Origin of the sequence: Cognaticolwellia beringensis (assembly GCF_002076895.1) — a bacterium.
GTDB lineage: Bacteria > Pseudomonadota > Gammaproteobacteria > Enterobacterales > Alteromonadaceae > Cognaticolwellia > Cognaticolwellia beringensis.
Window position 1 is genome coordinate 1,960,831 of sequence record NZ_CP020465.1, and the last position, 230,686, is coordinate 2,191,516.

The window sequence follows — 230,686 nt, forward strand, 5'->3', positions numbered from 1 at the left end:
TATCGATTTAGGCGTGCGAGACCAAAACCTTACATTGGATGCAGGTGTTTATTTACCGGCTAGTTTGGGCGACCAAGTATGGCTTGATAGCGATAGCAATGGCGTGCTAAACAACGAAAATGGTTTAGATGGCGTAATGGTTGAGTTATTCGACTGTAGCAACAACTCTGTTTTTGATATCTTTGGTAATGAAGTAACGTCTGTGTTTACCAATTCAACAGGTATGTACAATTTCACTGATTTAGTGCCTGGTAATTATAGAGTTAAATTTACGGCTCCATCAGGTTTAAGTTTTACTAATGCTAATGTTGGTATTGATGAAACTATAGATAGTGATGCAGAGAACTTTGACGGCGATATGGGTACAACAACTTGTATCACGCTAGGTTCTGGTGAGCAAAATATAGATGTGGATGCAGGTTTTGTTGCTCCTCTTGCTCAATGTGCTTTAGATATTAATGCTACTTGTGCAATTATTCCTTCACTTCAACCGGTTGACTTTGTATGTAGTGACGCGAAAGACCTAGACACCTTATCAATGATTTGGGATGGTCAAGATAATGTCAACATTGTTGCTTATTACGGTAAAACTGATGATACAGAGTTAACGACTCGCAGTAATGTTAACAATGGCGATGTGGTTACTATCAGTGGCTTTGCTGGTGCAGGTAATGACATTGATTGGGAAGTATTCAATGCTAACGGTGATAGCCTAGGTACTTCACGTTTCCATATGTCATGTTCTGATTCTGGTATGAATGGCCCTGAAGATTGTGGTGCTCCGCAAGGTAATAGTAAAAACAATGAAGCAGGGCTTTTAAATAGCTGGTTACTAGACGGTTTAGCGGGTGAAAATGGTGTTGCGTTAGTATGTAACTCACCTACAGATCCTATCGCGACTGCAGAAACTTGTGCTTACGAAATGCCTACTAATGCTTCGTGTGATAGCAAGCCTGTTAATGTGAGTTTACGTTATCTTGGTGGCGATTGTGTTATTAGCAACACTCAAGGTGGTAAAGCAGAATGTATCGTTGGTGGTACAGCTGGTGACAATGTTCGTATCAAAGTTAGCAATGGTAAGACAGGCGGCAAGGCTAAAGTATTCCTTGATACCGTTCAAGCCAATGTAACTATTGGTGATGTTGTTACTGCTACTTCTGCAGCAGCAAATGAAAATGATTTTGATGCAAATACTATAATTGAAATCTTTAGCGCTACAGGTAACTTGGTACAAAAAGTAGCTATGCATACTTCATGTTCATTACCGTTAAGCTTGGGTGACCAATATGGTGCAGTTGATTTAGTTGCTATGGATACCAAAAGTGGTCAATCAATCTCTGCGGGTGTTGAAATGCTGTATAACTACACCATTGTCAACAACAGTACTGAACGTTTTGTTGATGATGCATCAGATAGCTTTGGACCTTTAGGAAAGCTTGATCTAGCAGCTCAAGGTGGCAGTGCTGAATTGACTCGTACTCAGTTTGTTTTACCTGGTGTTGATAATGTCTTTAACAACACGCTTACAGTCACTGGTAACCTTAGGCCTTCTGGTATAGCGTGTAGTGCTCAAGATACTGTTCCTTTAACGGTTGTAGTACCTGAAAAACCATCAACACCAGAGCAAGTCCTTACTTGTAGTGACATAAAACCATTAACTGAATTATCAATGGTTTGGAATGGCGCAAATGGTACAACAGTTACAACAGCTGCAGGCCAAGTGTTTGAAAATCTACAGAAGGGTAATTTGATTAACTTCATTGTTGACAGAGATACTTATGGTAATGATTTTGCTGTTACGCTAAGTGGTGCTGTTAGTGGTTCTTCGGCATTCCATTTGTCATGTTCTGATGACTTTATGGATGGTTCGGATGACTGTGGCTCTGCACAAGGTAACAATAAAAACGATGACAATAACCTAGTGAACAGCTTTGCATTAAATGGTATGACAGGTGAAACTGGCTCATTTAGCTGTGACTTAACCAATACAGGTGTTGTTGAAGCTGTTTTAGGTGCGCCAAGCAGCGGTTCAGTTGGTGCAGTTAGAGCAGAGTTTAAGGACTTAAAAAAGAAAGAATATAAGTTCTATATTCATAACGACAGTAATGAAGATGTGTTTATTGAACGTATTTCTGTTGATTGGCCTACTTCTGTAAACGGTGATTTAGTCGAAATCAAGAACGGTGGAGATAAAATCTACGATACTGAAACACAGGCTTCACCGGTCAGAGTGAGTAGCTGGGAAAAGTCACAAGATAAAAGAAAAATTAAGGCCGATGATAAAAATGAGATCAAGATCAAGTTTGACGATAAGGTAGATAAAAACTTGAATAAGTACTCAGTAGAAATTGAGCTGAGCACTGGTGAAGTTATCACCCTTAAGTAGCTAAGTGGATAATTAAAAGTATTTAGTATTTTTAAATTGATAAAAGCACGCTATATAATAGCGTGCTTTTTTTTTGCAAAAAATTCAAGTCATCAGCTGTGCGAAGCTAGACAGGTATACATTCCTATTTTTCTATAAATAAGTAATCCCCATCGTTGATTCCATTTATGTTAAGCATTTCTGAATGAAGTGAAATAATTATCTGTAGCTTTATAAAGGCAGGTCTGCACTGTTTGAACTGTCTGAGCTTGGCAAGCCTCTCATTAAATTCGAGGTTTATAATACCAAGTTAATTAGCAGCACATTTTTAATGATTAAAATTAACAATGACGGCGTTATAAAATTTATAAGTAGAATAGCTACTGACTACATTTTATGCATTGTCATTATCCATTTTCCCTCATGAAAAAGTAGAACACTGAATTAAACAAATTAGTATAAACAAAACTTTGTCTTATTTCGGCTTTTATAAGCTAGGAAGTGCATCGTAACTGAGTCAATATATTCGGTTATGACTTTTTTACGATGAAAGTTATACAGGCTTAGTCTGTAAATATTTCATTTGATGCTATATAAATGTTCTATACTTAATAATGAAGATATAAATTAATCTATAATTATCAATGCATTATGGATTTTGTGTGTGTTGGCATGAATAACGCATTAAGTGAAGGGTAGTTTGAAGCTAATTAAATAAAGGGGAATGCTATGTTGAGCTGGGCACTTACATTTTTAGTTATTGCGATTGTAGCTGCAATATTCGGTTTTAGTGGTATCGCAGGGGCAGCAGCAGGTATTGCTAAAATTATATTTTTCATATTCGTTGTGTTGTTGGTTATCTCATTAATCGCCAATGCTATTCGTGGTAAATCACCAAGACTTTAGGGAAAAAAATTATGACTATTATTAAAAAATTATCAATGACACTGATTACACTTGTTACCGTATTGGGCTTAGCTGCCTGTAGTGACGATAAAGCTGAAACAGCAGGTGAAAAAGTAGATGAAATGGTACAAGATACCGGCAATGCCATTGAAGATGCAGGCGATAAAGCAGGTGACATGGCTACTGACGCTGGTAATGCCATTGAAGATGCTTGTGAAAAAGTTAAAGAAGGCGTAAAAGCTAAAGACACTGATTGTTAAATAACAGTGGATAAATTTTTAAAAAAGGCCTGAATAGGCCTTTTTTATTGTTTATTTTTTAGGAATAAAGCCACATGTTTAAGATTACGACTTAATACTATTTTAGTGAGTGTAAACCAAAGGTATTACCTTCAGTATCAATGCCTAATGTTATAAAACCATATTTGCCAATTGACATTTTTGGCCGCTGAACAACACCGCCAGAGCTTAAAATTTTAGATTGCTCTAATGCGCAATCATCACAGGAAAAATAAATAAGTGTACTATTGCCACCAGCTTTAAATCCTGGCATTTTTACTAGTGCACCAGCAGCGCCATAAACGTCGTAATTTGCAGGAAAAGCTAACATCTCAACCTGCTCATTACTGGGATCTCCTATAGATTCAAAACTGGTATTGAATACAGACTCATAAAAATTTCTCGCACGTTTTAAGTCGTCAACGTAAATTTCAAACCAGCCTACCGGATTTTTAGTCATGTTATTCATTCCTCGAATTAAAATATTTAGCTCCACTAATCATTAAAGCTAGCAGAAATTATGAAGCTGTACGTGTTTTTATCAACTAAGACTAAATAATGCGTAATATTTCAGAATTGCTTTTGATGACTATTACGAGAAAATAATCTGTTAACCGTACTTGAATTATCTCAACAGCTAAGTAATAAGCTTAGATAAAAATTGATTATTTGACATAATTTTATATAGTTTATGGTAAGGCCATCTAATTATTTTATTAATAGTAATTAATTATCAATGTTTTATGAAAAAAGATGTGCGGCATGAAATGTGATTATATATCAGTGGAGGCTTGTAATTTGATAGATAGAGGAACATATTATGTAAGCTGAACGCTTACATTTTAAAGTAGAGTTATTATCGTAACAGCCTTTGATTTTATTGGTATCGCTGATGCAGCGGCCGCTATTTCAAAGATTATATTTTTCATTTTCGTTGTATTGTAGATGATTTGATTAATCGGCAATGCAATTCGTGGTAAACACTAAAAATTTAGGGAAAAACACATGACTTTTAATAAAAAACTATCGACCTCACTTGTTTTATTTATAGCAATGTTTGGGTTAACAGCTTGTAGTGAAAAAGAAGCAGAAGAAGCCGGCGACAAAGTTGAGAAGGTCGTTAAAGGTGCTGGCGATAAAGTAAGTGAAATGAAAACAGATGCAGGAAATGCACTGCAAGCTGCGGGCGAAAAAGTATCATCCATGAAAGAAGGTGCTGGTGAAGCTATTGAAGGCGCGGGCGAAAAAGTCAGCGAAATGAAAGACGATGCAGGTGAAGCTATTGAAGGTGCGAGTGAAAAAGTCAGCGAAATGGCTAGCGATGCGGGTGATAAAATAGGTGAAATGAAAACAAGTATTAGCGACAAATTCGGTTCAATGAAAAAAGATGCGGGTAACGCCATTGAAGATGCTTGTGAAGAGGCAAAGGAAGGGGTGGATGCTAACGATGATGATTGTTAATTTAACATCATAAAAGCAATAACTTCAGTTTAGTTATTGGCAAAATAAAATTAAAAAGCCCTTGTTATTCAAGGGCTTTTTATTTGATATAAAATATCCGCATAATTAACTTAAATTTTAATGGTAATCGTTTGTTATTAAAAAAGGGCCTGTAATCGAGCGAAAAGTCCAGCGAAGATAAACTTCATTTGTATTACTTATCATCGACGTTGCTGACAGTAATTATGTAGCCGTCTTCAACATACTGAAATGTCTAAAACATTATTGCCATCCTATTCTGTAAAAATAAGTGTTTTAACAAATTTATTATGCTACTTTTAGCGTATTAACTTTTTGATAAACATTAAAAATTGAAGTTTTTTCAAGAAATGTCATATCGTTGAATAGGACTAAATTGTTAGCCTTATTTGATGCAAAAAGTACCAAGTAATTCAATATTATTGAGGTTACATACTTAGCTCATACATTTAAGCCAGTGGTTGAAAAAAAACCATCAATGCTTTCAAATGTAGAACATTGGAGATGTTTAGTAATGCCAAGTAATTCGAAAATTAAAATATTAGTGAGTGATGACGATCTCACTGCTCGAATTATAATGCAAGAAACACTCGCCAGCGACGATATAGAAGTGCTGGAAGCTGAAAATGGCAAGCGCGCTGTAGAGCAATTTGAAAAGCATCAACCGGCGTTAATCCTACTCGATGTATCCATGCCGCTAATGAATGGCTTTGAGGTGTGTGAGCACATTAGAGCGTTAGAAAGTGGCAAGCATGTGCCAATTATTATGGTGACCGGATCTGATGATTTGGAGTCAATTCATAAGTCGTATTCAGTAGGCGCTACTGACTTTATTGCTAAGCCTATTAAATGGGAAATATTAGCGCAGAGAGTAAAATATATTCTCCGTGCTAGCCAAGCTTTTGCCGACCAAATGTCACAACAGAAAGAGCTTCATAAACTGGCTTTTTATGATGCCTTAACCGGTCTGCCAAATCGGTTGTTATTACTAAAAGATTTACAAAGCTTTTTAGCGATGGCTCGTCGGAACGACTATCAAGCGGCTATGTTGTATATCGATCTCGATAGATTTAAACGAATTAACGATACTATGGGCCATAGTATCGGAGATAAATTACTGAGAAAAGTTGCCCATCGTTTACAAGAAAATATGCGAGACAGTGATGTGTTTTCTCGGGTTGGCGATGAAGAATTAATGAGTAACGGACAGTTATCAAGTTTTGGCGGTGACGAATTTACTATTTTCTTGAGTCAGTTACGCAATTCAAGTGAGGCTATGTTGGTCGCTGAACGCGTAATTCAAAGCTTCATCAAACCATTTAAACTAGAACAGTTTGAAGTTGTGATCACTCCAAGTATCGGCATTTCTATTTTTCCAGACGATGGTGAAAATGCGGAGTCTTTACTGAAAAATGCAGACACGGCAATGTATTCGGCTAAAGAGGCTGGACGCAGCTGTTTCAAGTTTTATCGCGACTCAATGAATGCAACAGCGGCAATACGCTTACAACTCGAACAAGACTTACGTACAGCATTAAAATCAGGTGAAATTGTCCCTTTCTATCAACCGCAAATTTGTGCTGAAACAGGTAACATTGTTAGCGTGGAAGCACTAGTCAGATGGTTACCTGCACAAGGCGGTATTATTCCACCTGATGAATTTATTCCGATTGCTGAAGAAACAGGTTTAATTAACGATTTAGGGCTTTTAGTTTTACAGCATAGTTGCAAGCAGGCTAAACAATGGTTAGATCAAGGTCATAGGATACGGGTTGCGGTAAACGTATCTGCGCATCAGTTTAGGCAGCTTGATTTTACTCAAGTGGTTGAAAAAACACTTAAGGAATGCAACCTACCGCCGTCGTTACTCGAGTTAGAATTAACCGAATCAGTTATTATGAGTGATGCGGAAGAAAATATTAAGCGATTAATCGAGTTGAAAAATTTAGGTGTTACCTTGGCGGTTGACGACTTCGGAACCGGTTATTCTTCATTAAGTTATCTAAAAAAATTCCCCATTGATATTCTTAAAATAGATCGTGCTTTTATGTGCGATGTTAACTCAGCACCTGACGATATTGCTATTGTAGAAGCTATTTTAGCCTTAGCGAAAAGTTTAAAACTTGGCGTTATTGCCGAAGGCATAGAAGAAGCTGAACAAATAGACATACTAAAGAGCAGTAAGAACTTATTGTTACAAGGTTACTTATTTTCACGCCCATTGGCTGCCGAAAAAATCACTCCATTGTTAAATCAGAATTTTACTCACTTTATGCAAAATTAATCATGAATAAATTGCAAGCCATTGGCACTTTAGCTCAGAAGAAAAATAGTATTACGCTTTTTATCGATAGTGAAATTAACGCCACTGCTGATTTCACCAACATGCTAAAGACTATTCAGGCGCAAACTTCTGCTATGGGTATACAACTGCAAACATTAGCATTGTCAGGTGATTATGGCGACCAATCAGCAATGTTTGTTGCATGTCAAAATGCAGCGCACGCAGAGCGACTAATAAATCGCTGTAATCTAAAATCTCAACAAGTTTTTTGGTTGCAAGAACAGCCTCAGCAGAAAATTCAGGAAAAACTACCAAATAATCATTGGTTTATTGACTGGCCTAATGAGCAAGCTTTGTTGCCTATTTTATCTTTGTTAGCTCGTTATAACGACATATATAGTGCTAAACAGCATACTGAGCAGAAGTTTAGCTTACTGACTGAGTGTTTAGGCGAATGGGTAGTGACGCTAAGTAATGAAGGAAAAATAGTCGAGCTTAATGCTGAGCTGTCGACAGTACTGGGTGATTCAAGTGCATCAGCAATAGGTAAAGATTTATTGTCTTGTATTAAAATTCCTTCTGATACTGCCAAAATTCGAATGGAAAACATTTTATCTGATCTTGAACGAACAGGAGCAATGACAAGGTTACCGCCTTTTCCTATTCAATTAGAGAATACCGTCATCATTGTCGATGGTTTTGTCGGTTCATTACGCAACCAAGATAATTTACTTATTATGCGCCAAGTCGCGACGTGGCAAAGTCAGAAATGGCAAGAGCAACTTTCAGAGCAAAATGATCCTGTAACGTTATTGCTGATAAATCCTGATGATTTCGCTAAATTTAATCAACAACATGGTCGTGAATTAGGTGATCAAGTGTTGGATGAAATTATGCTCGGTTTGACTGATTTACTGCGCACGGCTGATTTTGTCAGCCGATATAGCGGTGTGGTATTTGCGGCACATTTACCTGAAACTAATGAACAACAAGGTCAAGCACTGGCCGCTCGAGTACGACAAATGTTAGTGAATACGTCGTTTACTGAGAAAAAATTAAAGTTAGATTTTAGCTTTGGTTTAGCATCACTCGATACTGAACAGCAGTTAGGAGAACAATCACCTTTAGAGTTGTTTAGACGAGCGAATACCGCTTTACAAGCTGCTCGCAGCATAGGTGGCGGTAAATTAGTCGGCTGGGAACCGCAGTTTGACGCTAACATTACGGCTAATTTAGATCGCATGAGTGGTAAGTTCTCAGAAGCACCGGAAGACGATTTTAGATTGCTTGCACTGCAATGGGACTTAATTCGCTTAATTGGCAACACACATTCATTACAAATATTTTCAAAACAAATTTGTCAAACGCTGACCGCAGGAATGCAATGTGAATATGCCGGGTTATATTTAGTTAAAAACCATGAATTAACGATTTCATCTTGTAGCACAGCTAAGCAAAATATCGATGTTGATATTATACATAGCTGGGTTAACGCAAACATTCGTCTTGATAGCTTAGCGAATTTAATAGATAAACCAATGCAACCTTCCAACTCATTTTGCCAAGCTATAGTGCCATTGTTCACTCGTAGTCAGTGTTTAGGGCTAATTTTATTACGTTGGCCGCTTGGTGAGCAAAATAACGCTGAAAAATATAGTGGGCAATTAAAGCAAGTCACACCCAATTTGGCGGCTGCGATTGATCGTATTTTACTACTCGAAAATGACCAGCGTAGAGTGCTTATAGCCAATAGCACTATGGGTGACCAGCACGAATTACTGTTTGAATCTCCAGCCATGCGTGCCGTTATGCAACAGGTACAGTTAGTCGCACCCACCGATGCCTCGGTACTTATTATTGGTGAGTCTGGTACTGGTAAAGAGATCATAGCAAGACAAATACATAACCAAAGTGCTCTACTAGAAAAGCCTTTCATTACCGTCGACTGCAGTACTATAGTGGAACATTTAATAGAAAGTGAGTTGTTTGGTCATAGAAAAGGTGCTTTTACCGGTGCAACAAGTGATCAGCCCGGCATGATTGCCCAAGCTGACGGTGGTACCTTGTTTTTAGATGAAGTAGGAGAACTGCCGCTAGATATTCAATCCAAACTTTTGAGATTTGTGCAAGAAAAAACCTATGTAGCGGTGGGTGACCAACGAGTACGTAAAGTCGATGTTAGATTAGTATTAGCCACAAACCGAAACTTATTAGATGAAGTTGCTATGGGCCGCTTCCGCTCTGATCTTTATTATCGGATTAATGTTTTTACCGTCAACTTGCCTCCTTTGCATAAACGTGGCAATGATGCCTTATTACTGTGTCGTCATTTCTTAGCTAAATTTAGCCAACAATACAAAAAAGACATTATTGATTTTACACCCGCAGCGATAAACCTTTTGCAGGCTTATTTATGGCCAGGCAACATCAGAGAGCTACGAAACGCGATTATGCGGGCCGTTATACTGTGCGAAAGTAAATTAGTCGACAGTCAACATTTGGAGCTTCAAGAGCAAGGTGATATTAAGGCATCAGCAGAGCATAAGCTGTCGTCTAATCATGAGGCTATTACAGATGAAACTAATGCCAATATAGGGCAATATGAAGATATATCGGTATTACTGAGTAAATTAGTCGGTATAGCTTTACAGCAAACACGTTTATTTCCGATAAGCGCTTGGTTAGAACTACAGTGGTTAAAAGTATGTTTAGCTAAATGGGGCAGTATGTATCAAGTTGCTTTGCAATTAGACCAGTCTGAATCTACATTGCGACGTCGCTTTACTAAGCTTAATGGATTAGACCTTAACCTTCCTCAATTGGTTGATTCAGCTGGTGAATGCGATAAGATATTAGGGCATTTACTAACAGGAGACTCCAACAACTTGTTGTGGTCTAAAATTGAGACGACATTACATGAAATTGTAATGAAAAAAGAAATCAGCCAACAGCAAAAGGCACAATTACTCAATGTAACTCAACCGACATTGCGTAAAATTTTACAACAGGTACTCGCTTAATAAAACCTTATGCTTATTTGATGTTTTGTGTTCAATAGAGCACAGAACTCGCTTCTACACTTCAAGTAATTTAATCGTTATAAATTTATAACGATTTAGTCTCTGTGCTTTAGTGCCCTGGTCATGCTTGGTATAAATAATTGCCGAGTGAGATTAACTTTAGAACATGTTTAATCTGTTTAATCCCACTCTGCATATTTATTTATTGACTAAATTAAGCTTGTCTAAATGATTCTAGTTTTTCACAGCTAATAATATACGTTGTCTGTATTTTCTGCGCTATCGAATGAATACCTTCGTCCTGATTCTGCTTTATATTAGCTTCTAAGTCTTTGCATAATTCATACAGGGCTTTTGCACCTGAATTACCCGACATAGATTTAAGGGCATGGGCAATTTCTGCAACCTCATTTAAATCTACTGCTTCACTTTTTAGCTGTTCTAATAACTGTTGAATCAACTTGTCAGCTTCTTGCGTAAATCCATCTAATACTCGGTTATAGACCTTGCTACCGGTCTCGTTGCCAATTTTTAACAGCGTATTGACACTTGCCATGTCAATTAATTCAGGCGCTAAATCAGTATCAGTTTCAATGTCTTCACTAGTTAACACAATATTGTTATCTGAGCTTTCATCTGGGCTATCATCTGAGTTGTTAACTGGCGGCGATGATTGTGCTAACTGCAATTCGTCTTCTGTACCCTCTTGTTCACTTAGCGATGGATTAGCAGGCACTTCTAAATAGTGTAAAAGTGTCTGTTCAAGTTCTCGCAATGAAAATGGCTTGGTCATAACACCATTCATACCTGAATCTAAACATTGTTGGCGGAGGTCATCACCCATACCGGCCGTGAGAGCTACAATAGGAATATTTGGCCAGTTCTTTCTGATCGCAGCCGTGGCTTGATATCCGTCCATAATGGGCATTTGGCAATCCATTAAGACTAAATCCGGCTGTTTTAAGTTCACTTGTTCTACGGCTTCCGCACCGTTGTCTGCCAACCAAGCTTCACAACCTAGCATTCCCAACATGCTTTTTGCTACTTCTTGATTAGTTAAACTATCTTCTGCGACCAGAATGTTAGCATCAAATTTCTGATGGTTACGATGGTCGTTATTGCCTATTTGTTGATCTTGGGTTTCTCTTCCTAAAGCTCGATATAAGCTTTTTCTCAGGCCACTAAAATGCAGAGGTAAAGGTAAAATATTGCGGTCGTCATGCTCTTGCCATTGCGAAGAAGGCAACAAACATATCCAGTTAGTCAGTGGAATATCCGCGTCGACAATTGCAGTTTCATGCTCTGAAAGACTAATCCACAGACCATTTTTAGCCGAAGGCAACTGAGTATTAACCCGTTGTACGTGCACTGAACTAATGCCTAATTTGAACAACATATTGGCTACGGCAGTGCCTAAACCGCCATTAAGGTTAAGCAAATGAACCGTTGGACAATCAGTTATTTCCTCATATTCGATGACCGGATCACCCATTATTGGCAAGTCGACCTCGAGGCTAAAACGGCTACCCTCTCCTAAATTAGATTGTACGCCAATGTTACCATCCATTAAGGTGGTTAGTTGTCGACAGATGGCTAAACCGAGTCCTGTGCCGCCATATTTTCTCGTGGTTGACGCATCGGCTTGGGTAAACATTTCAAATACTTTTTGTTGGCGATCTGGCGCCATACCAATACCAGTATCTTTGATGCTAATTTCAAAACCACTGAACTGTGCATTACTGTCTTGTTCGCTAGTGTGCGATTTGTAGCAAGGTACACGCTTAACACTGACATTTACCTCACCCCGCTCAGTAAACTTAATGGCATTACTGGTTAAGTTTGCAATGATTTGGCGTAATCTCGCCGGATCTGCATATACTTGGGGTAAAGGCTCTGCCGATAGAATAGCATTAACATGCACACCTTTGTTGTATGCAGATTCACTAAATAAATCACACACTTCCTCTACTAGCGCTTCAAGATCGACAGGTACAGACTCTAAGGTTGCTTTGCCTGCTTCTAATTTAGAGAAATCTAAAATGTTATTCAGCAAATCAAGTAGCAAGCGACCTGACCGATAAACCAATTGTGCAAAGTGTTGTTGTTTGGGTCTTAGGTCTGAACTTAACAATACTTCAGTCATGCCCAGCACGCCATTCATCGGTGTGCGAATTTCATGGCTCATAATGGCTAAGAAATCACTTTTCTCTTTACTGGCTTGCTCGGCAATTTTTCTGGCTTTGTCGGTTTCTTCCATGCTGGTTTCAAGCTGTGCATTGGCATGGCGTAGCTCTTTAGTACGTTCTTCGACTTTTTCTTCTAGCTTGATTAGCTGCTGTATTTCACGCAGCCGCTTTTGTCGATATCGCCAGATGAAATAAAGTAAAATCAAAATAGCGGTTAGTGTATATAAAGCGTACGCCCAAACGGTTTTCCATGGTGGTGGTAATACGGTGATCGGTAAAGACACGCCAACCGTATTCCATAAACCTTGGTTGTTACTGGCCTGTGCTCGTAAGGTATAATCACCCGCAGGAAGGTTAGTAAAAGTGGCTAAACGGCGGTTTTTTAACTCGATCCAATTTGAATCAAGCCCATCTAATTTGTATCTATATTGATTTAAGCCGGGTGCGTTATAGTCAAGGGCAGCAAACTCAAAAGAGATAAAATAGTCTTTGTAATCTAATTGTAAGTGCTTTAGATCTTGGTAAGGAACATCGAACCATACCTGTTCATTGAGTTTTTTAACTCTAACCAGAACGACAGGTGGGGCAATATTATTGTCTTTAATATCATTAGGATGAAAACGCACGACTCCGGCGTTACCACCAAAGTATAAAACACCATTACTGTCTTTGAAGCCTGCGCCATGGTTGAATTCACTCTCTTTTAAGCCTTGGTAGCTATCAAAATGCCGCAATGCACCTGTTTGCTTATTCAGTCGCGTTAACCCTGCAGTACTACTGAGCCAAAGGTTACCATCGTCATCGTCTAAAATAGCATATATATGGCTGCTAGGAAGGCCACTTAAACTGTCATAATGGTCGAAACTATTATTGAGTGTATTAAAATCTTTTGGCAGCCATTTATTGAGTCCGCCGCCTTGGGTGCCTACCCATAATTGTGCTTTGTTGTCTTGATAAAAAGCCCAAGCCATAGGTGCTGACAAACTGTCTATGTTATCCGGTTCATGAGCTATGCGATCAAAATCTAGACTGACAGGATCAAGTAAATTAATCCCTGCAGTGGTACCGACGACTATTTTCCCATTGAGTAACTGATAAACCGCTAAAACATAATCACTATTAATACTTCTATCGTTATTTTCATTATGGCGAAAATGAACAAACTGGTCACTTCCTACCGGGAGATAATTTAATCCACCGCCAAAAGTACCAACCCAAATATTGCCAGCTTTATCTTGGAATATACTAATTACACCGTTAAAACTTAAACTTTGTGGATCATTAGGGTCATTTACATAGTATTTAATTTGTTCAGTATCTACATCAAGCTTACCTAAGCCACCACCGCGGGTACCAAACCATAATGTATTATTGTCACCTCGCACAGTCGTGACTCTGTCATCACTTAATGCAGGCACACTGTCTTTATTAATGATTTTTTCTGCTTCACCTTTGCTATTTAGGCGAGTTAAACCACCATAAGTCGCAACCCAGATAGCCGATTTTCCGCTTGAGGATGTGGTTTCAGCAAAACCTAAGATAGTGTTGCTGGCAAGTCCTGTATCAATATGCTCAAAAGGCACTTCAATACTTTTGCTAAGGCCATTAAATGTCCCGAACCACATTAACCCTGTTGGGTCTTGTAAAATGGACAGGATCAGGTTGTTACTAAGTCCGTTATCGGTATTAAAGGTATCGAATGCGTCCCTTTCATTCCAAACAGCAGCTCCTTGTTCGGTACCAATCCAAATACGTTGCTGTCTATCTTGATACACGCTGTATGTTCTATTTGCCGGTAAACTTTGAAATTGATCTTCTTGATGTTGCCATGAGGTAAATTTTAATCGCTGTGGATCAGCAACAGCCACACCAGCGTCAGCACTAGCGACCCATAATCGTTGCTGTACATCAATAAATAGATGATTTAAATGGTCACTAAAAAATGGTGTATCTGAGCCGCTATAGAAGCGTTTTACTTGTTTATTAATTTTATTTAGCCGCAACAGTCCATTTCCGTCAGTGGCTAGCCAGATGAAATTTGTTTCTTCGGCAAAAGATGAAATAAAGGCAACTTTATCAATATCGGGAAACAAATCTTGGGAATTAAAGTGTTCAAAAATCATTTTATCAGGTTGAAAACGACTAAAGTCACCATTGTTATAACCGAGCCAAATATCGCCATTTTCAGCCAACATCATACTCATTATACGGTTAGATAAAGGTGAGTTATTAGTAAGAGTATCACTCTTCAAGGTTATAAAAGTTTGCTTAGATGCATCAAATAAGCTTAAACCGCCACCGTCGGTAGCCACCCATAATCTATTACTGTTATCTTCTAATACGGCACGAACATTGTCTGAGCTGAGTGAGTCTGGGTCACGAGGGTCATGGGCAAACTTTACCAGTTCATAGCCGTCGTAGCGTGCTATTCCTTCTTGAGTGACAATCCATAAATATCCTGAACTGTCTTGAAATACTTGCCTAATGCTTTTTTGGGAAAGTTGTTGATTAAGTGCTGCGGGAGTAAAAATAAAATTAGCTTTGTTTTCAGCAGAAAGCTTAAAACTAAAAACAAACAATACGAGTAGTAGACAATAAATAGTGTTTTTTAACATATTTTTACTAAATCTATTTTAATTTAGAAATAGACTAACCCAAAGCGTGTAAAACGCCAAGCTTTAGACTTACTTACAACTTTTTATCACATTTATTAGAGCGGTAATTTTACTGGAAAAGTCTATTTTAATAGGAGTTATTATTTAGCTACTAGATTCAATTGAGTCATAGTTTATGAGGAAGCTGCCGTTACGAAGGTTGTGAAATAAAAAACCCGTTATAACCTATGGTGATACCAAGGCTATAACGGGTTTATATTATTGCTTACGGTTTATTCTTGAATCGCAAAGCTTTCTTGATGTATTTGAGCTTCTCGCCAAATAAATCCTTCCTCAGCAACAGCGTTTTCGCGCCAGATAAAACCTTCACGCCAGATAAAACCTTCTGTATTTAATGCTTCACGCCAGATAAAACCTTCGCGCCAGATAAAGCCTTCACGCCAGATAAAACCTTCACGCCAGATGAAGCCTTCTTCCCACACTTCAAAGTCATAACCTTCAATGTAATATTTGCCGTTTTCATCTTGACGTGCCGCACCCATATAATGTTGTTCGCCACTCAAATCAGCCGCTATATCCATGCCATTGTTTGCACAACCCATTGCTGTTGACTCTACTGCTTTAATCGCATTAACACTGCCGGCACCTTGTTGAAAAGGGCTATAGGCAAGTTTGTCGTCAGGCAATTGCGCCATAGTTGTGCTACTTATAAGTCGACATTTTACATCGTTAGCACTTAGGTTAGGGTTGTTTTGTAACATGAGTGCCACTATGCCGGTTACCACACCTGAAGATTGTGAAGTACCTGACATCATGTAGCGATCTTTAGCCATTAAATACTGAGGAAATTTAGATGCCGTATGCATTTCTGAATTACCTAGACTGAACATATGGCCACCAGGAGCAACTAAATCAGGCTTGATAAAAGCGTCATGGGTTGGGCCTTGTGAAGAAAATGACAACATTTCATCATCACTGGTATCAAGGGTATTATTATCGCTAATGCCACCAACACTGATAACATAAGGTACGTTCGCAGGAACGCCAACGGTCATGGCCCTAGGGCCAGTATTACCAACAGATGTTACGACAACAATGTCTTTTTCCCACAATGCCATAACCGCTTGGTTAAGTGGATCTTCCCAATAGCTTGTACGAGGTTGTGCACCAAATGATAAGTTAACAACACGAATATTTAACGCTTCATGATTATCAGCGATATATTGTAAGCCACGAATAGCGTCTGCATATGTGCTGTGACCGTCTTCATATATTGCTTTTACAACCACTAAGTTAGCGTCAGGTGCTACACCTTGATAATGACTACTTGTTTGACCATGCTCAACCGCACGTTTGCTGTTAGCAATAATACCGGTTACGTGAGTACCATGTATATTTTCATCGGTCATTTTATTTGGTGAAACTTCAGTGTCGTTTATAGCGTCGTATGCTGCTTTGATTCGAGATTTATTAGAAGTATTGCGACTTAATGCACTGTTTGCAGCCCATAAGCCACTGTCGATTACTGCTACCGTTACATTTTTACCCGTTATACCCATCTTGTGTAATGAATCAGCACCTATGGTATTCACGTAATAAGTATTACTGTCACCTTCAATACTTTGAGTTTCGTAACCCTTAGCAAGTTTACGTTCACAATTTTCGGCGAAGCCTATACCCATGGAAAATTCATTTTGCTGGTAACTTTCAGTACCATTATTTGTGAAAGCTAATTCAACCGTTGCATCTTCATAGCCTTCTAAAAATGCTGTAGCCGGAATATCTGCGGCACTAAGTACTAATTCGCCATTTTGTTCTGCTGTTATGTTAGCAAATACAGCAGCACCATTAATTTTAACGCTACGAATATTGCCCAATGCTAAAGGCCAGTTAAAGGTCATTTTGTTGAAATTAACTGTTTCGTCTTTAGCGTTATAAATATTCCAACGAATTTTGTTGGCTGACATTTCGACAACATGACTGCCGTATACTTTACAGTTATCAAGTGCACCAGCAGTAAAAACCGCTTCATTTTTTGTTATAGTAATAACGCCTTCAAGTAATTTTAAAGCCGCTAACTCAACATCGCTTACGTTAACCGCAATGCCGTTTATTAATGAAAATTCATGGGTGATAAGTCCACCGACACTACCAATAATTTTTTTAACAGCTAAAACGTCATTGCCTTGAATGATCACTTCATTATTGCGTTCAATTACTGGGGCAAGCACTTCAACTACTTCAACCACAGGATCTAAAATGCTACCAAATAAACCGCCAGCACTTTGTGCGGAAAAAGGTAAAGCTGAAATGCTTAACATCCCAGTTAATAATATGGCACTTTTTTGATTAAATTTTAACTTCATATTTTATTTTCCTTAATATCTATATTTTCAAGGTTTTGCACAATCACGTATGGTCAATGTAATAGCAAAGCACGTGCCAATGTTTAGTTTGTTGTTTTTAATGGTTTTTATTTTAAGGTGAAATAAGTGATAGGTTATAAATGAAGTTAATGAATGTAACTATTGAATGGTTACAGTGATAATTTGCATTCATTTTTTTCAATGATAAGTGCGGCTTGTTACTTTAGTGTTTCTTGTTGGGTAATTAATGTGGTTAGTCAATTTAGCTTGATATCACATTTAGCTAAAATATCTGAAGCAAACTTAATTATATGTTTAGACTCTATTCATCATTAATATAAGGATGATTTTAAATTGATGAAATAATTACTATATTTAAACTTTTTATAGAAAATTTAAATTATATGGAATAAATATACTTCGTCATCCGTTATCTCAGTGTCATTAACATAAACAGACATTAGAGGAAGCAAACATGACTAAATTAAATAAAATTGCACAAGTATTGGTATTAAGTGGCGTAAGTTGTTGGGTAAGTATCGCGCAAGCTAGTGATATTCAAATTAGCCAAAACACCAGTGTTAATCAGCAGGTTAAAGTGTCGCAGCAAACATCATCGGCTGATAGTTCTGCACAAATGTCAGCACAATCTGATGCTTCTGTTGAAAACGATAGCTTGGCTAGTAGTCAAGAAGATAATAGCGAAGAAGGCAATAACGTTGATTCAGCGCCAAGCGAAACCGAAGGCGTACCTTCGAGTGATCTAATTAACACCGATACTTCTGGCATGTTGAAAAACAATAGTGAAATTATCGCTAGTCTAGCAAGCAATACTGGTGAGAGTGTCAATGCTACTTCAGAAGTTGCAGTTACGTTAGCCCAGTCACTCAATCAAGTAACAAGCATAGGGTCGGGATTGTTAACGTTACCCGAAAGTGAGACAGCAGAAGCGTCTGATGGGGTCACTCAAAATGAAGATATGGCTGCTGAAAATATCGCATTGAATCAAAATGCAGAAAGTGCCACTTCTTTTGTTAATACTTCAGCAGTATCTAATGAAGTTTCGGGGAATTTCCAAAAAATTACCGCAGTAGATACCACATCAAATTTGAGTCAGTCACTGAACCAAGCAACAAGTGCAGATTTTTTAGCATTGCCTAAAAGCAATGCAGGAGAAAAGTCGGAAGAAATAGCCTCTAGCGAAGATATGGCAATACCTGAAAACGTTACTCTAAATCCTACTACGGATAATGTAGCTTCATTTGCTAATACGTCACAAATATCTCAGCAAATATCGACTAATGTGCAAAATATCACCGCATTAGATGCTGCAGCACAAACGTCTCAAGCCCTTGAGCAAACAGTGAGTGCTAGTGTTACCGATGCCATAACTTCAAATGCACAAATGGCAATTACTGAGAACGTTAATGGTCAAGTCGATAGTGTAGTAACTGAGCAAATTAATGCTGAATTAGCGGCAGCAACGACTGCTGAAGTCGCTAATAACCTAGCAAGTGACTTAGATTTAGGATTGTAATTTTTTAAACAATAAAAGCGCCAGTAGTTCTGGCGCTTTTTTATTGGAGGTGAGTAACATGAAATATTTTATTGGTAGTTTAGGGTGTGTTTTAAGTCTACATTTAATGGCGACGACATCTGAGCCTGTTACCCTTAGCGGTGAAGTTTCTTTAGGTCTAATAAATAACTCGGCACTCAGTGTTGATGAACTGGACGAAGTATCCGGGAAGGGAGATAGCGGTTTGCAAAAAACTGCAGCGGTTACTGGCTTGTGGAAAATAAATGATAAAGCAAAAGTAGCATCTTCATATCGCTATAATGAGCAAGATTATCATCAGTTTGATGCTTTTGACTTAGCCTTACATCAAGTGAGTGTTGATGCTAGTTATCAATGGAATAAAAAAGATCTCGGTTTTCGTTACGATGGTGCTATGGCAAACTTAGCGGGCGATAAATTTTTAACTTTTCAACAAGCCAGTGTTTACTTAGGGACTTTTCTTCAACCACAAACATTTTTGCGTACTAGCGCAAAAATGAAACGTAAGACTTTTGCTGTTATAACTGATCGTAATGCCGATGCTATTGGCGCCAGTGCGGACTTATTTCACTTTGTTAACGATGGTAGCACTATGTTCATGCTTGGATTAAGCCTGGATAAGGAAACCGCTAAAGATGACCAGTTTAATTATAGCGGTTATGGGGTCAATACTAAGCTTTCACAAAAATTTGAATTATTCGGTTTAGCACAAAAAGCCGCGATAAGTTGGCGTTTTCAATCGAAAGACTTTAAATCATATAACAATGAGAATGTGTCGAATCAAACTACAGCAAAGGCAGATGAACATAGAAATGTATTCCAAGCGCAATGGCAGCTAGCGTTTAACCAACATCTAGCGCTAATTAGTGATATTGAATATGGTGATTACCGTTCGCAACTTGATAGCCAAACCTACAGACAAACGGTGTCTTCATTGTCGATTAAAGCACAATTTTAGTGACGTAATATCGCGCCTATACCGTAAATAGGGTCCTGACCTTCAGGACCCAAGTCTACAGCTAATTTATTTAGCTTATCTAATAAACCTTTCCTATCTTTACCATAAGTTGGCGTTAAACACGCTATCGCGGCAGTAACATGCGGAGCGGCAATTGATGTACCTGATTCACGGCCCATACGTTGACTGCTTTGTGCTGTTAACACATTAACTCCTAAGGCTGAGTAATCAACATAATTACCTCTATTAGACCAACGATAAGGTTGTTGATTTTTGTCTATCGCACTCACCGCGATAATATCTGGATAAGCAGCAGGATACATAGGTAAAGCTGCGGGACCTTCATTGCCAGCCGCGGCAACGACAATTGCGCCTTGTGCGATAGCGGCGGTCAGTACTTGATGTAAAATTTGATTGTCGGGCCCAGCTAAACTCATATTGATGACTTGCACGTTTTGCTCTATCAACCAATTAACACCTTCAATAATGGCGGTTAACGTTGCGCCCTGTGCGTAATCCGATTGTTGATAAAATACTTGTGCTGAATATATTTCCCCTGCTGGCAAAAGTGGTGTTAATTGCTTGTTTTTACCCACTAATAAGCTGGCGATGACCGTGCCGTGCTGTACCGATGCCTTTAGGTTTTCAGGTAAAAAAGATTTTGCCGTAATATCGGCGAGGTTGAAGGCATTATGTTTGATGTCAATGGCGCTATCCACTATGCCAACTTTTACCTGAAGATCGCAAGCAGGGGAATTACCGGCTAGCTTTTGCGTGTTTTCATTAGCTAAATCTTTAGTGACTGGTGGACTTGTTTGACTTTGTGCTTGATAAATATGGTTTCTTGCTAAACTTAGCGCTGCTTCAGCTGAAAGTATTTTAACTAACGCTTTTTTGGAGTCTAAATCATTGGGTACGCTAAAGTGTAGCATTGCTATACCTAAGGCTGCATAGCGTGATTCGGTAATAATTTTTGCACCATGTTGGATTAAGCTTTTTTTATTTTTATCATCGGCTAGAAGTAGCCATTGCCCTTGAACGGCCCGCCAACCATTTTCTACTTCAACATCTAACCAAAGGTTTTTTCCTGCACTTGTTGTTATCGCGAGTGTGGCTGGCAAAGTGTTAAGCGGCTCAGTGATCACTGTTTCAAAGTCTGGTAACGTACTGAGCGCGAAGGGGGCTAATACAGGTGGCTTATCTAATGGTCGAGTAATATCTATTGTCTTATGTTCTAAGACATTAATTTGCCCAAGCACATTACCGGTAGATAATTTTTGTGCAGGGGTTAATGTACTAAATGCAGTAAGTATGATGGCGGCAATAGCTAAGGTTTTCATGTTAATCTTGAACCTCTAAAATAAGCGTGTAGTTAATAAAACGTTTCAAGTTAAAATAAATTTCCTTTTATGGAATAAAAACTTTTTATACACGTCTTCTTAGTAGAGAGGAGTAAAAACATGCATAAAACCATTGAAAATATACTACCAATGCTAAGACGCTTTGCCTACTCATTAACGGGTAATGCCGCTGATGCTGACGATTTAGTGCAAACTACGTTAGAAAAAATACTGACGAAGGGTGTGCCAGCTGAAGTTGATGTTACCAAATGGGCATTCAAAGTTTGTCGTAATGTTTGGATTGACGAGTTTCGTGCTCGCAAAGTCAGGCAAAATGCAGTGCTAAAACCTGAGTTGCAGGAGTCACAAAGCATTGATGAACAGCAAGTTTTCGACAGTAAAGAAATGCTAGCGCACGTTAATAATGCGATGAATACCTTACCCGATGAACAACGTGCTATTTTGTCTTTAGTGGCAGTACAAGGAATGTCATATAAAGAAGTGGCATCCTCAATGGAGATCCCCGTTGGGACTGTCATGAGCCGGTTGTCGAGAGCAAGAACCGCGTTATTAGATATGATGAAACCCTATAGAATAGGAGCAGGCGCATGAAAATCAGCGATGAACAACTAAGCGGGTTTCTGGATGCTGAGCTTAGCGAAGTGGCTATGGAAGAAGTTCGATGTGCCCTAGAAAGTGATGATGATTTAGTGATGCGTTTAGCCGATTTAGCGCAAGCGGATCAATGGGTGGCAGAAAATTCAGCCATTATTGATGCCACACCTTTAGCTGATAATTTGTTGCACTTGGCTCAAACAGTAGATGAGAAAATAGCACAAGATAGCGGTGTGAAAACACAGGGCAATGTTGTTAGCTTATCTCGCTGGAAAAATGTTAAACAAAGTATACAAAAGCATTATGCCTTAGCGGCTGGCGTTGCCATGTTATTTGGTGTTGGCACTGTTACTATGATGCAATCTCAGCAACAATCGTCCGTCATTACCGCAGGAATAGCGCAAGCATTAGATCAAATGCCAAGTGGCGAAATATCATTAATGACACAAGGTGATGAAATAACAGCTAATTTAAGCTTTATTAATCAAGCTGGCGATTACTGTCGTCAGTTTCAACACATAGGCGAGCAAAGTGCTAGCGTTAATATAGCTTGTAAAGAAAACATGCAATGGCAGCTTAAAATTACACAGCAAATACCTGTGCTAGAAAATCTGCAAGAATATCGTGCGGCATCTAACAAGGCACAACTTGATAGTGTTATAGACGATATGATCAAAGGGCAAGCTATGGGCACCATGCAAGAACAACAAGCTATTAGCAAAAATTGGCAAACAACGAAAAATAACCGAGGTGAAAAATGAAAACACTTATAACAATTATATTAATGACTTTACTCGTGGCAGGTTGTGCTTCTAAACCTGACTATCGCCCATCTAACAAAGGCTCAGTAGGCTATAGCGAGCAAAAAATTACCAACGATAGGTTTCGGGTGCAGTTTAAAAGTGTTTCCAACAGCGTTGCAGATGCCGCTGATTATGCCTTACTTAGATCAGCTGAGCTTACTCAAGAGCAAGGCTTTGATTGGTTTGTTATCACCAGTAAGGAAACTTTTGTTGAGTCTGAAAAAGTAGAGCCTGCTTCAGCAATAGGCTTGTCTCATCAGCAACGGATTGAGCGCCGTTGTGGTTTAATAACCTGTGAAACTTATCGTCGACCAATGAGCGAAGTAGGTGTGTCTTTTAATAGTGCCAATAGCCGCAAAGAAGTACACAGTATTTTAGAAATTCGCATGGGGAAAGGCGTTATGTCAAATGAGTCGAGTTATAGTGCTGTAGATGTGATTGAAAACTTATCTAAAAAGCTAGTAACTAACACGAATTAAGTCACCTAGTTTAATTGGTTGAAGCTAAAATAAAAAAAGGCCTAAATAGGCCTTTTTTGTGTTTGGCAAACAGTAAAGTTTAGCTACTTTTGTTCATGTTGAAGCTTACATGCGTAAAAGCGGATAAGTTCTTTTGTAAAATGAGCTTTCATTATCAAATATTTATCAGTCGAGCTACACTTGATAAAGGCAACTATCCAGCAAATAAAAAGTTATCATCGAACCATTCGAAAAAATAGTTTAGCTCAATAAGCCTTAACTATTTATCATGGGAGCAATAATTAAATATGAACAGTAAATTGGCACCACTCATTGAAAAAATTCAATCTAGCTTTTGGTTCGTACCAAGTTTAATGATGGTTTGTTCACTGATATTAGCTGCTGGCACCATTTATTTAGATACTACTCACCTGCAGGATAAGAACAGTGTCGTGTCGTTTTTATACGCGACTGACGTAAACGCCGTACGCTCTTTATTAGGCACGATAGCAGGCGCTATGATCACGGTTACGAGTATTGCATTCTCAATCACCATAGTTTCATTGACGCTAGCCTCTTCACAATTTGGCCCACGTTTAATGCGCAATTTTATGATGGATAAAGGCACACAGTTTGTTTTGGGGAGCTTTATAGCGACATTTTTATTTTGTATTACGGTATTTTGCGCCATAAGCTTTAAAGAGCCTTATGCATTTCAACCGGGTATAACACTCGCCGTTGCTATAACAATGACCTGTTTTAGCGTTTGGATTCTGATTTATTTTATTCATCATGTTGCACAATCAATTCAAGCCGACGTTGTTATTGATGGCGTATATTGTGAATTAGAGCAAACAATAGCTAAGCTATTTCCAAAAATATCGAAAGAAGATCTTACTCGTGAAGATGCCTTGTCAGCTCAAGAAAATATAGGCGCTTGCCAGCTTGAAGTTTCATCACCCTTTAGTGCATATCTGCAACTTATCGATAAAGAGAGTTTACTTAATTTAGCCGATAAATCGCAATGTACCATTCAATTGCACTATTCTGCGGGTGATTTTATTGTTGAAAACGCAACCATTGCTACCGTATTCGCGAAAGGTGATGTTGAACCAAATATCAGCAAAGATATTATCGAGCATACTGTTCATGGTGCCTACAGAACGCCTGTTCAGGATCCTGAATTTGCAGTACATCAATTAGTTGAAATTGCTTTAAGAGCACTGTCACCCGGTATTAATGACCCATATACGGCGATAACTTGCATCGATAAACTTAGTTCAGTGCTGTGCAGCTTAGCCGACAAAACATTTCCACAGACTAATATTTTTGTTAATGGTGTACCGCGACTCGTGTGTAAAGCGTTAACTTTTACCGATATCGCGACAGCGGCTTTTGACCAAATTAGGCAGGAGAGTGAAACAAACCTTGCGGTCACGATAAAGATGCTAGATTCCTTACATGTTCTGGCGACTCAAGCTAAAACCGCAGAGCATAAGCACTTTGTATTAACGCAGGCAGCAATGATTGAGCAACAACAAGCTAAACAATCATTAAGTGATAGTGACAGAGTGGTGCTTTTAAGCAGGATAGAAAAAATTACCCGACATACTAAAATCATCTGATTTTAAGTTTAGGTTGAAACATATTTTGCAGATTTGTTGGGCAATATTAGAAAGAAAATACCCCTGCGCCAATATATCAATCGATGCAAGGGTATTATTCTAAGTTACTAGTAAAACTTAAGCTAAATCGAAACGATCAGCGTTCATCACTTTACTCCATGCAGAGATAAAATCGTGGACAAACTTTTCCTTGTTATCATCTTGTGCATAAACTTCACTATAAGCACGAAGAATTGAGTTTGAACCAAAAATTAAATCAACACGTGTTGCTGTCCATTTAACTTTATCTGATTTACGATCGCGAATTTCATATAAGTTGTCGCCCACAGGCTGCCACTTATAGCTCATATCCGTTAAGTTCACGAAATAATCGTTTGATAATACACCTTCATTTTCTGTGAATACACCATGTTTAGTGCCACTGTGGTTAGTCCCTAACATACGCATGCCACCAATTAATACGGTCATTTCATGTGCGGTTAGTCCCATCAGTTGTGTACGATCTAGCATTAACTCTTCCGCGCTAACTTTGTAATCACCTTTAAGCCAGTTGCGATAAGCGTCATGCAATGGTTCTAATACTTCGAATGAGTCGACATCAGTTAATTCATCTGTTGCATCACCACGACCAGGGGCAAAAGGTACAGTAACTTCTACACCAGCAGCTTTAGCTGCCTTTTCAATACCCACATTACCTGCTAACACGATGACGTCAGCAATACTGACACCGCTGCTGGCGGCAATGCCTTCAAGCGTTGTTAATACTTTGTTTAGGCGAGCAGGTTCGTTACCTTGCCAATCTTTTTGTGGCGCAAGGCGAATACGTGCACCGTTAGCACCACCACGTTTATCAGAGTCACGATAAGTTCGTGCGCTATCCCAAGCGGTGGCAACCATATCACTTACGCTTAAGCCGCTGGCTGCTATTTTTTCTTTCACTGATTCAACGTCATAATCAGTCATACCTGCAGGTACAGGGTCTTGCCAAATGAGATCTTCTTGCGGTACTTCTGACCCTAAATAACGTACTTTTGGACCCATATCGCGATGGGTTAATTTGAACCATGCACGCGCGAAAACATCAGAAAAATATTCTGCATCATTAGCAAATCGCTCAGTTATCTCACGATAAGCGGGATCCATTTTCATGGCCATATCAGCGTCTGTCATGATTGGCATAGTGCGAACTGTTGGGTCTTCAACATCAACAGGTTTATCTTCTTCTTTAATGTCGACAGGCTGCCATTGCCAAGCACCAGCAGGGCTTTTTTGAAGTTCCCATTCGTGTTTAAGTAACATTGAGAAGTAACCGTTATCCCATTGGGTAGGGTTTGTTGTCCATGCACCTTCAATACCACTTGTTACCGTATCGCGGCCAATACCGCGCTTAGTTTTATTGTTCCAGCCCGTACCTTGTTCAGAAATGTCGGCGGCCTCTGGTTCCCTGCCAAGTATTGATGCATCGCCATTACCGTGACATTTACCTACCGTATGACCACCGGCAGTTAACGCAACAGTTTCTTCATCGTTCATTGCCATACGCTCAAAAGTAACGCGTATATCATGGGCTGTTTTTAAAGGATCTGGCTTGCCATCTACACCTTCAGGGTTAACGTAGATCAATCCCATCATTACTGAGGCTAGTGGGTTTTCTAAATCACGTTCGCCTGAATAACGGCTATTCTCACTGCCACTTGGCGCAAGCCATTCTTTTTCAGCACCCCAGTAAGTATCTTTTTCTGGATGCCAAATATCTTCACGACCAAATGCGAAACCAAAGGTTTTTAAACCCATCGAGGCATAAGCTATGGTACCGGCATAAGCAATTAAATCTGCCCAGCTAAGCTGATTGCCGTATTTCTTTTTAATCGGCCAAAGTAAGCGGCGTGCTTTATCTAAATTGGCATTGTCAGGCCAAGAGTTTATCGGTGTAAAACGTTGATTTCCGGTCGCTGCACCACCACGGCCATCTGCAATACGATAAGTACCTGCGGCATGCCAAGTCATGCGGATCATTAAGCCCCCATAGTGTCCCCAATCGGCAGGCCACCAGTCTTGGCTGTCGGTCATTAGTGCATGTAAATCTTTATTGAGCGCTGCTATGTCGAGATTTTTAACCGCTTCACGATAATTAAAATTAGCGGTCATCGGGTTAGTTTTACTGTCATGTTGATGAAGAATGTCGAGGTTTAATGCCTTTGGCCACCACTCCATATTAGTCATCGAGCTTTCTGTGGCACCACCATGCATAACAGGGCATTTTCCACTAGCATTTTTCTTATCATTCATAGTTAATTTCCTTTGGTAAATTGCTACGGATATCTGAGATCTTTGAGCAGTACGATATAAAAGCTCTACCCGATCAGGTTATTATTAAACAACGGTTCAAAAGACCTAATATCACAGGGTTGTATTTCACAATTAGACTGATATTAACGCAAAAAGTGCCTGATCAATCGGACATTAGTAAACTTAACTAATGCCTGTATTTGTTATACCAAGCTTTAATATCAGATAAATAGTATTTTCATTGTAGATCAACCATCTGCAGCATCTTGTACGGCTTCACCCGCGCTTTCTATATCCTTACCTGCGCCTTCAATAGTGGCGCAAGCACCTAAGGCAATACTGAGTAACAATACCGTTATTATTGATTTGATGTTTGCATAGTATGTTTTGGCTTTCATTTTATGTTCCTTTCGGTTATTACCATGTTGAGATAGATAACATCTTGCTGAGCGCTGTTTTATCTTCATTAGAGTATGGCGCAATTAAACACTTTTGCTTTTTCTATCTTAATTATTTGAAGTGTTGCCTAAGGGCACATAATTATTGAATGTCATCATCGTCTGAATCAATTGGAAGAGTGACAGTATTCATTGTTTACCTCCTTTTAAGTGATGTAATGGTTAAACTATATAAAATAGTAATCAAGAGTTGTGCCATTAATTAAATACATAATAAACAATTGTTTATATTTTCATTCGGCAAATTATTGGATCGTTATATGTAAATATTACAGACCCATATGTCAGGTCTGCAATATGGGTAGTTTGTGGTTAGTTACAAATAATATTTAATGACTCCGGCATAATTTCAATATGTAAACTACTTGCTGAGAAGACTTCACCATCGATAACATATTCAAGTTTTTGTTTAGCATTTACGACGACTTTCTTAGCGCTCATATGTTCGCTTTGCATGAGGCTAGTTTGTTCAGAAAGCCCAGAAAATGCTAACTCCGCTAAGCTAAGCACACTATCGGTTATGTCTTGTTGAGGCGGTATCCAAGTTACATCGAGTAAACCATCTTTAATATCGGGCTCACCTCCACCTTGCGCTAATATGGTGGTAAATGGTGCAGCATTAGCAACCACTAGGCTGGTTGTTTTAATAGTTTGAATAGGAAAATCATCAGCTTGTATCTCTAACGTTAATGTTTCATTTTTATTAATCGCTTGCCACAATGCTTGTACGTAAGCGAACTGACCACCGATATCCTTCTTGGCTCTGTCTGAATTAGTGATCATTTTATTTTCAAATCCTAACCCTGCTAGCAGTAACATTAGATTTTCATTGCACTTCGCGCTATCAATTTTTGTAACTTTACCGGCAATAATTGCATCGCAAGCTATGCTAAGAGGAATTAACTTGCTGCCAAAGCCAAAAAGTACATGTGCTAGCGCATTGGCTGTGCCCATAGGTAAAATACCCATGATGATGTCAGATTTCACTAACTCGCCAGCCACTTCGGTCAATGTGCCGTCACCACCACAGGCAATAATAGTCTTTGCACCATTTTGTAAGGCTTGCTGAGTTAAATGCGCGGCGCTAATTTGTTTGCTAGTTTCTAAAATATGGAGAACGAAATAGGGTGACAAACGCTCAATAACTTCTGCTTTACTGTTAGTCCATTTACCCCCGCCAGACACAGGATTAGCGATTATCCATATCGGTTGTTGTTGGTTGAATAGCTCGTCTTTTTTAAATTGAATTAACGCTCTTAACTGAGCTTTATTTAATCCTGCGGTAGCACGTACTCCTTGTATTTTTTCTAATGCTTGGGCAACGCTGAGTGATTTGTTTTTACTTAACAAGTAAGCTGCCATAACCAAAACAGATCTGCCACGACCCAAAGCACAATGTATAACCACTGCTTTAGATTTTGAAATATGATTTTCTATCCAATGAATGGCTTTAAGTAATTCTTGCGATTTTGGGCTTGAATGATCTAAAACAGGTAAATTGAAGTAATCTAACTCTTCACTTTCCGCGGTCCAATCAAGGCCATCAAACTCAGCGGTTACGTCTAATATCGCAGATACACCGATTTTTCTTAAGTAACTGATGTCTGATGGGAAAAGTCGGCAGGCCAAAAACAAGTTTTGCTCAATTTTTTGAATGGCAGGAACCTTGTCATGCTTGCGAGCCCAAGCGTTATAAAGTTGAACACCCAATAAAAATGGGATAAAAAGCCAGCGGATGTAAAAAGGAATACTGCCATTACTTTTTTTTCTGAACACCCAAGGTGAATCGAAAATATAAGCTAAGCTCACTATCGATAATGACAAACCAAGCCAAGCAAAAATTGCTTTAGAATATATATCGTTGCTGAATAATAGTATTGTAAATGCCAAAATGGCACCACTCAGATAATACTTAACGATAAACATGGAATGACTCCTATTTTCGATCACTTGTTTAGTTGAGCTATATAATTAAAGTTATGGGTAATAAAATCTTCAGTTTTAGAATCGAGTTGATGACGGTTATAATTCACTTTAGACTTACCGACCCTTTTATATCGGCAAGACCTACTGTATTTAATCTATAGTTAATGAGCCATTTCTGCTCGGTATTGCGTGGCAAGATCTACTTTTTGCTTAGCACTCAAATTTTTCCCCGCTTGCTGAAAAAATTCTCTTTCTTCTTCAGTTATGTGGTGGAGTACTTTATTTTGTAAGGCTTTCATAGTTTTCAGCCAAACAGGCGAGTCCATGTCGGTTGTTTCTAACTGGGCAATAATTTTGTCTATATCGTGATGTTCTGCAATCGCATGCCGAGCAAGTTCGATAGTTGCATCAAGTTTCATCAATGGCATGTAAAAGTAACGTTCTTCAGCAATCGAATGCTGCTTAAGTTGGAATTTTAAGTCGATAAAGAAGTCTCGACGACTTGCTGAATCGCCAGTAGTTTCAACTAAAACTTTCATCAGTAATCGCTGTTTTTCATGATCACTGCGTAACGCGGAAAAAATGTCCATGGTAGTACCTCTTTTTACTGATCGTTAATTATTAATACTAATAAAGCTAAGGTATGGATCACTCAGCGCAAATTAGATAGAGAACATTAATATTTATAGGCTAAGCATCAATGGTATAAAGTGGTAACTATAGGCCGATAATATATTTTACAATCAGTTTGTAATTAGTCAGGCTTATACATAAGCCAAAAGTGTACCAAGAACAAAAGTTGTTGTAATTTATTGTTTTTATAGGTTTTAATTGTAATGCTGACAGCGAGTGTTAATTGAGGCTTTTCGTTTACAGAAAAAATTACACGTTGTTGGGTAATTTTTTTATAGTTTGAAAGTTAAAGTGGCAAGCTATATAAGATTTTTTAGTATCTCAAGGTTAATCGGTTTTAATATTGCTTTATCAATTCCTGCCTTTGTTAAGGTCTTTTCATTTACTGATTCGCCACTGACCAAGATCAAGGTTATATCAGGATGTAGCTGTTTAATCGACTCGGCTAAATCTAAGCCATTGGCATCTGGTAAGTGTAAATCAAGTAATATTGTTGTCCAGTTACTTTCTTTGTTTAACAAGTCTTGGCAAGCTTTTGCTGTTTGGACTTTTAGTGCTTCAATACCTAACGATCCCAGCAGTAAAACGGTAACATCAGCAGCATCTTCATCGTCTTCAACTACTAAAACTCTTTGTGTATTCGGCGGGTTTTCAACTTTGAGATAGTTTTTTAGACTGCGGTGAAGTTCAGCTTTATTTATTGGTTTGGCAACTATCTGATTAAAACCAAGTGCCAATAATTCTTGTTTCACACCTTTCATGGTCGCAGCAGTTACCGCGATAATTGGTTTACTATAACCTAACTCCCTCAATTGCTTTATTGTGCGTTTTCCATCCAATTTGGGCATGTGAATATCCATCAGCGCGATATCGAAACACCTATCTTCAGCTGTGGCTAATTTAAATTGTTCAAGTGCTTCTAGCCCATTAGATGCATAAGTAACTTTTAGGCCAAATGATAGGCAAATTTGGCCTATTAATAGCCGTATATCTTCCATATCATCAACCACTAATACCTGTCCCTGCAATTGAGGAAATGACAAAGAATAGCTTGGTAAGTGTTTTTGTTCAAAGGCTAAAATAGCCCTTTCTTGCGTGATAATATCACCGGGATCAATGGTGAAGGTAAACTCGCTGCCCTGGTTCAATAATGATTGAACGTGGATACTCCCACCCATGTGTTTAATCAATTCAGAACAAATTGATAAACCTAAGCCTGCACCCTGTTCTTTTCTTGAGATAAAATCTTCAACTTGTTCAAAAGGCTTAAAGATGGTTTCTAACATAGCCTCAGGAATACCTTGGCCGGTATCCGATACTTTAAAAGCTAATACCTCTTTGTTATCAACAAATTCAGTCCAAATACTTAATTCTATTTGGCCTTGATCAGTAAACTTTATACCGTTATGTAGTAAATTAATTAAAACTTGGCGCAGTCTTATAGGATCAGAGAAAATTTCGAGTGGTAACGGACTGTCTTCTCGAATGACTAATTTAAGGGTTTTATCTGCAGCATGGACTTGCATCAAGCTAAAAATATCAGCAATAAAACTATCTAAATTAATTTTAGAAAAGTTATATTCGAGCTTACCAACCGCAATTTTTGATAAGTCGAGTACATTGTTCAGTAAGCCAAGCAAATGTTGGCCATTATTTAAAATAATATTGAGTTCAGATTTTGCATCTGGGGCTTTATTACCGTTAAGTAATATTTCGGTATAGCCGAGTATTGATGTTAATGGTGTGCGCAGTTCATGACTAAGGTGAGCTAGAAATCGATCTTTGGATTGATTTTGTGTTTCGGCATTGATGCGCTCAACCCGTTCATTTTCAATCTCTTGTCTTGCCAGCGCATATCGTATTGCGCGGGCAAATCGTGAGGTAGTAATTTCACCTTTAACTAGGTAATCAACGGCGCCTGCGGCAAGCGCAGACTGATCGAGAGTTTCGTCAGATTGCCCTGTTAGCATTATAATGGGAATTGAACAGCCATTTTTTGAGGCTGTTTCTAACACCGTTAAGCCGTTGTATGCCCCAAGCTGATAATCGAGTAGACAAATATCATGTTCACCAAGGCTGAGTTGCTCGAGTGCTTCAGTTGGGTTGGTGACCCAGTCAATTTCAAAGAGGTGCGAGTCTAACTGGCTGAGATGGTCGCTGGTCAGAATGTAATCATCCTCGTCATCTTCAACCAGTAATACTCGAGCGACTTTTTTAACTACATTATCCATATTTATTAGTGCCGTATTGCATTATTCATTAGGTAATTCAACAAACTCTATCCAATATTTCCCCAATGCTTTCATCAGTTCAACTAACCCTTCAAAATCTACGGGCTTAGTAATATATGATGCGGCACCTAAATTATAACCTTTGATTTTGTCTTCTTCTTGTCCTGAAGTGGTGAGGATGACCACAGGAATATTTTTTAACTCCTCATCGGCTTTAATTTCTTTTAGCGCTTCCCGGCCATCCTTTCTGGGCATATTTAAATCAAGTAAGATTAAGCTGGGTCTTGGAGATTTCTCTGGATCTGAAAATTTACCTTCTCGTCTGAGATACTCAAGTAATTCAACGCCGTCTTCTACGCAATATAATGTGTTACGAACTCTACTTTCGTGCAGGGCATCTTGAGTTAGCATACGATCATCTTCATCGTCATCAGCCATCAAAATAGTGATAGGTTTGCCCTTATTGCTGTGCATGAGTATTCTCTCCGATTAAGTTAATTAAAGCATTTTCAACAGGAATTTCAATCCTGAATTGTGTTCCTTCACCTAATATACTTGTTGCGGAAATTTTACCACCATGCCGCTCAACGATACGTCTGCAAATAGCCAAGCCAATACCCGTACCTTTATATTCTGTTCTGGCATGGAGTCGTTGAAATGGCACAAATATTTTGTCAGCAAACTCCTGTTCAAAACCAATGCCATTGTCTGCTACGGTGATAATATGCCACTGTTCTAAGGCTGCTTGTTCTTGGTAATAGTTTATTTTAATTATTGGTTTTATGTCGACTTGTCGAAACTTGATCGCGTTTGATATTAAGTTAATGAATAGGTGATGCATTTGACTCGGATCCGCATTAATTGTCGGTAAGTCACTTAATAAAATTTTTGCATCGCTTTCTTCTATACTGATCTCAAGATCATCAAGAGTACTTTCAATTAATGGCTGTAACTGTACGTTTGTAAAAGGCTTTCCACGAGTTGAAATGCGAGAAAACTCGAGCAAGTCGTTAATTAGATTAGACATCCGTTCTGCTGCGTTTTTCATTCTATTAATGTAGTCAGCACCTTTTTCATCTAATAACTGGGCATATTGTGATTGTAACCGGTCACCAAAAGCACGAATTTTTCGTAGCGGTTCTTGTAAATCGTGTGAAGCAACAAAAGCAAAATCTTCTAATTCACGATTACTGCGCGATAATTCATCAGAGTAAAGCGTGAGCTCTTTTGTACGCATAGCGACTTTTTCCGCTAATACATCGTTTTGCTGCTCAAGTTGTTGGCGATATCTCACTTCGTTTTTTGCATTTAATCGAGCAAAAAATGCCAAGCCTAATAGCAATAAAGCACTGGTAATACCGGAGATAGCGAAAGTAACTTTTGCCTCGCGCTCTACTGTTGATAGGATGGCAAATAAAGTATTTCTGTGGTTGATTTCTAGTATTTTTATATGTTCGAGTTCTGCTCTTAATTCTTTATATAAATCACGTCCGGTGCCAGTCATAACAAGTTTTAATGCGCTTTTTTCTTCGTTGGCCAGAGCAAGTTCAATGGTTATTTTTAATTCATGTACCTTTTGTTCTACCAGTCTAATCAAAGAAGCTATGCGTTTTGCTTGCTCGGGTACTTCAGAATGTAATTTTTTCGTGTCAATAAGTTGCTCACTTAAACGACTTATTGCATCTTCGTAAGGAGTTAAATATTCAGGTATTTCGGTAAGTAAATATCCTCGCTGACCGGTTTCTGCCATTAACACTAAATTATGTAAATCGTCTAATTCAATAATAACGTCGCCGGTATTATATAAACTGCTTTGCGTAGTTGATAAGTCTTCAATTGTTTTCATGGCAAGAACGCCGTTGATTATTATCATGACAATAATAATGGTTGTGATCACAACCCAACTGAATACAGAGTTTTCAAAAAGTCTTTTAATAGGCATAGCGAATCACTTTTTGCTTAGAAAAGTTCACCAGAAGTACTTTAGTCAAGGCATGTGTAGTTATACTTTTCATCGTTGTTGAGCAAATTCGGTAACATCTTGTAGGCGCGTACTACAATCTTGGCAAGCATCAATAATTTTATTAACAGCTGCGAGTGCTTTTTCCTTCGGCATATCGTTTTCTAAGACCATTTTGATCAACTCTGCTTGCATAGATATTCTATTTAGAGGTGCTCGAGTATCATGTATTAATTGATTAATATCGCTTTTTCTCTGATTCACTTTCATTTCCTCATTTTAATTTTGTCGATAAAAGTTAATGTATTAGAGCTAGCCTAAACCGTAAAGTCACCATAAGCATGTAACCTGTTGTACAGTGTTTTAGTACTAATGCCCAACATTTCAGCCGCTTGTGTTTTGTTACCATCGACTTTATCGAGTGTGACCCGAATAAGCTCTTTTTCAAGATCTTCAATAGTTTGCCCGGCAGAGACCGCTGCTGATTTATTACCTGCTGATGCAAATGGAGAGATAAAAGTCTTAGGTAATTGAATGTGTTCGCTTGTCGGATCACTCATGATAAATGCCCTATGTATGGCATGCCTCAACTCTCTAATATTACCTGGCCAGCTATTGTTTTTCAAAATATCCAACTGCTCTTCTTGCCACTTAAATGAGGCATTATTTTCTTGATTAAGTTGTTGTAAAAACACTTCAGCTAGCAGTGGAATATCTTCTTTTCTTTCGCTTAGCGGCGGAATATTGATTGGAAAAACCGCTAAGCGGTAATAAACATCTTCTCGAATCACCTTACCTTCAGCTAGTTCTGACATGGTTCGGTTAGTGGCAGATACTACTCGACAATTAACTTCAATTTCTTGTGTGCCGCCAACCGGTATGACACGTTTATTTTCTAACACACGTAACAAATTCGGCTGCATGTCGATCGGCATTTCGGTTATTTCATCAAGAAAAAGCGTTCCGTTACCGGCTCGAACAAATACCCCTTCTTTGCGAGCTACAGCACCGGTAAACGCACCTTTTTCGTGACCAAACAGCTCACTACTTATTAACTCTTTTGATAACGCACCACAGTTAGTGGCGACAATAGGATCAGTTGTGCCAGTACATGCGTGGATCGCATTAGCTACGACTTCTTTACCGACACCACTTTCACCCATTAACATAACGTTGGCAGACGTTTTAGCGACACGTTCTATCATAGTGTATAGCTCTAACATGGGTTTTGACTCACCCACCAGACAACCAAAATGCAGTGTTGGCATATTGCTATTTTGAATTTTTGGTTTTTTACTTTTTCTATTCAGTGTTGCTTCTATATCTTCGCGCTGCAGCGGCTTAACAATATAGCTAACTTTAGGCCCACATAAGCCAGCAAGCATGCCTTTAACAGAAGGGTGACCCGTTATTAAGGTAATATAGGGAGTTAGGTGGTTTTGTTGTAAAAAATCGATCAGGTGTAAACCGCTGCCGTCGGGTAACATAAAATCAAGTAAAACATGGTCGAACTTTTGCTGATTAAGCCATTCTTTAGCTTCTTTTAAGTTCGATGCTACGCAGACATCATGCCCAATAAATTCTATTATTTGGCACGCGACCTCTGTAAATTCAGAATCGTCATCAACCAAAAGCACTTGTAGCATTTTTTCATCCTATGAAATTTTAATAATTTACGAATTTTATAATAACAAATAACACGAAATATCATAAAGTTAATTTAAATTATTATCGGGAAAATTTTTTAAATTTTATAAATAAGCAGTCCCTAATATGCTTGATAAGCTTTGTATTTAGGGTGAATTTCTAGATAGTCACACCAAGTACTAAAATTTTGATAATTGAAGCGCTTGTCTGTCGTGGTGATCCAACGTGATGTTGACTTTACATTGAGCTGAAACTTTACCTTATAGCCATCAATCGCGACATAACAAGCTAAGGGCTCAAAGGTTTCGTTTTTAATTTTTACGCGTGTATAGCCAGCCGATGATTCACCAAAGGTGACGGTTGTTTTTGGTGAAGCCCAAATAACTGGGCTAATAAGTATTATTGCTACGCATAAATATTTTGTAATTTTCATATCTTAACTTTTTGTTTTAAAGTGTTTTTCAGCCATTATTTATGTTTTAAAGCTTGAGAATAATTAAAACTTTCTAAAGATAATTTTAATTATACCATTGAAAGCTTCAATCCGCGTCTCCATTACTATTATCACAACAAAACATGTGTCGAAAACGACAACGATTAAAGACGCAGTAAAAAGAGACCTTATTCATGGCTAACATTACCCCGATTAAAAAAGAAACTCATCAGAACATCAAAATCGCTACTAAGCGTGATTTATCTAACGTATCTAATCAACATATTGCACCAATTACCGCGCCTGAGTATTCTCAAGCGGCAACAAGTTATCCTATTGTACTTGTTAAAGATCAAGGCACAGAGCGTTACCGTAGTGTTGTAATGCTAGGTTTAGAAGCCGGTGAAAATTTATATTATAAAGAAGATTCTTGGAGTGCTGTTTATGTACCACAAAGTATTTCAATGTCTCCTTTTTCTTTAGGCTTAGACCCTGAAAAAGAAAAAACATTAACAGCTTGTGTTGATCTAGACAGCAAATTTGTTGGCGAAGATAAAGACCATGAATTATTTGACGCTGAAGGTAATGACACAGAATTCTTTAAAGGTGTGCAAGATTCATTAGGTCGTTTATACGACAATGAAGTAATGAACGAAAAATTCATTAAAGAATTACTTGATAACGATTTATTGCTAGAACTTGAACTTAATGTCAATTTCGCTGCGGGTGAAACGAAAAAACTTGTTGGCTTGTACAGCGTTGACGAGAAAAAACTTCAAGCATTAAGTGATGAGCAAGTACTTGATTTCCATAAGCGTGGTTTATTTATTCCAATTCACGCAATGCTTGGCTCTGTAGGCCAAGTCAATCGCTTAGCGCAATTACGTAATCAAAGTGAGTCACCTGCTAAAATTAACGCTATTCGCTTTACCCCTGTAACGGCTGAAGCTGAAAAAAAATAGCTTAGTAACTTATATTTGAAAAAAGGACCTTTAGGTCCTTTTTTTTGCTTTTAATTTAGTATTTTATAACTTTTTGTATAATACCAAGTTGATTAATTAACTGCGCATTTTTAATGGTTAAAATTAATAATGACGGCGTTATAAAATTTATAAGTAGAATAACTACTGACTAAATTTTATGCCTTGTCATTATCCATTTTCCCTCATGAAAAAGTAGATCACTTAATTAATCAAATTGGTATAATATTTGATTCGATTGGTATTAATTGATGAATATAAATTAAACGTCTGCTAGGATGATTTTGGCTGGCGTTGTTTAATTGATGTAGGGTTAGGGATATATACCGTATGACTGTTCAGAAAAAATTACCAAGTGATATTGAAGAAAACATCCAAAATTTAGCGGGTGATATTTATTTACAAATTGAAGATAAAATCACAGCACTTTTGAGCAGTTACAGCGATAATATTGAAATTACCCCTGAAATTATTACCACACATCCACTTTTTACTGCACTCAAAGAACAACATGAATCTCAACAGTCGCAAGCGAATAAAAGTCTCGACGATAATAATGCTGAGCTAGCCGCGCTAAAAGCAGAGCAAGTAACTCAGCAAAGCCAATTAGCAAAACTGCAAGAAGATCTCTCCAACGCAGAAAAACTTAATAGTGCAAAATTAACCGACTCAGAACAAATTCTCAAAGATAAGCTTGCTGAAAATTCGCAGCTATCGAAACAAGTAGCGACGCTTAATCAAGAAAGCAGCCAACAACAACAATTATTAAAAGCAGTGGGTTTTGAAGCAGAAAATGCGACTAAACAACTCAAAGATTTAGCAACTGAAAAAGATGCTTTAGCCAAGAACGACAAGGCAAAAGCGGCAACTTTAGCGGTTCAAAATCAACAATATTCAGATTTACAGCTTAAATTTGAGCAAGTGTCGAGCGAACTTGAGTATTTAAAAGCTGAGCAAGAGCATAAATTATTATCAAGTAATGAGCAGTTGACGCATGAGCAGCAGCAGGCGGGACTATTGAATGCAAAAGTTTCGGCTTTACAAGCAGACATTGAAGCCAAGCAAACATTATTAGATCAGCAGCAAGAAAACATAACCCACAAAGAACACGAAAATACTGACCTAACAGCAAAAAATAAGCAATTAGAACAAACTATTGCACAAATAGAGCAAAGTGGCATTGTTGCTCAACAACAGTATGAAACGCAAAAACAGAAAATGAATGATAAGTGGCTTAATGAACAAGAAAAAAATACGCAAATTTTAAAACAATCTTCTGATGATAATGAGCAAATAATTAAACAAATGCACGATGCTGAACGTGAAAAACAGAGCCTTGAAAATGAGCTTAGCGATGTTAAAGGCGAGCTCAAAGCAGTTAACAAGCAGCAACTACAAGTGCTTGATACGGTTAAGGCATTAGAGATACAAGTAGAAAAAGAACAAGCAGTAACATCTAAGCTTAGTGAAGAAAAAACCTTGCTAGAAGAAGCGCTTGTGCAAGCTGAACATGAGTATAATAATAACTACGAGCAGCAAAAACAGAAAATTGCAGAGCTAACAAACGAGTTGGCAACCATTGTCATTGAGCATAAAAGTGCTCAACAAAGCATAGCAAATCTAGAGCAGACAACCCAAGCGCAAGTTGAACAAATTACTAGGCTTGAACAACAGGTTGAAAATGAACAGCTTAAATTTAAGCAAGCTATTGAAAAAAATGATGAAAATCATAAGCAAGTAGTGGCCGGGCATCAGAAGACTTTAGCCGATAACAATGCTGCGCTGTTTGAATTACAGCGACAAGCGGATAAAACTGCGACAGAGTTAACTCATCAACTTGAAAGCAAAATTGCGTTATTAGAGAGTGAATCTACTAAACTTTCTGAATTACAGCTTGCACATGCAACAGTGACAGACAATTTAGCTAAAATTGAGCATGGCTTAAATGAAAAGCAGCAGTTACTAACAGCTGTGGAAGCCGAATTAGCAGCTGACAGAGCAAGAACTGCGAAAAATAGGCTTTTGCATCAAGAAAGTAAAGGAAAACAAGAAGTAGAATATAACAAAGCACGCGAAACAATTAAGTATCTTCGTGATGAAAATACTGAGCTAAATCGTAAGCTTGTACAACAAGTTAATGAGCTAGAAGATAAATTAACTGAGTACCGTTTGCGCTTTGAATATGCACAGAAGCAGTTGGCTAAAATAAGCAAGTAAACGGCTAGCTTTGTCGGATAGTTTTATAAGCTAGTAATGAAAACCTATGGGGAAAATATGCCCATTGATGTCTCTGTTTGTTAGATAGCACCCTCAATTACAATATACCCAGAGCATAACGCGTTAAGACTATGAAACTCGCATCTTTAAGTCACTTGGGTATATAATGCCTCTCTATTTTTTATCATTGATAATGAGACTATACGTGGCGATTCACCTACCTTTAAATAAATTAAGTCAATGGCAACAGGTGGCATTTTGTGCGGCGTTACTTGAGCGCATGTTACCTAATTATCAAATGTTCGCTGAGCATGTCGAGTTTGGTGATTATAAGGTATTGAGAAATCAACTAGACCTTATTTGGCAATGGCTCGATAAAGCGAATCGTTGCAAAATTAATTACGATGCACAAATAGCTAAACTTGAAGAGCAAGTACCTGATCCAGATGCTTTTGACTTTTTAGGCGTATTTCCTGCGCTTGATAGTGCTATGGCATTGATGTCATTGTTTCAAGCGATGCAAGACCCCGAAAGTGATGGCTTTGTTAACGTCAGTAAATTGTCAGAAAACAGCGTTAGCTATTATGTTGAGCTGAGCTTAGCCCAGCAAATTGACGAAATAACGCCTGAAGAAGATGAAATAGTGATTGAGCCACAACAAATTGCTGAACACCCTTTAATGCAATGGGAAATTGCCACGCAAAATGAGCTATTTGACTTTTTATCCACGGCAAGTGAAAACAAAGCGAGTTGTGTAAAGGCAAAAGCTATGGTGCTAGAAGAAGGCTTATCAAATTTAGGTATTGAAATTAACGCTTAATGCCATAAACATATTACTCCAGTGTTATTGTAATTTTTGCGGTCTGGCGTTAAGTAGTGGATATATTTACTCGTCATAAGTTGTATTTTAACAAGGATATATTCATTGTTTTTTGAAGGTTCAGAAAAAAAAGCTGAAATTATCATCGATGCAAAGCAGGTTTCACTAATAGATGACCTTGCTGACAGCTTTTGGCAAGCACTTGTACAATGTTGTAATGCAAAGATATTATCGAAGATTGAAAATGATGGCTGTAAAGCATTTCTGCTGTCAGAATCAAGTTTATTTGTTTGGCATGATCGCTTATTAATCCTCACCTGTGGCAATACCCGCTTAGTACACTCGGTTGAATATTTTATTCAGCAACTTGGTATGAATAAAATTCAGCAGATAACTTATCAAAGAAAAAATGAATATTTTGCTCATGCCCAGTTAAGTAGTTTTGGCGATGATATTACTTTGTTGGGGAAATATGTTGCAGGTAAAGCGTTTCGATTTGGTGAATTAGACGGTCATCATAATTATATTTTTCATCAAGATAATAACTTTCAGGTGAGCAAAGAAGATAAAACATACGAGCTAATTGCTTACCAAATTTGCCAAAAGGCCTCTGAAAAACTCACTACGGTCGGTTTAAATCCTCATGAAATTAGGGCATTTTTACAATTAGATCGGCTTTTAGCCGGGTTTATATTGGATGATTTTGTTTTTGAACCCTTTGGTTATTCCATTAATGCGATTAAAGGCCTGCAATATTTAACTATTCATATTACTCCGCAAGCGAACAGCAGTTATGTCAGTATCCAAGCCAATATTAACTTAATTACGCTGGCGCCAGAATTTTTGCGTATTTTAGCGCCTAAGTCGATTGATTTATTGAGCTTTAATGAGCTTGAATTTAGTGAGTTAGCACAGCAGTACATTCCTAAAGCGTACATTAGTAAGTCACTTTTCCAACAACATTTAAGCAATAATAGCTTAGTGAGTTTTGCGAACTATATTCTGCCACAAACCTCTTTTAGCTCTGCTGAGTTGCTCGATATTAAAGGACAGCGACACGCGCTTTAGGTTATTCAGTATTTATAAAAATAAGATGCTTCAACCATAATAAAAACAAAAAACAAAAAACAAAAAAGAATAGAGGAAATGAAATGAAGTTTGGATATATCAAACTCAAGGTTGCTTTAATCGCCTTTTCAATGCTGAATTACGTAAGCGCACAAGAAATAAATGTAAGTCATAAAATTGAACGCATTGAAATTTCTGTCAATAAAGCCATGGCGGCTTTTAAAGTACCTGGCATAGCCGTCGCAATTATTAAAGATAACGAAGTGTTATTAAGCAAAGGCTTTGGTGTGCTTAAGCATGGCAGTAAAGAAAAAGTCAATGCAGACACTTTGTTTGGTATAGCGTCAAATACTAAAGCCATGACCTCTGCACTACTTGCCGGCTTAGTGGATGAGGGCAAGCTGACCTGGCAAACCAAAGTTATTGATATTATTCCAGAGTTTCAACTCCCTGATGCTTATGTAACACGAGAATTTACTATAATCGATTTACTGTCGCATAACAGTGGTTTAGGTTTAGGTGCCGGCGATTTAATGATTTGGCCTGAAACCACACTCACCAATAAAGATGTGATTAAAGGCTTGAAGCACTTACCTCAAGTGTCGAGTTTTCGGAGTGAGTTTGCATACGATAATCTCATGTATGTTATTGCCGGTGAGATTATTGCAAGGCTAACTGGCCAACCTTGGCAAGCGGTGATTCAAGCTCGAATTTTTGATCCATTAGGTATGAACAACACTTATGCAAAATTTTCTTTAATACCTCAAAACAATAAAAACGTGGCACGTGCCCATGTGCCATTAGAGGGGGAGTTACACGTTGTTGGTGGGAACTTTTTAGAGAGGTTTTCCTCTGCGGGTTCGGTTGCATCAAGCGTTAATGATATGACGCTATGGCTTAAAGCGCAGCTAAATCGCGGACAGTATGGCGTTGATGGTGATGAGGCATTAAGGCTTTTTAGCGAACAACAAAGTCGTGAAATGTGGCAAGCACGTACGTTGATACCGGTTTCACAACAAGTATCTGAGCAAGATAAAACACACTTTAATGCCTACGCTTTAGGTTGGTTCGTTAAAGACTATCACGGCGTAAAAGTGGTACGACATACCGGCGGCATATTAGGCATGGTGTCAAAAGTAGTGATGGTGCCAGAAGAAAACTTAGCCATGGTGATTTTAACTAATCAACAATCAGGTTTTGCTTTTAATGCGTTATCTCAACAAATTTTGACCGAATATCTTGAGCTACCAGAAAAAGATTGGATTGAGCATTATGCGCTATTGCAAGAAGAAAAAATCGCCAATAAAAAGCTACATTTGGCTAAAGTGGCGGCCAAAGTTGATAAAAATTCAACACCTTCTTTGCCGTTAGCAAGTTATGCGCAAAATTATGTTGATCATTGGTATGGTGAAGTCGCCATTAGCTTAGTAAATGAAGACTTAGTGATGCAGTTTTCTAACACCCCTGCGCTGCATGGCGTATTAGAACATTATCAACACAATACTTTTATCGTCCGCTGGCATGATCGAACTTTAGAAGCCGATGCTTATGTGAACTTTAATTTAAATCCTGATGGTAGTATCAATTTTGCCACCATGAAGGCCGTGTCATGGGCGACAGATTTTAGTTTTGATTTTCATGATTTAACATTACGGCCGACGTCTGCATCCCAATAGCAGGATTAGCTCCTAAACGAGGCTATTTTGATAGAGTCGATAGACAACCTGTCCAGCAATTTTTTCTTTTAGTAGCTGCCAATGGCTTGGCATGATTTGTTGGTTGTGGTCAGTTTCCATTTCTACATAGATCAAAGCATCGTCAGTTAAGCCTTTGTCGCTTAGCAATTGCGCGGCTTGTTGAGCTAAACCTTTCCTAAAAGGCGGATCAATAAAAACTAACGAGTAATTTTGTTGATTACTTTGCAAAAAATCTAAGGCATTTTTCTGAACTACTTGAATACTTTCTGCTTTGAGGAGCGCCTTATTGTCTTTTAGCTGCTGTGCTGCAGATTTATTCAACTCTACTAAGGTAACAGAACTGGCACCGCGCGACATCGCTTCAAAACCTAGTCCACCAGAGCCGGCAAAGCAATCTAAGCAAATAGTGTCTTGAATATAGGGCATCAGCCAATTGAAGACGGTTTCTTTTACGCGATCTGTTGTTGGGCGTAAACCATCGGCCATTAATACCGGTAATTTTCGACCGCGATATTGACCTGCGATGATGCGAATTTGCCCTTTTGGCGCGTTTTTATCAGATTGTTTTTTGACTTTGCTCATAACTTAAACAGCTTTTGTTTTTTGTCGGCAGGTTAGGTGATACTATATCGACAATTTTATCCTTGTTTACTCGTGAATACCAATTTGATCTAATGAATTGTTCAACTTAGAGCGAATCCTAGTCAGATGATTTTAGTAGTAAACGTATTCATCCCATTAAGATTGTAAATACATTTATGTCAAAGAAAAAAGGTATGTTTTCCTGGTTAGGTCTGGGTAAAAAGCAACAAGAAGACGCGGCCTCAGCTGTTGAGGATGTTGTTGATAATGCAATTGAAGAAGTTGAGCAAGCTGCTGATCCTGAAACGGAATTAACAGCAGACGCAACTCATCAAGAAGAAGACATCGCGGAAAATAAATCACCACCGTTAGCAGAAGTGGTTGCACTTGATGGTGCTGTTATTGAAGAATTACCTGCAGAGCCAGAGCCAGAGCCAGAGCCAGAGCCAGAGCCAGAGCCAGAGCCAGAGCCAGAGCCAGAGCCAGAGCCAGAGCCCAAAGTCGGTTTTTTTGCGCGCTTAAAGCAGGGTCTATCAAAAACCCGCCAAAATTTAGGTGGTGGTCTTTTCAGTTTATTTAGCGGTAAAAAAATTGATGAAGAATTATTTGAAGAACTCGAAACACATTTATTACTCGCTGATGTGGGCGTAGAAACTACCACGAAAATTATTGATTCTTTAACCGAATCTGCGTCGCGTCGAGACTTAAAAGATGCGGAGGCTTTATATGAATTGTTGAAAGCCGAGCTGAAAAAAATTATAGAACCCGTTAGTCAACCACTGGTGATTAAATCCGATAACGGCCCTTTTGTTATTTTGATGGTTGGTGTTAATGGTGTGGGTAAAACAACGACCATAGGTAAATTAGCTAAGCAATTTCAAGCCGAAGGTAAATCGGTTATGTTGGCGGCGGGTGATACCTTCCGTGCAGCGGCCGTTGAACAATTGCAAGTTTGGGGTGAACGCAATGATATTCCTGTTGTTGCCCAACATACCGGTGCTGATAGTGCTTCGGTAATATTTGATGCTATCAGTGCTGCAAAAGCTCGTGGTGTAGACGTATTAATTGCTGATACTGCTGGACGATTACAAAATAAAAGTCACTTGATGGAAGAGCTTAAAAAAGTGGTTCGAGTGATGAAAAAGCTCGATGTTAATGCTCCTCATGAAGTTATGTTAACGCTTGATGCTGGCACAGGGCAAAATGCTTTAAGCCAAACAAAGCTTTTTAACGAGGCCGTTGGTTTGACAGGTTTAACCCTGACCAAGCTTGATGGTACTGCAAAAGGTGGTGTTGTTTTTGCTGTCGCAGATAAGCATGCTATTCCGATTCGCTATTTAGGGGTTGGTGAAGGCATTGATGATTTAAGACCATTTAATGGCAATGACTTTATTGACGCATTGTTCACTCACGAAGCAAAAGAAAAATAAGATTTGTTATGATCCGATTTAATAACGTTAGTAAAACATACCCAGGAGGCTTTCTAGCACTGAAAAAAGTGAGTTTTACTATTGCCCCTGGCGAAATGACGTTTTTAACAGGTCACTCTGGTGCGGGTAAGAGTACTTTGCTTAAGCTCATGAGTATGATGGAAAAGCCCAGTACGGGTAGTATTGAAATTAATGGCACTGAATTATCTACCATTAAGTACGCACAAATACCTTATGTTCGTCGTGGTATTGGTATGATTTTCCAAAATCATAATTTATTAGCGGACAGAACCGTATTTGAAAATGTGGCACTTCCGCTGATTATTGAAGGCTATAGTCATAAAGAAACCCGCAAACGCGTTGAAGCAGCGCTTGATAAAGTGCATTTAACCAGTAAATTAAAGTGTTTTCCGAATATGCTTTCAGGTGGAGAACAGCAACGTGTTGGTATTGCTCGGGCAATTGTTAATAAACCGCCGATATTATTAGCTGATGAACCCACCGGTAATTTAGATCCTAAGTTATCATTGGATATCATTCGTTTATTTGAAGAGTTTAATGAAATGGGGGTCAGTGTCTTGATTGCTACCCACGATTTAGGGCTTATAGCCCGCATGAAGTATCGAACATTGACTTTAAAACAAGGTCATATGATCACCGATGGTATTGTTGATGGCTTACAATCAATGGGTGAACGTAATGGCAGCTAATGATACACGCAACAATAGACAACAGTTAAATTGGACTGGGCGTTTTACGGCTAGAGTACTTCGACACCTGCAACAAGCGATAGGTAGTTTAGGTGATTTATGGCGCACGCCATTTACGTCGGTGATGACCGTTCTTGTTTTAGGTATTAGCTTAACCTTGCCGGCCACTTTACATTTGTTTGTAAAAAATACTCAAACGGTTACCGAACAGTGGGACTCTGCCTCAGAAATCACCTTGTTTTTACAACTATCAACGCCTGACAAAGCGGCACAAAACCTCGTACAACGTATTCAGCTTTACCCTGAAGTGGCTAATGTGGTTTATATTTCTGCGGAACAAGCGTTAACCGAATTTAAAGTTAACTCTGGCTTTGGTCAGGCATTAGAATATTTAGATGAAAACCCGTTACCGGCAACCTTATTGGTAACGCCTACCCAGCGCTTTAGTCAAGCTCAGGCCGCACGTGAATTATTGCTTAAGTTAGAGCAGGAACGTGGCGTTGACCAAGGAAAGCTTGATTTGGAATGGTTAACGCGATTACAAGCAATGGCGGCGTTAATTGAAGACGTAGTTATCGGTATAGCGATATTATTGTGTTTATCTGTAGTATTAATCATTGGTAATACCATTCGGCTGGCAATACTTAATCAAAAAGATGCGATTGCAGTGATGAAGTTAGTAGGTGCGACAGACAGCTTTATTCAACGACCATTTTTATATGCTGGTGTTTGGTACGGGGTGCTCGGTGGTTTTGTAGCGAGTATTTGTGTCGCAATTTTAGCCAGCTACCTTTCTGGCGCATTGCGCCAGTTAACGGATCTTTATCAAAGCCAATTCGTTTTAGCGGGTTTATCATTTAATGAATTATTAATACTACAGTCGACAGCCGTTGGTTTAGGGCTATTAGGTAGCTTTATTTCTGTAAGGCAACATATTCGTGCTATTGAGCCAACAGCCGATTAGTTCTTAGCGTTTATGTAAGTGATGGCTATACTTTATCACCTTGTAATCAATACTAATTTCACTGTCGGTGACAAAGTTTAACAATTTATTGACAGAAAAATTGAAAGAGAGTGTTGTTTACCTCTGTCTTCTAAGCTAATGTTGTTTTATTAAAGTCGTGATGATCGGTTATTACATCCCCCCATTCTGCATTATTTTTATTTTTCGCTTAAATGTGTATCTTGAGGTGGTTTGGGTAAATATGCTATTATCACGAGCTAGATTAGATAGAGGAGTTATTAAATGAGTGAATCAATGCAATCAATGGCGTTAACTGTTCCTAAAAGTGGCAGCATTGAAGCATACGTGCAGTCAGCGTATAGCATTCCAATGCTAACAGCTGAAAAAGAGCAAGAGCTAGCGACTCGTTTATATTCTGAAAATGATTTAAAAGCGGCACAAGAATTAATTATGTCGCATCTTCGTTTTGTTATCCATGTAGCTAAAGGTTATGCGGGCTACGGTTTACCACAAGCTGATTTAATTCAGGAAGGTAATATCGGTTTAATGAAAGCGGTTAAGCGCTTCAACCCAGAAGTCGGCGTTCGCTTAGTGTCTTTTGCAGTACACTGGATTAAAGCGGAAATTCATGAATTTGTGCTTAAAAATTGGCGAATCGTTAAAGTTGCGACGACTAAAGCACAACGAAAATTATTTTTTAACCTACGTAAAAATAAAAAGCGTTTAGGTTGGTTTAGTCATGAAGAAGTGAGTAATGTTGCTGAAACACTAGGTGTTACTACTAAAGATGTCCTGGAAATGGAGTCTCGTATGAGTAACCAAGACCAAGCATTCGAATTATCAACTGATGATGACGACAATGCGAGTGCCAGTGCATATTCTCCAGCGCAATATTTAGAAGATAAACAATCCGATCTTGCTACTGAAGTAGAAGATTCGAATTGGGAGCAACACGCTAATAAAAGGTTAAGTAATGCTTTGGTAAGTCTAGATGACCGTAGCCAAGATATTATTCGTACTCGTTGGTTACATGACGACAAAACAACTTTACAAGAGTTGGCAAATAAGTATGAAATATCAGCAGAGCGTGTGCGTCAGCTAGAGAAAAATGCACTTGCCAAGTTAAAAGGCGCAATGGCTACATAGCTTTCGTAACAACTTATTTAAAACCGGCTTCTGCCGGTTTTTTTATGGCAAAAATTCAAGATTTTGGTTTATATCAATTTGATTAATTACCTGATAATTTAAACTGCTAAGAACAACCAACTACGGCGTTATTTAATTATTATCGCTGCATGAGACCGCTAATTAGACAATGCAGGAGCTTATTGTCATGGCCATAGTTATTTGAAAAACACCTTATATTTGACTGTTTTGTGTTGGTATAAAATAGACCCGCTCATTAATGAAATTGGAATCACATCAAATAGAGTGAAATTAAAAAAGTGATTATAAAACAGCCTATTAAATGTAAATTAAGTGTAACGATTTTACCTAGATTAACACTATTAGAGTAAAGGTAACAACTCTCCAACATTAAATAACAAACCTGACTGAACTTTTGTCGCAAGATGGATTAAGGCGATATAAAGCCAGCTTATAAAAAGTTAATAATTGATGTTCGGAGAATTAAATGTATTCAGAAAATTTTTTAAGTAATGCCATTCGCGTTGCTTTATTCGTAGGCACAGCTAGCACTTTAGCTGTTGCTGGTCAGGTTAGTGCTGCTGAAGACAAAGAAGTCAGCGTTGAACGCATAGAAGTTACGGGTTCACGCATCAATCGTACTGATGTTGAAACAGCAAGCCCAGTAACCGTAATCTCATCAGAGTTTATTGCACAAAGTGGTTACAGTTCAGTAGAAGAAATTTTATCAGCACAGCCTACTGCAGCAGGTATGAATTTAGGCGCTACCAGTAATAACGGTTCAGGCGGCACAGCTACAGTTAACCTTCGTGGTATGGGCGTGCAACGCACGTTGGTCTTATTAAACGGTCGCCGTATGGTGTCATCAGGAACAGGTGCTGATTCAGCAGTAGACCTAAATACAATTCCTGTGGCTATGATCAAAAATATTGAAATTCTTAAAGACGGTGCATCTGCAGTTTATGGCTCTGATGCTATTGCGGGTGTCGTCAACATTATTACTAAAAAAGATTTTGTTGGTACAGAAGTAACCGTTGATGGTAGCCAAACCGATAAGGGCGACGGTACCAGTAAAGGTATCAGTATTTTACATGGTGTAGAGCTTACCAACGGTAATTTAGTTTTAGGCCTACAGTATTCAGATCGTGGTGAGATTATTCAGTCAGACCGTGATTTTGTTGAACCAGGTGCATCTTCATTTATTCCAACAGGTTCTATCGGTGGTTTAGTCGTAGATAAATCAGACGCATCAGGTAGTTTGATGGCTAGAAATACATCATACGATTACACTGTTGATAGCTACGCGCAAACGCCAAATGAATTACTAAGCCTTTTTAGTGCTTATAATACTGAAATAGATTCAGATACTGAACTTAGCGTAGATCTTATGTATACGCGCCGAGAGTCTAACCAGCAATTAGCACCACAGCCGGCGAATTTAGATTTAGTTACCAATAAGTTGAACACTATTCATCTTGACAACATTCAAGCTGCGTATGATGAAATCAACTCAAAGATAGTTGACCCAGATGACCATCTTGTCATTGGTGACAAGGTAAATTACCGTCGTCGTATGAATGATGCAGGCCCACGTATCTATTCACAAGAAACTGATACTTATCGCGCATCGATTGGCCTAAAAGGTTATTTAGAAAATGACGCTATGTGGGATATTTCTGCAACATACGGTCGAAATGACTCGAAAGATAGTGTTCAGAACTCAATTCATGCGGGTAATATGGAAGCCAGTATCTACCAAGACCAAAGCGCTTGGTTCAGTGGTGAAGGTTTTGATAAAAGCGCATTAGCGTCTGAAGGTATTATATACAATGAAGAGAATGAAGGCGGCAACGAGCAATTCACTTTAGCCGCTGGCTATAGTGGCGTAACCGAAGGTGATATTGGCTATGCCGTTGGTTTCGAAACTCGTCATGAAAGTGGTTATTATACCCCTGATGAAGTAACTCAAAAAGGTGAGAGTACCGCAGCTCAACAATTTGCAACTGACGGAGATTATTCTGTTCAGTCAGTTTATGGTGAAGTATCAGTACCGGTAACTGAAGCGTTAACATTTGAAGCTGCTTCACGGTACGACCAATACTCAACCTTTGGTGGTGAAATAACGTGGAAGCTTGGTGCTACTTACCGTGTAAATGACTCATTTATGGTTCGTTCAGTGGCTGCTACAGGTTTTAGAGCGCCAAGTGTAAGTGAGCTATACGGTGGTGACAGCGGTTCTTACGACTATTTAAGTGATCCGTGGGGTAATGAGCTAGATGCGCAAATTAAAGTTAATTACACCAGTGACGAAGACTTACAGCCTGAAGAAAGTGAATCATTTACTTTTGGTGTAGTGTGGGAGTTAGCTGATAATCTTTCTACGACAGTAGATTACTGGGCATTTGATATTACCAATGCGATTAGTCGTGTAGATGTTCAACAAGAATTAGATGCATGTTTTAGCGGTATTCAAGCGTCATGTACAGCGGTCAACATTACTTCTGGTGGTGATTTATCTAATCTAAGCGCGCAATTAACCAATATTGGTTCGCAAAAAACTTCAGGTGTTGATTGGAACGTTAGTTATAGCCATGACCTGTTCAAAGTTGTTTTCGATACCACATTCTTGATCGAGTTTGAGCAAGACGACACGGATTATACCGGCACGATTGATGGTAATATTGGTGGCTATTCAGACATTAAGTCTAATTTATCGGTTTACGGTTACGTAACAGAAGACTTAACCGTGCTTTATAGTGCTCAATTTATTCGTGGCATGGACGGTGAATATTACGGAGAGCAATTCTCTACTGACAATGTTATTTATCATAACGTTTCAGCCTCATACCATGTTAACGACCAATGGGTAGTTAATGGCGGTGTGAAAAACGTTTTTGATACTGAGCCTGAAGAAGTTTTAGGTGGTAATGACATGGGAACAGTACCAAGTATTTATGATGTGATAGGACGTAACTTGTTCATTAGTGCTTCATATAACTTTTAAATAACGTACAACTCGAGTTAATTGCTTGAGGTATCTACAAAAAGCGATGGCAATGTCATCGCTTTTTTGTTTTTATTTTCAGCAAAATAGAGGTTTTTTACCTAATTAGACTGAATAAGTTCGGCTAAGACCTAGCTTATCAAATTTATTTTGTTAGACTAGTCGTATAAAAATAATACTAATAATAAAAACGGAATTCCAAAATGGGATCGAGGGCGACGGAAACTAGTCAAGCGATACGCCAACTTCCTAAGTTAAAATCGTTACTTAAAAAGTACCGACAACTTAAAAACATGCAATCGGGTTTATTGCAACTGTCAGAGTTAGCCAGTTCAGTTACCGATATGGATGCGTTTTATCATGCCCTCAAACCATTAATTAAGACATTATTTGTCACTGATAGCTTTCATATCGCCCTGTTAAATTCATCTGACGAATTACAATTAACCTATTGTCAAAACCTTGGTGAAATCGCGAGTCATCAGTCTGTTGATATATCAAACTGGCGCAAAAGTTTAACCGGTTTAGTCTTACTCAACCAAAAAATGGCACATTATTCAGCCAATAAAATAATGCAGCTTGCTGAAGCTGATGAGATATCTTTATCTGACTCAGCATGTATAGATTGGTTGGGAGTACCGTTAAAGCGAGGCGAACAAGTTGTTGGTGTTATTGCCTTACAAAGTTACGATGCGAAACTGAATTTTTCTAAAAGTGACAGTGAAATTTTAACCATAATCGCTGAGCAACTTGTCAAGGCAATCGATCGTGTTCGTAGTAGAGAGTTATTAGAATCTAGTATTAGTCAGCGTACAGTTACATTAACCGAAGCCAACCAACAATTGCAGCGTGAAATTGTTGAAAGGCAGCTAGCGGTTAAGGCCCATCAAGTATTACTTAATATTTCTGAGTTAACAGCAAAGTCCCACACAATAGATAAGTTTTATCAAGCGCTGCACCACGAAGTAAATAAATTACTGCCCGCCAAAAACTTTTATATTGCATTATTATCTGATGATAAAAGCGAATTAGAGTTTCCATATTATTGTGATGAAAAACTATCACAACCAGAAACACGTGCGCTGAGCGACGGGTTATCGGAAATGACCATAAAAGCCGGTAAACCAATACTGTTAAGCGACCGAGTTCTTTATACGTTAGCGGCACAAGGTAACGTTACACAATGTGCGTTTACTAAACATTACCCTGAGCATGAAATGCCACGATCTTGGCTAGCAGCACCGTTGACAGATCACGGTGAAATTTTTGGTGTTATTGCTATTCAGCATTATCAAGATGAAAATGCTTATCAAAGCAAAGATCTCGAGCTTATGCGCTTTGTTAGTCATCATATCGCGATTGAGATTTTACGACAAAAAGTGCAACATCAAGCATTACAAAGCCATGAGGCACTTGAACAAATTATAAATAAACGCACTCAAGAGCTGCAAGCGACTAACCTTAATTTACGTATGCAAATTGAAGAACGTCGAAAAGCAGAAGCGCGCTTATATCATGAAGCTCATCATGATGCTTTAACCCAACTACCCAACAGAGCAATGTTTTCAGACCGCTTAACCTATGCTATGCGTCACTTGAAGCGCCATCCAAACCATAGATTCGCGGTGTTGTTTATTGATTTAGACCGCTTTAAAATGATTAATGACACATTAGGGCATCATGCTGGCGATCAATTTTTAATCGAAATTTCGCACCGATTGCGTGATTGCGTGCGTGATAATGATATTTTAGCGCGATTAGGTGGCGATGAGTTTGTCGTGTTACTAGACTCACTGCAGTCACTTGACGATATTGAAGAAATAGCGTCTCGTATCATTACATCTATTGCACAACCCTTTGATCTTGACGGTCATACCTTGTATTCAAATGCCAGTATTGGAATTGCCCAGAGCCGTATTACTTATAAAGATGCTAATGAAATACTGCGCGATGCTGATGCGGCCATGTATCAAGCAAAAAGTTTAGGACGCGGGCGATATGTTTTCTTTGATGATAGTATGCGGGAAAAAATTATTGCTAGCATGACGCTTGAGCAAGAATTAAGACAAGCCATTAAAAGCAAGCAGTTTGAATTACACTATCAAAAAATTTCAGATTTAACCTCAACTAAAACCCTAGGTTTTGAAGTGCTTTTGCGTTGGCAACATCCAACTAAGGGCCTGTTAACACCGAGCGAGTTTCTTTTTATGGCAGAAGAAACTGGCATGATTTTGGATATAGAAACTTGGGTGATTGAAGAAGTTTGTTTGCAATTAAAACTATGGAAAAAATCCAAAGAATATGAGCACGCCTATATCGGTGTCAACCTATCTGGACGCCATTTAATTCAGGCTAATCAATTAACTAAATTGATGGGGTTGATCAGTATTAATACAGTCGAGCCTGAGCGACTTATTCTGGAGTTTAATGAATCAGCATTTGCTCGCCATACCGAATTAGCGCTAAAAGGCTTACGTAAATTGAAAGAATTTGGCGTTAAGCTCGCTTTAGATGATTATGGTGCTGGCTTATCGTCGTTTAATTTCTTACATAACTACCCGTTTGAGTTTATTAAACTCGATCGCAGTTTTATTCGTAGTTTAAATAACAATGATAAAAATTTATCTTTAGTTAAAGCCCTGCATGAGTTGGGGACAAAATTTGGCTATAGATTAGTAGCCGAAGGTATTGAGTCTGAAGCCATGCTGCAGAAACTTCAAACTGTAGGTTGTGAATTTGGTCAGGGTTATCATATTAGCCGGCCCGCAAAAATAGTCCAAGCTAAGAGCGCAAGTAATGTTGTAGCAATGCATCGGGCTCAGCAGAGTCTTTGAAACTGTTAACGCTAACCTTTGTGAAAGAAACCTTCAATACGTAAGGCAATGCCAGGAGTTGTGCTGTAATTCTCCTCTTCTGGAAACTCTACAAATGGCTCTATTTCAAAAAACAACCAATCCCGCAAGGCATTAAAGCGATATCGATAGCCTAAGGTATATTTATCAATAACAAAGCCTCGATCGCCGTTACGCTCCCCTTCAACTTGTAAGCTAAGGACAGATGCGGTGGTTTCATTGATTTGATGTAACTTATAAAAGCCATGCTTCCAACGAATACCACTAAACTCTGCGGAACCCCGAATGCTATAATTAATGCGAAATTGCGACTTTTTGCTTAATTGGTAATCGTATTCTAGTAATAATTTAGCGCCAAGGCCTTCATCTAGATAGTAATATAATGAAGGCTCAAATAAGAAACCTTGCTTTGTACTGATATTGAAACGGCGTTTATGTTTTGCCCGAACAAATATATCACCGCCTGAAATACCCAAGCGATAATTCATCAAACGGTCATCTCTTTTATCTTGAGTATAGTTTAGCGCTAAAGAAAATTTCTCTTCTTCAATCCGTGACTTTGTATTTACAGATTCTAAAGGTAGATTATTGAGTTCGTCATCTGCTTCGTCAGATAAAACCACACTGACTCTATCTTGAAAATGAGGTAATTTAACTCGCACACGGAAACGCGGTTTGACTTCACTCCAGTCACGACTTTTTGGCAACCAAGCAAAACTAATTTTTGCAGTTGTTTTTGGACTTTGTTGTTCACTCTCATTTGCGATAAAAAAACTATCAAACCATTGCGCAGATTGATAAACGGAGTCGGAAACCGTTTCATGCAATCCTTGCATCCAGTGATCATCTTTTTGCTCAACAGGCTCTTTTACTTCTTGCGAAGTATACGCTTGTGCTGAATTTGCAAATGCAAAGTAAAATAACACTAGGCAAAAATGCCAATAACACAGATTTTTACAATACATATTGATCAAATTTTGTTTTACCTCATCATTTAGCATATCAGTTGGTGATTTTTTTTCTATAAACTTTATAATGAAATCAATTAAATTATAGGGGTTTTTTATGGGCGGTATAAGTATTTGGCAATTATTAATTATTGCAGTGATTGTTGTGTTGTTATTTGGTACTAAGAAATTACGTAATTTAGGTACTGATCTGGGCTCGGCAATCAAAGGTTTTAAAGGCGCAGTCTCCGATGAACCGGCAAAAAAAGATGAAGCTACAGAAGAAAATTCAGCCAATAGTGATAGTTTAGGTGATAAAACAGCAGAAAAAAGCAATGTGGCTGAAAAAGAGAAAGATAAAGTCTAATGTTTGATATAGGCTTTTGGGAACTATTATTGATCGCTATTATTGGCTTAGTAGTATTAGGGCCCGAGCGATTGCCCGTTGCAATTCGTACTGTGCGCGGCTGGATAACTAGCATTCGCAGCTTTAGTGAGGGCGTTAAAAACGAGCTTACTGAAGAGCTACGCATTCAAGAGTTGCACGCTAATTTAAAAAAAGCTGAACAATCAGGCATGAAAGATCTGTCACCAGAAATTGAAGCTTCTGTAAAGTCGCTTAAAGAAGCAGCCGAAATGGTAAATAACCCTTATCAAACAGCCGAGCAATCAATCAGTTCTTCTGAAAAAATTGAGCAGCCAATTGATAATAAAGATGAAAAGCAAATTAAATGAGTTCAGCCGTTAAGCAAAACTACACATTATTTGATCATTTATTAGAGCTAAGAACACGGTTATTACATGCAGTGTTAGGTGTGTTAGTTGTTTTTTGTTCGTTGATTTACTTTGCACAAGATATTTACCAATATGTTGCGCAACCACTTTTGGCCGTTATGCCTGAAGGGACTCAAATGATCGCTACCGATGTAGCGTCTCCCTTTTTTACGCCTTTTAAGCTCACCATAGTTTTGTCTATATTTATTGCTATGCCCTATATTTTGTATCAATTGTGGTCGTTTATTGCACCTGGTTTATATAAAAATGAAAAACGTTTAATTGCACCGTTAATGTTTGGTAGTACGTTATTGTTTTATGGTGGAATTGCTTTCGCTTACTATGTAGTCTTTCCGGTAGCTTTTGCATTCTTTTCATCTGTAGCGCCAGAAGGGGTTACTATTGCAACTGACATTAGTAGTTATCTTGATTTCGTATTAAAGTTATTTTTTGCCTTCGGTGCAGCGTTTGAAATACCCATTGCGATTATATTGCTGTGCTGGACCGGTGTGACAAGCCCTGATAGTTTGCGTGCTAAACGACCTTATATAGTTGTTGGTGCATTTGTTGTTGGTATGATGTTAACACCACCCGATATTATTTCTCAAACCATGCTAGCTGTGCCTATGCTGTTATTATTTGAGCTAGGTATTATTATCGCTTCATTTTATTATAAAGAAGACGATGGCGAAGAAACTGCACCAAAGGAAGAACAATAATGAATAATAATTTTCTTATAACGCTAGCCATTTTGACTTTGTTATCATTTACTACACACGGAGAAACGTTAAGTACCAGTTTAGCAACATGCACAAAAATTCAAGAAAATTCGGCGCGCTTAATTTGCTTTGACAACTTAGCAGAACAAGCTGTAATCCCGAAAAAAGTAGCTGTTAAGCCTAGTAAGAGTGCAGCAACGGCCAAAGTTGAAGCCCTTATGGCTCCTGCAGCGGTAAAAGCTGCAGATTTTGGTGCTGAGCACTTAAAAAAACCTCCCGTTGCTGAAGAAGATCTTCAGGTTGTTTTTATGATTGCGCAATTAAGTAAAGATCATTATGGTAAATGGAATTTCACGTTTAAAAATGGTCAACAATGGAAACAAACAGATAGTGCATTTCTCAAACTTACGGTGGGAGATAATGTCTTACTTAAAAAAGGTTTTATGAATGCGGTATATTTGAAGAAAAACTTACCCGATTCAAATAAAAAAATTCGCGTTAAACGCCTGAAATAAAGAGCTTATAATTCCTTGATTGATATAGGTGTTAACTTAACCAATGCGCGCTTTGAAAAAGACCGTTCAGAGGTTTTAGCTCGAGCTAAACAAACTAATATTAGCGCAATGTTAGTTACCGGTACTAATGTTGAAGAAAGTAAGCAAGCGATCGCACTTTGCCAGCACTACCCAAATTATTTATACAGTACCGTGGGTATTCATCCGCATGACGCCGATAATGCACCAACAAATTTTCAAGCACAATTAGCTGACTTGGCAAAAAATAGCTGCGTTAAAGCTATTGGTGAATGTGGGTTAGACTTTAATCGAAATTTCTCCAGTGAAGCAAACCAGAAAGATGTTTTTACACAGCAAGTGTTGTTGGCAGAGCAACTTCAATTACCGTTGTTTTTACATCAGCGAGATGCATTTGAACCCTGGTTTGAAATTTTAAAACCTCATTTAGCAACGATACCCGCTATGGTTTCACATTGTTTTACCGGTAACCGGAAAGAATTAGAACAATGTTTAGCCGCTGATATGTATATAGGTATTACAGGTTGGCTTTGTGACGAGCGTCGTGGTCAACTGTTACGCGATATTGTATCGCTAATTCCACTAGAGCGGCTGATGATCGAGACAGACGCACCTTATTTAACACCTAGAAATATTCGTCCAAGACCTAAAAGTAGCCGTAATGAACCGAGCTATTTACCTTATATTGTCACTGTTTTAGCCGAATTAATGGGGTACAGCGAGCGGGACATTATCAAACAAACTAGCCTCAATAGTGTAAAAGTTTTTAATTTAAGTGTTAGTAATGCGTAACTTATTTAGAGCCAGTATTTGGCTTTTTATACCCTTGTTGATGTCTACAATGGCTAGTGCCCAAGGTGTACCTGTCTTCGCAAAACCAAGTTTGTTATTACAATTACATATTCAACATATATTTATTGGTAGTAGCCTGATCCTATCATTAATGTGCTTTGCCTGGGCTAGGGCCTTGCGCAGCTACAGTATGGCAATTTTAGCGTTATTCTTTGCAATAAAGTCGTTAGGTATTTTGGTTGCTGGCGGGTTTTCATTTTTTGCATTATTTACTAGCAATATTCACCTGCTCAATACTGAAGGCGTGCTACTGAGCAACTTGTCTAACATTCTATTTTTTATTTTTACGGTTAAATTATTCACCTTAAAAAAGCATGATAAAAATAGTTATCAATTACTACTGCGCTTAGCGATTATTATGACGCTTACGGTGCCCTTAAGCTTTGTATTTAGCCACAGCTATACTTGGCTATTAACGCAAATACCCATAAGTATGAGCTTGCTTGCGTTACTGTATGTCAACCGAACTATTAAAGTAGGCGACGAAGCGTTATCTAAAATGTTCTCGTGGATCCTTGTTGTGCAACTAAGCTTCAATACTATTGCTTATTTACTCTATTACCTTAGCTTTTCTACCCAAGCCATTAATTGCCTAGATATGTTAAGTTTTTGGGTTATGGCTATTATGATGACTTATTTGATCGGACATACATATTATTGCCATTTACGTGATGAAAAGCTTGCCCAACAACAGGCGACAGCGAGTGCTCTAGCTTCTAGTGTCGCACAGCAAGAGCTGTTAGCCTTGCAGGATGAAAGCCAAGAGCAACTTGAAAGTAGAGTGCAAGAAAGAACTTTAGAATTGAATATTGCCTTACAAGAATTAGAGGCAGTCAATCAAGAGCTTAAAGAAAAGAATACGCTTGATGAATTATCGGGACTGTATAATCGTCGCTACTACGATCAAAAAATACTGGCAGAGTTTAGACGTAGTCGTCGTAACTTAACACCATTAAGCCTTATTTTAATTGATATTGACCATTTCAAAAAAGTTAACGACAGTTTTGGTCATTTAGTCGGTGATAAATGCATTGTTGAAGTCGCTAGTATGATTAAGTCCCTATTGCGCCGAAGTTCTGATGTTAGCTGTCGATATGGTGGTGAGGAGTTTTGCTTAATTTTACCGGAAACAGATGAAAAAGGGGCTTTGGCTTTAGCCGAAGAAATTTGTCAAAGTGTGCGACAGCAAGTTATCCCTAATAACGAAAAAGCTATTAAATTAACTGTAAGTTGTGGTGTTACAACATATCTACAAGAGAAAGATGTGACACCTGAAATTATTTTTGAATGTGTCGATAAAGCACTTTATAAAGCGAAGCAAGCTGGTCGAGACCAAGTACAAGTAATGCCAATTAAAATAGTGAACTCGTAACTTAACGCTTTTGTAGAAAGCAGACATAATGCAAGGTGTGCTCAGCATAGTTAACTATGCTTGATAAAATCTGCAGCAAGCACTAAATCAATTGGTGTGATTTAAATTAAATTATTATAGGAAATGAGTATGAATAACGTCTTTGGACAATACCCAGCACGCCGCATGCGTCGTATGCGTTCTGATGACTTTTCACGACGTTTAATGTCAGAACATCAACTGACGGTTAATGACCTAATTTATCCGGTTTTTGTTTTAGAGGGTGAAAACCAGTGCGAAGCTATTGAGTCTATGCCCGGAGTAGAGCGCAAAAGTATCGATTTGTTATTAGAAGAATGTCAGGAGTTGGTTGAATTAGGCGTACCTGCAATTGCCATTTTTCCTGTTACACCAACGGATAAAAAATCACTGCTGGCTGAAGAAGCTTATAACATTGACGGTTTAGCTCAGCGTGCAGTTCGTGCCGTAAAGGCAAAATTCCCAAGTTTAGGTGTGATCACCGACGTTGCCTTGGATCCATTCACTACCCATGGGCAAGATGGTATTATCGATGACACCGGTTATGTTCTAAATGATGTGACTAAGGATATTTTGGTTAAACAAGCTTTATCACATGCACAAGCCGGTGCTGACATCGTTGCCCCTTCGGATATGATGGATGGGCGTATAGGCGCAATACGTAAAGAACTGGAACATCATCATTTTGTTAATACGAAAATACTGGCTTATTCTGCCAAGTATGCTTCGAGCTACTATGGCCCGTTTCGTGATGCTGTCGGTTCAGCAGGCAATATAAAAGGCGGCAATAAATTCTCTTATCAAATGGACCCCGCCAACAGTAATGAAGCATTACATGAAGTCGCACAAGATATTCAGGAAGGCGCGGACATGGTAATGATCAAGCCGGGAATGCCATATTTAGATGTTGTTCGCCGGGTAAAAGATACCTTTCAAGTACCGACTTATGCTTACCAAGTCAGTGGTGAATATGCCATGCATATGGCGGCAATTCAGAATGGCTGGTTAGCCGAAAAACCTTGCGTAATGGAAGGTTTATTAGCGTTTAAACGAGCAGGTGCTGATGGCATTCTCACCTATTTTGCTAAGCAGGTAGCCCGTTGGTTAAAAGAAGAGCAAAACGCTTAAATACCACTAGACGTACTTAAAGTTTAATAAATTACTTCATTATCATAGCCGCGCTATATATCGCGGCTTTTTCATATTCAGCGTTTTAAAAATTAGTAGAAATTAATTTACTTGGTATTAAGTGCGTTAGCATGCTTAACCGAAGGTGGTGTAAGTCTGATGATTTTTTAAGCGGGTGTAATTAAGTCGAGCTATTATTATCCACATCAATATGTAAGCTATAACCTAGTCGAGAAATATGGTCATTTTCTTGCTTTAATTCATCATGAATAAGGGTGTGTTGCATTAGCCATACTTCAGGTAAAGATAGGTTTAAAACTTTTTTATTTAACCATAGACGATAGTTGGGTAATTCATCGTCTTTACGGCGACGGCACAACTTTATTGCTAAGCGTAGAATAATTAAGAGTCGCTTAGCCGTTTCATCGTCTAAAGCTGATTGTTGTTCAATGTGTGCTAGGTTGATGTCACCCTTATAAAGTAAGACTAAACTGACCAGAAATTTCCTATCTGATTGATTAAACCCTGCTAAATCTGCATGCTTAAGAATATAGGCACTGTGTTGTTGATGATATTTGTATTCGAGTAACAAGCCTATTTCATGCAAATCTCCGCTAGCCAATAATAGTGCTAATGCATTACCGTCTGGTAAATTCCAAGTTGATTTGAGCTGGCTATATATAATATTAATTTGGCGTTTAACACTAACAGCATGTTGTTGATCAATATGAAAGCGTTGGCTTAAAGCGCTGATAGTACGTTGGCGTATGTTAGTTGTGCGATTACCAGGTAACATTTCATATAACAACCCTTCACGTAACGCACCACTAGAAAGAGTTAATTCTTTAATAGAAAATTGCTGAAATAAGGCAATTAAAATGGCTAACCCACTGGCAATAACTGGACTTCTTTCTGTGGATAAACCAGGTAAATCAATACTGTTAATATGATCAAAATTTTGCAGCTGCATTTGCACTTGATAAAGAAAGTCTAACGTAAGCACACTGGGTTTATGCTGGTAAATTAACATTTCCGCTAATGCTTGCATGGTACCTGAACCACCAAGAACGCATTGCCAACCAATATCACAAAAATCTGCTTTGATCGGTGCAATAGCATGCTCAGCCGCAGATATTGCTCGGGAAAAATTTGCTGAGGAAAGTGTGCCGTCGGAAAAGTATTTTTGATTATAGCTGACACAGCCTAGGTTAAGACTATGGGCTTTTTTAACCGTAAAGCCGCGGCCAACGATAAGCTCTGTGCTGGCACCACCAATATCTAAAACTAAGCGTTTATTAGCACTAACACTGGTATGGGCTACGCCAAGATATATATGCTCCGCTTCGGCAATACCGCTTAATAAGGTAACTTTGTGGCCTAATGCTGCCTCCGCTTTTGCGATGAATTCAGCACGATTTTTAGCGAGCCTTAAAGTTGCAGTGGCGACAATTCGAATATTTTTTTCAGGGATATCCTGCAGGCGCTCGGCAAAAAAGCTTAAACATTCTAAGCCTTTTGCCATGGCTTGCTCAGACAATATGTTATCTTCACTCAAGCCAGCAGCAAGGCGTACTTTACGCTTTACTTTGTCAACAACTTGCACGCTATCGGCAAGTTGTCGAGTGAGCAACATATGGAAACTATTAGAGCCTAAATCGACCACGGCATACAGAGGTGATAAAGTCTCCATTGAAGTGATCGTCATGAACTAACTGTTCCTTTGAGGCCTATTGCTGGTATTACGGCTACGATTTTGGCCACCATTATGAGGCTTATGACGACGTGGACGTGGCTTCGGCTTAGGCAAGTCGGTCAAGAGTGCTTCATGGTCATATTTACTCACGGGCAAATCATGTTCGATGTAGCTTTCAATTGCGGGTAAGTTAAAAACATATTGCTCACACGCTAGGCTAATAGCATGGCCAGTAGCACCAGCTCGGCCTGTACGACCAATACGATGAACATAATCTTCACAGTCATCAGGTAAGTCATAGTTAAAAACATGAGTTACTGCTGGAATATGTAAACCACGAGCTGCAACATCAGTAGCCACTAGAACATCTAATTGGCCATCGGTAAATTGCTCTAAAATTTTCAAACGTTTCTTTTGAATAACATCGCCAGTAAGCATGCCAACGCGAATATTATCAGCTTCAAGGTGAGCATGTATTTTTTCACAAACATGTTTAGTATTGGCAAAAATAATGGCTTTATCTGGCCAGTCTTCTTCAATTAGCGTTTGTAATAAAGACATTTTATCTTCGTTAGAAGGATAAAATAATTCTTCAGATATACGAATGTTAGTTTTCTGGTCAGGTTCTACTTCAACACTGTCAGGGTCGTTCATGTGTTCAAAAGCTAATTCTTTAACACGAAATGATAACGTGGCAGAAAATAGCATGCTTAAACGTTCAGTTGCTGCGGGCATTTTGCCAAACATATAACGAATGTCTTTTATAAAGCCTAAATCGAACATACGGTCAGCTTCATCAAGTACCACAACTTCAATATTACTGAGGTTATAAATACCTTGTTTTAAGTAATCGAGTAAGCGACCACAAGTGCCGATTAAAATATCTACACCTTGTTCAAGTTCTAAACGTTGGCTTTCGTAACCTTCACCACCATAAACACATCCAAGACGTAAGCCGGTACTTTTTGCCATTTCAATGGCATCGCGATGAATTTGGATAGCAAGCTCACGCGTTGGTGCCATAATTAAGGCACGCGGTTGGTTGTGGCTAACATCTTTTTTCTGTAATAAATGATGAAAGGTTGCGGCTAAAAAGGCAATGGTTTTACCTTCACCGGTTTGTGCTTGACCGGCAATATCTTTGCCTGTCATGAGTATAGGAAGAGACTTTGCTTGAATTTCAGTACAATATTCAAAGCCCATAGTTTCGAGGCCGCTAACTACGGTAGGCTCGAGTTTAAGTTCAGAGAACTTTATTTCTGTTAAGTGTGTTTTTTTCATACCGATAGCTTAACAGGTTACGCTATCAATAAAAATTAGATTCACGTAAAAGCGACAATAAAATGATGGCTTTAGTTGAATTTTAAATTAAATGCCCATAACTGTTATATATGAATTAAATTAAATACCCATAACTGTTATATATGAATGTTGGTAATTAATTGTGATGAAGGTATAATCTTAACTAATTGGCGATAGGCCACCTTTAATGGAGATATAAATGAGCGATAAAATTGTTCAGTTAACTGATGATAGTTTTGACACTGATGTAATCAATGCATCGGGTCTAGTCCTTGTTGATTTTTGGGCTGAATGGTGTGGACCATGTAAAATGATCGCGCCGTTGTTAAACGACGTGGCTGAAGAATATGCTGGTAAATTAACTATCGGTAAATTAAACATTGATCAAAATTCTAACACCCCACCTAAATATGGTATCCGTGGTATTCCTACACTGTTACTATTTAAAGACGGTGTTGTCGCTGATACGAAAGTTGGCGCACTATCAAAAACTCAATTGAAAGAGTTTATTGATAACAATTTATAAAAAAAGGTCCGATTTATCGGGCCTTTTTGTTATTTAGCTTAAGATCAATTAAGTGATCCTTTACTGGTTTACTTTTTAATGCTAAATTTAACGCTCAAAGAAAAAACATTTCAAAAAAACCATACTCAAACATCCTAAATAGCCAAGCGGCACAGCATAACAACCTAAATAGTCTAAGAAACCCCCACTATGAATCTTAACGAACTTAAAGAAAAGTCGATCAGCGAACTAGTTCAGCTCGCAGAAACAATGAAATTGGAGCATTTAGCTCGTAACCGCAAACAAGATATTATTTTTGCCATTTTAAAAGCCCACGCTAAAAGTGGAGAAGATATTTTTGGCAGCGGTGTTTTAGAAATTCTACAAGACGGCTTTGGATTTTTACGCTCTGCGGATTCATCTTATTTAGCCGGACCTGATGATATTTATGTATCTCCAAGTCAGATACGCCGATTTAGTATGCGTACCGGTGATACCATTGCGGGTAAAATTCGTCCACCTAAAGACGGTGAACGTTACTTTGCACTATTGAAAGTTAATGAAGTAAACTTTGACCGTCCTGAAAATTCTCGTAATAAAATTCTTTTTGAAAACCTAACACCTATTCATCCAACCGATCGTATGACGATGGAACGTGGTAATGGTTCGACTGAAGATATTACTGCTCGTGTTTTAGATTTAGCTTCACCGATTGGTAAAGGTCAACGTGGTTTGATCGTGGCTCCGCCAAAAGCGGGTAAAACCTTATTACTACAAAATATTGCCCAAAGTATTGCCCATAATCATCCTGACGCTGAGTTGATGGTATTACTTATTGACGAGCGCCCAGAAGAAGTAACAGAAATGCAACGCTTGGTTAAAGGTGAAGTTATTGCTTCAACTTTTGATGAACCGGCGAATCGTCATGTACAAGTAGCCGAAATGGTGATTGAAAAAGCAAAACGCTTAGTTGAGCATAAAAAAGACGTAGTCATTTTACTTGATTCAATTACTCGACTTGCACGTGCTTACAACACGGTTATTCCATCATCAGGTAAAATATTAACCGGTGGTGTTGATGCTAATGCTTTGCATCGTCCAAAACGCTTTTTCGGCGCAGCACGTAATATTGAAGAAGGTGGTAGTTTAACCATTATAGCGACAGCTCTTGTTGATACTGGCTCTAAAATGGATGAAGTTATCTACGAAGAGTTTAAAGGTACAGGTAATATGGAATTACATCTTTCTCGTAAAATTGCAGAAAAACGTGTTTTCCCTGCTATTCATTTCAACCGCAGTGGTACGCGTCGCGAAGAGCTTTTAACTAAGCCTGACGAATTACAAAAAATGTGGATATTGCGTAAAATCGTCCATGAAATGGGGGAAATCGACGCGATGGAGTTCATGATCGATAAATTGGCCATGACCAAAACTAATGATGAATTTTTTGATTCAATGAAACGTCAGTAATACATATTTAAATATTGTCTAAAAATGCCAGCAATTGCTGGCATTTTTTATATTGGCTACAAAGTTCTTTTCTAGTCGTTACTATCGAATGGTGCTTGAAAGCATATAAAGCATAATAATTTAGATGATATTGCTATCAATTAGGGACTTTAGGCTTTCTACCGTTATAATGTACGACAAATTTTTCATCAAATTCTAATATGAAATATAGTGATTTAAGAGATTTCATCTCTCAATTAGAGAAACTAGGCCAACTTAAGCGCATTAGTCAGCCAATTTCTACTGATTTAACCATGACAGAAATCAGCGATCGCACCTTACGCCAAGGCGGTCCGGCATTATTATTTGAAAATCCAACCGACGAAAATGGTACACCACACGGTATGCCGGTATTGACCAACTTGTTTGGTACGCCTGAACGTGTCGCTTTGGCAATGGGGCAAGATAATGTCAAAGCCTTACGCGATGTTGGTACACTGTTGGCAGCCCTAAAAGAACCTGAGCCTCCGAAAGGCTTTCGCGATGCCATGAGTAAAATACCCTTGTATAAGCAAGTGCTTAACATGCCAGTTAAGGTGATTAAAAAACCATTATGTCAGCAAGTTGTACTTGAAGGTGATGCGGTTGACCTAACTCAATTTCCAATCCAAAAATGTTGGCCAGGTGATGTTGCCCCTTTGATTACTTGGGGATTAACCGTGACTAAAGGCCCACATAAAGAACGCCAAAATCTTGGTATTTATCGTAATCAATTATTAGGTCGCAATAAAGTGATCATGCGTTGGTTATCTCATCGCGGAGGCGCGCTAGACTTTCAAGAGTTTAAAAAAGCCTTTCCAGGTGAAAAATATCCCGTTGCTGTTGCCTTAGGTGCCGATCCTGCCACCATTTTAGGTGCAGTTACGCCCGTGCCAGATACCTTGTCAGAATATGCTTTCGCTGGCTTATTACGTGGTAGCAAAACCGAAGTGGCTAAGTGTATTAGTCATGATTTAGAAGTACCTGCGAGCGCCGAAATTGTACTCGAAGGTTACATTGATCCTGATGAAGTAGCACCAGAAGGACCTTATGGCGATCATACCGGTTATTACAATGAAGTTGATGACTTCCCGGTAATGACGGTAACGCATATTACCCATAGAAAAGACCCAATCTATCACAGCACTTATACCGGACGTCCGCCAGATGAACCAGCAATATTGGGTGTAGCACTCAACGAAGTGTTTGTGCCTATTTTGCAAAAGCAGTTTCCCGAAATTCAAGATTTTTACTTACCACCAGAAGGCTGTTCTTATCGTTTAGCGGTAGTGACGATTAAAAAGCAATATGCGGGTCATGCTAAACGCGTCATGATGGGGGTTTGGTCATTCTTACGCCAATTTATGTATACCAAATTTGTTATTGTTTGTGACGATGATGTTAATGCTCGGGATTGGAAAGACGTTATTTGGGCAATGACCACACGTATGGATCCGAGTCGCGATACGGTATTAATTGAAAACACACCGATAGACTATTTAGATTTTGCGTCACCTGTGTCAGGCTTAGGTTCAAAAATGGGGATGGACGCCACCAATAAATGGCCAGGTGAAACTAATCGAGAATGGGGAGAGCCAATTGAAATGACCCAAGCGATTAAAGACCATGTAGATGATATTTGGGATGAGCTCAATATCTCAAACGACGTTAATAATTCAAATTGATAATACTGCAGCCAAATAGCGAGCATGCAGAATAAGGGAAAAGATAAATGAAAGTGATTACATGTCAGGTAGCGTCGTTAACGCCATTAACGGATCATGTGTATAAGGCACTGTTAAAGCCGAGTACAGCTGTTAATTTCTCTGCCGGACAATACTTAAATTTTGTGATGAGTGACGAAGACAAGCGACCTTTTTCAATTGCTAGTGCTCCAGGTGCTGAATTAATTGAGTTGCAAATAGGTGCTTTTGGTTCAGATAGTTATCCGATGCAAGTGATTGAGCACATAAAAGCCAACACTGAAGTGACTATCGAGATGCCCTTTGGTAATGCGCATTTACGCGAAAAAAGTGAACGCCCGCTACTGCTTATTGCTGGCGGTACAGGTTTTTCATACATTAAATCTATGTTTGAACATTTAGCCTTGCAGCAGTCTCAACGTGAGGTTTTAGTCTACTGGGGCTTACGCGAGCCGAGTGCATGCTATGAACTAGAAGAAACAGCCGCAATGATGACCAAATTAGCTAACGGGAAGTTTATCCCGGTGATTGAAGCACCGCATGTTGATTGGCAAGGTCGCTCGGGTATGGTCCATAAGGTAGTCATGGCAGAAGTTAACAACTTAGCTGATTATGATATTTATTTAGCGGGTCGTTTTGAAATGGTTGCTGCCGTTCGTGGTGACTTTGTTAAGCAAGGCGCATTAATTGAGCATATGTATGCCGATGCTTTTGCGTTTATTTAAGCTATAAATGAAAAGCAATAATCGGTCGTAAAGTGACGATAAGCTCTATTTTAGTTCTCTTAAGTTTGCATAAAACAAAAAAGTTAATAATACGAATTTTTCGCATGAGACAAATAATTATTTGCCAAAAATACGAAGTCGTTAATTGAGCCATTTAAGTTACTCGCGGCAATAAATAGGTGTGCGCCAAGTGCTTGATTTAATACCTCACTATGATGTAGAAAAGCGGCCAATGGCCCTTTTATGATTGTGCCATCTCTTAAAATGTAAGGTTCAAAATTTAAAATGCCTTGTTCAAACGTAATTAGCTGCTGCTTAATGCAATAATGAATGAGGGGTTTTTGCTCGTGTATCATTCGGTTTGCTAAGCGCAATGATATGCTGTTTGCTATCACATCTATTGAAGTTAGTTTTATACCTACGTAATTCAGTTCTTCACGTGTTATGCCGACCGTATTTGTCACGCAATGGATGTTGCGGATTTGCTGCCAGTTAAATTGCCAATGCCCATGAAGATGATGAAAAGTTAATTTTTCAGGTGTCACTATTAAGCTGTAAGTTGGTTCTGCTAATTTTAGTAAACCGATAAAAATAGTGACTATGCAAGTGAGCACCATAAACAGTAAAGGGAAACGGGCTTGTTGCCAGTAATAGCTGCATAGCCAAGCTACAATGAACAAAGCTATAAGGCCGGTTAAAGTAATGAATAAACCATGATGACGGGCAATTGCTTTAATCTTTATTGTTTTATTACTTTTTGTCATAGATTTTTACTTTAAGTACTGCCGGTTCAGAAAAGGAACTGTTAATTAAATTTAATATTTGTGCATATTTTTTTGATTAGTATATACTCTGCGCGTTTTCGCTACGAAGCAATAAGTTTGTAGCAATTTAACTTAACGAACGACATAAAAGGTAGAATAATATGACTAAGAATAAAGTAAAAAAACACCCTAAAAATCAAGGTGGTTGTGAATTGGGGCGAGGCGTAATTAAAGATAATTTCTTAGCGGCTGTGGTAACGTCAAGGTTGTTTAAGCAGCAAATAATTATTGCTAAAAAAGGTAAGGGTGCTTATCAAAGAACTCAAAAGCATAAAGGACAAGAGTCCTATTTAATAGCGGTTTAATCGATTAAGATATAACCATTATTAAATAGGGCTTTTAAGCTTTATTAATCTCTGCGCTAAGCGTGAATTTTTCTGAGTGCTTGATTCGCTTTGTCTAGATGACCTTGGTGCTCAAGTACTTGTGAAAAAACCAGTAAGTCAATTTTATCGTATTGCTTTTCTTCAAGGTTAACTAAACTATTAAATGCTTTTTCTGCTAACTGCCATTGTTGAGAAGCCGTGGCAAAATGAGCTACCAATGATAACCAAATAGCATTGTGTGGCTCGTTATGTAAATGCTTTTGCGCTGCTGCCATAAGACTATCATCTTGAGTAATAGGTAATGTTCTGACCGCTTTTAGTAAGCTAATCGCATTGCCTTTCTTTATTATCGGTAATAATAGTTTTGCTAAGGGCTCGTTAACTTGGTTTTCTGCTAACACCTGACAATAAGCCAGTACGACTGTTTCTGATTGCTTAATTTTCTTTGGGAGTTGTTGCCAGTATTCTAGCAAAACATGACTATCGTGCTGTTTGATTTGCTGATTAAAAGCACCGTAAAACGCCTGCTGCTGCCATAAAGTGATAGTTTCAAGGCTAATAGATTTTTGTTTCTGTGCGGCATTAAGCTTTTTGATAACATAGTCAAAACGTTGCTCAATTAAGCTTAGCTCTATTTCTAATCGGAGTAAGCGTACGTCATGTCCAATATGTTTATGGTGCTCATCAATCACATTTCTTGCTTGTTGGTAATTTTGTTGACCGATCAATAATTTTATTTTAATTAACACTGCTTCTAATCCAGCGTCTTTAAAGGTGCTAGTTGTCTGTTCAAGCAAGCCTAAATAGTGATCAGTGTTTGGTTTCAATGCTTGTTTTTGAGCCGCATCGGCTGCAACAAGATAAGCTATATGCTCAAAATTTGAGGCATCAGCCGATTTAGCCAATAAATGCTCTGCTTGTTTATAATCACCTAAAACATAGGCTGCGATACCTTTGTTAAAGTCTTTAAGTGCTCGTCGGCGACTGGCAAAAGCAATTTTGTTCCAAGCTTTAAAGCTAAAACTTAGCCCGCCACGGAAAAATTTAATAATAAGTGCTATTGCAAAGAAGCACAGCGCTAGCGTGATTATGGCGGTAATAACCGTTGTTTCAATGGCTGAATCTCCAATTGAAATCAGAATATAACCTTTTTCACCAATTAACATTGGTGTGATAACAATTACCCCAAGAAATAAAATCAGCAATAATAATAGTCGTTTCATTATAAGTCCTCACTTAGCTCGGAGCTTGTGGGCTCGTCTTCAGATGCTTGCTGTGTATCTAGGATATTTCTGTTCTCTAAAATTGGGTGTGTGGACTTCATTTTAACCGACAATAATTGTCGAATTTCTTTTAGTGAAGCAAGATTATTTGGATAGTCAACATTAATAGTTGCTGCTTTTAATGTATCAATTGTTTTGAGGAAGTTTTTATTTTCAAGTTTTGTCATATCAAAATATTCACTAACCCAGCGCTGAATATCGTTAAGTGATTGCTGGTAAATATTACCTTTTGATTTACTTGCAGCCCAAATAGCCGTTTGTAATTTTAGACTTAAGTTTTCACGTAAATTTTGTTGAAATTGTGGCGACATTAACGGCTCAATATTACCTGTTCTGCGGGTAACAGTGAAAAACTCATCAGTAAACTTGCGCCATGTTTTGGCTAGATTTTCTCGCCAATCATTAGCGTTATCAGTTAACTCAAGCGTCGTTTCAGTTTTATGTATTTCTGGAATTTCAAATAGTGCTAACGGTAGTTGCTTTATTTGCTGATCCAGCGTCATCAGTTTTAAAATTACATTATCAGTTGCCAGCTTAGGTAGTAACTGTAACTTGGCGATATCTTGCTGAATAATTTGGCGTAAAGCTAAAAATTGTGGGTCATTTAACTCTTCTATGCGCATGTCTGCGTCATTAAGTAAACTAATGGCAGTGCCAGTTTCATTTTCTAACCATAAGCTCCTAGAAGCCAATCGAATAAGATATTCAGCTTCCTGTAGAAGCCAGTCACTGGGTTGATTTTGACCTAAGCTGGCAATTTTTTGCTGTAATTGTGCGATAGTATCTTGATTGCTCTGTTCAAGGCGATTACCTTGTTCAAGTTTATTACGCAACGCGTTTAACTCACTAGCGCTTGCTTGTTTACTTTGTGAAAGCTGTTGAGTGATGTTCTGGGTAATACCCTGAGAATTTCGAGCAAGTTGTTGTGCGATTTCCTGCTGATTTGAAACGAGCTTATCCTCTAAAATATCATTGAGTTGCAGACTATATTGAGCTTTTTGCTGTTCACTCCAATAATAGTGAGCAACACTGGCGAGAATAGCGATTAGCGCGATAATTAATGCTACAACAGCGATTTTAGATACTTTACTTTTCTTCGCTTTATTAGCTGTGCTTTTTTCCTGCGACGTTTTAGGACTGACAGTTGTCGACTTATTTGATGTGTTGGAGGCGGTATTTTTCACTGGTGAGGCGCTCTTATCATTAGTTTTGTTCGATGCTGGACTCGTCTGGGTTTTGCTTTCTTCAGCAGTCAGTTTTACTTTGTCAGGGGCTTTAATAACGGTTTTGTTTTTAGGCTTGTCTGAAGATTTTTCAGTACTATCAGCGGAGGCAGGTTGATTCGATGACGCTTCCTGCGATGAACTCATATTGATTGAAGCCGTTAAACCTGTCTGACTTTCAGGATTACTACTGTCAGCTGACGTATTATCAGGTTTCGATTGCTTGGGTTGTTTTTTATCGCTCATGAACTGATCCTATCTTACATGTTGGCGCTACGCACACTGAATTTATTAGGCTAATAAGTTGTTTATATCACTCGATATTACTTAATCTTTAGTCTCTGGCAAGTGTATTAATCATAGCTTGGTAACTGGCGTTATTGGCATTTATTACTCGACTGATGCCATTCTTCTGATTCACAGTAATTATCTTACTTGCCAAAACTCGCAGACATTATGCTTGCCGGTGCCTGTTTTACACATAAATTAAGTTTACTATGAATTCTAATAAAACGTTACTAGTGATTAAGATACAATTTATCTGTTGTCGATACCATGCTTTGATAAGCTTATATGAGTAATTTCGCCAAACACGCTGATAACTTTCAAAATAGTGTGCCGATGCGCTACGACACTGTAACGATTTTCCGGTAAGTTCTCGAAATCATCACCTGGGACAATGTTTGGATCTTTTGCATATACGTTTTGTAATCGACTAACGTTACACACCTTCGCTATCGTTTTCTTTAGAGACTAATACGCTTGCGCTTAGGGTTACTAGACCTCGTTTGTACGATGACTTATTTATTTTAATTGGTATTACTGCTGCTCAGTCGCACTTTCAGCCACAAGGTTTTCTAGCATTAGCTTATGGCAAACTTTATTGCTGTGACACTAAGTAAGCCCTGTAAATAAGGAGAGTTAGGATACTTTTAGGAGTATGAATTTGCTCAAGGGGACGTTTTAAAAATCAAAATATCACTGACAATAGCTTTGATAACCACCTTGCTTTAAAATTTTTTGTACGTTGCGCCCAGCGTTTTCTGGGCGCGATATTAATAATCTAAGCTTATGCTTGGTCATATACCTGACGTAGGATTTTGTCGGCACCTTTAGCCAATAAGTTTTCTGCTAACTGATTTCCTAATTGCTCAGCTTCACTCATATTGCCTCGTACTTCACTGGTTAATATTTCACTGCCGTCGACCGCACCTACTAATCCGCGTAGGTAAATCTGTTCATTTTCTAGCACAGCATAACTACCAATGGGCACCTGACAACCGCCTTCAAGCGCACGATTCATCGCCCGTTCAGCGAGAACACGAATACGCGTTTCTTCACAGCCAAGTGGTGCTAATAAAGTCTTAATGGTTTCATCGTCAATGCGACATTCTATGCCAACAGCGCCTTGACCATTTGCTGGTAACATAACTTCTGGGGCAATATATTCACGAATACGCTCTGGCATTTCTAAGCGAATTAAGCCTGCGGCTGCTAAAATAATGGCGTCATATTCACCATTATCAAGTTTCTTAAGACGCGTGTTGACGTTACCACGGAGATCGCGAATATCTAGATCTGGTCTTAATGCTTGTATTTGGCATTGACGACGTAAACTTGAAGTTCCAACCACAGCACCTTGTGGCAACTCAGCTAAGCTGGCAATGTTATTCGACACAAATGCGTCACGCGGGTCTTCACGTGGACAAATAACTTCTAAACCTAAGCCTTCTGGAAATTCTACAGGTACGTCTTTCATTGAATGCACGGCAATATCCGCACGATTTTCTAACATGGCAACTTCAAGCTCTTTTACAAACAAGCCTTTGCCACCGACTTTTGCGAGCGGCGTATCGAGAATAATGTCACCTTTAGTGGTCATCGGTACTAGTTCAACTTGTATACCTGGATGAAAATGCTCAAGTTTTGCCTTAACATATTCTGCTTGCCACAGTGCGAGTGCGCTTTTTCGCGTTGCAATTCGTACGGTTTGTTGCGTCATGTAATTTACCTTAATTAATATTTATTGCGCAGAAAGTACAATGGTTTCTTCTGCTTGTTTGCTGACCGCGTCAGATAAAAATTGCCATAGTTCATCGCTGCCGCGTTTATCAAACCACTGGTCATTTTCGAAGTGAAAGTGATGGCCGTTAAATTTCGTTGCTACCCAAATCTCATGCAAAGGTGCTTGCTTGTTAATAATGATTTTACTGGCATTTTTAAATGTCAGGGTTAACATCCCGCCAACACCTTCATAATCGATATCGTAACCGCAATTTTCGATGGCTTCTTCTACCGCAAGTAAGATATTTTCTGCGGCTAAATTGTATTGACTATCATTCATTAACTGTTCCTTTTTACCTACGCTTTAAGATTGTTTAATCTTTGCTTGGTAATTATTGGTCAAGGGATTATAAAACGTCTATCATGGGAAAAAAATCGAATAAATCAATTATGCGTAAACAAATTGCAATTATTTTCTTCAGTTTGCTTAGTTTAGTAACCATAACAGGCTGCGGCATTAAAGGCCCTTTATACCAAACTCCTGAGCAACAGCAAGAGAACTTACCAAAAACAAGCCAAGAAATTGATAAAAACAGTGATATAACCAATTTAGAGCATTAGGAATAACGACATTGGACTTTTTTAATCGTAAACAACATTCATTATTCGCCGAGCAATGTCCGGTCGCTGAGTTAGCAAAGCAATACGGTACGCCGCTTTATATATATTCACGCGCCACCATTGAGCGCCATTGGCATGCTTTTGATCAAGCGGCTGGAGAGCGACCACACCTTGTTTGTTATGCTGTTAAGGCAAACAGTAATATAGCGGTATTGAATGTAATGGCACGCTTAGGTTCCGGCTTTGATATTGTTTCAAAAGGCGAGTTGATGCGCGTGATTGAAGCGGGCGGCGATCCGAAAAAAGTGGTGTTTTCAGGTGTAGGGAAAACGTCAGAGGAAATTGCATTCGCATTAAACCTTGGTATTTACTGCTTTAATGTTGAGTCAGCTGCTGAATTAGAACGCATACAATCTGTTGCACAAGGGCTGAATAAAGTTGCGCCTATTTCATTGCGGGTAAACCCTGATGTGGATGCGGGCACTCACCCTTATATTTCAACTGGCTTAAAAGAAAATAAATTTGGTATTAGTATTGAACAGGCGCCTGAGCTCTATCAATATGCTTCGACATTATCGCATATCAATATTCAAGGCGTTGACTGCCATATAGGTTCACAGCTCACCGAAATTTTACCGTTTTTAGATGCGCTTGATCGAGTGTTAAAGTTAGTCGATGAATTAGCTGAACAAGGTATTGCGCTCTCGCATATTGATGTCGGCGGTGGTTTAGGTGTTTGTTACGATGACGAGCAACCGCCTCACCCTAAAGAATACGCTGAAGCAATTGCACAAAAGCTAACCGGTCGCGATTTAACGCTTATTTATGAACCAGGCCGGGCTGTGATGGCCAATGCAGGTATTTTGGTGACTGAAGTTGAATATATCAAAGTCAGTGAAGACCGAAATTTTGCCATTGTTGATGCGGCAATGAATGATTTGATAAGACCTGCTTTATATCAAGCTTGGCAAGCCATTATTCCTGTTGAGCAACGTGATGATGTTGCGAGTGCGCAATACGATGTGGTTGGTCCCATATGTGAAACCGGTGATTTTCTAGGTAAAGACCGAGCGTTGGCAATTAGCGCAGGCGATTTGCTTGCTATACGCAGTGCCGGTGCTTATGGTTTTACTATGAGTTCAAATTACAATAGTCGGCCACGTGCGGCTGAAGTTATGGTTGACGGCAGCGAGAGCTATTTAGTCAGAAAACGCGAAACCTTCAGCCAGTTGTGGCAAGGTGAAAGCTTGTTACCTTTATAGTGTGAGATTAGGTGTCGATGTTAGTAAATTTTTCTAAAATGCACGGTTTAGGTAACGATTTCCTCGTGCTCGATAATGTGACACAAAATGTTTTTTTGTCCAGTGAGCAAATTAAGCAACTCGCCGATAGAAATTTTGGTGTTGGCTTTGATCAAGTGTTGGTTGTTGAACCGCCGTATGATCCTGATCTAGATTTCCACTACCGGATATTTAATGCTGATGGCAGTGAAGTGGGGCAATGTGGCAATGGTGCACGTTGCTTCGCAAAATTTGTCCGTTTAAAAGGTTTAACTAATAAACATAAAATTAAAGTTTCAACGCAATCAGGAAAAATGACCTTATTTATTGAACGTGACGGTAATGTTTCGGTCAATATGCCAGTACCGCAATTTGAACCGGCAAAAATTCCATTTACTGCGCAAAAAGCAGAAGGCACTTATATTCTTCGCAGTGAAGACGAAACTGTACTTTGTGGCGTTGTTTCAATGGGCAATCCGCACTGCGTTTTAACCGTCGATAATGTTAAAGAAGCGCCGGTAGCTATATTGGGTGAAGCGCTGTCCTTACATGAGCGTTTTCCACAACAAGCTAATATTAGTTTTATGGAAGTCGTGTCACCCGAATATATCAAACTGCGTGTTTATGAACGTGGTGCTGCTGAAACATTAGCTTGTGGCAGTGGCGCTTGTGCTGCCGTAGTTGTTGGGCAAATGCAAAAGAAACTAAATAGACAAGTATTAGTGGATTTACCTGGAGGGCAATTGAAAATATTTTGGAAAGGCCCTGGGAATTCAGTAAAAATGACAGGTCCCGCCGTGCATGTGTTCGATGGGCAAATAAACTTATGAATCAAGACAAAAATAAATCTATGCAAACAAGTGATCAAAACCTAATGTCAGATGACGAAATAAAGCTAACCGATGAGTTAATCGTTAGTTATCTACAAGAGCACCCTGAGTTTTTTAATCGTCAGGGTGAGTTTGTTACCAGCTTAAGGCTACCCGATCATCAACGTGGCACTATTTCTTTAGTCGAACGTCAATTATCTCAACAGCGCTTAAAAATTCACAATTTGGAAGAAGAGATCACCCAATTAATGGTGATAGCAAACCAAAACGAGCAATTATTTACCTTGTATAGCGACCTATATTTACGTTTACTTGATTGTACAACGGCAGCAGAGTTGCTTGATTGTTTGCATCAGGCAACCACTCAATTGTTGTCGTTAGATGCATTAAAGTTATGGCTAGTGAAGCCAACAGAAATTAATCATAGCTCATTAGTTAACAATGATTGTGCTGAAATTATTGAAAGCCGATTAAGTAAAGACGAATACTACTTTGGTCGCTTGCAACAAAGTGAACAAGAATTGATTTTTTCTGAGTCAAGCGCAGGTTCGGTAGTGTTAGTACGACTTACACATAATCAAGAAGATATTGGCTTTTTAGCGATTAGCAGCCAAGATGCTGAGCATTTTGATCCCCGTATGGATACTTTGTTGTTGAGCCAATTTAAAAAACTAGTCGCAAAACTTTTACATCAGCATCTTTATTAGGTAAATATATTTTGAGATTTTATCGCCGATTACATCCTTTTCATGCTATTAGCTTCGATTTGGATGACACCTTGTATAGTAACCAGCCTATCATGTTAACGACCGATACCAAGATGATCACTTATTTTAAGTGTGTATTCGGCGATTATGGTCTTGATAGTAATTTATATCGCTTTGATTTTCGTTTTTGGTGGCCTTTTCGTCAGCAAGTTCTTGAACAATCACCTGCGCTTAAGCACGATATTGGTTTGTTGCGAGAAAAAAGCTATTACCTCGGTGCACTTTCACTAGGTTTAACTGATGCTGAGGCACGGTCAGTTGCTGGGTTGGCGTTAGATTATTTTGTTGAGCAGCGCAGTAATTTCACTTTGCCGCAACAAACACACGATTTTTTAAGCTACTTAAAGCGCAGAGTGCCCTTGGTGGCGATTACTAACGGCAATGTTGATACGAGCAAGATCGGTATCGCTAAGTACTTCAGCGAACATTTTAATGCTTCTATAGATAATAAATTAAAACCTGACAGTGATATGTTTGATAAAGCTTGTACGGCTCTGAAAATTCGTCATGCGCAATTACTTCATGTTGGCGATTGTGGTAGAAATGATGTTTTTGGTGCTATAAATGCCGGTTGCCAGACCGCTTGGTTAAACCCATACCAAGTCGGTAAACCTTTGAAAGTATTACCTACCCTCGGCCTTGATAATATTGAGCAACTGACAAAAATATTGCCATAAATTTTTGTCTTTGTTTATGTAAACTGAAAATTAGCGATCAAAATTTGACACATATAGCTTTGACATAATTTAATTGCTTGCTTGTAATAAGGATAGCGTTATCAAAATAGTGCTTAACTTGCTATGATAGCGACATATTTTTGCTTTTGATTTTACCTTGCTATGGATGTTTCTGAATTACTTGAATCGTTGAACGATAAACAACGAGATGTTGTTGCTGCGCCACTACAAAATATGTTGGTGCTTGCAGGCGCTGGAAGTGGTAAAACGCGAGTTTTAGTGCAGCGTATTGCTTGGCTAATGAAGGTTGAGCAGGCATCACCTCATAGTATTTTAGCGGTTACTTTTACCAATAAAGCCGCGGCTGAAATGCGTGCACGCGTTGAACAAACCGTAGATGGTAATGTGCATGGCATGTGGGTAGGTACTTTCCATGGCTTAGCGCATCGATTATTACGCATGCACTTCCAAGAAGCTAAATTGCCACAAAGCTTTCAAGTACTCGATTCTGATGACCAACTTCGGATGGTTAAGCGTATTGTTCGCTCTTTAGAGTTGGATGAAAAACGTTGGCCACCCAAACAATTTCTTTGGTATATCAATGGTAAAAAAGATGAAGGCTTACGGCCACATCATATTGATAGCCAACATGATGTTACCGAAGAAACCTTTGTTAAAGTTTATCGTGTCTATCAAGATACCTGCGACCGCGCAGGTTTAGTCGACTTCGCTGAGTTATTACTTCGAGCTCATGAGCTTTGGCTAAATAACCCTGAGTTATTAGCGCATTATCAACAACGCTTTAGGCATGTGTTAGTGGATGAGTTTCAAGATACTAACGCTATACAATATGCTTGGTTAAACTTGTTAGGCAAGAAAAGCGGTAATGTCATGATTGTTGGTGACGACGATCAATCTATTTATGGCTGGCGTGGCGCAAAAATTGAAAATATTCAGCGTTTTTTGCAAGATTTTGACGGTGCAAAAACGATTAAACTTGAGCAAAACTATCGCTCAACTGCCAACATCCTTAATGCGGCTAATCAACTGATTGCTAACAATAGTAATCGCCTCGGTAAAGATTTATGGACCGAAGATGATGCGGGCGAAAAAATATCTATCTATACTGCATTCAATGAAATAGATGAAGCACGTTTCATTGCCGGGCGGATCAGTGACTGGAAAAATAAAAATGGCTCACTAGATGATGTCGCCATTTTATATCGCAGCAATGCGCAATCACGCTTAATGGAAGAAGCGTTGATTCAAGCGAAATTACCTTACCGAATTTATGGCGGTTTACGATTTTTTGAACGCCAAGAAATCAAAGATGCGCTTGCTTATTTACGTTTACTGAATAACCGTGATGACGACGCGGCATTTGAGCGGGTAATTAATACCCCAACACGTGGTATTGGCAATCAAACGCTTAGCCTAGTTCGCGATGGGGCTAGAAGCTTGGAATGTACTTTGTGGCAAGCATGTCAGCATATGGTGCAGAATAAGGAACTTAAAGGTCGCAGTGCCAAGGTTATTCAGCAATTTATAAATGTTATTGATCAATTAGAAGACGACTCAAGTCATTTGAATCTTGACCAACAAGCAAACCATGTTATTCAGCATTCAGGTTTGAAAGCTATGTATCAAGCGGAAAAAGGTGAACGTGCTGAAGCCCGTATTGAAAACTTAAATGAGCTAGTCACGGCTTGTCAAACATTTGAAGTAGATCCTGAGCTTGAAGAAGAACAAAGCCCACTAACCTCATTTTTAACCCATGCAGCGCTTGAGTCTGGTGAGTCACAAGCCGATGATCATGAGCCTGCGGTGCAATTAATGACCATGCACTCGGCTAAAGGTTTAGAGTTTCCATTAGTGTTTATTGCCGGCTTAGAAGAAGGTATGTTTCCCTCGCAGCAGTCGGTTGAAGATATCAGTCGCTTAGAAGAGGAACGCCGTTTATGTTATGTCGGTATGACTCGGGCAATGCAAAAATTATATTTGTGCCATGCCGAAAGCCGTCGACTATATGGCCAGGAAAAAAATCATAAGGCGAGCCGCTTTTTGAGGGAGTTACCAGAAGCTTGTACAGAAGAAATTCGCCTACAAAGTCAGGTGAAAAAGCCAATAACAACAGGGAAATTCTCATCAGCCCTTACTTTAGAAACCTTTGGTAATTCGGGTTTTAAATTGGGCCAAAATGTTCGCCATAAAAAGTTTGGTGATGGTGTGGTTTTAAACTACGAAGGTAGTGGCCCACAAAGTCGCATTCAAGTTAACTTCGCTGATGTCGGTTGTAAATGGCTAGTAGTTTCTTATGCTAACTTGGAAACATTGTAAATAGTTTCCATGGTTAGTTTCCATGGTTAGCTTCCAAGGCTAATTGGTATAATGTCGTGATAAACTCTCTGACATGAACGTAAGTCATTAAGGTATGACAGGAAGTAATTACCGAGTTGGCAAATCAATAAAGTACACAAACAAAGCGTGTCGCACATGACACGCTTTGAACTCTTCTAACGCGGCGTAATTGCTGCTTTTCCAGCATGTCTTCTGGCTTTTATTGAATCAAAACTAAATATTGCTAGTGCGGTCCAAATACAAGCAAACGTGATTAATTTGGCAAAATATAGCGGTTCTTGATAATAGTATGTCGCCAAAATAAACATAATACTTGGGCCAATGTATTGAAAAAAGCCAAGCGCAGTTAAAGTCATACGTTTTGTTGCCGCAGAAAAGCAAAGTAATGGAGCCGTGGTGACAATACCGGTACAAATCAAGAGCATATTTAACGACATGGTATTGTCAAACATGTTGGTCGTACTGGTTTTTAGAAACATTAGCCAATAAATCAACGCTATTGGCAGCATCATAAGTGACTCTATCAGTAAGCCGACAAATGAATCTAAAGGCATTTTTTTACGTAATAAGCCATAAGTACCAAAGGTGGCAGCCAATGCTAAAGAAATCATCGGGAGCGATCCCACCATAATGAGCTGAATCATCACGCCGACGAATGCTAAGCCAACAGCAAAGAGCTGCCACGGTCGCAAACGTTCACCTAAAAATATAACCCCTAATGCGACACTGAAGAGTGGATTTATGTAATAGCCTAAGCTGGCATCAAGTAAATGATCATTGTTGACTGCCCAAATGAACATAAACCAATTTACCGCTAAAAATGTCGCTGATATAGTAAGCTGCAGTACTATTTTTGGCTGAGTAATGGTCGCAATAAAGTTGCCCCATCTTTTAGTGAATAACACAATTAACAATAATAATATCGTCGACCAAACGACCCGATGAACTAGAATTTCATCGGCGTTAATATGATCTATAAGTCTAAAATATAATGGGGCAATACCCCACATTGTATAGGCACTAATAGCGAAGATAATACCACCACGCAGGGCGGATTTTTCAGATGTTGGCATGGTGAAAATTTACAGTTCTGTTTGGTTTAAAGCGAGATAATAACATTAATCACCTAATGGCATATTAATATCGTGAGTATCTATACTAGCCGACCATATAAGTGCCGGTACCAAAGGCAATATGAACGCCTTTTTCGTTGTGCATTTCCATGCGAGCTACCGCGACTTTACTGCCACTGCGAATAATTTTTGCTGTCGCAATAAATTTCTCACCTCTCCCTGGTCTTATAAAGTCGGTGCGTAAATCAATGGTGCTTAAGCGACTTAAACTTTGTGAAATTATTTGGGGGGATAATTCGGGTAACTGAGATAGTATATTCGCTGCGGCCACAACACCACCGGCAAGATCTAGCGCTGAGGCAGTTACGCCGCCATGAAGAATTCTTTGTTCTGGATTACCGATAAGCTGGTCGTGCCACATAATACTGACCGTTGACTCTTGGCTATTAAATTGCGTGACCTCTAGCCCCAATAACTTATTAAACGGCATTTCTTGACTCCAATATTGAGCAAGCTGCTTAAAATATTCTTCATGTATCATAAATGTCCTTTTAGCGATGTAAGCGAAACTCATAATAATTACTATTATATTGAAAATAAATCTCCGCACAAAGCCTTTACTACGTTAAAATGTCGGTTGATTTCATTTAATAAAGATTGTCTGTTGCAAGCCATTTCCCCTACAACATTAACTGAATCCCTGAAACATCATTTTGGTTATCAGGCGTTTCGCCCTGGCCAAGAAGAAATTATCACTCATGCACTCCAAGGCCGCGACAGCTTAGTGTTAATGCCAACAGGCGGCGGAAAGTCAATGTGCTTTCAATTGCCCGCAACCTTGATGCCTGGTGTTACTATTGTTGTTTCACCATTAATAGCATTAATGAAAGATCAAGTTGATGGTTTAGTCCGGCAAGGTATTTCAGCTGCTTATGTTAATTCGTCACTCGATACCGAGACCATCAATGATATTTTTCGACGTTTAGGTCAAGGCGAAATAAAGCTACTTTATGTCGCACCAGAGCGATTAAAGAATTATTATTTTATCCAAGGGCTAGCTCAATTAACCATCAGCCTTTTTGCTATTGATGAAGCGCATTGTATATCGCAATGGGGCCATGATTTTCGCCCTGCATACACGCAACTACACCAGCTAAAACAAAATTTCCCCCATGTACCTGTCATGGCATTAACCGCAACGGCTGATGTCACCACTCGTCGAGATATTCTGCAACAATTAGCTTTACATGACCCCTATATACACCTTGATAGCTTTGATCGACCCAATATTCGTTTTACTTTGGCTGAGAAATATCAGGGTGAGCAACAAGTTATTGGTTATATCAAAAAACGAAAAGATGAGTGCGGTATTATTTATTGTAATAGTCGTTGGCAAGTTGAAAAACTAGCAAAACGATTAGCAGAAACAGGCATTAATTGTTCGGCTTATCATGCTGGGCTAGAGTCTGAAATTCGCAATATTATCCAAGATAAATTTGCCAAAGATGATGTGCAAATTGTAGTGGCAACGGTGGCTTTTGGTTTGGGTATTAATAAGTCCAATGTGCGATTTGTTATACATTATGAGCCACCACGAACATTAGAGTCATACTATCAAGAAATAGGCCGAGCAGGCCGAGATGGCTTACCGGCAGAAGCCCTTTTTCTTTATGATGAGAAAGACGCTGAGCGCATAAGTAAGCGTATTGGAGAAGGTGAAAACGAGCAACGAGTCAATGTAGAGTTACAACGTTTTCAGGCGATGCGTGGCTTTATTGATGCTCAAACTTGCCGGCGTAGAGTGGTCTTAAATTACTTTGCGGAGTTTACCGAAAAAAGCTGTGGTAACTGTGATATTTGCTTAGATCCTCCGAGTCAATTTGATGCCACAGAAGCGGCGCAAAAAGTGCTGTCTTGTGTATATCGTATCGAAGGAAATGGTGATGTTGAGCATGTTGTGGCGGTTTTACGAGCCGAACTCAATGATAAAATTATCCAACTGGGTCATGATAAAGTATCCACTTTTGGTATTGGTAGAGATAAAACGCCCGGCTATTGGTTTTCAATAGTGCGGCAATTAATTCACCTAGGCTATTTACAACAAGATATCGCAGCCCAGTCAAATTTATGTCTTACACAGGCAGCAGGTGCAGTTTTGAAAGGGCAAGAACCATTAATGCTGGCCGCTCCTCGCTTACAAAAAGCGAGTTATTGGCAACGCAATAAACGTGAAAAAGTTTATGATAGGGTACTGTTTTCGAAACTAAGATCATTACGAAAAGAAATCGCCAGCCTTGAAGATATAGCGCCGTTTATTGTTTTTAACGATGCTACCTTAGCTGAATTGGCAAGAGTAAAGCCACTAACCTCCAGACAGATGCTTAACGTCAGTGGTATTGGCGATACCAAACTTGCCCGTTATGGCGAGCCATTTTTATCGTTAATTAAACAGCACCAGAGCTGAACTGAGATGACAAATTTTACAAACAAAAAAAGCGCCTAACAGCGCTTTTTTAACATAGCTTAACGTTACTTAAGGCTAGCGTAGTATGCTGCAATGTTAGCAACATCTTCGTCAGATAATGCCATAGCCATTGGTGCCATTACTGGATCTTTACGGTTGCCCGATTTAAAATCTTTTAATTGCTTGGCAAGATAAGCTTCTTTTTGGCCAGCAAGATTAGGGTACATAGGAACAGCGGAAATACCAGCAGCACCGTGACAGGCTGAACACATGGCAGTTTTTGATTTACCGGCAGCAGCGTCGCCAGCGAATGCTGGTGAAGCCATCATAACAGTAGCAGCAACGGCTAAAGTAAGTTTTTTCATAGATATTATCTCTCTTTGGTAAATAATTTTTAAGGATCCTCAATTGATTATATGTAAAAAGTAAACTGTTGTCGTTGCTTTTTTTAGGATCTTACTAGGATGATATTTTATCTAATATTTTGCTGAGCTAGCCTAAGTTTTAAACAATTAATTTCATTTATTTAAACTAAGAAGAAATTGTATGCAGATAAAAGATAATATAGAAATTATTAATGTTGAGGAAATAAACTCAACCACATTACAATTACGTTTTAATGTGGATTGGACAATGGATGATAAAACGGAAATTATTGACCATGTTTTACGGTTAACATCTTTAAAAACACTTGAGGTTTCAGAAGGAGCAGATCTGTATTGTGTAAGAATAAAGTATGGTGAAAGTGAATTTTTATTAAACTTTGAAGAATACAGTCATGCCTGTTGGCTCGAGTGTATTAGCGATCAAGATATTGACGGACTGCAGAAAATTAAGCTGCTTTTATCGTAATGAACCCGAAAGCTACAACGGTCAGAAATAAATGATAACAATTGGATTATTTAAGTAATCTCTAACCCCAATTTATATAGGCTAGGGCTATATAAAAGACTAGTTTTGGTTAGCGATAAATCGATTATCGATAAATTGATTAGGGGCATTTTTTGGAAAAAATACTCATTAGTAGCTGCTTTTTAGGCAATAAAGTTAGGTATGATGGTGGTGACAATTTATTAGTTAATACCACGCTTAAGCGTTGGAAAGAAGATAATCGCTTAGTGGTTATTTGTCCGGAATTAGCTGGAGGGTTGAATACACCAAGAGCGCCTGCAGAGATTCAAGCGATCGGTAACACAATTGTTGTTACAACAATTACGGGGCAAGATGTCACATATGCTTTTAAACAAGGTGCTAATCAGGCGTTATTACTCTGCCAAAAACATAATATTCGCTATGCATTATTGAAAGAATCTAGTCCATCATGCGGTAGTTCAAGTATATATAATGGCCAATTTAGTCAACAGAAAATAGCCGGGCAAGGCGTTACTACCGACGTATTGAGAGCAAACGGGATAAAAGTATTTTCAGAAAATAACTTGCAGAAATTAATTGACGAGCTGACCTTAAGTTAATTAATCTTTAGCAATATTAACGTGATTAGTATGGATATTAGTCTTATCGTTAATCAGTGCACGAGTTTGGTTTATGATGTCATTTGCAGTTGTAGCGACATTATAATCGCTAACACCAATACTGAGCGTCATTTGTGGTAATCGAGTACCTGATTTACTGCTGATAAAGCGTAATTTCTCTATACTCTGCCGCATTTTTTCCGCAACCTCACCAGCTATAACTCTTTTAACATCAGGCAGTAAAATTAAGAATTCATCGCCTGCAGACCTAACAGGTAAGCCACTTTCGCCCACATAACTGCTCACTTTCTTGGCAATTTTTGTTAACAATACATCACTGATCATAGGGCCTAAACTTTCATTCATTTGAGAAAATTGATCAATGCTAATAACAATCGCAGCAACATGCTTATTTGGATCAGCAGATAACCAAAGGTCTAAATGTTTTGCCATGGCTTTGCGGTTATAAAGCCCTGTTAAAGCGTCAAAATAAATTTCTTTTTTAACATCATCCAATTCTGAGCGTAATGCTTGAGTTGATTTTTGTGATACTAGCAGTTGCTCAGCTAGCTTTTCTTGCTGGAGTTTAAATTTCTGAGTCGTTTGTCGTATCTGTTTAATAGCGTTAATTATTTCACGCTTATCAATAGACTTTAAACTGGCAATACTCTCATCTAATTGAGTGACTAAGCGCTTTGTGCATAGCGAAGATTGTTCACTGTTGCTTTGCAGATCGTCCAATACGTCATCGAGATCATCAATTAGCTCACCTCGAAAGGCGCTTTGCCCTAAAACATATTGGCGATATATTTCTTCTAAAAAAAAGTTATCAAGTTTTTTACCGCTGGCTAACTGTTTTTCAATTGCGGCATTCAGAGTTTTTGTTTGTTGATTGAGATATTCGTAACTTACCGCGTAATTGATTGGCGTCGCGGCTATATGCCATAACTGCAATTGTTTTATGGCGGCATGCATTTTTTGTTCAGCTTGTGCTATGGAATCATGGTACTTCAATATTCCAACCTTTTACTTGTGGTATTCACTAAAATAGCGGGTAAGCTATTCTCTAGTAATTTGGCTTATAGCGCCATAATAAAATGTATTAATCATCAGATTCAGTTTAACCATATGAGCGCAGACGAAAATAACCGAGATAAAGAAAAATTTTCTTTATAAAAATTTAGGTTTTGTTATGGTATTTATAAGTTAGCTATTTAAATTAATATTTGAGATTTTGTCATGAAGGTATTTTCAATCACGGTATTTGTACTATTTTTTGTTATCGCTTGTCAGTCTCCTAAACTTTCTTCGGTGTTAGTGAACGAGAACCTTGAGCAGGTTATTAAAGATTACCAAGATTATAAAGATCATCAAAGTCCATTTAACCAGGATATTGCAGGTGAAACTAACAGCCAATTACCTGATTTATCGCCGGATAAGCTCAAACAACAACATCAAGCTTTACACGCTATATATCAACGTTTAGAACTGATCAACGTCAAAAGTCTTAATCAAGCAGATGCAATTAATCATGCTGTGTTGTCGTATACGATGAAAAATCAACTTGATAGCTATAGTAACAAAGAGCATTACATGCCACTTACTGCTGAATCAGGTTTCCATGTTTGGATCAGTCGCATTAAAAGCCAAGTGAGCTTTAAAACTGAACAAGATTATCGCGATTATCTGGCCCGATTAAGCGCTTTACCTCAATATTTCACTCAACAAATTTACTGGATGGATAAGGGAATTGAAGAAGGCATAACTCAACCGAAAATCGTCCTAAAAGGTTTTGAAGAATCGATTAAAGCTTTTATAAAAATAGATGCTAGCTCAAGCACTTATTATCAGCCATTTTTAACTATGCCTGAATATTTCAGTCAACAACTTACGTCTACACTTCAGGCACAAGCTACTGAAACCATAACCAATGTTGTAATACCAAGCTATCAAAAATACTTTGATTATATGGTGCAGCGTTACCAACCCAACGCGCGAACAAATATTGCCGCGAGTTCTTTACCTAATGGCCAAGATTATTATGTGAACCGGTTACAGCATTATACGACTTTGCCGATTTCAGTAGAGGAAGTACACAACACGGGTTTAGCAGAAGTTAAGCGAATAAAGCTCGAGATGGAGGCCATTATTAAGCAATCAGGTTTTACCGGAACTTTTGCTGATTTTGTCCATTTTTTGCGTACCGATAAACAATTTTATGCAACCAGTCCTGAAGGATTACTAAAAGAAGCCTCATTTATCGCTAAAAAAATGGATGCGCAATTACCTAAGTTATTTAAAACTTTGCCACGAACGCCTTATGGTGTGATTGAAGTTCCAGCCAATATCGCCCCTAAATACACCACTGGACGATATTCTGGCCCTTCACGAGACGACCAAGCCGGCAATTATTGGGTCAATACCTATCGTTTAGATCGCCGACCCTTATATGTGCTAGAAGCGTTAACTTTGCATGAAGCGGTACCGGGCCATCATCTGCAAAGCTCAATTGCACGAGAAATGGAGAACGTTCCTAAGTTTAGAAATAATACTTATATTTCTGCATTTGGCGAAGGCTGGGGACTTTATTCAGAGTATCTAGGCTTAGAAGCCGGATTTTATCAAAATCCTTATAGCAATTTTGGGCGACTAACTTATGAAATGTGGCGAGCTTGTCGACTTGTGGTTGATACCGGCATGCATGCAAAAGGCTGGAGTCGCGAGCGAGCCATGAACTATTTAGCTGATAACACAGCACTGTCACTACACAACGTTAAAACCGAAATTGACCGCTATATTTCTTGGCCGGGTCAAGCTTTGTCATATAAAATGGGTGAATTAACGATTAAAAAGCTCCGTAAAATGGCGGAGCAAACGTTAGGTGAAAGCTTTGATTTGAGAGAGTTTCATGACCAAGTGTTGAAAAACGGTTCAATGCCGTTATCAATGCTAGAAAATGTGATTAATACTTATGTTGCAGAACAAAAAGCTAAACAGAAAGTGTTATCAGAAGTAAATTAATGCAGAAACAAAGGATGGCACGCAAAGCTACCAGAGATTATGATGACTAACCGATAAATTAAGATAAGCCCCCACTATATCTAAATTTGGCAGTTCCGCTATCATAGGTTTCCCCTTAGATCGGTAACTTTGCGTCTCCAATTTTCATTGGATTTGCCCTTGTCGAGCTTTAGCAGCTCAAGTCCGATTATAGGCAAAGTATTCTATTTGTAAACCATTTTTCATGTTCTTAAGAATAATTTACGTTAACATACTAAATATTAAGAAATTTATTTATGGCTGTTGTTCTTAAATCACTTTTACAGTAGTTTAATTGATGTTTAGGTAAGCAACTATGTGTGTTTACATTCGACGACTCAGTTGTCAGTAGGCTTTGCTGATAGAGCAATAAGCCAAAATTGTTAAAATTTGATGCGATTTAATTGACTATACATGATTGTTAACTATGAAATATAAACAATTCTTAACCCACAATAGAGAAGTCAACGTTCAATGAAGCGCATGCTGCTAGGTATTTTAATAAGTTTTTGCATAATTCTGAACGGACAAGCGGAATCCGTCAATAGCGATAAAAACTATCGCCAATTAATTAATGCTTATTACATCCAAGATAAAGAGTTATTGATTTCTCAAGATGTTGTTGACGTTGCACAAGCTGTAATCAACAACCGTAACCAGTATGGCCATCATATTGTGGCGAGAGCCTTTTCTATATTGTCGGATGTTGCATTTAATCGCGGTAACTTATTAATGGCATTTCAATTTGCACAATATGGCAGCGAAATCGATAATATTGATGTGGATGTAGCACTAGATTTGATGTTGAAAATTGCTCGTGGTTATTATGCTCAAGGTCATTATATTCAGTTAAAAGAGACCTCTCAAAAAGCAGCTCGATTAGCTCAGCAAGCGAATAATATGAATTATCATTTGCAGGCTCTCGCTTATTCGGTAGTAGCTTATGCCCTAAGTGCTGATTATGCCTTGGCGGTAAAAGAGTTGAGTAAGGTTGAAAACTTACTTAGTCAAAACAAGCAAAATGTAGATCAGATCACCTTATTAGAAATTATTGCCGAAGCGCACTTTTATTTATCTGAATATGACAATGTTGTAGAACTACTGGACCGCGTACTAAAATTGCGTACAGATATGTCGAGAACAGAAGGTATTGCCCAAAGCTACCATTTAGTGGCAAAGGCCTATTATCAGTTACAACAATATGATGACGCTTATAATGCTTTTTGGCAGTCATTACAATTTGCTCAACAACATAAATTAAATATTCGAGTAGCCTATGCAGAGCTTGGGTTAGGGCAAGTGCTATTTCAACAACAGCAGTTTACGCTGGCAAAAGAGCGCTTACTTAAAGCCCAAGTAGTTTTTACTCAATATAATTTAGTGCGAGTTAAGTTATCAACACAAATTAGTTTAGTAAAAGTTTTGTATGCCTTGGATCAACCTGAAGAAGCTGATGAAATGCTGCTTTTAGCTCAGTCTTTAGCTAAAAATTTAGTGCTTTCGCCACAACAAATAGAACTGTATTTATTGCTCACAGATTACTATAGTGGGCAGAAAAATTTTGAGCAAGCAATCGAAGCACAACGACATTATTTAACCTTATATCAAACGCTGTATCCGAACGTGAGTGATAATAACTCATTTGCAAGTGTAGCTAAATCAGCCAGTAATAAAGCAAAAATACTAGCCTTAAATGTAGCTGAACAAAGCGAGTTGAGTTTAAAGTTTAGTGAAAAGTATGATCAACAAAACCTGTTGATTATTTTACTCGCTTCATTACTAAGTTTTAGTGTTATTTTTATAGTTTTCTGCCGTTTTCAAGTGCGCCGCCAGAAACTTAATCGTAGCTATGATGAAATAGAATTACCTCAAAATCATTTAGCGCAACCGGTTCAAACGAAGCGCTGGTATCAACAGCAATATAAAATGGCAAGAAAATATCAATATAATATTTCTGTCGCCTATTTGAAGGTTGAAAACTGGCAGGAGCTCAGCTTTCACTTTAACCGTAAAATTTTAACGGATGTCAGTCAAGTGCTCGCCGTTATTATCAATGAGAATATTGATGAGGAAGATTATGCAGGAGTTATCATTGAAGGTGAGTACCTATTTCTGTGCCCACATCAAACTCCTGAGCAAATTCGAGTTAAATTTACAAGAATACAGCAGGCAATTAAAACACGTGTTTTTGCAAACTTAGGGGATTATTCAGTTAAAGTTATTTTTTCGATTGATTCGCCTAATATTCAAGATATCGATCCCTATGTTTTTCTCTCTCGATTGAGTCAATGCAATGGTAATAAGGAACAGAAAGCATAATACTTGCTAGAGGGTTAGCAAATTATTCAGTTCAGTGTGTATCCGGTGCCGGAGCATATTTTATGCCTGGAACAAGATACATTTATGATCACTTATAATTGAGCATCTAATGAATACCAATCCCATTAATTTTCATAATATTTCTACTGCTTAAAGCAATATACTATGGTGTTATTGAATAATTATCGCTGCATGGATTCAGTATATTAGACATATTGCCCTGAATAACGAGCTATTAGAATAAAGGTCTTATCTTTTGCCGTTTTCCCTAGGTATATAGTAGATCACTTAATTAACGAAGTTGGTGAAATACCAAGTTGATTAATTCAATTAATAATGCAAAGAATTTTAATGGCAATGAAAAAAGCCGCTATTATTAGCGGCTTTCGTAATTTGTATAACGTTTTGAATTAAAGTCTGACGATAATATTTGGCGAGGTATTAATTTCACCATCATCGGAAATTGTTGCTGCATTACTATCACATAACAAAACCGCAATATTGCCAGATTTGCTGCTACGAATAAAAGAAAGATCATAACCGAATTGTGTCAAACTGCTAGTCGCAAATTTCTGCGCAAGTGACAGTTTATCCCACAGATTAGATTGCTCTGCGGTATATTGGCGTCTTTCAAGTAATACTTCTCGTTCAAGAACTGCGTGCACAATGGCCTCTTTTTCAACGTTAATAGTGCGTATTTCATGTCCATATTATACGTCTGATGGCAGCAACATAGCTTATATCTTTGCTAATATCAACTATTAAAGTGGTATTCTGCCATATTTAAATTATCCTGGTTGGCCAGTATAATTAGCGAGAATCCTTCTGAAATAACGGCTTAAAATATTTATAGCGCTATTTTTAATACTATAGCAGGCTATAATAGTGTTAATTCGTGATGATTAATTAGAGTAAAAATTTGTATGGGTCAGGTATTAAACGAACTTTCTGCGTTGTTAAAACTAGAAGTAATAGAACAAGGTATTTACCGCGGTGACAGTCAAGATTTAGGTTTTAGAGCCCTATTTGGCGGTCAAGTGATGGGGCAAGCGTTGTCGGCAGCACAAGAAACTGTGGCGGTAACCCATAATGTACACTCATTACATTCCTATTTTTTAAGACCGGGTGACGCGACTAAGCCCGTTGTTTATCAGGTTGAAAACATTCGTGATGGTCGCAGCTTTAATACTCGACGGGTGAATGCCATTCAAAATGGCCAGGCAATTTTTTATATGACGGCCTCATTTCAGCAAATAGAACAGGGGTTTGATCACCAAGATACTATGCCCTCAGTACCTGGTCCAGAAGGGTTAAAGTCATATACAGATTTCATTTTTGATAACCAAGAGTCTATACCAGAAGAAATTCGGGGAAAATTTTTATCTGAAAAACCAATAGATATGAGACCCGTTGAGCAGTATAACTGGCTAAAACCAGAAAAAACTGAAGCTAAGTGTCAAATGTGGATAAAGTCTAATGGCAGCTTGCCAGATGATCTTCGTATTCATACCTATTTATTAGCTTACATTTCAGATTTTTCTTTTTTGCCAACCGCTTTATTTCCCCATGGCGTTAGTTTTTGGCAGCCAAATTTTCAGTTGGCAACAATCGATCATTCTATGTGGTTTCATCGCCCATTTCGTATAGATGAATGGCTACTTTACTGTATCGATAGCCCGTCAGCGAGTAGTGGTCGAGGCCTCGTAAAAGGTCAAATATATAACCAAGCGGGTTTATTAGTAGCCTCTACCATGCAAGAAGGGGTTATGCGTCAGCGTTAGCTTTGGCACCTTGCCAATCGAAGCCGCTGGGGTGTTGAAACACTCTTAAGCCAAAAAGTGGTGCTGCTGCATATAAATGGTCAAAAATATCTGCTTGTAATGCTTCATAGTTAACCCAGTTTTGGTCATTACTGAAAAAATATAATTCCAGCGGCAAGCCAACCTCTGTTGCAGGTAATTGCCTTACCATACAGGTCATCTCATGATGGACTTTAGGATGTTGTTTTAAATAAGCACTTATATAAGCTCTGAAGGTACCAATATTGGTCAATTGTCGGGTGTTGATGGTTGAGGCTGTAATCGCACTATTGACTATCACTTCACTGGTTTGTTTTAGAATTTCAGCTTTTTTCACCGTAAGGTAATCGCTAATCAGTTGCACTGATGTAAGTGCTTCTAGCTGCGCTTGGTTATAGAATCGAATACTAGCTACATCAATAACAATCGCGCGTTTGACCCTTCTACCACCTGAACTTAGCATGCCCCGCCAGTTTTTAAATGAGCCACTGGTTAAAGCATAAGTGGGAACGGTTGTGATGGTATTATCAAAGTTTTTAACTTTTACGGTATTTAGTCCAATCTCGATAACATCGCCATCGGCGCCATATTTGGGTAATTCAATCCAATCTCCAGGGGCCACCATTTTGTTGGCGGATATTTGAATACTAGCAACCAAGCCTTTAATGGTATCTTGAAAAACTAAAATCAATACTGCAGTTAAAGCACCTAATCCACTGAGTAAGTAGAGTGGTGAACGGTCTAATATTTGCGATATTGCCAATATTGTTGCCACTAAATACACAACAAGCTTAATGACTTGTAAGGTTGAATTTAATGGCAGATGACGATCGGTAGCTGTTTGCCGATATAGATTATTAATAACATTAAGTACTGCGCTAATACTGCGTGCTATCTGAAAACAGAGGCCTATTTTTGCAAAAGTTATTAGTACGGTGGCGAGTAAGGTATCTGTTGCGAGTAAATGTGGGGTAAGTAATAACAATAATATAAAAGGAACTAACAGCGACATACGCGAAAACACTTGCTGGTCAAATAATACATCATCCCAGGTGTTTTTTGAGGCAGTGGTCAGTTTATGAATGAATACAAGCACATAGTTTTTCGCAATATAGAAACTAATACTACATAAGAGAAAAATTACTAGACAGGCAATAATGATTCCACTTAATGCGATATATGATGCATGAACGCCTTGTTCAGTTAACCATGAGGTGATTATTACCTGCATGACATATCCTTGTTTGCCTGCTCTTCAAGCTGTTGCATTTTTATATCTTTATCGAGCCAAAGCTGATTAACCCACTTCTGAAATTGTATTTTATAAGCGCGATCATTAACATAATCGCCTTTAAGCGACTCGCCAATATCTTGAGTTTCAATGGCAATATATACTTGTTTTATCTTTCCAGAAAGAAAGTCGAGAAAATTCGGTTTACCATCAGGATAGTAAATAGTTACGTTCACGACTTTACTTAGATTTCCTTTCATTGCTTGCAGTACAAAGCCAATGCCGCCTGCTTTGGGTTTTAATAGTCTTTGAAAAGGAGAGTTCTGTTTTTTATGCTTTTGTGGTGTAAAGCGAGTACCTTCAATAAAGTTCATTACGCTGACAGGTTTGTGTTTAAACTTTTCACAAGCCTTTTTTGTCGTTTCGATATCTTTGCCTTTTAAGTGTGGGTTTTTCTTTAAAAAATGCTGGCTATATCGTTTCATAAACGGAAAGTCGAGTGCCCACCAAGCTAAACCAAGTAGCGGTACGTAAATTAACTCTCTTTTGAGAAAAAACTTTAAAAATGGAATTTTACCGTGAAAAACTCGTTGAAGTATTAAAATGTCGGTCCAGCTTTGATGATTACTGATCACTAAATACCAGTCTTTCATTTTTAACTTTTCTAAACCAACGGCATTAATTTTTGTTTTTGTGAATAACTTTTGAATGAAAGTATTGAATAACACCCAGTTACTGGCCATTTGATCAAGTAAATAACTAAAGAACTTTTGCCATAAAGCTATTGGACCTAAAGCTTTTAAAAGCGAAAAAACCAATATGGGCACTAGCCATAAAATGGTGTTGGCGAAATATAAAATAACAGAGAAGAAGCCAATAATAGAACCAGGTAAAAAATGTAGCATATAAACAACCAAAAATATCAAGACGATAATTACTGGCTATAATATTAATGGGTTTCTAGTATATTTTCAGCAAAAATCGATAAAAATTTGGCTGACAGTTGATATGAAAATTAGCCGAGCTTTATTTGTAGTGCAGTGATTAATTGTCACGAAAGCTATGAAAGCATAATTTAAATTCAGTTTTTCCTAATAATAAACAGTTCAAGTTCAAAACCCTTGTGTCTTTGCAAGGGAATCGTAAGTTGGATAAAAACGCATCATAAATTTATTACTAGGTGCTTTTATTGCATCAATTGTAACTTTAACTTAGTAAAATAATAGCTTAAGCACATTAATTCTATAAAACATTAGAAAATTGCAAAAGTTGATTGCAAAACACCTGCTTTTCGAGGCAAGCTAAACAGATACAAAATAGAGGGTTCGTCATGCAATTTAATCGTGTGGTAATAAAAGTTGGCAGTGCATTGGTTTCACCGGATGCCCAAGGCTGTAGCGGTAAGTACATACTTGCTATTGCGCGTTTTATTACTCAATGCCAAGAAGCGGGCAAAGAAGTTATTTTGGTTTCATCTGGCAGTGTTGCCGCTGGTAGAGGTTTAATTGCGCACGGTTCTCCTAATCCATCAATTCCCACAAAGCAAGCGATGGCTGCGGTTGGGCAAATGAAGATGATGGCGAATTGGCAACGTTTTTTTGATGTGCCTTGTAGCCAGTTGTTGATAACCCATGGGGATTTAAAAGATCGTCAACGTTATATTAGTATTAGAAACACCTTAAGAATATTATTAGAAAATGGCGTAATTCCTATTGTTAACGAAAACGATACGGTAGCAACGGAAGAACTAAAAGTGGGCGACAATGATAATTTAGCCGCCTTAGTCGCTGTGGTTAGTGAAGCGGATAGTTTGTTTATTTTAAGCGATGTTGATGGTGTTTTTGAAGAAGACCCGCGTATAAATCCACAAGCTAAGTTAATTCCTGAAATCGCTAAAATAGATGAATCTATTTATGCTATGGCTGGCGCTACCAATAATCATATTGCAACTGGTGGGATGAAAACCAAGATTCAAGCGGCAGACAAAGCGGTAGAAAACGGTATCGAAACCTATATCTTAAATGGTAGTCGTGGAGAGGTATTTGAACAAATATTACGTGGTGAAAACCCTGGTACCCACTTTGTTGCAAAAGAAAGTGCAACACGGGCACGCAAACATTGGCTAAAACACACCTTAAAAAGCAATGGCACCGTGTTATTAGATGCTGGCGCTGTTAGTGCTTTAAAAAATAAAGGCGCGTCATTGTTACCTTCTGGGGTGACTGACACCACTGGAGATTTTAAAGTAGGCGACTGTGTCGATATTTACGATGCTAAAGGTGGCCAATATATAGCGAAAGGTATCAGTCAATATAATGTTCGAGATCTTAAACGAATTAAAGGCAGTAAAAGTGACGAAATATCGGCTCTGCTAGGATGTTGTCCAAGTAAAGTGGTTATTCATCGTGACGATATGGTGATGTTGTAGTAACTACAGTAATGGCGCAGTATTAGCTTATCATAAGGTTAATACTGCTGATTTTTTCACTAAATATCTGTCACAGTAACGCCAAATAAAGTCATAACGGTTGTTAAGCAAAAAGTTTCACTCGGTAAAACTCATTTCTAAAACTCCACCCTTAACCCCTCTTCCACTATGCTTAAACTGTTGGGCGAAAATTGAAATAGTTCGTTGCTAATGTGATTAAAGTCAATCAACACCGATATAGGTAAGTGTTGTCCTATAGTATTTTTGATAGCGTTAATTGATGTTTCAGATTTTGGAAAGGTATTATCAATAATTTCAAATTTAGTGATTAAAGGATTACTCACTTTTAACGAATTTGAGGCTTTATCAAAGAAAATTTGACCTTTAAATGTTGTGTTGGCAATGAGACGGTGACCATTATTTATGACCTTTATTTGGGCCGTAATCGCAACAGATTGAGTTGCAGCATATAGCGCTAAATAAGGTTCAGTAGCTTCTAAATGGTATTCCATGTAAGTTTGCGTTATAGGGAACCTTAAGTTCAAAATACTATTGAGTTGGCGCTCTGACATGGTCAAGCCTAACGCGAGTACTTGTTGGCTAAATACAACACAGATGAAAACCAATACAGATATTTTCTTTATCATTACTTCCTACCTATTTGAATATTACTTGCGATTACTTTTTAAAATTAGACCAATAAGCAGTCCTATCACTAACATCAGACCAATGAGGATAGCTCGTGGCATTGAAAACTCCCAGAATAGAAATGAAATACTGACGGTTGCTATATTCTGAAGCACAATAACCAGACATAAAATCGATAATATTAAAATCAAATATCTATTTAGCTTACTCATATTTCTCTCCTAATTTTCAGGGCTTAAAATTTAACTGATACCTATTTATACCAACCTCAAACTAAATTATACCAAGGGGTTAAGTCCATGGGTTGAAGGTATTAATTCTTAATAATATAGATGCGATAATATTGATAAAAGTCACACCTTGAATGAAATAAGTCTTAAACTTATTTTATTAGGATTAGTCCGTAATTATTTCAATCGAGCTTTCAAACTCTGTCGTAAAGCGTTGAAGTTTATTTTGATTAATAAATTCAGTTACTTTCGCCACATAGTGCTTACCCTCTTCGGAATATTCTGTCAGTGCTTTTGCTAACGTAACACCAGTAAACGACGCCTCTTGTTGACGTAAAAGTGCTCGGTTTTCTCTGAGTTCAGTGTAAGAGTCATGGGTATTTAAGTTGAGGATATAGCTACGAACAGACATATTAATAGAGTCGAACTTGGCAACTTCGTGGCCTTTGCCTGATTCCCTTGACGATGGCACCATGCCGCAACCTTCTGAAAAGCACCATTGACCAAATAAATTATTACCTTGTTTAGCAAATCTTGATGTTCCCCAACCAGACTCAATGGCCGCTTGTGTTAGGGCTAAAGATGGTGGTACATAGTCGACTCTTTTGAGTAGCTCATCAAATGTGTCGTTATCAATGTACTCATTTGCTAATTTATAGTTTTTTGAAATATTAAGTAACCAAGCTTGCTGTTTAGCACTAAGCTTCGCTATAGGAATACTTCTTAGCATGTTGATGAGTTTTCTTAATTGTAATACGTGATTATTTTCGGCTTGAATAATTGGGTATAATGTTACAAAGAAAGCTTCCTTCTTTTCTCTCACGTCTACGATTTTTGAAAAATCAGGCAAGCTCTTCATGCTTGCATTCACTTTTGCTTCAACCTTTGGTATTAATAACCCTGAACTGTCACCCTTGATAACACTATCGATGAGCACAAGCGTAAAGAGTGCGCTAAAAAATATAGCGGGTATTTTCAATTTGAACTTACTTTTCATGCTCTAACCTAAGATTTATTTAAAATTATGCATTATACCATTGTCGTCGTAAGTTCACTTTTTTTAAAAGTACGACGACCAATTATACTGGAATAGAAAATCACATAATTTGGCGCTTTAAGATGTTTAATGCACTTTATATCTCTTGATCTTCAGAGCGAGCGCTGACAGCCATTTTCTCTAACGCACGTTTATAGCGCATTTTTACTGTGCTTAATTTTTCCTCAACCACCAAAGCTATATCACTAAAATCAAGATCGCCAGCAATTCGAAACACAACAATTGAGCGTTCTTCTATACTCAATTGAGCTAACAGGTGTTCAATATTTTCATTGCCTTCTGCTAAGCTACTTGGTGTGTCATCCATGACGACATATTCAGCTTCATCGAGCCCGACTAAATCGAGCTGCTTCTTCCTAAGCCTTGTTAAAGCTTGGTTATGTGCAATCCGATAAATCCAAGTTTTAAAGCTGGCTCGGTCTTCAAATTTAGCAAGATTATTAAAAACATTAAGCATAGTGTCATTAACAGCCTCTTCCGCTTCTTGTCTCGAGCCCAAATACCGATAACATACTTTTATAAGCTTGTGATGATATCGATGAAAAAGCACTTCATAGGCCGTTGTCACATAAGGAAGTTGCAAGCGTGCAATATGAACAAGCTCAACATCATCTTTTTGAGACAAACGATCAGAGACACGAATATTGTCGCCCTCTGATATGGTCATTAATCGCTCACTTTTCTTTAGTTGTTTTACTTAGCTTAGCCGTTTTACTTGGTTTAGCCGCTTTAGTTGGTTTAGCTGGCTCACTCATTTGTGTCGTGAGATATTTTTGTGTCAGTAAATCCTGATTCGGAATACTCAAACGTTTGCCAGCTTTATTTTCAATCAAGGTATTCACCGTTGAAACAGCAACCACATTGCCGACAAAGCCATCAAACTCTACTTCGTCACCTGGCGATAATTGCTCTCTAGCATATATACCTGAAACAATACTGTTTGCTATGGTTTTAGTGCCTAAGCCTAAAGCCAAAGCCAATGCGACACCTAAACTGGCAATGAGTACCGTAAAGATAGTATTTAGTAAGGCCATTTCTAGTTCTAGTTGACCTGTCACCAGTGAGAAAGTAATAAATAACACCAGTAGTTGGAGCACACGACCTGCTGCAGCACCATATTCAACACCTAAACTATCAAGCGAACTTTCAACTTGTGTTTTCACTAAGTTAGCGATAAACAGTCCGATAAGTGTAATAACAACCGCACCTAAAAGTTTTGGCAAGTACAGCACAAATTCATCGAGGATGGCTGAAAATCTATCTAGACCTAGGGTATCTGCACCGGCTACAAGTATGATTAATACAAAAAAGACATGCAGTAATCTGCCAATCATTTCTGATGGTGTTAATTTTAGCCCCAGTGTTTTAATGGCGTTGTCGACACTAAGTTTTTGGCAAAGTGAATCAAAACCAAGTTTTTCTAAAATTTGAGCAACCCACTTTGTGATCACCTTAGAAATGAACAAGCCAATAAATATAACAATTATAGTGGCGATAAGATTAGGTAAAAAACCTGCTATTTCAGTCCAAAACCTAGCCAGTGCATTACTGAATGAGTGGCTCCAAGCATCTAAATTCATTATAGTTCTCCGGTGTTAATATTGTTTTTTGGTGACTTTTTATTTAATAATTTTTGTTTCTGTTGGTTGTGGAGTTCAAGTTTGCGTTTTGCTGAGTACATTGAGGCACCAAATCCCAGAAAAATCACCCAAATCCAGCCAACAAAAAGACCCGTTACGTCTTTAACTGCCGTAATATTTGACGATGTCGACAATACTTTTTTCAATGCTTCATCTTCGTCAGATTGAGGTGTGTCTTCTTGCCACATTGTTCTCAATTTGTCTTCGTCAAAACTCATTTATGTTCTCCAAAAAGTAAACGGGATGCTGTTAATGAAAACAGCATCCCGTTCGCCAACTAGTTAATGATTAAAATTTCTACGCGTCTATTTTGTGCACGACCTTCAACTGTTTCGTTACTGGCAACTGGCTTTTCTTTACCAAATCCAGTTGACTCAATACGGTTAACATCTATATTGCCGACTTGACTCATAAAGTTTGCCACGGTTTGCGCTCTATTTTTAGAGAGTGCAAGATTTAACTCTGCGCTACCGGTCGAATCTGTGTGTCCTGAAACCACGATTTTAGAATTTGGGAATCGGCTAATAGCATCATTAATTTTATTTAATAAAGGAAAGTTAGATGATTCAATTTCACTACCACCGGGCTTAAAAGCAAAGCCTTGTGCACGAATTAATACATTATCTAACTGTCTATAGACTGCAGCTTCTTCCTCATTAAACAGTGATTGCACGCCAGCAAATCTGGCATTGTCTTCACGTTTGGCTTTTTGTTCTTGTTCAAGTTCCATTTGTGCCGACAAAATAGCTTGGTCTTTGTCCTTTGCCAAGCGAGCTTCACGCGCTTCCAAGGTAACTAATTCACTGTTGAGGTTATCAGTACGTTGGCTGGTTTGTGTTAACGTTTTATTTGCGTAAGCAACAACTTCTTTGTTAGACAGATTAAAAGGTAAGCTCGTTGCAATTGGAGACAAAGCATATTCAAGTTGTTCTTGATACCAAATCAGTTTTTGTTCTTCAGTAAACTTGGCGTCTTTGAAATACTTGTTCATTTCAGCAATACCTTGAGCTCGCTGAATAAGCCAAATGGCACGGTTAGAATGCACATTGGCTTTTTGCGTATTAGATCTATCGGCTTCTAGGGTATTTAAAGCAAGTTGGTACTCATCTTGTGCTTGAGCAAACAAGATAGGGGCAACATCATCCAAATCCTGTTTAGAGGCTGTACTGATAGTATTTTTAGCGACGCTTAACATATTGGTTTTCAACGCTGTAAGTTCAATGGCTAAATATTGATTTTTTAACTCATTGATATCGCGTTTAGCGCGTTCATCTTCGCCTAGCTCAAACCAAGCAAGCATTTTCTTAAATTGTTTCTCTGCATCATTAAAGCGTTCAGGTACCAGTTTGTCAGCATTAACGCTAAGCGCTTTTTTGCGCGCATTAAATGCTTCTTCAAATACGTATTTCGCTTTGTTTGTTTGTGCGATCGCTGCGTTCACTCTATCAACGGTTTCCTTTGCAGTAATATCCGTTGAGTTTTTGCCTGTTTTAGCTTGCTTCAACGCATCATCATAGGCACGTTGTGCTGCTTTTATTTGTTCTGGTGCATAAAAGGCTAAATCGTCTTGCTCAGCTTGTACTAAAAGTTGGCTGGCTTGATTTAATGTTGGAAATTGCTTCATCATTTCACTTTCAGATAATGTAGCATTAGAGGCACAGCCTGTAATTAATACTAGAGTCAGTGCACTGGCAATTAGTGTTTTTTTCATTTTAGTGTCCTTTATATAAATGATTACGATTTCCTTTCAAGAAAGGCAATTATGACGTTTGTAGGTATAGACGACAGATAAACTTAAAAAGTCACAAAAAAAGAAATATAGGTGTAACTTTTATTTATTACTCTTGGTAAATACGCCCTGCAGTACTATTGATAGGCTAAAAACTTTAGGAAAACAATGTCAGCGCTTCGGTTTTATAAACTTCATCAGATGAGTTGAATTGATTTTAGCTTTATTTTTACTTGAGAAAGTATTCGCAGTGCGCGGGACTAAAAGGGGAAAGGATATATAAATTGCGCTAACCGATTTAAAAAGCAGCCAATTAGCGCAATAATTTAGTGTTAACTTATTCGATAGAAATTAATCTGCACCTATAAGTAAGGGGATTACTCGGCAATATAAGTACAGCAATAATCGGCTAATTCAATGACTTTAATATCAAATGATGCATTAGCTGGAACATAAAAAGATTGATTAGCGGTAATGGTTTGCCAAGTATCACTACCGGGTAATAATACGCTAACTATACCTTGTTGAAATTCCATTAACTCTTTTTCAGCGGTTGCAAAAGTATATTCACCTGGCATCATAATACCTAAGGTTTTAAACGAACCATCGGCAAAAGTGACTTTTCTGCTAGTAACTTGGCCATCAAAATAAATACTTGCTACGGTTGAGATAGTGACGTTATTAAATTCTGTCATGAGTTTTCCTTTTTTACTTAATCAATTTGTGCGCTATAAACAGAGCGCCATAAAAAAAGCGGTACCAGCCAAATGTGCCAACACCGCTTAATAAATCTTTTAGTTTTAGCTATTAAGCATTGGCTTCCACGATACGTTTCATATCAGTCATATAACCGCGTAATTCTTTACCGATAGATTCAACACCATGGCTGCGAATGGCTTCGTTAACTTCGATTAAACGCGCATTATCAACACCGTTAGATGGCGATTTTAAGCCTTCGCCTAATTCTTCTAAGGTTAGTTTGCTGGTAAATTCTTCTAATAAAGGTACCGCAGCGTGCGAGAATAAGTAGTTACCGTATTCAGCCGTATCAGAAATAACTACGTTCATTTCGTACAACATGTTACGCGCAATGGTATTAGCAATTAACGGCGTTTCATGTAACGACTCGTAGTAAGCTGAAGCATTAATGATGCCTGAATCTACCATGGCATCAAAGGCTAATTCAACACCGGCTTTAACCATAGCTACTACGAAAATGCCTTTATCGTAATATTCTTGCTCAGAAATTTCCGTGTCGCACGTTGGTGCTTTTTCAAAAGACGTTTCAGCGGTTTCTTCACGCCATTTTAATAGGTTAGCATCGCCATTGTCCCAATCGGCCATCATGCCAGCAGAGAAACGACCTTCGATGATGTCATCCATATGCTTTTGGAATAAAGGACGTAAAATCTCTTTTAATTCTAATGACATATCAAACGCTTTAATTTTAGCTGGGTTTGATAAACGGTCCATCATGTTAGTGATGCCGCCGTATTTTAAGCCTTCAGTAACGCCTTCGATGCCGTATTGTAATAATTTACGTGCATAACCAGCGTCAACGCCTTGAGCTAATAATTGTTTGTGACCTAAAATCGCGGCCGTTTGTAACATACCACAAAGGATCGTTTGCTCACCCATAAGGTCAGACTTAACTTCAGCGATGAAAGAAGAAGCTAAAACACCAGCGCGATCGCCACCTGTAGCAGATGCGTATGCTTTAGCAATAGCCCAACCGTTACCTTGAGGATCATTCTCAGGGTGAACCGCGATTAGCGTTGGTACACCAAAACCACGTTTGTATTCTTCACGTACTTCAGTACCTGGACACTTAGGTGCAACCATCACAACTGTGATATCAGAACGTATTTTCATGCCTTCTTCAACAATGTTGAAACCATGAGAATAAGCTAAAGTAGAGCCTTCTTTCATTAATGGCATTACCGCATTAACAGCTGAAGTATGTTGCTTATCTGGTGTTAGGTTTAGCACTAAATCGGCTTGTGGGATTAATTCTTGATAGTTGCCTACAGTAAAGCCATTTTCTGTCGCCCACTGATAAGACTGACGTTTTTCTGCAATAGCAGCGTCACGAAGTGCGTAGGAGATGTTTAAACCAGAGTCACGCATGTTAAGTCCTTGGTTTAGGCCTTGAGCGCCACAACCAACGATAACAATATTCCAATCTTTAATGAAATTACAACCATCGCTAAACTCTTCACGTTGCATGAAACGACATTGACCTAATTGCGCTAATTTTTCGCGCAAACTTAATGTATTGAAATAGTTAGACATCTTGTTCTCCTGAGCTTGGCTGTTGACCAAGATAATTAGTTATTTGGTCAGTTTTTTGACCTTGACGCTATCATAGCGAAAATATATCGTTGCTTAAAATGATATATTTGCATTGCAGTGTTGCAAAATGTGCAATACTATTTCCAGTCACTGTTTACTTTTAAGCGCTTACAATGGAATTAAAGTCATTACGGATGTTTGTTGATTTAGCGAAGTCATTACATTTTGGCAAAACTGCTGAGCTACATCATGTTAGCCCCTCAACCTTAAGTCGGGTGATCCAAAGGCTAGAGCTGGAAGTAGGAAATCCATTATTACATCGAGATAACCGGACTGTGGTGTTAAGTGAGGCGGGAAAACAGTTTTACCACTTTGCAGAGCAACAACTTGAGCAGTGGCAACTGTTGCAAGTTTCGCTGAATCAAAAACAAACTGAGCTACAAGGAAAATTACATATTTATTGCTCAGTTACCGCTGCTTATAGTCATTTGCCACCGTTGCTTGAACGCTTCAGACAACAACATCCGTTGGTTGAGATTATGTTAACAACAGGCGATGCCGCCGATGCACTTGAGCAAGTGGAAAAGCAAGCGGTAGACTTTGCAATTGCGGCTAAGCCTGAACAACTTTCACGGATTTTCACCTTCCATCATCTGGCTACGCTACCGGTGTCTATTATTGCACCCACTATGGTATGTCGTGTACAGCAGCAAATTCAGCAAGACTTTATTTGGTCTGAAATACCCATTATTTTGCCAGAGCACGGCCCAGCTCGTAGAAGATTTGAATACTGGTTTCGAAAGAAACAACAAGGCAAAGCCCAAATTTACGCGACAGTGTCTGGTCACGAGGCACTAGTCAGTATGGTGGCTTTAGGATGTGGGGTGGGGATTGTACCGCAAGTCGTGGTTGAAAATAGTCCAGTGAAAGATCGCGTGCAATATTTAGAAAGTTTTGGAGAGATTGAGCCTATTGATCTTGGTGTTTGCTGTTTAAATCAAAGCAAAGACAAAGCATTAATTAAGGCATTTTTTGAAGCGATAAAGTCAAAAAAATCAGATTGATACAACTGTTTAATGCCCTGATTTATAATGAAATAGCGTCAGTCAAATGGCGTAATATTCTATCCATAGCACGATACGATAACGCTTCAATTAAGTGTTTGTGTTCAATGTGCTCTACAGCCTCCATGTCGGCGAGTGTTCTGGAAATTTTGAGTATTTTATGATGTGCTCTGGTTGATAAATTTAGTTTTTCAATGGCGAGTTCTAAAAATTCGTTATCATCAGCTGAGAGTTGACAGAAAGTTCTTACTTCAGCACTGCCAAGCTGTGCGTTAGGTTTGCCTTGGCGTAAAATTTGTTTTTGGTGACAAAGACCGACCCGTTTCTGAATCGTACTACTTGACTCACCTTTGCCTTCATCGTTCGCCCACATGCCTCGAGGTAACCTTGTAACTTCAATTTGAATATCAATTCGATCTAAAAATGGTCCTGAAAGCCGGTTGAGGTAACGTAAAACCTGCTCTGGTGTACTGCGCTTGTCATTGTAAAACCCTGTTGGACTAGGATTCATCGCGGCGACCAATTGAAACTGTGCAGGAAAGGTTTGTTTGATTAGTGCGCGTGAAATGGTTACCTCACCAGACTCCATGGGTTCACGTAATACGTCGAGCACTTTTCGCTCAAATTCAGGCAATTCGTCGAGAAAAAGCACACCGTTATGGGCTAAAGAAATTTCACCTGGTTGAGGATGACTACCGCCACCAACTAAGGCAGCTGACGACGCGGTATGATGTGGGGCGCGAAACGGCCGAGTTAACCATGACTCAGGATTGATATTTTTATGGCAAATAGATTGAATAGCGGCACTCGAAAGGGCTTCTTGCTCGGTCATCGGGGGTAAAATTCCAGGTAATCTACTGGCAAGCATGGTTTTTCCTGTACCTGGTGGGCCAATAAACAATAAATTGTGACCGCCACTTGCAGCAAGTTCTAATGCACGCTTGGCTAGAGGTTGGCCGACAACATCGGCGATATCATTGATACTCTCAGTTTTATATTCTTGTAGGACTCTTGCTTGAACTAATGGCAAGCTTTGTTGTTTTAAAAAATGAGGAAAGAGCTGGTTTAAATGTGACAGGCTTAATATTTTTACTTGCGGTACCCAGCTAGCTTGTTCGGCATTTTCGCTCGGTATTACCAATGTGCGGCCACTTTCTTTGCAAGCCATTGCCATAGGGATTTCACCAATAATAGCGCGTAGCTCACCAGACAAGGCTAACTCACCGGCAAATTCATACTGATTTAAGTCTGCGTTTGGAAGCTGTGCAGCCGCGGCTAGAATACCTAAGGCAATCGGGAGGTCGAAGCGGCCTCCTTCTTTTGGCAAATCAGCAGGTGCTAAATTAACCGTGATGCGTTTGGCTGGAAATTCATAACCGCAATTGATAATAGCACTGCGCACGCGATCTTTTGCCTCCCGAACGGAGGTTTCAGGTAAGCCGACAATATTAAATGCAGGCAATCCATTGGCTAAATGCACTTCTACCGTGACTAAGGGCGATTCGAGTCCGACGCGAGCGCGACTAAAAACACAGGCTAAGGTCATAAAAATCCATTTTTATTTACATATTTTTATACGCAAGTGTAGTTAAATAAACAGTATTGTGCGAAAAATAAAGTGCCTAATATCAGAAAGACCAAGGTGTAGTTATAACGGGGAATTTTTTTTTACTAAAAAAAACACTAATAAACCACTTGCGCTTGACATTAGAGCTATGGTACTAATTTAAATAGACTGAAAATTCTTAGTACTCAAATTAATATACTTACAGATAACATACATAACTATGCAAAATTATATCTTAGTCATTATTAACGTCCTCATCGTGGTGATTCTTAAATCGTCGCGGGGGAATTGTTGAGCTAAAGAAAAGTAAAAAAATCTTAAAATAACAAACCCCCCGCTCCGCAAGGACCGGGGGGTTTGTCGTTATTAAAATATTAAACAGCGCGTTGCGCACAAACATTATTAACCTTTGGAGAATACTTGTTAATTACAATAAATTTATGCGTTTCATGAAAGTGAATGGTTTATGAATAAAATGTTATTAAAAAGTTAAACAAACACATGGCGACTGAAAAAATATTAACCGGCGCGAGCTTATTATTTAACGTGCTAGAACAGCATGGGGTTGAACATGTGTTTGGCTATCCAGGTGGTGCCATAATGCCTATCTACGATGCACTTTACGACAGTGACGTAGAACACTTTTTGTGTCGGCATGAACAAGGTGCTGCATTTTCTGCCGTTGGTTATGCAAGAGCTTCGGGCAAGGTTGGTGTTTGTCTTGCCACATCAGGTCCAGGCGCGACTAACTTGATCACAGGCCTTGCTGATGCCTTAGCTGACTCAATTCCAGTTGTTGCTATTACTGGCCAAGTAGCGACTGCTGCTATGGGGTCAGACGCATTCCAAGAAATTGATATTTTCGGTTTGTCGCTAGCGTGTACGAAACACTCATTTCAAGTCACTAATATTAATGATTTAGCCGGCGTGTTACACCAAGCTTTTGCCATTGCTTTAGAAGGTAGACAAGGACCTGTATTAGTTGATATTCCAAAAGATATACAGATAGCAGCGGTTAATGGTTGTGTAGATGATTTAGTGAATTTACAAAATAAAGTTAAGCTACCGCCAGCGAATGTGGGTAGTGCTATTGCATTATTAAACCAAGCTCAGAAGCCAATTTTATATGTGGGTGGTGGTGTTGGTATGGCCAATGCTGTTGATGAATTACGCGATTTTGCCAAGGTAACAGGCTTACCATGCGTTTCAACCTTAAAAGGGCTAGGCGCCATTGATCCAGAAGACAAATACTATATGGGCATGTTGGGTATGCATGGTACCAAAGCATCAAATATAGCGGTGCAAGAATGTGATTTATTGATCGCAGTAGGTGCACGTTTTGATGACCGCGTTACCGGTAAGTTAAATGAATTTGCTCCGAATGCTAAAGTGATTCATTTTGATATTGATACCGCAGAAATTAACAAACGCAGAGTCGCTGACGCATCAATATTAGGGGACTTAAAAGTCAACTTACCTGCGTTAGCCATACCGCTATCTATCGAACCTTGGAAAAAAGTTTGTCTGCAAATGAATGAAGATTTTGCTTGGGACTATAATCATCCTGGCGAGACCATTTTTGCCCCAGCAGTGTTAAAAGAAATTAGCGACAAAATGCCAAAAAATAGTTGTGTAACTACTGATGTGGGGCAACATCAAATGTGGGCAGCACAACACATGGTTTTTGATGATCCAAGTAACTTTTTGACCAGTGCTGGCATGGGCACCATGGGCTTTGGTATACCAGCAGCCGTTGGTGCTCAAGTGAGTCGGCCAACAGACTGTATTATTGCGGTATCAGGTGATGGCTCTTTTATGATGAACGTACAAGAGTTATCAACGATTAAACGCTTTCAATTACCGGTTAAAATAGTGCTTATTGATAACGCCAAACTAGGTATGGTGCGTCAATGGCAAGACCTATTTTTCAATGGCCGATTAAGTGAAACAGATTTAGCGGATAATCCTGATTTTATTATGTTAGCCAATGCTTTTGATATTAAAGCGAAAATGATCACTAAAAAGTCAGAAGTGAGTGCCGCCATTGAAGAAATGCTCGAGCATGACGGCCCTTATTTGTTACAAGTTAAAATTGACGCACAAGACAACGTATGGCCATTAGTGCCACCGAATACCGCTAATGATAAAATGATGGAGAGTACCTAAATGAATAACTATCAACTAACGATAACAGCGGATGATAAGCAGGTGGTGCTTGAAAGAATTTTACAAGTGACTCGCTATCGTGGCTTTTTAATCAGTGGCATGAATGCCAAAGTAAATACTGGCACGAATCTAGGTATCATAGAATTAATGGTGAGAAGTGAACGTCCGATTGAGCTTTTGGTTGATCAAATTAATAAACTGATCGACATCAAAGAGGTCAAGGTAGACAATGGCGTATCACAGCAGCGCATTGCGTAATGCTGGGTTGAAACCAACGACGAAAATTAATAATACTTAATCAGTTGAGCTGCGTTTAAAGCTGACTGGTTAATACGCAATAAAATTTAGGAAAAGATAATGGCAAAAGTTAACGCAGAACTAATTTGGTTTAATGGTGAACTCATGCCGTGGCAAAATGCTACGGTACATGTAATGAGTCATGCCCTACATTACGGTTCGTCAGTTTTTGAAGGTATTCGTGCTTATAATACCCATAAAGGTACGTGTATTTTCCGTTTAGAAGAACACATAAAGCGCTTATTCGATTCAGCAAAAATATACCGCATGAATATTCCTTTTACCGAAGAACAAGTGGTTCAAGCATGTAAAGATGCGGTAGCAAAAAATAATTTAAAATCAGCTTATTTACGTCCATTAGTATTTTTAGGCGATATAGGCATGGGCCTTCGTCCACCTATCGACGCAGTTGCAGATGTTATGATTGCAGCGTTTAGTTGGGAAGCTTATTTAGGTGCTGATGCCATCGAAAATGGTGTTGAAGTAGGTGTTTCAAGTTGGAATCGCCTTGCCCCTAATACTATGCCGACGGCAGCAAAAGCTGGTGGTAACTACTTGTCTTCGCAGTTAATTTCGACTGAAGCTGCTCGTCATGGTTATGCTGAAGGTGTCGCTTTAGATATAAATAACATGGTAAGTGAAGGCGCAGGTCAAAACTTATTTTTAATCAAAAAAGGTGTGCTTTATACCCCTCCTGGTACGGCTTCAATATTACAAGGTTTAACGCGTGACACAGTATTTTTCCTTGCTAAGCAACTAGGTTACGAAGTGCGCGAAGAATCTATTTCTCGTGAATCTTTATACCTTGCAGATGAATTTTTCATGTGCGGCACCGCAACTGAAGTGGTACCAGTGAAATCAGTTGACGGTATTGCTGTTGGGGATGGTTCGCGTGGACCTATTACTAAAGCGCTTCAAGATGCCTTCTTTGGTATGTTCGATGGTACTACTGAAGTGCCTGAAGGTTGGTTAGACGAAGTTTAATCGCACGGCTTTATTGCTAGTTCACTCAATTTCTTTGCTGGGAATACACACTTATATCGATAAGTTGCCTACTTTCTGCCTTGAAATTGAGCCGAACTAGCTGTCACTGTAACTAATTAGCATGCAGTAATTACCCATACTAAAATGTTATTTTATAAGTTCACTTGTCAGTGAATTTATAAAATAATTTTTTAATACTTCTCACGCTTACTGATAGCGACATACATAAAATATATAGGAACTAAGGTCATGCCAAAATTAAGATCAGCAACTTCTACTCAAGGTCGTAATATGGCTGGGGCTCGCGCACTATGGCGTGCAACGGGTATGACAGACGGCGATTTCGGCAAACCTATTATTGCTGTAGTTAACTCGTTTACCCAATTCGTACCAGGCCATGTGCATTTAAAAGATATGGGGCAATTGGTTGCAGGTGCGATTGAAGAAGCCGGTGGTGTAGCTAAAGAGTTTAATACTATTGCGGTTGATGACGGTATCGCGATGGGTCATAGCGGCATGCTTTATAGCTTACCGTCACGTGATTTAATTGCTGATTCTGTTGAATACATGGTGAATGCCCATTGTGCAGATGCCATGGTGTGTATTTCAAACTGTGACAAAATTACCCCTGGCATGTTAATGGCGGCTATGCGCTTAAACATACCGGTAATTTTTGTCTCAGGTGGCCCGATGGAAGCCGGTAAAACTAAGCTGTCAGACCAAATTATCAAACTCGATTTAGTTGATGCCATGATCCAAGGCGCCGATCCGAAAGTATCAGACGAGCAAAGTGATCAAGTTGAGCGTTCAGCTTGTCCTACGTGTGGTTCATGTTCAGGTATGTTCACCGCCAACTCAATGAACTGTTTAGCCGAAGCATTAGGTTTAGCGCTACCAGGTAACGGTTCTATGTTAGCGACTCATGCGGATCGTGAGCAGTTATTCTTAAGAGCTGGTAAAGAAATTGTTAAGCTAACCAAGCGTTACTATCAAGAAAACGACGAATCTGCCTTACCGCGCAATATTGCCAGTAAAGATGCTTTACACAATGCCATGTGTTTAGACATTGCTATGGGTGGTTCAACCAATACTATTTTACATTTACTAGCAACCGCGCAAGAAGCGGAAATTGATTACACCATGGAAGACATGGATAAGTTATCACGCATTGTGCCGCAATTATGTAAAGTGGCACCTTCAACGCCAGAATATCACATGGAAGATGTTCATCGTGCTGGCGGCGTAATTGCCATTTTAGGTGAATTATCACGCGCTAATTTATTAAAAACAGATGTACCGAATATTTTAGGTACCACCTTAGCTGATGTTATTGCTAAATATGATATTAAAGTCACTGACGATGAAGAGGTTAAAAAGTTTTACCGTGCAGGCCCTGCAGGTATTCGTACCACTAAAGCATTCAGCCAAGATTGCCGTTGGGATACCTTAGACGACGACCGTGAAAATGGTTGTATTCGTAGCATTGAAAACGCTTTTTCATTAGAAGGTGGTTTAGCCGTACTTGCGGGTAATATTGCGGTTGACGGTTGTGTGGTTAAAACCGCAGGCGTAAGTGACGATAACTTAGTATTTACTGGTCCTGCACACGTATTTGAAAGCCAAGACGCTGCTGTAGCCGGTATTTTAGATAAAAAAGTAGTGGCTGGTGAAGTGGTTGTTATTCGTTATGAAGGCCCTAAAGGTGGCCCTGGCATGCAAGAAATGTTGTATCCAACCACTTATTTAAAATCGATGGGCTTAGGTAAAGCCTGTGCGCTGTTAACTGATGGTCGCTTCTCGGGTGGAACTTCAGGTTTATCTATTGGTCATGTTTCTCCAGAAGCCGGCAGTGGCGGCACTATTGCATTAGTAGAGCAAGGCGACATTATTCATATTGATATTCCTAATCGCTCTATAGAGTTACAGGTAAGTGAAGAAGAGCTAACTCAGCGTCGCGATGCCATGAACGCTAAAGGTAAAGATGCTTGGAAACCGATTGGTCGTGTTCGCCCAATCAGTTACGCCTTGAAAAACTACGCCATGTTAGCCACAAGTGCCGATAAAGGTGCTGTACGTAATCGTGAATTACTAGACGGCAATTACAATGGTGACAGCAATGACTGATGCTGAACAAACAGCATTAATGCAAGCGCAGGCTATTCAAACACAAGGTTTAGACTATTTACGAAGAATATTACTGGCGCCAGTTTATGATGTTGCGGTGGAAACCGCATTAACACCATTAACTAAGTTGTCATCACGTTTAGGGAATCAAATATTTCTTAAGCGTGAGGATCAACAGCCCGTACATTCGTTTAAATTGCGTGGCGCTTACAACAAATTAATCAACTTGTCTGAGCAGCAATGCTTGCATGGCGTTATTGCCGCTTCTGCGGGGAATCACGCGCAAGGCTTAGCTTTAGCGGCACATAAGTTGGGCATTAAAGCGACGATTGTTATGCCCATTACTACACCTGATATCAAGGTAGATAACGTTAGACGTTATGGCGCAGAAGTGCGCTTAGTGGGCAAGAGCTTTAACGAGGCGCAACAAGCCTCGATGGAATACGCACAAGCAGAAAAGAAAACCGTGATCCATCCGTTTGATGATAGCGATGTTATTGCAGGTCAAGGTACCGTGGCTAAAGAGCTGTTACAGCAACAGCCAAACACCGATGTGGTGTTTATTCCAGTGGGCGGTGGCGGTTTGTTGGCCGGTATGGCGGTTTACCTAAAACAATTACAACCTAATATTAAAGTGATTGGTGTCGAAGCGGAAGATTCTGCTTGTTTAAAAGCCGCTTTTGCGGCTGGTGAACCCGTCGATTTAGCGCAAGTGGGCTTGTTTGCTGATGGCGTTGCGGTTAAACGAATCGGTGAGCATACTTTTAATTTGATTAAGCACTATTGTGATGACGTGATCACCGTGTCTACCGATGAAATTTGTGCCTCAATAAAAGATATTTTTGAGCAAACGCGGGTTATTTCTGAACCTGCGGGCGCGTTATCTTTAGCCGGGTTACAAAAATATTGCCAAACCAGTCAAGGCGATGAGTCTTTAGTTGCTATTCTGTCTGGCGCTAACATGAATTTTCATACTTTACGCTACATTTCTGAACGTTGTGAATTAGGTGAGCAGAAAGAAGCGATATTTGCGGTCAAAATTCCAGAAGAAAAAGGCAGCTTTAGAAACTTTTGTAAGGCGCTTTCAGGGCGTGTGATCACTGAATTCAATTATCGTTATGCTGACAAGCCTGATGCTTCAAACCAAGCACAAAATGCCAATATTTTTGTTGGCGTACGTCTGGGGGGTGAAGTTAATGACAGAGAGAAATTAACCGAAAGCTTACAGCAACAAGGTTATGATTTAGCTGATTTTACAGAAAATGAATTAGCTAAACTACATGTTAGATACATGATTGGCGGTAAAAATGAATTGTCGGCCAAGGAACGAATTTTTCGCTTTCAATTTCCTGAATACCCAGGCGCGCTAGAGAAATTTTTAGATACCCTTGGCGAACATTATAATATTACTTTGTTTCATTATCGAAATCACGGTGCAGCATTTGGCCAAGTATTAGCTGGCTTTGAAGTGAAAAAAGCGCTGGAAATTAACTTCTTTTCCCACTTAAAAGCCCTAGATTATGAGTGGCAAGAAGAAACAGATAATAAGGCTTATCAGACTTTTCTCACCTGATAACAGTATGTGAATAATACCTTTTATGTAACAAAAGCAGCTTTAGCTGCTTTTTTTTTGCTAAATGATTTATATTGCATAAGCTGAAAAATAAAAACAATAAAAACAATAAAAAATATAAAGGGAAGTTTATTTCAGATAATCACTTTAATGAGAAAGAAGTAGTCTCTAGCGCAACGCCGAACATTGAACCCTTAGCCCCCATTATTATTAGCGAACGTATTGATGCTATGGATATCCTTAGGGGGCTAGCATTGGTTGGTATTCTCTTAATGAATATTGAGTGGTTTAATCGCGCACTTGCGAGTTTAGGGAGTCAAGACACGAGTTTAACCGGGCTTGACCACGCCGTTGGCTGGTTAATTCGTTGTTTTGTGGAAGGGAAATTTTACAAATTATTTGCGTTGTTATTCGGTATGGGCTTTGCGGTTATGCTGATCAGAGCGAAAGCCGCAGAACGACCTTTTGGGGCTTGGTTTTCACGTCGTATGCTAGCGTTAATTGTACTTGGTTTACTCCATATGATTTTTTTATGGGGCGGCGACATTCTACATAATTATGGTATTGCAGGCCTTTTCCTTTTAGGTTGGGTAACGCTACTGAAAAAACCGCATTTTAAAAAATATGACAATCCAAAATCATTTTTCAAACTATCTGTCGTTTGGTTATCGGTACCTATCGTTTTGTCGCTTTTGGCCGGTATCGGTTTTGGGCTCTTTAATGATACTGAAGATTTAACGAACCAGTGGCATGAGCAAATTCAATTATCAGAGCGTGTTGAGGCAATCAAATTAGCCCATGAAACATTAGCACAGCAAAAAAGTGAAGCCTTAGCAGAGGTAGCAGCGACTGAGTTACTTGTTGAAGAATCAGAAATGTCTGCAATAGAAGCGGTTAAAAGTGACATTGAAAGTGAGATTGAAAGTGAGATTGATAGTACCGTACTGGCTGGCACTGATGATGACGTGGCGGTAATTAATAGCACTGATGTTACAGCAGAGCCGATCGAGCTTTCTGATGAAGAATTAATGGAACAGCAGGCGCAAGCTATGGTTGTTCAGCAGGCTGAAATGCAACTAGAAGTCGATAAAGAAGAGCGTGCTTTTACACAAGCTAGCTACTGGCAGGCAACGGAGCATCGTTTTAATTTTTCTTTGTTTATGTTGATGTTTAGCATCCCTTTCACGCTAACCATGCTTGTGCCCATTTTTATCTTAGGTTACTGGTTAGTGTCTAGCGGTGTGATGAAAAATTATCAACAGCATGCATCGGCATTTAAAATTATGGCCTATGTTGGTGTTGGTTTGGGCGCGGTGCTAGAAACCGGTGGCTTGCTTGTGGCACAACATCCAGTGGCGAATCAAGTTATGCTATTACAGGGGGTTGGGCAAACATTATTCTTTATTGGTCAGTTTGTTATGACGGTAGGGTATTTTGGCTTGATTATGCGCTTGCTAACGCATGAAAAGTGGCAAAGTCGACTTGCTGTATTTACCCCTATGGGTAGAATGGCACTGACCAATTACATTATGCATTCAGTCATTTTAACCAGTATATTTTATGGTTATGCGGGCGGCTATTTTGGTGAAATCTCTCGGGCACCACAAATGCTAATTGTTTTTGCTATTATTGTTTTTCAACTGCTATTTTCACGTTGGTGGCTTAATAATTACGCGTTTGGCCCATTAGAATGGTTATGGCGCTGTTTGTCGTATAAAAAATTACAACCCATGCGTATTCAGTAAGTTAACTTGATAATAAGGCCTTTTGCCTAAGGCCTTATTTAGCTACTCGGCTGTTAGCTTTGCTTCAAGTGCGGCAACTTTTTCTTCAAGGTCAGTTAATTTAGCGCGTGTTTTAATTAACACCTGCGTTTGGACATCAAATTCTTCACGTGTCACTACGTCAAGTTGAGACAGCTTACGCTGTAAAACCACTTTAGTTTTATCTTCCATTTCGTTAGCAAAATCTTTTAATCCCGCAGGAATTGAATCCGTTACTTGTTTGGCTATTTCTTCTATTTTTTTTGCGTTGATCATCTGTAGCTTCTTAATTGGTAAACTATAGCGTTATTGTAACCAATCTCAGTTACATTGATAATATTTTCTCGATTAAAGCTTGTAAAAATTAACTGCCACAGGTGAAAGTTGATGTTGTCTTGCCATAAAAACAGGTAAAATCTATCTCCGATTATCTTATCCACCAATTGAGTTACAACGTAGCAATGAAATTAAACCCAGGTCAAAATGAAGCAAAAAAATATGTTGATGGTCCATGCTTAGTATTAGCAGGAGCGGGCAGCGGTAAAACTGGGGTTATTTGTCAGAAAATTGCGTACTTAATTCAAAATTGTGGTTATAAAGCGAAAAATATTGCAGCGGTAACATTTACCAACAAAGCCGCACGTGAAATGAAAGAGCGTGTAGTTAAAATGATGGATAAGTCGCAAACAAGGGGGTTAACGGTATGTACGTTTCACTCTTTGGGTTTAGATATTATTCGTCGAGAATTAAAAACGTTAGGCTACAAACCCGGCTTTACCTTATTTGATGATCAAGACAGCTTAGCGTTATTGAAAGAGCTCACCCAAGAGCAGCTTGATGGTGATAAAGACTTAATTAGCAAGCTTCAAATGATGATTTCAAATTGGAAGAATGAATTGTTACTGCCCGATGCTGCCATTAAACAAGCCAGTGATGCAGATGCCCTGCAATATGCTGAGTTTTATGCCATGTATCAAAAGCATATGAAGGCCTACAACGCGCTAGATTTTGATGACTTGATTTTAATACCAACGTTATTAATGCGCAATTATCCAGAAGTGCGTACGCGCTGGCAGCAAAAAATCAAGTATATGCTGGTAGATGAATATCAAGATACGAATGCCAGCCAGTATGAATTAGTAAAGCAAATAACCGGCGAGCAAGGTTTATTAACGGTTGTGGGTGACGATGACCAATCAATATACTCATGGCGTGGTGCTAAGCCGCAAAATTTAGTGTTATTAGGTGAAGACTACCCCAATCTTAAGTTGATTAAACTTGAGCAAAACTATCGCTCTAGCGGGCGTATTCTAAAGTGTGCCAATACCTTAATTGCCAATAACCCGCATGTTTATGATAAAGCGTTGTTTAGCGAGCTTAATTACGGTGTTGAATTACGTGTATTGCAAACTAAAAATGAAGATCATGAAGTAGAGCGAGTCGTCGGTGAATTAATAGGTCATCGCTTTTTAAATAAGAGTAAATTTAAAGATTATGCGATTTTGTATCGCGGTAATCATCAGTCTCGCTTACTTGAAAAAGCCTTAATGACCAACAGAATACCTTATAAAATTAATGGCGGTACTTCGTTTTTTTCCCGTGCTGAAATAAAAGATATGATGGCGTTTTTAAGAGTGTTAGTGAACCCTGATGACGACAACGCTTTTTTGCGTATTGTGAACGTACCACGACGAGAAATTGGTCCAACAACGCTAGAAAAATTGGGCAGTTATGCCAATATACGACAAATTAGCATGTTTGCCGCCAGTTTCGAATTAGGCCTAGAGCAACACCTAACGGGTCGCGGATTGATCAGTGTGCAACGATTTACACGTTGGTTGGTAGAGACAGCTGATCATGCCGAGCGTGGTGAAACATCAGCGGTATTGCGCTCAATGGTGCGTGAAATTAATTACGAAGATTGGCTATACGATACCTCGCCCAGCGCAAAAGCAGCAGAAATGCGTATGAAAAACGTTACTCAGTTGTTTAGTTGGGTCACGCAAATGCTCGAAGGTGAAGACGATGAAGAGCCCATGACCTTGGCGCAAGTTGTTACACGACTGACTTTGCGCGACATGATGGAACGTAATGAAGATGAGGAAGATACTGACCAAGTACAATTAATGACATTACATGCCTCTAAAGGCTTGGAGTTTCCTTATGTGTTTCTCATTGGTATGGAAGAGGGCTTATTACCGCATCAAACCAGTATGGATGAAGGTAATGTTGAAGAAGAACGTCGTTTAGCTTATGTTGGCATTACCCGTGCCCAGCGAGAATTAATTTTTACTTATGCCAGAGAGCGCAGACAGTTTGGTGAGGTGTCTCGCACTGAAGCGAGTCGGTTTTTACATGAATTACCGCAAGACGACTTAAGTTGGGAGCTCACGCAAACTAAACAGAGCATAGAAAAAAAGCAAGAGACGGCCAAAATGGGTGTGGCAAATTTACGTGAGATGCTAAAACAAAAAAAATAATATAAACTGACCTTAGAGCCATATTATCTATTTGAATTTCAAGATAGATTTTTCTATATTTAAACTTGTTAATGCTTTCAATAGGTATTAATCAAGCTTTAAGAAAGGTCTGTTTATTAGGAAGGTTCGATGATAAAACGATCAACAACAGAAAAAATGCTACTGATATTAAGTGCGTTTGCGGTTATTACCATTTCGCCATTTGTATATTTACGTTGGCTTGATGGTGATATGGTCATGGCGTCTATTGATGCCTCACTTGTGATTGTGACGGCGGCATTTTTTCTTTTTGTATATCGTACTAGGAAAGTTGATACCGCCAAAGCTTGGCTTTCTAGTTTCTTTGCTGTCGCTATTGTGACTATAGTTGCTATTCGTGGCGAGTCTCATTTATTTTGGTTGTACCCTTGTATGATCGCTTTTTACTATATATTACCTGCACGGGCGGCCGGCATAATATGCTTCATTGCTATCTTGCTCATTGCCATCATATTATTTCCCGTTTCTAGTGTTTTAGAATTTTTAACTATTACGTTTACACTGTTTTTAACGGCTTTATTTTCTTATGTTATTTTTAATAATTACAACAAAACAAATGAAAAGTTAGCATTGCTAGCGAGTATTGACCCGTTAACCTCGTCAGGTAACCGTCGCGCTTTAGATAAAAAACTTGAGAAAATTCTAGCTGATCAAAAAAGAGAGGCTTCGAAAGTTTCATTACTATTATTAGATTTAGATCATTTTAAGAAAATTAATGATAATTATGGTCATGCAAATGGCGATATAGTACTGGTGGAATTAGTCAGTTTGATACAAAAACATACCAGATCTCTAGATGATCTTTATCGCTATGGTGGTGAAGAATTTATTATTCTACCGTTAAAAGTCGACTTGTCTGAGGCTAAGCAGATAGCAGAAAAATTACGGATTATTATCGAAAAATCTACTTTTGCTGAAGATATCTCTTTAACAGTTTCTATTGGTGTTTCACAATATCATGCTGGCGAGACCGCAGAAGCTTGGATTAGTCGAGCAGATGCCGCGCTATATGTCGCAAAAGATAGTGGCCGAAATCGTGTGGTTACAGAAACAGAAGTGACAAAGGAAGCGATTGAAGCTAAGTCAGTTGAAGAGAATGGAAGCTAGGCCTGTGAAAACCTAGCTCTATGGTCATTATTTTATTCTTTGATTTCTAAAATAGCTTGTCGGTTTTGTAAATGTAAACCATTAAAAAATTTCAGTAACGTGTCGTCGTTACATGTACGGAAGTGCTTATGCTCTGGTTTGCGGAAAAAAGCACTAAGCTCGTGCTTACTTAAGGTTAACTCAGCAGAGTCGAGTAAAGCGATAATATCTTCAGCTTTTAACGCTAAAGCAATTTTCACTTTATTAAAGACGATATTGTTATTTACTGGCTGATTCAACTGCGCTTGCGCACCCTCTTTTGCTCCACGATACTCTATTATTAAGCCATCAAGAAAACTCGCTAAATGGTTATCAGCGATCCGCGTAAAAGATGGCTCACCGTTTTTACGGAAAAAATTGCTAATTTCTTCTTCGGTTTTTGGACATTCAGCATGTTGAAAAATAGCGGATATTTTTTCGTTGCTTAAGGTAAATATATAACGAATATGATGTAAAACTTCGTTGTTAGTCATGTTTTTTCCTGTTTAATTAATCTATTTTAGCACGTAGACTTATCGCTAAGTATTAAGTTTTTGCGCTATAGATAGCAAGTCGCTAACTATTTAAGTAAAGCTAATGGTCAAGCAAATGGCGAGTGTGGCTATAACGGCCAGTTTTGTCATTTGCTTGCTGTGTTGTTGCTGCTGCAGCTGTATTTGTTTCAGTGACATTAATTGCTGACGCTGAGCTTCGCGATTAGTTTTTAAGTAATCGTAGACCAAATCAGGAATTTCTGGCAGTTTTTCATTCCAAAAAGGTAGGTTCTCTTTGACCTTTTTATAAACGGCTTTAATGCCCATTTGTTCTTTTACCCAGTTTTCTAAAAATGGTTTGGCTGTTTGCCAAAGATCTAAAGCAGGGTAGAGCTGTCGGCCCAAACCTTCAATATAAAGCAGTGTTTTTTGTAGTAACACTAGCTGAGGCTGTACTTCCATATTAAAGCGTCGAGCGGTATTAAAAAGATTAACTAAAACCTGACCAAACGATATTTCAGATAAGGGTTTATTAAATATAGGTTCGCAAACTGTGCGAATAGCAAACTCAAATTCGTCAACACTGGTCTCACTGGGTACCCAGCCTGAATCAACATGTAATTGTGCCACTTTACGATAGTCACGGTTAAAGAATGCGACAAAATTTTCTGCTAAATAGCGCTTGTCTTCACGATTTAAGGTACCGACAATACCGTAATCAATCGCAATCCAAGTGGGATCTAGTGGCTTTGTTGCATCGACAAAAACATTGCCAGGATGCATGTCCGCATGAAAAAAACTGTCCCGGAATACTTGCGTGAAAAAGACTTCAACACCGCGTTCAGCAAGCAGTTTCATGTCAATATTTTTTGCCTGTAATGTCTCGACTTCACCGACACCGATACCGTAAATACGCTCCATTACCATGACGTTTTTAGAACTGTACTCACTATATATTTCAGGGACGTAAAGCACTTTGTCACTAGCTCGACCTTGGCTGAAATTGCGTTTTAATTGAATGGCATTTCCCGCTTCGCGATTTAAATCTAACTCTTCTATAATTGTTTTTTTATATTCTGCTACGACTTCAACTGGGCGTAAACGCTTACCATCGGGTAACCAACGGGCAACGACTTTGGCAAATAGCGACATGACGTTGATGTCAGCTAAAATAGTTTCTTCAATATTGGGTCGTAGTACCTTCAGCACCACTTCTTGCTCACCATCGTGTTGTAGCAGGGTAGCCGTGTGTACTTGGGCAATAGAAGCTGATGCTAATGGAGTTAAGTCGAAATCTTTAAACTGTTCAGCAAACATTTCCGCGCCAATCGCCGTTATGATTATCTCCTGAGCAGCCTCGCCAGAAAATGCCGGCACTTTATCTTGTAATAGCGTCAGTTCTCGCGCGAAATCGTCGGGTAATAAATCTCGGCGGGTTGATAGCATTTGACCAAACTTAACAAATACTGGACCTAATGACTCTATAGCGAGTCGAACACGCTGAGCCTTGGTTTTATCTTTGTGTTTGTTTCTAAGCCAAAACAAAGAGCCGCGTACAATTCTCATGTACCACGGCAGGTACTTTTTCGGTACAAGCTCGTCTAGCCCGAACTGAAGAAATGTTTTTACTATTTTGTATAAACGTTTACTACTCACCGCAGGACCTTATGATTTTTTGCTTTGTTGATTGATTAATTGCTCAATTCGTTGGCTTAAAACATGAGCTTGTTGCTCTAAATGTTCTACATCATGACTAAAATAAGATATTTCAGCTGCTGTTACCATCAATCGCTTTTCATGAATTAACCATTCGCTGGCATCGGCTTGAATTTGTTGAGACGCAAAGTTTAATTTTTTTATTAACTGGCGACCTAGCTCGTCTATCTTGTAGGCAGGAATATCACCAATACGTTTGGCTAACTCACTTTGCCAATCAATATCAAGAGTTTGAGCAATCTCGGAAAAACGCTGAGCTACTTTTAGATCACCTTGAATATCGAGTTTATCGTTTTTAATTAAATCAGTAAGTTGTTGTTCTTTATTGAGTTCAATTAACGTGCTGATACTGGTAATGATGCAGCAATCATTATGCTCATCACTGGTCGTTACATGTATTTTTTCATGGCTAATGGTAAAGCTTAAAGGAAACGGTAGTTCTGCAAGTTTCACCGTCAGTGTTTTCCCAGATAAAGGTTTTAATGCCCTTGTGCCGTGCAAGTTATAGCGCAGAAACTGATTAATAACGGTTTCTAGCAGCGCGCTTAAGGCCTGAGCAAACATAAGTTGCTGACTGATAGTCTGACGCATACGATTAAAATTTATAACCTTTATGCAGCGCAACGACACCGCCAGTTAAATTTTTATAACTGGTTTGTTCAAAACCTGCATCATCCATCATGTTTTTCAGTGTTTCTTGATCAGGGTGCATGCGAATAGATTCTGCCAAATATTGGTAGCTTTCACCGTCTTTTGCCACTAACTCACCCATTTTAGGCAAGATATTAAAAGAATAAAAATCGTAGGCTTTATTAACTAATTCATGCTCAGGTTTAGAGAACTCTAATACTAACAAACGTCCACCAGGCTTAAGTACACGGTACATAGAGCGTAGAGCCATATCTTTATCGGTAACATTACGTAAACCAAACGCTATGGTGATCACATCAAAAGTATTATCTTCAAACGGTAAATATTGAGCGTTTGCTTGTACATATTCAATATTTTGTACTAAACCACGGTCACGTAACTTATCGCGACCAACATTCAGCATTGAGCTATTAATATCAGCGAGTATAACTTTACCTTCGCGGCCAACAAGTTGAGAGAATTTTGCTGTTAAATCACCGGTACCACCGGCTAAGTCTAATACTTTGTTGCCTGGACGTACGCCACTGGCGTCGATGGTAAAACGTTTCCATAAGCGATGAATACCAAATGACATCAAATCATTCATCACATCGTATTGCTGGGCAACAGAATGAAATACGCTGGCAACTTTCGACTCTTTTTCATTTTTTTCGACGGTTTGAAAACCAAAGTGAGTGGTGGCTTCTTCACTGTTGTCGTTGTTAATTGGATGATTTTGATCGTGTGCAGACATCATGGTTTCGCTTTAAACTAAAATTACTGCTAGTTTACCGCATTTTTTTAGATTAATTAACACTTCCGAACAAGGTGGTAGATATTAAACACAACTCAGGTTTAATAAAGGTTGTTAACAAGTGACATTTAGGGCCATTTTTGTTGCTTTTTTTGCCCTGATACTGGGTCTCTAATCGGTTAAGTCATAGCTAAGGTTTTCAGCTTTAAGCGTTAGAGTATTTTTCACGATTTGCTAGCCAACGATTGATCAAAGCGTTAGCCTTTTCTGGGTACTGTCGCCATATCAGCTGGGCTTGCTGCTGCACTTCCGGTATTAAGTGAGCATCTCGCTGTAGGTCCGCAATTCTTAAATCAGCTAAACCCGTTTGCTTGGTTCCGAGCAATTCACCAGGCCCGCGAATTTCTAGATCTTTTTGTGCGATAACAAAGCCATCGTTGCTTTCTCTTAGCACATTCAAGCGTTTAGTAGCCGTTTTAGTCAGCGGAGCTTTGTACATTAATACACAGTGAGAGGCGACTGAACCACGACCGACACGACCACGTAATTGATGTAGTTGTGCTAAGCCTAAGCGTTCAGGATTTTCAATTACCATGAGGCTAGCATTGGGTACGTCAACGCCCACTTCGATTACGGTTGTTGCCACTAACACGTCGAGTTCGCCAAGTTTAAAGCGCTCCATTACGGCTTGTTTTTCGTCGGCTTTCATTCGACCGTGTACTAAACCTATTTTTAACCCGGATAACTGCTCTTGCAAGTGCACAGCGGTATCTTCAGCCGCTTGGCATTGCAGAACCTCAGACTCTTCAATCAAGGTACAAACCCAGTAGGCTTGACGGCTGTCGTTTGTGCAACCTTGACGAATACGTTCAATGACATCGTCTCGTCGACTGTCTGGTAACGCAATGGTGGTAATAGGCGTTCGCCCTGGTGGCAATTCATCAATTACTGAAGTGTCTAAATCTGCATAAGCTGTCATTGCCAAGGTACGAGGAATAGGTGTGGCTGTCATAATTAACTGGTGTGGATAATTTCCTTGCCATGCGCCTTTTTCACGTAATGATAAACGCTGATGGACACCAAACTTATGTTGTTCATCAATAATAATCAGTGCGAGTTTGTTGAATATTACTTGCTCTTGAAACAAGGCATGGGTGCCAATGACCATTTGCATATTGCCATTCTCAATGTGCTCTAAGGCATTGCGTCTTGCTTTGGCTTTGGTTTTACCGACCAGCCAGCCTACCGAAATGGAAAGCGGCTCAAACCATTTTTGAAAATTAATCGCATGTTGTTCAGCCAATATCTCTGTCGGTGCCATTAAAGCAACTTGAAAGCCTTGGCCAATAGCGGTTAACGCGGCTAATGCGGCAACCAGTGTTTTACCTGAACCAACATCACCTTGTACTAAACGCATCATAGGCACGGGTTTGAGTAAGTCGGTACGTATTTCTGCAGTAACTCTTGCTTGTGCTCCTGTGGGTGTAAATGGTAATGACGCCAAAAAGCTTTTCTCTAGCTGTGTATCTGTTGCCAAAACTACTGCTGGGTGGTGATCGTTAGCGGCTCTTAATTTCAACATGCTGAGATTATGGGCTAATAACTCTTCTTTGATCAGCCTAAGCTGCGCCGGATGTTTGCCTGCTTCCATTAAAACAACTGAGGTATCTGGAGGAGGTCGATGAATTAAGGCTAATGCTTCAGCTAAAGAGTATTGTTGATGGCTGATTTCCGCGGGTAATAATTCTTCTACATGGCCGCGTTTTAAGCGGATTAAAGCTTGCTCGGTTAAATTACGTAAAGATATTTGCCGTAAACCATCGGTCGTTGAATAGACTGGTGTCAGGGTTTCTTCTGCAGGAGTTAAGGGTTGATCTTGATCTAGCGCTTTATATTCTGGATGCACCATTTCAAAACCACGCATACCGCGATTAACTTCACCATAACAGCGAATATTAAGCCCAATAGCTAAGCTATTTTTTTGGCTAGCTGAAAAATGAAAAAAACGCAGATTGATGCTACCTGTACCATCATTGATAGTTACTAGCATCATTCTGCGCTTGCCTTGTATGATCTCGTTTTGCGTGACCTCACCAATGATATTGGTAAATATACCGGCCATAAGATCACGAACAGCAGTTACACGTGTGCGGTCTTCGTAACGAAGCGGTAAATGAAATAGTAAGTCTTGTAGTGAAACTAAACCTACTTTTTCTAGCTTAACTGCCATACCTGGGCCAACGCCTTTTAAGGTAGTGACTGGAATTTGGGCTAAATTAGATAACGCTTCCATTGTGCGAGACACCGCAGGCTCCCTTGCTGTAAGTTTTTTGATTATTCGTCGTCGATTTTCTTCCAAGCATCTTGAGTCATTTGCATTTGCTGCCACCATTGCTCTGATGCAACAATTTGTCCATCGTCATCGATTTCAGGGTACGGTAAGCCTTTGCGCTGGCAGGCAGTTGCAAAAATAGGATGACCACCTTCAAACAATATCCGTTGACGGCGTTGATGGCTTATTCTTGGTTGTTGATATAACCCCGCCGCTTGACGTTGGCGTTGGGCTTCATATAACACGACAGAACAAGCAACAGAGACATTTAATGACTGCACCATACCTACCATCGGAATAACGATATCTTGATCGGCCATTTCAAGTGCTTTTGCCGAGGCGCCAAATTTTTCTTGTCCAAGAATAATAGCTGTTGGTTTGGTATAGTCAATTTCACGAAAGTCGACCGCAGTATCTGATAAGTTAGTTACCAATACCTGCATGCCTTGTTTTTTTAATTCGTTGATTGCATCTTCGGTCTTACTGTAATCATGCACATCTATCCAGTTTTGACTACCTGCAGCACTGCCACCAGAAAGCCGCATGGTTTCATTTTTCCATACCGCATGCACATCGCTAATACCGATGGCGTCTGCTGTACGAACGACAGCGGCTAAGTTATGGGTTTTGTGCACGCCTTCCATACAAACGGTTAAATCAGGTTGACGTTGATCTAACATGCTGTTAATTCTTTGTAGTCTATCCGGTGTCATATACTTGTTCTAAAGTTGCGTTAAATATTGGCAAGTTTTGTCAATCTAGCTTGCCGGTAAAATATCGAGCTCAGCATTAACTGTAATTTGGTAATTCCATAATGCCGTCAATTTCGATTGCCACGTCTTTTGGTAATCGAGCCACTTGTACCGCAGCACGTGCCGGATAAGGTTGTTGAAAGTATTGGCTCATAATTTCATTCACTGTGGCGAAATTGGTAAGATCTTGTAAAAATATATTCACTTTCACCATGTCATTAATGTTGCCACCAGCAGCTTCACATACGGCAACAATATTTTTAAATACTTGTTGAGTCTGCTCGGCAAAGTCTTCTGAAACGATTTCCATTGTTTCAGGTACTAAAGGAATTTGGCCTGAAAGATAGACGGTATTATTGACTTTTACCGCTTGGCTATAGGTACCGATTGCACTGGGTGCTTGGTCTGTATTAATAATTGTTTTCATCGTTTTTCCTAATGCTATTTGTTACGCACAACGCGCTGAACATAGTCCATAACTTTAATTTTTCGAATGATGTCGGCAAGGTGAACCCTGTTACGACAAGTAATTTCCATATCAATGAGATATAGTCCAGAATCTTTTTCGCCTGAATTGAGCGTGTGAACATTTGAACCACAACGAGCCACTACATTGGTTAATGCGGCGAGCGCCCCTTTATGATTGAGAATGTCGATACGTAACTTGGCGATGAAGTCGCGATCGATATCAGTATCCCACCTAACAGGGAATAAGCTACCTTGCTCATGACCTTTATTATTCCTGCAACCTTGTTGATGTACCATCAAACCTTTGCCTGGACTTAAATAGGCCAGTATAGAATCACCAGGAATAGGTCGACAACACTTACCATAACTCACCATCATGCCTTCTGTACCTTTAATGGGCATTTTGTTTTTAGTCATGGTGGGTTTTAGCTCTGACTCTTCGGTAAATTCGTCTTTTAAACGCTTCGCTATCCCTATGCTAAGTGCATTACCAAGACCAATATTGATCAGTAATTCTTCAATGGTTTTATTGCCTGTATCTTTAACCACTTGGGCCAGTTTATCTTGGTCAATGTCTGCTAGTTTTGTTGCACCTAACGCATGACTAAGTAAGCGTTTGCCCAAGGCAAGCGATTCTGTTTTTTCTTGTGAGCGTAAGTAGGTACGAATTTGCAAGCGTGCTTTGGCAGTAACAACAAAATTTAACCAAGTAGCGTTAGGTCTTGCCGCGGTAGAAGTTACGACCTCAATGGTTTGTCCAGAATCTAATGGTTGGCTTAACGGAAAAGGTTTACGCTCAACTTTGACGCCAACGCATGAGTTACCAACATCCGTATGTACTGCATAAGCAAAATCGACAGCTGTTGCCCCCATCGGCAATTCGACAATACGACCGTCGGGTGTGAAAACATAAATTTCTTCTGGAAATAAATCAGATTTTACATTTTCAATAAACTCAAATGAGCTGCCAGCACTTTGTTGTAACTCTAATAAACTTTGCATCCAACGACGTGCTTTCATTTGTGCCGTGGTGCCATTGTCTTCGCCGTCTTGTTTATACAACCAATGGGCTGCAACACCTTTGTCAGCCATTTGGTCCATGTCGTTGGTACGAATTTGAATTTCTACGGGAATACCATGAGGGCCAATTAAAGACGTATGCAGTGATTGGTAACCATTGGTTTTTGGAATGGCAATATAATCTTTAAATCGTGATTCAATGGGTTTGTATAAATTATGGGCGGCCCCTAAAGCGCGATAGCAATCATCAATTTTATCACCAACGATAATTCTAAAGGCATAAATGTCCATGACTTCATTGAACATGAGTTCTTTGTTGCGCATCTTTCGATAGATAGAGTAAAGGTGTTTTTCTCGGCCAAGCACTTGTGCTTTTATACCGTTTTCCGCTAACCGGTTGGTTATTTCTTCTTGGATATTATTGATAATTTCTTTGCGATTACCACGCGCTTGTTTAATCGCTGATTTTAAGGCGCGAGAACGCATAGGATAAAGCGCTTCAAAACCTAATTCTTCTAGCTCGTTTTTAACATCGTGAATACCGAGACGATTGGCGATAGGCGCATAAATATCTAAGGTTTCACGGGCAATGCGTCGACGCTTATCTGGTCTCAATGAGCCTAAAGTTCGCATATTATGGGTGCGATCGGCAAGCTTAATCAAAATAACGCGAATATCTTGCACCATGGCTAAGATCATTTTACGGAAGTTTTCCGCTTGCATTTCTTCTTTATTATCGAATTTTAACTTATCGAGCTTGCTAACACCTTCAACCAACTCGGCCACAGTATGACCAAAGAGTTCAGCTAATTGATCTTTAGTTACCGGTGTATCTTCGATCACGTCGTGCAGTAAAGCTGCCATTAAAGTTTCGTGATCTAAATGCATTTTGGCGAGATTTAGTGCAACCGCGACAGGATGGGTAATGTATGGCTCACCACTAGAACGCATTTGGCCATCGTGAGCCTCACGCGCAACAATATAGGCCTGTTTCAACAGATCAATTTGTACTTTTGACAGATAACTTGATACGTGTTCTTTTAGTGGTTCAAAAAGGTACACCCAGCATTTCCTTTATGATTATTTTCGCTATGATAGGTTAGAATACGTTTATTTTATGGTTATGCCAATGTTTTAGCGCACTTGCATGAGTATTTGCCATAAAAATAGCCAGATAATAAAAAACGCGTAAATCACATTGATGTAATTTACGCGTTTTGAATGTTACGACTAACCTTAAAGGTTAGTAATAATTATTGGTTTCCACCAACAATTGCTGCAACAGCTGCTAATTCAGCAGAATCTTGTTGTACTTGCTCATGCTTATCAGAACGGTCCATTACTTCAGTAGTAATTAGGCCAGCCTCGATTTCACGTAAAGCAATTACTGTTGGTTTGTCATTTTCAGGGTCTACCAATGGTTCTTTACCGCCCGTAGCAATTTGACGAGCACGACGAGATGCGATTAACACCAAGTCAAAACGATTACCGACTTTTTCTACGGCATCTTCAACAGTTACGCGAGCCATTTGGTCACTCCAACAATTAAATTTATAAAATAGTCGCGTAGTTTACTTGATCCACAGGCAAGTAAGCAAGCACTCTACGCTAATAAATCATCAAATAAACTTTGGTGCTCGCAGGCTTGCTGACTTCTCTTTAAGCGTTGGTTGTTAACGACAGTGGTTAAATCTGCTAATGCCTGATCGAAATCATCATTAACAATAATATAATCAAACTCTTGATAATGTGAGCATTGAGCTTGCGCTTCGTCCATTCGGGCTTGAATGACTTCTTCACTGTCTTGGCCTCGGCCACGTAAGCGATTTTCTAATTCTTGCTTTGATGGTGGGCTAATAAATATCGTTGTTACGTCAGGCTTCTTCATTCTAACTTGTTGTGCACCTTGCCAATCAATATCAAGAAAAACATCAATCCCTTGAGCAAGTTGTTGATCAATAGCAATTTCACTGGTGCCGTAGAAATTACCAAATACCTCAGCGTATTCGTAAAAGTGTTTGTCAGCAATTGATTGTTTAAACTGGTCTTTACTAACAAAGTGATAGTGCTGTCCGTCAACTTCGCCGGGACGAGGCAGGCGAGTTGTGTGTGAAACAGAAACTTGCATGGGTCTCGGTGATGTTTGTTTAAGTAAGGCGGAGATTAAACTCGATTTACCTGCACCACTTGGGGCAGATAGAATGAAAAGATTGCCTTTAGTTGTCACAATTTATCCTTTGCAGCTGAGTAAATAGCAGCTAATAGTAATACCAAATGAAATAATGCGTCTAGCGCTTCAGCGTGAGCTTAAAAAAATACATTGTGCATAAACAGACTTATGCTAAGTGACAACATCAGAGTCGTTTAACTTATGCACTCATGTGGACGTATTTTTCATACATTTTAAGCCATTATCAATTTGCGACTGAATTGGGCATCGTTTCAATTGGTATAGTCAATATGAATGGCGCGCACTATACCTAAATTTTGTCGTTTTTCCCATTAATTTGTCCTCGCAAAGCGGAGCGGTTTTCAATTTAATTAGGAAACGTCGAGAGGGATTTTCTGGTTGTTTAGATCAAGTTCTAGCAGGCTGAAGGCATTTCTGGAGTCATTTTTAACTGAATATAACCGCTCATCAGCTTGTTGAATAACTTGTTCAATACTGATGTTTTTATTGGGAATTAATTGCACTGCGCCAATACTTACCGAGACATGGTAAGTATTGTTAACCGCGTGATGTGGAATAGCGAGCTCAGTTATACTGTTAAGGCAAGCCGACAATACCGTTGACGCTGTAAAGCTTTTTGAAACCGGGAAGTAAAAATAAAATTCTTCTCCGCCACAGCGAAAAATAGCGCCATGATAATCATATAGCTGTCGTTTAATGGTGTTTGCAATTTTGCGCAGCACCAGATCACCTTGATGATGTCCGTAATGATCATTATATTTTTTAAAGTGGTCTACATCGATAATGCCATACACCATTGTACTTTGTGCTTGTTTAGCAAGCAGCCAGCTTTCGGTGCTATCTTGTAGCCATTTTCGTCGATTAGGTAATTCCGTCAAACTGTCGAATAAAGCAAATTTTTTCAATAAATTTCGTTGGCGAATAATTTCTAAATGAGTATTAACACGTGCCCGAACAATACTGGAATTAAAAGGTTTTTGAATATAGTCACAGGCGCCCAGCTTTAAGCCTTTTTCTTCATTTTTTACGTCTTGTAAACCGGTAATGAAAATCACTGGAATATTGGTCAATTTCGGGTGTAGTTTTAGCTTTATCATTAGCTCAAAACCGTCTTCTTCAGGCATGAGAATATCCAATAAAATAATATCAGGATTTTCTTGTAAGGCGTGCTGAAAGCCCTGTTTAGCACTCTTACATGCCACAACGTTATAATGGTCTTTAAAAATAGATGCTAGCACTTTTAAGTTTACGCTTTCATCGTCTATACACAATATAGTGTAACGTTGTTCATTTGCTCTACGGCGTTCTTCCATGTTGAACTGCGGCATTGTTTACTACCTCCATACCAAGCTACTTTACGTCGCTTATTTTTTTCTCCAAGACTAATAATGCAGCTAAAGCTTCATCAAAGTCAAAGTTATTGACCAGTTTTAGGATGTTAACTATGTGCTGGTGGTAAGGTGTTTCATGGCCAATAGCCATTAATTCTTTCGTAATATCTTCTGCTTTAATGTTTGCGGATATTAAGCAAGGTTTTAATTTCGCTATAATTTTTTTAGCTTCTTTGATATTAAATGCTTGATCAGTTTGTATAACGGTCGTGTGATTATAAATGCGATTTAATTGGCTAATAATAAAGTCTAAATGTTTGATAACTTTGTTAAGTTTTAGTTCAATATGCAAACCTTGATGATGAATTTCGTTTTCGAGAGCGTTCGCACAGGTAGCTAATTCAAAAGCACCTATATATTGTGCTGCTGTTTTTAACGAATGCGCACTGCGATAAAGTATGTCCATTTGTGCCAATTTATAACATTGCACCATTGCTTGTGACTGCACTTGATAATTTAACCAAAAGTCATGAATAATTTCAGTATAAAGGTCTTCTTTGCCCTGAATATTTTTAACAGCTTCATCAACCGCTAAAACGGTTTCTTGGCGCAGTTTAGCTAATATGTCTTTTGAGTCGTTCGATTTCTCCGTGTTAGCTGATTTATTCTGTACAGTGTTTCTGGGCTTAATTAAGTACTGATTCAGTGTTTTGTATAATAATTCAGGGTCAATAGGTTTGGTTAGATGAAGGTTCATGCCGGCTGCGAGACTTTTTTCTACATCGCCTTTCATCGCGTGTGCGGTCATGGCAATAATGGGCAAGTCTTGTAATTTTAAGGTTTGTCGAATTTCTTTAGTAGCAGTCAACCCATCCATTTCAGGCATTTGAATATCCATCAAGACTAAATCGAAGGTTTTAGTGGCCATTTTCTCTAGGGCAATACGGCCATTTTCTGCACATTCAACGGATATTTTTGTGTCGGCTAGAAACTCTTTCGCCACTTGTTGGTTGATCATATTATCTTCAACCAACAACACGGTATAGGCGCTTAAATTCGGAGCTATAAATTCTGGATGGACATTTTCGACGGTAATACGTTCGCTCTCTTTACTTAATAATTCAATAATGGCGTCAGCTAACACAGATTGATTAATAGGTTTTTCAATAAAATCATTAATTCCAACATTAATGGCTAAAGCTTTTGCTTCGTTTTTATCGTAAGCAGAAACCATTAATATGTGTGGAAGCTTCGTTTGTGCTTGTGCATGAATTTTTTTAGTTGCTTCAATGCCGTCCATTTCAGGCATTTTCCAATCCATCATGACAATATCATAGGGGGTACCATTTTTTTCCGCAGTTAAAACCGCATCTAAAGCCTGTGCCCCATTTTCTACACCATCGGCAGAAATTTCAATATAAGATAAAGCTTCAATCAACACTTTTCTGGCAATATTACTATCATCAGCAACTAAAACTTTTAAGTTGCTTAGCATATGACGATTAACGGCTGGGATAATTTCAGCTATGTTTTCTGCATGCTCAAATTCTGCAGTAAAGCTAAATGTTGAGCCTACGTTTAGTTCGCTTTTTAGCGAAATTTCTCCATTCATAAGCTCGGTCAACTGCTTACTTATTGCTAAGCCTAAACCCGTTCCTCCGTATTTACGGGTTACTGAATCGTCGGCTTGGGTAAATGATTGAAATAATCCTTGTTGCTGTTCCTTACTCATGCCTATACCTGTGTCATGTACTGAAAATTTTAGGTAATTTGTTAGACTATTTTCCCTGTGTTTCTCAATGCAGATATGAATAGACCCTGTATGAGTAAATTTTAAAGCGTTGTTAGCCAGGTTAACAATAACTTGCTGCAAACGCAGTGGGTCACCCATTAATATTTTTGGTACATCGGGGGCTATATCAATAACAAATTCTAAACCCTTTTCATGCACTTTAAATGTACAAATATTTACCACTCTTTGTAGCATTTCATAAAGAGAAAACTCTATACACTCTAGTGTTAGTTTCTCGGCTTCTATTTTTGAAAAATCTAAAATGTCATTAATTAAGGCTAATAGTGACTTTGAAGAGTCTTGTATTTTTTCTAAATAATCTTGTTGATTAACTGATAGTTCAGTACGCAAAGCTAATTGAGATAAACCAATGACGGCATTCATTGGCGTTCTAATTTCGTGGCTCATATTAGCTAAAAAATTAGATTTAGCTTGGCTTGCCTGCTCTGCTTTAATTTTTTCTTCAGCTAACTCTTTGGTACGATCGTAAATTTGATTTTCGAGATTACGACTGTAATTTAGTATCAACTGGTAAAGCTTGGCATTATCAAAAGAAATAGCGGTTTGATCAGCAAGAAATTGTAAAACATTCACCCGTTCATCGCTAAATACGCCTTCAACATCGTAATGCTCGAGATAGACAACACCTTGTAAATTACCTTTGACAATACTAGGAAAGCAGAGAATTGATTTCGGCTGACGGTCTGCAAAATAGGGGTCAGATAAAAAATGCTCTTGAACACTGTTATGAGTTAATATTTGTGCTTTTAATGTGCGAGAAACAAGGTTAATAATAGAGTAAGGCAATTCCTGCTGTGTCGTGTTAGCAATGCCATCACTCGACAAGGCGATTTCGAGCTTTAAAATGCCATTACTTTGTAATAATAAGGCACCATTTTGAGCGCCAGCGTTTTCAATAATGATGACCATCATGCGATGCAAATATGCAGATAAGTCGATTTCACCACTTAAGGTTTCAGACGCTTTAAGAACAGAAGTAAGATCAAGTGCTTGAGTATTGTTATGTTGTTGATAACTTGGCAGGTTATCTCGGTGATGACTTTGCACTGTTAAAAGTGATTGATGTGAGATTAATAATTGTTGGGCTTTATTATTGGCGCCCCACATTTGATAACTATTAAAAGCTTGTTGGTAATAGTCTGTTGCCAGCGATTTTTTATTGACGGATAACCAATAATTACCAGCAAGTTCATTAGCAAGGGCATTGTGATGGGGCGCCGAATGCTGTTTTGCCAGTTCAATGGCTTGGTCATAACTTCGCCATGCGTTACTGTCATTCAACAAGAACTGCAATTCAGCACGGATCAGCTTTTCTTTATGGCGATAATTTTCGGGGCTGTTCTCGGCCCATTCTACAATTAAATCAAGGCTAGTATTTATCTGTTCTAGGTTTTCTAGGTAACTGGTACCTAATTGATTTGATATTTTTTTTCGGCAAAATTTAGCGCGAATTAACGCGGCATAAAAATGAAACTCGCCAAAATGATATAAAGAAAGCACTGAGTTTTTATAAGACTGTGCGAGTAACATTTGCACATGAGCTTGAGTGATATTATTAAATAAATAAGCTTGAATCATACGCGCTAAATGGTAAGCGAATAGCGTAGTGACATTTTGACTTTTCACCAGATTAGGCAACTGTAATGTCTCATCAAAGTGTTTGCCCTGTAAATTGATGGTTTGGGAGTTTTCAACTTGCAAGTTATTTGTTAACTGCTGCCACACTTGCATTATCATTAGCTGATAAGGTTGTTTTTTACTTTTCATTAACACCGCATATCGAGCCATTATTTTTTTACATTCATCCAGGCTCTCACCACTGAATAAACTATGCATACTATGGATTAATGCGGAGTGAAAAGCATAGGCAATGCTGCCACACTCAATGCTACGGTAGAAATTTCTCTCTAATGGCTTTAATGTCTGACTCAATGGGCATGTCCAATGAGAAATTGAGGATTTTTGGGTGAACTCAACTTCTACGTAGATAGGCTCAGATGGGTATTGTTGATTAACTTTTATTGCTAAATCGGCAAAGGCTGAACCTTCGGTAAAACGACTAAATACACCACATAATAGTAACCCGTGGGTGACAAATACCTTAGCACTGAGCGCAGAAATCCCGGCAGTCAAACATAACTCAAGCGAAGTGTAAGCGATGCGCATATACTCCACAGAGTTTAATAAGTAAGCTGGCGTTTGAATAGCGTTTAGAATATCTAAGGCTAATAATTGACGTTTATCTGTCATTATGGGTAAGTTTGCCAGTTCGGCAATGTTGTCTATTTTATAATATTGCTCTAATGTTAAATAATTTAGTTTTTCGTCAGTGTGAGGGAGAAAAATATCAATAGATTTTAGTGTCTCGATACCTAAATCTAAGGCTGCTTGCATTTCGTTTTGCGCAACAAGCGATAACACTTGTATTTTTGTGAAATGAGCTTGATCAATAATGTTGCTAATGAGTGGTATTTTCTGCTGGAAATGCGAGTTAACTTGGTTGTAGTCTTGTATAAAGTACAGCACATTTGCTTTGCCTAATGCGATGCTAAGGCTTAGATTATATTCATGCTGCCAATGTTGATTACTTAAATAGTTTTCAGCCTGCTCAAAGTAATAGAGCGCACTGTCATAGTCATTTACTTCTAAAGATTTTTCACCGGCAGTTTTATTAAGATGAGCGAGTAATTTTTCATTACCTTGTTCAATATAAAGAGCAGAAGCTAAGTTAACATGCTCTATGTAATCAAAAATATTATCTTCGGTTGATGAATTTTCTAGTGTGGTCGAGTTTATATCTGCTATAAAATACTGTGCGATTTTGTAATGGATAAGTGACTTTGGTAATGGGTTAGCTAGTAAATAAGCAGCTTGTTGAATTTTATCATGCGAAAAATTTATTTGTTCTAATGCTTCCATTTGCTGTTTTTGTGAAAAGGTAATTAATAAACCATCAGCAATTATCGGTCTTAACTCTCGCTCAATTTCTTCCTCTGCTACGCCAACTACTTGGGTTAATAAATCAATAGGTACAGAGCTACCAATGCAAGCAGCGTGATGTAAAATATTTTGACCTGCTTTTGAAACATGGGTTAGCCGTAAAGTCATTAATTCAATTACATTATCTGTTGCTGCAAGCTTGTGGGTTAGTTGTTCATCCCATTGCCACTGATTATTTTTATTTTTAGTTAATATTTTTTGTTTGTATAAAGACTTAATAAATTCTCTAATGAAAAATGGGTTACCATCAGTTTTCTCAAAAACGATATTAACTAAAGGCTGAATTGATTCAACTGATAGCGACAGTGTTGCTGCCATAAATTGTCCGATTGCGCTGGCATCTAGTGGTAATAATTTAATGTGGGTATTAAAAGCCTTGGTTTTCTTAATTTCTTCTAATAGTTGATTTAATGGATGCGAGAACATTAATCCATTATCACGAAAAGCAGTGATCATAAATAAATGAGTGCTATAGCTAGCTTCAACTAGATGTTGTAGCAATTGAATGCTGGCGATATCAGCCCATTGCAAGTCATCAATAAAAATAGTCAATATGCTATTTTGCTGGCCAAATGATTGTAAAAAACTGCCGATTGTAGAGTTAAAACGATTACGGGCTTCTTCTGCTGGCAACTCTACGAGTGTTGGTTGTACGCCAATAATTAGCGCTAGTTCGGGTACTAGCTCTATCAACAATTGACCGTTACCCTGCAATGCTGTTTGAAAGATACTTTTCCAGTTGGAAAGGCTGTTTTCACTTTCCCCTAAAAGTTGCTCAACAAGTTCGCTAATCGCCTGAATTAACGCAAAATAGGGGGTGTTTTTTTTATACTGCTCATATTTACCTTGTACAAAATATCCTTGCTTAGCAATAATAGGCCGGTATAACTCTTTAATGAGACGAGACTTACCAGAGCCAGAGTAGCCGCTGATTACACAAATTTGACTACTTTTATGTTGCTCAACATAATGAAAAGCTTTGAGTAAAATATCTTGTTCTTGCTTACGTCCGAATATTTCAGCAGAAAAAATAAGCTTATTATTAAAGTCTTTTTTACCGAGAGTAAAAGGTTTAATCATCGCTAAATTTTTTAAATCATTTGCACAATGAATAAGGTCTGCTTTAAGGCCATTAGCCGTTTGATAGCGCTGTGATGGTTCTTTTGCTAATAATTGTGCAAGTATACTGGCGATTACTTCTGGTAAATCGGTATTATATTTGTTGGCGCGCTCGGGGTTTTTTGCGATATGGGCATGAACGAGTTCCATTTCATCAGCATAAATGAAAGGTAATCGACCAGTAAATAAGTTGAATAAGCAGGCACCGATAGAGTAAAGATCCGAGTATACCTCAATGGCGCGATTCATTCGGCCACTAGCTTCAGGCGCTAATGTTGTTAAATATTGTCGTTCAACACTAATGTTGGCTGTTCTTTTATGTAGTGCTGAAATTTTTGTCGCAAAACTTAAATCATAAAGTCGAGGCTGAAAATTTTCGTCGATAAAAATATTATCGGGACAAATATTGTTAACAATAAAACCGAGTTGATGTAATTGGGCGTATAGCTGGCAAATATTAATAGCAATTTGTAATTTTCTGTCTAATGAAAGAGTCGTTGATGACAATTCAGCTAGGGATTGAGTTTGTGGGGAGAATGGAAATAGTGCATAACAATATTCTTGGTCGTCATACACCTCAAGCGGCGCGACTAGCTGCTTGATTGACAGTTGACTTTGTAATGATAAAAACTTTTTGAAGCGAACAAGTGTTTGGTAGTTATTGGTTTTTTTTAGGCGTTTAACTAAAAAGCTTTGCTCTTTATCATTTTTAACAATCAATATTTGTACTGAGCTTGAAACGTCTTGCTGCTCCTTTACAAAGGTGTAGCCTTGAAAATTTACCATTGGTGATCACAACCTTACTAAATTATGTCGTATTCAAATGTTGTTGATTTGAGATAAACCCTATAAAGAGTTTTATCATCGTGATTTTTACTTATCATTTGAAGAGCTAGGGAAATAAATATTCAAACAGTACTTCTTCTCAAATAGATGAATGTATTGACCCTCTTAAATTGTCTACACAATAAACGTCATCATACGCAATTATACTCGCTTGATATTGCTCGATAATTGAACATCAGCATCACTCTATTGTTAGCTATGTGGGTATCAGTAACGCGGCTGAATTTGAATGTTTATTATCCTAATAATTGATACCTTATGTAATTCTATTGCTATTAATTAGCTTAGCACCACCATAGTTAATGTACAGTGCCATTAAAAAGTTTCAACGTGTCATTGCGTAGTACTATCGTGTTCAAAAATATATTTTTTGAATTATGGTTAATAATGGCACATCTATAGCCTTCATTAGTTTTCGTTCTTCGTCACTGATTTATCTGTGTGTGCAGACAACCAAGCTTTGGCTTCTGTAATATTTTGAAATATTTCAATTTTACTTTTGAAAATATCTTTAACTATATGTTTTTGTAAATGGGTACTCAAAACAATGGCTTCCAAAACACAGCCGTTATTTTTGCACCAGTCATATAATTCTTTACCAATGTTTAAGGTTTCAGGGGAAGCTATCGATTCTTCATCCCAAACTTCAATCCTTCTCCATTGTTTAAAGTCTTTTGAGATTACAGATTTTTTTATTTCTGAAGAGTAGTATGCCAAACCAAGCTCATTAAAAGGACCTTCAACTTTAGAGATGAAGAGATCATTTTCCCAAGTAAAAGTAATTTTTCCGTGTCTATTCATATCAACCTCCCAGCGCATAATCACATCAAAAAAGTTATCTATTACACTTCTGATCGTTATTTATGTTTAGTATTTAAGCGGTTATCAATATTTCATTAGAGTGATTCACTATGCATACTCAGTGCTATCAGCTCCTATTAATTAACATATATTTTCACAAAATTTCACACAATTTCAAGTAAATAAAAACTTAAACGTTATTTTTTTAATTTGTGTTTTGAGTCTATTTACTCAGAGTACAGGTCTCAGTTTTGTGAGAATAATACAACCTTGTAGCGATAAATATTGTCGTTGCGATTGCTGACCAAATTTACGAAAAAATTATTGCATCTTAAAGGGGTTGGTTTTTTAATAATTTAATGCAAATAATATAGCTATGAACACTTTTTATTGTCCTAATAACCCAAACATTTAGTTCTATATCAAGCCCTTATTCGAGGTAATGCAACCGTGCTTTTAGCATTAAGTCTATTAAATCGTGGCTCGTAGTTCGATGTTATTGCCGGCAATATCTTTTAAATAGAGTGAGCGGCCCATTCCTTGAGCACCATATCTTTCTTCAAATTCACCCACTTCGACACCTTTGTCTTGCAGGTAGGACTTTAACTCTGCTTCATCAAATGCTTCTATTTGTAAGCAGAAGTGATCAAGGTTATTACCAGAGTTTTTTGGCGCAGGACCACCAACCTTACCTAATTCACCATGTGTTACATCTACAATATCGATAAGTGAAGACCCGGCTCTGAGCTGAGTTAAGCCAATATCATCGGGTAATTGGCGTTCAACTACACAGCCTAAAACATCGCAGTAGAAATTTATAAGTGCTTGATATTGTGCTGTGCGTAATACGATATGATCGATTGCTTTGGGTTTTATCATAAATATATTCCTTGGACTTATGTCGACAAGATAATTGCGTTCGGATTTAAAGCATATGTTCTCTTCAACCAAACCATTGCTTAAGGGTTTCCTTTGCCTTGTCTCCATGCTCTTTTTTTATATACACGGCTACAGCTGCTGTCGCGGCGACTAAAACACCTAGATCATCAGAATATCCAACAATGGGAGTAATATCAGGAATAGCATCTATCGGTGAAATAAAATAGCCAAGAGCGCCATAAACGGTTCTTTTCGCCCATTTAGGTGTATCAGCATCTTGAGCAGAATAATAAAGCTTTAATGCCGGCTCTAAAACAGCTTCCCCTGCAACTTTAGCAAAGTTTTTAGTTTTATCCCAAAAGCTATTTTCAGTGAACTCTTGTTCAAATTTATTCTCTGACATTGACCTCTCCGTTGTAATACTGGTAACAAGCTAATGAGCTAAAAATAACACTTGAGTGATAAAACACAAACGTGACTCATTGTTTGACTAAAGTAACTCAACCAATTTCATTAATTAATTTGTAGCACATTTTCAGAGAATTGAAACTTGATCGACTTTTAGCTAGTAATATTGCTATAAATATTTGCCAAAGAGGTTATAAAAATATAATTATTTTGTGGGCTATAAACGTAGTTCGGAGCATATTGACACTTTTCTACTTAATATTCGGTACGCAGTAAAATGGTGCTTATGGTTATTTCTCTTGATGCATTAATTTAATGACTTACAGCCCAATATAAGCAGGGATATAAGTCATTAGTGTATATTGCTAAATGCGCCATGTATTAGGTTAATACAGGCGCTCTTTACAATATAGTTTAGTAATTTTTATAGTACTTTTTATAGTACTTTTTATAGTACTTTTTATAGTACTTTTGCGATTGATTGAGCTAAGTAATCTACATTACTTTGTGCAATACCAGCAATGCTCATGCGGCTTGAACCTACCATATAAATGCTGTATTCATCTTGTAATTGTTGTACTTGCTCAGGCGTTAGCCCTAAGAAAGAGAACATGCCTTTTTGACGCGCAATAAAGCTAAAATCACGAGTGACACCAGCAGCAGCAATCTTATCAACTAATAGTGTACGATTACTGTTAATGCGATCGCGCATTTCTTGCAGCTCAATGTACCATTGGGCACGTAACTCGTCTGACAGCAAAATGGTTTCTACTATCGCTGCACCATGCGCTGGCGGCATTGAATAAATACAACGAACAACTTTAAGCATCACTGAATTTGCAATGTCAGCACTGTGGGTGTTTTGTGCGATAATTGAACAAGCGCCAATACGCTCACGATACAAGCCAAAGTTTTTTGAGCAAGAACTACAAACGATCATCTCTTTAACGGAATCAGCCATTAAGCGCAAACCATAAGCGTCTTCTTCTAGGCCTTCACCAAAACCTTGATATGCCATATCAATGAGAGGTAAGAAACCAACATTTTTAGCCACTTCGGCAATTTGCTGCCATTGTTCTTTCGTTAAATCCATACCACTAGGGTTATGACAACAAGCGTGAAGTAGCACGGCATCATCGGCTTTAACTTCTTTTAAAGCCGCTAGCATACCGTCAAAATCAAGGGTTTTGTTTTCATAGTCATAATAAGGATAAGTTTTAACATTTAATCCTGCGGCTTCAAATACACCAATATGATTTGTCCATGTTGGATTACTTATCCAAATAGTCGCCCCTGCTTTACAAGAATTAATAAATTCAGCAGCGACACGTAATGCTCCTGTGCCACCTGGAGTAGATACGGTACGAGTACGGTTTTCAAGCAACACTTTATGATGACCGAAAATTAATTTAGCCATTTCTTCGTTAAACAGTGATGAACCTGTTGGGCCGATATAAACTTTGGTATCTTCGGTATCAAGTCGATGTTTTTCAGCGGCTTTAACACATTTGAGCACCGCGGTGTGCCCAGCTTCATTTTTATAGACACCGACACCTAAGTCGATCTTTTTAGGATTTGTATTTGCACGATATTTAGCCGACAAGCCTAAAATAGGATCCGCAGGCAACGCTGATAAACTACCAAACATTTTGGGTATACCTTTTTACGAAGAGAGGGAGTTGAGCGAATAAACTCCGAGCTTGGAGTCGCTGCATTAAACCCTGTTATTAAAGCATAATCATAACGGCTATCAGGCTAAAATTAAAGCACAAAAATCAAAATATTCCATCGTAAATAGCCTAAAAAAATCTAGGTGATAACTGCTAGTTATAGTCGGTTAATGAATGAGTAAACACAGTTAGGATATTGAATAAATTGAAATTACTAAAATTTCAATTTCTATGTTTACCTTGTCTGACTAAAGTGTTGAGTCAGGTGAGTTTCACATGATGGAAGTTTTAGTCGTTTTTGCATTCTACAATCAGGCCGACTCGTCAGAAAGTGGGTATTTATTTCGCGCAGTTCGTAAACGTTGCAAGAAGAATGAGCAGTTTAATTAGGAAATTTGTCAAGGTCGTCAGTAACTTTTAAATATTACTGACAACCTTTGAATAACAGCACTTTAAAACTTAGTGGTAATTGCTGCGATAAAGCCGATAACACCACCGAAAATACCGCCCCAAACCACTAACCAGCCTAAATGCTCGTGGATCATCTTTTGCACAATTTCTTTAACTAGTTGTGGGGTTAATTCATTAAGGCGCTTTTCAATAATGTCGCTGACCTTATCACGCATACCTGCCATGATGCTCGGTTGTTCTAATTCTTCACGAAGAATGGCATTGAACTCTTCACTTTGGCTTATTTCAATAACCGAAGCGCGCATTTTCTCAATAAAGGGTTCGCGCATAGGCTGCAAGGCTTCAGTGCCACCCACCATCGCTAACATGCCGCCGAAAGAAGATTGTTCAACTACGCTGACTAAGTTGTCGAAGGCGGGGGATAAGTCGACTTTATTAATGACAGGTGCAAGATCAATGACCGTAGCGGGGTTATCGCTGCCGGCTAAAAATCGGTCAATGTTTTCTTCGGTAAAAAATTGTTCCATCATTAACGCACGAATGGCAATTTTAAAATCTTCAAAGCGTGCGGGTATAACCCCAGAGCCATATAAAAAAGGCACGCGCTCGAACAACATATGTATGGCAAGCCAATTAGTTATCGCGCCAGATAAGGCAAATAAACCTATGGTGAACATAATGTTATTCTCGACAATATAGCCAATAATAACAGCAATTAGGGCCAAAAAGTTGGTGATAAAACTCTTATTCACAAAAACTCCGTCAATGTTAAAGGTAGTGATTTTAGTTTAATTTTACTTATGGTATCAATTGCCTGCGTTTGCGCCAATATTTCATTTGTCAGATAGTATGTTGCATGAAGTGATAGCAGAAAATTAAAGCTTCTCGTTTGCTATTTTTGATGGAATATTAAACAATCGGTAACCTAGCTTGATAAAAATAAAAATAAAAATAAAAATAAAGGGATCTCATGAAACTTCGGAAAATATTTTTAAGCCAGATAATAATTTGTAGCTGTTTAACGTTGTCGTTAAATACATTGGTAAATGCCGAGCAAAATGTCCAACAACAAAGAACAACAAAAATAGCAAGCCAAAGTGATGATAGTAAACAAGACGAATGGCGAACGGTTGCCATTGAGAACATGGTGTTATTAACTTTGCCTCATGGTGAAGTCGTGATTGAATTAGCGCCGCAATTTTCTCCTAAGCATGTTGAACAATTTATCCGTTTAACTCAAGATGGCCACTACGATGACAACAAATTTTATCGGGTTATTGATGGCTTTGTCGCACAAGCAGGCCCAGAAGAAGACAGCATTGCTGATAGTTCAGTACCTTTATTAGCACTTGAAGGAGAATGGCCTACGGATAAAAACTGGTTGTTCACCTTAGTGCAAAAAAAAGACCTATTTGCTGAACAAACGGGCTTTAAGGATGGCTTTGCGGTTGGGCATAACCCCAGTGAAAACAAAGCATGGCTAACGCACTGTCCTGGTATTATAGCTATGGCACGTGGTAACGATGCAGATTCAGGCTCTAGCCATTTCTATATTACTAATGGTCAAGCACCTAGGTATCTAGACCGAATTATGAGCATATTTGGCCGAGTTATTTATGGCATGAACCATGTGCAAGCGATAACACGCACGGCAACTATAGAAGGTGAAACTGAAGTTGCCAATGCTACTTATACCCCCATAGTGTCGATGCAAATGATGGCAGACGTACCACCATCCGAGCAAATTCATTTAGCAGTAAAAAATACAGAAAGTAAATTATTTGCCACTAAATTAGCCGAGCGTATCAAACGCGATAATGCTTTCTTTTTTAAGAAACCACCACCAGTGCTTGATGTCTGCCAAACGCCAGTATTGACACGCTTACTTGCTAATAACAATAAGAATAAACCCATAAAAAAAAGTCCATAAAGCTGACTTGGCTTGAATAATGATTAAGGCTTAGCATTACGTTGTTTATATTTTTCTTTCGCTTTGCGGCCTTTGCGATAAAGCGCTGGCCGTAACGCTCTTCTAAGTTTTGGAAATAAGTAAGAAACGGTGGTTAGCCAACCACTGGCTCTTGGTAATGATATTTCAATTGCTTCTCCGCGCGCCACACTCACAATCGCGTCGGCAACTTGTTGCGCAGTGCTCATCGGTTGTGAGAATACAATGTCTTCTACTTTATCTATTTCTGACATAATAAAGCCTGTATTAATAGGCCCTGGTGAGACTACGCCAACATAAATGCTCGTGCCCTGTAATTCATCAGCTAAAGAGTAAGTGAATGCTCGCAAACCGGCTTTTGTTGCCGCGTAAGTTGCTGCGCCTTGCAACGGAGTTCTGCCCGCAAGCGAGCCGACATTTACTATCGCACCGCCACCAGCTTTACGTAAATAGGGCAATATTAAGCACGATAATTGGATTGGCGCGCGTAGGTTAACATCAACCATTTTCGCCAAGTCATTCGCGTTATTACGCTCTACCTCACCACGTTGATGAAAACCTGCATTGTTAATCAAAACATCAACTGAACCAAATGCTTGTTCTGCTTTAATCAGTAAGTTTTCATTGGCTGTAGGATCGTTTATGTCCATAGCAATATTGATGACCGATGTTATTGCCGTGAGTTCTTCGGTAATTTTATCTAGTGCTACTTGGCCACGAGCCACCAACACTAAATTTGCGCCTAAACATGCAAAACTTCTTGCTGTTGCAGCGCCAACGCCCGCTGAAGCACCAGTTATGATGACCGTTTTATTTTTAAAATCATTATTCATCGTGTTTTCTCTTAAGGTTGCTTATATGTTGTGCTTATTAGGAGTGATGATGTGTATTTTGTTACAGAATATTATGTAAATATCATGTTAAAGTGGGTGAAAAAACATTAACAATTTCATAAGATAGCAGCATAACAATAAAGGGCTCGATAATGAAAATAAAATATTTAGCGGCAGTCATTGTCGCCAGCTTCACACTCTCGGCTTGTATAGCAACGCAGACTAACCAAAACTCAACACCTCAAAGTGCGGCAATTGAAACCAATAACAATAAAGTATTCAGTCAGAATTATGTTTTTAAAGAGTTAGCTAATGGCTTGCGGGTATTAATTGTTAAAACCGATTATCCTGATTTAGTTTCTGTGCAAATTCCAGTATCCGTTGGCGCTCGTGACGAAGACGAAGTAGGAAAAACCGGCTTCGCACACTTTTTCGAACATATGATGTTCAAAGGCTCAGAGAAATACCCACAAGCGGTTTATGCGGATTTATTTAAAAATGCCGGTGTAGATAACGGCGCGTACACCACCAACGATTACACTAATTATCATTTAGATTTTTCTAAAGATCACTTAGAAAAAGTATTAGAGATTCAAGCTGACCATTTTAAAAATCTCACTTACACCGAAGCACAATTTAAAACTGAGGCCTTGACGGTAAAGGGTGAATACTTAAAAAATAATGCCAGCCCAACCAGAAAATTACTCGCGGCCGTACGTAAGGAAGCTTTTGATAGCCATACTTATAAACATACCACCATGGGCTTTTTCGAAGATGTAGAAGCTATGCCTGAGCAATCAGCTTATGGTGAAAAATTCTTTAAACAGTTTTATAAGCCTGAATATGTGTCGTTAGTTATTGTCGGTGATGTAGAGCCAGAAGCAACCATGGCGATGGTAGAAAAGCATTGGGGTAATTGGAAAAAAGGTGACTTTGTAAACAACATTGCGCCAGAGCCAAAACAACAAGCAGCAAAATATGTCCATGAAAAATTCGACGGCTTACCAGGTCATTGGTTATTAGTGTCGTATAAAGGCACTGACTGGCAACCGAAGAAAAAAGATCGCGCCGCATTAGATTTAATATCGGAATTGTACTTTTCAAATAACTCAGCACTGTATCAAGAGTTAGTAGTAGAAAAACAGTTGGCAAGCCAAATGTTTAACTATAACCCAGCAACCAAAGATGCCGGTCTACGTCACGTATTTATTAAAGTCAATGAAGAGCAAGATTTAGTCACTGTGCGTGATGCTATTAACCGCACTTATGCACAGGTACGTACTGAACTCGTGTCAGAGGAAAAACTCGATAATTTAAAATCTAACTTAAAATATAGCTTTGTGAATAGTTTAGATTCATCAGAGGCAATCGCATCGACATTAGCGAGCTACATGCATTTTGATCGCGATCCTGAAACCATTAACCACCTATATAACAGCTTCGATAATATTTCTACAGAAGACATTAAACGTATTGCTAATAAATATTTTATTGATGAAAACCGCACAACCGTTACATTATCGGCATTAGATAAAGTCGCAGGTTTTGAGCAAGAAGTTACGTTAAACGCAGCAGTAGCGAACCTTAAACTGAAAAAGGCTCAGCCAAATAAAGCGCAATTTTCGGTATTAGACAAAACAAATGACTCACCGTTAATTGATGTGAACTTTTTGTTTTATACCGGCGCAGCAGCTGATCCTGTCGGCAAAAAAGGCGTAGCAGCGTTAATGGCACGTATGTTAACGCAAGGGGGGTCAAATACCCGAAGTTATAAAGAAATTCAACAAGGTTTATATCCATTAGCCGGACAATTTTCTTCGCAACTTGATAAAGAAATGATGTCATTTACGGGTCGAGTTCATAAGGACAATGCCGAGTCTTGGTATCAATTGATCAGTGACCAATTATTAAACCCGGGTTGGCGCGAAGATGACTTTAAACGTCTGAAAAAAGAGTTAATTGATGGCATTAAATCAGGGCTTAAGGCTTCTAATGATGAAGAGCTAGGTAAAGAAGTGCTTTATAGCGAACTTTATCAAGGCCATGCTTACGAGCATTTTAACAGTGGTGACTTGTCTGATCTAGACGCAATTACCCTTGAAGATGTTAAGGCTTTTTATAACGCTCAGCTCACCCAAGCTAAATTGCATGTTGGTATTACGGGGGCGCTATCGCGTGCTTTAAAAATGCAAATGTTTAGTGATCTCGCAAAGTTACCTGTAGGTGATGAAAAACGTTTAAATATTTCGAAGGCGCCAGTATTAAAAGGTCATCATGCGACCATCGTCGAAAAGAATGCGCAATCAACGGCGGTTTCTTTCGGTTTTCCAATCGAGACGATTCGTAACGATAAAGATTGGGCCGCATTATGGTTAGTACGTTCATACTTTGGTGAGCATAGAAGTTCGAATAGTTACTTATATCAACAAATACGCCAAGAACGCGGGATGAACTACGGTGATTATGCTTATATTGAGTACTTTCCACGTGGTATGCACCAAACAAAACCTGATGCTAACTTAGGCCGTTCAAGCCAAATTTTTCAAGTATGGTTACGCCCATTACGTTCAAATAATGACGCCCATTTCGCGACACGTGCAGCGTTATATGAATTGGACAAATTGATTGAAAATGGTATGAGCGAAAAAGACTTCCAAGCAACACGTAATTATTTAACTAACTATGCGCCACAGCTTGTAGCCAGCCAAGATCAGCAACTAGGTTATGCGCTTGATAGTGAATTTTATCAAACAGATGAATTTGTTAAATATGTGCGAGAACAATTTGCAAAGCTATCGTTAGCAGATGTGAATAGAGTGATTAAAGCAAACTTACAAACCGATAACATTCACTACGTCTTTATTTCAGGCGACGGTGAAGACATGAAAAAGCGTTTGTTGTCAGAACAAATTTCACCATTGAAATATAATTCTGAAAAGTCACCTGCGCTATTAGCAACCGATAAAATTATTGAAAGTTATAAACTGACACTACCAAGTAAAAACGTGGAAGTAATCGCAGTGGATGCACTATTTAATTAACTAACGTCATAAGCTAACTTGTTATAAAACACCACGCTTGTCGTGGTGTTTTTATTTAGGCTTTACGATATATCGCGCCTTGATGCACATGAGCGAAAAGTTGAAGCCTTTTACATACATACTCTATTTATGATCCTTGGTCATCGTTCCGAGTAATAATAGAATTAACGCTAAATGAAAGTACATCTTGATCTTTAAAGGTTAAATCTTCGTAGTTAATTGATACAATCACAGCTCTCGTTCATCTACCATTCATTTTTCTTTGGTATGATGAAGACAATTTATTCAATTAGTATTACTTTCTTCAAGGTAGCATTTATGCAGTTTAAAAAATCCATCATCAGTGTCGTTGTTTTGTCTTTAGCATTCGCAGGTTGTGCAAGCACCAATAAAGAAAAAGGTGCTGCTATTGGCGCTATTACCGGTGCAGTTATCGGTAAATCTACGAGTAATCATAAAAATAAACGTGCGGTTTGGGGCGCTGCTATAGGTGCTCTTGCGGGTGTTGCGATTGGCGATTATATGGATAAACAAGAGCAAGAGTTTCGTGACGAATTATCGGGTTCTGGTATTGAAGTGGTGCGTGAAGGCGATAACCTACGCTTAATTATGCCGGCCAATATTACATTTGCGACCGGCCAAGCTTACATTACTTCTGGCTTTTACAGCACACTGGACGATATTGCACGAGTGTTAAATAAATATGAAAAAACTTTGCTCAGTATTGAAGGTCATACCGATAGTCAAGGTGCAGCAGAGTTTAATCAAAACTTATCTGAACAACGTGCCGGTAGTGTTAAGCAATACTTAACCAACCAAAACATTCTTGCTAGTCGATTACAAACCATAGGTTACGGCGAGTCGCGAGCCGTCGCTGACAACGCTAGTGCTAATGGCAGGGCACTGAATCGTCGGGTTGAAATTCAAATTATTCCAAACCAAGCATAGCTAAATTATTAAGTTATTTCGCTGAACTAAAAGGTTGAGCCAAAATACCGCGCATTGTCGCGGTATTTTTTTGGAAAAATATCGGCAAGTAAGCAAAATATTGTATCAAAAAGAAAACTCAGCTAATGTCATAAATAATAAGATAACCAACAAAGGCACTAATACTCGGTCTGACAATTACCGAATTTATTTCAGCTAATTATGGGTGAAAAGGATTATGGAATTATTTGATATTAATATTGATGAAGTGATGAAAAATCTGATGCAGCTATTAATCGCGTTAGTTTTACCGTTTATGACGGCATGGGAAAGAGAAGCGAGCAGTAGATCTGCGGGCTTAAGAACCTTTCCTTTGGTGTCTATGGCAGCTTGTACCTTTACTATACTTGCAATGTCGATATTTAATGATCAAGACGCTCAATCTAAAGTTATTGCCGGCATTGTTACCGGTATTGGCTTTATCGGTGGTGGTGCCATTTTAAAAGACTCGTCGCAAGTAAGCGGGACTTCAACGGCGGCCGCTATTTGGTCTACCGGCGCTATTGGTATTGCAGTTGGCTTAGAACGTATAGAAATTGCTATCGCATTGAGTATTATGACCTTTGCAACCCTTAAAGTTATAGGTCGAGTGAAAAAAGAAGTGCCTAAAGAGTGATTTTAAAGAAATTATACTTATTATGTTGTTGTAAAAATAGCGCCTCCTTAACGCCATTTTATTTTGTCTTTCTTAATAGCGGTAGTGCTTAAAGCATTATTGAGTATGGTCAGTTTGACAGTTCTGGTTTTTTTTCTGATGGTACCAGCAATAATATTGGCCTGTTTGCATATAAGGATTGCTCGGACGATATTGGCTCTTTTTTTTAAGCATCTGATAAAGCGCGGTTAAGTCGATTAGCATTACGGTTACCTCTAGATAATTTATTAACTACAAAATTGGTTACGACCATATGTTTTTGCTTGGTAAAGCTTGACGTCGGCCTGATTAATAAAGTCTTTAATGGCAAAATTTATTTCAGCGTCGAAAGTAGGTGAATGGCATACTACACCGGCACTAATGGTGATGTTCGGATGTTTGGCATCAGCCGCGTGTGAAATATTTAACTTATTAACATCGTTTACTAAATTGTGGGCTATTTTTTTAGCGCCTTGTAAGTCTGTAAATGGAAGCAACACAACAAATTCTTCACCACCAAACCTAGCGACAAGGTCTGTAGTGCGCTTTTTAGTCGCCACCAAGCATTGGGCTACTAAGGTTAAGCATTCATCACCTTTTACATGACCAAATTCGTCGTTGTAATGTTTAAAGTGATCAATATCTATCATAATTAGCGATATCTCTCCTGCTGCTCTCATGGTCATTTGCCAGTCAAGGGCTAACTGGCTATCAAAGCACCCTCTATTGGCGATTCCTGTTAAGCCATCAGTTTTTGAAACTTGCTCTAGTTCTTTAGTGTGCTTTACTAATTTTATGTGGTTTTTAACACGATTGAATAATATTTGAGGCAGGGTATCTGAGGCAATATAGTCAATAGCACCTAAAGCTAGCATTTACACCTCTTCATGTTCGCTGTAATGCTCGCTAACAAAGATCATTTGAATATGCTCCGTTGACTTGTGCTGCTTAACAAATTTGCAAACATCCAAGCTTGTTACTTGAGCTAATTGTGTTGATGAAAGTACCATATCAACTTTGCCATTTAAAATAGCCTTTAATGCCGTTAAGCCATCTTTTGCGGTTTGTATGTGAAAGTGAGCACTAAAAATATTACGCCAATTAGCCAATTGATGTTCAAATTCATGTACAAGCAATAAAGTTAACTGACCGTTATTTTTTGGTGCTAGTTGATTACCCATAACAGCGGACTTTATTGAGTAAATATTGTCTTGAGATAGTTTTGGTGTAGCCATATTGTCCTGCCAAATAATTATCTAGAGCAAAAAAGATAAATATTGAAATAATATTAAATCTGCACGCAAATACAACTAGATCAATAACTTAATTAAGTTGATAAAAGCAAGAGTAAAACAAAAGCACACCTTAAGTGTGCTTTGAATACATTGTTGTGAAAATTAATGTTTAGCAACTTTCACTTTAGTGACTTTTAATTTATCAACAACAGATTTAACGTCAGTTGTGTTTTTAGCTATCGCAATAGCGAGTTGTTTTGCTGCATTTGAATCAACCTTACCTGATAATGTAACCACTGCTTGCTTTACGTCTACCTCAATGCCTGTGCCACTAACTTCTGATTCAAATAACAGTTTTGTTTTAACAACCGTAGCAATTTTTGAGTCAGTTAATGCTATTAACATTTTACTGTCTTGGTGTGATTTTTCATTTATGACCGTTAATCGGTTATCGACTGAATTTACGCCTTTAAGGCTTGCAACTAACTCTTCTGCCAATGCTTTATCAACGTTACTTTCAACTTTACCTGTGAGAATGACTACGCCGTTTTTCACATCGGTATTAATATCAAAAGAATTCAAGTGTGTGTTAAATAATAAAGTACTCTCTGCTTTACCGTCTAACCATGCATCTTTTGATATATCTTTCCATGTATTCTCAGCATATGCGGCTGAACCCACTGTTAATAATGTTATTGCAATAATCGAACGAATTGAGTTTTTCATATTACTCTCCTTTAAGTTTGGTCAAGGTTACTAAAGCTAAAGTCGTGCCAGTTAATCATCTAGTTGATTTATAATGATATATTTTATTTTTCATAATTTTTTTGGTAAAAAAATCACCTTTTTTACAGGTTTAGTTGTAAAAAATACAGAGGGAGAAAAAGTGCTAAACGTACGTACTAAATTATTATAAGCTTTGATAAGTGAGTTCAGGGGGACGAAAGTTTTTTCACAATTATAGCGATGGCAGGCTATATTTTAGATGAGTTAAAATGAAAGTTACTCAGGCTTTGCTCAATCAACACCCTATAGCATAGCAAGCTATTTCACTATATTATTGCGCGTTAATGAATGTATATTTTTTCACATTATTTGCTAATAACGCCGTTATTTTCCTTAATTACCGAACGTACAATATCTTATGAAAACCAAATTAATTACTCGGCCGGGTTATGTTTTACTTCAAAATGAATTAAATAAACTTTGGCGAGAAGATCGCCCCGAAACTACGCGTAAAGTCTCTTGGGCTGCCAGTTTAGGTGACCGAAGTGAAAATGCTGATTATCAGTATAACAAAAAACGCCTACGTGAAATTGACCGACGTGTGCGTTACTTGCGCAAAATACTCGAAGAGTTAAAAATTGTCGACTACGGCCCTCAACAAGAGGGCAAAGTATTTTTTGGCGCCTGGGTGAGTTTAGAAAATGACGAGAATGAAACGCTAAAATTTCGTATAGTTGGCCCCGAAGAGATATATGGTCGTAACGACTACTCCTCAATTGATTCACCGATTTCACGCGCATGTTTAAAAAAAGAAGTTGATGACGAAGTGGTAGTGAAAACTCCCGCGGGTGAAAAAATTTGGTATGTTAATGCTATTCAATATGAAAAATAATCAGTAAAAAATAGTGTAATGATCTAACAATCGATACTTTCAGTACAGCCGATATTGTTAGAACTATGGTCTTAATTAAGACAAAACTAAGACGAAATTAATACAAAATTAAAGTTTAGTACGTTGTTTTCCTGCGATTAAAAGGATGTTTTATGTCGATGCAGAAAAAGCTTAAACAAAAAACACGTCAATTCATAGACTCTAAGAATATGCTAAGTGGCATTACGATTGCGTCATTTTTAGAGTCCACCATAGTGCCTATTCCTTTAGAGACGATATTAGTGCCGTTAATGCAGGCACGCCGTGAAAAAATATGGCTTATTGCATTAATGGCAACCTTGGGCTGTATTATTGGAGCTTTATTGGGTTATACGCTGGGCTATTATTTATTTGATACCGCTGGTGAGTGGATTATTAATAGATTTTCAACCCCAGAACAATTTGAAAATGTTAAACAAAAAATGCATGACGAAGGTTTTTGGTTTGTGATCACCTTAGGCATTGTGCCGATCCCGTTTCAAATCGCTATGCTTGCCGCTGGCGCAACTAAATATTCACTGACTTTATTTTTAATAGCCTCTGCTATTTCGCGTTCTATTCGTTATTTTGGTTTGGCGATTGTCGTGTATTACGCAGGTAACCAAGCTGAGCGGGTTATAAATAAGCATAAAACCAAAACGATAATAGCTTTAACTTTTATAATATTGTCTATCTGGGGATTAAGCCGTTTAATCCAATGACCGAGTTTAGTCATTAAAGCGTTGCTATATGTAATAGATTAATGCACATAGCTTTTTAGCTACAGTACCTCGATATGCTCATTATTGAGCCAGTACTTGACACTATTGCTATTCTTAAATAATAGTTATTTCAGAATAGCAATAAATTGAATTACAGGGATATTGTATGAGCCAACTATTCATTGATCACATTTTTGATCCAAATGACGATGCTTCAATTAGCAGCAAATTGTCTAATTTTCTTGCTCTTGTGCGTAAACATTTAGGCATGGAAGTCGCTTTTATTTCAGAATTTAGGCGTGATGAACTCGTTTTTAAAATAGTTGATAAAGACGCTACAAACAACACGGTAAAGGTAGGTACTGCTAGCCAGATTGAAGAAACATACTGCAAAAAAATTGCTGATAATAAACTAAAACCAATCACCCACGATGCAAAAAACAACCCCATTACTAAAGTGATGCAGGTAACTGAAGCACTGAATATAGGTTCTTATCTGGGTGTACCCATTACGCTCTCTGGAGGCGAAGTGTATGGTTCATTTTGTTGTTATAAATCGCATGCAGATAATAGCTTGAACGATAGAGACTTAGCTTTTTTAAAGCTTATTTCTGAAATATCGACCGAACTCATTGAAAAAAGGATCCAATTCGAGTTACTACACAAAGATGCGAAAGCGGCTATTGAACATGTCATTAACAGCAATAAAATTGAGATGTATTTTCAATCCATCTTCAGTTTAACCACTAATAAGCTTTCTGGTTTTGAATCGCAGTCACGTTTTTTTACTGAGCCATACAAAACACCCGATGTTTGGTTTAATGATGCTACCCAACTTGGTCTAGGGGAGTCATTCGAAATGCTAGCTATAGGTAGTGCGATCGAGTATATCGATAAATTTGATGAAGCTTGTTATATATCGATTAATACCTCTCCGGAACATATACTATCAGGCGCATTAGCAAAAATGTTTGAACAAGTTGATTGTAAAAGAATAGTCCTCGAAGTCACTGAACACACACAGATAATAGATTATAACGCCGTGCGAGAAGCACTGAAGCCGCTGTGCGATAGAGGTATGCGTTTGGCTATTGATGATGCAGGAGCAGGTTTTTCATCATTCAAACATATATTGGAACTTGAAGCGGACATCATTAAGCTTGATATCAGCCTAACTCAAAATATCAATAAAGAGCGCAGTAAATACCTATTAGCTAAGGCCTTATGCGGTTTTGCTAAAGCAATTAATTGCATTATTCTTGCTGAAGGTATAGAAACACAGGAAGAACTTGATACATTAAGAAAGCTTGGCGTTGATAAGGTTCAAGGCTACCTTATTGGGCGTCCAGCTCCTTTTGCTGAAGCTATAAAATATCAAACATCTACACTATCGTCCTCAAAAGAAAATAAAATAACCGGGACAGTGAACTCAGGCCACTTAGATAAGTTCGAAGTAAAAATGACGTCAGTGCAATAATGTAAAAATCAGTGTTAAGCGCTTCATTAGGCTATATTTTTTACAAGTTATTAAGTGTAATTACATAGTAAAGGTGCTTATAGCTTGATATAAATAGATCTTTAAATAAGGGTACCTTGAAAATGATGTCATTATCCGCAGAACAATGCCGTGTTATTGGCGTGATGCTAGAAAAAGAAAGCACCACACCCGAACAATATCCGCTTTCATTAAACGCCATTACGGCAGGCTGCAATCAAAAAAGTAACCGTGAACCTGTGATGTCGCTTACAGAAAATGATCTGCAAAATGTTGTCGATGAACTGGTGCAAATGAATCAGTTAATGGTCGATCACAAAGCTTCCAGTCGAGTAAATAAATATTTTCATCGCTTTTGTAATACTGAATTTGGCAACTTACAATTTACACCTCAACAAAGAGCCATTATTTGTGTTTTATTCCTAAGAGGGCCGCAAACCCCGGGAGAATTAAGAACGCGAACCAATCGTCTTGCTGACTTTACAGATGTCAGTGAAGTTGAAATGGCCTTGACTCAATTACAAAACTTAAATAACCAAACACTGGTTAAAAAACTCGAACGAGAGCCAGGTAAACGTGAATCTCGCTATGTGCATTTATTCTCAGTGGTTGATGAAAGTTATTTAGCACCATCGAGCGTTACCCTCAGTGAGTGTGAAACACAGGGCACCCCCTTAGAGAGTAATAATCAACTAGCCCAGCGAGTTACAGAACTAGAGCAACAGGTAGCTTCATTAATTGAGCAAGTGAGATGTTTAAGTGCACGGCTCGAAGATAAGTGATCTGTACCTGCATTTATTTGAGAGCCACTATTAAATGATATTCCAAGAAAGCCTCACTAAAGATTTATACCTTGTAGTGTGGCATAGGTAGCGACATTATAAGCCACAAGTATGATTAATGCGGTTAAATGTAAAATTAACAGCATAATTAGCTTGTCATTTATTCTTTAAAATTAAGAAACTGTTGCTTTGGTCAATGTGAAAATCAAATGCTTTTAAAAAATTCATCCCTAATAAGCCATCATTACCGGCACTAATATAAGGACTTACGGCAAAAATAAAGTCGCTAACGCTATAACCTTGTATAGCAAATTCAGCTACTTGGTAGATGCTGGCGGTTACTAAGCCCCCAGCCGTATTAAGGTTAACGTCTTTAATATAAGTAACTTCTGAATATTGCCTTAATGCTTCATAGGCCGGTTCAGATAACAATGAAATACTGGCTCCAGTATCCAACATTAACGAGACGCTAAAAGTATTGTTAATGTTGGCCTGCACAATAAAGTGTTCACCTTGACGGCTTAACGGAATGCTTTGAGGTTTTCTTAACGCGATTTCAATTTTAGCTAATAGAGCTTGTGCTTTTATTTTATAATTAGGCTGAATGAGCAAAGGCTCAATAGCGTTACGTGCATAGTCAAATTCGCCCAGCTGGTATTGTGCGCGAACAAAAAACCATTGTAAATTAAGGTTTTCGGGATCAAATAAAGTCGCTTCTTCAATCAGTCTTCTTAATTCAAGCCAGTGATTGTTGTTTATTAGCACATCAATTTGTTGCTGAACAAGATCTCTGGCAAAGTTTAGCGCATTACGTTTTTCAACTTCATTAAATACATGATATTGCACTTCATAGGCATGCTTAATCGCCAGTAAAGGCAATTGCTGTTGCCAATATAAGTCAACTTGTTGATAAAGAAAATCACTGTCGTCAGACTGGAATTCCAAATAAGCACTGATCGAATTTTCCGCATCAGTAAACAACTTCTGGTGAATTAATGCCACGGTTGCATGTAACCAAAATAGCCTTACGTCCGGCAATGCCATTTCATGATCATTAGCTAAGGTATTTATCAAATAACTTGCGTTTAAATAGTCTCTCTCATTAATGGCATCTTTAATGTTGTTCGCGAGCTGTTGTGCGTTTTTAGTCTTCTCAATAAGGCTATTTTTGTTATTATCTTCTTTTATAGGTGCTAGACGTTGCGGTAGGTTTACATGAGGTTCTTGCTGAATTTTTGTTTCGATCGTGCGTATGTTTAATTGTATAAACAGATAAACATTCAGCAGTACTGAATAGACTAAGCCAATAAATAAAGTTATACGCCACATGATTTCTTCCAAAAGCACTGATAATTGTCACTGTAAAAACAATGCAGTTACACTTAGGTTACGCATTAACAATATCTCAAAATCATAAATGATAACAGCACGTAATAGTATTATTGCTGATGCACTAAACCGGTATCATCTCTTTCAAAACCATGGCAGATATAACCCATTAACTGTCTTTTTTTCTTCGATATTTGATGGAAATGCTCAAAGCCTACAGAAAAAGCAAAGGGATTGGCGTTGTAGTCAGCATACGACTGATCACTACCATTCTTCGCTTCTCTTACGCCTGCAGCGAATGAACTCAAAAAATCATCACGATTATTAAGCAAAATAATGGTCGCACCCGTGTCATTTTCAACAAGTTCAAGTGCACCTAGTTCAATATACTTATCAACAACTGCGCTATTGAAAAAACCGCTGTATTGTTCAGTTTCAATATCATAAACAACGGCTGTGTCATCGGTTGCTGCCATTAAAGAGACAAATAATTCTCTTACTTTTTTTGAAATCACACTCTGTTCCTTGTGACATAATATTGACTGAGTTCATAGGATTAACTCAGTCAATATTATCAAATAAATCTGACGGTATAAATGCCGAACTGCAGCTGTTGTATGCCTTGAAAATCAATGCTGGCGATTAACTACCTAATATCTTGAGTGGCACCGAAAGTGCTTCATTACCTGTTTGACCAACCAGATAAATAATGGCACTTAAACCGCCTACGGTAAGGACATACCATAACGCTGATACAATTTGAGCATAGCGATTAAGTGGCAGTAACTCGCTTAAATGTCGGCGTTTATATTCAAAAAATATTTCAATGCTACCAAGAGCGAGTAAAAAACCTAACAGCGCTAAACCAAAGTAATAACTGATATAAACACCTAGTGCAGCACCTAATATACAAGCGACTAAACCTACTTTAGAGTTGATTGAAAACGCGATGCTTTTTAGCACGTGTCCGCCGTCTAACGGCAATATAGGTAATAAATTAAATAAATTGAGTAGGGCATTAAATACCGCTAAACCGGCGAGTATTTCTAAATCGGTTAACCAATAGCCAATTAAGCAGGCGATAGACAGTATTAAACCGAAAAAGGGTCCCATGATCGAAATAACGATATCTTGCCAACGGGTATTAATTTTGTCATCACTGAGCGCTAAACCGCCGACAAACGGAATGAGGTATATACCTTTAGTTTTTAAACCAAAGTACTTCATTGCTTTGATGTGACCATATTCATGAAACACAAGGCAAAGAATAAGGGCAATGGCAAATTCAATTGAGAATAACCAGCTATAAGCCGCTAAACTGCCGGCAGCAAATAGCACTTTAATTACCTTGGCACTTTTAAATAATTTTAAGCCTAGACCAGCCATACCAATGAAACTAAATTTTATTGGTTGTTTTGTGCCTTGAGTAATTTTTCGTTGCTCTATGTCTTTTTCATGCAGCGTATTATCGTGCAACCTTTCGTTATTAACTAACAACTGAAATTGCAGCGCAAATGGTTGCCACTGCAGTGATCCATTAAGCTCCACGGGTAACTCGCCTTGCTCACTTTGTAAGGAAAATTTATGTGAAAATTCATCACCGTCAGCATTGGCATTAATTTGTGAGACACATTGATCGTCCCAAAATAGCGCTTGCCATCCGGCCATTGAACCTTCTAATCGTAGTTTTTTGCCTAAACAGTCTATTTCTAATAGTTGCACTTCATTGACTCAGTATATAAAGCCTTGCCCGTTTATGATTACATTTACTATAACGGCAAGGATAATTGAAAAAAGCAGCGTGAAACACCATAAGTTATTCAGGATCTGAATGACCAGCCCAAATATCAGCATTAATTGTGTTTTTCTTTTTGCGTTTTTTCTTGCCGCTACCTTCTGGCGCTGCCATGGGTTTACTTTCAGCTAGTAGTTCAGCTAATAGTGCGTCGTTAATAACATCATCAACTTCAAAACCTTCCACTTGCTCACGTTCAAGACGGATTTTATGCTTCTTTTCTATCACTTTAAAATGATGATAATCTTCATAGTCGATCAATGATATTGCTAAGCCAACCTCTCCCGCTCGGCCACTTCGACCAATACGGTGCATATAGTCTGATGGGCTTCTGGGTAAGTTAAAGTTGATCACGACTGGCAGCTTTTCGATGTCTAAACCTCGGGCAGCAATATCCGTGGCAATTAATACGTCAATCTCGCCTGATTTGAATCCGTCAAGTACTCGGCTTCGTTCGCCTTGACCTTTATCGCCATGAAAGACAGCCGCGGTAATGCCACGTTTAGCGAGTTTTTCAGCTAGGTGTTCACAATGATGTTTAGCGTTAACAAAAATAAGTGCTTGTCGCCATTGATGTTGTTGAATCAAATAGGCTAATACCGCTGTTTTGTCACCTTTATTGACGCTAAATACCCGTTGCACTAAGGTGCTAGCATCGGCACTTTGTACTTGTATTTCAATAGGATTATTAAGTAACTCTTGGGTTAATGCTTTGACTTGTTCAGGGAACGTTGCTGAAAATAATAAGGTTTGTTTTTTCTTTGGTAATAAGGCTAACAGCGCAGATAATTCTTCAGTAAAGCCTAAACTTAACATTCTATCGGCTTCATCAAGCACTAAGGTACTAACCCTGTCGAGCTTAATGGCATTACTTGAAATTAAATCGAGCAACCGCCCTGGGGTTGCTACCAGAATGTCGCTGCCGCCTCGTAATGCCAGCATTTGCGTATTGGCTGAGACACCACCGAAAACGGCTACTGTTTTAATCGCGCCGTTAAAATGCACCGCATAAGATTTAATACTGTCTGCCACTTGCTTAGCCAATTCACGAGTTGGCACTAAAATAAGGCCAGTAACGTAGTTACCTTTAGGGTTTTTTTCACTATTCGATAATTGTTTTTCGTGAATTTTTTGCAAAAGAGGTAATGCAAAAGTGGCCGTTTTACCCGAACCGGTATTTGCCCCAGCAATTAAATCACGTCCGGCTAATATACTTGGAATAGCTTGCGCTTGAATGGGCGTTGGCTGTTGATATTCCAGCTCCGTTAAGCGCGCTAACAAAGGTGGGATAAGGCCAAGTTCTGTAAAATTGGCTGGCGTTGTGACAGAAGACATTAATATAAAGGGCTCAAAGCTAAGATAATAACTGACTATTTTAGCGTATTTATGACCTGTTTAGTTAGTGAAATTGCTGAAACTCTGATCTATACCCATTTAAATAAATAATCCATCATTCTAACATGGTCTAAATAATCAATATCTGCGTTACGTTCAATCCTAATAGCTAGCTATTACTCAATCAAGTGCCTGGTTCTTAAATATTTATCCTCATCTATAATAGGTTAATTACTTAATTCAATTGGTATAATGTTTTACAGCCTAATTCAAGGCTGCTTAGACCGTTTTTTAGCATTGGGATAATAAGCTGCATTGAAGGTTGTAAGCCTCAGTGGTATTATTCGTATGAAATATGAGTAATCCGCTATTAGCTGCAAACCGTAACAGGTTATATTGCTGTAATTGATATTTGTCATTCTATTGATACTTTCATCTTATTGAGAAGAGATAACGACCTGACTTTTCAACTTATCCATCTATTTGAGTTCTTAATAATTAAAACCTTATGGCTAAAAACACCTTTACCCCTGAATTGCTTGAGCAACACTTTACTAAAAATGAATGGAAAAAAGGCACGAGAATTTTTCAGTCTAAAGGCATTAAAACCTGCGCCCTTGATGGTGAAACAATTCGTGGTGTAGTGTCTAGTGAGCGCTCTAACCAGTCGAGTTATTTAACGCGTTTAGTCTTCGAAGGTAAATATGATGATATTGCCAGTTATTGTGATTGTTATATTGGTCGAGACTGTAAACATGGTGCAGCCTTAGCACAGTGTTTTATTCATGAACACTTTGATCAAAATAATACCGCATCATCTGAAAAAGTCATTGATAAATGGCTTAACCGCTTTCAAGCTCAGCCCAGTAGATATCAACCTAATAGCCAACAAAAATCATTATTATATTTTTTAAAGCCTAATAGCTATAACGACGATGATTATTACACTTTAGGGATTAAATCGGCTCGACCAAAAAATAGTGGCGGCTGGAGTCAGTCGCTTGGCAGTGAGCATACGGCAAGTTCATTAATTAATAGTGCTTACGCTAATAATGAAGATGTTGATGTACTCACTGAGCTTATACGCACTAATCAATTTGGCGATAACATTAAGTATTTTGATTTATTTGAACGTATTATAAAAACTAATCGCTGCTTTTGGCATACTAACTACGACTTGAACGAAGCGGTTACTTTAGGTGAGCCATTAGAGGCACAATGGCAATGGTTATCATTGGGTAATCACTTACACACCTTACAGCTTGTTTTTATGCAACCTTCAAGCAGTGTTCTTATTATTAAAGCGCAACCGCTTTGTTATTACGATGAAGACCAAAATTGCTTTGGAAAAATTAATACCAATACTCAATGTGATTTTGAAGCAGACTTACTTAATTCCCCCATTTTTGAAGAAGATAAATTACCTTGGATCATGAGTAAGCTGTCTATGTCGTTAGGTGACGCGGTACAGCGTTTGCCTAAGCCAAAAACAGAGTACTCACAAGAGCTAACAAAACCCGAAGTATATTTGCACTTTTCAACCCCGGCAGAAGCGAATCCGCAATCCGGTAATGTAAGGGTTAATTTCTCTTATCAAGGAAGTTTAGTTAATCCGCATAATGAGCGTGTTACGGTATCGCCATCAAACCTGACTGATAGCAAGATAAAGCTGTATCGAGATTTGGCCTTTGAGCAAATGGTTATTGATAAACTGACCACGTTAAAATTTATCGCTCAGCCCAAACCTAAGCGTTACACCTTTACCAATGAAGACTACTTGAATAAAGATAAAGTACCTAAGTTTTCTATGCTGATGCAAGGGCGATTTTTCTGGCATCACTTCTTACATCAAGAATTACAATTACTTAAAGACTTAGGTTGGCACATTAGCTTTGCTGATAATTTTTATTATAAGGCACTGAGCACGGATAGTGTCTTTGATGCTGAAGTCATTGAAACTGATGACCACGACTTTTTCTCATTAGGGTTAAACTTAACCATAGATGGTAAAAGAATGCCGGCATTTCCTATCTTGCTTGGTGCTATAGAACAATTACCAAAGTCAGCGTTGCTTGACCGCGAAAAAGAGCAGCTGATCGAACCAGATTCACCTATTTATGTTGATCTGGAAAATGGTGATTTTGTTGCCTTGCGTTATCAAAGCGTACAGCCAATATTAAAACAATTTATTGAGCTGTTTATGCCCAATGCCTTAAATAAAGATGGCACCATGGAGCTTTCGCGCTTTCAAGGTCATCAAACGTTATCGATGTTAGATGACCAAGGTATGATCGCTACAGGCACTAGTAAATTAAGAGCGTTGGCGGATAAACTAAAAGACTTCCAACAAGTTACCACTGTGCCGGTGCCGAGTGGTTTAAACGCTACTTTAAGAACCTACCAGCATCAAGGGCTAAATTGGTTACAGTTTTTAAGAGAATATCAATTAAACGGTATTTTGGCTGATGACATGGGTTTAGGTAAAACTATTCAAGCCTTGGCGCACTTGTTAATTGAAAAACAGCAAGGTCGATTAAATAAGCCGGTATTAATTGTTGCACCCACCAGTGTTATTTTTAACTGGGCGAATGAAATAGAAAAATTTACCCCGCAATTGTCTTATCAGGTATTACACGGTGGTAAACGCCAGCAGCATTTTGATTGCTTTGAAAGTATTGCAGAAGGCGGAACGCAGGTTGATATCATCATTACCAGCTATGCGTTAATTATTAAAGATTTAGAGCATTATGCTGAGCAAAATTTTTATTACCTTATTCTTGATGAAGCCCATTATATAAAAAACACCAAAACGAAGTTATACCAAGCGTTTATGTCACTTAAAGCGCAGCATAAATTGTGCTTAACGGGTACACCTATGGAAAATCATTTAGGTGAGTTTTGGGCGCAATTTAATTTTTTACTACCGGGATTTTTAGGCGGACAAAGACAATTTACTAAACTGTTTAGAACACCGATAGAAAAGCACGGTGATCATGAGCGTAAGCAGTTATTAAACCAGCGTATTAAACCGTTTATTTTACGCAGAACCAAAGATAAAATTGCTAAAGAGCTACCACAAAAAACTGAAATTATTCAAACCTTGCGTATTGAAGGTAAACAGGCTGAGCTTTATGAGTCGGTGCGTTTAGCGATGGACAGTCGCTTAAAAGATATTATTGCGGATAAAGGTTTAAAACGCAGTCAGATAGAAGTGTTGGATGCGTTACTGAAGTTGAGACAAGTCTGTAATCACCCCAAGTTATTGTCGCTTGAAGGAGCTAAAAAAGTAAACCAATCCGCTAAGCTGGATTATTTAATGGAAACTCTGCCTGAGCAAATTGATGAAGGTCGTAAAATACTGATATTTTCTCAGTTTACCAGTATGCTCGCTTTAATAGAAAACGAGTTGGTAGATGCGGGCATTGGTTATGTTAAATTAACCGGCTCAACCACCAAAAGACAAGAAGTGGTTGATAAGTTTCAACGTGGTGAAGTCCCAGTATTTTTGATTAGCTTGCGAGCAGGTGGTGTGGGTTTAAACTTAACAGCAGCCGATACCGTTATTCATTTTGACCCATGGTGGAACCCTGCGGTAGAAAACCAAGCCACTGACAGAGCACATCGTATTGGGCAAAACAAACCTGTTTTTGTTTATAAATATATTATTGAAAATTCAATAGAAGAAAAGATTCAAAAAATACAGCAGAATAAAGCCGCGCTAGCAAAAGCGTTATTATCTGAAGAAGTGAGTGATAATAAACTGAGTTTAACTGATGATATTTTAAACTCTTTGCTTGCACCACTTAGCTAACATAAAAGATAATACCTATTGAATGAGTAGGTATTATCTTGCCGTATGCCTTTGAAATAATCTCTTTCAAAGCTCTATCATGTTAGTAATGTTAAATATTTAGTACCTGCAGATGTATGCAGCCATATTAAAACACCTAAGTTCAGCATTACCGTCAGCCAAAAAACATTTCGAAACTCTTGCTTAGAAGATTTATGCCTTAGGTGTTGTTGCGCTAAGGCCGCACCAGGCCAACCGCCCGCTAGAGCAAGTAGGTGTAGTGTGCCTTCTGATGTTCGCCATGCTCCGCGCTGAGCTTTTGATTTATCGAAGGCGTAGGTTAGATAAGTTATGACACTTAACCCGATATACCCGTACATTATTTTTTGCGGTAAATGGCCTAGGGTATAAGTGATGATGATAGTGGCTAAAAATAGTAAGGGTAAATAAATAGAGAATTGACTGATTTTTTTTGACTGTTTTTTCTTTAGCTTTTCACCTGCAAAGGTTGCGTCACAAGCGCAGTATCGATCGGCGTTATCTTTTGTGATTGAAAAAGTAATGACTTCACTAACTTTCGGTACTCTATTTTTATTAGTAAAAGCAGATTTATGTATAAAAACATGGCTGCCACCGCCATTGGGTGCAATAAAACCAAAAGCTTTATCAGCATGCCATTTAATTAATTTCCCTTTAAAGCGCATATCTTTCTGTCCTTGCTACTTTGCATCATCCTGATGAGTTTATACCAAGTTGAATAATGGTATTATATCAATGAATCTACATGTTGATATTAAGTGCAAATATCTCATAACATTGAATAAAAAACTATAACTGAAAACAAATTTTTTGGTATGTGAAAACTTACAACTACATTTTATTAAAAATTTGTGAGTGAGCAAGCTAGCGTAGCTTTTCTGATTGTCATACCATGGTGGCACTTTTCACTTTATGACTTTTCCTTATGCAGCCTTGTTTATCTTTGTTAACGTTAATTTTTCTCACTTTTCATTATTCTGCCCATGCATCGCCTAAATTTTTTAACCTCGATAAAACGCCTGAGTTAGGAAAAATGGCGAGTTTTAAAGCCAGTGCTTTGTGTGATGTTGCAAAGGAAACTAAACACTATATAACTCATACTCCAGAAGATAAGTTTGCTGTGCATGCGGGTAAAGTATTTGATGAAAATGTGACGCTTGCTCAGGTGGAAAAAACCCTGGAATTTATCTGTCAAACATATCGCGAAGATGTTCGAGCTAAGCGCCAAAGTCGGTTGCATGATAAGCGATTTTTAATTGATAACTTTGATTTTTATCGCTGGACTCCTGATACGGCAACAGCAAGAAAAATTGCTATAAAAAGCACGAATGCAAGAAAAACTAGCATGCTAAACGCTATTCCCAGTGACAAAATATTTTTAACTAAGTATTACACTAAATTATTAACCGCCAGTGATGTAAAAACTCAAGTCTATAATCAGGCACTGTATTCGCTGCCTTATGATGAATTAGGTTTAACGTTAACTGAAGCGAATAATGATTTAACCATTACCCGCAATAAATATACTCGACAAGAAATTATTGCTGGCGTTTTAAATGATAAAAAATTAGCTAAAGCATTAATTTGGCTAACCGAAGAAGCGTTGCATGATGTGTTATTGCAAGGTACAGGTGTGGTTGATGTTAATGGCACGCGACGCTATTTTAATGTTCATCGTAATAACGGTATTGCCTATGATTACGCGATAGGTAAGCGTGAACAAGCACGTTATTGGTATTTTTCAGAAGTGCCAAGCATTATGGGTTATGGAGAAACGCTTGACAGTAAAATAGCGATCACGCCGCAAGTTTCTTTTGCAGGAAATGTGGCTGAGCTTGGCTTAGGTAAGTTGTTTATGGTGAGCTACCGACAAGCGGATGAAAACATATCACGCTTGGGCGTACTCTCTGATCAAGGTGGCGCATTTGATAATAATTTATTTCAGCTCGACTTATTAGCTGATAGTTATTACGGCTGGGAAGATTACCATCAAGCTAATAAGCATTTACCTGATTACGCTAACGCTTGGTTATTGCTGATGAAGCCTTAAAGCGTGTATTTGATTATTGTACACAACCTCAGAAAATAAATTTATGCTAGCTGGCTACAAGCGCTTTGGTTTTTTTTACGATATTTAGACTATTTTTTGGTTGATAGTCTAGTGGCGCAGCGATAAGGATTTTACGAATTTCGGCTTCGTCTTCATCACACATAGCCAATTTTAGCTGGTGAATGATTTTTGCGACCTCGCTGTAATGTAATGAGCGCTCATTGGCGGTGAAAATACGTTGATGTTGGGTTTTTCTAGGATGATCGCCAATCAGTAATTCTTCGAAAAGTTTTTCACCAGGGCGCAGCCCGCTATAAAGTATTGGAACGTCACCATTGGGATTCGTGGCGTCTTTAACGGTTAAGCCCATTAAGTGCGTCATCTTGTAAGCTAGGTCAACTATTTTGACTGGTTTACCCATGTCTAAAACAAAAACATCTCCGCCTGTTCCCATAGCACCTGCTTGAATAACTAATTGTGCGGCTTCAGGAATGGTCATAAAGTAACGAATGATATCTGGGTGTGTAATGGTAATTGGGCCACCGTTTTTGATCTGTTTTTTAAATAGCGGCACCACCGATCCCGAAGAACCTAATACATTACCAAAGCGCACCATAATAAAGCGTGTATTGTGCTCCTTTTTTGCAAACCCTTGCAGCACTAGCTCAGCTAAGCGTTTGGTGGCCCCCATAACATTGGTCGGTCTTACAGCTTTATCAGTAGAAATAAGTACAAAGGTTTCAACTTCGCAATAAATAGCCGCTTGTGCGATTTCATAAGTGCCTAAAACGTTATTTGTTACACCGGCTATTACGTTGTTCTCTACCATAGGTACGTGCTTGTATGCTGCTGCATGGTAGATGGTTTGTACTTTGTGCTTATTAAAAATATGGCTCATCAGCATGCCATTTTGCACATTGCCGATCAGAGGTTCAACGTGCAAGCTATTATATTTTTCTGCTAACGTTTCACTTAACTCTTGGTGAATTTCATAAAGTAATGCTTCACTAACATCAAGTAATATCAAAGCTTTAGGCTTGTTTAATACAATCTGTCGACAGAGCTCTTTACCGATAGAGCCGCCGGCACCAGAAACCATCACAATTTTATCAGTAATATTTGCGCTCAATAATTCTGCAATGGGTTCAACGGGTTTACGACCCAATAATTCGTCAACTGATACTTCTCTTAGTTCATCGATATTACGCTTGCCAGAAACAATGTCAGACATGTCGGGTACGATCAAAAGCTCAAGGGCATAAGGCTCTAAATGCGCTACGATTTGTTTTAATCGAGCAGGATCAACGGTTGGAATCGCAATCAACACTTTGAACTGACCATGCTTTTTAATAAGTTTGGCAATATTGTGATGAGAATGAATTTTTAACCCTAAAACACGTCGGCCGACATAGCGTTTTTTTTCGTCTAAAAAGACCAGAGGTTGATATTTTTTACCTAGTGATAAAGCGTGAACTAGCTGCCTACCTGCACTACTGGCACCATAAATAACCACGCCTTCACGTTCATCAAACAAATGTTTTCTAGAAATTAGGCTTACCAAGGCCCTAGCGCCAGCAATTTGTATACTCGCAATAACAAAAAAAACGATTGGCACAGAGCGTGGGATAAAAGCATCGAAAACAAGGCTACATAAGTAGAAAATAATACAGCCAATAATTAATAAGAGCTGTATTTTCAGTAAGGCTTTAGCATTGAAAAATCGGACGAATGAGTTGTAAACATCAAAGAGGTAGAATAATGCTAAGGTTGATATCGCAACACAGATAAACGCAATATTTTCGAACCGAGAGAACTCAATATTATCAATACCTAACCGGATTATGTAAGCAAAATAGAATGCTACAGCAAGAGAAAATAAGTCGTAGGTTAATGCAAGTAACAACTTAATAGGACTCGGAATTAAATCAATTGGTCTAACCATGAAAATATACTCTACTACACGTCGTTTTCAACGCAAAAACTGCATTAACGATCTTTGGCAGGTATTCTTGCAACATATTGTTACATTGTCATTACTTAATTTAACAATATGTTGCAATGATTTAATGTCAAGGTATGTCTTTATGCCTTGTTACTAATAATATCAAGCGCTTGGCTCAGCCTTTGGCAAACAGTATTCATTTCACTTTCAGTCAATGTTGGATGCACTAAGAACATTAAGCTAGTTTCACCTAAAGATTGAGCATGTTTCAATGCTACTTTAGGCTGAAGACCGGTTTGATCGAAAGCTTTTTCTTTATACACTTCAGAGCAGGTACCTGAATAACAAGGCACATTGAACTCGTTGATGATATTCATAATGTCGTCTCGAGAGATGCCCTCGGGGACTTTGTCATAATCAACAAAGACGTAACATTTGTAATAAGCATGAACGATATAATTAGGCACTGTTGGCACGACTAACCAAGGGTATAGTCGACAGACTTGAAATATTTTCTCAGCATTTTCATTACGAATTTTTGTCCACGTGGGCATGCGCTTGAGTTGAATACGGCCAATAGCCGATTGCATTTCTGTTAGTCGCCAATTGGTGCCAAAGCTTTCGTGTAGCCAACGATAACCTGGAGCATGTTGTTTTTCATAAACAGCGGCATAGGATTTGCCATGATCTTTAAAGGCCCAAGCCTTACTCCACAGCGTTTTGTCATTGGTGGTGAGCATGCCGCCTTCGCCGCCTGTGGTCATTATTTTGTCTTGGCAAAACGACCAAGCGCCGATATGGCCAATGCTACCCACGGATCTGCCTTTATATTTTGTGCCATGTGCTTGGGCACAATCTTCTATAACATAGAGATTATTTTGTTCGGCTAGCGTCATTATGCCGTCCATTTCACAAGGCCAGCCAGCTAAGTGAACACAAATAATCGCTTTGGTTTTTTCTGTTAATACAGCTTTAATTGTCGTTACACTGATGTTTTGGCTATCAAGTTCAACATCGGCAAAAATAGGTGTGGCGCCAGCGTTAATAATGCTACTTATCGACGCGATAAAAGTTCTTGAAGTAACAATGACTTCATCGCCTTCAGCAATCTCTAAAGCATTCAAAGCAAGGTCCAACGCTAAAGTGCCATTTGCAACCGCTACGGCATATTGACTATCAGTGTAAGCAGCGAACTCTTTTTCAAATTCTCGCCCTTGTTGGCCGGTCCAGTAGTTAACTTTATTAGACTGTAATACTTGGCTAACGGCTGTAATTTCTTCTTCGCTAAAGCTCGGCCATGGGGAAAGTTGCGTATTGAGCACAGGTGATCCTATAAAGTTTAAATAAGTGAACGAACAGGGCGGGCAGGTACGCCCAAATAAAGTTTATTGCTCTGGGTAGGTTTTGTTATCACCGCACCGGCACCAGACTGCGTGTTTTGGGCAAGAGTAATATATTCGACAACACTGCTGCCAATACCTAACCAAGACAATTTGCCAACATTAACACCACCAGCGATATTAACCCCCGGAGAAATATGACAATAAGCTTGGATATGACAGTCATGATCGATAGTCGCAGCAGTATTAATAATGCAACCCTCGTCGATACGTGCGCCGATATTTACCACGGCATTGGCAAAAATAACCACGCCTGGGCCGATATAACTATGTTTGCTGATAAAGGCTGTCGGGTGAATTAATGTCGCTAAGCAACGGTTCGCGGCAGATAGCTGCTGCAATATACTTGCTCGTATCGTGTTATTGCCAATGGCTACGATAAAGTTAACGTTTTCATCATATTCAACCCAGCTGTCGATAGGCCCAGCAATATGCCAGTGGTTTTTATCTTTAAGTTTTTCCAAACAGTCGTCGAGAAAAATAATCTCATTGTAGTGGCCGATATTTTCTGCACAATCAGCTGCGACAAGACCATGGCCGCCAGCGCCAATAATGACTAAGGTATTATTATTTTTCATTGTTGACCTGTAAACTTTTTCATTGTCGCTTCCTCGCTGGCGCTGATATCAGCTTGCGAGAAAACTTTTTGAATCGTGAGGTATATAATTTTAATATCTAACCATAAAGACTGATTATTTACATACCAAACATCGAGCTCAAATTTTTCTTGCCAGCTGATCGCGTTTCGTCCATTAACCTGCGCCCAGCCTGTAATGCCGGGTTTAACGTTATGTCTTCTTGCTTGCTGTTTGGAATATAGTGGCAAGTATTCAACCAACAAGGGCCTTGGTCCGACCAAACTCATATCGCCTTTTAACACCGAAAATAACCCTGGCAGTTCATCTAAACTTGAGTTTCTTAGTTTTATACCAAATTCGGTTAAGCGCTGATTATCGGGTAATGGAACACCATTTTTATCTTGCGCATCTCGCATGGAACGGAATTTTTTCATGGTAAATATCTTGCCATTCAAACCTGGCCTTTGTTGGCTGAATATGACCGGCTTACCTAAGTTATTAGCGACTTTACGGGTAATAATAAGATATAAAGGTGAGAGTATAATTAGCGTAAATAAAGCGGCTAATATATCTATAGTGCGTTTGATTATTTTATACATAATAACTAGTCAGCAATCAGGAAACCGAAAGCTGCAATGTTCCGTTTTCGCTTTTTGACTTTATTTTCCAATATAACAGGAGTAAATTGAACAGTACAATAATAACAAATTGATTTTCATATCTAAGTCTACTTATGCACGCTGTTGTTCGTTTATATTATTTATTACGTTGCTGCTATTTCAAAAAAACATCTGCCTTATCTAAGCTCACGCTTCACTTTAGCCGTGTTAATTTTGCATTTGATTTAAATGTGCTTGCTGCTAACGCAATTTCGCCCATGTCTCTTGTTAGATTAAATTATAAAGGCTAAGGCTTAATATGTTGAAGAATACTGCGCAGCAAAGCGTTTTGCATGTATTTATGAACTTAAATCTTGGCGGTGCTGAAAGTCGCATAATGGATTTATTTCGTAGCCAAGATGCTAATATTTTGGTGAATGATTTTGTAATTATGACCAACGAACACTGCTACTTTACCGATGAGGTTATTGCTAAAGGCGGGCAGGTTCACGTGATTGATAGCCCGCGAAATTCCATGATAAAAAGCCTTTGGCAATTGTATCAACTTTTGAAAGTAAAGCCGCAGTATACTGCGCTTCACGCTCATACCTCTTACTATTCTGGCTTATGTGTTTTTATTGCTTTTGTGGCTGGAATTTCAGCTCGAATAACCCATGCCCGCAATACCAGCACCGGTGCAGATAATTTACCAACCAGAATTATGTTGTTAGTTGGCAGAAAGTTAAGTGCAATATTTGCGACTAGCCGATTTGCGATTTCAACTGATGCCGGCAAGTTTTTATACGGTAACAAAGCACCTTTTAGCGTTGTGCCAAATGCTTTTGATTTTCGTAAAATAAGACACAAACAATGGGTTAAAGAGGATGAAAAATTACTCTACGACCTTGATCCAAAAGTACTTAATATTGTTTGTGTCGGTCGTTTCTATACGGTTAAAAATCATTTTTTTTTGTTAGATGTTATGCATCAATTAGCACAAAAAAATAACGACTTTTGTTTACATTTGATTGGCGACGGTGAACTAAACGAAGCAATGCAAGTGCAAGTTCAACGATTAGGTTTAGAAAAAAACGTCAGGTTTTGGGGCAAAAGAGCTGACGTTGATCAGTTGTTGTCTTTATTTGATGTCATGGTGATGACCTCAAAAAGCGAAGGGCTTGGAGTGGCAGCGTTAGAGGCGCAAGCTGCCGGTTTACCTTGTGTGCTGTCAGCGGGCATCCCTCTGGAAGCGGATATTGGTTTAGGGCTTTGTCTATATATTGATTTGAGTTTACCGCTTGATGAATGGGTCGATGCGATTCAACGACAGGCCTTGATTTCACCGGTGAGTAAGGTGGAAACAGATCAACAATTTGAACGTCGAGGATATAGTTTATCTGCTACTCGTCAGCGATACTTGGACGCATATTTACGCCATGAAAAAAATTAGAGTCTTACAAGTTATTCCTGCACTTACCTTAGGTGGTATATCTTCCGTGGTGATGAATTGGTATCGTCATTTAGATACCCATATGTACCAATTTGATTTTATTAGTTTTAATGATGGCCCGTTAAGGACTGAAATTTTGGCATTAGGGGGTAATATTCACCTTATCCCGACCATCAAGCAAAAGCCATTTGAGCACTTAAAGGCATTGAACGATATTTTATCAAAGGAGCATAGCTATGATGTTGTACATGTGCATAATAGTTTTAAAAATGGTGTGTTACTCTGGCTTGCTAAACGAAAGGGGATAAAGGTTCGCGTTTGTCATTCGCATACCAGTGGCGTTGAAAACAAGTTTTTGTTGCCATTTATGGGGGTGTTTAAAGCGATTGTTATGCGGGCAAGTAATGTGCACTTAGCTTGCGGAAAACAAGCCGGAGAATTTTTATACGGCCACAAGCCTTTTACTGTGATTAACAATGCTATTTCCGTGCAACGATATTTAGCTGATTCGAACGATACCCGTGAAATAAAAAAGCAATTTTTGTTGCCGAAGCATAAAAAATTAGTGCTGCATGTTGGGCGCTTTTCACTAGTGAAAAATCATCAGTTTTTGTTACAGCTCGCGCAGAATAACGCGTTAGATCCACTGATACATTTTGTCTGTGTTGGTGAAGGGCCATTAAAAGCAGAGTTTGCCGAAAAAATTCAACACGAAAATTTACAAGGGCGTTTTACTTTGTTACCAGCAACACCCGAAATCCCTCATTTATTGCAAAGTGCAGACGCTTTTATTATGCCGTCATTATTTGAAGGTATCTCCGTGGCTTTATTAGAAGCGCAAGCAGCAGCTTTACCCTGTTTAATTTCAAATACTATAGCGCAAGCGTCAGATATGGGGCTTGATTTAATTTCATTTAATCCGCTTGAAGACCTGTCGCCTTGGCTTGCGCAACTAAATAAATTACCTAGTGTTAACTTAACTTCTGAGAAAGTTACTCAGGCATTTTTTACAAAAGGATTTTCCACAGAAAGCGTGCTAGCGCAATTAACGGATATTTATAACTCGTGTGATATCGAATGATATTAAATAAGTTATCGCGGCTACTTAATATTGAAATTGGGCTTTGTGCTCTACTTATCGTGTTGTATGCGATAACCTCAAGTGAATTGCTGTTATTATTTGTGGTGTTCATTGGTGTTTCCTGTGCATTCGTCTTGCCATTTGGGCGCAGTATTCAGCTAGCGTTTTTTTTACTGCCTTGTACCGAGGTGTTTACACAGTCATCTTATATATCAATTTCGCTATTGACCTGTATTTTTTTGGCCATGTTTGGTCGATATATGCTGACCCATGTTGCAAAAACACAATATTCACAGCCAGGGTTATTGTTAATGCTGTTGGTATTGGTTTACGAATTGGCGCACATTATTTATAACCCTTTAATGGCTTCTTTTGTGACCGTGCGTTGGTCAATTTTCTTTATTTTCACGTCTTTGTTATTGTTCGATCGAAATAAGTATTGCTCATTTTCGCAATTACGTTTTGCACTTTTATGCGGTGTTATTACTTCAACTTTATTTGGCTTAATACAACAATATTTGGTGCTTTCTAATGCACATTCAATCAATGCTATTTCTCGTTTTTCAGGTGGAGCGGGTGATCCAAATAATTTTGGTTTGTTTTGCCTGCTACTGATTTATTTTTACTTACCGATTGTCCCAAGAGAAAAAATATCGCGATCAACCTTACTGATCATTTTGATGATGCTAACTTTTGGAGCATTAACCGTATCCCGTAGTTTCTTTATTGTCGCGACGCTGAGTTTAATGACTTATTTCATTTTTTATTTTCGTTCAGCGATAGGGGACATGTTTGTCCGTTTTCTTATTTTATTAAATGGTCTGTTGATTTTATTTTGTCTGTATTGGCTCAGCGGAGCTACTTTTTTGAGTGAGTTAGATATATTTGTTCGGTTTAGTGGTAATAACTTATCAGATTTAACTGGCTCTCGTAGTGATATATTGCAAGCATACATAACGCTTTTCTTCGAGCTACCTTATAACTTTGTGCTGTTTGGTGCTGGTATTAATGGTTACTTAGCCTATTACAATCATGACTTTTTACAGGCCGGCCTTTTTAATGAAGTGGTGGGGCCGCACAACACACTGCTTGAAATTGTGATAAGTTTTGGCTTAGTGGGTTTCAGTCTGTTTGCCACTTATATTTATTTTGGCTTTCGGGCTGAAAGAAATCGCGTTGCTAGTAGCCATATTTTTCGTTTAGCGTGGTTGCCAATTATCGTATTTATTTTGTACTGCTTTAGCCTACAAAACTTAGGTAAATATAGTAGCTACTTTATTTTAATGTTGATCGTTTATAACACGTATAGAAAAGACACTTAGATGACAGACTTAAGCCGTGAAAGGCGTAATGGCGTATTATTAAGTTATTGTTCAATAGCGATTCGAAATATTGCTGCTTTGCTTTTAATCCCTTTTATTATAAATCACTTAGGGGTTAGCGATTATGGTATTTATAGCCTAGTTTCCGCTTTGGCAGGCTATTTAATTGTTTTAGAGTTTGGCTTGGCAAATACCACCATTCGCTTTTTATCTGTCTATCAGGCCAATAACGATAAAACTAAAGAATCAGAATTTATCAGTAGTATTATTGTGCTATATGGCGCTTTAGCATTATTTGTTGTCGGTATTGGGCTGATTATTTGGTTTAAATTACCGACTATATTTCAACACTCAATGACCCTAGTTGAAATTCAATTATTGCAGACGGCATTTTTAGTGCTATTAGTTAACGTGGTTATTACGTTAATGAGTAATTCTCTTACCGGTATTATTAGTACCTATCAACGCTTTCGGTTTCAAAAAAGTACTGAAATATTGGTGTTTATCACTCGCTGTATTGTTGTTGTTGCCTGCTTACAATCAGGCTTTGGCGTTTTGGCTATTGTAATCATAGATACCATTACCAACCTGCTTCATAGCCTAATTCGATTTATTTACATTAAGCGATTTATTGATATTCAATTTAAGGCAAAATTACCTGACAAAGCGACGTTGAAAGAGATCTTTGTTTATTCATCTTTTATTGCCCTCAACGTTATTGTTAACCAAATTAACTGGCGTGTAGACAACTTAATTATTGGTACGTTAACCAATAGTAAAACATTGGGTATTTTTAATATTGGCAGCCAATTACTTTTCAGTTTTATGGCCTTTGCCAGTGCTATTTCGAATATATTTACCCCGAAAATTGTGCAAATGGTCAATCAAAATGTTTCTAATACCATATTAATGAAACAGCTTTGCATTATCGCTCGATATCAAATGATAGTGTTAGGCTATGTTTTTGTGATATTTGCTGCCTTTGGTGAATTATTTATCCAGTTATTTGTGGGGGCTGAGTTTGCACAAGCGTACTGGGTAGCATTAATTTCTATGGTGCCACTGATGTTTGTTTTAGCTCAAACCTCTACTAATGCGGTATTACAAGCCTTGAACAAGCATAAAATTCGGAGTTTATTACTACTGGTAACTGCACTAGCTAATATTGTTATTTCAATTATATTAGTGAAAAAAATGGGTATGATTGGCGCTTCATGGGGCACGGCAATTGCCTTATTTGTGGGAGAGTTAATCATGGTTAATATTTATTTATATCGTGTTATTCACTTGAATATGTGGCATTTATATCGTGAACTATTGCGCTATTCATTGCCGGCAATATTAACAACGTTGGCTTTAGCCATGCTTGTATCAGATTATATATCAGCGACCTGGTTAGGATTATTTATTGCCTGTGGGCTAACGGGTGTTATTTATGCGATATGTAGTTATTTTGTCAGCTTAGTGGCAAATGAGCGTAAAAAAATCAACCGATTAGTTTTTAAAAGTTAATTAAACAGTTTTGAATTTTTGCGATTAATGCCAAATTAAGTTTTTAATCGCTCGTGTTTTGTTATTAAGGTCGTATTTTTGAAAATAGTTATTATCGGGGCTTACCCAAACTCTATTATTGGCTTTCGTGGGTCATTGATCAGCACATTTGTTCGGGCAGGACATGAGGTTATTGTGATGACAGCCGCGGCTTCAGCTAGTGTTGTTGCCGACGTAACAGCGTTAGGTGCAACTTTTTCTCCTTACCCTGTCGAGCGTAACGGCTTAAACCCCTTTGCAGATATTAGAACACTATTTGCAATTAAAAAAACCTTACATTTATTACAACCTGACCATGTTCTTGCCTATACTATTAAGCCTATTATTTGGGGCGGTATTGCGTCTCGTATGATAGGTTTTAAAAATTTTCATGCCATGATCACAGGGCTAGGATATGCTTTCGAAAAAGGCGCTATCTCACGTAATTTAATCAACTTTATCGTTAAGCGTTTGTATAAATATTCTTTAGCCAAGGTTAAAAGTGTCATCTTCCAAAATCAAGATAATCGTAAATTATTTATTGAATTAGATCTGGTTGAGTCTGGGAAGTGTTATCGAGTTTTTGGCTCTGGGGTTGATATTAACGAATACCAACAACAGCCACTGCCAAGACAAGAAACAACTTTCTTACTTATTGCTAGATTATTAGGTGACAAAGGTATTAGAGAATTTGCTAGCGCCGCTAAAATGGTGAAACAGCGTTACCCTGAAGCTAAATTTCAGCTATTGGGGCCTTATGATAGTTCACCGGATAAAATAAGCATTGCTGAAGTAACACAATGGCAAAACGAAGGGCATATTCAGTATTTAGGAGAAACTGATAACGTAAAAGCTTTTATTCAAGCTTGCCATATTTATACACTACCTTCATATCATGAAGGTTTACCCAGAACTGTTCTGGAAGCTATGAGTATGGGGCGCCCGATACTCACAACTGATGCGACTGGATGTAGAGACACCGTAATTAATGGCGAGAATGGTTGGTTAGTACCGACACGTAATGCTGATGCCTTAGCTAATCGTATGATGTGGTTTATTGAGCACCCAGAACAATGGCAGTCTATGGCAGATAAAAGTCGGCATATGGTAGAGGATAAATTTGATGACAAGCAGGTGAATAAAGCGATTGGTACTATTATCGGCATTTAGTAACAACGAAAAAATGCTTATATCTATTAGAAATGATAAATAATGCAAATGATATTGATTCCTATTTAGTTTCGTGATTAAATGCGGGCAATTAAAATTATTGATTCTTATATAGGCTTAGGCATGCGAATTTCTTCTCTTTTTCAACCCGCTTTGATCGCTTTATCTGTTGTTAGTGCTTTGTCAAATACTGCTACAGCAGATGATGACATGGAACATTTAGCTATTTTTGGAAATGCTCAAGCAATTAATGACGTACCAGGCAGTGCTCATATGATTTCTCAGGCAGAATTAGAGAAATTCGACTTTACCGATATTATGCGTACCTTAACATCAGTTCCTGGTGTCTATGTATTAGAAGAAGATGGCTACGGCTTACGTCCAAACATTGGTATGCGTGGTACAGGCCAAAACCGTAGTGAAAAAGTTACTATAATGGAAGATGGTGTTTTAGCTGCACCAGCACCTTACTCTGCACCTTCAGCATATTACTTTCCAACCGCTGGCCGTATGCAACAAATTGAAGTATTAAAAGGTACCTCAAGTGCTATGTATGGTCCGCGTACAACCGGCGGTGTGGTAAACATGTTGTCGCGTACTATCCCAAACGAAGCGCTTGCTGGGCAAGTTAACCTTAGTGCTGGTGAAGACGGTTTTGCTAAAGCACATGCCTATGTTGGTGGTGCAGGAAAAAATGTCTCTTCAGTGGTCGAAGTATTTCGTTACCAAGCTGATGGTTTTAAAAGTGTGAACCATACCGGTGATGATACTGGTTTTGTAAAAAATGACATCATGGCAAAAGTGATGATCAACAGCGATGCCGACGCGAAACACTATCAAGAATTAGAGTTTAAATTAAAGTATTCTGATGAAAACTCTGATGAAACTTATATGGGATTAACCGAAGCTGATTTTGAAGCTAGTCCATATTCACGTTATTCCGCCTCACAGCTTGATAATATGGATACTAAGCATAAACAATTACAAATTAACCATCATATTAAATTATCTGAGCGTTTCACATTAGGCACTTCAGCTTACTATAACGAGTTTAGCCGTAACTGGTTTAAAACTAGTAGCGTTAACGGTAATGGCTTAAGTGATGGCGCTATTGATGACGCTGCTGCGTTTGATAATGGTACTTTTGGTAATGATGAAATTAGTGTTGATGTAAAAGCTAACAGCCGTGCTTATGAGTCTCAAGGTATTCAAACCGTTTTAGATGCCGACTTTGGCGCTCATCAAGTAAAATTTGGTGCGCGTTATCATGAAGATGAAATGGACCGTTTTCAGTGGGTAAATAAATACAGTTTAGATAATACAAATTATGAAATGACACTCACTGAAGCGGGTATTCATGGTGCAGACTCGAATCGTATTGATTCTGCAGAAGCTATTGCCTTATTCGTACATGATGAATACACCATTGGTGACTTTATCATCAATGCCGGTTTGCGCTATGAAGATATGACCATTTCTCGTAAAGACTGGGATAAAGGTGTTATTGATAGAAATGCACCATTGAAGAAAGATGTGAGTAACAATATTGAAGTATTATTGCCATCTTTAGCCGTAACTTACCGTGTTAATAATGATTTAATCATTATCGGTGGGGTACAAAAAGGTTTCGCACCACCAGCACCGGGTAACGATAAAACAGAAAATGAAGAAAGCATTAATTATGAATTAGGTTTGCGTTATAACAAGCAGGCGTTTAGTGGTGAAGCTTTATTTTTCTACTCTGATTATGAAAATATGCATGGCAACTGTACAGCAAGTCAAGGCTGTGATGATGAAAATATCGGCAACCAATATAATGCGGGCGAAGTAAAAGTTTCGGGTTTAGAAGTAAAAACAGGCTATGAATTTGCTGCAGGTGCGCTTACTATTCCGGTTGATTTAACTTATACCTTTACTACCACAGAGTTTCAAAACTCGTTCCAATCAGGTTTAGACACTTGGGGTAATGTAACCGTGGGCGACGAATTACCTTACGTACCTGAAAACCAATTACAGCTGAGTGTAGGTGTTGTTGGTGAGCAATGGCGCAGCGATATATTAGTACGTTATGTTGATGAAATGCGCACTACTGCTGGACAAGGTGCAGTATTTGCTAGTGAAGCAATTGCTAGCCACACGGTTGTTGATATGGCCGCGCATTACAATATTGCGGATAACCAAGAAATTACTTTCAGTGTTGATAACTTACTTGATAAAGAATATATGGCGACACGTGCGCATGGTTCGATTATGGCAGGTAAACCACGTAGTGTAACGTTGGGTTATAAATATAGTTTTTAAGTTAAAGCTGATTATTGAAAAAAGCGAGCCACGAGCTCGCTTTTTGCTTTTTAATTACCGGAATTAGTTAGACTGATATACAGTATTCAATACCAATTTGATTAATTTTAACCATTAAAAATGGGCAGCTAATTAATCAACTTGGTATAATAGCGTATGAATTTCTTTTTCGTAGGCTAATTGTTTCTCTAGATTAAAACCAACATGCCCACTGACAATTTGTCCTTGTCGATTAATGATGAAACTGCTTGGCATACCTTTTAGTTTATACTTTCTAGCAATTAAGCCTTTAGGATCGTAAATAACCGGAAAATTGGCTGGTATTGTCATTAAAAATTCGTCAGCTAACTCACGGCTATGATCCAAGTTAATACTGATGATGGTTAAGCCTTGTTCTTGATACTGCGCTTTTAAGTTATTCATCCAAGGAAATGATTTACGACATGGAATACACCAAGAAGCCCAAAAATCAACGTAAACGATATTACCAATTTCATTTTTTAAATGCTGGTCTAATAACTCAATTGTGTTCGAGTCAGCATTTACATTAACATTATCAGTCGCTGATACCTGGCTAGCAAATGTAATGATTGTTATAAGAAAAAAGCATATTTTAAAGTTTTGTATCACGATATAGCCAACATTATTTAAACCTTATTTATCGTCATTTAACCACGTTAGTTAGCAATAGCAAAATTTAGTGATTTTTTAAGATTTACCACAATGACTCAACAATTAGTTTTTAATTTTGGGTGATTAAATATAAGCTTGGTAAAATTGAGTTCAGTCACAAGTTAAGGGTACCGTATGACCATTAAGTTTTTTAGCCGAAAAAATAGTTATGATTATTTTTTGGTTTCGTGTTTATTGACTTTTTTTCTTAGTACACCATTACACGCTACACAGAGCCAATCACTCGATATGAATCAATGGCTAAAAGCACGATTTGGTGCTCAGCATGAGGCGCTTATTCCCATTGTTGCGGTCGCAGATATGCTTTACAGCTGCCAACAACAAAATCAAACAGATGAGAATTTAACGATTAAAGCCATGATTACCCAGTTAGACAAAAATACGTTGGCTGAAAAGCTAATTGCTTGCTTAGGCGAGGAGTCGCCTAAATCGGATACGGCATTAAATTATGGTTTGAAGGGCTGCTTTCATGAGCAATTATTACACTTATCTGTAGACGAAAAGCAGCAAAAAATGCGTTTAGTGACTGAAACAATTAAAGGTCTTTCAAGAAGTGAGCGTCAAAAAAGCTTCACTCAATGTGTTACCGATCAAGCGATTCATTATTTGAAATAGTTTTTAGCTTAAGGTTTAGGTGTTTTTTTATCATCTACAAATGCACTAGGCAGAATTTCGACCCCAACCCAGCGACCAATTTTTATCATTAGCGGTATAGTGATAGGGGCAAAAGGCAGAATAGCGAAAATACCAATGCCAAGGCCTTTTAAAATATCAACAAATTGTTGATTGGCAATACGCATTTCTTCAGGACTTGCATCTCGCTTTGTGTAGCGTTTGTAAATACTTAGCATGGCTCTGGTTTCGACCTTTTCTTGAGCTAAGGCAATTTTCACTTTAATCATGCTACGCTTAAGGCGGATGATATTACGCCTTTTACTGATACGTAAAACACGCAAAGGTACTTTGTGAAAGTGCTGCCAAATTCTCATGCGCGTATTCTCCCACAATATTTAGTCAAAGTAAGTAATTCAATTAACTAAACGAACGAGTAACATAATTTGTAACAAATGCTATCAAGCTGACGTAGAACAGTTTTTTATATTTGCAGTAATATGACTTATAGTTAAGCCAAGTTTAAAAATAATAAGTGGAACGAATAGTATGGGACATGAAACACCGAAAGTTTTGGTAGTAGACGATGATATGCGTTTACGTGCCTTACTGGAACGGTATTTAGTAGAGCAAGGATTTGTAGTTCGTAGTGCAGCAAACTCTGAGCAAATGGATAGATTGCTTGAGCGCGAAAACTTTCATCTGTTAGTGCTCGATTTAATGTTACCTGGAGAAGATGGCTTATCCATTTGTCGCCGATTACGCCAAAACTCGAATGATATTCCGATTGTTATGTTAACGGCGAAAGGTGATGAAGTAGACCGTATTATTGGTTTGGAGCTTGGCGCTGATGACTACATGCCAAAGCCTTTTAATCCTCGTGAACTATTAGCGCGTATTAAAGCGGTTTTACGTCGACGTGTACAAGAGGCTCCCGGTGCACCATCACAAGAAGAAAATATAATTTCTTTTGGTGAATATCAGTTGAATCTTGCCACACGTGAAATGGTGAAAGGCGATATTAATATGCCATTAACGAGCGGTGAGTTTGCGGTGTTAAAGGCATTGATTACGCATCCTCGAGAGCCATTATCGCGAGATAAGTTAATGAACTTAGCTCGCGGTAGAGACTACTCTGCCTTAGAGCGAAGTATTGATGTTCAGGTTTCACGCTTGCGTCGAATGCTAGAAGAAGATCCGGCAAAACCTCGTTATATTCAAACCGTTTGGGGTTTAGGATATGTATTTGTGCCTGAAGGAAAGTCTGTAGCATAATTTTACTGATACCAATTGCATTAATTAGATAGTCTACTTTACACGCAGTATTAGCTTGTTCTACCAGTAGAGATGGATCGGTAATTAATGAGATTGGTATAAAGTGCACGGAAAACAATTCTAACGTAGTAGAAGTCTATGAAAATATTGCCGCGCAGTGCCTTTGGTCAAACGGTACTCTTAATTGGTGTATTGCTGTTAATAAACCAAGTGGTGTCTTTTATATCGATGTCGATATATATAATTCAACCCAATGCCCAGCAAGTGAATCAACTGCTGGCGAAACAAGTACGAGTTGTCTTTATAGATATTGAAGATGAAGCGATAAGCCCTGCAATGGGGGAAGCATTTCAGCGCGAAACTGGCATTGGCGTTTATCGTGAAGCCGCCGCGATGAAATTGGGCTTACAAGATGCGGTGTATTATGCATTTCGCTCTGATGAAATGTCTAATCTACTAGGCGGCCCTGCTGAAGTAAGAATTTCTCAAGGTGATGAGTATTTGTTTTGGATACGCCCACCGCAAGCACCTAATTACTGGATTAAAATCCCTATAAATGGTTTAGAAGAAGAGAATTTTTCACCGTTGATTTTCGTGTTAATGATTTTAGGGATTTTAAGTGTGATGGGAGGCTGGATCTTTGTCCGACAACTTAATCGTCCACTAAGCGCATTACAACATGCTGCTCTTGATGTTGGTCGTGGTGACTTTCCAGAGCCATTAACGGAACGGGGGACAACTGAAATTGTGGCGGTAACCCGCGCTTTCAATCGCATGTCGAAAGGTATTAAGCAACTCGAAGATGACAGGAATTTATTGATGGCAGGTATATCACATGACTTACGTACACCATTAACCCGCATTCGATTAGCAACTGAAATGATCTCCCAACAAGATGAATTTTTAAAAGAGGGTATTGAAGGAGATATTGAAGATATGAACACCATCATAGATCAGTTCATTGATTATATTCGTCATGACAGTAAAGACAAAGCTGAGTTAGATGATATTAATATTTTGATTGATGAGGTAGTGCAGTCTGAAAGTGTTTTAGAGCGAGAAATTACTTTCAATGCAGAGCCTTTACCTAAAGTTCCTCTGCGTTACGTTGCAATGAAGCGTGCTCTGGCTAATTTAATTCAAAACGCTTTACGTTATTCTGATGGTAAAGTTACGGTGTCTACGTCATTTGACAAACGTAAACAGGAAGTTTGTTTTTGTGTTTGCGATGAAGGACCCGGTATTCCTGAAGTTGATATCGAACGTTTATTTCAACCTTTTACACAAGGAGATATCGCAAGAGGAACAGAAGGAAGTGGTCTAGGCTTGGCAATTATCAAGCGGATTGTCGATACCCACAGCGGTCGAGTAGAATTGTCGAACAGAATTGAAGGTGGGCTTCAGGCGAAAGTTTGTTTACCTATAAGTCATGGTTAGTCACTTGTGCTGATGGTAACAGATCTAGTCGTGAGTGAGTTTTAAAGCAATAGCGCATTAAAAAGCCGTCATAAATATGACGGCTTTTTGGCTTTTTATTTTAGTACGACAATGCTTTGATTATAGCTTTGGACCTGCTGCTACTAATGATTTACCGTTATCAGTATCAGTAAACTTATTAAAGTTGTTCACAAAGCGAGTGGCTAAACCAACTGCCTTTTCTTGCCACTGTGATGCCTCAGCATAAGTATTACGTGGGTCTAAAATATTATCGTCAACACCTTTGATGCTGGTTGGAATATCTAAATTGAATAATGGCAAAACTTGAGTTTCTGTATCATCAATTGATCCATCTAAAATAGCATCAATAATTGCGCGGGTATCTTTAATTGAAATACGTTTGCCTGTGCCATTCCAACCGGTATTGACCAAGTAAGCCTCGGCACCAGCAGCTTGCATACGTTTGCGAAGTACTTCAGCGTATTGTGTTGGGTGTAAGCTTAAAAATGCTGCACCAAAACAACTCGAGAATGCAGGTGTTGGTTCCGTAATGCCACGTTCAGTACCAGCAAGTTTCGCGGTGAAACCAGACAAGAAGTAATATTCTGTTTGTGCAGGTGTTAATTTTGCAACAGGGGGTAATACACCAAAAGCATCAGCGGTTAAGAAAATAACTTTTTTTGCATGGCCAGCACGAGATATAGGTTTAACAATGTTATCAATGTGATGAATCGGGTAAGAAACGCGAGTGTTTTCAGTTTTTGAATTATCGTCAAAATCAATCTTACCTTTCGCGTCAACAGTTACATTTTCCAGTAAGGCGTCACGACGAATAGCGTTGTAGATATCAGGTTCACTTTCTTTGCTTAAGTTGATGGTTTTTGCGTAACAACCGCCTTCAAAGTTAAATACACCGTTTTCATCCCAACCATGTTCATCATCACCGATAAGTTGGCGTTTAGGATCGGTTGATAAAGTTGTTTTACCCGTACCTGAAAGACCGAAGAAAACTGCAGTATCGCCATCTTCACCAACGTTAGCACTACAATGCATTGAAGCTATACCTTTTAGCGGCAATAAGTAGTTCATCATTGAGAACATACCTTTTTTCATTTCGCCGCCGTACCAAGTACCACCAATTAACTGAATACGTTCAGTTAAGTTAAAGGCAACGAAATTTTCAGAATTTAGGCCTTGTGCTTGCCAATTCGGATTCGTTGTTTTTGCACCATTCATTACGATGAAATCAGGTTCGTAAGTTTCTAATTCGACATCAGTCGGGCGAATGAACATGTTTTTAACAAAGTGAGCCTGCCAAGCTACTTCTGTAATAAAACGTACTTTTAAGCGTGTAGCTTCATCAGCGCCACAGTAAGTATCAACCACAAATAAACGCTTGCCTGACAACTGCTCGGTTACTAAGCCTTTAAGGCTTGTCCAAGTTTCTTGTGTCATTGGTTTATTGTCATTTTTACCTTGATCTGACCACCAAACCGTATCACGTGTTGTATCATCACGAACAATATACTTATCTTTTGGTGAGCGACCTGTAAAGATTCCGGTGTCTACTGAAATAGCGCCGAGTTCGGTAACAGTACCTTTGTCAAAACCTGTGAGGTCAGATCTTGTTTCCTCAGCAAAGAGTAACTCATAAGAAGGATTGTAAACTATCTCAGCAACATTACTGATGCCGTATGAAGATAAATCGATTGAGTTTTCTAAAGCTGCCATTGCGAATTCGCTCCTAAAGGTATGACGATTTTTAAATGATTAGTTTCGGTTTTCCGAGTTTGGGCAACAATTTTAGGTGATCGATGAGCAAAACGAAAGTTTTTTTTCTTTCGTTGTGAAAGTTTTCATAGATACTTTCATTATTTTGGCGTTTGAGATTATTATGAGTTGTATTAATAACCGTATTTATAAAGTGGGTATATATTTTTTTTTATAATTATAGCTAACAATAACAAATGGTTATTGTGCTAGTGGAGTTGACTGTATGGTCAAGAAAATGAGTTTGTTATTACTTTGTAAAGTCGAAATAAAATTTAAAAAATGTCGTTATAAATAGCGAATGAACACAAAATATTCATTCGCATACTTACCTAACGAAACTTTTAGCAGCGATTGTTAAACTTTTAGCAAGGATATTTTTGACTGTAAAAACCCGTCCGAAAGTTAAAAAATAGTCCTCATTCGAATATTCCATCTTCAGTGCTTATATCAGGATCACCACCATCGAGAATTTCACTACTAATATCTTGGCTTATATATTCAGTCGGGGCTGTGCCTAATTCGAAATACTCGAACTGACTTGACCTATCTGTTTTAGTCGTCAATTTTCCTGATAATTTATCTATTCGGACAGACATTAGCGCTTCAGGTTGCTCAAAAGGTTCAACAGGAAGATCTGCAAGGGCTTCTTTCATAAAATTGATCCAAACGGGCTGTGCTGATTTAGCACCAAATTCTTTACCTGTAGTTTGAGCTTTACCTAAATTACTGTTGTAGCTTGTTTGTCCAAGGTTCCGACTGGGGTTGTCAAAACCGATCCAAGATGTTGTTACTAAACGGCGACTATAGCCAGAAAACCATGCATCTTTTGCCTGGTTTGTCGTGCCTGTTTTACCGGCAATATCTTTACGTTTAAGGGCACGTGCACGAAAACCTGTGCCTTGCCAAAAAGGTTTTATATTCCAGTCGGCGCCCCAGATTGCAGAGTTAAGTGCTTCGGTCATTAAGAATGCATTTTGAGCACTGATAACACGCGGGGCTTTAATGATTGGTATTGGTGGTAGTGGTTCATGCTCAGAAGTTACCAACTCAATGCTGTCAATGCTGTCACTGCTGACATCGTTTGCTTTTGTTAATGTTTCAGTCGTCTCATCACAACGGTCACATGCAATGGCTGGATTGGCTTGAAATAATACTTTACCAAAAGAGTCTTCAATACGTTCAATTAAGTAAGGTGTAATTAAAAAACCACCATTGGCAAATGTGGCGAAGCCAGTGGCTACTTCTAACGGTGTTAAAGACGCAGAACCAAGTGCTAACGACTCGTTACGTGGCAAGTCAACAGGATTAAAACCAAAACGTGCTAAATAAGGAATCACCTTATCTAAGCCGACCTCCCTAAGTAAACGAACAGCAATTACGTTTTTAGACTGCGCTAATGCTAGGCGAAAGCGTATCTCGCCGCTATAAACAGGTGGTGAATTTTTAGGACGCCAAACCACACCAGAACTTCTATCCCATTGGTTAATAGGGGCATCATTGACTATAGATGCCAAAGTATAACCGCTGTCTAGCGCTGCAGAATAAATAAAAGGTTTAATGTTCGAACCTACTTGACGTTTTGCTTGGGTAACACGGTTAAATTGGCTTTGCTGAAAACTGAAACCACCCACTGCGGCTTTTATAGCGCCATTATCTGTTGCTAGGGAGATCAATGCCGAGCTGACTTCAGGTAATTGACTTAGACGATAGCTATCCTCCGTTGGAGCAACCATAACAATATCACCAAGTGCTAAAATATCACTAGCGACAGTTGGAGGTGTCGCTTGTTTATCATCATTAATATACGCACGTGCCCAAGCTAAGCCTTGCCAATTGATGTTGACCTCTGAACCATCTTGTAGTGTCACTTTTGCAGCGCGTTCGAAAATAGCAGTAACAACCGCAGGTTCAATTGAGTGATAACTGGAGAGGGGAGCTAGTGCGGCTATTATCTCTTCGTTAGTGATTGGTGCCATTGTAATTTCGCTCGAATCACTTGTACTATTTGTTTTGGCTTGGTCATCAAGGGGTCGTAAGGTATTAATAGGTCCGCGATACCCATGACGTTGATCATAGGAGAATATATTATTAACTACCGCTTGTTGAGCAGCATATTGCAGTTTTGAGGTTACTGTGGTGAACACTTTGTAACCTCCGGTATACGCAGCCTCTTTGCCAAAGCGATCTACCATCTCTTGATGCGCCATCTCAGCAATATATGGCGCGCTTAGCTCGATTTCAGCGCCGTGTTTAATCGCCGTAATAGGTTCTTTATTTGCCGCTGACATTTCTTCAGCAGTAATATAGTCAGAAATATACATGCGCTGTAATACCACGGCTCTGCGCTGTAATGCTCTATCAGGTCGGCTAATAGGGTTCATGGTTGATGGTGCTTTAGGTAAACCAGCTAATACGGCTATTTGCGCTAAGGTCAGTTCTTTAACGTCTTTACCATAATAAACCTGAGCTGCGGCTCCAAATCCAAAAGAGCGATGCCCTAAGGAAATTTTATTCATATAAAGCGTAAGTATTTCATCTTTTGATAACAGGCTTTCAATATGAAAAGAAATAAATATTTCGCGAATTTTACGGACATAAGTTTGTTCACGAGATAGAAAAAAGTTTCGTGCAACTTGCATAGTGATGGTACTTGCACCTCCTTTATTTTGACCTGTTAATTGTCCTATGATGGCGCGCGCCATACCAATCGGGTCAACACCAAAATGAAGGTAAAAACGATCATCTTCAGTCGCTAATATCGCATTAATTAATTGCTGCGGCATTTCTTCTAAAGTTAAAGGAATCCGTTTTTTTTCACCAAATTGGGAGATTAGTTTGCCGTCAGCACTAAAAATTTGCATGGGTGTTTGCCATTGCAAATCTTTTAATGATTCGACACTGGGTAAATTGGCGCGCATAGACATGTAGATTCCAGCGAGAGCCAAAAATCCGATAAATATCAACACAGCACCCGTTTTTAACAGGTTTTTTATAGAAAACACAAAAAAATGCTCGATAAAAGTTATAAAATAGACGTAATAGTACTAGTATATCCTGTAAAAGCATGTAATAAATGTATTTATACGAACTTTATACCTAATATTATTATAATAAAATGTTCTAGTAGGATTCTATGTTAAGTAGTTTATGGAAAAAAAAGACCTCTTTAATGGTTGGAATTGACATTGGTTCTCACTCTATTAAGGCTGTTTTACTGAACCAAAACGAAAACGGATATGTTCTTGAAACTGTCGCTATTGAACCCATGCCAAGAGGGGCTATTGTCGATAGAGAAATTCAAGACATAGATGCCGTTGGTAAAGTGGTTGCCAAAATTCGAAAAAAAATCTCCTCGTCTGTTGGACAAGCGGCATCTGCTGTATCTGGTCAAACGGTGATCACAAAAATAATATATATGGATGTTGCGTTAACCGAACAAGAATTGGCTAGCCAGATAGAAATTGAAGCTGACAGTCTAATACCTTACCCGTTAGATGAAGTGAGTCTTGATTTTGAGTCACTCGATATTAATGAATCTGATCCAAGTAAAATCAATGTTTTACTCAGCGCAGCACGTACAGAGTCTGTTGAAGCTAGAGTTGCGGCATTAGAAGCGGGTGGTTTTGAAACTAAAGTTATTGATGTCGAGTCTTACGCTATCAGCCGTGCGTATGATTTAACCTTAAGCCAGCTACCCGATGACGCCGCTGGTAAAGTGATAGCTACCGTAGATTTGGGCGCGACCATGACATTATTTTCGGTTACAGAAGCTGGTAACCATATTTACAGTCGCGACCAACTTTTTGGTGGTGAACAATATACTCGTTCCATTGTTTCTTATTATAATAAATCGTTTGAAGAAGCTGAGATAGCGAAGTTAAGCGATGATCTACCTCCCAATTACACCTTCGAAGTTTTAGCGCCTTTTCATACGATACTGGTGCAGCAAATTCGTCGTGCCATCCAAATGTTTTTGACTACAAGTGGTAAAGAAAAAATTGATTATTTAGTTATTTCAGGTGGCAGTGCTTCAGTGGAAGGCGTTGAGCAACTTTTAACAGAAGAATTGGGCATTCATACCGTAATAGCAAATCCTTTCGCAGGGATGGAAATTTCTAGCACTATTAATCAAGAAGAGTTAGCCAACACAGCACCACGCTTTATGGTGGCGGCTGGTTTAGCCTTAAGGAGTTTTACCCCATGGCATATATAAATTTATTACCATGGCGTGAAGAAGCTGAAAAAGCCAAACAACGAGAATACTTTACGGTATTAACCATAGTAGCATTAGCGGCATTTATTATTGTTTTTTCAGTGAATCAGTTTTATCAAATTCGAATTGACGGCCAAAATACCCGAAATCAGTTTTTACAAAATGAAATTCAAATACTCGATTTACGGATTTCGAAGATAAAGTCTTTAAACGAAAAGAAAAAAGAACTTGAAAAACGCACTAGTGTTGTCGAACAGTTGCAGCGTAGCCGCAATGTAGCCACACAAGTTTTAGACGAAATAGCAAAAATAGTGCCGAATGGTATTTATCTTACGCGTCTAGAAAAACAAGATAACAGCTTAAATATTATCGGTAAAAGTGAGTCAAATAACCACTTGGCTAATATGATCAGAGAAATAGAAAGTTCTGATTTGTTTGAAGATGCAATACTTGAATCGATAACCTCAAATGATGCAAAAAGTAAATTATTAAGTGATTTTAAAATGCGTGTTCGAATTAAAGGTTTAATTAACTTAAACGAACAGACTACGCAAGGAGCACCATAATGAATTTTGATTTATCGGAATTTATGGAGCAATTTGATGGCTTAGAGCTTGATAATATTGGACAATGGCCAAAAGCAGCCAAAATTGTTTTATCAATATTTTTGGTTATCTTAGTATTAGGTTTAGGTTATGTATTAATGGTCAGTGACCAAATTAAGCAGCTTGAACGCGTAACAGCAGAAGAGACTACCTTAAAGCAACAATATCAAGCTAAATATCATATAGCGGCTAACTTAGAACTATTTGAAGAACAAATGGTTGAAGCTGAAGCGATGTTTGCAAATCAGTTGAAAAGTTTACCTGAAAGCCATGAAACTCCTGGCTTATTAGATGACATTACCTTTGTCGGTACAACTACTGGGCTTGATTTTGTTAAATTAAATTGGCAGCCGGAAATAGAGCAAGAAATTTATATCGAGTTACCCATCGATATTGAGGTGCTGGGTTCTTATCATGAATTTGGACAATTTGTTAGTCGAATTGCTGGCTTACCTCGTATAGTTACCCTGCATAATTTTGACATAAATTTGCAAAAACAAGCCTCAGGTGACTTAAAATTAAAGCTGCAAGCTAAAACGTATCGTTATCGGGAGGCCACTGAATAATGAAAAAATTAATATTATTGAGTGCTGTAATGTTGACGGGTTGTTTTAGTGACACAGATGACTTGAAACAACATATTGTGAATGTTCAGTCAGAGACTTCTAGCACGATTGACCCGATGCCTGAAGTGAGGGTATTTGATCACTTTGATTATTCAGCTGATGTACTCCGAAGTCCGTTTGATGTGCCTAAGCCTGAAGCTATTCAAGAAAAAATTCAACAAATGTCGGGCTGTTTGAGTCCAGACCCACGTCGAAGAAAGCAGCCTTTGGAGAAGTTTTCACTTAGCGATTTAGTGATGCGTGGCACCTTAGGTGAATTAGGCGTTACTTGGGCACTCGTCGAGGCGTCTGACAATACCTTGCACAGAGTTGCTGTTGGAAGCTATGTCGGTTTATATCATGGTAAAATTACCACGGTAAGCCAAGATAATGTAAAAGTATTAGAGTTAATCCCAGATGGCGCTGGGTGCTGGGTGGAACGTGAAACTGTCGTTACCATGACGGAGACAAGTGCAGAGGGGCAAAGGAAGTAATGTTGCTATTTAATAAAATGAAAAACGATAATCTTATGACACATTGCAAAAAAATGAAGTTAATTACGGCCGCCTATTTATGCGTGTTATCCACTTTCTCGTGGGCGAACGAACTAACAGGGATCACCTACAACACCATTCAAAATAATGAAATTGAATTGGTTTTTGAGTTATCAGATAAAATTGTTGCGCCACCGGAAGTGACAACATCGATGACACCTGCTCAAGTTAGAATAACATTTGATGCTGAGCAATTTAATCCTGATATCGCTAATACACTTATTGAGCACGCCGGTGTAACAGATATCAAGGTGCAAAAAATAGCAGGTAAAGTTGTTGCTAATGTTAATTTGCAACATCTATCTATTTTTGATGTTATTCAAAAAGATAATACTTTTGCTTTAACGTTAAATACCGGGCAGGTAAATAAAACGGTAACGCAATTAATTCCGCTGGGGCATGGTTTTATTAATCAGATCGATAATATTGATTTTAAACGTGGTCAACAGAATGAAGCACAACTTTTAGTTAAACTGATTGACAGTAAAGTTGCGGTCGATGTCAGTGATAAATTAGGTAAGCTTTACATCGAATTTCATAATACTGAGATTTTGGAAGATTACATTTATAAATTAGATGTTACAGATTTTGGTACACTTGTTACTGGTATTGAAACTTTCAAAGAAGGACAGAATGCGCGTTTAGTGGTTGATATCGATGGGCCGTTTGAATATAAGCATCAACAATATAATGATGTTTTTTCATTGACAGTTAACGCTAAAGTTCAACAGGACGGCTATCTTGGTGAAGAGGAAAGTTTTAGTGGTAGAGCAATATCGTTAAACTTCCAAGATATTTCGGTTCGTACTGTTTTGCAAATCGTTGCTGATTATAATGGTTTTAACTTAGTGACCAGTGATACCGTTGCAGGCAATATTACCTTGCGACTAGATGGTGTTCCGTGGGATCAAGCCTTGGATATCATTTTAAAGGTTAAAGGTTTAGACAAGCGCATGGAGGGCAACATTCTCATGGTTGCTCCAAGTGACGAATTAGCAGCTCGAGAAGCACGAGACTTACAAGCTAAGCAGCAAGTAGAAGAGTTGGCGCCATTATATTCTGAATACGTACAAGTCAATTACGCAAAAGCTGCTGAATTTGCTGCATTAATTAAAAATGAAGAAAACAGTATTTTATCACTACGTGGCAGTGTCAGTGTTGATGAAAGAACTAACACGTTATTAATTAGAGATACCGCAACCAGTATTGAAGATATTAAACGTATGGTCTCGGTGTTAGATATTCCGGTTCGACAAGTTATTATCGAATCTCGTATGGTAACGGTAAAAGATAATATCAACGAAGAATTAGGTATTCGTTGGGGTGTAACAGATACGGGTTCAGACTCATCAACATCAGGTTCTTTATCAGGTGCCGAAAGTGCTGGAAATGGCACAATCCCATCGTTAAGTGATCGATTAAATGTAAATTTACCGGTCGGAAGTCCAGCGGGTAGTATTGCTTTTCAGGTGGCTCGTTTAGCTGACGGTACAATTCTAGACCTTGAATTAAGTGCGATGGAAAAAGAAAATAAAGGCGAAATAATTGCCAGTCCACGTATTACCACCGCGAACCAAAAAGAAGCGTACATCGAGCAAGGTGTTGAAATTCCATACCAAGAAGCTGCTTCTAGTGGTGCTACATCTACACAATTTAAAAAGGCTGTCTTGAGCTTAACAGTGACGCCTCATATAACCCCTGATGATAGAATCATATTAGACTTAGTGGTAACGCAAGATACCGTCTCAGATGTTTCAAATGGCACGGCACCAGCGATAGATACACAGAGAATAGGCACACAAGTTTTAGTTAATAATGGTGAAACCATCGTACTTGGTGGTATTTATCAGCAACAAATTATTAGTTCAGTGTCAAAAGTGCCAGTTTTAGGTGATATTCCATATTTTGGCTGGATGTTTAGGAATAGTAGTAACTTTAATGAGAAAAAAGAACTCTTAATATTCGTTACACCACGCATAGTTACGGAGAGATTTTAAGTTAATTTGCATGTAAGGTGGTGTTTTCATCTTACATGCTTGCAATTTGTACCCAACAATTGCGATAATTGCGCCCTTGAAATTTTCGAGGGAGGTTCCCTCTTACCTGTTCACGTAATAAATAAACGAGTATTAATTAATCTAATGGCAGAAAAACGTAACATTTTCCTTGTAGGCCCAATGGGCGCAGGCAAAAGCACCATTGGTAGAGAATTAGCGGATAAGCTACATTTAGAGTTCTTTGATTCCGATCAAGAAATAGAACGTCGCACTGGTGCAGATATCGCTTGGGTTTTTGATCTTGAAGGCGAAGAAGGCTTTCGTTTAAGAGAAGAATCAGTAATTGAAGACTTAAGTGAAAAACAAGGGATTGTTTTGGCTACAGGCGGTGGTTCTGTAATTAGCGCTCAAGTGCGTAATCGCTTATCAGCTCGCGGCATTGTAGTATATCTAGAAACAACGATTGATAAACAAGTTGCTCGCACGCAAAGAGACAGACGCCGTCCGCTACTACAAACTGATGAAGAACCTAGAACTGTACTTGAAAACTTAGCTGTTGAACGTAATCCGTTATATGAAGAAATTGCCGATGTTATCGTGCAGACGGACGACCAAAGTGCGAAAGTTGTAGCAAGTAAAATAGTAGAGCGTTTAGACTTTTAAACAAGATATCTATGACCACACTTCAAGTTAAACTTGGCGCTCGCAGCTACCCAATCTATATAGACAGCGGACTATTATCAAATAGTGATCTGCTGTCTAGTCATATCCGCTCTAAACGTGTATGCATTGTTAGTAATAACATTGTTGCACCACTTTATCTTGAGCAAATGAAGCACAGTCTCAATAATTTCGATATTGATGAAATTATTTTGCCTGATGGTGAAGCTGAGAAAAGCTTAGCGAATTTTGAACGGATAATGTCACATCTTCTTGCGGGTAATCATGGTCGAGATACGACCTTAATCGCATTAGGTGGTGGCGTTATTGGTGATATAACTGGCTTCGCTGCTGCGTGTTATCAGCGTGGTATTGATTTTATTCAAATACCTACCACAGTATTGTCGCAAGTTGACTCATCTGTCGGTGGAAAAACAGCTGTAAATCATCCCTTAGGTAAAAACATGATAGGCGCGTTCTATCAACCTAAAGCGGTTTTTATCGATTTGGCGAGCCTAGCTACTTTACCGGTAAGAGAGTTTAATGCGGGTATGGCTGAGGTTATTAAGTACGGTATCTTAGGTGATGGTGAGTTTTTTACTTGGCTTGAGCAGCATACTAATGCCATTAAAGCGGGTGAAACTCAGATCCTAATGCAAATGATCGAGCGCTGTTGCCAGTGCAAGGCCAATATTGTTGCTGAAGATGAAACCGAAGCAGGTGTGCGTGCTTTATTGAACTTAGGGCATACCTTTGGTCATGCCATTGAAGCGGATCAAGGTTACGGTAAGTGGTTACATGGCGAAGCTGTTGCTACTGGCATGGTACTTGCTGCTAAGTTATCAGTAACAATGAATTTGCTTGAAGTGTCAGATCTTCGTCGTATTGAAGCTTTACTGTCTGCATTTGATTTACCGTTAATTGCACCAGAGAATATGGGTTTTGATGAATTTATTTGCCATATGCGTCGCGATAAAAAGAACTTAGCAGGAAAGCTTCGCTTTATTCTTCCAACGGCTATTGGTCAATCTGAAATTAACGACGATGTTAGTGTGGAACTGCTTCAACAAATTCTGTAATTATATTCAGGATAGGTGAAGCATGTCGGCGTTAAAAAATAATATTGACATATCAAACGATAATACAAGTGTCACTAAAATTAGTGCTCAAGCACGCATAGACTACATTCTTCGTTTTTCAAAACAGGCCATTCTGGTTATTGATGAAAGCGTAGAACAAAATGCCGCTATTTCTAGTCAATTTTTGGCAAGTTTACCTGAGCAGCATAATGCTGCCTATATTTCACTTTCTTCGCAGTTTAATAATATCCAAATTCGTTGCCGTATAATCGAACAGTTATATACCGGTGAATTATTTGATCCTGAAATTTCTTTAGCGGTTAGTGTGATTAATTTAGCCAAAAAATCACAACAAAGTATTAGTATTATACTCAATAGTGCTCAACATTTATCATTACAGATCTTACACGAACTATCACAATTAGCTGCAATTGCTAAAAAAGCAAATTTGGTGGTTAATATCGTTATGTTCGGTTCAGCGCAAGCTGGAAAAACTGTCGCGGTTAATAAAAGCTTGTTTGATAACAAACTGACAATATTATCGGCACAGTCAGGACAGTTGCTGTCAACCTCATCAACGCTATTTAAGAATACCCAGCCAAAATGGCATTATATTAAACAAAATAAATGGCTAATTAGCGCCTTAATATTCTTAGTCGGTCTTGCCAGTGTGGTTATAAATTTACTCCAGGTAGATAGCTTCAATTTTGCCAAATCTATAGTCGCTAACAATAAAGAAAAAATATCCTTAACAACCGTACTAGCGAAACCTCAAACCATGGTGCTATCAAATAAGGGTGAAAATATAGCAGCTCTAGCTGCGCCAACGACACAAATAGGACCTAACCTTATTGCTGCTATGCCGAATGATATTTACGCTTCGTTGATAACACCTTTACCTGAAATAAGCATGCAAGCTCAAGCTTTACCTGCATCGCCCGTCGATATCATGACAGCAATATCAACAGCAACCATGGCAGCAGAAACAGTAGTAAGAGCATCAGTAAATAATGTATCTCTAGAAAATACAACGCAGAAGCCTGTATTACAAAAGGTTGAAGTTAAAGCAACAGAAAAGTTGATTTACTCAACAAGTCAATTACAAATAAATAACGATTACTACGCTAATAAAACAGGTTACGTAATTCAGTTAGCGGCATTTAGCGATTTAAAACTACCGAATGCATATTTAAAGGCTTTAGCAACTATTGACCACCATATCTACCAGCGACTATTAAATGAAAAACCAGTCATGGTGATTACGAGCGCAGAGTATGCAGATAAATCTACCGCACAATCAGCCTTATTGCAGCTACCAGAATCGTTATCATCACGACAACCGTGGATTAAGCCTATTAGGGTTATTAATAACGAAATCAATGCATTTCTGCTCTCCCAATAAAGGCTGATTCAGGATACAATCCCCGCTTACTTTTCAGATGTGAATCATCTGCTGTTAAATTTTAGAGTTTGTAGGTGCCATGAAGAAAAAACATCGAGCGTTTTTAAAATGGGCGGGTGGTAAATACGCGCTAACCGATGTCATAAACTCTATGTTGCCAACTGGTAATCGTCTGATTGAACCTTTTGTTGGTGCTGGGTCAGTATTTCTTAATAGCGATTATGACGAATATTTGCTCAGTGACATTAATCAAGATCTTGTTAACCTCTATCGTATTGTTCAACGCACACCTGAGAAGTTTATTGCTGATGCGCGACGTTTTTTTTCGCCTGAAAATAACCAAGCAGAAAGATATTATCAATTACGTAAAGAGTTTAATGAAAGCTCAGACCCTTATTTTAGATCCTTAGTATTTCTTTATATGAATCGTCATGGCTATAATGGGCTATGCCGATATAACAAATCTGGTGGTTATAACGTACCATTTGGTAAATATAAACGGCCTTACTTCCCTGAAGCAGAACTTATCTACTTTGCCAAAAAAGCGGAAAAAGCAGTATTTATTTGTGATGGTTATCGACAAACCTTTGCGCATGCAAAATCTGGAGATGTCATTTATTGCGATCCTCCATACGTGCCGTTGAGTAAAACAGCAAGTTTTACCAGCTATTCTGGTAATGGTTTTGGTTTAGATGAACAAGCAGATTTGGCTAATGCAGCTGAGGAAGTAACAAAAAATCGTAAGATATCAGTATTAATTAGCAATCACGATACTATTTGGACGCGAAAAATCTATGAGCATGCTAAAAATCATCACTCGATAGAAGTATCTCGAACGATTAGTCAAAAAGGGGATAAAAGGAATAAAGTTTCAGAGCTACTTGCGCTTTATTAAAGGCAGTAAAAATCTCTTAGGAAGATTGAGTTAGTAAGTTGCACTGGGGGGCGCATTTAATCTTATCGGCACTTAAAGTTAAATTAGCTAGGTAATACGAAACTAACGATGGCAATTAATGAGCCTATAAACAACACGACGGCAATTAAACCCGCAATAATAAAGTGACTAAATTTACCCTGGGTAAAATCGCGTTCTCTATTTTTATCACTTTGCACGCCAAAAAAGGCAGCACCAACACTTTTTAGTGTTTCTTTAAAGTTACTTGAAGCCATCATTATCCTTAATTGCCAGTTTAGCAAATTGTTATCGCATCATATTTAATCAGTATGTGCTAATGAGGAGTGACGATCAAGTGCTGCTAATTTAATAATATTTTGTAAAATTTCTTTTAATTAGCTACATTTATATTAATCTTTACATTAATTTGCCTAATGTTGTTATTGTTCTGAATAATTAAATAACGTGATTGTACTATCAAGCAATGGCTGAAAATTGCACTTTATTAACATTATACCTTTAGGTATTATTTTTCTGAACGGAATCCATGTCGAAACATCTAACAGGTGATACTAATTTTACCGCCAAAGTAAAAATTATATTAAGTAAAATTTATGGCCGTAGTCTACTAAAAGACTCGGTTCTAGATAGAGCCATAACCTATTATGAGCTAGAGCAATTCTCGCAGCGTAAATTAGATAAAATTAATCAAGAAATTGCAAGATTAGCTAAAACTGATAGTGATAGAAACAAAAATAAACTTGCTAACCTTGAGCGCGATCAACGAGAATACTTACAAGCATTAAAACTTGAAAGCAATGAGCGTGCACAACACTTACAACTGATATGTCGAGATATCATCGAACTGTGTGAAGGCGACACTCGAGCAGAAACGAATAAAAAATCTTCAGAGCTCTTAGGAACTATTCAACTTTTATTACCAACTGAAGGGAGTAGGGTTGCTGTTGAAAATGAGCGCAGTAAACCCCTTTATAGAGGAGTGTTAGCTTTAAGGCTACTCGACCAAATCTGCTTAAAAACATTATCATCTGGTGCATACTTAGCTAAAGAATTATCAAAAATATCAGCGTTCGATTATAAAAAATTAAGAATTGAGAACGAAGCTGCTTACCTTGAATTCGTTGACCATGTGAAAGTGCCTGTTTTAATGGCTGCTATTTTACAAGATATAGGTAATTACCACCCAGATGCACAAAAAATAATGCAAGGTAAAGACGGACAGGGCAGTATATTTCGTGCATTAGAAATTGAAGAGCGTAAAGCTTTATTGCAAATTAATTACCGTGAAACTATGAAGTACCTGATTAACGGTATCGGTGTTGTAATGTATTTTGGCAATTCTAAAGAAGAGAGAGATATTTTTAATGTAGTAGAAACCAATAAATTACGATTTGTAAAACAGCTACTAAAGGGTAGTATTCAACCCAAATTAGGGGTTGGTAATATCTTGAAAATACCGCAAATATATACCGCTATTGTGTTATCAACCAAAGATAACTATAACTATAAATTATTACCTAAAGTATACAAAGCTTTATATCAAAATGCTGAACGTGGAAATTGTTGTCAGAGCGTAGTTGATAGCCTATATAAAATAACGGGTGATTTTCCGCAAGGATTCGGGGTTATATACATACCTGGTGATAACGAGCAAGACGCGCGATACGAATATGCGATAGTCACCCGGCTATATCCTGAAAAACCCGATGAACCTAACTGTAGAATAGCCACTCGTCAGCTCACTTTCATTGGCCACGGTCATGATTTAGTCGTTAAAAAAACTAATAATTTATATTTTATAGAAACAGCAAAAGAGTTTTCCAGCATAAACAAAGAACGTCTTAATGAAATATTAGAGTTATTGTCATCGAATTACCTTGAACGAAAGGATCTCGATTTATTACCACGCTGTTGGCAACCTGAAGAATTTTTTACTAAGAAGGTTAACCAAAAACTGTGGAACCGAATTCGCTGAATCCCTCCAAATAAGGAAACAGGATAAGCCTAACTTAGTGCTATCCTGTATTTATATCCGCTAATACTGCAGCGCTATAGGCAATAATGATGTATTAGTTTCGTCAACAAGATTTCAGTTTTGCTAATTTCACTATGAGCTAAATATTCATTAGGCTGATGCGCTTGATCTATTGAACCTGGCCCCAGAACGATCGTTTGACAACCCAGTTGTTGAATAAAAGGCGCTTCTGTTGCGTAATTAACTGCGCAGCAACTATGGCCAGAAAGTTTTTCTGCCGTCGACACAAAATCACTATCTGGTGCTTGCTGGAAGCTAGGTGAACTGGGATCAAGCTCATTTATGGTCAGGCGCCCAGGATATTTTTCTGCAATGGGTTGTAATGCTATTGATAACCAAGAAACTAACTCTTCGTCTTTCATGCCAGGTAAAGAGCGCATATCAATATCTAGCTCACAATGACCACAAATTCTATTCGCATTATCGCCACCACGAATTGCCCCTAAGTTCATTGTTGGCGTTTGAACATCAAAAGCTTCATTTTTATAGCTAAGGTTGAGTTTTTCTCTGAGTTTGAATAATTCGCTAATCACTTGATACATGATTTCAATAGCATTAACGCCACTGGCGGGCTTACTTGAATGTCCTGCTTGGCCTTTAATGCTAATTTTGTGCGACATATGGCCTTTATGCATAATCACGGGTACTAAGTTTGTTGGCTCACCTATAATGGCTACATCAGGTTTGATTACCCCGCTATTAGCAAAAAACCTCGCTCCTGCCATGGTGGTTTCTTCATCTGCAGTCGCTAAAATATATAATGGCTTCTTTAATAACTTCAGGTCTATTTGTTGGCAAACCTGCAAGATAAATGCAAAAAATCCTTTCATGTCGCAGCTACCCAGGCCAAACAGCTTATTATCATTATCGGTAACTTTTAAAGGATCGGATAACCATCGATTTTCATCAAATGGTACTGTATCACTGTGGCCTGCGAGTAATAAGCCTCCGTCACCACTTCCCAATTTAGCTAACAGGTTAAATTTGCCCTTAACCATGGGAACTGCTTGAATGGTAATGGTAAAACCAAGCGTTTCAAACCAAGTTGCTAGTAAGGTTATTACACTTTCGTTACTTTGATCCCAGCTAGCTTGTGATGAACTGATACTTGGTTGTGCTATTAATTGAGTAATAGCTTGGGTAAAGTTGGGCAGTTTTTGGTGTGTATTGTTCATTATATTTAGCAACCTAAAATTAATTCATGGGTAGTTATGCTATTTAGTTGCATAACTAGTTATATGATGATACTTTAACTTCACAATGTAAATAGCCTAATTTAATCACACTATGAAAATGTTTGTAATGAATTCAACTAACCGACGACGATAGAGTAAATATTAGGTATTAGTAGTCATAATTTTCTAGCAGGTGTTATATTTTTAATCGCTAGAAGGTCATTAGTCAAAGTTGAATAGAATTACAAAATTTGCGTGTTAATAACAATAGCCGTTGTAATTTCTAATCGTAAATATAATGGTAAGCAAATGAACGTCATAGTTATTGGTGCAAGTGGTTATGTAGGTGCTGAATTAATTGGTTTGTTAACGCAACACAATAAAATATCAATTCAACATCTGTTAGTGTCTGAAAATAGCACTTCTAGTGGTAAAACTTTTGAACAGTTGCATGCTCGCTGGCAGGGGATTTGTGCTGTACCCCTGCATTCTTTCTCACCGCATTGGTTTGATCAACATATTAGTTCACCTGAACATAATATCGATGCGGTTTTTTTCGCCACCCCTCATGAATTTAGTGCTCAATGGGCACAAGCCTTTATTGAACAAGGCATTAAAGTCTTCGATTTGTCTGGTGGTTTTCGCTTAAAAGACGCTTCGCAATACCCAGTACATTACGGTTTTGAACATCAATCATTAAAGGCACTTCAACAAGCTCAGTATGGTTTAGCTGAATGGCAAGCCAATGAAATTGCTGCTAGTGATCTCATTGCTGTGCCGGGTTGTTATCCAACCGCGAGCCTATTGTCGTTAAAACCCATCACCAGTAATGCACTTCATCAAGAAAACTCGTTAATTGTTGTTAATGGTATCAGTGGTGTTACGGGGGCGGGTCGTAAAGCATCTTTAGCCACCAGTTTTTGTGAAGTTAGTTTAACGCCGTACAATATTTTACAACACAGACATCAACCTGAAATTAGTCAAGAAGCCAATGCAGAGGTGATTTTTAATCCGCATTTAGCGCCTTATAAACGTGGCTTATTAGTGACGATAACATTACAGTTAAAGGCTGAAGTGACTAGTAAACAAGTCGATGAAGCCTTCACGCAAGCCTATCAAGATACTCCTTTGGTAAGAATAGTGAATGCTTGGCCTAAAATTGACAATGTTGCTCATACACCGTTTGCTGATTTACATTGGCAAGTAGACGAAAATAAACACGTTGTCGTTGTCAGTTGCGCTATTGATAATCTGTTAAAAGGTGCAGCGTCACAAGCAATACAATGCGCTAATATTAGCTTAGGTCTACCGAGTGAATATAGCTTGTTGATGCCAGGAAGAGATTTATGAAAAAGCCAGTAGTGATCAAAATTGGTGGGGCTATTTTAGATGGCTACAACCAAGGCAATACATCGGCCTTAACCGCGCTATTAAAAGTCATTGCTAGTTTGAAAGAGCAACCTGTCGTCATTGTGCACGGCGGTGGTTGTGTCGTTGATGAAATGCTAGCCCAAGCCGGATTTGTTACCGAGAAGAAGCACGGTTTACGGGTAACACCAAAAGCGCAAATGCCGATTATTAGTGGTGCACTTGCTGGAAGTGTAAATAAAGCGATTGTCGCGAGTGCGGCAAGTTTAAAATTACCAGCGGTAGGCTTGTCGTTAACTGACGGACAAATGGTGCAGTGCCAATTAAGCCCCTTAGGTTTAGGGCAAGTCGGTGTCCCTAAGCCTTTTAGTAGCGCATTGTTAGATACGTTATTAAAAGCCAGTTTTCTTCCTATTGTGTCATCCATTGGAGCACTGGAAAATGGTGAGTTAGTCAATGTAAATGCTGATGACGCCGCCGTAGCAATATGCCAGCTACTCAATGCTGAGTTGTTATTGTTAACTGATGTCAATGGCGTTAAAGGCGCAACGGGTGAATATTTAAGCTCCCTGAATGGTGAGCAAGCAGAGGCACTCATTAATAGCGGTGTTATTGCCGGAGGCATGACCGCAAAAGTCAATGCAGCTTTACAAGCGGCGAATAAGTTACGACGAAGTATCGCGGTTGCCAGTTGGCAATCGCCAGAGCAAATTGTCGATTTGCTCAACGGTGCCAGTATCGGTACGCGTATACAACCCAGTGGCTGTTAATTTAATACCACAGGTTACTCATTGATTTTTGCCCAGGATATATGATGAACATTGAACACTTTTTAGCTGATGATCAGCTAACTAAACACCAAATACTCGACCTCATTGCTTTAGCGCGTGATATAAAGCAGAAACCTGAGCGCTACAGTCAAGCCTTAGCAGGTAAGTCGGTAGCGATGATTTTTGAAAAACCGTCACTAAGAACGCATGTTAGTTTTGATATTGGCATTAATAAATTGGGTGGTCATGCGCTATATTTAGGCCAACAAAACGGTAAGTTAGGTGAGCGTGAGCGTGTGAGCGATTATGCAAAAAACCTTTCTTGTTATGCCGACGCTATTGTTGCTCGTGTTTTTAATAATAGCTCGATAGAACAATTGGCAGAGCATGGTAGTGTCCCGGTTATTAATGCCTTGTGTGATACATATCACCCGTGCCAAGCACTAGCAGATTTTGTAACCCTCGCGGAAAACTTCCCTGACCTTACAAAAGTAAAACTCGCCTATATTGGTGATTCAAACAATGTTTCTAACTCATTAATGCTGATGGCTGTCACAGTAGGTGTTGATTTTACTCTCGTCTGCCCAGAAGGCTATGGTCCTGAAAATAAAATGTTTGCTCAAGCGCTAAAACTTAGCCAAGCATCAGGTAGTAAACTATTATTAACCACGGATATAACGGCATTAGGGCAACAAGACGCGATATACACAGATACGTGGATATCTATGGGTGATAACACCAATGTCGCTGATATTTTAGCGACCTTTAAACCTTATCAAGTGAACCATAAACTGATGGCTAAAGCAGGGGCAAGTATTGTGATGCATTGTCAACCTGCTCACCTTGATGAAGAAATTACCACCGAGTTGTTCGACAGCGAAATGTCAGTGGCGTTTCAGTCAGCTGAAAATCGTATGTGGGCTCAAAATGCGGTGTTGGTTAGCTTATTAGCAGATTAATCACGCTGTTTTTATAAAACAGCCGAATCAAATTAACTTTAAAAAATACCTTTCAGTCTAGTCAATTTCTTATTATTGACTAGACTGATGATAAAAAAATTGTGAAGGAATAAAATCATGGCATTAGCAGCAAAGAAAAACATTAAAAAAGTCGTATTGGCGTATTCAGGCGGTCTAGATACCTCAGCCATCATCCCTTGGTTAAAAGAGAATTATGATGGCTGTGAAGTCGTGGCATTTTGTGCTGATGTTGGACAAGGCGAAGAAGAGCTTGTTGGCATTAAAGAAAAAGCTATCGCGTCAGGTGCATCAGAATGTTATGTCGTTGACCTAAAAGAAGAATACGTTAAAGACTATATTTATCCTATCATCAAAACCGGTGCGGTTTATGAAGGACAATATTTATTAGGTACGTCAATGGCTCGTCCAGTGATTGCCAAAGCTCATATCGAAATTGCCTTAAAAGTTGGCGCTGATGCGGTTTGTCACGGTTGTACCGGTAAAGGTAATGACCAAGTACGCTTCGAAGCTTGTTTTGCTGCTTTAGCACCACAGTTAACAGTTATTGCGCCATGGCGTGAGTGGGACATGGTTTCACGTGAAGACTTATTGGATTATTTAGCTGAGCGTAATATTCCTTGTGCAGCTTCGTTAACGAAAATTTATAGCCGTGACGCTAATGCTTGGCACATATCGCATGAAGGTGGTGAGTTAGAAGACCCTTGGTGTGAGCCTTCAAAAGAAGTATGGACCATGACGGTTGATCCAATGGACGCACCAGACGAAGCTGGCAAAGTGATGTTGAGCTTTGAGGCAGGTGAATTAGTTGCCGTTGATGATAAGCCAATGTCAGCGTATCAGTCATTAATGTATTTAAATGAAAAAGCCGCCGCTCATGGTGTTGGCCGTATTGATATTGTTGAAAACCGTTTAGTCGGTATGAAGTCACGTGGTTGTTACGAAACTCCAGGTGGCACCGTATTAATGGCAGCCTATAAAGGTTTAGAGTCACTTATTCTAGACAAAGAATCACTTAAATATCGTGAATCGGTTGGTCATGAGTTTTCACACGTAATTTATGACGGTCGTTGGTTTACGCCGCTTGCGAAAGCGCAACTTGCTTCAGCCGCATCTTTTGCTGAAAAAGTTACTGGTGATGTGGTAGTAAAACTTTATAAAGGTATGGCACAAGTGACTCAGCGTCGTTCGCCAAACAGCTTATATTCAGAAGAATTTGCTACCTTTGGTGCTGATGATGTTTATGACCAAAAACATGCAGAAGGTTTTATTCGTTTGTTCAGTTTATCAAGTAGAATAACCGCACTTAAACAGGCAGACTCAGTACTAACTGAAAAGAAATAAAAAAGGTAGAGGAATTTAGCCATGGCATTATGGGGCGGACGGTTTAAAGAGCAAGCCAGTGTACAGTTTAAAAAGTTTAATGACTCTTTACCTGTTGATTATCGTATGGCGGTGCAAGATATTGTTGGATCAATTGCTTGGGCTGAAGCATTAACTACGGTTGATGTGCTAAGCCAAGCAGAATTTCAAGAATTAAAAGCAGCGCTGCTAGAATTAAAAGCTTCAGTTGAAGAAAATCCGAAGCAAATTTTAGCGTCGGATGCTGAAGATATTCACAGTTGGGTAGAAATCAACCTAATAGAAAAAACCGGTGATTTAGGTAAGAAGTTACACACAGGTCGCAGCCGTAACGACCAAGTAGCGACCGACTTGAAACTTTGGTGTAAGGAAAAGGGGAGTGATTTACTTTATGCATTAGTCAATTTACAACAGGCTATGCTAGATCTTGCCGAACGTGAGCGCAATACCGTATTGCCAGGCTATACCCATTTGCAACGCGCACAACCGATCACTTTTGGTCACTGGTGTTTGGCTTATGTTGAAATGTTTAACCGTGATATTGGTCGTTTAAAAGACGCTTTATATCGTGCAGACACTTCACCATTGGGCTCAGGCGCATTGGCGGGTACCGCCTATCCTATTGATCGTGAGCTACTTGCCCATAATCTAGGCTTTCGCAGTGCAACATTGAACAGCTTAGATGCAGTTTCAGACCGTGATCATGTCATTGAATTATTATCGACAGCAAGTATCAGCATGATGCATTTATCACGTTTTGCTGAAGACTTGGTGTTCTACAATTCAGGTGAAGCCGGCTTTGTTGAAATGAGCGATTTAGTCAGCTCAGGTTCGTCATTAATGCCGCAAAAGAAAAATCCAGATGCTTGTGAATTATTGCGTGGTAAAGCGGGCCGAGTGATGGGTTCACTTACCGGTATGATGATGACCATGAAAGCTTTGCCTCTAGCCTACAATAAAGACATGCAAGAAGACAAAGAAGGCTTATTTGACGCCCTTGATACTTGGCAAGAGTGCATGCAAATGGCCGTATTAGTGGCTGAAGGCTTAACGGTCAATCGTGCCCGCACTTTAGCTGCGGCGCAACAAGGATATGCTAACTCTACTGAGCTTGCTGACTACCTTGTGAGTAAAGATATTCCGTTTCGTGAAGCGCATCATATTGTCGGTGAAGTTGTTCTGGCTGCTATCGACGCTGGCCACGCCTTGGAAGACTTCACTATTGCACAATTACAAAAATTTAGTGACAGAATCGAGCAAGATGTTTACCAACATTTATCGATAGAGTCTTGTTTAGATAAACGTGGCGCACTAGGCGGTACTTCACGTCAGCAAGTTGAAAAAGCGTTAGCAGAAGTGCAGTCAGGGAATCTTTTATCGGACAATCAAGACACTTTGAATACGCAAGTGTTAGGTGCACCCAGTAAAACGCAAATCAACTTGACCTTAAAACAAGTTAAACAACGTTTAAATGCGCAACGTGCAGCCGCTATGTCAGTTCGCAGAGCAAGAATGTCAGACATTGACAGTATCTCAACGTTAGTTGATTACTGGGCTGAGCGTGGTGAAATACTGCCACGTAGTCGCGATAATATTATTCATGATGTACAAAACTTTGTCGTCGCAGAAGTTGACGGTGTCGTGGTGGGTTGTGCATCACTTTATATTTATCAAACAGGACTAGCTGAAATACGCTCGGTTGTGATTGATAAAAGTGCACATGGCCAAGGCCAAGGCCAAGCATTAGTGCAATATTTGTTAGAATTTGCTCATCAAATTCAACTACAGAAAATTATTGTACTGACTTATATTCCAAACTACTTCGAGCAATTAGGTTTTAACTTAATTGATAAAAACTCTTTAGCCGACAATATCATTGAAGACAGTGAGCAAAGTCCACATAAAGATCCGGATGATGAAGTCGCAATGGAATATATTGTTAATCGTTGCGCCGAAGAAGTTTAGTTTTTTTACGTCAATATTGAATTGAGTGATAGATAGTAGTGATTAAATGTCATGAATAGTAATGAAGATAATGTTAAATGGTTTAGAAATGCTGCGCCTTACATTAACGCGCACCGTGGTAAAACCTTTGTTTTAATGTTTGGTGGCGAGGCCGTGCAGCATCCTAATTTTGCTAATATCATTCACGATATTGCTTTGTTAAGAAGCCTAGGTGTTAAGTTGGTTTTGGTGCATGGTGCACGTGTACAAATCGAAGAACGCTTAGCTGCTCAAGCATTACCTCAACAAATTGAAGGTAATGTTCGTGTTACCGATGCAGAAACTTTGTTGGCGGTAAAAGACGCCACCGGTTCATTGCGCATTCATATTGAAGCACTTTTAACCATGGGCTTGGTTAATTCACCTATGCATGGCGCGCAAATACGGGTCAGTACAGGTAATTTTGTGATTGCTAAGCCGATAGGTGTGCGCGATGGTATTGATTTTAAACATACCGGATTAGTGCGTAGAATTGACGCTGAAGGTATTAATACTCAGCTGAATTTTGGCTCTATAGTGTTATTGTCACCGATCGGTTATTCATCTACTGGTGAGGTGTTTAATTTAGCTTTAGAAGATGTAGCAGCACAAACCGCAATAGCGTTAAAGGCGGATAAGCTGATCACCTTGACGGAACAAGCTGGACTTCTTGATAAAGAGGGCGCCTTGATTCGCAGTTGTGGTGTTGCAACTGTCAGCCAATTGCTTGCTGAACAAGAAGACCATGTAAAGCAGCTCTTGTTAAAAGCCATTATACAGTGTGGAAAGCAGGGAGTAGAGCGTTGTCATAGCGTGAGTTACGCTAGTGATAGTGCATTGTTACAAGAGCTTTTTACCCGTGATGGTGCAGGAACCTTGATAGCCAAAGATCATCAAGAGCAATTATCCGCTGCGAGTATTGATGATGTTGGCGGTATATTAGAGTTAATTGCGCCACTTGAAGAGGAAGGAGTGCTAGTTAAACGTTCTCGCGAGTTGCTAGAGATTGAAATTGATCGCTTTACCGTGATTAAAAAAGAAGATGTTATCATCGCTTGCGCCGCACTTTATCCATACCCTGAGGCAAGAACAGGTGAAATCGCCTGTTTAGTTATTCACCCTGACTATCGTGGCGGTAACCGTGGCCTTCGGCTTATTCAAGCACTCGAGCAGGAAGCTAAAATACAAAGTCTTGCGTCTATTTTTGTTTTAACTACGGTCAGTGCACATTGGTTTATTGAACAAGGTTATATAGAGCAAGCCATAGATAAACTGCCTGAGGGCAAGCAAAAAATGTATAATATTCAACGTAAATCTAAGGCATTTACCAAAGCTATTTAATCAATTTTTATTTTAAAGTCCTAAATGTGTAAACAGATTTCAGGACGGGCCACCCAAGCAAAAAAAAGCAACCAGAGCGGTTGCTTTTTTTATACCAATTAATCAATTAACTTGGTTTTATAGCTAAAAGCAGCACAAATTCTATTGTTTCGGTTACAAAGTGGTAACAAATGATTTCAATGAAAATTGTTTTTGTGCATACTGATGCCAGTGGGATGAATTTATACCAATTTGGTATTACGTCCATATAAAAATAATAATAAAAAATAGGCTAATTTGAGATATGAGTTTTTCTCGGCGCATTGCTGTGTGTGTAACGAATATTTTTTTTGCGACTTCAGCTATAGCGGAATCTGATCATAGTGTAGCTTTTGATTTAGCATCTGAAGCGGGCTACATCGATAATTTTTTGTACCAAGCGAACAACGAACAAAACACAGCTTATTATACTCTTGCTTCTGATTTATCACTTTCGTTAAAAAGCCAACAGTCAGCGTTTAATTTTGACGCGAAACTTGCATCGCACTTTTTCACTCAGTTTGAAGATGACGACCATACTGAGTTCACTCTTATTCCTAAATATCAATTCAAATTCAGTCAAAATCAATTGTTATACATGTCTGCTGTTTGGCTAAATAGATACGTATATAGAGGGACAGGAATTTCTCTAGGCGAAGCTGAGACTTTATTTGAGGGCGACGAGAAAGGTAATAAGGGTGCAACTATTGGCTACGAATATGGCACGTTTGAGTCACAAGGGAAGCTAAATGTCGAAGTCAGCTACCACGAAAATAAATTTACCACCCGCCGGGCTACTACCAGCCAGCTAGACACTGAAATATTGAGTATTAAATCAAGTTTTGATTATTTATTGTCTGAAAAAACCTTTTTGGCATTTGCTCTAGATTACGAGCAAACAGAACATCCTAATAATACCATCATCAACCGAGATAGTATCGCAGGCTTAGTGGGAATTAAGTGGTTTACTACCGTCATAAGTGAGCTCAATTTCTTAATTGGCTATCAACAGTTAACATTTGATGATAGTCAATTAAATGATACTAAAGCTGTTAAGTGGCGCTTTGATTACATTTGGCGTCCTTCTGATTTCACGCAAGTGCATATTATGTCTAATCGTAAATTTGATGAAAGTTACCGTTTAACCAGTAACTACCGTTTAGCAAAAAACCATCAAATCGATTTTACACACGATTTCACTGAATATTGGTCTATTTCGACGAGCGTTGGTGTGAAAAATGAGAAATTTATTAGTGCTCAGTTTGTAGAGAGTGAAGACTACTTATTTTCTACTTTCACTTTAGGTTATCAACACAGCGACAGGCTCAGCGTGCAGTTGGGTTATCACTATAAATCATTGGACAGTAAGAATGAACTAGTTGACTACTTGCATAATAAGTTGAGCTTAAAGGTAAAGCTTAAACTTTAATTGATTGATTTTTATATCTAATCACACAATGAGTTAAAGTGACACACCGAATATTGAAATTTGAACAAGCTATGTAGGATATATGTTTGGCTTGTTTTTCAATTTGGCGGTGTAAAGAGAATATCAGTTCTAGGTATACATAGTATTTGGCTTGAAGTAAATGTTACACTTTGTAACTTAGTTGGATGAAAATTATGCGATTTTTTATGTTTTGCTTGTTGTTTTTTATCGGTCAGGCAACAGGTAGTGAATATAAGTTAGGTGCTGGTGATCAAATTCAGATTACCGTTTATGGTGAGGAGGATTTAACAAACCAGATTAAAATTGATAAATCGGGTGTTATTTCATTTCCGTTTTTATCTGATATTACAGTAATAGGTTTATCAACTAAAAATTTAGCAAGTAAAATAGCAAATGGTTTACGGGGCGATTATTTAATTGACCCTCAAGTGACTGTTTCTATTGTTATGTATCGACCTTTTTTTATTCATGGACAAGTTAAGCGCCCCGGCGGTTATCCCTTTCAGGAAGATTTAACACTAGATAAAGCCATAGCGATCGCCGGTGGATTAGCAGCGAGAGCATCGAAGTCGTCTTGGAACATCACTAGATTAGTCGATGGTAAAAAAGCGGTATTTGACGCTAATGTTTCCAGCGCGATTTTACCAGACGATATCATAGAAATTGAGCAAAGTTTTTTTTGAAGATACTAGAAGATAAAAATTTTATTTCCATTAATGAAGAAGTTGCCTTAAAAGAAATTTTAACGCCGCTTTGGACACGTCGATGGAAAATTTTATGCTTTACTTTAGTAGTGACTTTCTTAGCCGCTATTTATCTCACCTTACTGAGACCGTCATACAGTGCAACGGCAATTTTACAAATTGGTACTAATAAGCCAGCTAACACTCTGTCTATTAATGATGCCTTTAATGAGTCGAACGCTACGAAAGAGCAGATCCAAACGCAATTTGAGTTATTGCGCTCACGCAAATTTGCTGAACGCGTAATATTTCAGCTTAACCTGATTCACCATGAAGAATTTATTAGTGGGAAATATAACGATAAATTAGCTATTCTTGCCCAAGTAGGTCAGGGCCAGTCAAATCCGTCAGTTAGTGATGTCGTCAGCCAGTTTCAAAAGAAATTAACTATCGTTCCTATTGCTGGTACTGAGTTGGTAAAAATATCTTATGTGTCTTTTTCCGCGCAACTATCTCAAAGCATAGCGAATCAGGTGGGTATCACTTACTTGCAATATCAAGACGAAATTCATAGTGCTGCAAAAGAGTCCACCTCTCAGTGGTTGGTTGATCAACTTGAAGAGTTGGGTAAAAAGTTACAAATTTCTGAGCTACTTTTGCAAACATATCGAGAAGCTGAAGGGATTGTTGATATTCATGGTGTGGTTGGTTTGGTTGGCTCTCAACTAACCGAGTTAACATCAGAAACATTGAAGGCGGCTAAATTAGCCGATGATCTTTCGATTTCATATCAAGATATACAAAAGCACGCTGGTGATATTGAAAAGCTAAGTGATTTACATGAAATTAGTCGCCATGCTACGTTAATGCAATTGCGCCGAGAAGAAGAAAAAATTGAACGTAAAATGTTTGAATTGTCGCAACGTTACGGCCCTAAGCATCCGAAAAAAATTGCGGTTAATGCTGAATTTATATCACTACAAAAGCGTATTACCCAACAAGTTTACGATATCGTTATCTCAATTGAAAAAGAGTATTTTAGTGCAGTTGAAAGGGTTAACGGTACTAAGCAACGCTTGGAGATTGCCAAAAAAGACTATCTGCGTTTAAGTCGTTTACAAAATAAGTTTTCCCAGCTGACTCGTGAAGTTGACACTAACAAAGAGCTTTATAATAATTATTTAGTACGCTTGAAAGAAGCTGATGCTATGGGTAATTACAATTCGAATTTTTATGTACGTTTTATTGATAAGGCGACTATCCCTAAAAGCCCAATTGCTCCTAATAAAATATTGATCATTGCCTTCACTTTCGTTCTTTCGATTGCCTTAATCTCCTTAACTATTATCATGCGTGAGTTATTAATGGATACATTAAACTCTCGTCGTAAATTAGATAATTTTAATGAGGCACAAATTCTTGCTGTATTACCAAAAATTAAAGCCAGCTCACGTGAGCGAAAAGAAGATACCTACAGCTCCGATAACCGCTTTACTGAAGCCATAAGAACGTTAAGAACTGCTTTACTATTTAACAGTGAAAAAACGGCACCTAAAATAATTGCCATAACGTCTTCTGTGCCGAATGAAGGCAAGTCTACTGTTGCTTTACATCTTGCACGGTCGTTCAGTGAAATGGAAAAAGTGTTGCTCATTGAAGCCGATATGCGCCACCCAACAATCGCTAAGAATATGAACTTGAATGAGCATCGTCCTGGGCTTTCTAATCTATTAGCTAAAACACACCAAATTAACGAGTGTATTATCCGAGATAAAAATGTCAAATTAGATATTCTGACCTCAGGTATTACGCCTGCTAATCCGTTAGCTTTCCTTTCTATGAAGCGCTTTAATATGCTGATAAAGGTTTTTGGTAACTTTTATGATCGTATTATTATTGAAACACCCCCTGTTCATGCTGTTAGTGACGCGGTTATTATTTCGAAGTTAGTTGATAGTGTTATCTATATTGTGCACGGTAATAAAACTAAGCGGGAGCAGATTTCGTCAGGCTTAAGAATGTTGAAACAAGTTAACGCACCCATTGAGGGCGTGGTTATTAACCACAGTGAAAACATAGACACCGACAAATATCATAATAAATACTATAACGATCGCAGTAATATCATTAAGCTTGCAGCGAGAAAGCGCGGTTAACTTAACTCAAACCAGTTTATGCCTTGGCTGTTTTTGCGTATAATAGCGCAAATCTTCAATAGTCACTGTTATGAAAATACGTACTAACTTCTCTCTACAAGCGTTCAATAGCTTTAATTTACCAGTCGTTACAGCTGAAATTTTTTTTCCATCTACTATTAAAGAGCTAGCTGAAATATCAATTGAAAAAGCTTCGTCGTCTTATATTCTTGGCGATGGAACCAACACCTTATTCTGTCAGGATAAGGCGCCCATTATTATCAAACCCAACCTTATGGGGATTGAAGTAATTGAAAACGATGATAACTTTCAGGTAAAGGTGGCTTGCGCACAAAACTGGCATGAGTTTGTTTTGTTTTGTATTAATAGCGGCATCTACGGTTTAGAAAATTTGGCTTTGATCCCCGGTAGTGTTGGAGCCGCTCCTGTACAAAATATTGGTGCTTATGGCATTGAGGTTAGTGACTTTATCGTCGGAGTTACTTGGTTTGATTTTGCTCAGAAAAAGCAGGTAGATTTTACCAATGCTGAGTGTCAATTCGGTTATCGCGACAGTATTTTTAAACAAGCATTAAATGGTACTGGTATTATTACGCACGTGCACTTCTTACTTCCTAAAGCTTGGCAAGCAGTCGATAACTATCAAGGGTTAAATGAACTTGTCTCTCCTGTGACACCGCAAGCCATAATGGCAAAAGTTATACAACTTCGCCAAGCCAAATTACCTGAGCCTAAACAGCTCCCAAATGCCGGTAGTTTTTTTAAAAACCCCATCGTCAGTAAAGATGTTTTTAACGAGTTAAATCAACAATATTCTAATATGCCTTTTTATCTGCATGATAATGGTGATGTTAAATTGGCTGCGGGTTGGTTGATAGAGCAAGCAGGCCTTAAAGGCTTTCGTCGTGACGGCGTTGGCGTACATGAAAACCAAGCCTTGGTGATCATTAACTATGAAAGTAAGCAAGGTGAAAATATTGTGGCTTTGTCGGTGCATATTCAGAAAAAAGTTAAGGAAAAGTTTAACATCCAATTAGTGCCAGAAGTTAGGTTTATCGGCGAAGATGGTGAATTAAGTCCTACCAGCGCAGGGGGCAAATAATGAAAGCAATACGTGAGCAGTTGATTAAAAAACTGGTTAAAGGTGAATTTTTATCAGGCCAAGCCTTAGGCGAAGAACTGGGTGTTAGTCGAGCGGCTATTTCAAAACATATTAGTGCCTTGCAGGAAATAGGCTTTGATATATTTAGTGTTACTGGAAAAGGTTATCGAATAGCCAACGCCATTGAACTGCTAGATGAAACTCGTATCGTGGAACTCTTAACTGAGCATAATACCCATGCCAAAGTGGAAGTGCATAACTTAATCGATTCAACAAATAGCTATTTAATGCGCCGTTTACCAAACCAAAATATTCCAGGGCAGGTATGTATTGCCGAATATCAAAGTGCTGGTCGAGGGCGAAGGGGACGTCAATGGGTCTCACCTTTTGGCTCACATATTTATATGTCAATGTATTGGTATTTAGAGCAAGGTATGTCAGCAGCTATGGGCTTAAGTGTTGTGGCCGCATTGGCGGTTAGTGATGCGATAAAAGCCTTATATGATGTTGATGTTGAACTGAAATGGCCAAATGATATCTACTTTAACGGTGTAAAGCTTGCGGGTATTTTAATTGACCTCGAAGGTCAGGCAATGGAGCCTTGCCATTGTGTTATCGGTATTGGCTTAAATATCAAAATGCCCGAAAAAAGTGCTGCCTTGGTTGATCAACCTTGGATTGATTTATCGAGTGCAATCGGCGTGGAAATAGACCGCAACATTTTAACCGCTAGTATTATTTCCGCATTGTTAAGGCGCTTAAAAATACATAGTGAAACGGGTATCCATACTATGGTTGCTCAGTGGCAAGCTCAAGACTTCTACTTCAATAAAGCTGTTGCTTTAATTACCGGTGAAAAAATTACTCGTGGTATCTGTCGTGGTATAAACGTACAAGGTGCATTAATGTTAGAGGTTAATGGTCAAGTTAGCCCCGTATATGGCGGTGAAGTTAGCTTAAGGGCTGGATTATGAGGCTGTTAGTTGATGTCGGTAATACTCAAGTAAAATATGTTTTTCAAGCGACAGAGGATAGTTCGACACTCTCCGATATTGTCTATCTTGATTATCAATCATTTCAAGCGCAATTGTCACAAGAAAAATTTTCAGAAGTCAGCGCAGTTATCCTTGCCAACGTTCATGGAAACGCAGTGCACGATACGATAGAGAAGTGGGCAACCCTTAATAATATTGCCTTTGTGCAAGTACACAGTACTGCAAACGCATTTGGTGTTACGTCGTCCTATCTGCAGCCCGAGCGATTAGGCGTTGATCGTTGGTTGGCTATGATAGGGGCCAAGCAAATATATCCACAACAAAACTTACTCATCATTGATGCCGGTACTGCCACAACGGTTGATGTTTTAGATGCTAGTGGTCAGCATTGTGGTGGATGGATAATGCCTGGTGTGCAAACTCTTTTTGATAGTTTATTAACGCGAACGAGTAAAATTATCGCGACACCTCAAACTACTGTTAGTCTGTCATTTGGTATAAATAGCTCAAATTGTTTAAATCATGGTAGTTGGGCGATGACTATAGGCGCAATAAAAGAAGCCATTATTCAAGCCAATAGCCAGTTGATACTAGACAAAGTCTTAATCACAGGTGGTAATGGGCAAGCAATTGTAAATTTAATGCCTGATACCTGTCAGCTAGAGCCTAAGCTAGTATTTCACGGTTTAAGTTGTTTTTAAGTCAGTTAAGCACGAGTGCGGACAGCAAAATAATTACGATTGTGTTTAAAAAACCATCAAACACAGAAAAACATGCTTTTTTTTGCATTTTGCTGTTGCAAGCTAGAAAACATTACTCTAGAATTCGCACCACTTAATGTAGTGCCGACTTAGCTCAGTTGGTAGAGCAACTGACTTGTAATCAGTAGGTCGCCAGTTCGACTCCGGCAGTCGGCACCATTAATACATTACTTGTAATGTGGAAAATAAAATTTGGAGGGGTTCCCGAGTGGCCAAAGGGATCAGACTGTAAATCTGACGGCTCAGCCTTCGGTGGTTCGAATCCACCTCCCTCCACCATTTTAACAGAGATAATCTGATAGAATTTAGCGGGTGTCGTATACTGGCTATTACCTCAGCCTTCCAAGCTGATGAAGCGGGTTCGATTCCCGCCACCCGCTCCAGTCTTTATAGAGAAATGCTGATATGGCTCAGTTGGTAGAGCGCACCCTTGGTAAGGGTGAGGTCGGCAGTTCGAATCTGCCTATCAGCACCACTTCTTCTTTAGACCTTCTATAGATTAATCAATGTTTAACACAATAAATTAATTTATTTAATGTACCCAGAGGTATTTTAAGATGGCTAAAGCAAAATTTGAACGTAATAAACCGCACGTTAACGTTGGTACTATTGGTCACGTCGATCACGGTAAAACAACACTAACAGCCGCTATCTCTGCGGTATTAACTAAAGTTCACGGTGGTGAAGTTAAAGACTTCGCACAAATCGATAATGCTCCTGAAGAGCGTGAGCGTGGTATTACTATTAATACTTCTCACATCGAATACGATACAGAAATCCGTCACTACGCCCACGTAGATTGTCCTGGCCATGCTGATTACATCAAAAACATGATCACGGGTGCTGCACAAATGGATGGCGCTATCTTAGTAGTTGCTGCTACAGATGGTCCTATGCCACAAACACGTGAGCACATCTTGTTATCACGTCAAGTTGGCGTTCCATACATCATCGTATTCATGAACAAATGTGACATGGTAGATGACGAAGAATTACTTGAACTAGTAGAAATGGAAGTTCGTGAACTTCTTTCTGAATATGACTTCCCAGGTGATGACTTACCGGTAATTCAAGGTTCAGCTCTTGGTGCTCTTCAAGGCGAAGAGAAATGGGAAGCGAAAATCATTGAGCTTGCTGACCAATTAGATACTTACATTCCAGAGCCAGAGCGTGCAATCGACGGTGCATTCATCATGCCTATCGAAGATGTATTCTCAATTTCAGGTCGTGGTACTGTTGTAACAGGTCGTGTTGAGCGTGGTATCGTTAAAGTTGGCGATTCAGTAGAAGTTGTTGGTATCCGTGATACTCAAACTTCAACATGTACTGGTGTTGAAATGTTCCGTAAGCTTCTTGACGAAGGTCGTGCTGGCGAGAACTGTGGTGTTCTTTTACGTGGTCTTAAGCGTGAAGACGTAGAACGTGGTCAAGTTTTATGTCAACCTGGTTCAATTTTACCTCACACTAAATTCGAATCAGAAGTATACGTGTTATCGAAAGATGAAGGTGGTCGTCATACACCATTCTTCAAAGGATACCGTCCACAGTTTTACTTCCGTACAACAGATATCACAGGTGCTGTAGAGCTTCCTGAAGGTGTTGAAATGGTAATGCCAGGCGACAACTTAAAGTTTGTTGTAGAGCTTATCAACCCAGTAGCGATGGACGAAGGTTTACGCTTCGCAATCCGTGAAGGTGGTCGTACTGTAGGTGCTGGTGTTGTATCTAAAATTATTGCTTAATAGCTGATTTAAATAAAACACTTAAAAGAGGATGCTTCGGCATCCTTTTTTGTTTTCAGCAGAGCCAGTCTCAGAGCATATAGGACGAAGCTTGGCGTCGAGTTTTTGGTGCAGGTGGTGCAGGTGTTGTATCGCTTTTACCTTAACAGATGTATTGCTTAATAATTTTTAGACACCAAACCTTAAAAAAAGACGCTTCGGCGTCTTTTTTGTTTTCAGTACGACCAGCTTCACGGGTTTATCCGTGATGAGGAAATACGTTAATAAAACAGTCCCAATGGACTGTTTTTAGTGATTTTCGCAAGTACCTCTGGTGCGCAGCTGAGAGTCGTACTGTAGGTGCAGCTGTTGTATCGCTTTTACCTTAACGGATGTATTGCTTAATAATTTTTAGACACCAAACCTTAAAAAAAGACGCTTCGGCGTCTTTTTTGTTTTCAGTACGACCAGCTTCACGGGTTTATCCGTGATGAGGAAATACGTTAATAAAACAGTCCCAATGGACTGTTTTTAGTGATTTTCGCAAGTACCTCTGGTGCGCAGCTGAGAGTCGTACTGTAGGTGCAGCTGTTGTATCGCTTTTACCTTAACGGATGTATTGCTTAATAATTTTTAGACACCAAACCTTAAAAAAAAGACGCTTCGGCGTCTTTTTTGTTTTCAGAGCTTAGTGCAATAACGCAGACAGAATTTCGTAAATAAATTAACGAATAAATAAATGCGCTTAGAATTATTTATTAAAAAGACACTGGGTATTTTTATTTCGACTAGATTCTTAACAGCTTTATGTCTGACTTTATTAAAAATACTTATAGCATTTCATAGAAGATAACAAGCTTCAAATTTTACTGCGTTGACAACATAGCGCAGCTTCTAGATAAAATTTTTAATAGATAAAAAGTTTGATGTTAAACAGACAAAATGAAACATTATTAAGCCGAAAGATTTGATAAAATAGGTCGTTAGCGTCTGTTTTGACCTTTAAAGAGTTATTCAAATGGAACTATTATCATAGTCAAATGCTAATCCATATTTATTACATTACTCAATTAAAGTATTGTAATATTTAGATAACGCAAAGTCTGTTTCGTTATCATTTTTGCTTCCCCCTGCATTCTCAATGGAGTGATATATGTTTTTTATTGATCAAGTAATATTGTTGGCCGCAGTGCTTATTTTACTGGGTATCATTTCGAGTAAATTATCAGCTCGCTTAGGTTTACCTGTGCTAGTGTTATTTTTAATTGTCGGGATGTTAGCGGGCGAAGATGGTCCAGGGGGAATACTTTTCGATAATGCTGAAGCCGCGCACTCTTTGGGAACACTCGCATTAGCCTTGATTTTATTTGATGGTGGCCTTCAAACCCCATTAAAAGCAATTAAATTAGTCTGGAAGCCAGCATCAGCCTTGGCCACGCTAGGGGTACTTATTACCGGTGCAGTCACAGGTTATGCTGCTGCATATATTTTAAAGATCCCTTTACTACAAGGTATGTTACTAGGTGCCATTGTGGGTTCGACAGATGCTGCCGCTGTTTTCTCCTTATTACGAAATGCCGGCATCCATTTAAATGGAAAATTAAAAGCGACCTTAGAAATAGAAAGTGCTTCAAACGACCCTATGGCAATATTTCTAACGGTAGGTTTGTTAGAAGTTTTAGTTAACGAAATGAAGCCTGGTTCAGGCTTATTGGTGATGTTTCTATCCCAAATGGGCTTAGGTGCAGTTGTTGGTTTAGCCGTAGGCTGGATATCACTGCGACTTATTAATCGAATTCAATTAGTTGCTGCGGGGTTGTACCCAGTCTTAGTCGCAGCCTGTGGCTTACTCTCTTTTGGTATTACTGCAAATATAGGCGGTAGTGGTTTTTTAGCTGTTTTCATTACAGGCGTCGTTATTGGCAACAGCAGATTTGTTTTTCAACGAAGTACCTTTTTATTCCACGATGGTTTAGCGTGGTTAAGCCAAATAACCATGTTCGTAGTGCTGGGTTTACTGATCACGCCAACATCTTTAATTGATGTTTGGCTTGAAGGACTTATTATTGCCTTTGTTTTGATCTTCATCGCCAGACCACTTGCTGTTGTGCCAATTTTAGCGATATTTGGTTTTAATCTCCGTGAAATTACCTTGGTGTCGTGGGTAGGTTTACGAGGGTCTGTACCCATTATTCTGGCAATATTTCCGCTTATATTTGGTTTACCAGGTGCCGCACTTATTTTCAATGTGGTGTTTTTTGTGGTCTTAATTTCGGCGACTTTACAAGGCTCCAGCTTGGCTTGGATGGCAAGAAAGTTAAAATTAACCTTACCTCCACCAGTGACGCCAGCAGCGACATTAGAAATTACTGCGCTGGGCGATGTCGACGCAGACATTGTTGAATATACTTTAGGCCGCACATCGCGTGCCGATGGTTGTCGTATATCACAACTCGCATTACCCGAAAGTGCAGTGATGGCAATGATTTCCCGTGATAATAACATTATCGCACCGCGAGGATCGACTCTTCTGCAGGCTGAAGATCAGTTATTTATCGTGCTTAAACCTATTACTAGAGCATTTGTCGACTGTGTTTTTTCAGGGAAAGTAGATGGCGAAAAATATGAGCTACCTGCGCAAGAACTGAAGGTTAAAGGCAACACCCATATTATTGATATAGCACACTCTTACAATATTGATATTACAGGTGGTCCAGAGGAGACTTTAGAGCAAGTGATAAAGTCTCATCTTATGACTGCGCCATCTATTAATGCAGTTGCTGAACTTAACAATGTAAAATTATATGTTCGTGAAATGGTAGGAGAGCGGATTACGACTGTAGGTATTAAAGTGACAGCAGGCAAATTGAAAAATTAAACTAAATTTTTATGTTTATTGGCTAAATGTGCTTAAAGATTTAATGCTCATGGATTTGCTATTAATATTGTTATTTTTAGTGTCATTAACTAAAATTTTAACAGCGAACAGTTCATCCCGTTTGAGCACTAAAGATTATCTTGTAAATTTCCCTTGAGTAAAATGATTGACTAAGTATAATAGCGCCTCACTTCTAGAGTCTCTCTTAATTCCCAAACAACTAAGAATCACTCGGTAAGTGTAAGTACAAATTGAAGGGGTATAGTTCCAATTGGTAGAACAGCGGTCTCCAAAACCGACGGTTGGGAGTTCGAATCTCTCTACCCCTGCCATTTTTTAGTAAAGTGCTTATTAGTTAAATAATAGGGGCTTTAGATTTTAACCTCGATATTATCGAGGTGCTTTGTCTTAGGTTAGACACGTAATTACAGGTAGTAGATATGAATGCAAGTACTGAAACTGAACCAAGTGGTTCATTTGATTTTTTAAAGTGGGGCGTGATTGTTTTACTTTTAGCTGGCGCAGTTGTCGGTAATTACATTTTTGCTGAGCAGTCAATTCTTGTTCGCGCCTTAGCTGTAGTTGCTGCTATTGTTATTGCAGGTCTTGTTGCTATGCAAACAGTTAAAGGTCGTACTGCTGTAGCATTTGCTAAAGAATCTCGCACAGAAGTACGTAAAGTTGTTTGGCCAACACGTCAAGAAGCAGTGCAAACAACAGGTATAGTATTAGTGGCAACATTAATTATGTCTTTATTGCTTTGGGGTTTAGATTCAGTTCTTTTCTGGGTAGTTGGATTAATTACTGGATTAAAAGTAGGTTAAGGTACCGTCATGACTGAAGAAATTACAATTACAGATACGCCTGAAAAAAACAATAATCCTAAATTACGTTGGTATGTAGTACAAGCGTTCTCTGGTTACGAAGGTCGTGTACAAAAAACATTACTAGAGCATATTGGCATTCATGGTTTAGAAGAAAAGTTCGGCGAAATTTTGGTGCCAACTGAAGAAGTTATTGAAATGCGTGCTGGACAAAAGCGTAAAAGCGCACGTAAATTCTTCCCTGGTTATGTACTGGTTCATATGGAATTAGACGATGAATCATGGCATTTAGTTAAAAGTGTACCTCGTGTACTAGGTTTTATTGGCGGCACTAAAGAAAGACCTGCAGCCATTACTCAAAAAGAAGCTGATCGTATTCTACAACGTCTTGAAGATACTGATAAGCCTAAACCTAAAACATTGTTTGAGCCAGGCGAAGTGGTACGCGTTATTGACGGTCCATTTGCTGACTTTAATGGTGTGGTTGAAGAGCTCGATTACGAGAAAAACCGTATTAAAGTATCAGTACTTATATTCGGTCGTTCAACACCTGTTGATTTAGAATTTGGTCAAGTCGAAAAAGGCTAGTATCAAGTACGGACTAAATCCTAATGAGCCAGAGTTTTTCCTCTGGCTTTTTTATGTCTAGCACTTCCTGTGTGTGTTCTTTTTCTATGTAGATACTTTGATTAATATTTTACAGGGAGGAAAGCATGAGAAAAGATTTGAGCTTTATATAAAATTTATTTTCACTTCTCATTTAATTCTTCTTCCTTCCTCCTTGTGAATAATTTTATTATGTAAATATGAAATCAGTGAATAATGCATGAGTTATGTGTAATTTATAGAATGACATTTTTTCATCCCTAGGTTCTGCTTTATATTTTACAGGGAGGAAATAATAAGAAAGGCAAGAGAAGATATTTGAGTTTCGTATAGGTTTTATTTTTCACTTCTCATTTAATCCTCCTTCCTTTCTCCCTGTAAATAATTTTATTAAGTGATTTTTTATTTTACATACAGCCGAAACTCTCCTTATTAGACGCAGCACTAGCGCTTTACGTTGTTTTTTTATACAAATATAAATCTAATCTTGCACAATGACCTTCGAATAATATATAATCCGCTGCCGATTTTATCTGATGAAGAGAAAATCGATTTTTTGTTAACGGGGAGCTGACTTTAATGGTCAGCGTTAGAACCCATACTAAAGGTATTAAAACCATGGCTAAAAAAGTCACAGCTTTAATCAAGCTACAAGTTGCTGCTGGTGCAGCAAACCCGTCACCACCAGTTGGTCCTGCACTAGGTCAACACGGTGTTAACATCATGGAATTCTGTAAAGCGTTTAACGCAAAAACAGATTCTTTGGAAAAAGGCGCTCCAGTTCCAGTAGTAATTACTGTATATGCTGATCGTTCTTTCACGTTTGAAACCAAAACTCCACCTGCTGCTTACTTACTTCTTAAAGCTGCTGGTGTTAAGAGTGGTTCTGGTCGCCCTAACACTGATAAAGTTGGTACTGTTACTACAGCACAACTTGAAGAAATCGTTAAGGTAAAAGAAGCTGATCTTACTGCTGGTTCTATGGAAGCTGCAGTGCGTACCATTGCGGGTTCTGCTCGTTCAATGGGTTTAGTGGTAGAGGACTAATCAATGACTAAATTATCAAAACGCACTCGTCTTATCCGTGAAAAAGTAGACGTATTAAAAGAATATGACATCGCTGAAGCTATTGCTTTACTTAAAGAGCTAGCTACTGCTAAATTCCGCGAAAGCGTAGATGTTGCAGTAAACCTTGGCATAGATGCTCGTAAATCTGATCAAAACGTTCGTGGCGCTACTGTGTTACCAAACGGTACTGGTCGTGATGTACGTGTTGCTGTATTTACACAAGGCGCTAACGCTGATAAAGCGAAAGAAGCCGGTGCAGACATCGTAGGTATGGAAGACTTAGCAGAGCAAGTTAAAGCCGGTAAAATGGATTTTGACGTTGTAATCGCTACACCAGACGCTATGCGTGTTGTTGGTCAACTAGGTCAGATTTTAGGTCCACGTGGTCTAATGCCTAACCCGAAAGTTGGTACAGTTACACCTGACGTTGTTACTGCTGTAAATAATGCTAAAGCGGGTCAAATTCGCTACCGCAATGACAAAAACGGTATCATCCATACTACTATTGGTAAGGCTGATTTCGACGATGCTAAATTGCAGGAAAACCTTGAGTCATTATTGGAAGCGCTTAAAAAAGCAAAACCAGCTAATGCTAAAGGCCAGTACATTAAGAAAATTTCTGTTTCAACTACTATGGGTGCCGGCGTTGCCGTTAACCAAGCTAGCTTGACAGTATAGTTTTCTGTAGGGTGTCGAAAATCGACACTTTACAAGGGCGAAATTGTAGACTATAATTTCGCCCCTTAAATTTTGGTAGGTGTTGTCTAACTATTAGCATTTATTTGCTATAGACAACCCCGTCAAAGACCGTAGGAGCTGATACGATTCTTCGTTGAACGCTTAATATTTCCTACGTAGATGGTGATTACCCAGTATTTCCTAATTCTGGTCCTCGCCGTAACGGCCTAAGCGAATGTTAATTGGCTTAGGGATAGTAAATACCGGTTATATTTTGCCGGTGAACCAGGAGTAAAGCCAATGGCTATCAATCTTGATGACAAAAAAGCAATTGTTGCTGAAGTTCAAGAAGCTGCCAATGGCGCTCAATCAGCTGTAGTCGCGGATTCACGCGGTGTTTCAGTTGAAGCAATTACTGTATTACGTAAGCAAGCACGTGAAAACGGCGTATGGATGAAAGTTATCCGTAACACGTTAGCACGTCGTGCATTACAAGGTACTGACTTTGAATGTGTTACTGACACATTAGTTGGTCCATCATTAATTGCATTTTCAAACGAGCATCCAGGTGCAGCAGCACGTTTATTCACAGATTTCGCTAAAACTAACGAAAAATTTGAATTAAAAGCAGCAGCATTTGAAGGTAACGCAGTAGACGTAAACATGTTAGCTAAGCTACCTACTTACGACGAAGCAATTGCACGTTTAATGAGCGCTATGAAAGAAGCATCTGCAGGCAAACTTGTCCGCACAATTGCTGCAGTACGCGATCAGAAAGAGCAAGAAGCTGCTTAATAATTGTTTTCCTCTGCTATTACTTAAACATATGCAGAGCACAATTCGCACTTTTTGTATTTATAGTTATTTCAAACAGCCAAAGGCTGTTTATTAAAAAACAGGAAATTTAAAATGTCTATTTCTAAAGACGATATCCTAAACGCAGTTGCTGAAATGTCAGTAATGGACGTTGTTGCACTAATCGAAGCAATGGAAGAGAAGTTTGGCGTATCAGCTGCAACTGCTGTTGCTGCTGCTGGTCCAGCTGAAGCTGCTGAAGAGAAAACTGAATTTGACGTAGTAATGACTAGCTTCGGCGAGAAGAAAGTTGCTGTAATCAAAGCAGTTCGTGGCGCTACAGGTCTTGGCTTGAAAGAAGCTAAAGATTTAGTTGAATCAGCTCCTAAAGCGATTAAAGAAGGCGTTGACAAAGCTGAAGCTGAAGAGCTTAAGAAAACTCTTGAAGAAGCAGGTGCTTCTGTTGAGATCAAATAATCTGTTTTTAAACAGATTATTTGCCTGAAAAGGCAATGGCTGGTGATTTAAACGTCACCGGCCTTTTTGCGCTAAAGAAAGTGGTTTTTTTTTAAACCAAAACAGTGCATTATTTGATGCTTGATAAAAGAAGTATCACTGCAATATCCTGTCTTTTTTGAAGGCAGATCGGCCATAACCAGCAAGCTGAGGAACCCCATGGTTTACTCTTACTCTGAAAAGAAACGTATTCGTAAGGACTTTGGTAAAAGTGTGCAAGTAATGGACTATCCATTCTTGTTATCAATCCAACTCGAATCTTTCCGTAAGTTTATTGATATTGATCCAACAGGTGAAACAGGCCTAGAGGCTGCATTTCATTCTATTTTTCCAATTAAAGCTTATTCTGGTAGCTCAGAATTACAATTCGTAAGCTATCGTTTGGGCGAGCCGTTATTTGATGTTAAAGAATGTCAAATCCGCGGTATCACCTACTCTGCGCCATTACGCGTTAAATTACGTTTAGTCGTTTATGATAAAGAAGCGGCGGCAGGCACAGTAAAAGATATCAAAGAACAAGAAGTATACATGGGTGAAATACCATTAATGACTGACAACGGTACATTTGTCATCAATGGTACTGAGCGTGTTATTGTTTCTCAATTACACCGTTCTCCAGGTGTGTTTTTCGATCACGATAAAGGGAAAACGCATTCTTCAGGTAAAGTGTTATATAACGCTCGCGTTATACCTTACCGTGGTTCATGGTTAGATTTCGAATTTGATCCAAAAGATAACTTATTTGTTCGTATTGACCGTCGTCGTAAATTACCGGCGTCAATAATTTTACGTGCCTTAGAGTACTCAACAGAAGAAATTTTAGATATCTTCTACGATACGACTAATTTTACGATTAAAGGCGATAAGCTAATAATGGATTTAATTCCAGAACGCTTACGTGGTGAAACAGCAACTTTCGACATAAAACTCCCTAAAGGTGATGTTTTAGTTGAACAGGGTCGTCGTATTACCGCACGTCATATTCGCTCTTTATCAAAAGAGAAAATGAAAACTTTAGAAGTACCTGCAGAGTACATTGTAGGCAAAGTACTTTCTAAAGCATATATTGATGAGTCTACTGGTGAAGTAATCGCTGAAGCGAATGCTGAGATTACGCTAGAGTTACTAGCTGAATTAAGCCAAGCTGGACACAAAGTATTATCTACTTTATATATGAACGAATTCGATGTTGGTTCATATATGTCAGACACACTTCGTGTAGATAACTCAACTAACCGCTTAGAAGCGCTAGTTGAAATTTACCGTATGATGCGTCCTGGCGAGCCACCAACAAAAGATGCAGCAGATACGTTATTTAATAACTTATTTTTCGCACTAGAACGTTATGACTTATCAACGGTAGGTCGTATGAAGTTCAACCGTCGTGTTGGCAATGCTGATGATGTTGGTACTGGCGTATTATCTAAAGAAGATATCATTTCAGTAATGAAAACTTTAATCGGCATTCGTGACGGTAAAGGTGAAGTTGATGATATCGATCACTTAGGTAACCGTCGTATCCGTTCTGTAGGTGAAATGGCAGAAAACCAATTCCGTGTTGGTTTAGTTCGTGTTGAGCGTGCTGTTCGTGAACGTTTAAGTCTTGGTGACTTAGATGCGATCATGCCACAAGATTTAATTAACGCTAAGCCGATTTCTGCTGCCGTTAAAGAATTCTTCGGTTCATCACAATTGTCACAATTTATGGATCAAAACAACCCATTGTCAGAAGTGACGCATAAGCGTCGTATCTCTGCCTTAGGGCCAGGTGGTTTGACACGTGAACGTGCTGGTTTCGAAGTACGTGATGTACATCCAACGCATTACGGTCGTGTTTGTCCAATTGAAACACCGGAAGGTCCAAACATTGGTTTGATCAACTCGTTATCGTGTTATGCACGTACTAACGATTTCGGTTTCTTGGAAACACCTTACCGTAAAATTGTTGATGGTTTAGTGACTGACGACATCGATTACCTTTCTGCAATTGAAGAAGGTAATTTCGTGATTGCACAAACCACGGCTGAAGTTGATGCCGATGGTAAATTGGTTGAAGGCTTAGTTGCTTGTCGTCATAAAAACGAATTTACGCTAATGTCTGCTGAACAAGTTCAGTACATGGACGTTTCACCACAACAAATCGTATCAGTAGCGGCATCACTTATTCCGTTCCTAGAGCACGATGATGCTAACCGTGCCTTGATGGGCTCGAACATGCAACGTCAAGCTGTACCTACATTAAGAGTGGATAAACCACTTGTTGGTACGGGTATGGAGAAAATTGTTGCGGTTGATTCTGGTGTAACAGTTGTTGCTAAACGTGGCGGTGTTGTTACTTACGTTGATGCTTCACGTATCGTCGTTAAAGTTAATGAAAATGAAATGCACGCTGGTGAAGCGGGTATTGATATTTATAACTTAACTAAATACACCCGTTCAAACCAAAATACGTGTATCAACCAACGTCCATTGTGTCGTATGGCTGAGCCTGTAGTGCGTGGTGATGTTTTAGCAGATGGTCCTTCTACCGATATGGGTGAATTGGCACTTGGCCAAAACATGCGTATCGCTTTCATGCCTTGGAATGGTTACAACTTCGAAGATTCAATGTTGTTATCTGAGCGTGTAGCTACTGAAGATCGTTTCACAACTATCCACATTCAAGAGTTAACCTGTATCGCTCGTGATACTAAGCTTGGTAGTGAAGAAATTACTGCTGATATTCCAAATGTTGGCGAATCTGCATTATCTAAATTAGATGAAGCGGGTGTTGTTTACATTGGTGCTGAAGTTAACGGTGGTGACATCTTAGTGGGTAAAGTTACTCCTAAAGGTGAAACACAATTAACACCAGAAGAAAAACTTTTACGAGCTATCTTTGGTGAAAAAGCAGCTGACGTTAAAGACAGCTCGTTACGTGTACCTAACTCAGTGTCTGGTACCATCATTGACGTTCAAATCTTCACCCGTGACGGTGTAGAGAAAGATGCTCGTGCTGTTGAAATCGAAGAAATGCAACTTAAACAAGTTAAGAAAGACTTGGGTGATGAGTTCAGCATTTTAGAAGATGGCATATACGCACGTGCGAAAAAATTATTGTTAGCTTCAGGTTTAAATGAATCTGATCTTAACAGCATGTCTCGTGATAAGTGGTTAGTGCAAAACTTGGCTGATGAAGGTCAACAGTCAGAACTTGAGCAAATCGCTGAGCAATACGACAACATAAAAGCAGACTTTGATAAAAAGTATGAAGTTAAACGTCGTAAAATCACTCAAGGTGCTGATTTAGCGCCTGGCGTGTTGAAAATAGTTAAAGTTTATTTAGCCGTTAAGCGTCGTATCCAGCCAGGTGATAAAATGGCCGGTCGTCATGGTAACAAAGGTGTTATTTCAAACGTAGTACCTGTTGAAGACATGCCTTACGATGAGCACGGTGTTCCTGTTGATGTAGTACTTAACCCGTTGGGTGTACCATCACGTATGAACATTGGTCAGATCCTAGAAACGCATTTAGGTATGGCTGCCCGTGGTATTGGTGAAAAAATTAACCGTATGTTGGAAGCTCAATTAGAAATTCACAAATTACGTGAGTTCTTAAAAGAAGTTTACAACTTAGGTGAGTCTCGCCAAGAAGTTGATATTGATTCATTCTCTGATGATGAAATTATGCGCTTAGCCGGTAACTTACGTGCAGGTCTTCCAATTGCTACACCAGTATTTGATGGTGCAAGTGAGAAAGAGATTAAAGACTTATTTAAACTTGCTGATATGCCTGAAAGTGGTCAGTTTACGCTTACTGATGGCCGTACCGGTCGTAACTTTGAGCGTCCTGTGACTGTTGGTTACATGTATATGTTGAAACTGAACCATTTAGTTGATGACAAAATGCATGCGCGTTCTACGGGTTCATACTCGCTAGTAACGCAACAGCCTCTTGGTGGTAAAGCACAGTTTGGTGGTCAGCGTTTCGGTGAGATGGAAGTATGGGCACTTGAAGCATACGGTGCCGCTTATACCTTGCAAGAAATGCTAACGGTTAAATCTGATGATGTTAACGGTCGTACTAAGATGTATAAAAACTTAGTTGACGGTGATCATCGTATGGAGCCGGGCATCCCTGAATCATTCAACGTATTGTTGAAAGAAATTCGTTCGTTGGGTATCAACATCGAATTGGATCAGGACTAGGCTAGTGCAGCTACATTGCTGACTTTTAGCTAACGCAATAAGTCAGTGCATGGAGAGAGCAGATAACTGCTCTCTCCGGTATTTAACTCCGACAGGAGATAGTGTGTGAAAGATTTACTTAAGTTTCTTAAGCAACAAAATCAAACAGAAGAGTTCGATGGTATTCGCATCGGACTAGCTTCACCTGACATGATTCGTTCATGGTCATTTGGTGAGGTAAAGAAACCTGAGACGATTAACTATCGTACTTTTAAGCCGGAACGTGATGGTTTGTTCTGTGCGCGTATATTTGGCCCAGTTAAAGATTACGAATGTCTTTGTGGCAAATACAAACGCCTTAAGCATCGTGGTGTAATTTGTGAAAAATGTGGCGTTGAAGTTACATTAACTAAAGTTCGTCGTGACCGTATGGGTCATATCGAATTAGCAAGCCCAGTTGCTCACATTTGGTTCTTAAAGTCATTGCCATCACGTATCGGTCTATTATTAGACATGACGTTACGTGATATTGAGCGTGTACTTTACTTTGAATCTTATGTTGTTACCGAACCTGGTATGACAACATTAGAGAAAAGCCAAATTCTAACCGAAGAAGAATATCTTGATGCGTTAGAAGAGCACGGTGACGAATTCGACGCCCTTATGGGTGCTGAAGCGGTACTTGCGTTATTACAACAGATCGATCTTGACGGCGAAGTAGCGCAAATGCGTGAAGAGTTGCCTGAGATTGGTTCTGAAACTAAGCGTAAGAAAATCACTAAACGTTTAAAATTAATGGAAGCATTCGCAGCATCAGGTAACAAGCCTGAGTGGATGATCATGAACGTTTTACCAATTTTACCACCAGATTTACGTCCGTTGGTACCATTGGATGGTGGCCGTTTTGCTACCTCTGATTTGAACGATTTATACCGTCGTGTTATTAACCGTAACAACCGTTTAAAACGTCTTCTTGACCTAGTAGCACCAGATATCATCGTACGTAACGAAAAGCGTATGTTGCAAGAGTCTGTTGATGCATTACTAGATAATGGTCGTCGTGGTCGCGCAATTACCGGTTCTAACAAACGTCCTCTTAAATCACTTGCCGATATGATCAAAGGTAAGCAAGGTCGTTTCCGTCAGAACTTATTGGGTAAACGTGTAGATTACTCTGGTCGTTCTGTAATTACTGTTGGTCCAACACTACGTTTGCATCAATGTGGTTTACCGAAAAAAATGGCATTAGAGTTATTCAAGCCATTTATTTACGGTAAATTAGAAGCGCGTGGATTAGCCACAACAATCAAAGCTGCTAAGAAATTAGTAGAGCGCGAAGGCGCTGAAGTTTGGGATGTACTTGACGAAGTAATTCGTGAACATCCGGTTATGCTTAACCGTGCACCAACACTTCATAGATTGGGTATCCAAGCGTTTGAACCTGTCTTAATTGAAGGTAAAGCGATTCATTTGCATCCATTGGTTTGTGCGGCATATAACGCCGATTTCGATGGTGACCAAATGGCGGTACACGTACCGTTGACAATCGAAGCACAAATGGAAGCACGTACGTTGATGATGTCAACGAACAACGTACTTTCACCAGCGAACGGTGACCCTATCATCGTACCATCACAGGATGTTGTATTAGGTTTATATTACCTAACGCGCGATCGTGTTAATGGTTTAGGTGAAGGTATGATTTTTACCGACATCAAAGAAGCTGAAAAAGCATACCGTACAGGTTTTGCTGAACTTCATGCACGTGTAAAAATTCGTATTACTGAACATATTCGTAATGCTGAAGGCGTACTTGAACCGAAGACAACTTTACGTGATACGACAGTAGGCCGTGCAATCTTATGGCAAGTATGTCCAGACGGCATGCCTTATGATCTTATTGATCAGCCACTAGGTAAAAAGCCAATTTCAAAACTGATTAACCATGCGTACCGTAACTTGGGACTTAAAGATACTGTTATCTTTGCTGACCAAATTATGTATACAGGTTTCCACTACGCGATGATCGCGGGTGCTTCAGTTGGTATCGACGATATGGTTATTCCTGCGGCGAAATACACCATCATCGAAGATTCAGAAGAAGAAGTTAAAGAAATTCAAACTCAGTTCGAGCAAGGTCTTGTAACTCAGGGTGAAAAATACAACAAAGTAATTGATATTTGGTCTTCTGCCAACGAGAAAATCTCGAAAGCGATGATGGACAACTTATCAAAAGAAACAGTGATAAACCGTGATGGTGAGCCAGAAGAGCAAGACTCTTTCAACTCAATCTACATGATGGCGGATTCTGGTGCTCGTGGTAGTGCCGCTCAGATTCGTCAGCTTGCAGGTATGCGTGGTTTGATGGCTAAACCAGATGGTTCAATCATCGAAACACCAATCACCGCTAACTTCCGTGAAGGTTTGAACGTATTACAATACTTCATCTCTACTCATGGTGCGCGTAAAGGTTTGGCTGATACGGCATTGAAAACAGCTAATTCGGGTTACTTAACTCGTCGTTTAGTTGATGTTGCACAAGATTTGGTTGTTACCGAACATGATTGTGGCACATTAGACGGTCTACAAATGACACCATTGATTGAAGGTGGTGATGTTGTTGAGCCGTTACGTGAACGTGTTCTTGGTCGTGTTGTAGCTGAAGATGTTGTTAAACCAGGTACTGATGAAGTGTTATTACCGCGTAATACACTTATTGACGAAGCTTTATGTGATTTCATTGAAGAAAACTCAATCGATCAAATGAAAGTGCGTTCAATCATTACTTGTAAAACAGATTTTGGTATTTGTGCTCATTGTTACGGCCGTGATTTGGCTCGTGGTCATATGATCAACCAAGGTGAAGCGATTGGTGTTGTGGCAGCACAATCTATCGGTGAACCTGGTACTCAGTTAACCATGCGTACGTTCCATATCGGTGGAGCTGCATCTCGTGCATCTGCTGAAAACAACGTACAAGTTAAGAACACAGGTACACTGAAACTACAAAACGCTAAATTTGTAACTAACTCAGCAGATCACTTAGTGATTACTTCACGTTCATCTGAATTGACAGTAATTGATGAGCTTGGTCGTGAGAAAGAACGTTACAAAGTGCCTTACGGTACCATTCTTAATAAGAAAGATGGCGAAGCAATTACAGCAGGCGACATCATTGCTAATTGGGACCCGCATACGCATCCAATTATTACTGAGGTTGGTGGTAAGGTTCAATTCGTTGAACTTGTCGATGGCGTAACTATGGTTCGTCAAACTGATGAACTTACTGGTTTATCAAGTATCGTAGTCACTGAAGCTGGCC

Annotated in this window: 186 protein-coding genes, 5 tRNA genes and 1 riboswitch (2 of these 192 running past the window's edge); of the genes, 113 read left to right on the plus strand and 78 right to left on the minus strand. The window is 38.7% G+C overall.

The features are described 5' to 3' along the window. The 3 genes from B5D82_RS08300 to B5D82_RS08310 form a co-directional block, all read left to right on the plus strand. A protein-coding gene (locus B5D82_RS08300; protein WP_172820632.1) for an SdrD B-like domain-containing protein crosses the window boundary here: on the plus strand, positions 1-2,386 show its 3' portion. 3,158 nt of this gene lie to the left of the window's left edge; only the last 2,386 of its 5,544 coding nucleotides appear in the window; the start codon falls outside the window, past its left edge; its stop codon occupies positions 2,384-2,386. Between the two features lie 708 nt (positions 2,387-3,094). Further along, positions 3,095-3,271 (plus strand): DUF1328 domain-containing protein, encoded by a 177-nt coding sequence (locus tag B5D82_RS08305; protein WP_081150692.1) that lies wholly within the window; start codon positions 3,095-3,097, stop codon positions 3,269-3,271. 11 nt (positions 3,272-3,282) lie between these two features. Further along, on the plus strand, positions 3,283-3,531 hold the full coding sequence (locus B5D82_RS08310) for a hypothetical protein (protein ID WP_081150694.1): 249 nt from the start codon (positions 3,283-3,285) through the stop codon (positions 3,529-3,531). Positions 3,532-3,628: 97 nt separating this feature from the next. Here the strand turns inward: B5D82_RS08310 and B5D82_RS08315 are convergent, their stop codons facing one another. After that, positions 3,629-4,009, minus strand: coding sequence for a VOC family protein (locus B5D82_RS08315; RefSeq protein WP_081150696.1), 381 nt, complete (start codon positions 4,007-4,009; stop codon positions 3,629-3,631). A gap of 797 nt (positions 4,010-4,806) precedes the next feature. Between B5D82_RS08315 and B5D82_RS20315 the strand changes: the two genes are divergently transcribed. The 3 genes from B5D82_RS20315 (at position 4,807) to B5D82_RS08330 (ending at position 10,332) form a co-directional block, all read left to right on the plus strand. Then, positions 4,807-5,010 carry a hypothetical protein gene (locus tag B5D82_RS20315; protein ID WP_425429889.1) on the plus strand — a complete coding sequence of 68 codons (204 nt, stop codon included), beginning with the start codon at positions 4,807-4,809 and terminating at the stop codon, positions 5,008-5,010. A 532-nt stretch (positions 5,011-5,542) separates the two neighbouring features. Beyond that, positions 5,543-7,312 carry a two-component system response regulator gene (locus B5D82_RS08325; RefSeq protein ID WP_081150700.1) on the plus strand — a complete coding sequence of 590 codons (1,770 nt, stop codon included), beginning with the start codon at positions 5,543-5,545 and terminating at the stop codon, positions 7,310-7,312. 2 nt (positions 7,313-7,314) lie between these two features. Beyond that, complete coding sequence (locus tag B5D82_RS08330; RefSeq protein ID WP_245807589.1) at positions 7,315-10,332, plus strand: sigma 54-interacting transcriptional regulator; 3,018 nt, start codon at positions 7,315-7,317, stop codon at positions 10,330-10,332. Between the two features lie 214 nt (positions 10,333-10,546). Here B5D82_RS08330 and B5D82_RS08335 read toward each other — a convergent pair whose 3' ends face one another. Beyond that, positions 10,547-15,133, minus strand: coding sequence for a two-component regulator propeller domain-containing protein (locus B5D82_RS08335; protein ID WP_081150702.1), 4,587 nt, complete (start codon positions 15,131-15,133; stop codon positions 10,547-10,549). A gap of 272 nt (positions 15,134-15,405) precedes the next feature. Further along, on the minus strand, positions 15,406-17,499 hold the full coding sequence (locus B5D82_RS08340) for a S8 family peptidase (protein WP_081150704.1): 2,094 nt from the start codon (positions 17,497-17,499) through the stop codon (positions 15,406-15,408). A gap of 475 nt (positions 17,500-17,974) precedes the next feature. On the opposite strand from B5D82_RS08340, the gene B5D82_RS08345 reads away from it, so the two are divergent. Both B5D82_RS08345 and B5D82_RS08350 read left to right on the plus strand, forming a co-directional pair. Further along, positions 17,975-19,036, plus strand: coding sequence for a hypothetical protein (locus B5D82_RS08345; protein ID WP_081150706.1), 1,062 nt, complete (start codon positions 17,975-17,977; stop codon positions 19,034-19,036). A 58-nt stretch (positions 19,037-19,094) separates the two neighbouring features. Then, positions 19,095-20,012: a hypothetical protein gene (locus B5D82_RS08350; RefSeq protein WP_081150708.1), complete on the plus strand. Its 918-nt coding sequence runs from the start codon at positions 19,095-19,097 to the stop codon at positions 20,010-20,012. Here B5D82_RS08350 and B5D82_RS08355 read toward each other — a convergent pair. Continuing rightward, positions 20,009-21,352 (minus strand): S8 family serine peptidase, encoded by a 1,344-nt coding sequence (locus tag B5D82_RS08355; protein WP_245807590.1) that lies wholly within the window; start codon positions 21,350-21,352, stop codon positions 20,009-20,011. The genes B5D82_RS08350 and B5D82_RS08355 overlap by 4 nt on opposite strands. A gap of 120 nt (positions 21,353-21,472) precedes the next feature. On the opposite strand from B5D82_RS08355, the gene B5D82_RS08360 reads away from it, so the two are divergent. The 4 genes from B5D82_RS08360 (at position 21,473) to B5D82_RS08375 (ending at position 24,853) form a co-directional block, all read left to right on the plus strand. Further along, a complete protein-coding gene (locus B5D82_RS08360) occupies positions 21,473-21,964 on the plus strand; it encodes an RNA polymerase sigma factor (protein WP_081150712.1) in 492 nt (163 codons plus the stop codon). Next, positions 21,961-22,728 (plus strand): hypothetical protein, encoded by a 768-nt coding sequence (locus B5D82_RS08365; protein ID WP_081150714.1) that lies wholly within the window; start codon positions 21,961-21,963, stop codon positions 22,726-22,728. Before B5D82_RS08360 ends, B5D82_RS08365 begins: the two co-directional genes overlap by 4 nt. Continuing rightward, positions 22,725-23,249, plus strand: a complete 525-nt coding sequence (locus B5D82_RS08370) for a CC0125/CC1285 family lipoprotein (RefSeq protein WP_081150716.1) — start codon at positions 22,725-22,727, stop codon at positions 23,247-23,249. Before B5D82_RS08365 ends, B5D82_RS08370 begins: the two co-directional genes overlap by 4 nt. A 287-nt stretch (positions 23,250-23,536) precedes the next feature. Further along, positions 23,537-24,853: a DUF2254 domain-containing protein gene (locus tag B5D82_RS08375; protein WP_081150718.1), complete on the plus strand. Its 1,317-nt coding sequence runs from the start codon at positions 23,537-23,539 to the stop codon at positions 24,851-24,853. Positions 24,854-24,970: 117 nt separating this feature from the next. Here B5D82_RS08375 and katG read toward each other — a convergent pair whose 3' ends face one another. The 10 genes from katG to B5D82_RS08425 all read right to left on the minus strand — a co-directional run bounded on the left by katG (position 24,971) and on the right by B5D82_RS08425 (position 36,430). Beyond that, a complete protein-coding gene (katG, locus tag B5D82_RS08380; RefSeq protein ID WP_081150720.1) occupies positions 24,971-27,142 on the minus strand; it encodes a catalase/peroxidase HPI in 2,172 nt (723 codons plus the stop codon). 248 nt (positions 27,143-27,390) lie between these two features. Next, complete coding sequence (locus B5D82_RS08385) at positions 27,391-27,540, minus strand: entericidin A/B family lipoprotein (RefSeq protein WP_081150722.1); 150 nt, start codon at positions 27,538-27,540, stop codon at positions 27,391-27,393. Positions 27,541-27,912: 372 nt separating this feature from the next. Further along, the gene (locus B5D82_RS08390) at positions 27,913-29,526 is read right to left on the minus strand and encodes a diacylglycerol kinase family protein (RefSeq protein ID WP_081150724.1); all 1,614 of its coding nucleotides are present in this window, start codon (positions 29,524-29,526) and stop codon (positions 27,913-27,915) included. 161 nt (positions 29,527-29,687) lie between these two features. Beyond that, positions 29,688-30,116 (minus strand): hemerythrin domain-containing protein, encoded by a 429-nt coding sequence (locus B5D82_RS08395; RefSeq protein WP_081150726.1) that lies wholly within the window; start codon positions 30,114-30,116, stop codon positions 29,688-29,690. 342 nt (positions 30,117-30,458) lie between these two features. Next, complete coding sequence (locus B5D82_RS08400; protein WP_081150728.1) at positions 30,459-32,390, minus strand: response regulator; 1,932 nt, start codon at positions 32,388-32,390, stop codon at positions 30,459-30,461. Between the two features lie 21 nt (positions 32,391-32,411). After that, on the minus strand, positions 32,412-32,864 hold the full coding sequence (locus tag B5D82_RS08405; RefSeq protein ID WP_081150730.1) for a response regulator: 453 nt from the start codon (positions 32,862-32,864) through the stop codon (positions 32,412-32,414). Beyond that, positions 32,851-34,332 (minus strand): sensor histidine kinase, encoded by a 1,482-nt coding sequence (locus tag B5D82_RS08410; RefSeq protein WP_081150732.1) that lies wholly within the window; start codon positions 34,330-34,332, stop codon positions 32,851-32,853. Before B5D82_RS08410 ends, B5D82_RS08405 begins: the two co-directional genes overlap by 14 nt. Positions 34,333-34,401: 69 nt before the next feature. After that, a complete protein-coding gene (locus tag B5D82_RS08415; protein ID WP_081150734.1) occupies positions 34,402-34,620 on the minus strand; it encodes a histidine kinase in 219 nt (72 codons plus the stop codon). Positions 34,621-34,667: 47 nt separating this feature from the next. Next, positions 34,668-35,996: a sigma-54-dependent transcriptional regulator gene (locus B5D82_RS08420; RefSeq protein ID WP_081150736.1), complete on the minus strand. Its 1,329-nt coding sequence runs from the start codon at positions 35,994-35,996 to the stop codon at positions 34,668-34,670. Positions 35,997-36,118: 122 nt separating this feature from the next. After that, complete coding sequence (locus B5D82_RS08425; protein ID WP_081150738.1) at positions 36,119-36,430, minus strand: hypothetical protein; 312 nt, start codon at positions 36,428-36,430, stop codon at positions 36,119-36,121. Positions 36,431-36,624: 194 nt separating this feature from the next. Between B5D82_RS08425 and B5D82_RS08430 the strand changes: the two genes are divergently transcribed. The 5 genes from B5D82_RS08430 (at position 36,625) to B5D82_RS08450 (ending at position 43,191) form a co-directional block, all read left to right on the plus strand. Further along, a complete protein-coding gene (locus B5D82_RS08430) occupies positions 36,625-37,392 on the plus strand; it encodes a SapC family protein (protein ID WP_081150740.1) in 768 nt (255 codons plus the stop codon). A 348-nt stretch (positions 37,393-37,740) separates the two neighbouring features. Further along, the gene (locus B5D82_RS08435) at positions 37,741-39,627 is read left to right on the plus strand and encodes a coiled-coil domain-containing protein (protein WP_081150742.1); all 1,887 of its coding nucleotides are present in this window, start codon (positions 37,741-37,743) and stop codon (positions 39,625-39,627) included. 205 nt (positions 39,628-39,832) lie between these two features. Beyond that, positions 39,833-40,447, plus strand: coding sequence for a YjaG family protein (locus B5D82_RS08440; RefSeq protein WP_081154413.1), 615 nt, complete (start codon positions 39,833-39,835; stop codon positions 40,445-40,447). 105 nt (positions 40,448-40,552) lie between these two features. After that, entirely contained in the window at positions 40,553-41,515 is a 963-nt protein-coding gene (locus B5D82_RS08445) for an adenosylmethionine decarboxylase (protein WP_157673859.1), read from the plus strand. An 83-nt stretch (positions 41,516-41,598) separates the two neighbouring features. Further along, positions 41,599-43,191 carry a serine hydrolase gene (locus B5D82_RS08450; RefSeq protein ID WP_081150746.1) on the plus strand — a complete coding sequence of 531 codons (1,593 nt, stop codon included), beginning with the start codon at positions 41,599-41,601 and terminating at the stop codon, positions 43,189-43,191. A gap of 12 nt (positions 43,192-43,203) precedes the next feature. Here B5D82_RS08450 and rsmD read toward each other — a convergent pair whose 3' ends face one another. Continuing rightward, entirely contained in the window at positions 43,204-43,794 is a 591-nt protein-coding gene (rsmD, locus tag B5D82_RS08455; RefSeq protein WP_081150748.1) for a 16S rRNA (guanine(966)-N(2))-methyltransferase RsmD, read from the minus strand. A gap of 176 nt (positions 43,795-43,970) precedes the next feature. On the opposite strand from rsmD, the gene ftsY reads away from it, so the two are divergent. The 6 genes from ftsY (at position 43,971) to B5D82_RS08485 (ending at position 53,882) form a co-directional block, all read left to right on the plus strand. Beyond that, positions 43,971-45,224: a signal recognition particle-docking protein FtsY gene (gene ftsY, locus B5D82_RS08460; RefSeq protein ID WP_081150750.1), complete on the plus strand. Its 1,254-nt coding sequence runs from the start codon at positions 43,971-43,973 to the stop codon at positions 45,222-45,224. 8 nt (positions 45,225-45,232) lie between these two features. Further along, entirely contained in the window at positions 45,233-45,934 is a 702-nt protein-coding gene (ftsE, locus tag B5D82_RS08465) for a cell division ATP-binding protein FtsE (protein ID WP_081150752.1), read from the plus strand. After that, positions 45,924-46,898, plus strand: coding sequence for a permease-like cell division protein FtsX (ftsX, locus tag B5D82_RS08470; RefSeq protein WP_081150754.1), 975 nt, complete (start codon positions 45,924-45,926; stop codon positions 46,896-46,898). Before ftsE ends, ftsX begins: the two co-directional genes overlap by 11 nt. A 282-nt stretch (positions 46,899-47,180) precedes the next feature. After that, positions 47,181-48,044 carry an RNA polymerase sigma factor RpoH gene (gene rpoH / locus B5D82_RS08475; protein ID WP_081150756.1) on the plus strand — a complete coding sequence of 288 codons (864 nt, stop codon included), beginning with the start codon at positions 47,181-47,183 and terminating at the stop codon, positions 48,042-48,044. A 487-nt stretch (positions 48,045-48,531) separates the two neighbouring features. Continuing rightward, the gene (locus B5D82_RS08480; protein WP_081150758.1) at positions 48,532-51,048 is read left to right on the plus strand and encodes a TonB-dependent receptor plug domain-containing protein; all 2,517 of its coding nucleotides are present in this window, start codon (positions 48,532-48,534) and stop codon (positions 51,046-51,048) included. 203 nt (positions 51,049-51,251) lie between these two features. Beyond that, positions 51,252-53,882: a bifunctional diguanylate cyclase/phosphodiesterase gene (locus B5D82_RS08485; RefSeq protein ID WP_081150760.1), complete on the plus strand. Its 2,631-nt coding sequence runs from the start codon at positions 51,252-51,254 to the stop codon at positions 53,880-53,882. Positions 53,883-53,893: 11 nt separating this feature from the next. Here the strand turns inward: B5D82_RS08485 and B5D82_RS08490 are convergent, their stop codons facing one another. Further along, positions 53,894-54,826, minus strand: a complete 933-nt coding sequence (locus tag B5D82_RS08490; RefSeq protein WP_081150762.1) for a hypothetical protein — start codon at positions 54,824-54,826, stop codon at positions 53,894-53,896. Between the two features lie 139 nt (positions 54,827-54,965). Between B5D82_RS08490 and tatA the strand changes: the two genes are divergently transcribed. The 7 genes from tatA (at position 54,966) to hemB (ending at position 60,243) form a co-directional block, all read left to right on the plus strand. Then, the gene (gene tatA, locus B5D82_RS08495) at positions 54,966-55,214 is read left to right on the plus strand and encodes a Sec-independent protein translocase subunit TatA (RefSeq protein WP_081150764.1); all 249 of its coding nucleotides are present in this window, start codon (positions 54,966-54,968) and stop codon (positions 55,212-55,214) included. Next, a complete protein-coding gene (tatB, locus tag B5D82_RS08500) occupies positions 55,214-55,582 on the plus strand; it encodes a Sec-independent protein translocase protein TatB (protein WP_081150766.1) in 369 nt (122 codons plus the stop codon). Before tatA ends, tatB begins: the two co-directional genes overlap by 1 nt. After that, a complete protein-coding gene (gene tatC, locus B5D82_RS08505) occupies positions 55,579-56,340 on the plus strand; it encodes a twin-arginine translocase subunit TatC (RefSeq protein ID WP_081150768.1) in 762 nt (253 codons plus the stop codon). The genes tatB and tatC overlap by 4 nt, the downstream gene beginning before the upstream one ends. Beyond that, a complete protein-coding gene (locus tag B5D82_RS08510) occupies positions 56,340-56,855 on the plus strand; it encodes a hypothetical protein (RefSeq protein ID WP_081150770.1) in 516 nt (171 codons plus the stop codon). Before tatC ends, B5D82_RS08510 begins: the two co-directional genes overlap by 1 nt. Positions 56,856-56,870: 15 nt before the next feature. Beyond that, positions 56,871-57,665, plus strand: a complete 795-nt coding sequence (locus B5D82_RS08515) for a TatD family hydrolase (RefSeq protein WP_081150772.1) — start codon at positions 56,871-56,873, stop codon at positions 57,663-57,665. After that, entirely contained in the window at positions 57,658-59,097 is a 1,440-nt protein-coding gene (locus B5D82_RS20150) for a sensor domain-containing diguanylate cyclase (RefSeq protein WP_245807592.1), read from the plus strand. Before B5D82_RS08515 ends, B5D82_RS20150 begins: the two co-directional genes overlap by 8 nt. 129 nt (positions 59,098-59,226) lie before the next feature. Then, entirely contained in the window at positions 59,227-60,243 is a 1,017-nt protein-coding gene (gene hemB / locus B5D82_RS08525; RefSeq protein WP_081150774.1) for a porphobilinogen synthase, read from the plus strand. A 181-nt stretch (positions 60,244-60,424) separates the two neighbouring features. Here hemB and B5D82_RS08530 read toward each other — a convergent pair whose 3' ends face one another. Both B5D82_RS08530 and rhlB read right to left on the minus strand, forming a co-directional pair. Further along, positions 60,425-61,948, minus strand: a complete 1,524-nt coding sequence (locus tag B5D82_RS08530; protein WP_245807593.1) for a Ppx/GppA phosphatase family protein — start codon at positions 61,946-61,948, stop codon at positions 60,425-60,427. Positions 61,949-61,951: 3 nt separating this feature from the next. Continuing rightward, positions 61,952-63,217, minus strand: coding sequence for an ATP-dependent RNA helicase RhlB (rhlB, locus tag B5D82_RS08535; protein ID WP_081150778.1), 1,266 nt, complete (start codon positions 63,215-63,217; stop codon positions 61,952-61,954). 220 nt (positions 63,218-63,437) lie between these two features. Here rhlB and trxA point away from each other — a divergent pair, with 220 nt between their 5' ends. From trxA to fre, 4 genes are all read left to right on the plus strand, one after another. Beyond that, complete coding sequence (gene trxA, locus B5D82_RS08540) at positions 63,438-63,764, plus strand: thioredoxin TrxA (RefSeq protein ID WP_081150780.1); 327 nt, start codon at positions 63,438-63,440, stop codon at positions 63,762-63,764. Between the two features lie 189 nt (positions 63,765-63,953). Then, positions 63,954-65,213 (plus strand): transcription termination factor Rho, encoded by a 1,260-nt coding sequence (gene rho, locus B5D82_RS08545; RefSeq protein ID WP_081150782.1) that lies wholly within the window; start codon positions 63,954-63,956, stop codon positions 65,211-65,213. Positions 65,214-65,413: 200 nt separating this feature from the next. Beyond that, positions 65,414-66,916: a 4-hydroxy-3-polyprenylbenzoate decarboxylase gene (gene ubiD, locus B5D82_RS08550; RefSeq protein WP_081150784.1), complete on the plus strand. Its 1,503-nt coding sequence runs from the start codon at positions 65,414-65,416 to the stop codon at positions 66,914-66,916. A gap of 47 nt (positions 66,917-66,963) precedes the next feature. Beyond that, on the plus strand, positions 66,964-67,659 hold the full coding sequence (gene fre, locus B5D82_RS08555) for an NAD(P)H-flavin reductase (RefSeq protein ID WP_081150786.1): 696 nt from the start codon (positions 66,964-66,966) through the stop codon (positions 67,657-67,659). Positions 67,660-67,742: 83 nt separating this feature from the next. Here fre and B5D82_RS08560 read toward each other — a convergent pair whose 3' ends face one another. Next, positions 67,743-68,423, minus strand: coding sequence for a DUF2982 domain-containing protein (locus B5D82_RS08560; protein WP_081150788.1), 681 nt, complete (start codon positions 68,421-68,423; stop codon positions 67,743-67,745). Between the two features lie 161 nt (positions 68,424-68,584). On the opposite strand from B5D82_RS08560, the gene arfA reads away from it, so the two are divergent. Continuing rightward, positions 68,585-68,788 (plus strand): alternative ribosome rescue factor ArfA, encoded by a 204-nt coding sequence (gene arfA / locus B5D82_RS08565; protein ID WP_081150790.1) that lies wholly within the window; start codon positions 68,585-68,587, stop codon positions 68,786-68,788. A gap of 56 nt (positions 68,789-68,844) precedes the next feature. Here arfA and B5D82_RS08570 read toward each other — a convergent pair whose 3' ends face one another. The 5 genes from B5D82_RS08570 to cyaY all read right to left on the minus strand — a co-directional run bounded on the left by B5D82_RS08570 (position 68,845) and on the right by cyaY (position 73,659). Further along, complete coding sequence (locus B5D82_RS08570; RefSeq protein WP_081150792.1) at positions 68,845-70,032, minus strand: heme biosynthesis HemY N-terminal domain-containing protein; 1,188 nt, start codon at positions 70,030-70,032, stop codon at positions 68,845-68,847. Next, the gene (locus B5D82_RS08575; protein ID WP_081150793.1) at positions 70,032-71,561 is read right to left on the minus strand and encodes a uroporphyrinogen-III C-methyltransferase; all 1,530 of its coding nucleotides are present in this window, start codon (positions 71,559-71,561) and stop codon (positions 70,032-70,034) included. Before B5D82_RS08575 ends, B5D82_RS08570 begins: the two co-directional genes overlap by 1 nt. A gap of 291 nt (positions 71,562-71,852) precedes the next feature. Continuing rightward, entirely contained in the window at positions 71,853-72,044 is a 192-nt protein-coding gene (locus tag B5D82_RS19880; protein ID WP_157673860.1) for a hypothetical protein, read from the minus strand. Positions 72,045-72,384: 340 nt separating this feature from the next. Beyond that, complete coding sequence (gene hemC, locus B5D82_RS08580) at positions 72,385-73,317, minus strand: hydroxymethylbilane synthase (protein ID WP_081150795.1); 933 nt, start codon at positions 73,315-73,317, stop codon at positions 72,385-72,387. Between the two features lie 21 nt (positions 73,318-73,338). After that, complete coding sequence (cyaY, locus tag B5D82_RS08585; RefSeq protein WP_081150796.1) at positions 73,339-73,659, minus strand: iron donor protein CyaY; 321 nt, start codon at positions 73,657-73,659, stop codon at positions 73,339-73,341. 110 nt (positions 73,660-73,769) lie between these two features. Between cyaY and lptM the strand changes: the two genes are divergently transcribed. The 6 genes from lptM to uvrD all read left to right on the plus strand — a co-directional run bounded on the left by lptM (position 73,770) and on the right by uvrD (position 79,831). Next, a complete protein-coding gene (gene lptM / locus B5D82_RS08590; protein WP_155866731.1) occupies positions 73,770-73,940 on the plus strand; it encodes an LPS translocon maturation chaperone LptM in 171 nt (56 codons plus the stop codon). Positions 73,941-73,951: 11 nt separating this feature from the next. After that, entirely contained in the window at positions 73,952-75,202 is a 1,251-nt protein-coding gene (gene lysA, locus B5D82_RS08595) for a diaminopimelate decarboxylase (protein WP_081150799.1), read from the plus strand. Between the two features lie 17 nt (positions 75,203-75,219). Next, positions 75,220-76,050, plus strand: coding sequence for a diaminopimelate epimerase (gene dapF, locus B5D82_RS08600; protein ID WP_081150801.1), 831 nt, complete (start codon positions 75,220-75,222; stop codon positions 76,048-76,050). Continuing rightward, complete coding sequence (locus B5D82_RS08605; protein WP_245807594.1) at positions 76,047-76,757, plus strand: DUF484 family protein; 711 nt, start codon at positions 76,047-76,049, stop codon at positions 76,755-76,757. The genes dapF and B5D82_RS08605 overlap by 4 nt, the downstream gene beginning before the upstream one ends. Before the next feature lie 11 nt (positions 76,758-76,768). Beyond that, the gene (locus tag B5D82_RS08610) at positions 76,769-77,494 is read left to right on the plus strand and encodes an HAD-IA family hydrolase (protein WP_081150803.1); all 726 of its coding nucleotides are present in this window, start codon (positions 76,769-76,771) and stop codon (positions 77,492-77,494) included. A gap of 162 nt (positions 77,495-77,656) precedes the next feature. Continuing rightward, positions 77,657-79,831, plus strand: coding sequence for a DNA helicase II (uvrD, locus tag B5D82_RS08615; RefSeq protein ID WP_081150805.1), 2,175 nt, complete (start codon positions 77,657-77,659; stop codon positions 79,829-79,831). A gap of 176 nt (positions 79,832-80,007) precedes the next feature. Here the strand turns inward: uvrD and rarD are convergent, their stop codons facing one another. Beyond that, positions 80,008-80,925: an EamA family transporter RarD gene (gene rarD, locus B5D82_RS08620; protein WP_081150807.1), complete on the minus strand. Its 918-nt coding sequence runs from the start codon at positions 80,923-80,925 to the stop codon at positions 80,008-80,010. 85 nt (positions 80,926-81,010) lie between these two features. Further along, positions 81,011-81,466, minus strand: a complete 456-nt coding sequence (locus B5D82_RS08625; protein ID WP_081150809.1) for a thioesterase family protein — start codon at positions 81,464-81,466, stop codon at positions 81,011-81,013. A 123-nt stretch (positions 81,467-81,589) separates the two neighbouring features. On the opposite strand from B5D82_RS08625, the gene recQ reads away from it, so the two are divergent. Beyond that, positions 81,590-83,389: a DNA helicase RecQ gene (gene recQ, locus B5D82_RS08630; protein WP_245807595.1), complete on the plus strand. Its 1,800-nt coding sequence runs from the start codon at positions 81,590-81,592 to the stop codon at positions 83,387-83,389. Positions 83,390-83,454: 65 nt separating this feature from the next. Here recQ and B5D82_RS08635 read toward each other — a convergent pair whose 3' ends face one another. Then, a complete protein-coding gene (locus B5D82_RS08635) occupies positions 83,455-83,754 on the minus strand; it encodes a c-type cytochrome (protein ID WP_081150813.1) in 300 nt (99 codons plus the stop codon). Between the two features lie 181 nt (positions 83,755-83,935). On the opposite strand from B5D82_RS08635, the gene B5D82_RS08640 reads away from it, so the two are divergent. Beyond that, a complete protein-coding gene (locus B5D82_RS08640) occupies positions 83,936-84,241 on the plus strand; it encodes a DUF3630 family protein (RefSeq protein WP_081150815.1) in 306 nt (101 codons plus the stop codon). A gap of 152 nt (positions 84,242-84,393) precedes the next feature. Then, positions 84,394-84,861 (plus strand): 2-thiouracil desulfurase family protein, encoded by a 468-nt coding sequence (locus B5D82_RS08645; RefSeq protein WP_081150817.1) that lies wholly within the window; start codon positions 84,394-84,396, stop codon positions 84,859-84,861. Here B5D82_RS08645 and B5D82_RS08650 read toward each other — a convergent pair whose 3' ends face one another. Continuing rightward, positions 84,862-85,875 (minus strand): GGDEF domain-containing protein, encoded by a 1,014-nt coding sequence (locus B5D82_RS08650; RefSeq protein ID WP_081150819.1) that lies wholly within the window; start codon positions 85,873-85,875, stop codon positions 84,862-84,864. It lies immediately after the preceding gene. Positions 85,876-86,100: 225 nt separating this feature from the next. Here B5D82_RS08650 and B5D82_RS08655 point away from each other — a divergent pair, with 225 nt between their 5' ends. After that, the gene (locus B5D82_RS08655; protein WP_081150821.1) at positions 86,101-87,882 is read left to right on the plus strand and encodes a DUF885 domain-containing protein; all 1,782 of its coding nucleotides are present in this window, start codon (positions 86,101-86,103) and stop codon (positions 87,880-87,882) included. A gap of 85 nt (positions 87,883-87,967) precedes the next feature. Further along, a riboswitch (cyclic di-GMP riboswitch) is annotated at positions 87,968-88,050 on the minus strand. 324 nt (positions 88,051-88,374) lie between these two features. Further along, positions 88,375-90,219, plus strand: a complete 1,845-nt coding sequence (locus B5D82_RS08660) for a tetratricopeptide repeat protein (RefSeq protein WP_081150823.1) — start codon at positions 88,375-88,377, stop codon at positions 90,217-90,219. A gap of 410 nt (positions 90,220-90,629) precedes the next feature. Here the strand turns inward: B5D82_RS08660 and B5D82_RS08665 are convergent, their stop codons facing one another. Continuing rightward, positions 90,630-90,884 (minus strand): hypothetical protein, encoded by a 255-nt coding sequence (locus B5D82_RS08665; RefSeq protein WP_081150824.1) that lies wholly within the window; start codon positions 90,882-90,884, stop codon positions 90,630-90,632. A gap of 258 nt (positions 90,885-91,142) precedes the next feature. On the opposite strand from B5D82_RS08665, the gene tesB reads away from it, so the two are divergent. After that, positions 91,143-92,000, plus strand: coding sequence for an acyl-CoA thioesterase II (gene tesB, locus B5D82_RS08670; RefSeq protein WP_081150826.1), 858 nt, complete (start codon positions 91,143-91,145; stop codon positions 91,998-92,000). On the opposite strand, the gene B5D82_RS08675 is transcribed toward tesB, so the two are convergent. Both B5D82_RS08675 and B5D82_RS08680 read right to left on the minus strand, forming a co-directional pair. Next, complete coding sequence (locus B5D82_RS08675; RefSeq protein WP_081150828.1) at positions 91,984-93,249, minus strand: mechanosensitive ion channel family protein; 1,266 nt, start codon at positions 93,247-93,249, stop codon at positions 91,984-91,986. The two genes, tesB and B5D82_RS08675, sit on opposite strands and share 17 nt — an antisense overlap. Then, positions 93,240-94,154, minus strand: coding sequence for an acyltransferase (locus B5D82_RS08680; protein WP_081150830.1), 915 nt, complete (start codon positions 94,152-94,154; stop codon positions 93,240-93,242). Before B5D82_RS08680 ends, B5D82_RS08675 begins: the two co-directional genes overlap by 10 nt. A gap of 425 nt (positions 94,155-94,579) precedes the next feature. On the opposite strand from B5D82_RS08680, the gene proB reads away from it, so the two are divergent. Then, entirely contained in the window at positions 94,580-95,677 is a 1,098-nt protein-coding gene (gene proB, locus B5D82_RS08685) for a glutamate 5-kinase (RefSeq protein ID WP_081150832.1), read from the plus strand. Positions 95,678-95,814: 137 nt separating this feature from the next. On the opposite strand, the gene B5D82_RS08690 is transcribed toward proB, so the two are convergent. The 9 genes from B5D82_RS08690 to ilvC all read right to left on the minus strand — a co-directional run bounded on the left by B5D82_RS08690 (position 95,815) and on the right by ilvC (position 103,273). Beyond that, a complete protein-coding gene (locus B5D82_RS08690; RefSeq protein WP_081150834.1) occupies positions 95,815-96,324 on the minus strand; it encodes a hypothetical protein in 510 nt (169 codons plus the stop codon). Between the two features lie 21 nt (positions 96,325-96,345). Continuing rightward, positions 96,346-96,537 carry a LapA family protein gene (locus B5D82_RS20320; RefSeq protein ID WP_081150836.1) on the minus strand — a complete coding sequence of 64 codons (192 nt, stop codon included), beginning with the start codon at positions 96,535-96,537 and terminating at the stop codon, positions 96,346-96,348. A gap of 184 nt (positions 96,538-96,721) precedes the next feature. Then, on the minus strand, positions 96,722-97,552 hold the full coding sequence (locus B5D82_RS08700) for a glucosaminidase domain-containing protein (RefSeq protein ID WP_081150838.1): 831 nt from the start codon (positions 97,550-97,552) through the stop codon (positions 96,722-96,724). Positions 97,553-97,688: 136 nt separating this feature from the next. Then, on the minus strand, positions 97,689-98,279 hold the full coding sequence (locus tag B5D82_RS08705; RefSeq protein ID WP_081150840.1) for an RNA polymerase sigma factor: 591 nt from the start codon (positions 98,277-98,279) through the stop codon (positions 97,689-97,691). 7 nt (positions 98,280-98,286) lie between these two features. Next, positions 98,287-99,192, minus strand: coding sequence for a mechanosensitive ion channel family protein (locus B5D82_RS08710; RefSeq protein WP_081150842.1), 906 nt, complete (start codon positions 99,190-99,192; stop codon positions 98,287-98,289). Next, the gene (locus B5D82_RS08715; protein ID WP_081150844.1) at positions 99,192-99,470 is read right to left on the minus strand and encodes a hypothetical protein; all 279 of its coding nucleotides are present in this window, start codon (positions 99,468-99,470) and stop codon (positions 99,192-99,194) included. Before B5D82_RS08715 ends, B5D82_RS08710 begins: the two co-directional genes overlap by 1 nt. A gap of 59 nt (positions 99,471-99,529) precedes the next feature. After that, complete coding sequence (locus B5D82_RS08720; RefSeq protein ID WP_081150846.1) at positions 99,530-100,963, minus strand: OmpA family protein; 1,434 nt, start codon at positions 100,961-100,963, stop codon at positions 99,530-99,532. Positions 100,964-101,358: 395 nt separating this feature from the next. Continuing rightward, entirely contained in the window at positions 101,359-101,676 is a 318-nt protein-coding gene (gene ppnP, locus B5D82_RS08725; RefSeq protein WP_081150848.1) for a pyrimidine/purine nucleoside phosphorylase, read from the minus strand. Between the two features lie 112 nt (positions 101,677-101,788). After that, positions 101,789-103,273: a ketol-acid reductoisomerase gene (gene ilvC, locus B5D82_RS08730; protein ID WP_081150850.1), complete on the minus strand. Its 1,485-nt coding sequence runs from the start codon at positions 103,271-103,273 to the stop codon at positions 101,789-101,791. A 173-nt stretch (positions 103,274-103,446) separates the two neighbouring features. Between ilvC and ilvY the strand changes: the two genes are divergently transcribed. Further along, positions 103,447-104,337 carry an HTH-type transcriptional activator IlvY gene (gene ilvY / locus B5D82_RS08735; RefSeq protein ID WP_081150852.1) on the plus strand — a complete coding sequence of 297 codons (891 nt, stop codon included), beginning with the start codon at positions 103,447-103,449 and terminating at the stop codon, positions 104,335-104,337. 22 nt (positions 104,338-104,359) lie between these two features. On the opposite strand, the gene B5D82_RS08740 is transcribed toward ilvY, so the two are convergent. Beyond that, positions 104,360-105,883: a YifB family Mg chelatase-like AAA ATPase gene (locus B5D82_RS08740; protein ID WP_081150854.1), complete on the minus strand. Its 1,524-nt coding sequence runs from the start codon at positions 105,881-105,883 to the stop codon at positions 104,360-104,362. Between the two features lie 522 nt (positions 105,884-106,405). Between B5D82_RS08740 and ilvG the strand changes: the two genes are divergently transcribed. The 6 genes from ilvG to B5D82_RS20155 all read left to right on the plus strand — a co-directional run bounded on the left by ilvG (position 106,406) and on the right by B5D82_RS20155 (position 114,793). Then, on the plus strand, positions 106,406-108,070 hold the full coding sequence (ilvG, locus tag B5D82_RS08745; RefSeq protein WP_081150856.1) for an acetolactate synthase 2 catalytic subunit: 1,665 nt from the start codon (positions 106,406-106,408) through the stop codon (positions 108,068-108,070). After that, positions 108,071-108,328, plus strand: coding sequence for an acetolactate synthase 2 small subunit (gene ilvM / locus B5D82_RS08750; RefSeq protein WP_081150858.1), 258 nt, complete (start codon positions 108,071-108,073; stop codon positions 108,326-108,328). A gap of 99 nt (positions 108,329-108,427) precedes the next feature. Beyond that, complete coding sequence (locus B5D82_RS08755) at positions 108,428-109,351, plus strand: branched-chain amino acid transaminase (protein WP_081150860.1); 924 nt, start codon at positions 108,428-108,430, stop codon at positions 109,349-109,351. Between the two features lie 249 nt (positions 109,352-109,600). After that, the gene (gene ilvD / locus B5D82_RS08760) at positions 109,601-111,475 is read left to right on the plus strand and encodes a dihydroxy-acid dehydratase (RefSeq protein ID WP_081150862.1); all 1,875 of its coding nucleotides are present in this window, start codon (positions 109,601-109,603) and stop codon (positions 111,473-111,475) included. Continuing rightward, entirely contained in the window at positions 111,468-113,048 is a 1,581-nt protein-coding gene (ilvA, locus tag B5D82_RS08765) for a threonine ammonia-lyase, biosynthetic (protein WP_081150864.1), read from the plus strand. Before ilvD ends, ilvA begins: the two co-directional genes overlap by 8 nt. 74 nt (positions 113,049-113,122) lie before the next feature. Beyond that, entirely contained in the window at positions 113,123-114,793 is a 1,671-nt protein-coding gene (locus B5D82_RS20155; RefSeq protein ID WP_245807596.1) for a DUF418 domain-containing protein, read from the plus strand. Positions 114,794-114,835: 42 nt separating this feature from the next. On the opposite strand, the gene ubiK is transcribed toward B5D82_RS20155, so the two are convergent. After that, positions 114,836-115,087 (minus strand): ubiquinone biosynthesis accessory factor UbiK, encoded by a 252-nt coding sequence (ubiK, locus tag B5D82_RS08775; protein WP_081150866.1) that lies wholly within the window; start codon positions 115,085-115,087, stop codon positions 114,836-114,838. A gap of 185 nt (positions 115,088-115,272) precedes the next feature. On the opposite strand from ubiK, the gene rep reads away from it, so the two are divergent. Continuing rightward, a complete protein-coding gene (gene rep, locus B5D82_RS08780) occupies positions 115,273-117,291 on the plus strand; it encodes a DNA helicase Rep (protein ID WP_081154419.1) in 2,019 nt (672 codons plus the stop codon). A gap of 129 nt (positions 117,292-117,420) precedes the next feature. Then, complete coding sequence (locus B5D82_RS08785) at positions 117,421-118,437, plus strand: GGDEF domain-containing protein (RefSeq protein WP_081150868.1); 1,017 nt, start codon at positions 117,421-117,423, stop codon at positions 118,435-118,437. Between the two features lie 32 nt (positions 118,438-118,469). Here the strand turns inward: B5D82_RS08785 and B5D82_RS08790 are convergent, their stop codons facing one another. From B5D82_RS08790 to B5D82_RS08870, 17 genes are all read right to left on the minus strand, one after another. Then, positions 118,470-118,949 (minus strand): YehS family protein, encoded by a 480-nt coding sequence (locus tag B5D82_RS08790; RefSeq protein WP_081150870.1) that lies wholly within the window; start codon positions 118,947-118,949, stop codon positions 118,470-118,472. Between the two features lie 90 nt (positions 118,950-119,039). Then, positions 119,040-120,605: a ubiquinone biosynthesis regulatory protein kinase UbiB gene (gene ubiB / locus B5D82_RS08795; RefSeq protein ID WP_081150873.1), complete on the minus strand. Its 1,566-nt coding sequence runs from the start codon at positions 120,603-120,605 to the stop codon at positions 119,040-119,042. Positions 120,606-120,614: 9 nt separating this feature from the next. Then, complete coding sequence (locus B5D82_RS08800) at positions 120,615-121,256, minus strand: ubiquinone biosynthesis accessory factor UbiJ (protein ID WP_081150875.1); 642 nt, start codon at positions 121,254-121,256, stop codon at positions 120,615-120,617. A gap of 4 nt (positions 121,257-121,260) precedes the next feature. After that, complete coding sequence (gene ubiE / locus B5D82_RS08805) at positions 121,261-122,049, minus strand: bifunctional demethylmenaquinone methyltransferase/2-methoxy-6-polyprenyl-1,4-benzoquinol methylase UbiE (protein ID WP_081154421.1); 789 nt, start codon at positions 122,047-122,049, stop codon at positions 121,261-121,263. 205 nt (positions 122,050-122,254) lie between these two features. Further along, a complete protein-coding gene (recG, locus tag B5D82_RS08810) occupies positions 122,255-124,354 on the minus strand; it encodes an ATP-dependent DNA helicase RecG (RefSeq protein WP_281255944.1) in 2,100 nt (699 codons plus the stop codon). A 29-nt stretch (positions 124,355-124,383) separates the two neighbouring features. Beyond that, positions 124,384-125,094, minus strand: a complete 711-nt coding sequence (gene trmH / locus B5D82_RS08815) for a tRNA (guanosine(18)-2'-O)-methyltransferase TrmH (protein WP_081150879.1) — start codon at positions 125,092-125,094, stop codon at positions 124,384-124,386. A gap of 76 nt (positions 125,095-125,170) precedes the next feature. Further along, positions 125,171-125,560, minus strand: a complete 390-nt coding sequence (locus tag B5D82_RS08820) for a RidA family protein (protein ID WP_081150881.1) — start codon at positions 125,558-125,560, stop codon at positions 125,171-125,173. Positions 125,561-125,574: 14 nt separating this feature from the next. Further along, positions 125,575-127,683 carry a bifunctional GTP diphosphokinase/guanosine-3',5'-bis pyrophosphate 3'-pyrophosphohydrolase gene (gene spoT / locus B5D82_RS08825; protein ID WP_081150883.1) on the minus strand — a complete coding sequence of 703 codons (2,109 nt, stop codon included), beginning with the start codon at positions 127,681-127,683 and terminating at the stop codon, positions 125,575-125,577. Between the two features lie 191 nt (positions 127,684-127,874). Further along, positions 127,875-128,150 (minus strand): DNA-directed RNA polymerase subunit omega, encoded by a 276-nt coding sequence (rpoZ, locus tag B5D82_RS08830; RefSeq protein WP_081150885.1) that lies wholly within the window; start codon positions 128,148-128,150, stop codon positions 127,875-127,877. Between the two features lie 74 nt (positions 128,151-128,224). Continuing rightward, entirely contained in the window at positions 128,225-128,848 is a 624-nt protein-coding gene (gmk, locus tag B5D82_RS08835) for a guanylate kinase (protein WP_081150887.1), read from the minus strand. Positions 128,849-129,162: 314 nt separating this feature from the next. Then, the gene (locus B5D82_RS08840) at positions 129,163-130,140 is read right to left on the minus strand and encodes a diguanylate cyclase domain-containing protein (protein WP_081150889.1); all 978 of its coding nucleotides are present in this window, start codon (positions 130,138-130,140) and stop codon (positions 129,163-129,165) included. Positions 130,141-130,162: 22 nt separating this feature from the next. After that, entirely contained in the window at positions 130,163-136,861 is a 6,699-nt protein-coding gene (locus B5D82_RS08845; RefSeq protein ID WP_081150891.1) for an ATP-binding hybrid sensor histidine kinase/response regulator, read from the minus strand. A gap of 468 nt (positions 136,862-137,329) precedes the next feature. Further along, positions 137,330-137,722, minus strand: a complete 393-nt coding sequence (locus tag B5D82_RS08850; protein WP_157673861.1) for a hypothetical protein — start codon at positions 137,720-137,722, stop codon at positions 137,330-137,332. 471 nt (positions 137,723-138,193) lie between these two features. Further along, entirely contained in the window at positions 138,194-138,601 is a 408-nt protein-coding gene (locus B5D82_RS08855) for a VOC family protein (protein ID WP_081150895.1), read from the minus strand. Positions 138,602-138,665: 64 nt separating this feature from the next. Further along, complete coding sequence (locus tag B5D82_RS08860; protein WP_081150897.1) at positions 138,666-139,004, minus strand: YkvA family protein; 339 nt, start codon at positions 139,002-139,004, stop codon at positions 138,666-138,668. A 465-nt stretch (positions 139,005-139,469) separates the two neighbouring features. Continuing rightward, complete coding sequence (locus tag B5D82_RS08865; RefSeq protein WP_081150900.1) at positions 139,470-140,657, minus strand: amino acid aminotransferase; 1,188 nt, start codon at positions 140,655-140,657, stop codon at positions 139,470-139,472. Between the two features lie 474 nt (positions 140,658-141,131). Next, on the minus strand, positions 141,132-141,842 hold the full coding sequence (locus B5D82_RS08870) for a DUF445 domain-containing protein (protein ID WP_081150902.1): 711 nt from the start codon (positions 141,840-141,842) through the stop codon (positions 141,132-141,134). A gap of 218 nt (positions 141,843-142,060) precedes the next feature. On the opposite strand from B5D82_RS08870, the gene B5D82_RS08875 reads away from it, so the two are divergent. Further along, entirely contained in the window at positions 142,061-143,020 is a 960-nt protein-coding gene (locus tag B5D82_RS08875) for a peptidylprolyl isomerase (RefSeq protein ID WP_081150904.1), read from the plus strand. A 23-nt stretch (positions 143,021-143,043) separates the two neighbouring features. On the opposite strand, the gene B5D82_RS08880 is transcribed toward B5D82_RS08875, so the two are convergent. Then, a complete protein-coding gene (locus tag B5D82_RS08880; RefSeq protein WP_081150906.1) occupies positions 143,044-143,871 on the minus strand; it encodes an SDR family NAD(P)-dependent oxidoreductase in 828 nt (275 codons plus the stop codon). Between the two features lie 152 nt (positions 143,872-144,023). Here B5D82_RS08880 and B5D82_RS08885 point away from each other — a divergent pair, with 152 nt between their 5' ends. From B5D82_RS08885 to B5D82_RS08895, 3 genes are all read left to right on the plus strand, one after another. Next, a complete protein-coding gene (locus B5D82_RS08885) occupies positions 144,024-146,912 on the plus strand; it encodes a M16 family metallopeptidase (RefSeq protein WP_081150908.1) in 2,889 nt (962 codons plus the stop codon). 318 nt (positions 146,913-147,230) lie between these two features. Further along, a complete protein-coding gene (locus B5D82_RS08890) occupies positions 147,231-147,860 on the plus strand; it encodes a YiaD family glycine zipper/OmpA-like lipoprotein (protein WP_081150910.1) in 630 nt (209 codons plus the stop codon). Positions 147,861-148,077: 217 nt separating this feature from the next. Beyond that, positions 148,078-148,515, plus strand: coding sequence for an MgtC/SapB family protein (locus B5D82_RS08895; RefSeq protein WP_081150912.1), 438 nt, complete (start codon positions 148,078-148,080; stop codon positions 148,513-148,515). Between the two features lie 266 nt (positions 148,516-148,781). On the opposite strand, the gene B5D82_RS08900 is transcribed toward B5D82_RS08895, so the two are convergent. The 3 genes from B5D82_RS08900 to B5D82_RS08910 form a co-directional block, all read right to left on the minus strand. Further along, positions 148,782-149,408 carry a GGDEF domain-containing protein gene (locus tag B5D82_RS08900; protein ID WP_081150914.1) on the minus strand — a complete coding sequence of 209 codons (627 nt, stop codon included), beginning with the start codon at positions 149,406-149,408 and terminating at the stop codon, positions 148,782-148,784. After that, a complete protein-coding gene (locus B5D82_RS08905; protein ID WP_081150916.1) occupies positions 149,409-149,768 on the minus strand; it encodes a PleD family two-component system response regulator in 360 nt (119 codons plus the stop codon). Positions 149,769-149,930: 162 nt separating this feature from the next. Then, entirely contained in the window at positions 149,931-150,494 is a 564-nt protein-coding gene (locus tag B5D82_RS08910) for a BON domain-containing protein (protein WP_081150918.1), read from the minus strand. 418 nt (positions 150,495-150,912) lie between these two features. On the opposite strand from B5D82_RS08910, the gene greB reads away from it, so the two are divergent. The 4 genes from greB to B5D82_RS08930 all read left to right on the plus strand — a co-directional run bounded on the left by greB (position 150,913) and on the right by B5D82_RS08930 (position 154,403). Then, positions 150,913-151,386: a transcription elongation factor GreB gene (greB, locus tag B5D82_RS08915; protein ID WP_081150919.1), complete on the plus strand. Its 474-nt coding sequence runs from the start codon at positions 150,913-150,915 to the stop codon at positions 151,384-151,386. Positions 151,387-151,538: 152 nt separating this feature from the next. Then, positions 151,539-152,126 (plus strand): YqaA family protein, encoded by a 588-nt coding sequence (locus tag B5D82_RS08920; protein WP_081150921.1) that lies wholly within the window; start codon positions 151,539-151,541, stop codon positions 152,124-152,126. 166 nt (positions 152,127-152,292) lie between these two features. Then, positions 152,293-153,603: a sensor domain-containing phosphodiesterase gene (locus tag B5D82_RS08925; RefSeq protein ID WP_081150923.1), complete on the plus strand. Its 1,311-nt coding sequence runs from the start codon at positions 152,293-152,295 to the stop codon at positions 153,601-153,603. Positions 153,604-153,725: 122 nt separating this feature from the next. Beyond that, a complete protein-coding gene (locus B5D82_RS08930; RefSeq protein ID WP_081150925.1) occupies positions 153,726-154,403 on the plus strand; it encodes a YceH family protein in 678 nt (225 codons plus the stop codon). Between the two features lie 156 nt (positions 154,404-154,559). Here the strand turns inward: B5D82_RS08930 and B5D82_RS08935 are convergent, their stop codons facing one another. The 4 genes from B5D82_RS08935 to B5D82_RS08950 form a co-directional block, all read right to left on the minus strand. After that, positions 154,560-155,732 (minus strand): retropepsin-like aspartic protease family protein, encoded by a 1,173-nt coding sequence (locus tag B5D82_RS08935; protein WP_081150927.1) that lies wholly within the window; start codon positions 155,730-155,732, stop codon positions 154,560-154,562. A 110-nt stretch (positions 155,733-155,842) separates the two neighbouring features. Further along, complete coding sequence (locus B5D82_RS08940) at positions 155,843-156,247, minus strand: hypothetical protein (protein WP_081150929.1); 405 nt, start codon at positions 156,245-156,247, stop codon at positions 155,843-155,845. A 127-nt stretch (positions 156,248-156,374) separates the two neighbouring features. After that, positions 156,375-157,454 (minus strand): metalloprotease, encoded by a 1,080-nt coding sequence (locus B5D82_RS08945; protein WP_081150931.1) that lies wholly within the window; start codon positions 157,452-157,454, stop codon positions 156,375-156,377. A 94-nt stretch (positions 157,455-157,548) separates the two neighbouring features. Beyond that, the gene (locus B5D82_RS08950) at positions 157,549-158,862 is read right to left on the minus strand and encodes a DEAD/DEAH box helicase (protein ID WP_081150933.1); all 1,314 of its coding nucleotides are present in this window, start codon (positions 158,860-158,862) and stop codon (positions 157,549-157,551) included. A gap of 508 nt (positions 158,863-159,370) precedes the next feature. On the opposite strand from B5D82_RS08950, the gene B5D82_RS08955 reads away from it, so the two are divergent. Continuing rightward, the gene (locus B5D82_RS08955; RefSeq protein ID WP_081150935.1) at positions 159,371-162,673 is read left to right on the plus strand and encodes a DEAD/DEAH box helicase; all 3,303 of its coding nucleotides are present in this window, start codon (positions 159,371-159,373) and stop codon (positions 162,671-162,673) included. A 77-nt stretch (positions 162,674-162,750) separates the two neighbouring features. On the opposite strand, the gene B5D82_RS08960 is transcribed toward B5D82_RS08955, so the two are convergent. Further along, positions 162,751-163,356 carry a DUF1294 domain-containing protein gene (locus tag B5D82_RS08960; RefSeq protein WP_081150937.1) on the minus strand — a complete coding sequence of 202 codons (606 nt, stop codon included), beginning with the start codon at positions 163,354-163,356 and terminating at the stop codon, positions 162,751-162,753. Between the two features lie 260 nt (positions 163,357-163,616). Here B5D82_RS08960 and B5D82_RS08965 point away from each other — a divergent pair, with 260 nt between their 5' ends. Beyond that, positions 163,617-164,741 (plus strand): MltA domain-containing protein, encoded by a 1,125-nt coding sequence (locus tag B5D82_RS08965; RefSeq protein ID WP_081150939.1) that lies wholly within the window; start codon positions 163,617-163,619, stop codon positions 164,739-164,741. Positions 164,742-164,787: 46 nt separating this feature from the next. On the opposite strand, the gene B5D82_RS08970 is transcribed toward B5D82_RS08965, so the two are convergent. The 4 genes from B5D82_RS08970 to B5D82_RS08985 all read right to left on the minus strand — a co-directional run bounded on the left by B5D82_RS08970 (position 164,788) and on the right by B5D82_RS08985 (position 169,260). Further along, positions 164,788-166,683, minus strand: coding sequence for a polysaccharide biosynthesis protein (locus tag B5D82_RS08970; RefSeq protein ID WP_081150941.1), 1,896 nt, complete (start codon positions 166,681-166,683; stop codon positions 164,788-164,790). A 140-nt stretch (positions 166,684-166,823) separates the two neighbouring features. Then, positions 166,824-168,005 (minus strand): DegT/DnrJ/EryC1/StrS family aminotransferase, encoded by a 1,182-nt coding sequence (locus B5D82_RS08975; RefSeq protein ID WP_081150942.1) that lies wholly within the window; start codon positions 168,003-168,005, stop codon positions 166,824-166,826. 17 nt (positions 168,006-168,022) lie between these two features. Further along, complete coding sequence (locus tag B5D82_RS08980) at positions 168,023-168,661, minus strand: acetyltransferase (protein WP_081150944.1); 639 nt, start codon at positions 168,659-168,661, stop codon at positions 168,023-168,025. Beyond that, complete coding sequence (locus tag B5D82_RS08985) at positions 168,658-169,260, minus strand: sugar transferase (protein ID WP_157673862.1); 603 nt, start codon at positions 169,258-169,260, stop codon at positions 168,658-168,660. Before B5D82_RS08985 ends, B5D82_RS08980 begins: the two co-directional genes overlap by 4 nt. Positions 169,261-169,579: 319 nt before the next feature. On the opposite strand from B5D82_RS08985, the gene B5D82_RS08990 reads away from it, so the two are divergent. The 6 genes from B5D82_RS08990 (at position 169,580) to B5D82_RS09015 (ending at position 178,114) form a co-directional block, all read left to right on the plus strand. Continuing rightward, entirely contained in the window at positions 169,580-170,710 is a 1,131-nt protein-coding gene (locus tag B5D82_RS08990) for a glycosyltransferase (RefSeq protein ID WP_081150945.1), read from the plus strand. Beyond that, positions 170,697-171,791, plus strand: coding sequence for a glycosyltransferase (locus B5D82_RS08995; RefSeq protein ID WP_081150947.1), 1,095 nt, complete (start codon positions 170,697-170,699; stop codon positions 171,789-171,791). The genes B5D82_RS08990 and B5D82_RS08995 overlap by 14 nt, the downstream gene beginning before the upstream one ends. Further along, on the plus strand, positions 171,788-173,113 hold the full coding sequence (locus B5D82_RS09000; protein WP_081150949.1) for an O-antigen ligase family protein: 1,326 nt from the start codon (positions 171,788-171,790) through the stop codon (positions 173,111-173,113). The genes B5D82_RS08995 and B5D82_RS09000 overlap by 4 nt, the downstream gene beginning before the upstream one ends. After that, entirely contained in the window at positions 173,114-174,625 is a 1,512-nt protein-coding gene (locus B5D82_RS09005; protein WP_081150951.1) for an oligosaccharide flippase family protein, read from the plus strand. Positions 174,626-174,703: 78 nt separating this feature from the next. Next, positions 174,704-175,813, plus strand: coding sequence for a glycosyltransferase family 4 protein (locus B5D82_RS09010; RefSeq protein WP_081150953.1), 1,110 nt, complete (start codon positions 174,704-174,706; stop codon positions 175,811-175,813). 123 nt (positions 175,814-175,936) lie between these two features. Next, positions 175,937-178,114 (plus strand): TonB-dependent receptor family protein, encoded by a 2,178-nt coding sequence (locus tag B5D82_RS09015; protein ID WP_081154424.1) that lies wholly within the window; start codon positions 175,937-175,939, stop codon positions 178,112-178,114. Positions 178,115-178,246: 132 nt separating this feature from the next. Here B5D82_RS09015 and B5D82_RS09020 read toward each other — a convergent pair whose 3' ends face one another. Then, the gene (locus B5D82_RS09020; protein WP_081150955.1) at positions 178,247-178,744 is read right to left on the minus strand and encodes a TlpA disulfide reductase family protein; all 498 of its coding nucleotides are present in this window, start codon (positions 178,742-178,744) and stop codon (positions 178,247-178,249) included. Positions 178,745-178,921: 177 nt separating this feature from the next. Here B5D82_RS09020 and B5D82_RS09025 point away from each other — a divergent pair, with 177 nt between their 5' ends. Next, complete coding sequence (locus B5D82_RS09025; protein ID WP_081150957.1) at positions 178,922-179,422, plus strand: hypothetical protein; 501 nt, start codon at positions 178,922-178,924, stop codon at positions 179,420-179,422. A gap of 8 nt (positions 179,423-179,430) precedes the next feature. On the opposite strand, the gene B5D82_RS09030 is transcribed toward B5D82_RS09025, so the two are convergent. Next, positions 179,431-179,796, minus strand: coding sequence for a hypothetical protein (locus B5D82_RS09030; RefSeq protein ID WP_081150959.1), 366 nt, complete (start codon positions 179,794-179,796; stop codon positions 179,431-179,433). 172 nt (positions 179,797-179,968) lie between these two features. Between B5D82_RS09030 and ompR the strand changes: the two genes are divergently transcribed. Then, complete coding sequence (gene ompR / locus B5D82_RS09035) at positions 179,969-180,694, plus strand: osmolarity response regulator transcription factor OmpR (RefSeq protein WP_081150962.1); 726 nt, start codon at positions 179,969-179,971, stop codon at positions 180,692-180,694. Positions 180,695-180,832: 138 nt separating this feature from the next. Next, the gene (envZ, locus tag B5D82_RS09040; protein WP_081150964.1) at positions 180,833-182,131 is read left to right on the plus strand and encodes a two-component system sensor histidine kinase EnvZ; all 1,299 of its coding nucleotides are present in this window, start codon (positions 180,833-180,835) and stop codon (positions 182,129-182,131) included. Positions 182,132-182,251: 120 nt separating this feature from the next. On the opposite strand, the gene pckA is transcribed toward envZ, so the two are convergent. Both pckA and B5D82_RS09050 read right to left on the minus strand, forming a co-directional pair. Then, on the minus strand, positions 182,252-183,862 hold the full coding sequence (gene pckA, locus B5D82_RS09045; protein WP_081150967.1) for a phosphoenolpyruvate carboxykinase (ATP): 1,611 nt from the start codon (positions 183,860-183,862) through the stop codon (positions 182,252-182,254). A gap of 458 nt (positions 183,863-184,320) precedes the next feature. After that, positions 184,321-186,906 carry a penicillin-binding protein 1A gene (locus B5D82_RS09050; protein ID WP_094122784.1) on the minus strand — a complete coding sequence of 862 codons (2,586 nt, stop codon included), beginning with the start codon at positions 186,904-186,906 and terminating at the stop codon, positions 184,321-184,323. A 131-nt stretch (positions 186,907-187,037) separates the two neighbouring features. On the opposite strand from B5D82_RS09050, the gene B5D82_RS09055 reads away from it, so the two are divergent. The 9 genes from B5D82_RS09055 (at position 187,038) to B5D82_RS09095 (ending at position 195,914) form a co-directional block, all read left to right on the plus strand. Beyond that, a complete protein-coding gene (locus B5D82_RS09055) occupies positions 187,038-188,117 on the plus strand; it encodes a pilus assembly protein PilM (protein WP_081150971.1) in 1,080 nt (359 codons plus the stop codon). Then, positions 188,105-188,683 carry a PilN domain-containing protein gene (locus B5D82_RS09060; RefSeq protein WP_081150973.1) on the plus strand — a complete coding sequence of 193 codons (579 nt, stop codon included), beginning with the start codon at positions 188,105-188,107 and terminating at the stop codon, positions 188,681-188,683. Before B5D82_RS09055 ends, B5D82_RS09060 begins: the two co-directional genes overlap by 13 nt. Then, positions 188,683-189,288, plus strand: a complete 606-nt coding sequence (locus B5D82_RS09065) for a type IV pilus inner membrane component PilO (RefSeq protein WP_081150975.1) — start codon at positions 188,683-188,685, stop codon at positions 189,286-189,288. The genes B5D82_RS09060 and B5D82_RS09065 overlap by 1 nt, the downstream gene beginning before the upstream one ends. Further along, positions 189,288-189,821, plus strand: coding sequence for a pilus assembly protein PilP (locus tag B5D82_RS09070; protein ID WP_172820633.1), 534 nt, complete (start codon positions 189,288-189,290; stop codon positions 189,819-189,821). The genes B5D82_RS09065 and B5D82_RS09070 overlap by 1 nt, the downstream gene beginning before the upstream one ends. Before the next feature lie 53 nt (positions 189,822-189,874). Continuing rightward, positions 189,875-191,878 (plus strand): type IV pilus secretin PilQ, encoded by a 2,004-nt coding sequence (locus tag B5D82_RS09075; protein ID WP_245807597.1) that lies wholly within the window; start codon positions 189,875-189,877, stop codon positions 191,876-191,878. A gap of 144 nt (positions 191,879-192,022) precedes the next feature. Next, positions 192,023-192,541 carry a shikimate kinase AroK gene (aroK, locus tag B5D82_RS09080; protein WP_081150979.1) on the plus strand — a complete coding sequence of 173 codons (519 nt, stop codon included), beginning with the start codon at positions 192,023-192,025 and terminating at the stop codon, positions 192,539-192,541. An 11-nt stretch (positions 192,542-192,552) separates the two neighbouring features. After that, positions 192,553-193,617: a 3-dehydroquinate synthase gene (gene aroB / locus B5D82_RS09085; protein WP_081150981.1), complete on the plus strand. Its 1,065-nt coding sequence runs from the start codon at positions 192,553-192,555 to the stop codon at positions 193,615-193,617. 22 nt (positions 193,618-193,639) lie between these two features. Continuing rightward, a complete protein-coding gene (locus B5D82_RS09090; protein ID WP_081150983.1) occupies positions 193,640-195,019 on the plus strand; it encodes an SPOR domain-containing protein in 1,380 nt (459 codons plus the stop codon). Between the two features lie 79 nt (positions 195,020-195,098). Then, on the plus strand, positions 195,099-195,914 hold the full coding sequence (locus tag B5D82_RS09095; protein ID WP_081150985.1) for a Dam family site-specific DNA-(adenine-N6)-methyltransferase: 816 nt from the start codon (positions 195,099-195,101) through the stop codon (positions 195,912-195,914). Between the two features lie 83 nt (positions 195,915-195,997). On the opposite strand, the gene B5D82_RS09100 is transcribed toward B5D82_RS09095, so the two are convergent. Next, positions 195,998-196,189 (minus strand): DUF2970 domain-containing protein, encoded by a 192-nt coding sequence (locus B5D82_RS09100; RefSeq protein WP_172820634.1) that lies wholly within the window; start codon positions 196,187-196,189, stop codon positions 195,998-196,000. A gap of 272 nt (positions 196,190-196,461) precedes the next feature. Here B5D82_RS09100 and B5D82_RS09105 point away from each other — a divergent pair, with 272 nt between their 5' ends. Beyond that, positions 196,462-197,910 carry a hypothetical protein gene (locus tag B5D82_RS09105; RefSeq protein ID WP_081150989.1) on the plus strand — a complete coding sequence of 483 codons (1,449 nt, stop codon included), beginning with the start codon at positions 196,462-196,464 and terminating at the stop codon, positions 197,908-197,910. Positions 197,911-197,984: 74 nt separating this feature from the next. Here B5D82_RS09105 and argE read toward each other — a convergent pair whose 3' ends face one another. Next, the gene (gene argE / locus B5D82_RS09110) at positions 197,985-199,145 is read right to left on the minus strand and encodes an acetylornithine deacetylase (RefSeq protein WP_081150991.1); all 1,161 of its coding nucleotides are present in this window, start codon (positions 199,143-199,145) and stop codon (positions 197,985-197,987) included. Between the two features lie 309 nt (positions 199,146-199,454). Between argE and argC the strand changes: the two genes are divergently transcribed. The 27 genes from argC to rpoC form a co-directional block, all read left to right on the plus strand. Beyond that, a complete protein-coding gene (gene argC, locus B5D82_RS09115; protein ID WP_081154427.1) occupies positions 199,455-200,495 on the plus strand; it encodes an N-acetyl-gamma-glutamyl-phosphate reductase in 1,041 nt (346 codons plus the stop codon). After that, positions 200,492-201,283 (plus strand): acetylglutamate kinase, encoded by a 792-nt coding sequence (argB, locus tag B5D82_RS09120; protein WP_081150993.1) that lies wholly within the window; start codon positions 200,492-200,494, stop codon positions 201,281-201,283. The genes argC and argB overlap by 4 nt, the downstream gene beginning before the upstream one ends. A gap of 50 nt (positions 201,284-201,333) precedes the next feature. After that, positions 201,334-202,242 carry an ornithine carbamoyltransferase gene (locus B5D82_RS09125; protein ID WP_081154429.1) on the plus strand — a complete coding sequence of 303 codons (909 nt, stop codon included), beginning with the start codon at positions 201,334-201,336 and terminating at the stop codon, positions 202,240-202,242. 117 nt (positions 202,243-202,359) lie between these two features. Next, positions 202,360-203,604 carry an argininosuccinate synthase gene (locus tag B5D82_RS09130; RefSeq protein ID WP_081150995.1) on the plus strand — a complete coding sequence of 415 codons (1,245 nt, stop codon included), beginning with the start codon at positions 202,360-202,362 and terminating at the stop codon, positions 203,602-203,604. Between the two features lie 21 nt (positions 203,605-203,625). Further along, positions 203,626-205,587, plus strand: a complete 1,962-nt coding sequence (gene argH, locus B5D82_RS09135) for an argininosuccinate lyase (protein WP_081150997.1) — start codon at positions 203,626-203,628, stop codon at positions 205,585-205,587. A 51-nt stretch (positions 205,588-205,638) separates the two neighbouring features. Next, positions 205,639-206,946, plus strand: a complete 1,308-nt coding sequence (argA, locus tag B5D82_RS09140) for an amino-acid N-acetyltransferase (protein WP_081150999.1) — start codon at positions 205,639-205,641, stop codon at positions 206,944-206,946. Positions 206,947-207,229: 283 nt separating this feature from the next. Beyond that, positions 207,230-208,393, plus strand: coding sequence for an outer membrane beta-barrel protein (locus B5D82_RS09145; protein WP_081151001.1), 1,164 nt, complete (start codon positions 207,230-207,232; stop codon positions 208,391-208,393). Positions 208,394-208,587: 194 nt separating this feature from the next. Further along, a complete protein-coding gene (locus B5D82_RS09150; RefSeq protein ID WP_172820635.1) occupies positions 208,588-209,097 on the plus strand; it encodes a polysaccharide biosynthesis/export family protein in 510 nt (169 codons plus the stop codon). After that, complete coding sequence (locus tag B5D82_RS09155; protein ID WP_081151005.1) at positions 209,094-211,253, plus strand: GumC family protein; 2,160 nt, start codon at positions 209,094-209,096, stop codon at positions 211,251-211,253. Before B5D82_RS09150 ends, B5D82_RS09155 begins: the two co-directional genes overlap by 4 nt. Before the next feature lie 70 nt (positions 211,254-211,323). Next, complete coding sequence (gene murB / locus B5D82_RS09160) at positions 211,324-212,355, plus strand: UDP-N-acetylmuramate dehydrogenase (RefSeq protein ID WP_081151007.1); 1,032 nt, start codon at positions 211,324-211,326, stop codon at positions 212,353-212,355. Then, positions 212,355-213,329 (plus strand): bifunctional biotin--[acetyl-CoA-carboxylase] ligase/biotin operon repressor BirA, encoded by a 975-nt coding sequence (birA, locus tag B5D82_RS09165; protein ID WP_172820636.1) that lies wholly within the window; start codon positions 212,355-212,357, stop codon positions 213,327-213,329. The genes murB and birA overlap by 1 nt, the downstream gene beginning before the upstream one ends. Further along, positions 213,326-214,051 (plus strand): type III pantothenate kinase, encoded by a 726-nt coding sequence (locus tag B5D82_RS09170; RefSeq protein WP_081151011.1) that lies wholly within the window; start codon positions 213,326-213,328, stop codon positions 214,049-214,051. Before birA ends, B5D82_RS09170 begins: the two co-directional genes overlap by 4 nt. Before the next feature lie 143 nt (positions 214,052-214,194). Continuing rightward, positions 214,195-214,270, plus strand: a tRNA-Thr gene (locus B5D82_RS09175). A gap of 35 nt (positions 214,271-214,305) precedes the next feature. Then, a tRNA-Tyr gene (locus B5D82_RS09180) sits at positions 214,306-214,390 on the plus strand. Positions 214,391-214,419: 29 nt separating this feature from the next. Beyond that, a tRNA-Gly gene (locus B5D82_RS09185) sits at positions 214,420-214,494 on the plus strand. A 16-nt stretch (positions 214,495-214,510) separates the two neighbouring features. Next, a tRNA-Thr gene (locus B5D82_RS09190) sits at positions 214,511-214,586 on the plus strand. Positions 214,587-214,668: 82 nt separating this feature from the next. Then, positions 214,669-215,853 carry an elongation factor Tu gene (gene tuf / locus B5D82_RS09195; RefSeq protein ID WP_081151013.1) on the plus strand — a complete coding sequence of 395 codons (1,185 nt, stop codon included), beginning with the start codon at positions 214,669-214,671 and terminating at the stop codon, positions 215,851-215,853. Positions 215,854-216,985: 1,132 nt separating this feature from the next. Beyond that, a complete protein-coding gene (locus B5D82_RS09200) occupies positions 216,986-218,710 on the plus strand; it encodes a potassium/proton antiporter (RefSeq protein ID WP_081151015.1) in 1,725 nt (574 codons plus the stop codon). A 255-nt stretch (positions 218,711-218,965) separates the two neighbouring features. After that, positions 218,966-219,042 (plus strand) — tRNA-Trp (locus B5D82_RS09205). A 108-nt stretch (positions 219,043-219,150) separates the two neighbouring features. Further along, complete coding sequence (secE, locus tag B5D82_RS09210) at positions 219,151-219,534, plus strand: preprotein translocase subunit SecE (protein WP_081151017.1); 384 nt, start codon at positions 219,151-219,153, stop codon at positions 219,532-219,534. Positions 219,535-219,543: 9 nt separating this feature from the next. After that, positions 219,544-220,122, plus strand: a complete 579-nt coding sequence (gene nusG / locus B5D82_RS09215) for a transcription termination/antitermination protein NusG (RefSeq protein ID WP_081151019.1) — start codon at positions 219,544-219,546, stop codon at positions 220,120-220,122. 636 nt (positions 220,123-220,758) lie between these two features. Continuing rightward, positions 220,759-221,187 (plus strand): 50S ribosomal protein L11, encoded by a 429-nt coding sequence (gene rplK / locus B5D82_RS09220; RefSeq protein ID WP_081154431.1) that lies wholly within the window; start codon positions 220,759-220,761, stop codon positions 221,185-221,187. Positions 221,188-221,190: 3 nt separating this feature from the next. Continuing rightward, positions 221,191-221,886, plus strand: coding sequence for a 50S ribosomal protein L1 (gene rplA / locus B5D82_RS09225; RefSeq protein ID WP_081151021.1), 696 nt, complete (start codon positions 221,191-221,193; stop codon positions 221,884-221,886). 300 nt (positions 221,887-222,186) lie between these two features. Then, positions 222,187-222,681: a 50S ribosomal protein L10 gene (gene rplJ, locus B5D82_RS09230; protein ID WP_081151023.1), complete on the plus strand. Its 495-nt coding sequence runs from the start codon at positions 222,187-222,189 to the stop codon at positions 222,679-222,681. 114 nt (positions 222,682-222,795) lie between these two features. Continuing rightward, on the plus strand, positions 222,796-223,158 hold the full coding sequence (rplL, locus tag B5D82_RS09235; protein WP_081151025.1) for a 50S ribosomal protein L7/L12: 363 nt from the start codon (positions 222,796-222,798) through the stop codon (positions 223,156-223,158). Between the two features lie 198 nt (positions 223,159-223,356). Beyond that, positions 223,357-227,385, plus strand: a complete 4,029-nt coding sequence (gene rpoB, locus B5D82_RS09240) for a DNA-directed RNA polymerase subunit beta (protein ID WP_081151027.1) — start codon at positions 223,357-223,359, stop codon at positions 227,383-227,385. A gap of 105 nt (positions 227,386-227,490) precedes the next feature. Next, positions 227,491-230,686: the 5' portion of a DNA-directed RNA polymerase subunit beta' gene (gene rpoC / locus B5D82_RS09245; protein ID WP_081151029.1), read on the plus strand. The gene runs 1,010 nt beyond the window's last position; the window shows 3,196 of its 4,206 coding nt (coding positions 1-3,196); its start codon is at positions 227,491-227,493; the stop codon falls past the right edge of the window.

Coding starts and splice junctions, on each gene's coding strand:
- B5D82_RS08305 (WP_081150692.1), top strand. CDS start 3,095: ATGTTGAGCTGGGCACTTACATTTTTAGTTATTGCGATTGTAGCTGCA.
- B5D82_RS08310 (WP_081150694.1), top strand. CDS start 3,283: ATGACTATTATTAAAAAATTATCAATGACACTGATTACACTTGTTACC.
- B5D82_RS08315 (WP_081150696.1), bottom strand. CDS start 4,009: ATGACTAAAAATCCGGTAGGCTGGTTTGAAATTTACGTTGACGACTTA.
- B5D82_RS20315 (WP_425429889.1), top strand. CDS start 4,807: ATGAAAGACGATGCAGGTGAAGCTATTGAAGGTGCGAGTGAAAAAGTC.
- B5D82_RS08325 (WP_081150700.1), top strand. CDS start 5,543: ATGCCAAGTAATTCGAAAATTAAAATATTAGTGAGTGATGACGATCTC.
- B5D82_RS08330 (WP_245807589.1), top strand. CDS start 7,315: ATGAATAAATTGCAAGCCATTGGCACTTTAGCTCAGAAGAAAAATAGT.
- B5D82_RS08335 (WP_081150702.1), bottom strand. CDS start 15,133: ATGTTAAAAAACACTATTTATTGTCTACTACTCGTATTGTTTGTTTTT.
- B5D82_RS08340 (WP_081150704.1), bottom strand. CDS start 17,499: ATGAAGTTAAAATTTAATCAAAAAAGTGCCATATTATTAACTGGGATG.
- B5D82_RS08345 (WP_081150706.1), top strand. CDS start 17,975: ATGACTAAATTAAATAAAATTGCACAAGTATTGGTATTAAGTGGCGTA.
- B5D82_RS08350 (WP_081150708.1), top strand. CDS start 19,095: ATGAAATATTTTATTGGTAGTTTAGGGTGTGTTTTAAGTCTACATTTA.
- B5D82_RS08355 (WP_245807590.1), bottom strand. CDS start 21,352: ATGAAAACCTTAGCTATTGCCGCCATCATACTTACTGCATTTAGTACA.
- B5D82_RS08360 (WP_081150712.1), top strand. CDS start 21,473: ATGCATAAAACCATTGAAAATATACTACCAATGCTAAGACGCTTTGCC.
- B5D82_RS08365 (WP_081150714.1), top strand. CDS start 21,961: ATGAAAATCAGCGATGAACAACTAAGCGGGTTTCTGGATGCTGAGCTT.
- B5D82_RS08370 (WP_081150716.1), top strand. CDS start 22,725: ATGAAAACACTTATAACAATTATATTAATGACTTTACTCGTGGCAGGT.
- B5D82_RS08375 (WP_081150718.1), top strand. CDS start 23,537: ATGAACAGTAAATTGGCACCACTCATTGAAAAAATTCAATCTAGCTTT.
- katG (WP_081150720.1), bottom strand. CDS start 27,142: ATGAATGATAAGAAAAATGCTAGTGGAAAATGCCCTGTTATGCATGGT.
- B5D82_RS08385 (WP_081150722.1), bottom strand. CDS start 27,540: ATGAAAGCCAAAACATACTATGCAAACATCAAATCAATAATAACGGTA.
- B5D82_RS08390 (WP_081150724.1), bottom strand. CDS start 29,526: ATGTTTATCGTTAAGTATTATCTGAGTGGTGCCATTTTGGCATTTACA.
- B5D82_RS08395 (WP_081150726.1), bottom strand. CDS start 30,116: ATGGACATTTTTTCCGCGTTACGCAGTGATCATGAAAAACAGCGATTA.
- B5D82_RS08400 (WP_081150728.1), bottom strand. CDS start 32,390: ATGGATAATGTAGTTAAAAAAGTCGCTCGAGTATTACTGGTTGAAGAT.
- B5D82_RS08405 (WP_081150730.1), bottom strand. CDS start 32,864: ATGCACAGCAATAAGGGCAAACCTATCACTATTTTGATGGCTGATGAC.
- B5D82_RS08410 (WP_081150732.1), bottom strand. CDS start 34,332: ATGCCTATTAAAAGACTTTTTGAAAACTCTGTATTCAGTTGGGTTGTG.
- B5D82_RS08415 (WP_081150734.1), bottom strand. CDS start 34,620: ATGAAAGTGAATCAGAGAAAAAGCGATATTAATCAATTAATACATGAT.
- B5D82_RS08420 (WP_081150736.1), bottom strand. CDS start 35,996: ATGCTACAAGTGCTTTTGGTTGATGACGATTCTGAATTTACAGAGGTC.
- B5D82_RS08425 (WP_081150738.1), bottom strand. CDS start 36,430: ATGAAAATTACAAAATATTTATGCGTAGCAATAATACTTATTAGCCCA.
- B5D82_RS08430 (WP_081150740.1), top strand. CDS start 36,625: ATGGCTAACATTACCCCGATTAAAAAAGAAACTCATCAGAACATCAAA.
- B5D82_RS08435 (WP_081150742.1), top strand. CDS start 37,741: ATGACTGTTCAGAAAAAATTACCAAGTGATATTGAAGAAAACATCCAA.
- B5D82_RS08450 (WP_081150746.1), top strand. CDS start 41,599: ATGAAGTTTGGATATATCAAACTCAAGGTTGCTTTAATCGCCTTTTCA.
- rsmD (WP_081150748.1), bottom strand. CDS start 43,794: ATGAGCAAAGTCAAAAAACAATCTGATAAAAACGCGCCAAAAGGGCAA.
- ftsY (WP_081150750.1), top strand. CDS start 43,971: ATGTCAAAGAAAAAAGGTATGTTTTCCTGGTTAGGTCTGGGTAAAAAG.
- ftsE (WP_081150752.1), top strand. CDS start 45,233: ATGATCCGATTTAATAACGTTAGTAAAACATACCCAGGAGGCTTTCTA.
- ftsX (WP_081150754.1), top strand. CDS start 45,924: ATGGCAGCTAATGATACACGCAACAATAGACAACAGTTAAATTGGACT.
- rpoH (WP_081150756.1), top strand. CDS start 47,181: ATGAGTGAATCAATGCAATCAATGGCGTTAACTGTTCCTAAAAGTGGC.
- B5D82_RS08480 (WP_081150758.1), top strand. CDS start 48,532: ATGTATTCAGAAAATTTTTTAAGTAATGCCATTCGCGTTGCTTTATTC.
- B5D82_RS08485 (WP_081150760.1), top strand. CDS start 51,252: ATGGGATCGAGGGCGACGGAAACTAGTCAAGCGATACGCCAACTTCCT.
- tatA (WP_081150764.1), top strand. CDS start 54,966: ATGGGCGGTATAAGTATTTGGCAATTATTAATTATTGCAGTGATTGTT.
- tatB (WP_081150766.1), top strand. CDS start 55,214: ATGTTTGATATAGGCTTTTGGGAACTATTATTGATCGCTATTATTGGC.
- tatC (WP_081150768.1), top strand. CDS start 55,579: ATGAGTTCAGCCGTTAAGCAAAACTACACATTATTTGATCATTTATTA.
- B5D82_RS08510 (WP_081150770.1), top strand. CDS start 56,340: ATGAATAATAATTTTCTTATAACGCTAGCCATTTTGACTTTGTTATCA.
- B5D82_RS20150 (WP_245807592.1), top strand. CDS start 57,658: ATGCGTAACTTATTTAGAGCCAGTATTTGGCTTTTTATACCCTTGTTG.
- hemB (WP_081150774.1), top strand. CDS start 59,227: ATGAATAACGTCTTTGGACAATACCCAGCACGCCGCATGCGTCGTATG.
- B5D82_RS08530 (WP_245807593.1), bottom strand. CDS start 61,948: ATGACGATCACTTCAATGGAGACTTTATCACCTCTGTATGCCGTGGTC.
- rhlB (WP_081150778.1), bottom strand. CDS start 63,217: ATGAAAAAAACACACTTAACAGAAATAAAGTTCTCTGAACTTAAACTC.
- trxA (WP_081150780.1), top strand. CDS start 63,438: ATGAGCGATAAAATTGTTCAGTTAACTGATGATAGTTTTGACACTGAT.
- rho (WP_081150782.1), top strand. CDS start 63,954: ATGAATCTTAACGAACTTAAAGAAAAGTCGATCAGCGAACTAGTTCAG.
- ubiD (WP_081150784.1), top strand. CDS start 65,414: ATGAAATATAGTGATTTAAGAGATTTCATCTCTCAATTAGAGAAACTA.
- fre (WP_081150786.1), top strand. CDS start 66,964: ATGAAAGTGATTACATGTCAGGTAGCGTCGTTAACGCCATTAACGGAT.
- B5D82_RS08560 (WP_081150788.1), bottom strand. CDS start 68,423: ATGACAAAAAGTAATAAAACAATAAAGATTAAAGCAATTGCCCGTCAT.
- arfA (WP_081150790.1), top strand. CDS start 68,585: ATGACTAAGAATAAAGTAAAAAAACACCCTAAAAATCAAGGTGGTTGT.
- B5D82_RS08570 (WP_081150792.1), bottom strand. CDS start 70,032: ATGAAACGACTATTATTATTGCTGATTTTATTTCTTGGGGTAATTGTT.
- B5D82_RS08575 (WP_081150793.1), bottom strand. CDS start 71,561: ATGAGCGATAAAAAACAACCCAAGCAATCGAAACCTGATAATACGTCA.
- hemC (WP_081150795.1), bottom strand. CDS start 73,317: ATGACGCAACAAACCGTACGAATTGCAACGCGAAAAAGCGCACTCGCA.
- cyaY (WP_081150796.1), bottom strand. CDS start 73,659: ATGAATGATAGTCAATACAATTTAGCCGCAGAAAATATCTTACTTGCG.
- lptM (WP_155866731.1), top strand. CDS start 73,770: ATGCGTAAACAAATTGCAATTATTTTCTTCAGTTTGCTTAGTTTAGTA.
- dapF (WP_081150801.1), top strand. CDS start 75,220: ATGTTAGTAAATTTTTCTAAAATGCACGGTTTAGGTAACGATTTCCTC.
- B5D82_RS08605 (WP_245807594.1), top strand. CDS start 76,047: ATGAATCAAGACAAAAATAAATCTATGCAAACAAGTGATCAAAACCTA.
- uvrD (WP_081150805.1), top strand. CDS start 77,657: ATGGATGTTTCTGAATTACTTGAATCGTTGAACGATAAACAACGAGAT.
- rarD (WP_081150807.1), bottom strand. CDS start 80,925: ATGCCAACATCTGAAAAATCCGCCCTGCGTGGTGGTATTATCTTCGCT.
- B5D82_RS08625 (WP_081150809.1), bottom strand. CDS start 81,466: ATGATACATGAAGAATATTTTAAGCAGCTTGCTCAATATTGGAGTCAA.
- B5D82_RS08635 (WP_081150813.1), bottom strand. CDS start 83,754: ATGAAAAAACTTACTTTAGCCGTTGCTGCTACTGTTATGATGGCTTCA.
- B5D82_RS08640 (WP_081150815.1), top strand. CDS start 83,936: ATGCAGATAAAAGATAATATAGAAATTATTAATGTTGAGGAAATAAAC.
- B5D82_RS08655 (WP_081150821.1), top strand. CDS start 86,101: ATGAAGGTATTTTCAATCACGGTATTTGTACTATTTTTTGTTATCGCT.
- B5D82_RS08660 (WP_081150823.1), top strand. CDS start 88,375: ATGAAGCGCATGCTGCTAGGTATTTTAATAAGTTTTTGCATAATTCTG.
- tesB (WP_081150826.1), top strand. CDS start 91,143: ATGGGTCAGGTATTAAACGAACTTTCTGCGTTGTTAAAACTAGAAGTA.
- B5D82_RS08675 (WP_081150828.1), bottom strand. CDS start 93,249: ATGCAGGTAATAATCACCTCATGGTTAACTGAACAAGGCGTTCATGCA.
- B5D82_RS08680 (WP_081150830.1), bottom strand. CDS start 94,154: ATGCTACATTTTTTACCTGGTTCTATTATTGGCTTCTTCTCTGTTATT.
- proB (WP_081150832.1), top strand. CDS start 94,580: ATGCAATTTAATCGTGTGGTAATAAAAGTTGGCAGTGCATTGGTTTCA.
- B5D82_RS08690 (WP_081150834.1), bottom strand. CDS start 96,324: ATGATAAAGAAAATATCTGTATTGGTTTTCATCTGTGTTGTATTTAGC.
- B5D82_RS20320 (WP_081150836.1), bottom strand. CDS start 96,537: ATGAGTAAGCTAAATAGATATTTGATTTTAATATTATCGATTTTATGT.
- B5D82_RS08700 (WP_081150838.1), bottom strand. CDS start 97,552: ATGAAAAGTAAGTTCAAATTGAAAATACCCGCTATATTTTTTAGCGCA.
- B5D82_RS08705 (WP_081150840.1), bottom strand. CDS start 98,279: ATGACCATATCAGAGGGCGACAATATTCGTGTCTCTGATCGTTTGTCT.
- B5D82_RS08710 (WP_081150842.1), bottom strand. CDS start 99,192: ATGAATTTAGATGCTTGGAGCCACTCATTCAGTAATGCACTGGCTAGG.
- B5D82_RS08715 (WP_081150844.1), bottom strand. CDS start 99,470: ATGAGTTTTGACGAAGACAAATTGAGAACAATGTGGCAAGAAGACACA.
- B5D82_RS08720 (WP_081150846.1), bottom strand. CDS start 100,963: ATGAAAAAAACACTAATTGCCAGTGCACTGACTCTAGTATTAATTACA.
- ppnP (WP_081150848.1), bottom strand. CDS start 101,676: ATGACAGAATTTAATAACGTCACTATCTCAACCGTAGCAAGTATTTAT.
- ilvC (WP_081150850.1), bottom strand. CDS start 103,273: ATGTCTAACTATTTCAATACATTAAGTTTGCGCGAAAAATTAGCGCAA.
- ilvY (WP_081150852.1), top strand. CDS start 103,447: ATGGAATTAAAGTCATTACGGATGTTTGTTGATTTAGCGAAGTCATTA.
- B5D82_RS08740 (WP_081150854.1), bottom strand. CDS start 105,883: ATGACCTTAGCCTGTGTTTTTAGTCGCGCTCGCGTCGGACTCGAATCG.
- ilvG (WP_081150856.1), top strand. CDS start 106,406: ATGGCGACTGAAAAAATATTAACCGGCGCGAGCTTATTATTTAACGTG.
- ilvM (WP_081150858.1), top strand. CDS start 108,071: ATGAATAACTATCAACTAACGATAACAGCGGATGATAAGCAGGTGGTG.
- B5D82_RS08755 (WP_081150860.1), top strand. CDS start 108,428: ATGGCAAAAGTTAACGCAGAACTAATTTGGTTTAATGGTGAACTCATG.
- ilvD (WP_081150862.1), top strand. CDS start 109,601: ATGCCAAAATTAAGATCAGCAACTTCTACTCAAGGTCGTAATATGGCT.
- ilvA (WP_081150864.1), top strand. CDS start 111,468: ATGACTGATGCTGAACAAACAGCATTAATGCAAGCGCAGGCTATTCAA.
- ubiK (WP_081150866.1), bottom strand. CDS start 115,087: ATGATCAACGCAAAAAAAATAGAAGAAATAGCCAAACAAGTAACGGAT.
- rep (WP_081154419.1), top strand. CDS start 115,273: ATGAAATTAAACCCAGGTCAAAATGAAGCAAAAAAATATGTTGATGGT.
- B5D82_RS08785 (WP_081150868.1), top strand. CDS start 117,421: ATGATAAAACGATCAACAACAGAAAAAATGCTACTGATATTAAGTGCG.
- B5D82_RS08790 (WP_081150870.1), bottom strand. CDS start 118,949: ATGACTAACAACGAAGTTTTACATCATATTCGTTATATATTTACCTTA.
- B5D82_RS08800 (WP_081150875.1), bottom strand. CDS start 121,256: ATGCGTCAGACTATCAGTCAGCAACTTATGTTTGCTCAGGCCTTAAGC.
- ubiE (WP_081154421.1), bottom strand. CDS start 122,049: ATGTCTGCACACGATCAAAATCATCCAATTAACAACGACAACAGTGAA.
- trmH (WP_081150879.1), bottom strand. CDS start 125,094: ATGACACCGGATAGACTACAAAGAATTAACAGCATGTTAGATCAACGT.
- B5D82_RS08820 (WP_081150881.1), bottom strand. CDS start 125,560: ATGAAAACAATTATTAATACAGACCAAGCACCCAGTGCAATCGGTACC.
- rpoZ (WP_081150885.1), bottom strand. CDS start 128,150: ATGGCTCGCGTAACTGTTGAAGATGCCGTAGAAAAAGTCGGTAATCGT.
- B5D82_RS08840 (WP_081150889.1), bottom strand. CDS start 130,140: ATGCCGCAGTTCAACATGGAAGAACGCCGTAGAGCAAATGAACAACGT.
- B5D82_RS08845 (WP_081150891.1), bottom strand. CDS start 136,861: ATGGTAAATTTTCAAGGCTACACCTTTGTAAAGGAGCAGCAAGACGTT.
- B5D82_RS08850 (WP_157673861.1), bottom strand. CDS start 137,722: ATGAATAGACACGGAAAAATTACTTTTACTTGGGAAAATGATCTCTTC.
- B5D82_RS08855 (WP_081150895.1), bottom strand. CDS start 138,601: ATGATAAAACCCAAAGCAATCGATCATATCGTATTACGCACAGCACAA.
- B5D82_RS08860 (WP_081150897.1), bottom strand. CDS start 139,004: ATGTCAGAGAATAAATTTGAACAAGAGTTCACTGAAAATAGCTTTTGG.
- B5D82_RS08865 (WP_081150900.1), bottom strand. CDS start 140,657: ATGTTTGGTAGTTTATCAGCGTTGCCTGCGGATCCTATTTTAGGCTTG.
- B5D82_RS08875 (WP_081150904.1), top strand. CDS start 142,061: ATGAAACTTCGGAAAATATTTTTAAGCCAGATAATAATTTGTAGCTGT.
- B5D82_RS08880 (WP_081150906.1), bottom strand. CDS start 143,871: ATGAATAATGATTTTAAAAATAAAACGGTCATCATAACTGGTGCTTCA.
- B5D82_RS08885 (WP_081150908.1), top strand. CDS start 144,024: ATGAAAATAAAATATTTAGCGGCAGTCATTGTCGCCAGCTTCACACTC.
- B5D82_RS08890 (WP_081150910.1), top strand. CDS start 147,231: ATGCAGTTTAAAAAATCCATCATCAGTGTCGTTGTTTTGTCTTTAGCA.
- B5D82_RS08895 (WP_081150912.1), top strand. CDS start 148,078: ATGGAATTATTTGATATTAATATTGATGAAGTGATGAAAAATCTGATG.
- B5D82_RS08900 (WP_081150914.1), bottom strand. CDS start 149,408: ATGCTAGCTTTAGGTGCTATTGACTATATTGCCTCAGATACCCTGCCT.
- B5D82_RS08905 (WP_081150916.1), bottom strand. CDS start 149,768: ATGGCTACACCAAAACTATCTCAAGACAATATTTACTCAATAAAGTCC.
- B5D82_RS08910 (WP_081150918.1), bottom strand. CDS start 150,494: ATGAAAAACTCAATTCGTTCGATTATTGCAATAACATTATTAACAGTG.
- greB (WP_081150919.1), top strand. CDS start 150,913: ATGAAAACCAAATTAATTACTCGGCCGGGTTATGTTTTACTTCAAAAT.
- B5D82_RS08920 (WP_081150921.1), top strand. CDS start 151,539: ATGTCGATGCAGAAAAAGCTTAAACAAAAAACACGTCAATTCATAGAC.
- B5D82_RS08925 (WP_081150923.1), top strand. CDS start 152,293: ATGAGCCAACTATTCATTGATCACATTTTTGATCCAAATGACGATGCT.
- B5D82_RS08930 (WP_081150925.1), top strand. CDS start 153,726: ATGATGTCATTATCCGCAGAACAATGCCGTGTTATTGGCGTGATGCTA.
- B5D82_RS08935 (WP_081150927.1), bottom strand. CDS start 155,732: ATGTGGCGTATAACTTTATTTATTGGCTTAGTCTATTCAGTACTGCTG.
- B5D82_RS08950 (WP_081150933.1), bottom strand. CDS start 158,862: ATGTCTTCTGTCACAACGCCAGCCAATTTTACAGAACTTGGCCTTATC.
- B5D82_RS08955 (WP_081150935.1), top strand. CDS start 159,371: ATGGCTAAAAACACCTTTACCCCTGAATTGCTTGAGCAACACTTTACT.
- B5D82_RS08960 (WP_081150937.1), bottom strand. CDS start 163,356: ATGCGCTTTAAAGGGAAATTAATTAAATGGCATGCTGATAAAGCTTTT.
- B5D82_RS08965 (WP_081150939.1), top strand. CDS start 163,617: ATGCAGCCTTGTTTATCTTTGTTAACGTTAATTTTTCTCACTTTTCAT.
- B5D82_RS08970 (WP_081150941.1), bottom strand. CDS start 166,683: ATGGTTAGACCAATTGATTTAATTCCGAGTCCTATTAAGTTGTTACTT.
- B5D82_RS08980 (WP_081150944.1), bottom strand. CDS start 168,661: ATGAAAAATAATAATACCTTAGTCATTATTGGCGCTGGCGGCCATGGT.
- B5D82_RS08985 (WP_157673862.1), bottom strand. CDS start 169,260: ATGTATAAAATAATCAAACGCACTATAGATATATTAGCCGCTTTATTT.
- B5D82_RS08990 (WP_081150945.1), top strand. CDS start 169,580: ATGTTGAAGAATACTGCGCAGCAAAGCGTTTTGCATGTATTTATGAAC.
- B5D82_RS08995 (WP_081150947.1), top strand. CDS start 170,697: ATGAAAAAAATTAGAGTCTTACAAGTTATTCCTGCACTTACCTTAGGT.
- B5D82_RS09000 (WP_081150949.1), top strand. CDS start 171,788: ATGATATTAAATAAGTTATCGCGGCTACTTAATATTGAAATTGGGCTT.
- B5D82_RS09005 (WP_081150951.1), top strand. CDS start 173,114: ATGACAGACTTAAGCCGTGAAAGGCGTAATGGCGTATTATTAAGTTAT.
- B5D82_RS09015 (WP_081154424.1), top strand. CDS start 175,937: ATGCGAATTTCTTCTCTTTTTCAACCCGCTTTGATCGCTTTATCTGTT.
- B5D82_RS09025 (WP_081150957.1), top strand. CDS start 178,922: ATGACCATTAAGTTTTTTAGCCGAAAAAATAGTTATGATTATTTTTTG.
- B5D82_RS09030 (WP_081150959.1), bottom strand. CDS start 179,796: ATGAGAATTTGGCAGCACTTTCACAAAGTACCTTTGCGTGTTTTACGT.
- ompR (WP_081150962.1), top strand. CDS start 179,969: ATGGGACATGAAACACCGAAAGTTTTGGTAGTAGACGATGATATGCGT.
- envZ (WP_081150964.1), top strand. CDS start 180,833: ATGAAAATATTGCCGCGCAGTGCCTTTGGTCAAACGGTACTCTTAATT.
- pckA (WP_081150967.1), bottom strand. CDS start 183,862: ATGGCAGCTTTAGAAAACTCAATCGATTTATCTTCATACGGCATCAGT.
- B5D82_RS09055 (WP_081150971.1), top strand. CDS start 187,038: ATGTTAAGTAGTTTATGGAAAAAAAAGACCTCTTTAATGGTTGGAATT.
- B5D82_RS09060 (WP_081150973.1), top strand. CDS start 188,105: ATGGCATATATAAATTTATTACCATGGCGTGAAGAAGCTGAAAAAGCC.
- B5D82_RS09065 (WP_081150975.1), top strand. CDS start 188,683: ATGAATTTTGATTTATCGGAATTTATGGAGCAATTTGATGGCTTAGAG.
- B5D82_RS09070 (WP_172820633.1), top strand. CDS start 189,288: ATGAAAAAATTAATATTATTGAGTGCTGTAATGTTGACGGGTTGTTTT.
- B5D82_RS09075 (WP_245807597.1), top strand. CDS start 189,875: ATGAAGTTAATTACGGCCGCCTATTTATGCGTGTTATCCACTTTCTCG.
- aroK (WP_081150979.1), top strand. CDS start 192,023: ATGGCAGAAAAACGTAACATTTTCCTTGTAGGCCCAATGGGCGCAGGC.
- aroB (WP_081150981.1), top strand. CDS start 192,553: ATGACCACACTTCAAGTTAAACTTGGCGCTCGCAGCTACCCAATCTAT.
- B5D82_RS09090 (WP_081150983.1), top strand. CDS start 193,640: ATGTCGGCGTTAAAAAATAATATTGACATATCAAACGATAATACAAGT.
- B5D82_RS09095 (WP_081150985.1), top strand. CDS start 195,099: ATGAAGAAAAAACATCGAGCGTTTTTAAAATGGGCGGGTGGTAAATAC.
- B5D82_RS09100 (WP_172820634.1), bottom strand. CDS start 196,189: ATGGCTTCAAGTAACTTTAAAGAAACACTAAAAAGTGTTGGTGCTGCC.
- B5D82_RS09105 (WP_081150989.1), top strand. CDS start 196,462: ATGTCGAAACATCTAACAGGTGATACTAATTTTACCGCCAAAGTAAAA.
- argE (WP_081150991.1), bottom strand. CDS start 199,145: ATGAACAATACACACCAAAAACTGCCCAACTTTACCCAAGCTATTACT.
- argC (WP_081154427.1), top strand. CDS start 199,455: ATGAACGTCATAGTTATTGGTGCAAGTGGTTATGTAGGTGCTGAATTA.
- argB (WP_081150993.1), top strand. CDS start 200,492: ATGAAAAAGCCAGTAGTGATCAAAATTGGTGGGGCTATTTTAGATGGC.
- B5D82_RS09130 (WP_081150995.1), top strand. CDS start 202,360: ATGGCATTAGCAGCAAAGAAAAACATTAAAAAAGTCGTATTGGCGTAT.
- argH (WP_081150997.1), top strand. CDS start 203,626: ATGGCATTATGGGGCGGACGGTTTAAAGAGCAAGCCAGTGTACAGTTT.
- argA (WP_081150999.1), top strand. CDS start 205,639: ATGAATAGTAATGAAGATAATGTTAAATGGTTTAGAAATGCTGCGCCT.
- B5D82_RS09145 (WP_081151001.1), top strand. CDS start 207,230: ATGAGTTTTTCTCGGCGCATTGCTGTGTGTGTAACGAATATTTTTTTT.
- B5D82_RS09150 (WP_172820635.1), top strand. CDS start 208,588: ATGCGATTTTTTATGTTTTGCTTGTTGTTTTTTATCGGTCAGGCAACA.
- murB (WP_081151007.1), top strand. CDS start 211,324: ATGAAAATACGTACTAACTTCTCTCTACAAGCGTTCAATAGCTTTAAT.
- birA (WP_172820636.1), top strand. CDS start 212,355: ATGAAAGCAATACGTGAGCAGTTGATTAAAAAACTGGTTAAAGGTGAA.
- B5D82_RS09170 (WP_081151011.1), top strand. CDS start 213,326: ATGAGGCTGTTAGTTGATGTCGGTAATACTCAAGTAAAATATGTTTTT.
- tuf (WP_081151013.1), top strand. CDS start 214,669: ATGGCTAAAGCAAAATTTGAACGTAATAAACCGCACGTTAACGTTGGT.
- B5D82_RS09200 (WP_081151015.1), top strand. CDS start 216,986: ATGTTTTTTATTGATCAAGTAATATTGTTGGCCGCAGTGCTTATTTTA.
- secE (WP_081151017.1), top strand. CDS start 219,151: ATGAATGCAAGTACTGAAACTGAACCAAGTGGTTCATTTGATTTTTTA.
- nusG (WP_081151019.1), top strand. CDS start 219,544: ATGACTGAAGAAATTACAATTACAGATACGCCTGAAAAAAACAATAAT.
- rplK (WP_081154431.1), top strand. CDS start 220,759: ATGGCTAAAAAAGTCACAGCTTTAATCAAGCTACAAGTTGCTGCTGGT.
- rplA (WP_081151021.1), top strand. CDS start 221,191: ATGACTAAATTATCAAAACGCACTCGTCTTATCCGTGAAAAAGTAGAC.
- rplJ (WP_081151023.1), top strand. CDS start 222,187: ATGGCTATCAATCTTGATGACAAAAAAGCAATTGTTGCTGAAGTTCAA.
- rplL (WP_081151025.1), top strand. CDS start 222,796: ATGTCTATTTCTAAAGACGATATCCTAAACGCAGTTGCTGAAATGTCA.
- rpoB (WP_081151027.1), top strand. CDS start 223,357: ATGGTTTACTCTTACTCTGAAAAGAAACGTATTCGTAAGGACTTTGGT.